General features: G+C 68.9%; 241 protein-coding genes, 2 tRNA genes and 2 pseudogenes (1 of these 245 cut by a window edge). 113 read left to right on the top strand and 132 right to left on the bottom strand.

What is annotated here, in order from left to right:
• A protein-coding gene (locus tag LX88_RS18050; protein WP_258948938.1) for a DEAD/DEAH box helicase crosses the window boundary here: on the bottom strand, positions 1-1,698 show its 5' portion. Its footprint begins 1,281 nt before the window's first position; the window shows 1,698 of its 2,979 coding nt (coding positions 1-1,698); the start codon lies at positions 1,696-1,698; its stop codon lies off the left edge, out of view.
• Between the two features lie 30 nt (positions 1,699-1,728).
• Between LX88_RS18050 and LX88_RS18045 the strand changes: the two genes are divergently transcribed.
• A complete protein-coding gene (locus tag LX88_RS18045; protein WP_258948937.1) occupies positions 1,729-3,195 on the top strand; it encodes an aromatic amino acid ammonia-lyase in 1,467 nt (488 codons plus the stop codon).
• A 79-nt stretch (positions 3,196-3,274) separates the two neighbouring features.
• A complete protein-coding gene (locus tag LX88_RS18040) occupies positions 3,275-4,234 on the top strand; it encodes a zinc-binding dehydrogenase (protein ID WP_258948936.1) in 960 nt (319 codons plus the stop codon).
• Between the two features lie 610 nt (positions 4,235-4,844).
• On the opposite strand, the gene LX88_RS18035 is transcribed toward LX88_RS18040, so the two are convergent.
• Together LX88_RS18035 and LX88_RS18030 are read right to left on the bottom strand one after the other, a co-directional pair.
• Positions 4,845-5,129 carry a MoaD/ThiS family protein gene (locus LX88_RS18035; RefSeq protein ID WP_258948935.1) on the bottom strand — a complete coding sequence of 95 codons (285 nt, stop codon included), beginning with the start codon at positions 5,127-5,129 and terminating at the stop codon, positions 4,845-4,847.
• A complete protein-coding gene (locus LX88_RS18030; RefSeq protein WP_258948934.1) occupies positions 5,126-6,205 on the bottom strand; it encodes a WD40/YVTN/BNR-like repeat-containing protein in 1,080 nt (359 codons plus the stop codon). The genes LX88_RS18035 and LX88_RS18030 overlap by 4 nt, the downstream gene beginning before the upstream one ends.
• A gap of 146 nt (positions 6,206-6,351) precedes the next feature.
• On the opposite strand from LX88_RS18030, the gene LX88_RS18025 reads away from it, so the two are divergent.
• Positions 6,352-8,040 (top strand): acyl-CoA dehydrogenase family protein, encoded by a 1,689-nt coding sequence (locus LX88_RS18025; protein ID WP_258948933.1) that lies wholly within the window; start codon positions 6,352-6,354, stop codon positions 8,038-8,040.
• Positions 8,041-8,202: 162 nt separating this feature from the next.
• Here LX88_RS18025 and LX88_RS18020 read toward each other — a convergent pair whose 3' ends face one another.
• A complete protein-coding gene (locus tag LX88_RS18020) occupies positions 8,203-8,793 on the bottom strand; it encodes a TetR/AcrR family transcriptional regulator C-terminal domain-containing protein (RefSeq protein ID WP_258949202.1) in 591 nt (196 codons plus the stop codon).
• 107 nt (positions 8,794-8,900) lie between these two features.
• Here LX88_RS18020 and LX88_RS18015 point away from each other — a divergent pair, with 107 nt between their 5' ends.
• The gene (locus LX88_RS18015) at positions 8,901-9,341 is read left to right on the top strand and encodes an ester cyclase (protein ID WP_258948932.1); all 441 of its coding nucleotides are present in this window, start codon (positions 8,901-8,903) and stop codon (positions 9,339-9,341) included.
• Here the strand turns inward: LX88_RS18015 and LX88_RS18010 are convergent.
• The 5 genes from LX88_RS18010 to LX88_RS17990 form a co-directional block, all read right to left on the bottom strand.
• A complete protein-coding gene (locus LX88_RS18010) occupies positions 9,338-10,237 on the bottom strand; it encodes an asparaginase (protein ID WP_258948931.1) in 900 nt (299 codons plus the stop codon). The two genes, LX88_RS18015 and LX88_RS18010, sit on opposite strands and share 4 nt — an antisense overlap.
• Positions 10,218-10,985, bottom strand: a complete 768-nt coding sequence (locus LX88_RS18005) for an amino acid ABC transporter permease (protein WP_258948930.1) — start codon at positions 10,983-10,985, stop codon at positions 10,218-10,220. Before LX88_RS18005 ends, LX88_RS18010 begins: the two co-directional genes overlap by 20 nt.
• Positions 10,985-11,599 carry an amino acid ABC transporter permease gene (locus LX88_RS18000; protein WP_258948929.1) on the bottom strand — a complete coding sequence of 205 codons (615 nt, stop codon included), beginning with the start codon at positions 11,597-11,599 and terminating at the stop codon, positions 10,985-10,987. Before LX88_RS18000 ends, LX88_RS18005 begins: the two co-directional genes overlap by 1 nt.
• Positions 11,596-12,474: a glutamate ABC transporter substrate-binding protein gene (locus LX88_RS17995; RefSeq protein ID WP_258948928.1), complete on the bottom strand. Its 879-nt coding sequence runs from the start codon at positions 12,472-12,474 to the stop codon at positions 11,596-11,598. Before LX88_RS17995 ends, LX88_RS18000 begins: the two co-directional genes overlap by 4 nt.
• 105 nt (positions 12,475-12,579) lie before the next feature.
• Positions 12,580-12,786 (bottom strand): cold-shock protein, encoded by a 207-nt coding sequence (locus tag LX88_RS17990; protein WP_030479190.1) that lies wholly within the window; start codon positions 12,784-12,786, stop codon positions 12,580-12,582.
• 239 nt (positions 12,787-13,025) lie between these two features.
• On the opposite strand from LX88_RS17990, the gene LX88_RS17985 reads away from it, so the two are divergent.
• A complete protein-coding gene (locus LX88_RS17985; RefSeq protein ID WP_258948927.1) occupies positions 13,026-13,265 on the top strand; it encodes a hypothetical protein in 240 nt (79 codons plus the stop codon).
• Between the two features lie 74 nt (positions 13,266-13,339).
• Positions 13,340-14,044, top strand: coding sequence for a hypothetical protein (locus LX88_RS17980; RefSeq protein WP_258948926.1), 705 nt, complete (start codon positions 13,340-13,342; stop codon positions 14,042-14,044).
• Between the two features lie 7 nt (positions 14,045-14,051).
• Here LX88_RS17980 and LX88_RS17975 read toward each other — a convergent pair whose 3' ends face one another.
• Positions 14,052-15,134, bottom strand: a complete 1,083-nt coding sequence (locus tag LX88_RS17975) for a sugar ABC transporter substrate-binding protein (protein ID WP_258948925.1) — start codon at positions 15,132-15,134, stop codon at positions 14,052-14,054.
• Between the two features lie 244 nt (positions 15,135-15,378).
• Between LX88_RS17975 and LX88_RS17970 the strand changes: the two genes are divergently transcribed.
• The 5 genes from LX88_RS17970 to LX88_RS17950 all read left to right on the top strand — a co-directional run bounded on the left by LX88_RS17970 (position 15,379) and on the right by LX88_RS17950 (position 21,408).
• On the top strand, positions 15,379-17,079 hold the full coding sequence (locus LX88_RS17970; protein WP_258949201.1) for a S8 family serine peptidase: 1,701 nt from the start codon (positions 15,379-15,381) through the stop codon (positions 17,077-17,079).
• Positions 17,080-17,247: 168 nt separating this feature from the next.
• Positions 17,248-17,964, top strand: a complete 717-nt coding sequence (locus LX88_RS17965; protein ID WP_258948924.1) for a helix-turn-helix domain-containing protein — start codon at positions 17,248-17,250, stop codon at positions 17,962-17,964.
• A 52-nt stretch (positions 17,965-18,016) separates the two neighbouring features.
• Positions 18,017-19,477, top strand: a complete 1,461-nt coding sequence (locus LX88_RS17960; RefSeq protein ID WP_258948923.1) for an alpha/beta hydrolase — start codon at positions 18,017-18,019, stop codon at positions 19,475-19,477.
• A 215-nt stretch (positions 19,478-19,692) separates the two neighbouring features.
• Positions 19,693-20,475, top strand: coding sequence for a chitosanase (locus tag LX88_RS17955; protein ID WP_372511356.1), 783 nt, complete (start codon positions 19,693-19,695; stop codon positions 20,473-20,475).
• A gap of 144 nt (positions 20,476-20,619) precedes the next feature.
• Positions 20,620-21,408, top strand: a complete 789-nt coding sequence (locus LX88_RS17950; RefSeq protein WP_258948922.1) for a chitosanase — start codon at positions 20,620-20,622, stop codon at positions 21,406-21,408.
• A gap of 61 nt (positions 21,409-21,469) precedes the next feature.
• On the opposite strand, the gene LX88_RS17945 is transcribed toward LX88_RS17950, so the two are convergent.
• Complete coding sequence (locus tag LX88_RS17945; RefSeq protein WP_258949200.1) at positions 21,470-24,400, bottom strand: glycine--tRNA ligase; 2,931 nt, start codon at positions 24,398-24,400, stop codon at positions 21,470-21,472.
• An 86-nt stretch (positions 24,401-24,486) separates the two neighbouring features.
• On the opposite strand from LX88_RS17945, the gene LX88_RS17940 reads away from it, so the two are divergent.
• From LX88_RS17940 to LX88_RS17925, 4 genes are all read left to right on the top strand, one after another.
• Positions 24,487-26,421: an LCP family protein gene (locus tag LX88_RS17940; protein ID WP_258948921.1), complete on the top strand. Its 1,935-nt coding sequence runs from the start codon at positions 24,487-24,489 to the stop codon at positions 26,419-26,421.
• A 116-nt stretch (positions 26,422-26,537) separates the two neighbouring features.
• Positions 26,538-27,023 (top strand): helix-turn-helix domain-containing protein, encoded by a 486-nt coding sequence (locus LX88_RS17935; RefSeq protein ID WP_258948920.1) that lies wholly within the window; start codon positions 26,538-26,540, stop codon positions 27,021-27,023.
• A 77-nt stretch (positions 27,024-27,100) separates the two neighbouring features.
• Positions 27,101-28,348, top strand: a complete 1,248-nt coding sequence (locus LX88_RS17930) for a MurT ligase domain-containing protein (protein ID WP_258948919.1) — start codon at positions 27,101-27,103, stop codon at positions 28,346-28,348.
• Positions 28,341-29,048 (top strand): type 1 glutamine amidotransferase, encoded by a 708-nt coding sequence (locus tag LX88_RS17925; RefSeq protein WP_030479202.1) that lies wholly within the window; start codon positions 28,341-28,343, stop codon positions 29,046-29,048. Before LX88_RS17930 ends, LX88_RS17925 begins: the two co-directional genes overlap by 8 nt.
• On the opposite strand, the gene LX88_RS17920 is transcribed toward LX88_RS17925, so the two are convergent.
• Positions 29,014-29,607 carry a TetR/AcrR family transcriptional regulator gene (locus LX88_RS17920; RefSeq protein ID WP_258949199.1) on the bottom strand — a complete coding sequence of 198 codons (594 nt, stop codon included), beginning with the start codon at positions 29,605-29,607 and terminating at the stop codon, positions 29,014-29,016. The two genes, LX88_RS17925 and LX88_RS17920, sit on opposite strands and share 35 nt — an antisense overlap.
• A gap of 154 nt (positions 29,608-29,761) precedes the next feature.
• Between LX88_RS17920 and LX88_RS17915 the strand changes: the two genes are divergently transcribed.
• The 3 genes from LX88_RS17915 to LX88_RS17905 all read left to right on the top strand — a co-directional run bounded on the left by LX88_RS17915 (position 29,762) and on the right by LX88_RS17905 (position 32,027).
• Positions 29,762-30,061: a hypothetical protein gene (locus LX88_RS17915; protein WP_258949215.1), complete on the top strand. Its 300-nt coding sequence runs from the start codon at positions 29,762-29,764 to the stop codon at positions 30,059-30,061.
• Entirely contained in the window at positions 30,062-30,424 is a 363-nt protein-coding gene (locus tag LX88_RS44300) for a zinc ribbon domain-containing protein (protein WP_308203448.1), read from the top strand.
• Between the two features lie 130 nt (positions 30,425-30,554).
• A complete protein-coding gene (locus LX88_RS17905; RefSeq protein WP_258948918.1) occupies positions 30,555-32,027 on the top strand; it encodes a flavin-containing monooxygenase in 1,473 nt (490 codons plus the stop codon).
• Here the strand turns inward: LX88_RS17905 and LX88_RS17900 are convergent.
• A complete protein-coding gene (locus LX88_RS17900; protein ID WP_258948917.1) occupies positions 32,008-33,045 on the bottom strand; it encodes a zinc-dependent alcohol dehydrogenase family protein in 1,038 nt (345 codons plus the stop codon). The genes LX88_RS17905 and LX88_RS17900 overlap by 20 nt on opposite strands.
• Positions 33,046-33,155: 110 nt before the next feature.
• Between LX88_RS17900 and LX88_RS17895 the strand changes: the two genes are divergently transcribed.
• A complete protein-coding gene (locus tag LX88_RS17895) occupies positions 33,156-34,292 on the top strand; it encodes a carboxylesterase family protein (protein WP_258948916.1) in 1,137 nt (378 codons plus the stop codon).
• Positions 34,289-35,044: a class I SAM-dependent methyltransferase gene (locus tag LX88_RS17890; RefSeq protein WP_258948915.1), complete on the top strand. Its 756-nt coding sequence runs from the start codon at positions 34,289-34,291 to the stop codon at positions 35,042-35,044. The genes LX88_RS17895 and LX88_RS17890 overlap by 4 nt, the downstream gene beginning before the upstream one ends.
• On the opposite strand, the gene LX88_RS17885 is transcribed toward LX88_RS17890, so the two are convergent.
• Positions 35,016-35,672: a hypothetical protein gene (locus LX88_RS17885; RefSeq protein WP_258948914.1), complete on the bottom strand. Its 657-nt coding sequence runs from the start codon at positions 35,670-35,672 to the stop codon at positions 35,016-35,018. The two genes, LX88_RS17890 and LX88_RS17885, sit on opposite strands and share 29 nt — an antisense overlap.
• 281 nt (positions 35,673-35,953) lie before the next feature.
• Here LX88_RS17885 and LX88_RS17880 point away from each other — a divergent pair, with 281 nt between their 5' ends.
• Positions 35,954-36,568: a TetR/AcrR family transcriptional regulator gene (locus LX88_RS17880; protein WP_090068435.1), complete on the top strand. Its 615-nt coding sequence runs from the start codon at positions 35,954-35,956 to the stop codon at positions 36,566-36,568.
• On the opposite strand, the gene LX88_RS17875 is transcribed toward LX88_RS17880, so the two are convergent.
• Entirely contained in the window at positions 36,565-36,786 is a 222-nt protein-coding gene (locus LX88_RS17875; RefSeq protein WP_090068433.1) for a DUF3618 domain-containing protein, read from the bottom strand. The genes LX88_RS17880 and LX88_RS17875 overlap by 4 nt on opposite strands.
• A 132-nt stretch (positions 36,787-36,918) precedes the next feature.
• On the opposite strand from LX88_RS17875, the gene LX88_RS17870 reads away from it, so the two are divergent.
• Positions 36,919-36,995 (top strand) — tRNA-Leu (locus LX88_RS17870).
• 91 nt (positions 36,996-37,086) lie between these two features.
• On the opposite strand, the gene LX88_RS17865 is transcribed toward LX88_RS17870, so the two are convergent.
• Entirely contained in the window at positions 37,087-38,196 is a 1,110-nt protein-coding gene (locus tag LX88_RS17865; RefSeq protein ID WP_258948913.1) for an ATP-binding protein, read from the bottom strand.
• Positions 38,197-38,556: 360 nt separating this feature from the next.
• Between LX88_RS17865 and LX88_RS17860 the strand changes: the two genes are divergently transcribed.
• Positions 38,557-39,171, top strand: a complete 615-nt coding sequence (locus LX88_RS17860) for a DedA family protein (RefSeq protein WP_258948912.1) — start codon at positions 38,557-38,559, stop codon at positions 39,169-39,171.
• A gap of 184 nt (positions 39,172-39,355) precedes the next feature.
• Here LX88_RS17860 and LX88_RS17855 read toward each other — a convergent pair whose 3' ends face one another.
• On the bottom strand, positions 39,356-40,426 hold the full coding sequence (locus LX88_RS17855) for an NAD(P)-binding domain-containing protein (RefSeq protein ID WP_307790613.1): 1,071 nt from the start codon (positions 40,424-40,426) through the stop codon (positions 39,356-39,358).
• Positions 40,427-40,496: 70 nt separating this feature from the next.
• Between LX88_RS17855 and LX88_RS17850 the strand changes: the two genes are divergently transcribed.
• The 5 genes from LX88_RS17850 (at position 40,497) to LX88_RS17830 (ending at position 44,253) form a co-directional block, all read left to right on the top strand.
• A complete protein-coding gene (locus LX88_RS17850; RefSeq protein ID WP_258948910.1) occupies positions 40,497-41,249 on the top strand; it encodes a hypothetical protein in 753 nt (250 codons plus the stop codon).
• Between the two features lie 7 nt (positions 41,250-41,256).
• Positions 41,257-42,285 (top strand): LLM class flavin-dependent oxidoreductase, encoded by a 1,029-nt coding sequence (locus LX88_RS17845; RefSeq protein ID WP_258948909.1) that lies wholly within the window; start codon positions 41,257-41,259, stop codon positions 42,283-42,285.
• Positions 42,286-42,621: 336 nt separating this feature from the next.
• Complete coding sequence (locus LX88_RS17840; protein ID WP_090068421.1) at positions 42,622-43,149, top strand: hypothetical protein; 528 nt, start codon at positions 42,622-42,624, stop codon at positions 43,147-43,149.
• A 10-nt stretch (positions 43,150-43,159) separates the two neighbouring features.
• The gene (bcp, locus tag LX88_RS17835) at positions 43,160-43,627 is read left to right on the top strand and encodes a thioredoxin-dependent thiol peroxidase (RefSeq protein WP_258948908.1); all 468 of its coding nucleotides are present in this window, start codon (positions 43,160-43,162) and stop codon (positions 43,625-43,627) included.
• Between the two features lie 284 nt (positions 43,628-43,911).
• Complete coding sequence (locus LX88_RS17830) at positions 43,912-44,253, top strand: DMT family transporter (protein WP_258948907.1); 342 nt, start codon at positions 43,912-43,914, stop codon at positions 44,251-44,253.
• Positions 44,254-44,291: 38 nt separating this feature from the next.
• Here LX88_RS17830 and rdgB read toward each other — a convergent pair whose 3' ends face one another.
• Positions 44,292-44,891: an RdgB/HAM1 family non-canonical purine NTP pyrophosphatase gene (gene rdgB, locus LX88_RS17825; RefSeq protein WP_258948906.1), complete on the bottom strand. Its 600-nt coding sequence runs from the start codon at positions 44,889-44,891 to the stop codon at positions 44,292-44,294.
• Complete coding sequence (gene rph / locus LX88_RS17820) at positions 44,888-45,652, bottom strand: ribonuclease PH (RefSeq protein ID WP_090068413.1); 765 nt, start codon at positions 45,650-45,652, stop codon at positions 44,888-44,890. The genes rdgB and rph overlap by 4 nt, the downstream gene beginning before the upstream one ends.
• A 49-nt stretch (positions 45,653-45,701) precedes the next feature.
• On the opposite strand from rph, the gene LX88_RS17815 reads away from it, so the two are divergent.
• Positions 45,702-46,196, top strand: a complete 495-nt coding sequence (locus LX88_RS17815; RefSeq protein WP_258948905.1) for a DUF2231 domain-containing protein — start codon at positions 45,702-45,704, stop codon at positions 46,194-46,196.
• Here the strand turns inward: LX88_RS17815 and LX88_RS17810 are convergent.
• The 4 genes from LX88_RS17810 to LX88_RS17795 are packed head-to-tail and all read right to left on the bottom strand — an operon-like array spanning position 46,154 to position 48,711.
• On the bottom strand, positions 46,154-46,570 hold the full coding sequence (locus LX88_RS17810) for an OsmC family protein (protein WP_258948904.1): 417 nt from the start codon (positions 46,568-46,570) through the stop codon (positions 46,154-46,156). The two genes, LX88_RS17815 and LX88_RS17810, sit on opposite strands and share 43 nt — an antisense overlap.
• A complete protein-coding gene (locus LX88_RS17805; RefSeq protein WP_258948903.1) occupies positions 46,567-47,334 on the bottom strand; it encodes an MBL fold metallo-hydrolase in 768 nt (255 codons plus the stop codon). Before LX88_RS17805 ends, LX88_RS17810 begins: the two co-directional genes overlap by 4 nt.
• Position 47,335: 1 nt before the next feature.
• The gene (gene murI / locus LX88_RS17800) at positions 47,336-48,088 is read right to left on the bottom strand and encodes a glutamate racemase (protein WP_258949197.1); all 753 of its coding nucleotides are present in this window, start codon (positions 48,086-48,088) and stop codon (positions 47,336-47,338) included.
• Positions 48,089-48,099: 11 nt separating this feature from the next.
• On the bottom strand, positions 48,100-48,711 hold the full coding sequence (locus LX88_RS17795) for a rhomboid family intramembrane serine protease (RefSeq protein ID WP_258948902.1): 612 nt from the start codon (positions 48,709-48,711) through the stop codon (positions 48,100-48,102).
• A 33-nt stretch (positions 48,712-48,744) separates the two neighbouring features.
• On the opposite strand from LX88_RS17795, the gene LX88_RS17790 reads away from it, so the two are divergent.
• Positions 48,745-49,605, top strand: a complete 861-nt coding sequence (locus LX88_RS17790; protein ID WP_258948901.1) for an SMP-30/gluconolactonase/LRE family protein — start codon at positions 48,745-48,747, stop codon at positions 49,603-49,605.
• An 81-nt stretch (positions 49,606-49,686) separates the two neighbouring features.
• On the opposite strand, the gene LX88_RS17785 is transcribed toward LX88_RS17790, so the two are convergent.
• Genes LX88_RS17785 through LX88_RS17775 form a run of 3 tightly spaced genes read right to left on the bottom strand, consistent with a single transcriptional unit; the run spans position 49,687 to position 51,360 of the window.
• Positions 49,687-50,637: a PLP-dependent cysteine synthase family protein gene (locus LX88_RS17785; protein WP_258948900.1), complete on the bottom strand. Its 951-nt coding sequence runs from the start codon at positions 50,635-50,637 to the stop codon at positions 49,687-49,689.
• 8 nt (positions 50,638-50,645) lie between these two features.
• Positions 50,646-50,918: a MoaD/ThiS family protein gene (locus LX88_RS17780; protein ID WP_030479225.1), complete on the bottom strand. Its 273-nt coding sequence runs from the start codon at positions 50,916-50,918 to the stop codon at positions 50,646-50,648.
• A gap of 31 nt (positions 50,919-50,949) precedes the next feature.
• Positions 50,950-51,360 (bottom strand): M67 family metallopeptidase, encoded by a 411-nt coding sequence (locus tag LX88_RS17775; protein WP_030479226.1) that lies wholly within the window; start codon positions 51,358-51,360, stop codon positions 50,950-50,952.
• A 110-nt stretch (positions 51,361-51,470) separates the two neighbouring features.
• On the opposite strand from LX88_RS17775, the gene LX88_RS17770 reads away from it, so the two are divergent.
• From LX88_RS17770 to LX88_RS17760, 3 genes are read left to right on the top strand one after another with little or no spacing between them, the layout of a single operon-like run.
• The gene (locus tag LX88_RS17770) at positions 51,471-51,815 is read left to right on the top strand and encodes an ArsR/SmtB family transcription factor (RefSeq protein WP_258948899.1); all 345 of its coding nucleotides are present in this window, start codon (positions 51,471-51,473) and stop codon (positions 51,813-51,815) included.
• Complete coding sequence (locus tag LX88_RS17765; protein WP_258948898.1) at positions 51,808-52,329, top strand: SRPBCC family protein; 522 nt, start codon at positions 51,808-51,810, stop codon at positions 52,327-52,329. The genes LX88_RS17770 and LX88_RS17765 overlap by 8 nt, the downstream gene beginning before the upstream one ends.
• Positions 52,326-52,745 (top strand): SRPBCC family protein, encoded by a 420-nt coding sequence (locus LX88_RS17760; RefSeq protein WP_258948897.1) that lies wholly within the window; start codon positions 52,326-52,328, stop codon positions 52,743-52,745. Before LX88_RS17765 ends, LX88_RS17760 begins: the two co-directional genes overlap by 4 nt.
• Here the strand turns inward: LX88_RS17760 and LX88_RS17755 are convergent.
• From LX88_RS17755 to clpS, 4 genes are read right to left on the bottom strand one after another with little or no spacing between them, the layout of a single operon-like run.
• On the bottom strand, positions 52,729-53,025 hold the full coding sequence (locus tag LX88_RS17755) for a hypothetical protein (RefSeq protein WP_090008102.1): 297 nt from the start codon (positions 53,023-53,025) through the stop codon (positions 52,729-52,731). The genes LX88_RS17760 and LX88_RS17755 overlap by 17 nt on opposite strands.
• Before the next feature lie 17 nt (positions 53,026-53,042).
• Positions 53,043-53,954: a P1 family peptidase gene (locus LX88_RS17750; protein ID WP_258948896.1), complete on the bottom strand. Its 912-nt coding sequence runs from the start codon at positions 53,952-53,954 to the stop codon at positions 53,043-53,045.
• The gene (locus LX88_RS17745; RefSeq protein ID WP_258948895.1) at positions 53,951-54,508 is read right to left on the bottom strand and encodes a DUF2017 domain-containing protein; all 558 of its coding nucleotides are present in this window, start codon (positions 54,506-54,508) and stop codon (positions 53,951-53,953) included. Before LX88_RS17745 ends, LX88_RS17750 begins: the two co-directional genes overlap by 4 nt.
• Positions 54,505-54,804, bottom strand: a complete 300-nt coding sequence (gene clpS / locus LX88_RS17740) for an ATP-dependent Clp protease adapter ClpS (protein ID WP_030479230.1) — start codon at positions 54,802-54,804, stop codon at positions 54,505-54,507. The genes LX88_RS17745 and clpS overlap by 4 nt, the downstream gene beginning before the upstream one ends.
• 79 nt (positions 54,805-54,883) lie before the next feature.
• On the opposite strand from clpS, the gene LX88_RS17735 reads away from it, so the two are divergent.
• Positions 54,884-56,167 carry a nicotinate phosphoribosyltransferase gene (locus tag LX88_RS17735; RefSeq protein WP_258949195.1) on the top strand — a complete coding sequence of 428 codons (1,284 nt, stop codon included), beginning with the start codon at positions 54,884-54,886 and terminating at the stop codon, positions 56,165-56,167.
• Position 56,168: 1 nt separating this feature from the next.
• Positions 56,169-56,708, top strand: a complete 540-nt coding sequence (locus LX88_RS17730) for an isochorismatase family protein (RefSeq protein WP_090068389.1) — start codon at positions 56,169-56,171, stop codon at positions 56,706-56,708.
• A gap of 112 nt (positions 56,709-56,820) precedes the next feature.
• Here the strand turns inward: LX88_RS17730 and LX88_RS17725 are convergent, their stop codons facing one another.
• The 4 genes from LX88_RS17725 to LX88_RS17710 all read right to left on the bottom strand — a co-directional run bounded on the left by LX88_RS17725 (position 56,821) and on the right by LX88_RS17710 (position 59,828).
• Positions 56,821-57,489 carry a hypothetical protein gene (locus LX88_RS17725; protein WP_258948894.1) on the bottom strand — a complete coding sequence of 223 codons (669 nt, stop codon included), beginning with the start codon at positions 57,487-57,489 and terminating at the stop codon, positions 56,821-56,823.
• Positions 57,490-57,613: 124 nt separating this feature from the next.
• Positions 57,614-58,789 carry a non-hydrolyzing UDP-N-acetylglucosamine 2-epimerase gene (wecB, locus tag LX88_RS17720; protein ID WP_258948893.1) on the bottom strand — a complete coding sequence of 392 codons (1,176 nt, stop codon included), beginning with the start codon at positions 58,787-58,789 and terminating at the stop codon, positions 57,614-57,616.
• 68 nt (positions 58,790-58,857) lie between these two features.
• Positions 58,858-59,049, bottom strand: a complete 192-nt coding sequence (locus LX88_RS17715) for an LAXTG motif-containing small protein (RefSeq protein WP_258948892.1) — start codon at positions 59,047-59,049, stop codon at positions 58,858-58,860.
• 14 nt (positions 59,050-59,063) lie between these two features.
• On the bottom strand, positions 59,064-59,828 hold the full coding sequence (locus LX88_RS17710) for a choice-of-anchor protein CoaP (protein ID WP_258948891.1): 765 nt from the start codon (positions 59,826-59,828) through the stop codon (positions 59,064-59,066).
• A gap of 295 nt (positions 59,829-60,123) precedes the next feature.
• Here LX88_RS17710 and xrtP point away from each other — a divergent pair, with 295 nt between their 5' ends.
• The 6 genes from xrtP (at position 60,124) to LX88_RS17680 (ending at position 66,214) form a co-directional block, all read left to right on the top strand.
• Positions 60,124-60,642, top strand: a complete 519-nt coding sequence (gene xrtP, locus LX88_RS17705; protein ID WP_258948890.1) for an exosortase P — start codon at positions 60,124-60,126, stop codon at positions 60,640-60,642.
• A complete protein-coding gene (locus LX88_RS17700) occupies positions 60,639-62,009 on the top strand; it encodes an XrtP-associated glycosyltransferase (RefSeq protein WP_504928584.1) in 1,371 nt (456 codons plus the stop codon). The genes xrtP and LX88_RS17700 overlap by 4 nt, the downstream gene beginning before the upstream one ends.
• Positions 62,010-62,108: 99 nt before the next feature.
• Positions 62,109-62,681, top strand: coding sequence for a biotin transporter BioY (locus LX88_RS17695; RefSeq protein ID WP_258948889.1), 573 nt, complete (start codon positions 62,109-62,111; stop codon positions 62,679-62,681).
• A 10-nt stretch (positions 62,682-62,691) separates the two neighbouring features.
• A complete protein-coding gene (locus tag LX88_RS17690; protein WP_258948888.1) occupies positions 62,692-63,354 on the top strand; it encodes a hypothetical protein in 663 nt (220 codons plus the stop codon).
• Between the two features lie 22 nt (positions 63,355-63,376).
• A complete protein-coding gene (locus LX88_RS17685; protein WP_258948887.1) occupies positions 63,377-64,165 on the top strand; it encodes a TIGR04222 domain-containing membrane protein in 789 nt (262 codons plus the stop codon).
• Positions 64,166-64,210: 45 nt separating this feature from the next.
• Positions 64,211-66,214, top strand: coding sequence for an ATP-dependent DNA helicase (locus tag LX88_RS17680; protein ID WP_258948886.1), 2,004 nt, complete (start codon positions 64,211-64,213; stop codon positions 66,212-66,214).
• Here LX88_RS17680 and LX88_RS17675 read toward each other — a convergent pair.
• From LX88_RS17675 to ctaD, 6 genes are all read right to left on the bottom strand, one after another.
• Positions 66,183-66,779, bottom strand: a complete 597-nt coding sequence (locus tag LX88_RS17675; RefSeq protein WP_258948885.1) for a DUF8817 family protein — start codon at positions 66,777-66,779, stop codon at positions 66,183-66,185. The two genes, LX88_RS17680 and LX88_RS17675, sit on opposite strands and share 32 nt — an antisense overlap.
• A gap of 64 nt (positions 66,780-66,843) precedes the next feature.
• On the bottom strand, positions 66,844-67,416 hold the full coding sequence (locus LX88_RS17670; protein ID WP_258948884.1) for a DUF8817 family protein: 573 nt from the start codon (positions 67,414-67,416) through the stop codon (positions 66,844-66,846).
• Between the two features lie 22 nt (positions 67,417-67,438).
• Complete coding sequence (locus tag LX88_RS17665) at positions 67,439-68,725, bottom strand: phospholipase D-like domain-containing protein (RefSeq protein ID WP_258948883.1); 1,287 nt, start codon at positions 68,723-68,725, stop codon at positions 67,439-67,441.
• Between the two features lie 132 nt (positions 68,726-68,857).
• Positions 68,858-69,550, bottom strand: a complete 693-nt coding sequence (locus LX88_RS17660) for a peptidyl-tRNA hydrolase (protein WP_372511335.1) — start codon at positions 69,548-69,550, stop codon at positions 68,858-68,860.
• A complete protein-coding gene (serB, locus tag LX88_RS17655; RefSeq protein WP_258948882.1) occupies positions 69,550-70,764 on the bottom strand; it encodes a phosphoserine phosphatase SerB in 1,215 nt (404 codons plus the stop codon). The genes LX88_RS17660 and serB overlap by 1 nt, the downstream gene beginning before the upstream one ends.
• An 81-nt stretch (positions 70,765-70,845) precedes the next feature.
• Positions 70,846-72,636 carry an aa3-type cytochrome oxidase subunit I gene (gene ctaD / locus LX88_RS17650; RefSeq protein WP_090068364.1) on the bottom strand — a complete coding sequence of 597 codons (1,791 nt, stop codon included), beginning with the start codon at positions 72,634-72,636 and terminating at the stop codon, positions 70,846-70,848.
• Positions 72,637-72,769: 133 nt separating this feature from the next.
• Here ctaD and LX88_RS17645 point away from each other — a divergent pair, with 133 nt between their 5' ends.
• Entirely contained in the window at positions 72,770-73,285 is a 516-nt protein-coding gene (locus LX88_RS17645; protein WP_258948881.1) for a DUF305 domain-containing protein, read from the top strand.
• Between the two features lie 16 nt (positions 73,286-73,301).
• Entirely contained in the window at positions 73,302-74,081 is a 780-nt protein-coding gene (locus tag LX88_RS17640) for a phosphotransferase (protein WP_258948880.1), read from the top strand.
• Here LX88_RS17640 and LX88_RS17635 read toward each other — a convergent pair.
• The 5 genes from LX88_RS17635 to LX88_RS17615 all read right to left on the bottom strand — a co-directional run bounded on the left by LX88_RS17635 (position 74,078) and on the right by LX88_RS17615 (position 77,724).
• Positions 74,078-74,800: an LPXTG cell wall anchor domain-containing protein gene (locus LX88_RS17635; RefSeq protein WP_258948879.1), complete on the bottom strand. Its 723-nt coding sequence runs from the start codon at positions 74,798-74,800 to the stop codon at positions 74,078-74,080. The two genes, LX88_RS17640 and LX88_RS17635, sit on opposite strands and share 4 nt — an antisense overlap.
• A gap of 195 nt (positions 74,801-74,995) precedes the next feature.
• Positions 74,996-75,694 carry an LPXTG cell wall anchor domain-containing protein gene (locus tag LX88_RS17630; RefSeq protein WP_258948878.1) on the bottom strand — a complete coding sequence of 233 codons (699 nt, stop codon included), beginning with the start codon at positions 75,692-75,694 and terminating at the stop codon, positions 74,996-74,998.
• A 184-nt stretch (positions 75,695-75,878) separates the two neighbouring features.
• Positions 75,879-76,067, bottom strand: a complete 189-nt coding sequence (locus LX88_RS17625; RefSeq protein ID WP_258948877.1) for a hypothetical protein — start codon at positions 76,065-76,067, stop codon at positions 75,879-75,881.
• A complete protein-coding gene (locus LX88_RS17620) occupies positions 76,064-77,464 on the bottom strand; it encodes an aKG-HExxH-type peptide beta-hydroxylase (RefSeq protein WP_258948876.1) in 1,401 nt (466 codons plus the stop codon). The genes LX88_RS17625 and LX88_RS17620 overlap by 4 nt, the downstream gene beginning before the upstream one ends.
• A gap of 107 nt (positions 77,465-77,571) precedes the next feature.
• Positions 77,572-77,724: a hypothetical protein gene (locus LX88_RS17615; protein ID WP_258948875.1), complete on the bottom strand. Its 153-nt coding sequence runs from the start codon at positions 77,722-77,724 to the stop codon at positions 77,572-77,574.
• A gap of 157 nt (positions 77,725-77,881) precedes the next feature.
• On the opposite strand from LX88_RS17615, the gene LX88_RS17610 reads away from it, so the two are divergent.
• The 16 genes from LX88_RS17610 (at position 77,882) to LX88_RS17535 (ending at position 94,810) form a co-directional block, all read left to right on the top strand.
• Entirely contained in the window at positions 77,882-78,679 is a 798-nt protein-coding gene (locus LX88_RS17610; RefSeq protein WP_258948874.1) for a FadR/GntR family transcriptional regulator, read from the top strand.
• 89 nt (positions 78,680-78,768) lie between these two features.
• Positions 78,769-79,914, top strand: a complete 1,146-nt coding sequence (locus LX88_RS17605) for a hypothetical protein (RefSeq protein WP_258948873.1) — start codon at positions 78,769-78,771, stop codon at positions 79,912-79,914.
• A gap of 651 nt (positions 79,915-80,565) precedes the next feature.
• Positions 80,566-81,549: a LacI family DNA-binding transcriptional regulator gene (locus LX88_RS17600; RefSeq protein ID WP_258948872.1), complete on the top strand. Its 984-nt coding sequence runs from the start codon at positions 80,566-80,568 to the stop codon at positions 81,547-81,549.
• Between the two features lie 109 nt (positions 81,550-81,658).
• A complete protein-coding gene (locus LX88_RS17595; RefSeq protein ID WP_258948871.1) occupies positions 81,659-82,996 on the top strand; it encodes an ABC transporter substrate-binding protein in 1,338 nt (445 codons plus the stop codon).
• The gene (locus tag LX88_RS17590; RefSeq protein ID WP_258948870.1) at positions 82,997-83,854 is read left to right on the top strand and encodes a carbohydrate ABC transporter permease; all 858 of its coding nucleotides are present in this window, start codon (positions 82,997-82,999) and stop codon (positions 83,852-83,854) included.
• The gene (locus LX88_RS17585; RefSeq protein WP_258948869.1) at positions 83,851-84,684 is read left to right on the top strand and encodes a carbohydrate ABC transporter permease; all 834 of its coding nucleotides are present in this window, start codon (positions 83,851-83,853) and stop codon (positions 84,682-84,684) included. The genes LX88_RS17590 and LX88_RS17585 overlap by 4 nt, the downstream gene beginning before the upstream one ends.
• Before the next feature lie 11 nt (positions 84,685-84,695).
• Positions 84,696-86,180 (top strand): glycoside hydrolase family 13 protein, encoded by a 1,485-nt coding sequence (locus LX88_RS17580; protein WP_258948868.1) that lies wholly within the window; start codon positions 84,696-84,698, stop codon positions 86,178-86,180.
• A 268-nt stretch (positions 86,181-86,448) separates the two neighbouring features.
• Positions 86,449-87,210: a DeoR/GlpR family DNA-binding transcription regulator gene (locus tag LX88_RS17575; protein WP_090068339.1), complete on the top strand. Its 762-nt coding sequence runs from the start codon at positions 86,449-86,451 to the stop codon at positions 87,208-87,210.
• 85 nt (positions 87,211-87,295) lie between these two features.
• Positions 87,296-88,630, top strand: a complete 1,335-nt coding sequence (locus tag LX88_RS17570) for an ABC transporter substrate-binding protein (RefSeq protein WP_258948867.1) — start codon at positions 87,296-87,298, stop codon at positions 88,628-88,630.
• Position 88,631: 1 nt separating this feature from the next.
• Entirely contained in the window at positions 88,632-89,561 is a 930-nt protein-coding gene (locus tag LX88_RS17565) for a carbohydrate ABC transporter permease (protein ID WP_258948866.1), read from the top strand.
• Entirely contained in the window at positions 89,558-90,373 is an 816-nt protein-coding gene (locus tag LX88_RS17560) for a carbohydrate ABC transporter permease (RefSeq protein ID WP_258948865.1), read from the top strand. Before LX88_RS17565 ends, LX88_RS17560 begins: the two co-directional genes overlap by 4 nt.
• A complete protein-coding gene (locus tag LX88_RS44295; RefSeq protein WP_258948864.1) occupies positions 90,370-91,359 on the top strand; it encodes a zinc-dependent alcohol dehydrogenase family protein in 990 nt (329 codons plus the stop codon). Before LX88_RS17560 ends, LX88_RS44295 begins: the two co-directional genes overlap by 4 nt.
• Before the next feature lie 109 nt (positions 91,360-91,468).
• Positions 91,469-91,693: a hypothetical protein gene (locus LX88_RS17550; protein ID WP_258948863.1), complete on the top strand. Its 225-nt coding sequence runs from the start codon at positions 91,469-91,471 to the stop codon at positions 91,691-91,693.
• Positions 91,672-93,546, top strand: coding sequence for a sensor histidine kinase (locus tag LX88_RS17545; protein WP_258948862.1), 1,875 nt, complete (start codon positions 91,672-91,674; stop codon positions 93,544-93,546). Before LX88_RS17550 ends, LX88_RS17545 begins: the two co-directional genes overlap by 22 nt.
• Positions 93,543-94,187, top strand: a complete 645-nt coding sequence (locus tag LX88_RS17540; RefSeq protein ID WP_258948861.1) for a response regulator transcription factor — start codon at positions 93,543-93,545, stop codon at positions 94,185-94,187. The genes LX88_RS17545 and LX88_RS17540 overlap by 4 nt, the downstream gene beginning before the upstream one ends.
• A 77-nt stretch (positions 94,188-94,264) precedes the next feature.
• Complete coding sequence (locus tag LX88_RS17535; protein WP_258948860.1) at positions 94,265-94,810, top strand: radical SAM family protein; 546 nt, start codon at positions 94,265-94,267, stop codon at positions 94,808-94,810.
• On the opposite strand, the gene LX88_RS17530 is transcribed toward LX88_RS17535, so the two are convergent.
• Together LX88_RS17530 and LX88_RS17525 are read right to left on the bottom strand one after the other, a co-directional pair.
• Positions 94,797-94,970 (bottom strand): DUF397 domain-containing protein, encoded by a 174-nt coding sequence (locus LX88_RS17530; protein ID WP_258948859.1) that lies wholly within the window; start codon positions 94,968-94,970, stop codon positions 94,797-94,799. The genes LX88_RS17535 and LX88_RS17530 overlap by 14 nt on opposite strands.
• Positions 94,945-95,790, bottom strand: coding sequence for a helix-turn-helix domain-containing protein (locus LX88_RS17525; RefSeq protein ID WP_258948858.1), 846 nt, complete (start codon positions 95,788-95,790; stop codon positions 94,945-94,947). Before LX88_RS17525 ends, LX88_RS17530 begins: the two co-directional genes overlap by 26 nt.
• Before the next feature lie 167 nt (positions 95,791-95,957).
• On the opposite strand from LX88_RS17525, the gene LX88_RS17520 reads away from it, so the two are divergent.
• On the top strand, positions 95,958-97,136 hold the full coding sequence (locus tag LX88_RS17520) for an HNH endonuclease signature motif containing protein (protein WP_258948857.1): 1,179 nt from the start codon (positions 95,958-95,960) through the stop codon (positions 97,134-97,136).
• Positions 97,137-97,172: 36 nt separating this feature from the next.
• Here LX88_RS17520 and LX88_RS17515 read toward each other — a convergent pair whose 3' ends face one another.
• Positions 97,173-98,108, bottom strand: a complete 936-nt coding sequence (locus LX88_RS17515; protein WP_258948856.1) for an asparaginase — start codon at positions 98,106-98,108, stop codon at positions 97,173-97,175.
• A 23-nt stretch (positions 98,109-98,131) separates the two neighbouring features.
• Here LX88_RS17515 and LX88_RS17510 point away from each other — a divergent pair, with 23 nt between their 5' ends.
• Entirely contained in the window at positions 98,132-98,662 is a 531-nt protein-coding gene (locus tag LX88_RS17510; protein ID WP_258948855.1) for a GNAT family N-acetyltransferase, read from the top strand.
• Here the strand turns inward: LX88_RS17510 and LX88_RS17505 are convergent.
• From LX88_RS17505 to LX88_RS17480, 6 genes are all read right to left on the bottom strand, one after another.
• Positions 98,643-99,287: a polysaccharide lyase family 7 protein gene (locus LX88_RS17505; protein ID WP_258948854.1), complete on the bottom strand. Its 645-nt coding sequence runs from the start codon at positions 99,285-99,287 to the stop codon at positions 98,643-98,645. The genes LX88_RS17510 and LX88_RS17505 overlap by 20 nt on opposite strands.
• Before the next feature lie 144 nt (positions 99,288-99,431).
• Entirely contained in the window at positions 99,432-99,995 is a 564-nt protein-coding gene (locus LX88_RS17500) for a 1,2-dihydroxy-3-keto-5-methylthiopentene dioxygenase (protein ID WP_258948853.1), read from the bottom strand.
• Entirely contained in the window at positions 99,992-100,588 is a 597-nt protein-coding gene (gene mtnB, locus LX88_RS17495) for a methylthioribulose 1-phosphate dehydratase (RefSeq protein ID WP_258948852.1), read from the bottom strand. The genes LX88_RS17500 and mtnB overlap by 4 nt, the downstream gene beginning before the upstream one ends.
• Positions 100,585-101,241: an acireductone synthase gene (gene mtnC / locus LX88_RS17490; RefSeq protein WP_258948851.1), complete on the bottom strand. Its 657-nt coding sequence runs from the start codon at positions 101,239-101,241 to the stop codon at positions 100,585-100,587. Before mtnC ends, mtnB begins: the two co-directional genes overlap by 4 nt.
• Complete coding sequence (locus tag LX88_RS17485) at positions 101,238-102,239, bottom strand: s-methyl-5-thioribose-1-phosphate isomerase (RefSeq protein WP_258948850.1); 1,002 nt, start codon at positions 102,237-102,239, stop codon at positions 101,238-101,240. The genes mtnC and LX88_RS17485 overlap by 4 nt, the downstream gene beginning before the upstream one ends.
• The gene (locus LX88_RS17480; RefSeq protein WP_258948849.1) at positions 102,239-103,339 is read right to left on the bottom strand and encodes an acyl-CoA dehydrogenase family protein; all 1,101 of its coding nucleotides are present in this window, start codon (positions 103,337-103,339) and stop codon (positions 102,239-102,241) included. Before LX88_RS17480 ends, LX88_RS17485 begins: the two co-directional genes overlap by 1 nt.
• Positions 103,340-103,477: 138 nt before the next feature.
• Between LX88_RS17480 and LX88_RS17475 the strand changes: the two genes are divergently transcribed.
• The 3 genes from LX88_RS17475 to LX88_RS17465 all read left to right on the top strand — a co-directional run bounded on the left by LX88_RS17475 (position 103,478) and on the right by LX88_RS17465 (position 106,255).
• Positions 103,478-103,681 (top strand): cold-shock protein, encoded by a 204-nt coding sequence (locus LX88_RS17475; protein ID WP_030479286.1) that lies wholly within the window; start codon positions 103,478-103,480, stop codon positions 103,679-103,681.
• A 270-nt stretch (positions 103,682-103,951) separates the two neighbouring features.
• Positions 103,952-105,148 carry a PI-PLC domain-containing protein gene (locus LX88_RS17470; RefSeq protein WP_258948848.1) on the top strand — a complete coding sequence of 399 codons (1,197 nt, stop codon included), beginning with the start codon at positions 103,952-103,954 and terminating at the stop codon, positions 105,146-105,148.
• A gap of 30 nt (positions 105,149-105,178) precedes the next feature.
• Positions 105,179-106,255: an aminotransferase-like domain-containing protein gene (locus LX88_RS17465; RefSeq protein ID WP_258948847.1), complete on the top strand. Its 1,077-nt coding sequence runs from the start codon at positions 105,179-105,181 to the stop codon at positions 106,253-106,255.
• Here the strand turns inward: LX88_RS17465 and LX88_RS17460 are convergent.
• Complete coding sequence (locus LX88_RS17460; RefSeq protein ID WP_258948846.1) at positions 106,221-107,045, bottom strand: glycosyltransferase family 2 protein; 825 nt, start codon at positions 107,043-107,045, stop codon at positions 106,221-106,223. The two genes, LX88_RS17465 and LX88_RS17460, sit on opposite strands and share 35 nt — an antisense overlap.
• A 93-nt stretch (positions 107,046-107,138) precedes the next feature.
• Here LX88_RS17460 and LX88_RS17455 point away from each other — a divergent pair, with 93 nt between their 5' ends.
• From LX88_RS17455 to LX88_RS17430, 6 genes are all read left to right on the top strand, one after another.
• On the top strand, positions 107,139-107,717 hold the full coding sequence (locus tag LX88_RS17455; protein WP_258948845.1) for a TetR/AcrR family transcriptional regulator: 579 nt from the start codon (positions 107,139-107,141) through the stop codon (positions 107,715-107,717).
• The gene (locus tag LX88_RS17450; protein ID WP_258948844.1) at positions 107,714-109,036 is read left to right on the top strand and encodes an FAD-binding oxidoreductase; all 1,323 of its coding nucleotides are present in this window, start codon (positions 107,714-107,716) and stop codon (positions 109,034-109,036) included. The genes LX88_RS17455 and LX88_RS17450 overlap by 4 nt, the downstream gene beginning before the upstream one ends.
• Positions 109,037-109,045: 9 nt before the next feature.
• Positions 109,046-109,870, top strand: a complete 825-nt coding sequence (locus LX88_RS17445) for an alpha/beta fold hydrolase (protein WP_258948843.1) — start codon at positions 109,046-109,048, stop codon at positions 109,868-109,870.
• Between the two features lie 77 nt (positions 109,871-109,947).
• A complete protein-coding gene (locus tag LX88_RS17440) occupies positions 109,948-110,397 on the top strand; it encodes a MarR family winged helix-turn-helix transcriptional regulator (RefSeq protein WP_258948842.1) in 450 nt (149 codons plus the stop codon).
• Positions 110,394-110,789, top strand: coding sequence for a DUF5313 family protein (locus LX88_RS17435; protein WP_258948841.1), 396 nt, complete (start codon positions 110,394-110,396; stop codon positions 110,787-110,789). The genes LX88_RS17440 and LX88_RS17435 overlap by 4 nt, the downstream gene beginning before the upstream one ends.
• 6 nt (positions 110,790-110,795) lie before the next feature.
• Positions 110,796-111,125 carry a hypothetical protein gene (locus tag LX88_RS17430; protein WP_090068292.1) on the top strand — a complete coding sequence of 110 codons (330 nt, stop codon included), beginning with the start codon at positions 110,796-110,798 and terminating at the stop codon, positions 111,123-111,125.
• Here the strand turns inward: LX88_RS17430 and surE are convergent.
• The 14 genes and pseudogenes from surE to LX88_RS17360 form a co-directional block, all read right to left on the bottom strand.
• Entirely contained in the window at positions 111,088-111,843 is a 756-nt protein-coding gene (gene surE, locus LX88_RS17425) for a 5'/3'-nucleotidase SurE (RefSeq protein ID WP_258948840.1), read from the bottom strand. The two genes, LX88_RS17430 and surE, sit on opposite strands and share 38 nt — an antisense overlap.
• Positions 111,844-111,847: 4 nt before the next feature.
• Complete coding sequence (locus LX88_RS17420; RefSeq protein ID WP_258948839.1) at positions 111,848-112,753, bottom strand: 1-phosphofructokinase family hexose kinase; 906 nt, start codon at positions 112,751-112,753, stop codon at positions 111,848-111,850.
• Between the two features lie 58 nt (positions 112,754-112,811).
• Positions 112,812-112,997, bottom strand: coding sequence for a hypothetical protein (locus LX88_RS17415; RefSeq protein ID WP_258948838.1), 186 nt, complete (start codon positions 112,995-112,997; stop codon positions 112,812-112,814).
• Positions 112,998-113,020: 23 nt separating this feature from the next.
• Positions 113,021-114,727 carry a beta-N-acetylhexosaminidase gene (locus LX88_RS17410; protein ID WP_258949192.1) on the bottom strand — a complete coding sequence of 569 codons (1,707 nt, stop codon included), beginning with the start codon at positions 114,725-114,727 and terminating at the stop codon, positions 113,021-113,023.
• 194 nt (positions 114,728-114,921) lie between these two features.
• Positions 114,922-116,010 (bottom strand): FAD-dependent monooxygenase, encoded by a 1,089-nt coding sequence (locus tag LX88_RS17405; protein WP_258948837.1) that lies wholly within the window; start codon positions 116,008-116,010, stop codon positions 114,922-114,924.
• Positions 116,011-116,083: 73 nt separating this feature from the next.
• Positions 116,084-118,234, bottom strand: a complete 2,151-nt coding sequence (locus tag LX88_RS17400; protein WP_258948836.1) for a terpene synthase family protein — start codon at positions 118,232-118,234, stop codon at positions 116,084-116,086.
• A gap of 142 nt (positions 118,235-118,376) precedes the next feature.
• Positions 118,377-118,925 carry a Uma2 family endonuclease gene (locus tag LX88_RS17395; RefSeq protein WP_258948835.1) on the bottom strand — a complete coding sequence of 183 codons (549 nt, stop codon included), beginning with the start codon at positions 118,923-118,925 and terminating at the stop codon, positions 118,377-118,379.
• A 510-nt stretch (positions 118,926-119,435) separates the two neighbouring features.
• A complete protein-coding gene (locus LX88_RS17390) occupies positions 119,436-122,351 on the bottom strand; it encodes an AfsR/SARP family transcriptional regulator (protein WP_258948834.1) in 2,916 nt (971 codons plus the stop codon).
• Positions 122,342-122,929, bottom strand: a complete 588-nt coding sequence (locus LX88_RS17385) for a nitroreductase family protein (RefSeq protein WP_258948833.1) — start codon at positions 122,927-122,929, stop codon at positions 122,342-122,344. The genes LX88_RS17390 and LX88_RS17385 overlap by 10 nt, the downstream gene beginning before the upstream one ends.
• A gap of 53 nt (positions 122,930-122,982) precedes the next feature.
• Entirely contained in the window at positions 122,983-123,510 is a 528-nt protein-coding gene (locus tag LX88_RS17380; RefSeq protein WP_258948832.1) for a DUF742 domain-containing protein, read from the bottom strand.
• On the bottom strand, positions 123,507-123,905 hold the full coding sequence (locus tag LX88_RS17375; protein WP_090007991.1) for a roadblock/LC7 domain-containing protein: 399 nt from the start codon (positions 123,903-123,905) through the stop codon (positions 123,507-123,509). The genes LX88_RS17380 and LX88_RS17375 overlap by 4 nt, the downstream gene beginning before the upstream one ends.
• A complete protein-coding gene (locus tag LX88_RS17370; protein WP_258948831.1) occupies positions 123,902-125,995 on the bottom strand; it encodes a sensor histidine kinase in 2,094 nt (697 codons plus the stop codon). Before LX88_RS17370 ends, LX88_RS17375 begins: the two co-directional genes overlap by 4 nt.
• The gene (locus LX88_RS17365; RefSeq protein ID WP_258948830.1) at positions 125,995-126,120 is read right to left on the bottom strand and encodes an MFS transporter small subunit; all 126 of its coding nucleotides are present in this window, start codon (positions 126,118-126,120) and stop codon (positions 125,995-125,997) included. Before LX88_RS17365 ends, LX88_RS17370 begins: the two co-directional genes overlap by 1 nt.
• Before the next feature lie 116 nt (positions 126,121-126,236).
• Positions 126,237-127,559, bottom strand: a pseudogene (locus tag LX88_RS17360) (OFA family MFS transporter); the annotation flags it as partial.
• Between the two features lie 297 nt (positions 127,560-127,856).
• Between LX88_RS17360 and LX88_RS17355 the strand changes: the two are divergent.
• Both LX88_RS17355 and LX88_RS17350 read left to right on the top strand, forming a co-directional pair.
• Entirely contained in the window at positions 127,857-128,273 is a 417-nt protein-coding gene (locus LX88_RS17355) for a DUF485 domain-containing protein (RefSeq protein ID WP_258948828.1), read from the top strand.
• Positions 128,274-128,276: 3 nt separating this feature from the next.
• Complete coding sequence (locus tag LX88_RS17350) at positions 128,277-129,857, top strand: monocarboxylic acid transporter (protein ID WP_258948827.1); 1,581 nt, start codon at positions 128,277-128,279, stop codon at positions 129,855-129,857.
• A gap of 6 nt (positions 129,858-129,863) precedes the next feature.
• On the opposite strand, the gene LX88_RS17345 is transcribed toward LX88_RS17350, so the two are convergent.
• From LX88_RS17345 to LX88_RS17330, 4 genes are all read right to left on the bottom strand, one after another.
• Positions 129,864-131,057 carry an FAD-dependent monooxygenase gene (locus LX88_RS17345; RefSeq protein WP_258948826.1) on the bottom strand — a complete coding sequence of 398 codons (1,194 nt, stop codon included), beginning with the start codon at positions 131,055-131,057 and terminating at the stop codon, positions 129,864-129,866.
• 103 nt (positions 131,058-131,160) lie between these two features.
• Entirely contained in the window at positions 131,161-131,811 is a 651-nt protein-coding gene (locus LX88_RS17340) for a response regulator (protein ID WP_258949191.1), read from the bottom strand.
• Positions 131,808-133,187, bottom strand: a complete 1,380-nt coding sequence (locus tag LX88_RS17335) for a sensor histidine kinase (protein ID WP_258948825.1) — start codon at positions 133,185-133,187, stop codon at positions 131,808-131,810. Before LX88_RS17335 ends, LX88_RS17340 begins: the two co-directional genes overlap by 4 nt.
• Positions 133,188-133,195: 8 nt before the next feature.
• Complete coding sequence (locus tag LX88_RS17330) at positions 133,196-133,681, bottom strand: phosphatase PAP2 family protein (protein WP_258948824.1); 486 nt, start codon at positions 133,679-133,681, stop codon at positions 133,196-133,198.
• 120 nt (positions 133,682-133,801) lie between these two features.
• Here LX88_RS17330 and LX88_RS17325 point away from each other — a divergent pair, with 120 nt between their 5' ends.
• Positions 133,802-134,929, top strand: a complete 1,128-nt coding sequence (locus tag LX88_RS17325; RefSeq protein ID WP_258948823.1) for an MFS transporter — start codon at positions 133,802-133,804, stop codon at positions 134,927-134,929.
• Here LX88_RS17325 and LX88_RS17320 read toward each other — a convergent pair.
• Together LX88_RS17320 and LX88_RS17315 are read right to left on the bottom strand one after the other, a co-directional pair.
• Positions 134,860-135,429 (bottom strand): DinB family protein, encoded by a 570-nt coding sequence (locus tag LX88_RS17320; protein WP_258948822.1) that lies wholly within the window; start codon positions 135,427-135,429, stop codon positions 134,860-134,862. The genes LX88_RS17325 and LX88_RS17320 overlap by 70 nt on opposite strands.
• A 10-nt stretch (positions 135,430-135,439) precedes the next feature.
• Positions 135,440-136,156 carry a hypothetical protein gene (locus LX88_RS17315; RefSeq protein ID WP_258948821.1) on the bottom strand — a complete coding sequence of 239 codons (717 nt, stop codon included), beginning with the start codon at positions 136,154-136,156 and terminating at the stop codon, positions 135,440-135,442.
• Between the two features lie 57 nt (positions 136,157-136,213).
• Here LX88_RS17315 and LX88_RS17310 point away from each other — a divergent pair, with 57 nt between their 5' ends.
• From LX88_RS17310 to LX88_RS17300, 3 genes are all read left to right on the top strand, one after another.
• Positions 136,214-136,393, top strand: a complete 180-nt coding sequence (locus tag LX88_RS17310) for a hypothetical protein (RefSeq protein ID WP_258948820.1) — start codon at positions 136,214-136,216, stop codon at positions 136,391-136,393.
• Between the two features lie 252 nt (positions 136,394-136,645).
• The gene (locus LX88_RS17305; RefSeq protein ID WP_258948819.1) at positions 136,646-136,840 is read left to right on the top strand and encodes a hypothetical protein; all 195 of its coding nucleotides are present in this window, start codon (positions 136,646-136,648) and stop codon (positions 136,838-136,840) included.
• Positions 136,841-137,000: 160 nt separating this feature from the next.
• Positions 137,001-137,519, top strand: a complete 519-nt coding sequence (locus LX88_RS17300; RefSeq protein ID WP_258948818.1) for a DinB family protein — start codon at positions 137,001-137,003, stop codon at positions 137,517-137,519.
• On the opposite strand, the gene LX88_RS17295 is transcribed toward LX88_RS17300, so the two are convergent.
• Entirely contained in the window at positions 137,516-139,090 is a 1,575-nt protein-coding gene (locus tag LX88_RS17295; protein WP_258949190.1) for an alkaline phosphatase family protein, read from the bottom strand. The genes LX88_RS17300 and LX88_RS17295 overlap by 4 nt on opposite strands.
• Positions 139,091-139,175: 85 nt before the next feature.
• On the opposite strand from LX88_RS17295, the gene LX88_RS17290 reads away from it, so the two are divergent.
• A complete protein-coding gene (locus LX88_RS17290) occupies positions 139,176-139,838 on the top strand; it encodes a RibD family protein (RefSeq protein ID WP_258948817.1) in 663 nt (220 codons plus the stop codon).
• Here the strand turns inward: LX88_RS17290 and LX88_RS17285 are convergent.
• Entirely contained in the window at positions 139,819-140,220 is a 402-nt protein-coding gene (locus LX88_RS17285) for a DoxX family protein (protein WP_258948816.1), read from the bottom strand. The two genes, LX88_RS17290 and LX88_RS17285, sit on opposite strands and share 20 nt — an antisense overlap.
• Positions 140,213-140,947 carry a CDP-alcohol phosphatidyltransferase family protein gene (locus LX88_RS17280; protein WP_258948815.1) on the bottom strand — a complete coding sequence of 245 codons (735 nt, stop codon included), beginning with the start codon at positions 140,945-140,947 and terminating at the stop codon, positions 140,213-140,215. Before LX88_RS17280 ends, LX88_RS17285 begins: the two co-directional genes overlap by 8 nt.
• 41 nt (positions 140,948-140,988) lie before the next feature.
• On the opposite strand from LX88_RS17280, the gene LX88_RS17275 reads away from it, so the two are divergent.
• Together LX88_RS17275 and LX88_RS17270 are read left to right on the top strand one after the other, a co-directional pair.
• Entirely contained in the window at positions 140,989-141,972 is a 984-nt protein-coding gene (locus tag LX88_RS17275; protein WP_258948814.1) for a zinc-dependent alcohol dehydrogenase, read from the top strand.
• Positions 141,959-142,666, top strand: coding sequence for a creatininase family protein (locus tag LX88_RS17270; RefSeq protein ID WP_258948813.1), 708 nt, complete (start codon positions 141,959-141,961; stop codon positions 142,664-142,666). Before LX88_RS17275 ends, LX88_RS17270 begins: the two co-directional genes overlap by 14 nt.
• Here the strand turns inward: LX88_RS17270 and LX88_RS17265 are convergent.
• The 4 genes from LX88_RS17265 to LX88_RS17250 are packed head-to-tail and all read right to left on the bottom strand — an operon-like array spanning position 142,580 to position 145,677.
• On the bottom strand, positions 142,580-143,542 hold the full coding sequence (locus tag LX88_RS17265; protein ID WP_258948812.1) for a lysylphosphatidylglycerol synthase transmembrane domain-containing protein: 963 nt from the start codon (positions 143,540-143,542) through the stop codon (positions 142,580-142,582). The genes LX88_RS17270 and LX88_RS17265 overlap by 87 nt on opposite strands.
• Positions 143,542-144,321, bottom strand: coding sequence for a class I SAM-dependent methyltransferase (locus tag LX88_RS17260; RefSeq protein ID WP_258948811.1), 780 nt, complete (start codon positions 144,319-144,321; stop codon positions 143,542-143,544). Before LX88_RS17260 ends, LX88_RS17265 begins: the two co-directional genes overlap by 1 nt.
• A complete protein-coding gene (locus tag LX88_RS17255; RefSeq protein WP_308203446.1) occupies positions 144,318-145,289 on the bottom strand; it encodes a glycosyltransferase family 4 protein in 972 nt (323 codons plus the stop codon). The genes LX88_RS17260 and LX88_RS17255 overlap by 4 nt, the downstream gene beginning before the upstream one ends.
• A complete protein-coding gene (locus tag LX88_RS17250; protein WP_090068229.1) occupies positions 145,267-145,677 on the bottom strand; it encodes a 6-pyruvoyl trahydropterin synthase family protein in 411 nt (136 codons plus the stop codon). Before LX88_RS17250 ends, LX88_RS17255 begins: the two co-directional genes overlap by 23 nt.
• Before the next feature lie 91 nt (positions 145,678-145,768).
• Between LX88_RS17250 and ribA the strand changes: the two genes are divergently transcribed.
• Both ribA and LX88_RS17240 read left to right on the top strand, forming a co-directional pair.
• Complete coding sequence (gene ribA / locus LX88_RS17245; protein ID WP_258948809.1) at positions 145,769-146,404, top strand: GTP cyclohydrolase II; 636 nt, start codon at positions 145,769-145,771, stop codon at positions 146,402-146,404.
• 38 nt (positions 146,405-146,442) lie between these two features.
• Positions 146,443-147,624, top strand: a complete 1,182-nt coding sequence (locus LX88_RS17240; RefSeq protein ID WP_258948808.1) for an amidohydrolase family protein — start codon at positions 146,443-146,445, stop codon at positions 147,622-147,624.
• On the opposite strand, the gene LX88_RS17235 is transcribed toward LX88_RS17240, so the two are convergent.
• From LX88_RS17235 to LX88_RS17225, 3 genes are read right to left on the bottom strand one after another with little or no spacing between them, the layout of a single operon-like run.
• Positions 147,582-148,466, bottom strand: coding sequence for an NAD(P)-dependent alcohol dehydrogenase (locus LX88_RS17235; RefSeq protein WP_258948807.1), 885 nt, complete (start codon positions 148,464-148,466; stop codon positions 147,582-147,584). The two genes, LX88_RS17240 and LX88_RS17235, sit on opposite strands and share 43 nt — an antisense overlap.
• Positions 148,467-148,522: 56 nt before the next feature.
• Complete coding sequence (locus tag LX88_RS17230) at positions 148,523-148,747, bottom strand: helix-turn-helix transcriptional regulator (protein ID WP_258948806.1); 225 nt, start codon at positions 148,745-148,747, stop codon at positions 148,523-148,525.
• Positions 148,744-149,166: a hypothetical protein gene (locus LX88_RS17225; protein ID WP_258948805.1), complete on the bottom strand. Its 423-nt coding sequence runs from the start codon at positions 149,164-149,166 to the stop codon at positions 148,744-148,746. Before LX88_RS17225 ends, LX88_RS17230 begins: the two co-directional genes overlap by 4 nt.
• A gap of 148 nt (positions 149,167-149,314) precedes the next feature.
• Between LX88_RS17225 and LX88_RS17220 the strand changes: the two genes are divergently transcribed.
• Positions 149,315-150,181: a serine hydrolase gene (locus LX88_RS17220; protein ID WP_258948804.1), complete on the top strand. Its 867-nt coding sequence runs from the start codon at positions 149,315-149,317 to the stop codon at positions 150,179-150,181.
• Here the strand turns inward: LX88_RS17220 and LX88_RS17215 are convergent.
• From LX88_RS17215 to LX88_RS17195, 5 genes are all read right to left on the bottom strand, one after another.
• Positions 150,178-150,363, bottom strand: a complete 186-nt coding sequence (locus LX88_RS17215; protein WP_258948803.1) for a hypothetical protein — start codon at positions 150,361-150,363, stop codon at positions 150,178-150,180. The two genes, LX88_RS17220 and LX88_RS17215, sit on opposite strands and share 4 nt — an antisense overlap.
• A gap of 63 nt (positions 150,364-150,426) precedes the next feature.
• On the bottom strand, positions 150,427-150,786 hold the full coding sequence (locus LX88_RS17210) for a VOC family protein (RefSeq protein ID WP_258948802.1): 360 nt from the start codon (positions 150,784-150,786) through the stop codon (positions 150,427-150,429).
• On the bottom strand, positions 150,783-151,130 hold the full coding sequence (locus LX88_RS17205; RefSeq protein ID WP_090068216.1) for an MmcQ/YjbR family DNA-binding protein: 348 nt from the start codon (positions 151,128-151,130) through the stop codon (positions 150,783-150,785). The genes LX88_RS17210 and LX88_RS17205 overlap by 4 nt, the downstream gene beginning before the upstream one ends.
• A gap of 43 nt (positions 151,131-151,173) precedes the next feature.
• The gene (locus LX88_RS17200; RefSeq protein ID WP_258948801.1) at positions 151,174-151,716 is read right to left on the bottom strand and encodes a DUF6939 family protein; all 543 of its coding nucleotides are present in this window, start codon (positions 151,714-151,716) and stop codon (positions 151,174-151,176) included.
• A 39-nt stretch (positions 151,717-151,755) separates the two neighbouring features.
• Complete coding sequence (locus tag LX88_RS17195; protein WP_258948800.1) at positions 151,756-152,646, bottom strand: DMT family transporter; 891 nt, start codon at positions 152,644-152,646, stop codon at positions 151,756-151,758.
• 22 nt (positions 152,647-152,668) lie between these two features.
• On the opposite strand from LX88_RS17195, the gene LX88_RS17190 reads away from it, so the two are divergent.
• The 3 genes from LX88_RS17190 (at position 152,669) to katG (ending at position 156,816) form a co-directional block, all read left to right on the top strand.
• Positions 152,669-154,063 (top strand): aminotransferase-like domain-containing protein, encoded by a 1,395-nt coding sequence (locus LX88_RS17190; RefSeq protein ID WP_258948799.1) that lies wholly within the window; start codon positions 152,669-152,671, stop codon positions 154,061-154,063.
• Between the two features lie 66 nt (positions 154,064-154,129).
• Positions 154,130-154,564: a Fur family transcriptional regulator gene (locus LX88_RS17185; RefSeq protein ID WP_030481444.1), complete on the top strand. Its 435-nt coding sequence runs from the start codon at positions 154,130-154,132 to the stop codon at positions 154,562-154,564.
• Between the two features lie 20 nt (positions 154,565-154,584).
• Positions 154,585-156,816 carry a catalase/peroxidase HPI gene (gene katG / locus LX88_RS17180; RefSeq protein ID WP_258948798.1) on the top strand — a complete coding sequence of 744 codons (2,232 nt, stop codon included), beginning with the start codon at positions 154,585-154,587 and terminating at the stop codon, positions 156,814-156,816.
• A 146-nt stretch (positions 156,817-156,962) separates the two neighbouring features.
• On the opposite strand, the gene LX88_RS17175 is transcribed toward katG, so the two are convergent.
• On the bottom strand, positions 156,963-157,604 hold the full coding sequence (locus LX88_RS17175; RefSeq protein WP_258948797.1) for a DedA family protein: 642 nt from the start codon (positions 157,602-157,604) through the stop codon (positions 156,963-156,965).
• Positions 157,605-157,767: 163 nt separating this feature from the next.
• Between LX88_RS17175 and LX88_RS17170 the strand changes: the two genes are divergently transcribed.
• The 5 genes from LX88_RS17170 to LX88_RS17150 all read left to right on the top strand — a co-directional run bounded on the left by LX88_RS17170 (position 157,768) and on the right by LX88_RS17150 (position 163,572).
• A complete protein-coding gene (locus LX88_RS17170; protein ID WP_258948796.1) occupies positions 157,768-158,895 on the top strand; it encodes a sensor histidine kinase in 1,128 nt (375 codons plus the stop codon).
• Entirely contained in the window at positions 158,886-159,530 is a 645-nt protein-coding gene (locus LX88_RS17165; protein ID WP_258948795.1) for a response regulator transcription factor, read from the top strand. The genes LX88_RS17170 and LX88_RS17165 overlap by 10 nt, the downstream gene beginning before the upstream one ends.
• Positions 159,530-160,318 (top strand): phosphotransferase, encoded by a 789-nt coding sequence (locus tag LX88_RS17160; RefSeq protein WP_258948794.1) that lies wholly within the window; start codon positions 159,530-159,532, stop codon positions 160,316-160,318. The genes LX88_RS17165 and LX88_RS17160 overlap by 1 nt, the downstream gene beginning before the upstream one ends.
• Positions 160,319-160,705: 387 nt before the next feature.
• A complete protein-coding gene (locus LX88_RS17155) occupies positions 160,706-162,208 on the top strand; it encodes a glycoside hydrolase family protein (RefSeq protein WP_258948793.1) in 1,503 nt (500 codons plus the stop codon).
• Between the two features lie 47 nt (positions 162,209-162,255).
• Entirely contained in the window at positions 162,256-163,572 is a 1,317-nt protein-coding gene (locus tag LX88_RS17150) for a hypothetical protein (RefSeq protein ID WP_258948792.1), read from the top strand.
• Between the two features lie 88 nt (positions 163,573-163,660).
• On the opposite strand, the gene LX88_RS17145 is transcribed toward LX88_RS17150, so the two are convergent.
• Together LX88_RS17145 and LX88_RS17140 are read right to left on the bottom strand one after the other, a co-directional pair.
• Positions 163,661-164,458: a Rossmann-fold NAD(P)-binding domain-containing protein gene (locus tag LX88_RS17145; RefSeq protein ID WP_258948791.1), complete on the bottom strand. Its 798-nt coding sequence runs from the start codon at positions 164,456-164,458 to the stop codon at positions 163,661-163,663.
• Complete coding sequence (locus tag LX88_RS17140; RefSeq protein WP_258948790.1) at positions 164,446-164,835, bottom strand: nuclear transport factor 2 family protein; 390 nt, start codon at positions 164,833-164,835, stop codon at positions 164,446-164,448. The genes LX88_RS17145 and LX88_RS17140 overlap by 13 nt, the downstream gene beginning before the upstream one ends.
• Positions 164,836-164,930: 95 nt before the next feature.
• Between LX88_RS17140 and LX88_RS17135 the strand changes: the two genes are divergently transcribed.
• Entirely contained in the window at positions 164,931-165,518 is a 588-nt protein-coding gene (locus LX88_RS17135; RefSeq protein WP_258948789.1) for a TetR/AcrR family transcriptional regulator, read from the top strand.
• Here LX88_RS17135 and LX88_RS17130 read toward each other — a convergent pair.
• Positions 165,509-166,558, bottom strand: coding sequence for an alkene reductase (locus tag LX88_RS17130; RefSeq protein ID WP_258948788.1), 1,050 nt, complete (start codon positions 166,556-166,558; stop codon positions 165,509-165,511). The genes LX88_RS17135 and LX88_RS17130 overlap by 10 nt on opposite strands.
• A 59-nt stretch (positions 166,559-166,617) precedes the next feature.
• Here LX88_RS17130 and LX88_RS17125 point away from each other — a divergent pair, with 59 nt between their 5' ends.
• Positions 166,618-166,989, top strand: coding sequence for a MerR family transcriptional regulator (locus LX88_RS17125; protein ID WP_258948787.1), 372 nt, complete (start codon positions 166,618-166,620; stop codon positions 166,987-166,989).
• Between the two features lie 18 nt (positions 166,990-167,007).
• On the opposite strand, the gene LX88_RS17120 is transcribed toward LX88_RS17125, so the two are convergent.
• On the bottom strand, positions 167,008-168,048 hold the full coding sequence (locus LX88_RS17120; protein ID WP_258948786.1) for an NAD(P)-dependent alcohol dehydrogenase: 1,041 nt from the start codon (positions 168,046-168,048) through the stop codon (positions 167,008-167,010).
• Between the two features lie 143 nt (positions 168,049-168,191).
• Here LX88_RS17120 and LX88_RS17115 point away from each other — a divergent pair, with 143 nt between their 5' ends.
• Together LX88_RS17115 and LX88_RS17110 are read left to right on the top strand one after the other, a co-directional pair.
• The gene (locus tag LX88_RS17115; RefSeq protein ID WP_258948785.1) at positions 168,192-169,067 is read left to right on the top strand and encodes a helix-turn-helix domain-containing protein; all 876 of its coding nucleotides are present in this window, start codon (positions 168,192-168,194) and stop codon (positions 169,065-169,067) included.
• Complete coding sequence (locus LX88_RS17110; RefSeq protein WP_258948784.1) at positions 169,064-169,357, top strand: Rdx family protein; 294 nt, start codon at positions 169,064-169,066, stop codon at positions 169,355-169,357. Before LX88_RS17115 ends, LX88_RS17110 begins: the two co-directional genes overlap by 4 nt.
• 8 nt (positions 169,358-169,365) lie before the next feature.
• On the opposite strand, the gene LX88_RS17105 is transcribed toward LX88_RS17110, so the two are convergent.
• Positions 169,366-171,246, bottom strand: a complete 1,881-nt coding sequence (locus tag LX88_RS17105; RefSeq protein ID WP_258948783.1) for an ATP-binding protein — start codon at positions 171,244-171,246, stop codon at positions 169,366-169,368.
• 360 nt (positions 171,247-171,606) lie between these two features.
• Between LX88_RS17105 and LX88_RS17100 the strand changes: the two genes are divergently transcribed.
• Genes LX88_RS17100 through LX88_RS17085 form a run of 4 tightly spaced genes read left to right on the top strand, consistent with a single transcriptional unit; the run spans position 171,607 to position 177,169 of the window.
• Positions 171,607-175,470 carry an amino acid adenylation domain-containing protein gene (locus tag LX88_RS17100; protein WP_258948782.1) on the top strand — a complete coding sequence of 1,288 codons (3,864 nt, stop codon included), beginning with the start codon at positions 171,607-171,609 and terminating at the stop codon, positions 175,468-175,470.
• 10 nt (positions 175,471-175,480) lie between these two features.
• Positions 175,481-175,705, top strand: a complete 225-nt coding sequence (locus tag LX88_RS17095) for a tautomerase family protein (protein WP_258948781.1) — start codon at positions 175,481-175,483, stop codon at positions 175,703-175,705.
• 7 nt (positions 175,706-175,712) lie between these two features.
• On the top strand, positions 175,713-176,510 hold the full coding sequence (locus tag LX88_RS17090) for a pseudouridine-5'-phosphate glycosidase (RefSeq protein ID WP_258948780.1): 798 nt from the start codon (positions 175,713-175,715) through the stop codon (positions 176,508-176,510).
• Positions 176,507-177,169, top strand: a complete 663-nt coding sequence (locus LX88_RS17085) for an HAD family hydrolase (protein WP_258948779.1) — start codon at positions 176,507-176,509, stop codon at positions 177,167-177,169. Before LX88_RS17090 ends, LX88_RS17085 begins: the two co-directional genes overlap by 4 nt.
• A 2-nt stretch (positions 177,170-177,171) precedes the next feature.
• Here LX88_RS17085 and LX88_RS17080 read toward each other — a convergent pair whose 3' ends face one another.
• On the bottom strand, positions 177,172-177,744 hold the full coding sequence (locus LX88_RS17080) for a dihydrofolate reductase family protein (protein ID WP_258948778.1): 573 nt from the start codon (positions 177,742-177,744) through the stop codon (positions 177,172-177,174).
• 158 nt (positions 177,745-177,902) lie between these two features.
• On the bottom strand, positions 177,903-178,103 hold the full coding sequence (locus LX88_RS17075) for a hypothetical protein (RefSeq protein ID WP_258948777.1): 201 nt from the start codon (positions 178,101-178,103) through the stop codon (positions 177,903-177,905).
• 108 nt (positions 178,104-178,211) lie between these two features.
• Between LX88_RS17075 and LX88_RS17070 the strand changes: the two genes are divergently transcribed.
• The gene (locus LX88_RS17070; RefSeq protein ID WP_258948776.1) at positions 178,212-178,751 is read left to right on the top strand and encodes a TetR/AcrR family transcriptional regulator; all 540 of its coding nucleotides are present in this window, start codon (positions 178,212-178,214) and stop codon (positions 178,749-178,751) included.
• A gap of 49 nt (positions 178,752-178,800) precedes the next feature.
• Positions 178,801-179,010 carry a hypothetical protein gene (locus LX88_RS17065; protein ID WP_090068159.1) on the top strand — a complete coding sequence of 70 codons (210 nt, stop codon included), beginning with the start codon at positions 178,801-178,803 and terminating at the stop codon, positions 179,008-179,010.
• On the opposite strand, the gene LX88_RS17060 is transcribed toward LX88_RS17065, so the two are convergent.
• Positions 179,000-179,740 (bottom strand): hypothetical protein, encoded by a 741-nt coding sequence (locus LX88_RS17060; RefSeq protein WP_258948775.1) that lies wholly within the window; start codon positions 179,738-179,740, stop codon positions 179,000-179,002. The two genes, LX88_RS17065 and LX88_RS17060, sit on opposite strands and share 11 nt — an antisense overlap.
• A gap of 85 nt (positions 179,741-179,825) precedes the next feature.
• Here LX88_RS17060 and LX88_RS17055 point away from each other — a divergent pair, with 85 nt between their 5' ends.
• From LX88_RS17055 to LX88_RS17045, 3 genes are all read left to right on the top strand, one after another.
• Positions 179,826-180,185, top strand: a complete 360-nt coding sequence (locus LX88_RS17055; RefSeq protein WP_258948774.1) for a hypothetical protein — start codon at positions 179,826-179,828, stop codon at positions 180,183-180,185.
• A gap of 9 nt (positions 180,186-180,194) precedes the next feature.
• Positions 180,195-180,557 (top strand): MerR family transcriptional regulator, encoded by a 363-nt coding sequence (locus LX88_RS17050; protein ID WP_258948773.1) that lies wholly within the window; start codon positions 180,195-180,197, stop codon positions 180,555-180,557.
• Positions 180,558-180,631: 74 nt separating this feature from the next.
• Entirely contained in the window at positions 180,632-181,270 is a 639-nt protein-coding gene (locus tag LX88_RS17045; RefSeq protein WP_258949189.1) for a DNA alkylation repair protein, read from the top strand.
• Here the strand turns inward: LX88_RS17045 and LX88_RS17040 are convergent.
• The 6 genes from LX88_RS17040 to LX88_RS17015 all read right to left on the bottom strand — a co-directional run bounded on the left by LX88_RS17040 (position 181,267) and on the right by LX88_RS17015 (position 185,776).
• Complete coding sequence (locus LX88_RS17040; RefSeq protein ID WP_258948772.1) at positions 181,267-181,869, bottom strand: response regulator; 603 nt, start codon at positions 181,867-181,869, stop codon at positions 181,267-181,269. The genes LX88_RS17045 and LX88_RS17040 overlap by 4 nt on opposite strands.
• Positions 181,866-182,930: a sensor histidine kinase gene (locus LX88_RS17035; RefSeq protein ID WP_258948771.1), complete on the bottom strand. Its 1,065-nt coding sequence runs from the start codon at positions 182,928-182,930 to the stop codon at positions 181,866-181,868. Before LX88_RS17035 ends, LX88_RS17040 begins: the two co-directional genes overlap by 4 nt.
• Entirely contained in the window at positions 182,927-183,667 is a 741-nt protein-coding gene (locus tag LX88_RS17030; RefSeq protein WP_258948770.1) for an ABC transporter permease, read from the bottom strand. The genes LX88_RS17035 and LX88_RS17030 overlap by 4 nt, the downstream gene beginning before the upstream one ends.
• Entirely contained in the window at positions 183,664-184,554 is an 891-nt protein-coding gene (locus tag LX88_RS17025; RefSeq protein ID WP_258948769.1) for an ABC transporter ATP-binding protein, read from the bottom strand. Before LX88_RS17025 ends, LX88_RS17030 begins: the two co-directional genes overlap by 4 nt.
• A 70-nt stretch (positions 184,555-184,624) precedes the next feature.
• A complete protein-coding gene (locus tag LX88_RS17020) occupies positions 184,625-185,467 on the bottom strand; it encodes an NYN domain-containing protein (RefSeq protein WP_258948768.1) in 843 nt (280 codons plus the stop codon).
• A 12-nt stretch (positions 185,468-185,479) separates the two neighbouring features.
• Positions 185,480-185,776, bottom strand: coding sequence for a hypothetical protein (locus LX88_RS17015; RefSeq protein WP_258948767.1), 297 nt, complete (start codon positions 185,774-185,776; stop codon positions 185,480-185,482).
• Positions 185,777-185,951: 175 nt separating this feature from the next.
• On the opposite strand from LX88_RS17015, the gene LX88_RS17010 reads away from it, so the two are divergent.
• Entirely contained in the window at positions 185,952-187,178 is a 1,227-nt protein-coding gene (locus LX88_RS17010; RefSeq protein ID WP_258948766.1) for a PucR family transcriptional regulator, read from the top strand.
• A 54-nt stretch (positions 187,179-187,232) separates the two neighbouring features.
• Here LX88_RS17010 and LX88_RS17005 read toward each other — a convergent pair whose 3' ends face one another.
• The 6 genes and pseudogenes from LX88_RS17005 to LX88_RS16980 form a co-directional block, all read right to left on the bottom strand.
• The gene (locus tag LX88_RS17005) at positions 187,233-188,099 is read right to left on the bottom strand and encodes a peptidase inhibitor family I36 protein (RefSeq protein WP_258948765.1); all 867 of its coding nucleotides are present in this window, start codon (positions 188,097-188,099) and stop codon (positions 187,233-187,235) included.
• 193 nt (positions 188,100-188,292) lie between these two features.
• A pseudogene (locus tag LX88_RS17000) lies at positions 188,293-188,415 on the bottom strand (excalibur calcium-binding domain-containing protein); the annotation flags it as partial.
• Between the two features lie 405 nt (positions 188,416-188,820).
• Complete coding sequence (locus tag LX88_RS16995) at positions 188,821-189,048, bottom strand: response regulator transcription factor (protein WP_258948763.1); 228 nt, start codon at positions 189,046-189,048, stop codon at positions 188,821-188,823.
• A 323-nt stretch (positions 189,049-189,371) separates the two neighbouring features.
• A complete protein-coding gene (locus tag LX88_RS16990; protein WP_258948762.1) occupies positions 189,372-189,872 on the bottom strand; it encodes a hypothetical protein in 501 nt (166 codons plus the stop codon).
• An 82-nt stretch (positions 189,873-189,954) separates the two neighbouring features.
• Positions 189,955-194,259: an ALF repeat-containing protein gene (locus LX88_RS16985; RefSeq protein ID WP_258948761.1), complete on the bottom strand. Its 4,305-nt coding sequence runs from the start codon at positions 194,257-194,259 to the stop codon at positions 189,955-189,957.
• A 4-nt stretch (positions 194,260-194,263) separates the two neighbouring features.
• Positions 194,264-195,343, bottom strand: coding sequence for a hypothetical protein (locus LX88_RS16980; protein ID WP_258948760.1), 1,080 nt, complete (start codon positions 195,341-195,343; stop codon positions 194,264-194,266).
• Positions 195,344-195,581: 238 nt separating this feature from the next.
• Between LX88_RS16980 and LX88_RS16975 the strand changes: the two genes are divergently transcribed.
• Positions 195,582-197,615, top strand: coding sequence for an RICIN domain-containing protein (locus tag LX88_RS16975; protein WP_258948759.1), 2,034 nt, complete (start codon positions 195,582-195,584; stop codon positions 197,613-197,615).
• Positions 197,616-197,784: 169 nt separating this feature from the next.
• Here the strand turns inward: LX88_RS16975 and LX88_RS16970 are convergent.
• The 4 genes from LX88_RS16970 to LX88_RS16955 form a co-directional block, all read right to left on the bottom strand.
• Positions 197,785-197,857 (bottom strand) — tRNA-Ala (locus LX88_RS16970).
• A gap of 315 nt (positions 197,858-198,172) precedes the next feature.
• The gene (locus LX88_RS16965) at positions 198,173-198,955 is read right to left on the bottom strand and encodes a DsbA family protein (RefSeq protein ID WP_258948758.1); all 783 of its coding nucleotides are present in this window, start codon (positions 198,953-198,955) and stop codon (positions 198,173-198,175) included.
• A 46-nt stretch (positions 198,956-199,001) separates the two neighbouring features.
• On the bottom strand, positions 199,002-200,285 hold the full coding sequence (locus LX88_RS16960; protein ID WP_258948757.1) for an MFS transporter: 1,284 nt from the start codon (positions 200,283-200,285) through the stop codon (positions 199,002-199,004).
• 50 nt (positions 200,286-200,335) lie between these two features.
• Positions 200,336-201,145 (bottom strand): GNAT family N-acetyltransferase, encoded by an 810-nt coding sequence (locus tag LX88_RS16955; protein ID WP_258948756.1) that lies wholly within the window; start codon positions 201,143-201,145, stop codon positions 200,336-200,338.
• A gap of 171 nt (positions 201,146-201,316) precedes the next feature.
• On the opposite strand from LX88_RS16955, the gene hrpB reads away from it, so the two are divergent.
• From hrpB to LX88_RS16940, 3 genes are read left to right on the top strand one after another with little or no spacing between them, the layout of a single operon-like run.
• A complete protein-coding gene (gene hrpB / locus LX88_RS16950; protein ID WP_258948755.1) occupies positions 201,317-203,620 on the top strand; it encodes an ATP-dependent helicase HrpB in 2,304 nt (767 codons plus the stop codon).
• Between the two features lie 57 nt (positions 203,621-203,677).
• A complete protein-coding gene (locus tag LX88_RS16945; RefSeq protein ID WP_258948754.1) occupies positions 203,678-204,736 on the top strand; it encodes a macrolide family glycosyltransferase in 1,059 nt (352 codons plus the stop codon).
• Positions 204,733-205,335 carry an HD domain-containing protein gene (locus LX88_RS16940; RefSeq protein WP_258948753.1) on the top strand — a complete coding sequence of 201 codons (603 nt, stop codon included), beginning with the start codon at positions 204,733-204,735 and terminating at the stop codon, positions 205,333-205,335. The genes LX88_RS16945 and LX88_RS16940 overlap by 4 nt, the downstream gene beginning before the upstream one ends.
• A gap of 18 nt (positions 205,336-205,353) precedes the next feature.
• Here LX88_RS16940 and LX88_RS16935 read toward each other — a convergent pair whose 3' ends face one another.
• Together LX88_RS16935 and LX88_RS16930 are read right to left on the bottom strand one after the other, a co-directional pair.
• Complete coding sequence (locus LX88_RS16935; RefSeq protein ID WP_258948752.1) at positions 205,354-206,766, bottom strand: amino acid permease; 1,413 nt, start codon at positions 206,764-206,766, stop codon at positions 205,354-205,356.
• 28 nt (positions 206,767-206,794) lie between these two features.
• Positions 206,795-207,739 (bottom strand): GlxA family transcriptional regulator, encoded by a 945-nt coding sequence (locus LX88_RS16930; RefSeq protein ID WP_443674876.1) that lies wholly within the window; start codon positions 207,737-207,739, stop codon positions 206,795-206,797.
• Positions 207,740-207,792: 53 nt separating this feature from the next.
• Here LX88_RS16930 and LX88_RS16925 point away from each other — a divergent pair, with 53 nt between their 5' ends.
• The 3 genes from LX88_RS16925 to LX88_RS16915 all read left to right on the top strand — a co-directional run bounded on the left by LX88_RS16925 (position 207,793) and on the right by LX88_RS16915 (position 209,731).
• Complete coding sequence (locus LX88_RS16925) at positions 207,793-208,716, top strand: saccharopine dehydrogenase family protein (RefSeq protein WP_258948750.1); 924 nt, start codon at positions 207,793-207,795, stop codon at positions 208,714-208,716.
• Positions 208,717-209,018: 302 nt separating this feature from the next.
• Complete coding sequence (locus LX88_RS16920) at positions 209,019-209,579, top strand: DUF2637 domain-containing protein (RefSeq protein ID WP_258948749.1); 561 nt, start codon at positions 209,019-209,021, stop codon at positions 209,577-209,579.
• Entirely contained in the window at positions 209,495-209,731 is a 237-nt protein-coding gene (locus LX88_RS16915; protein WP_258949214.1) for a hypothetical protein, read from the top strand. Before LX88_RS16920 ends, LX88_RS16915 begins: the two co-directional genes overlap by 85 nt.
• A gap of 67 nt (positions 209,732-209,798) precedes the next feature.
• Here the strand turns inward: LX88_RS16915 and LX88_RS16910 are convergent, their stop codons facing one another.
• The 3 genes from LX88_RS16910 to LX88_RS16900 form a co-directional block, all read right to left on the bottom strand.
• Entirely contained in the window at positions 209,799-210,116 is a 318-nt protein-coding gene (locus LX88_RS16910; protein WP_258948748.1) for a calcium-binding protein, read from the bottom strand.
• A gap of 99 nt (positions 210,117-210,215) precedes the next feature.
• Positions 210,216-212,444, bottom strand: a complete 2,229-nt coding sequence (locus LX88_RS16905; RefSeq protein ID WP_258948747.1) for a DEAD/DEAH box helicase — start codon at positions 212,442-212,444, stop codon at positions 210,216-210,218.
• Positions 212,445-212,789: 345 nt separating this feature from the next.
• On the bottom strand, positions 212,790-214,220 hold the full coding sequence (locus tag LX88_RS16900; RefSeq protein WP_258948746.1) for a Fis family transcriptional regulator: 1,431 nt from the start codon (positions 214,218-214,220) through the stop codon (positions 212,790-212,792).
• Positions 214,221-214,719: 499 nt separating this feature from the next.
• Here LX88_RS16900 and LX88_RS16895 point away from each other — a divergent pair, with 499 nt between their 5' ends.
• Positions 214,720-215,073 carry a hypothetical protein gene (locus LX88_RS16895; RefSeq protein WP_258948745.1) on the top strand — a complete coding sequence of 118 codons (354 nt, stop codon included), beginning with the start codon at positions 214,720-214,722 and terminating at the stop codon, positions 215,071-215,073.
• 33 nt (positions 215,074-215,106) lie between these two features.
• Here LX88_RS16895 and LX88_RS16890 read toward each other — a convergent pair whose 3' ends face one another.
• The 10 genes from LX88_RS16890 to LX88_RS16845 all read right to left on the bottom strand — a co-directional run bounded on the left by LX88_RS16890 (position 215,107) and on the right by LX88_RS16845 (position 222,453).
• Positions 215,107-215,739: a hypothetical protein gene (locus LX88_RS16890; protein WP_258948744.1), complete on the bottom strand. Its 633-nt coding sequence runs from the start codon at positions 215,737-215,739 to the stop codon at positions 215,107-215,109.
• A gap of 52 nt (positions 215,740-215,791) precedes the next feature.
• Positions 215,792-216,712: a DUF6346 domain-containing protein gene (locus LX88_RS16885; RefSeq protein WP_258948743.1), complete on the bottom strand. Its 921-nt coding sequence runs from the start codon at positions 216,710-216,712 to the stop codon at positions 215,792-215,794.
• Positions 216,709-217,803, bottom strand: coding sequence for a WXG100-like domain-containing protein (locus LX88_RS16880; protein WP_258948742.1), 1,095 nt, complete (start codon positions 217,801-217,803; stop codon positions 216,709-216,711). The genes LX88_RS16885 and LX88_RS16880 overlap by 4 nt, the downstream gene beginning before the upstream one ends.
• The gene (locus tag LX88_RS16875) at positions 217,800-218,102 is read right to left on the bottom strand and encodes a type VII secretion target (RefSeq protein WP_258948741.1); all 303 of its coding nucleotides are present in this window, start codon (positions 218,100-218,102) and stop codon (positions 217,800-217,802) included. The genes LX88_RS16880 and LX88_RS16875 overlap by 4 nt, the downstream gene beginning before the upstream one ends.
• Positions 218,099-218,623: a YbaB/EbfC family nucleoid-associated protein gene (locus LX88_RS16870; RefSeq protein WP_258948740.1), complete on the bottom strand. Its 525-nt coding sequence runs from the start codon at positions 218,621-218,623 to the stop codon at positions 218,099-218,101. The genes LX88_RS16875 and LX88_RS16870 overlap by 4 nt, the downstream gene beginning before the upstream one ends.
• Before the next feature lie 124 nt (positions 218,624-218,747).
• Complete coding sequence (locus tag LX88_RS16865) at positions 218,748-220,208, bottom strand: hypothetical protein (RefSeq protein ID WP_258948739.1); 1,461 nt, start codon at positions 220,206-220,208, stop codon at positions 218,748-218,750.
• A 30-nt stretch (positions 220,209-220,238) separates the two neighbouring features.
• The gene (locus tag LX88_RS16860) at positions 220,239-220,796 is read right to left on the bottom strand and encodes a DUF3558 domain-containing protein (RefSeq protein ID WP_258948738.1); all 558 of its coding nucleotides are present in this window, start codon (positions 220,794-220,796) and stop codon (positions 220,239-220,241) included.
• 20 nt (positions 220,797-220,816) lie between these two features.
• Positions 220,817-221,221 (bottom strand): hypothetical protein, encoded by a 405-nt coding sequence (locus LX88_RS16855; protein WP_258948737.1) that lies wholly within the window; start codon positions 221,219-221,221, stop codon positions 220,817-220,819.
• 98 nt (positions 221,222-221,319) lie between these two features.
• Complete coding sequence (locus LX88_RS16850; protein ID WP_258948736.1) at positions 221,320-222,099, bottom strand: ESX secretion-associated protein EspG; 780 nt, start codon at positions 222,097-222,099, stop codon at positions 221,320-221,322.
• 159 nt (positions 222,100-222,258) lie between these two features.
• The gene (locus tag LX88_RS16845; RefSeq protein WP_258948735.1) at positions 222,259-222,453 is read right to left on the bottom strand and encodes a hypothetical protein; all 195 of its coding nucleotides are present in this window, start codon (positions 222,451-222,453) and stop codon (positions 222,259-222,261) included.
• Positions 222,454-222,645: 192 nt separating this feature from the next.
• Here LX88_RS16845 and LX88_RS16840 point away from each other — a divergent pair, with 192 nt between their 5' ends.
• Positions 222,646-223,773, top strand: a complete 1,128-nt coding sequence (locus tag LX88_RS16840) for a replication-relaxation family protein (RefSeq protein WP_258949188.1) — start codon at positions 222,646-222,648, stop codon at positions 223,771-223,773.
• A gap of 36 nt (positions 223,774-223,809) precedes the next feature.
• Here the strand turns inward: LX88_RS16840 and LX88_RS16835 are convergent, their stop codons facing one another.
• Positions 223,810-224,724: an IS3 family transposase gene (locus LX88_RS16835; protein ID WP_258948734.1), complete on the bottom strand. Its 915-nt coding sequence runs from the start codon at positions 224,722-224,724 to the stop codon at positions 223,810-223,812.
• On the bottom strand, positions 224,724-225,047 hold the full coding sequence (locus LX88_RS16830) for a transposase (RefSeq protein ID WP_258948733.1): 324 nt from the start codon (positions 225,045-225,047) through the stop codon (positions 224,724-224,726). Before LX88_RS16830 ends, LX88_RS16835 begins: the two co-directional genes overlap by 1 nt.
• Positions 225,048-225,115 lie beyond the last annotated feature (68 nt).

The following is a 225,115-nucleotide window of genomic DNA, read 5'->3' as shown; positions in this document are numbered from 1 at the left end:
CCTCTTGCCGTGGGCGCGGTTCAAGGCTTCCAGTGCCAGCAGCTGAACGGTCTTGCCCAGCCCCATGTCGTCGGCCAGGCACGCGCCCAGGCCGATCTTGTCGAGGAACGCGAGCCAGGCCAGGCCGCGCTGCTGGTACGGACGCAGCCGCGCGCCGAAGTTCTCCGGCGGGTCGACGGGTTCGAGCTGCTCGTCGGCCTTGCCGGACAACAGGTCGCCGAGCCAGCCGTCCGCCTCGACGGACACCAGTGGGAGCGGCAGGCTCTCGTCCTCCTCAGTAAGTCCACTGTGGAGCATGACCTCGACGGCGGTCATCTGGCCACCGCCGCGTTTGAGGAACGCGAGTCCGGCGGCGAGCCGCTTCTGGTCGACCTGGACCCACTGGCCTCGCACCTTGACCAGCGGCACCTTCGCCCTGGCCAGCTCGGCGAGCTCCGCGTCGGTCAGCGTGTCCTCGCCGAGGGCGAGCTCCCACTTGTAGTCCACGATGGACTTCAAGCCGATCTCGCTCTCCTTGGCGACGGTTCCGGCCGTGCCGCGGCTCTTCGTGGTGAGTTTGAGGCCCAGCCTCGTCGTCTGCTGCCACCACGAGGGCAGCAGCACGCCGAACCCGGCCTGTGCCAGCACCGGCGCGGCGGTCAGGAACCGGTACGCGCCCTCCGCGCTGACCTCCATCTCGGCGGGGTGCGAGCCGCGCAACGCCTCGTCCAGGTCGGGGTGCAGCTTGCTCGCGCGGCCGAGATCGGCCAGCAGGTGTTCCTGCGGTGCCGGGATCCAGCGCCGCAGGACACCGTCGTCCGCGAACCAGACCTGCTGCGCGGGCACGAGAACGCTCGGCTCGTCCACTGCCTGCAGGAGGAACTCGACGGCCCACTCGTCGTCGTTGCGCTGCTCCGGCGAGCGCAGCCGGAAGCAGGTGCGCACAGGGCTTTCGTTGCCCGCGCTGTCGCGCCAGCGGTCCAGTTGCTCGCGCAGTTCGTAGAGCTCGACGGGGTCCGCGTCGAACGCGGGCTCGCCGGTGAGCGCGTCGAGCCAGGACTCCGCTGTCGTCGCCTGGCCCCGTCGTGCCGGGGCGAGAGGCGTGCCGCTCAGCCGGCTCCGCACCTGCTCGTCGACCGCGGTCGTCAGTGCCGCGCGCACGAGTTCCGCCGGGTCGCCGACGATCTGCTCGCACCGGCAGGCGGGCGGCATCGCGGCCTGCAGGGCCGCGAACCGCGCCGAGTCCGTTCCCGAGAGCACCGGTGCCCACCGCGCGACGGCCCGCTCGGGTGCGATCGACGGCAGCACGCGGCCGCGGTCGACCAGGTCGGCGGCGAATGCGGCCACGTCGAACACGAACCGCGCGGAGTCGCTCAGCCGCACCTCGGCACCGCGCTCCGGGGCACCGTCGAGGCGGATCGTGGGCACGCCCCACTGCCGCAGCTGCACCTTGCCGCGCTGCGCTCGTCCCGCCGCCAGAGGGTCGCGCACCAGTTCGGGCGACGCCATCGGCCCCGACGCGAACGACGGCAGCAGCAACGTCCGTGTGGTCGTTTTGCGCGGTTCCTGCCCGAGCGCGGCGGCCAGTGATTCGGCCGACGCCGCGAAGGGGTGCGGTGCGTCCCGTCGCGTGCTCTCACTGCGTGCGGGCAGCCCGGAGTCTTCGGCCCACAGCGCGAGAACGCCGTCGGTCGTGCACAGGCCATGCAGTACGAGCACCTCTGAACCCTATGTGCTCACATTGGCGCCATGGTCGAAGACTCCCCTGTCGTGCTGGACGGTCAGTCCCTCAGCGCCGACGACGTGGTGCGCGTCGCGCGGTACCACTCGCCGGTGGAGCTGCACGCTGATGGCGTCGCACGCCTCGAAGCGTCGTGGGGTGCCAGCCAGCGCCTTGTGGTGCGACGACAGGTGTACGGCCGCACGACCGGAGTCGGCGCGAACCGCGACCAGATCGTCAGCACGGAGGGCTGGGCCGAGCACGGCCTGCGCCTGCTGCGCAGCCACGCGGGCGGGCTCGGCGGCATGCTCCCGGAGGAGCAGGTGCGCGCCATGATGGTCGTGCGCCTCAACCAGCTCCTCGCGGGTGGCGCCGGCGTGCGCAGAGCCGTGGCGGACGCGCTGCTCGCCGCACTGAACAGCAGCTGCTACCCCGGCGTCCACGAGTACGGCGCCATCGGCACCGGAGACCTCACCGCCCTCGCCGAGACCGGCCTGACCCTGCTCGGCGAGCGCTACTGGCTCGGCTCCACGCAGACCCCCGACCCGATCGAGCTCGACTCGGGCGACGCGCTGGCGTTGATCAGCAGCAACGCCCTCACCATCGGCATGGCAGGCCTGGCCTGGCAGGACGCCCACCAGCTCCTCAAAGCCACGCACGTCGTCGCCGCGCTGTCGTTCCTCGCCGTGGACGGAGCCGCCGAGGCCTACGACGAACGCGTCCACCTCGGTCGTCCCCACCCAGGGCAGGTGGCGGTGGCCGCGGAGATGCGCCGGCTGATCGGCGAACCACCACGCCCGCCCGCGCGCATCCAGGACCCGTTCGGCTACCGCTGCTTCCCGCAGATCCACGGCCCGGCCGTCGACGCCGCCACCGACCTGGGCCGCGTGCTCGACGTCGAGTTCAACGCCGCCGCCGAGAACCCGCTGATCGTCTCCGACCACTTCGGCCCGGAGGACGACGCCGCCTACCACCACGGCGCGTTCCACAGCGCGTACCTGGGCCAGGCGCTCGACCGGCTGCGGCTCTCGATGCTGCATACCGGCCACATCTCGACCGCCCGCCTCGCCACGCTCGTCGAGCCGAACTTCACCGGCCTGCGCCCGTTCCTCGCAGAGGGCGTGCCCGGCAGTTCGGGCGTGATGATCCTCGAGTACAGCGCCAACTCCGCGCTGGCCGAGGTCCGCACCCTCGCCGAACCCGCGAGCATCGGCAACGCCGTCGTGTCGCGCGGCCAGGAGGAGAACTCGAGCTTCGCCTTCCAGTCCGCGTCCCAGGCCCTGCGCTCGCTGAGCGCGTTCCGCCTCGTCCTCGCGTGCGAGGTCGTGGCCGCCGTCCGCGCCCTGCGGCTACGCGGCATCACTCCCCAGACCCCGTCACTGCGGGCCGCCTTCGACACCGCCGGGTCGAAGCTCAACCCGGACATGTCCGACCGCCAGCTCAGCCCGGACGTCGAGGTCGCCTCGGCGCTGCTGGACGACTTCGCCGCCTGCTGAGATCCGGGCTTGATCTCTACCGAACTGGAGCTTTTACGGTGGGAGAGCCAGGTTGATCTAGGTGGGGGATGTGGTTGCAGTGCGTGCTGTCCGTGTGCACGAGTTCGGTGGTCCCGAGGTACTCCGCGCGGAGGAGGTTCCCGCGCCGGTGGCAGGTCCGGGACAGGTCGTGGTGGGCATGGAGATCGCCGACGTGATCTTCCTCGACACCCTGCTGCGCAACGGCTGGGGCGGCGAGTACTTCCCGCTCACCCTCCCTTACGTGCCAGGCGGAGGCGGCGCGGGCCACGTGCTCTCGGTCGGCGAAGGCGTGGACCCGGCGTGGCTGGGCAGGCACGTCATCAGCCGCGGACCGGGCGGCTACGCGGAGCAGATGCTCCTCCCCGCCGAGGAGATCGTCGCGGTGCCCGACGGCCTGGGCTCGGCCGAGGCGGCGGCCCTGGTGCACGACGGCGTCACCGCACTCATGCTCGCCCGCCGCGTGGAGGTCAAGAAGGACGAGTGGGTCCTGGTGGCGGCCGCGACGGGCGGCGCGGGTTCACTGCTGGTGCAACTCCTGCGCGACGCAGGCGCACGAGTCGTCGCCGCGGCCCGCGGTGAGCGCAAGCTGGCCCTGAGCCGCGAACTGGGCGCGGACCTGGCCGTCGACTACTCGCTGGACGGCTGGCAGCACCGGGTCCGCGAGGCGACCGGCGGCGTGAGCCTGGCCTTCGACGGCGCGGGAGGCCCACTCGGCAGGGCGGTGTTCGACACGGTGGCCGATGGCGGTCGCTTCGTCACCTACGGCACGTCGGACGGCTTCGCCGACATCGACCCGGACCTGGCGGCCAGCCGGCAGGTGCACGTGGACAACGTGCTGGCAGCCGGCCCACCCGACCCGGCGACCGTGCGCGCACTCCTCACCGACGCGCTCACGCTCACCGCGCAGGGCCGGCTCCGGCCGGTGATCGGCGCGACGTACCCGTTGGCGGAGGCCGAGAAGGCTCACCGCTCGCTCGAAGAGCGCACCACCTTCGGCAAGTCACTGCTGCTGATCTGACCGCTCGCGCGACCGGGGTTGGGTTCGGCCGGGGGTGGATGGTGGGCGGGTGGATGCATGGCGGCGGTAGGCGGGAATGGCCGGCCGCGGTCAAAGCGGCGGGTAGCCGGAACCACGCGGGCAGGGTGGTGGCGGTGGCGGCAGTCGTGGCGATGGGCAGTGGCGGCAGTCGTGGTGATGGGCGGCGGTAGCCGGAACGCCACGGGTGGGCAGCGGCCGCTGAGTTGACGGCACAGCGGTTGCAGTCGAGGTGGTGGGCGGCCATATCTGCAACGCCACGGGCGGGGCCGTGGCGTTGCAGCCACTGGCGCGCCGACAAGCCGGTGGCGGGGACAGCGGCAACCAGAGTGGCGGCGGCATTGGAGCGGCAGCGGGCAAACGGCATCATCAGCCTGGCCCCACAAGGTCGCCGGATGACTGAACTGCGCCTGTTGCAGTCACCGCCCACCCCAGTCACAACCCCGCAGCGGTCACCGCCATAGCCCGGTCACTGCCCACAGCGGCTTTCGGCTGCACCAGCCGCTGCTCAGCCGCGGCAGCCAGCGCGCAGCCGCCGGCGCCGGGTGGCGCCGCCATCCCCGGTGCGGCGCCACCCGGCGAGGCGCGGGCGTCAGCCTCCCGCCACCGACGGCAGGATCTGGATCTCCGCGCCGGACGGGAGTGGGGTGGCGGGGCCTGCGAGGCGGCGGCATTCCTCGCCGTTGACGTAGAAGTTCACGTAGCGGCGCAGGGCGGCTCGCTCGTCGCGCAGGCGGCGGTCGAGTTGCGGGTAGGTGTCCGCCAGGACGTCCAGGGCCGCTCCCAGGGTGGCCGGGTCCGGGACTTCCACGTCCAGGTGGGCGGCGCCGTCGGTGGCGGCGCGGAGGACGCCTGGGATCAGGACCTTCACCTTCACGTCGGGATCACCACGGCTCGGACCGACATCACGTCCGGGAGGTGGGCCGCCACCCGGTGCCAGGTCTCGCCCTCGTCGGGGCTGGCGTAGACCTCGCCCGAGCGGGAGCCGAAGTAGACGCCGGGGACGTCGGCGTCGTCCGTGCACAGGGCGTCGCGCATCACCGCCGTCCAGAAGTCGTCGGGCAGGCCTTCGCCGAGGGCCTGCCAGGTGGCGCCCGCGTCCTGGGAGCGGTAGACGCGGCACTTGCCCTCCGGCGGGAAGCGGCGGCCGTCCGCCTCGATCGGGAACGTGAAGATCGTGTCCGGGTCGTGGGGGTGGACGACCATCGCGAAGCCGAAGTCCGTCGGGAGGCCCTCGGCGATGGACTGCCAGGTGTCGCCTCCGTCGTCGCTGCGGTAGACGCCGTGGTGGTTCTGGGCGTAGAAGCGCGAAGGCGACGCCGGGTGCTGGGCCACCTTGTGGACGCACTGGCCGAACTCCGGCCACGGGTCCGGGAAGAAGTACGCCTTGATGCCCTTGTTGCGGGCCTCCCAGGACTTGCCGCCGTCGGCGGTGCGGTAGACGCCGCCGGTCGACATCGCCACCAGCATCCGGTCCGGGTCGACCGGGTCGGGCACGATCGTGTGCACGGCCTGGCCGCCGAAACCCGCCTCCCACTCCGGGCGGTGCGGGTGGTTCCACAGGCCCTCGACGAACTCGAACGAACGGCCTCCGTCCGATGATCTGAACAGCGCGGACGGCTGGGTGCCCGCCCAGACCACGCCCGGTTGCGAGGCGGGTGCGGGCTGGAGCTGCCAGACGCGTTCGAGGGCCGCGTCGTCGACCGGGAACGCGATCGGCGGCGTGGACGACTCCTCCCAGGTGGCACCCAGGTCGTCCGAGATGGACACTCCGGGGCCGAAGTGCGGTGAGGACACTCCTGCCATAAGACGGAGGCCCGCACGAGCGTCGAACGCGACCGCGTACACCTCCTGCATCGCGTGGTGCGGCCCGTCGACCTGCCACGAGACCCGGTCCTCACTGCGGGCGAGCCACAGCCCCTTGCGCGTACCGATCGCCACGACCACCGTCATCGCAATGCAGCCTCCGTACCCAGAAGATGTGATGCGGAGCACGTTACGCCGGGGGTCTGACAATTTCTGAGCACGAGGGAAACCCCACGTAGACCCACAAGTTACTCACTGGTAGCGTCCGAAAGAAGAGACGCAAGGAGGCGCCAGTGCTGCTCGACCCGAACCACTACGACCCCGCCCACCTCGACGACGAGACTCGGCGCCTGCTCAGGGCGACCGTCGACTGGTTCGAGGCCCGCGGCAAGCGGCAGCTCATCGCGGACGCGCAGGACAAGGTCTGGTACACCGAGTTCCTCGACTTCGTGAAGCGCGAGAAGCTCTTCGCCACCTTCTGCACGCCCGCGAGCGTGGACGGCACCAAGCGCTGGGACGCCGCCCGCAACGCCGCGTTCAGCGAGGTGCTCGGCTTCTACGGCCTGCAGTACTGGTACGCGTGGCAGGTCACGGTCCTCGGCCTCGGCCCGATCTGGATGAGCGGCAACGAAGAGGCCAAGCAGAAGGCGGCGGCACTCCTCGACAGCGGAGCGGTCTTCGCGTTCGGACTGTCCGAGAAGGAGCACGGTGCCGACGTCTACAGCACCGACATGATCGTCACGAAGACGGACACCGGCTACACGGCCACCGGCAGCAAGTACTACATCGGCAACGGCAACGTCGCCGGCATGGTCAGCGTCTTCGGCAAGCTCGCGGACTCCGACGAGTACGTCTTCTTCGCGGTCGACAGCCAGCACGAGAACTTCCACCTCGTGAAGAACGTCGTCGACAGCCAGATGTTCGTGAGCGAGTTCCGCCTCGACGGCTACCCCCTCACCGACGCCGACGTCCTGCACCGCGGCCCCGACGCGTTCTCCGCCGCGCTCAACACCGTCAACGTCGGCAAGTTCAACCTCTGCACGGCCAGCATCGGCATCTGCGAGCACTCGTTCCACGAGGCGATCACCCACGCCCACAACCGGATCCTCTACGGCAACCCGGTCACGAACTTCCCGCACGTGCGCCAGAACTTCGTCGACGCCTATGCGCGCCTCACCGCGATGAAGCTCTTCGCGGACCGCAGCGTCGACTACTTCCGCAGCGCCGGCGAGAACGACCGCCGCTATCTCCTCTTCAACCCCATCACCAAGATGAAGGTGACGAGCGAGGGCGAGAACGTCATCGACCTGCTCTGGGACGTCATCGCGGCCAAGGGTTTCGAGAAGGACACGTACTTCACCCGCGCCACGGCCGACATCCGCGCGCTGCCCAAGCTCGAGGGCACCGTCCACGTGAACCTGGCCCTGGTGCTCAAGTTCATGCCGAACTACCTGTTCAACCCCAAGGCCTACGACGAGGTCCCGACGCGCCACGACGCGACGGACGACGACTTCTTCTGGCACCAGGGCCCCGCGCGCGGTCTCGGCAAGATCCAGTTCCACGACTGGGAGCCGGTCTACGCCGAGCACGCCCACCTGCCCAACGTGGCGCTGTTCCACGAGCAGGCCAGGGCCATCAAGACGCTGCTGACCACGGCGGCGCCGGACGAGGCCCAGCAGAAGGACCTCGACTTCCTGCTCAACCTCGGCCACCTGTTCACCCTGGTCGTCTACGGCCAGCTGGTCCTGGAGCAGGCGAAGATCACGAACACCGACCAGCACGTGCTCGACCAGATCTTCGACGTCCTGGTCCGCGACTTCGCCGGCTACGCGACCGCCCTGCACGGCAAGGCCAGCAGCACCGAGGCGCAGCAGCAGTGGGCGGTGCGGCAGATCCGCAAGCCGCACGTCGACCAGGCCCGGTTCGACGCCGTCTGGCAGCAGGTGGAAGCGCTCTCCGGCCAGTACGAGATGCGCCCCTAGTGTGGTGGCCGCGAACCTTCACCCGGTATTTCGCCGGTCAGACGGGTGCATCGCGGTGCCGTCCCCGCGTCCCGAGTACTGGACGTACGGGGGCGCGGGGACGGTGCCGCGAGGCGCCCTGCTGAGCGCCGGAAGACCCGGTGAAGGTTCGTGGTCACCGCACTAAGGCTCGTAGCGCTCCAGCGCCGCGATCATGAGTTCGAGGCCGAACTCGAACTCATGGTCGTGGTCGTAGGTCCCCAGCTCCCCGATCACCTCGGCGGACAACGGGAACGCCGACACGTCGACGTCCTCGAAGGGCGACAACGCGATCCCGCCGAGCTCGGGCGAGGTCGCGACCTCCCTCATCAACGTGCCCAGCAGGTACGACACCATCGCCCGCATCATCCCGACGGCGATCTTGCCCCGGAACCCCGCGCGCTCGAAGTTCATCAGCGCCGCCTCGATCGTCCGGAACCCCGCCTCGCTGCTCAGCCGGCGCGTCGCCAGCATCACGAACGCGCGGGGGTGCCGGCGCGCCAGCTCCCGCACGGCACGGGCGTGCGCCCGGATGTGTTCACGCCAGTCGTCGCCGTCCACGTGGTACGGCCGCGCCTCCGCCATGATCCGCTCGGCCGCGAGGTCCACCAGCACGGCCTTGTTCGGCACGTGGTTGTACAGCGACATCGTGCCCGCGCCCAGTTCGGCGGCGAGACGCCGCATCGAGACGGCCTCGACGCCCTCGCATTCGATCAACCGCACGGCCGCATCCACGATGCGGTCGCGGGTCAGCGGTTCACGCGGCGAGGACACTGGCGTAGACCGCACGACGTGGAGTAGCTTCCCTGCGACGTACGGCGTACGTAGGAGGGTCGGCCGGTATGACCGAGTCCAGGGCGCTGAGAGCGCTGCGGGAAGCGATCGTCTTGGAACACATGGAGTCGCAGAACGACCACGACTTCGACACCTCTCTGAACACGTTTCCGAACCCCCGCTACGAGATCATCGCGTCCGGCCAGGTCCTCGAGGGCGTGGACGCGGTTCGCGACTACTGGCAGCGCACCCGCGCGGCGTTCCCCGACCAGCGCAACAAGGTCATCGACGTCCACCACGCCGACGACGCCGTGATCGTGGAGTTCGAACTGCAGGGCACGCACCTGGGCAGCCTCATCGGCGAAGAAGTTACCGGACGGTCGTTCAAGGTCAGGATGGCCGGTTTCTTCCACTTCGACAAGGACGTCCTCGTCTGCCAGCGGGTCTACGGCGACACGGCGACCGTCATGGCCCAGCTCGGCATGCTCGAGGTCCCCGAGAAGTTCTAGAACACGACACGAACCTCCCCGACGACCTGCCCGCCCCCGAGCACCGGCACGGACAGGGACTGCTTCGCGGGCGACACGTCGAACCCCATGGCGGCCAGCGCCGTGAGCCCGATCGCCGTCGTGGCACGGGGATTGCCGTCGAGCACCTTCACCGCGACCGCGTGCCCGGCGTCGGTCGCCAGCACCAGCACACCCTCCGCGCCGCCCTTGGCCACCACGCCCGGCAGCTGCTGCATGACCACGGTGTTCACGTGCCCGGTCCCGCCGACGTACTCGGGAAACCCGCGCATGGCGTCGGCGACGGGCGTGCGCACCAGCCCCCGCATCGCCCGCGCCAAGCCGTGCAACGACAACCCGAAGACCGGCGCACCGCAGCCGTCGATCGCCGTGTGCACAACGGACTCTTCGGACAACTCCTCCACCGTCCGCATCACCAGCCGCTGCAACGGATGCGAAGGCTCCAAATAGGTCTGCGCCGGCCAGCGGGCCGCCACACACGCCGCGAGCATCGCCGCGTGCTTGCCGGAGCAGTTCATCCGCACCCGGGAAGGTTCCGTCACCCGCCGGCGCGTCTCCTCGTCCTCGGGCCAGGACGGCGGGCAGCGCAGCAACCCGGCCGGCAACCCGCCGAGCAGCTGCATCACCAGCTCGACGTGCCGGTTCTCCCCCGTGTGCGACCCGGCGGCGATCGCCAGCGCGGGCCCGGCCAGTGGCGCTCCGGCGGACAGGCACGCAAGCGCTTGGAACGGCTTCATGCACGACCGCGGCAGCACCGGGTCCTCCACCGCGCCAACGGACACGCCCACGGCACCAGATGGCAGCAGGCCGACGACGCTGCCGTGGTGCAGGCTCTCCACGAACCCCGACCGGGTCACCTCAGCGAGCAGTGCGGGCACGAGCGGCCTCCAGCCGGTGGGCCAGCCTGGACAGCGCCAGGTTGACCACGAGGTAGACGAACGCGACGACGATGAAGGTCTGGATCAGCAGACCGTTGTAGTTCGCGAGCACCCGCCCGTTGAACAACAACTCCGTGTAGGACACGACATAGCCCAGCGAGGTGTCCTTCAACAGGCTGACGGCCTGGGTCACGAGCAACGGCGTCATGTGCCGCACGGCCTGCGGCAGCACCACGAGCCGCGTCACCACTCCGTCCGGCATGCCCAGCGACAACCCGGCCTCGCGCTGGCCGGGATCGACCGCCGAGACTCCCGCCCGGAAGATCACCGCGTAGGAGGCCGCGTGCGACAACGCGAGCGGCACCACGAGCTTCCAGAACAGCGGCAGGTTCACCCCGAACGACGGCAGCACGAACAGCATCACGTACACGAGCAGCAGCACCGGAACCGTGCGCATGACCTCGGCATAGGCGCGAGTGAACCGGTTTGGCCGCAACGCGAGCAGTAACCCGCCCGCCATCGCCAGCACACCCGTCGCACATGCCGCCACCACCGTCGACCACAGGCCTTCGAGCAGATAACGCCACACCGGCCAGGTCAGATACGGCCTCCACCGATCCGGCTCCAGCTGACCACCGGCCGCGAACTGCCGCAACCCCAGCGCGACGAGCCCGAGGAGCACCAGCCCGGACACCACGGAGACCCAGAAGACCCGGCGCCGGAACCGGGGACCAGGAGCGTCGAACATCAGGCCAGCCGCCGTTCCAGCACGCGTGCCCCGAATCCGATCCCGGCCGCCATCACCAGGTAGCAGAGCCCGACGCCGGTGAACACCAGCAACGGCTGCGCGAGCTCCAGGTTGATCCGTTGCGCCGCACGGGTCATGTCCACTACTCCGACCACACCAGCGAGTGCGGTTGCCATCGTCAACGCGATCGCGATGTTCGCCAGCGGCTGCACGACGCTCTTCAAGGCCTGCGGCAGGATCACGTGCCGCAACGACTGCCGCGGCGACAGTCCCAGCGCCCGCGCGGCCTCGCCCTGCCCGGACGCCACCGAGTTCACGCCCGACCGCAGCGCCTCCGCCACGAAGGCCGCCTCGTACAGCGCGATCGCCGTGAAAGCCGTCCAGAACAACGGCATCTTCACTCCCACCTCCGGCAGCCCGAACACGAACAGCACCAGCCAGGCGAGCAGCGGGACGTTCCGCCACACCTCGACGTAGACCGCGCCGGCCGCGCGCAACAGCGGTACCGGCACGATCCTCATGACGGCCACCAGCAGCCCGGCGAGCACCGCGCCGGCGAACGACAGCAGGGTCAGGGCGACGGTGTTCAGAAAGCCTTCGAGGATCAGGCTCATGAGGCGATCGCGGGTGGCGCCGGCGCGTCGCCGGTGACCACGGTGCCGATCGTCTGCTTCCAGACCTCCTGCCACAGCCCTGACTTGCCGAGCTCGCGCAGCCAGTCGTTCACGAACTTCGTGAACTCGGCGTCCCCGTGCTTGATGCCGATGCCGTACGGGTCCTCGGTGAACGGCTCGCCGACGAGCTGCAGCTCGCTGTCCTTGGACGCGTCGGCGACCAGGATCGCCTGGTCCTGCACGTAAGCCTCGCCGCGGCCCTGCTTCAACGCGGTCAGACACTCGGGATCGGAGCCGAACTCGACGATCTTCGCGGTGGGCGCCGCGTCCTGGACCGCCTTCACACCAGGGGTGTTCGCGCCGACGATGACGGTCCTGCCCGCCAGATCAGCGGGTGCGCCGATGCCGGACGTGCCCTTGCGCACCGCGATCGACTGCCCCGACCGGTAGTACGGCCCGGCGAACGACACGCGCTCCTGACGGGCGGGCGTGATCGTGTACGTCTGGATGATCACGTCGACGGTACCGTTGGCCAGCAACGGTTCGCGCGTCTCCGATGTCGCGGAGAGCAGCTCCGTCGAGGGCTTGCCGACGATGTAGTGCGCGAGCAGCTTGCCCAGGTAGGCGTCGAAGCCGGTGAGCTCGCCGCTGATCGGGTCGAGCTGGGACAGCAGCGGGGCGTCCTGGGAGCCGCCGATCAGCAGCTCGCCGCGCTTCTTGATCCGGTCGACGGCCGAGCCAGGAGCGACCTGACCTGCGTAAACGGGCGCCTTGGCCAGCAGGGCGCCGATCTTGCCGCTGCCCGGCACCGCGTCCGAGCCGCCGGAGCAGCCGGCCACGAAGAGCAACAGAGCGGCTACGAACAGTCTCCCCATGCCGCGACGCTACTGAGCGCGATGAATCGGGCACAAGATACGACAAAGCCGCTTGTCCGATAGTGGACAGGCGGCTTGTCTGGAATCAGAGCTGATCAGTCAGACTCAGACGGCGCGAACGCCCTGGGCCTGCGGGCCCTTCTGGCCCTGACCGATCTCGAACTCGACCCGCTGGTTCTCGTCGAGGGACTTGTAGCCGTTCCCCTGGATCTCCGAGTAGTGCACGAACACGTCGGCGCCACCGTTGTCGGGGGAGATGAAGCCGAAGCCCTTCTCCGCGTTGAACCACTTGACGGTGCCCTGTACTGCCATCTTGCTACTTCTCCTCCAACAGGTGCCGGATCGCGCTCGCGACCACCGGGTCAAGCCGCGGCGGCGTCTTCTCCGGAACCTGGAGAACCCGCACGCTCGCAACCTTCGTTCCGCGAGCGGGGTTGATCCACGAACACGAAACGTACGACCGAAGACAGTCAACCACGGCTCCCCGCCCTCAGTCGAGACATCGATTTCGCTGCTACCGTGAGAGGCCAAATGAGTTCGCGGAGGTGCTCGTGTCGGAGCTGACGGCGATGTCGATCAAGGTCACCGTCGCACCCCAGATTTCCGGTGGACTCGCTGCGGTGGCCGGAAAGCACCTCAGCCGAGCCCCCGCCGGAACCGACCGGAACGACCGCGACGACGACCGCGGCAAGGGCCGCACGACGATCTCCAACAAGCTGGTCGGAGACGTCCACGGCACGGTGTTCCAGATCGGCACCGTGAAGAACATGAACATGCCCGACGGCCGGTAACCTGGAGGGTCGTTGACCCAGGGAGCCGTGGCTTGACCGGCAGTGAACGACTGCTCTTCTTCTTCATCGGTTTGGTGACCACATTCGTGTTCATCCGCATCAGCGTGCGCATGATCAGGGCGAAGGTCCGCTGGTGGCCGGGAAACATCGTGCACGGCGACACGCACGTACATCACGTCGTGTTCGGCACCGTGCTGCTGCTCCTGTCCAGCGTCACAGGCCTCGTCATCCCCGACGACCTGCACAGCGCCAGACTGGTCGCGGCGGCCGGTCTCGGGGTGGGTGCCGCGCTAGTGCTGGACGAGTTCGCGCTGATCCTGCACCTGAGGGACGTGTACTGGACGAAGGCGGGCCGGCTGTCCGTGGACGCGGTGTTCCTCGCCGTCGGTCTCACCGGAACGTTCCTGCTGGGCGCTCGCCCGTTCGGCTACGACGAGGTGCTGCAGCTCAACCCGGAGACGACACCGGCGTCCACGTTCACGCTGCGGGTGATCATCATCTCCGTGAACCTGTGCTTCGCGATCGTGGCGCTGCTCAAGGGCAAGATCTGGACCGGCCTGCTCGGCCTGCTCGTGCCGGTGGTGCCCGCCGTGGGCGCCGTGCGGCTGGCACGACCCGGTTCACCGTGGGCGCGCTGGCGCTACCTGGAGGGCTCGCGCAAGCTCACCCGCGCGTACCGCAGGGAGGCCAGGATCCGGCAGCCGATCATCAAGGCCAAGATCGCCGTGCAGGAGTTCATCTCGGGACGTCACGACCTGCCTGATCAAGACAGGCCGTGACGGGTCTCTAGCCTCCGAGGATGTCTTGCTGGGCGCAGACCTGGGCGAGCGCGCCGGCGCACAACTCCGCCGGCTTGACGATGCCCTCCGTGACCAGCGTCCGGACGGTGTCCTTCTTGATCAGCGTCGCGCCGAGCAGCACCGACTTGATGTCACGCCGTGCGACGGGATCCCGCAGGTTGCCGGTGGCGAGGTCATCGGCACCCTCCAGGTCTCCGCGGGCGACGGCGATCGCCAGCCTGGCCGCGGCCTCGGCCTCGTCGCGCACCGGCTTGTAGACGGTGACGCACTGGTCGCCGCCCAGCACGGCCCGCAGGCCGTCCACGGTGGCGTCCTGACCGGTGACCGGGACCCGCAGGTTCTTCTTCTTGAGCACGGCGATGACCGCGCCGGCGAGGCCGTCGTTGGCCGCGACCACGCCGTCGACCTTGCCGCCGTTCTCGTTCAGGATCTGCTCGAACAGCTGTCCGCCGAGGACGTTGTCCCAGTCGGCGACCGGCTGCGACTTCACGAGCTTGAGCGCGCCGCTGTCGTACTTCGAGGACAGCCGCGACTTCTGCCCCTGGGCGAAGAGCGTCGCGTTGTGGTCGGTCGGAGCACCCTGGATCTCGATGATCTGGGCCCCCGGCTTGTCGCCGAGGCAGTTCAGCAGGCCGTCTCCCTGCAACTGGCCGACGTTCACGCTGTCGAAACCGACGTGGTACTCCGCCGTGCCGCCGAGCGTGACCCGGTCGTAGTCGATGACCGGGATGTTCGCGGCCTTCGCCTTCTTCTGCACCGCGAGGCCGCCCGCCGCCGACAACGGCGTGATCATCATGACCTTGACCTTGCGGCGGATCATCTCGTCGGCGATCTGCGCGAACTTCGCCTCGTCGCCCTCGGCGTTCTCCATGAACGGTTCGATGTCGGCGTAGTTGAACGCCTGTGTGAGCAGTGGGCGGTCCTGTTCTTCCCAACGCGCGGATGTCGTTCGGTCGGGAAGGATTACCCCGACGATTGGTTTGGGACCGCGCGTAGGCAGCGTCGGAGACCCCTGACCTGCGTCACCACAGGAGGAGAGGAGAAAGAGCAGGCACGCCGACGATGCCATTACCCGTCTTCGCATAATCGCGAAGTCCATCCCTTGAATCTTGTTAAGTCAAGATTTCTTCTTATAACATCACGCTCCGCTTCCGATCGGCTACAGTTCGATTCCGTACGAAAGGCGCTGACGCACAGCGCATTTTCGTGTCAGTGTGTCCAACTTGGGCGGCAATCGGGGGCCGCACCGTGTTGTTGGATCCAGCCCTGACCGGGTGTGAGGAGACAGCTAGGTGAGAACGCGCAGAACCGTGATGGCGGTGGCGGCAACGGTGTCGCTGATCGCAGCGGGCACTTCGGCGGCGGGGGCCGCACCGGCCACCACAGGGCCGACCACGGAGTACACCGTCCTTCTGGAAGAACCCGGAAACCGCGACTTCGCGATCGACGCCGTGGAAGCGGCGGGCGGCGAGGTCGTGCGGAGCAACGACGCCGTCGGACTGCTGACGGTCAAGGCGCCCGCGAACGGCTTCGCGGAGAAGGTTTCCGCTTCGAGCGCGATCGTCGGTGCCGCTCGGACGAAGCCGATCGGGCACGCGCCCGCGGCGAAGGCCGAGAAGGCCAAGCGGGACAACGTCGAGAAGGAGAACAAGACCGAGAAGCCGAACAAGGCGCCCACGCAGTCGGGCTCGACGGCCGGCATGGACCCGCTCGACGGGGACCTGTGGGGCCTGAACCTCGTTCGCTCCAACATCGCGCGGGCCAAGCAGGCCGGCGACAAGCGCGTGTACGTCGGCGTGCTCGACACCGGTGTGGACGGTTCCCACCCGGACATCGCGCCGAACTTCAACAACGAGCTTTCGCGCAACTTCACGATCGACATCCCCAACGACTCCGACGGCGGCGTCTTCGACGGCCCGTGTGAGTTCCGCGGCTGTGTCGACCCGGCGAACTGGGACGACGGCGGCCACGGCACGCACGTCGCCGGCACCATCGGCGCCGCTGCCAACGGTTTCGGCATCTCCGGTGTCGCACCGGGTGTGTCGCTCGTGAACATCCGCGGCGGCCAGGACGCGGGTTCGTTCTTCCTGCAGCCCGTCGTCGACGCCATCACCTACGGCGCCGACATCGGCCTGGACGTCATCAACATGTCGTTCTACGTCGACCCCTGGTACATGAACTGCGCCAACGACCCCACGGCCTCGGCCGAGGAGCAGCTGGAGCAGCGCACGATCATCGCGACCGTGCAGCGCGCGCTGAACTACGCGCACCGCAAGGGCGTCACGCTGATCGGTGCCGGTGGCAACAACCACGAGGACCTGGGCAAGCCGCGCCAGGACACCGTGAGCCCGAACTACCCGCCGGGCCACAACCGCACGCGTCCGGTCGACAACGCGACGTGCCTCAACCTCCCGACCGAGGGCAACCACGTCATCTCGGTGTCGTCGCTCGGCCCGTCGACGAACAAGGCCGACTACTCGAACTACGGCCTTGAGCAGACCTCGATCTCGGCTCCCGGTGGTTACTTCCGCGACGGCCTCGGCACGCCGTGGTACCGCACCAACGAGAACCTGATCCTGTCGACCTACCCGCGCAACGTCGCTCTCGCCGAAGGCGCGATCGACGACGCCGGCAACATCACCGAGGCCGGTCTGGCCGCGGGTGTGAAGAAGGCCGTGCAGGGCGACAAGGTCGGCTACTACCAGTACCTGCAGGGCACCTCGATGGCCGCCCCGCACGCCGCTGGTGTCGCCGCGCTGATCGTCAGCCAGTACGGCAAGAAGGACAAGAAGAACCCCGGTCTGACCCTCGCACCCGACAAGGTCGAGAAGGTCCTCTACAAGACCGCGACGCAGCGCGCGTGCCCGAACCCGCGCACCGTGTCGTACGTCAACGTGGGCCGCACGCCGGAGTTCGACGCCACCTGTGAGGGTGACGCGAAGTTCAACGGCTTCTACGGTCACGGCATCGTGGACGCCTACGGCGCTGTCACCCGTGGTGGTCAGTTCCTGTAAGTCGTTGTAACGCAACAAAAGGTCCCCGGTGTCTTGCCGGGGGCCTTTTGCGTGCGACGAAAGTGGACTCCCTGCCCAACCTTCGTCTGAACGTTCTCATCCGCCTTGACCGTGCCGTAGCGGCATGGTTTCAACTGGGTCTCGTCAGCAACCGGAGAGGAGGACGTCGTGGCGTGGAGCACCAGTCAACTGGCCGATCTCGCCGGCACGACGTTGCGCACGATCCGGCACTACCACGACGTGGGCCTGCTCGCAGAGCCGGAACGCCGCGCCAACGGCTACAAGAGCTACGGCGTGCCCCATCTCGTGCGGGTGCTGAGGATCAAGCGCCTCACCGATCTCGGGTTGTCGCTCACGCAGATCGCGGAACTGGGTGACGGGGACGAACATCCTCGCGAGGCGTTGAGGGAGCTCGACACCGAACTGGCCGCGCAGATCGAACGCCTGCAGCGGATCAGGGCCGAGCTGGCACTGGTCCGGCTCCAGGAGGTGCCGACCGACCTGCCGCCGGACGTCGCGGCGATGATCGAGAACGCGGACCTGTCACCGCAGGACCGCTCGTTCACCGTCGTGCTGGCCCAGCTGCTCTCGCCGGAGACGCTGGCCAAATACGCCGAGACGCTGAAGGGCTACTCGCGGGACCCGGCGGTCGTGGCGTTCGACAACCTGCCGGAGGACGCGGACGAGGAGACCCGGCAGCGGGTGGCGGACGCCATGCGCGAGATGCCGTACATGGCTCAGATCCGCGCCGTGTTCCCGGATCCGGCCGGTCTGTGGAGCGACGCCCCGCGAGGTGTGGAGCACGCGCGGCGGACTGTCGTGAAGGTCTTGGTCGAGCTCTACAACAAGGCGCAGCTGGACGTTCTCGGCCGCATGAACGGCTGACATTCCATTGGTTCGACGCGCTGCGAGCGCGTCGTCGGGGAGGTATTTGCTAATGCGAACATCGATGTCGCTGGCCGCGGTCGTGACCGCCGCCGCAGCGCTGGTGGCGGTACCGGGGGTGGCCTCCGCCGCCACGCCGAAGCCGGAGGTGCAGTGGGTCGCCTGTCCCACCGACGTGGCGCTGCCCGGCCTGGAGTGCGGAAAGCTGCAACTGCCGCTCGACTACCGCAAGGCGGAAGGCCGCAAGACCGAGGTGATGATCACCCGGTTGGCCAGCAAGAACCCCGCGAAGCGCAAGGGGATCCTGCTGACCAACCCCGGTGGACCGAGCGAGGGCCTGACGTTCCCGGTCGTGCTGAAAGCGGTCGGACTGCCGCAGGACGTGCAGGACGCGTACGACATCATCGGCATGGACCCGCGTGGCATCGGTTACAGCTCACCGTCCACATGCGACCTCACCGAGGAGCAGATGGCGGACGGCAGCGTGCCTCCGTACGCCAACAACTCCGCTGAGGTTCGCCAGCGCGCCGACGAGGTCAAGAAGATCGCCGAGCAGTGCCTCAAGTCGTCCTCGGCCGATGAACTCCCGTACAACACGACCGCGAACATCGCGCGTGACCTGGACTCGGTCCGCGCGGCGCTGGGCGAGAAGAAGGCGTCGTTCCTCGGGTATTCGTACGGCTCGTACCTGGGTTCGGTGTACGCCACGCTGTTCCCGAAGACCGCGGAGCGCGTCGTGATCGACAGCAACCTGCCGAAGGGCGGCTGGGACGTCGAGGGCGGCCGGCTGATGGGCCGCGGCGTCGAGGACACGTTCCCGGACTTCGCGAAGTGGGCGGCGGCGCACCCCGAGTACGACCTGGGCACGACGCCGCAGCAGGTGCGCGCCAAGTTCTTCGAGCTGGCCGCGAGGCTCGACAAGGCGCCCTCGGTGGAGGGCGTCGATGGCAGGCTGTTCCGCTTCATCAACTTCGCGGCGCTCTACTCCACCGGTGACGAGGCCTTCTCGAAGCTCGCCGCCTCCTGGAAGGCCTTCGACACCGGCCAGCCGCAGCCGCCGCAGGAGTACCCGGAGGTCCCGCGCATCCAGGCGCTGCTGGCAGGCCGCCTGAACGTGATCTGCGGTGACTCCACCTGGCCGTCGTCGGTCGGCACGTACGAGCGCAACGTGGCGATCGACCGCATCCGCAACCCGATGTTCGGCGCGGCCGCGGCGAACATCCAGCCGTGCGCCTTCTTCCCGAAGCCGGTGGAGAAGCAGGTCCTGCCGTCCGACCGAGGCCCGCGCAACGTGCTGCTGGTGCAGAACGAGCGCGACCCCGCGACGCCGCTGGTTGGCGCCCAATCGACGCGCCGCGCGTTCGGCGACAGGGCCGCGATGATCACGATCGACCAGGGCGGGCACGGCGCCTACGTCTTCGGCAAGAACAAGTGCGCCAACGACAAGGTCACCGAGTACCTGCTCGGCGGACAGCGTCCGAACGACCAGAAGTGCGCCGCCGAGAACGGCTGATGACGGGTGGGCCCGGCTCGTGAGCGAGCCGGGTCCTCTGACGTTCCGGCGGAAACACTTGGCACGCAGGGATTTCCACCTGAATGGGTCTACTGGGGACAAATGTCCGTTTCGCGAGTTAGTAAAGACTCTTGCCAATAAAGGTGCGGACCGCTTACCGTTGCTCCCACGCCGCCGGGCCCCACAATCCCTGCCCCGGAGGGAACTTCGTGAAGATCACTGGTCGCTTCGCGGCCGCACTGCTGACGTGCGCCGCTCTCCTCACCACCACCGCCGGCACCGCCTCGGCGGCCAACCTCGACGAACCGCGCCTCAAGGACATCGCGATGCAGATCGTGTCCAGCGCGGAGAACTCCTCCACGGACTGGAAGTCCCAGTTCGGCTACATCGAGGACATCGACGACGGCCGCGGTTACACCGCCGGCATCATCGGCTTCTGCAGCGGCACCGGTGACATGCTCGACCTCGTCGAGCTCTACAAGACCAAGAAGCCCGGCAACGTGCTGGAGAAGTACCTGCCCGCACTGCGCAAGGTGAACGGCACCGAGTCGCACTCGGGGCTCGACCCCAACTACACCAAGGACTGGAAGACAGCGGCCAAGGACTCCGTCTTCAAGGCGGCACAGGAGTCCGAACGCGACCGCGTCTACTTCAACCCGGCGGTCAAGCAGGGCAAGGCCGACGGCGTGCGCGCCCTGGGTCAGTTCGCGTACTACGACGCGATCGTCGTGCATGGTGACGGCGGCGACAAGACCAGCTTCGGCAACATCCGCAAGCGCGCCCTCGGCAAGGCGAAGCCGCCGTCGCAGGGCGGCAACGAGACCACGTGGCTCAACGCCTTCATGGACGCCCGCGTGTGGGCCATGAAGCAGGAAGCGGCGCATGAGGACGTGTCGCGCATCGAGACCGCGCAGCGCGTGTGGCTCAAGGCCGGCAACTTCGACCTGAAGACGCCGCTGAAGTGGAAGGTCTACGGCGACAGCTTCACGATCAACTAGACCTGCGGTTTCACACATGAGAAGTGGAGGGCGCCCTGACCAGGGCGTCCTCCACTTTCGTAAATTTGTAAACATTCTTGCCGATGAACGTCCGGACCCCTTACCGTTGCTGCACCGCCGCCCGGGACACCCCGGGAGGAATGCATGAGGATCTCAGGCCGAGTGGTGGCCGCAGTTCTGACATGCGTCGCGATCGCCACCGCGACAACGGGCACCGCTCAGGCGGCCGACCTGAACGACCCGCGCATGAAGGACATCGCGATGCAGATCGTGTCCAGCGCGGAGAACTCGTCCACGGACTGGAAAGCGCAGTTCGGCTACATCGAGGACATCGACGACGGCCGCGGTTACACCGCCGGCATCATCGGCTTCTGCAGCGGCACCGGTGACATGCTCGACCTCGTCGAGCTCTACAAGTCCCGCAAACCGGGCAACGTGCTGGAGAAGTACCTCCCCGCACTGCGCAGGGTGAACGGGACCGACTCGCACTCCGGCCTCGACCCCAACTACACCAAGGACTGGAAGACAGCGGCCAAGGACTCCGTCTTCAAGGCGGCACAGGAGTCTGAACGCGACCGCGTCTACTTCAACCCGGCCCTGCGCCAGGCCAAGGCCGACGGAGTGCGCGCCCTGGGCCAGTTCGCGTACTACGACGCGATCGTCATGCACGGCGACGGCTGGGGCAGCCTGGACTTCTCAGGCATCCGCAAACGCGCGCTGGGCAAGGCGAAGCCGCCGTCGCAGGGCGGCAACGAGACCACCTGGCTCAACGCCTTCATGGACGCCCGCGTGTGGACCATGAAGCAGGAACCCGCGCACGAGAACACCAGCCGCGTCGACACGGCGCAGCGCGTGTGGCTCAAGGCCGGCAACCTCGACCTGAACACACCGCTGAAGTGGAAGGTCTACGGCCAGAGCTTCAGCATCAACTAGCTCGTTGCCACAACAGAAGAGGGGCGCTCCAGACCGGAGCGCCCCTCTTCGCACGTGGTTCCTACAGCTGCGTCCAGTCCAGCACCGGCGCCGCGAAGTCCCGGATCGACGCCAGCAGCCCGAGCCGAGCCGCCTTGACCTTCTCGTCCTCGGCCATCACCAGCACCTCGTCGAAGAACGTGTTGATCGGCCCGGTCAGCCCTTCAGCGGCCGCGAAGAACGCCGCCAGCCCGACGACGTCGCGCGGCACCCCGTCGAACGCCTTGTGCAGCGCCACCTCGGCGGGTTCCGACAACACCGAAGCGTCGTACGAGCCCTCGACGGTGGCAGGCACGATCCGCCGCACCCGCTGCAAAGCCGCTGCCAGCGCGTCGAAGGACTCGTCACCGGCCAGCGACTCCAGCTGCGCCAGCGTCTCGTCGGCCAGCACCGGTGAGTCGGCCAGCGGCAGCACCGCCTGCACGAACCGGTGCTCGTGCCCGCCGTCGAGCAGCGCCTGCTCGTACCGGCGCACCGCGAACTCGCGGGCCGTCTCCAGGGCCTCCGCAGAGACCTCAAGTCCCTCGGAGGCAAGGGAAAGCGCCACCGGCAGCGTGATCGCGCGCAGGTCGGGGTGCGCCCGCAGCACGGTCACCGCGCCGAGAGCCGCGCGGCGCAGGCCGAACGGGTCGGACGAACCGGTCGGCTGCGCGCCGATGCCGAACAGGCCCGCCAGCAGGTCGAAGCGGTCCGCCAGCGACAGCAGCGCGCCCGGCACCGACGACGGCAGCGCGTCGCCTGCCGAACGCGGGAGTTCCATCTCCCACAACGCCAGTGCGACCTCGGGCGTCTCGCCCGCGCGTGCCGCGTACTCGCGGGCCATCACGCCGGCCAGCGACGACAGCTCGATCACCATCTGCGAGCCGAGGTCGAACTTGGCCAGCGCGCCCGCCCGGTCCAGCGTCTCGCGGTCGACGTCGACCACCGAGGCGAACCGGCCGGCCAGCGCGGCGATCCGCGACGCCCGGTCGGCCATCGAGCCGAGCTTGTCCGCGAACGTCAGCTTCGCCAGACCGGACTTCATCTCGTCGAGCGGCGTCTTGAGGTCCGCCCGCCAGAAGAACGCCGCGTCCTCGTACCGGGCGCGCAACACGGCCTCGTTGCCGGCCCGCACCAGGTCCGCGTCCACGGCACCGTTCGCCACGGCCACGAAGTGCGGCAGCAGGGTGCCGTCGGCCGACCGCACCGGCAGGTAGCGCTGGTGCTTGCGCATCACGGTGGTGAGGATCTGCCCCGGCAGCTCCAGGTACCGCTCCTCGAACGAGCCGAGGATCGGCGTCGGCCACTCGACGAGGTTCGTCACCTCGTCCAGCAGGCCGTCGACCTCGACGACACCGCCGACCGACGCGGCCAGGTCCTGTGCGGCGGCGACGATCGAGGCGGAACGCACCGACGAGTCGGCCTGGATGCCGTGCGACCGCAGGAACTCCAGGTAACCGTCCGCTTGGGACACCTCGACGACCGGCACGCCGGCCGTGCGGTGCACGCGCGTCGAGGTACCCGAGGCGAGCGACGACACCGCGACCGGCACCGGGGTCTCCCCCAGCAACGCGAGCAGCCAGCGGATCGGCCTGGTGAACGACAGCTTCGGGTCGTTCCACTTCATGTTCTTCTCGGCGCGCAGGTCCGACACGACCTCGGCCAGCAGCCCGCTCAGCACCTCGACGGCGCCACGGCCGGCGTCGGACTTGGTCAGCGCGACGAACTCGACGCCGTTCTCCTCCACACGCCCGAGCGCCGAGACCTCGACGCCCTGACCGCGCGCGAAGCCCTGCACGGCCTTCGTCGGGTTGCCGTCGCCGTCGAAGGCAGCGGAAACGCGAGGACCGCGCACGGTGCGTTCGGCGTCCGGCTCACGCGGCGAGACCGCGGGCACCAGCACGACGATGCGGCGCGGCGTGCCGTGCACCGTCACCTCGCCGCTGGACAACCGGGTCGCCGCCAGCTTCGAGGTCACCGCGGCGCGCACCGCGTCGACGGTCCGGATCACCTCGTGCGGCGGCAGTTCCTCGGTGCCGATCTCGAACAGGAGCGTGGCCGGCGCGGCGACGTCCGCGAAGGACGAGGGCTTCTCGGCGACGGCCGGTAGTTCGGCCACACCGAGCGGGTGCCCGAGCTCGGACCGGCGCTCCGCCCACAGCGCGGCGACCTCACGCGCGAGTCCGCGCATACGGCCGAACGCACGGGCGCGCTCGGTCGTGGAGATCGAACCGCGCGCGTCCAGCACGTTGAAGATGTGCGAGCACTTCAGCACGAAGCTGTGCGCCGGAACGGGCAGGCGGGCGTCGAGCATGCGCCGGGCCTCGGCCGCGAACTCCTCGAAGAGGCGCTTGTTCGCCTCCACGTCCGCGTCGTCGAGGTAGTACCGCGACATCTCGTACTCGGCCTGGCCGAACGCCTCGCCGTAGGAGATGCCGGGCGCGTAGGCGATCTTCTTGAAGTGGTCGACGCCCTGCAGCGCCATCATGATCCGCTCGATGCCGTAGGTGATCTCCACCGACACCGGGTCCAGCGTCATGCCGCCGGCCTGCTGGAAGTAGGTGAACTGGGTGATCTCCAGGCCGTCGAGCCAGACCTCCCAGCCGAGGCCCCAGGCGCCCAGGGCGGGCGAGGCCCAGTTGTCCTCGACGAACCGGACGTCGTGCCCGCGCACGTCGATGCCCAGCGCCTCCAGCGAACCGAGGTAGAGCTCCTGCGGGTCGCCCGGGTCGGGCTTGAGGATCACCTGGAACTGGGTGTGCGTCTGCAGCCGGTTCGGGTTCTCGCCGTAGCGGGCGTCGTCGGGCCGCACGGACGGCTCCACGTAGGCGACGCGCCACGGCTCGGGACCCAGCACCCGCAGCACGGTGGCCGGGTTCAGCGTTCCCGCCCCGACCTCGGTGTTGAACGGCTGCACCACGATGCAACCTCGGTCGGTCCAGTACTTGGTCAGCGCGAGCAGCGCGTCCTGCATCGTCAACACGGCGACGAGTCTACGAAACAAGCAAAACCGCTGGTCAAGGGGCCTCGATCAGGTGGTCTCCGCCACTGTGCCACCCTGTGCACAACCGAGTGGCGGCCCCGCACGTCTACTTGGTGTACCCGGATGTGCTGAGAGGAGTGGGTGTGGACAACCGGCCGCCGCGGCCGGGAGACCCGACAGGGAATCCCAGGCGACCTTCCGCCACCCCGCGTCCCCAGACGGGCCAGCCCCGCCGCCCGCAGGTCCCGCCACGTGCGGCCGAGCCCCCGCGCAGGCAGCCCGGTGCTGCCGAACCCCCGCGCCGGGAGCCTCCGAAGCGCGTCGAACCACCGCGCCGCGAGCCGGCCGGCCGTGCCGAACCGCCTCGCCGGGAACCCCCGAAGCGCATTGAACCACCGCGCCGCGAACCAGCCCGCGCTTCGTCGTCCGCCCCGCGCCCGCGTCCGGTCGCCGACCGTCCCACGGTCCGCACCACGCCCGCGAAGGCGGAGGCCGCCGCACCCGCGCCCCGCCCGAGGCCCAGGCCCGCACCGGCCCGCCGCCCGAGCAAGGCCGAGCGCGGCGCGTCCACCGGCGCCAAGATCTTCATCAGCATGGTGTCCGCGACGATCCTGCTGGTCACCGGCATCGCGTGGCAGAACCTGACCGCGCTGACGGACGGCCTGACCAAGCAGGACCTGAACCTGGCCGACGCGGGCGAGAAGCCCGCCGACGGCGCGATCGACATCCTGCTGGTCGGCATGGACAGCCGCACCGACTCCAAGGGCAACCCGCTGCCGCAGAACATCCTCAACGAACTGCAGGCGGGCGGCACCGACGACGGCGGCTTCAACACCGACACGCTGATCCTGCTGCACATCCCGAACGACAGCGGCAAGGCCTACGCCGTGTCGTTCCCGCGCGACTCCTACGTGAAGATCGCGGGCGGGTTCGGGCGGCACAAGATCAACTCTGCCTATGGTTTCGCCAAGAACCAGGCCGCCGAGAAGCTCAAGGGCAGCGGCAAGCCCGCGCCCGAGGTCGAGATGGAGTCGCGCAAGGCGGGCGCGAAGAACCTCATCGAGACCATCCAGACCCTGACCGGCGCGACGATCGACCACTACGCCGAGGTCAACCTGGTCGGTTTCTACGACATCACCAAGGCCATCGGCGGCATCGACGTCTGCCTCAACGCCAAGGTGCGCGACAGCTTCTCCGGCGCGAACTTCCCCGCGGGCCAGCAGACCATCGAGGGCAAGAACGCGCTCGCGTTCGTCCGCCAGCGCCACGGCCTGCCGCTGGGCGACCTCGACCGCGTCGTGCGCCAGCAGGTCTTCATGGCGGGCCTCGCCAAGAAGATGCTGTCCGCGGGCGTGCTCACCGACAGCACCAAGCGCAACGAGATGATCAAGGCCGTCAGCGGCGCGATCGTGCTCGACGAAGGCTGGGACATCACCAAGTTCGCCCTGCAGATGAAGGACATGACGGGCGGCAACATGACGTTCCAGACGATCCCGACCGGCAACCCCGACCTGCAGACCCCCGAGGACGGCTCGGCCGTCGAGGTGATCGAGTCCGAGGTGCGGACGTTCGTCAAGAACCTCGGCAAGGCACCGTCGTCGACCCCGGCGGACCCGAAGTTCGACAAGGCCTCGGTGACCGTCGACGTCCGCAACGCCTCCGGCCAGCCCGGCCTCGCCGGCAAGGTGCTCCAGTCGCTCGTCGCGAAGGGCTTCACGGGCGGTCAGACGGGCAACGCCGACGCCATGGCGTCGTCGGTCGTCCGGTACGGCAGGGGTGGCGAGACGGGCGCGAACGCGGTCCAGGAGACGCTCGGCGGCCTGAACGTCGAAGAGGACGTCAACGTGCCGGCCGGCGCCGTCCGCGTCTTCCTCGGATCGGACTACTCGGGTCCCGGCACGCAGGGTTTCGCCGGTTCCGGAGTACTCGCCCTGGACGGTGCGCGTCAGCAACCGGCTGACCCCGCGGCCCCTCCGCCCATCTCCGCAGACGGTGTGCGCTGCGTGAACTGATACTCAGAGTAGATATGTATCCCCCATTCGGGGGGTTCTCCTGGCAAGTTGCGTAAGCGGCGAAGCACTGGGGCCTTCCATCACCGTGAGACCCGCTCACGGGGTGGAGGACCAGGGTGCAGACTGCGAACGGCCAAATCGACACAGTGGCGTACCAGCGCGTGCTCGGTGACGAGATCCGCAGCCTTCGCAAGCAGCGCGGATGGACCCGCAAGGAGCTGAACAAGCGGCTGCAGACCGAGATCTCTCTGCAGACGCTGGCGACCTACGAGCTCGGCACCCGGCAGTGTTCCGTCGTCCGTCTCGTGGAGATCTGTCACGCCCTCGACGTCCCGGCGCACCAGGTCCTCGCCCGCGTGCACGAACGCTTCTTCGGCGACACCCCCGCCGGGCACCTGACGCTGAGCCTCACCTCGATCGCCGCGGCCGACAACCCGCGGATCCTGCCCCTCAAACGGTGGGCGGCCGGACGGCTGCACGCACTGCCGCCAGGTGCCTCACCCGACGTGCACCTCGACCTGCCCGCGCTCGAGAACATGGCGCAGCTGTGCCAGTTGCCGGCGGTGGAGCTCATCCGGATCCTGCGGGCACTGAGTCGCTAGTTGTACCGAACCCCGTTCACACCAACGCTGGCGGCCGTCCGAAAGGGCCGAACGGCTGCGCCGGTAACATCGCCGGGGTGAACGATTCCCCCGCCCGCCTCCCCCTGCGCACCGCAGCCGCCGTGAAACTGGGCAACCTGAGCTCCACGCTGTCCCAGAAGATGGGTCTCGGCGCCGGCGGCATGATCGGCGGCCGGGTTGCGCTGAAGCTCGACCCGCAGGCGCTCAACCGCCTCACCCAGGGCCGCAGGGTCGCCGTCGTGACGGGCACGAACGGCAAGACCACCAGCACGATGATGCTGGCGCGGGCCGTGGGCGCGCTCGGCGAGGTCGCCACGAACCACAGCGGCGCGAACATGCCCGACGGCCACGTCACGGCGCTTTCGAAGCAGCCGGACGCGCCGTACGCGGTGCTGGAGTGCGACGAGGCCTACTTCCCGTCCGTCGCGGGCGCCAGCAACCCGTCCGTCGCGGTGATCCTGAACCTCTCGCGCGACCAGCTCGACCGGGTCGGCGAGGTCCGCACCATCGAACGGTCGCTGCGCGACGCCGTCGACAAGCTGCAGAACTGCACGATCATCGCGAACTGCGACGACGTGATGGTGACGAGCGCGGCTTGGAACGCCTCCAAGGTCGTCTGGGTCGCCACCGGCACCGGCTGGCACCACGACTCGGCGAGCTGCCCGCGCTGCGGCAACCCGATCCGCTGGCAGGGCGAGCACTGGCACTGCACGGGCTGCGACCTCTCGCGCCCGCACCCGAACTGGATCACCGCCGACGAGGCGATGATAACGCCGGACCACCAGAAGCTCGAACTGCGCCTCACGCTGCCGGGCAAGTTCAACCAGGCCAACGCCGTCATGGCGTCCGCGGCCGCCCACGCGATGGGCGTCCCCGCCGACGAGGCGGTGCGCCGCCTGCGCGGTGTCTCCAACGTGAGCGGCCGCTACCGCACGATCCAGCGCAACGGCCGCAGCGCGCGGCTGTTGCTCAGCAAGAACCCGGCGGGCTGGAGCGAGACCCTCACGGTCGTCAAGGAGGCCAACCACCCGGCCGTCCTGGTGATCAACGCCCAGGAGGCCGACGGCCGCGACCTGAGCTGGCTGTGGGACGTCCCGTTCGAGCGCCTCCAGGGCCGCACGGTCATCGCGTCCGGCGAACGGGCGACCGATCTCGCCGTCCGCCTGACCTACGCCGAGGTCCAGCACACGATCGTGCCCGACCCCCTGAAAGCCATCGACCAGATGCCGCAGGGGGCGGTCGAGGTCATCGCCAACTACACCGCGTTCCGCGACTTGAATGCCAGGGCTGCCGCTGATGAGTGAGTCGACAATCCAGATCGCGCTCGTGCTGCCGGATCTCCTCGGCACGTACGGCGACTTCGGCAACGCCGTGGTCCTAGAGAAGCGCATGACGTGGCGCGGCATCAAAGCCGAGATCGTGCCGATCAACTACGGCCAGCCGGTGCCGGACTCGTGCGACATCTACGTCGTCGGCGGTGGTGAGGACACCGCGCAGACGCTGGCGGTGAAGCACCTGCGCGAGCACCCCGGCCTGCAGCGCGCCGTCACGAAGAACGCCGTGGTGCTGGGCGTCTGCGCCGGCATCCAGATCTTCGGCGAGAGCTTCACCCGTGCCGACAACGTCACGCACCCCGGCATGGGCCTGATCGACTCGACCTCGCACGCCGGCGGCAGCCGCGCGATCGGCGAGGTTCTCGCCGAGCCGGCGAACGGCCTGTTCGAGGGCGTGCTGTCCGGCTTCGAGAACCACCAGGGCCGCACCGTGCTCGGCCCGGCCGCCCGCCCGCTCGCGCACGTCAAGGTCGGCACCGGCAACGACGGCAGCGTCGAGGGCGCCGTCCAGGGCCGGATCCTGTGCACCTACCTGCACGGCCCGGTGCTGCCGCGCAACCCGCAGATCGCGGACCTGCTGATCGAGTGGGCGACGGGCGTGAAGCCCGCGCCCCTGGACCTGCCCGCCGTCACCGCTATGCGGGCGGAGCGGGTGAAGGCAGCGAGCTGACCGGCAACAACCGGTCCGCGACACCAGGCCAGATCACGGCCATCACGTAGTCGGTTGCGAGCGCGGGCCCCACCGAGGGCCTGCGCTCCATCCACACCGCGAGCCGTTCCGTGGCGCCGACGACGATCTCGGCGAACGCCTCCGCCTCCAGCGGGTCGATCTCCGGCGTGAACGACGCCAGCACGGCCCCGATCATGTCCGTCTGCTGCTGGCGGATGCCTTCCACCTCCTCCTGCGCCGACGGCACGGCCACAGCCGCCTCCTGCCGCAGCAACGCCCAGGACCTGCGGTGCTCGTCGATGAACTCGAAGAACGCGAGCAGGCCGAGCCTCAGGAACTCCTCGGGACTCGCCGCACCCGCGATCGCCGCCGCCGTCTTCTCCCGCAGCTCCGTGCGGGCACGGTGGATGCAGCCGATGAGCAGGCCTTCCTTCGAGCCGAAGTACTCGTAGAGCATCGGCTTCGAGACGCCCACCCGTTCGGCGATCTCGTCCATCGAGGTGGCGAGGTAGCCCTGTTCGGCGAAGATCTCCTCGGCGACGGCGAGCATCTGGGCCATGCGCTGGGCCTTGGGCATGCGGCGCCGTGGAGCTGTCACGACAGCCTCCTGCCAAAGTCCGACATCGTTCTCCTAGTACTTTGATGCTTGTGCGAACGGCGTACAGGTGCCGGGCCTATCCCACTCCTGAGCAAACCAGAATCCTCAACCGCACATGGAGCTCACATTCCTCTCGGAGGTGTCCTGCGTGCCGTTGCAGCGCGCGTTGCGGCACCAGCAGACCGCGTTGCGGAACTTCTTCAGCGGGCGCACCCGTTACCCCAGGTTCAAGCCGCGCACCGGACGCCAGAGCGCACACTTCACACGTTCGGCGTTCCGGATTCGTGCCGGCGTGCTGACACTGGCGAAGATCGCCACACCTTTGCGGTTCGCGTGGTCCTTCGATGACATCGACGTGACCTTGCTCGTTCCGACCATGGTCGTGGTCTGCCGCGAGCCGGATGACCGCTGGTAAGTGACCTTTGCCGTCGACACGGATGCTCCTGCCCCGCTTGAACCTGCCGGACAGGCGATCGGGGTCGATCTCGGCCTCGCCGAGTTCGCGGTGACCAGCCGCAACCCCTCCGGCAAGACGTGCTCCGCGTGTGGGCATCGACTCGCCGAACTCGCACTGTCTGCCCGGCACTGGACGTGTCCGAGCTGCCGCACCCGGCACGACCGGGACCACAACGCGGCGAAGAACATCCTTGCGGCTGGTCGAGCCGTAGCCCGAGACAACTCGGCCGATGCCTGCGGAGCTGATGTCGGACGGCAAGGGCCCACCCTTCCGCAATCGGCCGTGAAACAGGAAACCTGTGCCGCGAGGTACAGCCCGTAGTGGCTGCACGCCTCGAGGCGTGCAGGGCCCCGTCGCAAGAACGGGGAAAGACAGAAATGGAGTCTACCGCTCGTAACTTACTCGGGGTAACCTACTGCGAAGTAGCTACCGCGAGCGGAGGGACTTCCCCATGCACCGAGAGACGAAAGTGGTCGTCATCGGCACCGGCTTCTCCGGCCTCGGCATGGCCATCGAGCTGAAGCGCCGCGGCGAGCACGACTTCGTGGTGCTGGAGAAGGCCGCCGACCTCGGCGGCACCTGGCGGGACAACTCCTACCCGGGCTGCGCGTGCGACGTGCCCTCGCACATGTACTCGTTCTCGTTCGAGATGAACCCGAAGTGGTCGCGGATGTTCGCGCGGCAGGGCGAGATCTTCGGTTACCTGCAGCGCGTCGCCGAGAAGTACCGGCTGCGGCCGCACATCCGCTTCAACACCAAGGTCTCCGGCGCGCAGTGGGACGACGAGGCCAAGCGTTGGAACATCACCACCGAGCAGGGCGACACGTACACGGCTCAGGCCCTGGTCGCGGGCGTCGGCGCGTTGCACATCCCGAACGTCCCGGAGTTGCCCGGCATCGAGAACTTCAGCGGCAAGGCGTTCCACAGCGCGCAGTGGGACCACGACTACGACCTGACGGGCAAGCGCGTCGCCGTCATCGGCACCGGCGCGTCCGCGATCCAGTTCGTGCCGAAGATCGCCGGCCAGGTCGCGTCGATGAAGATCTTCCAGCGCACGCCGCCGTGGATCATGCCCAAGGCCGACCGCGAGATCAACGGCTGGGAGCAGAAGCTGTTCCGCGCCTTGCCCTTCACGCAACGGGCCTACCGCAACTTCGTGTACTGGACACGCGAGTCCTCCGCGCTGGGCTTCGCGGTCAACCCGAAGATCATGCAGTTCGCGCAGGGCATCGCGTTGCGGCACATGAAGAAGCAGGTGCCGGACCCGGCGTTGCGCAGGAAGCTGAAGCCCGACTACACCATGGGCTGCAAGCGCGTGCTGATCTCCAACGACTTCTACCCCGCGCTGGGCAACCCGAACGTCGACCTGGTGACGGACAAGATCTCCGAGGTGCGCGAGAAGTCCGTCGTGGACAGTTCGGGCGTCGAGCACGAGGTCGACGTCATCATCTACGGCACCGGGTTCCACGTCGTCGACTCGTTCGACTACCTGGACATCCAGGGCAAGGGCGGCGTCGACCTCGCGAAGCAGTGGCGCCAGGAGGGCATCGAGACCTACTACGGCATCACGGTCTCGGGCTTCCCCAACCTGTTCTTCCTGCTGGGCCCCAACACCGGACTCGGGCACAACTCGGTCGTGTTCATGATCGAGTCCCAGATCCGGTACATCTCGCAGTGCCTCCAGCTCCTCGAAAAACACCGCGCGGAGGAGCTGGACGTGCGAGTGGAGGCCCAGCAGGAGTTCAACGAGGAGCTCCAGCAGAAGCTCACCAAGGGCGTGTGGACCCAGGGTGGCTGCAAGAGCTGGTACCTCGACGCGCAGGGCGTGAACCGCACCGTGTGGCCGGGATTCACCTGGCGGTACTGGATGCGGACCAAGCGCGTGCGCGCCGAGGACTACGTGCTCACGACGGCTGCACGATGACCTTCAGGGCGGTCCGCTCGTCCATCGCCTGGTAGCCCAGCGCGACGTCGTCGAGCGAGACCGTCCGGTCGAACACGGGACCGGGGTCGATCCGCCCGGCGAGCACGTCGGCCAGCAGCTCCGGCAGGTACGCGCGTGCCGGAGCGACACCGCCGCCGATGGCGATGTTGCGGCCGAACAACTTGCCCAGCGGCAGCCCCGGCATCTCGTGCGGCACACCGACGTAGCCGATCCGGCCACCGTCGCGCACGATGCCCATCGCGGTCTCCCACGACTGCTCGGTGCCGACGCACTCCAGCACCGCGGACGCGCCGAGCCCGCCGGTCATCTCCTTGATCCGCTCGATCGCGGCCTCACCGCGTTCGGAGACCTGGTCCGTGGCGCCGAAGAGCCTCGCGATCTTCGCCCTGTCCTCGTGGCGGCCCATCGCGATGATCCGCTCGGCGCCGAGCCGCTTGGCCGCGAGCACGCCGCACAGGCCGACCGCGCCGTCACCGACGACCGCGACCGTGCTGCCGGGACCGACACCCGCGCCCATGGCGGCGTGGTGCCCGGTGCCCATGACGTCGCTCAGGCTCAGGAACGCGGGCAGCAACGCCGCCGGCGCGTCCGCGGGAACCCGGACCAGCGTGCCGTCGGCCTGCGGCACGCGCACGGCCTCGCCCTGCCCGCCGTCGCTGCCCTTGCTGCCCCAGAAACCGCCGCTGCGGCAGGACGTCTGCAGCCCGGCCTGGCAGTACGCGCACGTGCCGTCGCTCCACACGAACGGCGCGATGACCCGGTCGCCGACCTGGACGCTGCGGACCTCGCCGCCGACCTCCTCGACGATGCCGAGGAACTCGTGCCCGATCCGCTGCCCGCCCTCGCGCTTGGCCACGCCCCGGTACGCCCACAGGTCGCTGCCGCAGATGCACGCGAGCTCGACCCGGACGACGACGTCGGTGGCCTCCTGGAGGGCCGCGTCCGGCACCTCCTCGACTCGGATGTCTCGGGTGCCGTAGATCGTCGTAGCCCGCACCGGGCGCCTCCTCTGTCTCGTTGCCCAACCGTTACATCGTGCTCCTGTCCCGGCGTTCCCGCCGAATCGAGACACTGTGGAATTGCTTACTCGTGCTTAGTATCAGCGGGGTGATCACTGCCGAAGGCCTCGTACGGGCACGCGGAATCCGTTATGCGACAGCTGACCGCTTCGCCGCGCCGTCCCCGGTCGCCTGGGACGGCGTGATCGACGACTCGCGGCGCGGCCCCGCCTGCCCGCAGCCCCCGTCGGCACTGGCGGCGGTGGTCGGCAACTCGGTCGAGGGCCTCTCGTTCGACGAGCACTGCCAGGTGCTCTCGGTGACCGCTCCGGCCGGTGCGTCCGGTCTGCCGGTGATGGTCTGGTTCCACGGCGGCGCGTACGTGACCGGCAGCGGCGAGTCCACGAAGTACGAGGCCGGACTGCTGGCCTCGGAAGGCGTAGTGGTCGTCAGCGTCAGCTACCGCCTCGGCGTCTTCGGCTACCTGCGCGACAACCTCGGTCTGCTCGACCAGCTCGTCGCGCTGCGGTGGGTGCGGGACAACGTCGCGGCGTTCGGCGGTGATCCCGCGAACGTCACGGTCTTCGGGCAGTCCGCCGGCGGCGACTCGGTGTACGCGCTGATGCTCACCGACACCGAGGGCCTGTTCCACCGGGCGATCATGCAGAGCGCGCCGATGGGCACCCGCAGCCCCGAACGCGCGGAGATGACGGCGGCCCTGCGCGCGGCGATCTCCGTCGACGCCTCCACCTCGGTGGAAGACGTGCTGGCGGCCCAGGTCGCGGCCATCGCTGCCGTCGGTTCCCAGTTCTTCCCGTCGGGCAGCATGCCGTTCGCGCCGGAGGTCGACGCCGATCTCACGGCGGCCGCGTCGCGCGTCGAGCTGCTCGTCGGGCACACGGCCGACGACGGCAGCCCGTACGTGCCGAGCCGGGAGCACTGGGAGACCGTGACCGAGCTGATCTTCGCCGGCGGGGCGCGTCAGCTGGCGCAGGACTGGACGGCGGCGGGCGGCCGGGTCGCCACCTACCTGTTCAGCGGGGCACCGTCCGATGCCCCGCTGGGCTCGTGCCACTGCATGGAGCTGCCGTTCCTGTTCGACCCGGAGGGCTGGCTCGGGGCGGGCATGCTCGCCGGCCAGGAACCGGATCCAGTGCTGGCCAAGACACTGCGCGGCGCCTGGACGACGTTCGCGCGAAACGGGCTGGACGCGTTGCCGTCCCGCTCGCTTGAATTCGGCGGATGACCGGCCGCGAACGTTTGCGCACCACCTTCGGCGAGGACGCGGTCCGGTACCACCGGGCACGTCCCACCTATCCCCCGCAGCTGTTCGAACGCCTGTCCGGCCCGCGCATCCTGGAGATCGGTCCCGGAACAGGCCAGGCGACGCTGCCGCTGACGGCACTGGGCGAGGTGACGGCGGTCGAGCTGAGTCCCGATCTGGCGGCTGTCGCCCGTGCCCACGCCCCCGTCGCCAGGGTGATCGTGGCGGACTTCGACGCCTGGCCGCTACCGGACCCGTTCGACCTGGTGGTGTCGGCGACGGCGTTCCACTGGCTCGACCCCGCCACCCGGATGGCCCGCTGCGCCGCGGCCCTGCGGCCGGGAGGCTCGCTGGCCGTGATCTCGACGCACCACGTCGCGGGCGGCACCGAGCAGTTCTTCGTGGACGTGCAGGAGTGCTACGAGCGCTGGGATCCGTCCACACCACCGAACCTGCGGCAGTCTCCCGCCTCGGCGATCCCCTGCGAGTTCGACGAGAGCCCGTTCTTCGGTGAGCCCGAGTTCCACCGCTACGAGTGGGAGCAGGCGTACAGCACCGAGGAGTACGCGGACCTGCTCCTCACGTACTCGAACCACATCGTGCTGCCGGACCGCGACCGGTTGCTCGCGGACGTCCGGCAGCTGATCGACACGCGCTACGACGGCCGGATCGTGAAGCGGTACCTGACCCAGCTGGCCCTCGCGGTCAGGGTCTCCGGCCCCGGTCGGCCATGACCACCACGGCGCCGCCGCCACCCACGAGCACGAGCCCGGCCAGGCCCAGCGGCAGCAGGTCGAAGCCGGTGAACGCCAGGTCCTCCGCGACCTCGTGAGCCGGAGCCGCCTCATGCGCCGGCGCAGCCTGAGGCGCCGGTGGGGCTCCGCCCTGCTGGACCACCGGCGGGACCGACGGGATGGTGGTCGGCGGGGGCTTCACCGCCGGGGTGCAGCCCGTGTGGGCCGGGTTGCCGCGGCCCACGCCGTGGTTCGAGTCGCACTCGTAGCCGGAGTCGGCGTCGGAACCGCCCGGCTGGTGGCCCGGCGGGTTCTTGTTGTCAGCCTTGCCGACGCAGCCGGCGCACGGTCTGCCGTTCGCCTCGCCCGTGCCGTTCCCGTTCTGCGACGGCGAGCCGTCACGCGTCGAGACGTACGGACCGGGCACGTTCGCGCCGTCGCCGCCGAAGTCCGCTTCCGACGGCGGCTGGGGCGTGGAAGTGTCCTGCTTGGACTGTCCCGGTGGGACGTTCGTGTTGTTCGTGATCCCGTTCCCCTTGCCGTTTCCGGGATCGGCGAGCGCGAGGCCGGGCGCCAGCGCCAGCGCGGCGGCCGCCGCGAGGGCGGGGAGTAGACGCGTTGCCTTCATGCACGGGATATAGGACGGTGTGTGACCTGCGTTACACCTGACCTCGGACCGCCTCGGTCGATCTTCAGGCTTCCGACAGGAAGTCCGCGGACGCCCGGTCTTTCCCGGTCGCCCCTTCGGAAGGCGGGAGCTCCATCGGAAATCGCACAGGCCCCGGCGAACACAACACGATGCAACAACCGGGTGCTGCTGACCCTGCGAGTGGGGCAGAACGCCTAGGATGTGCCGCCAAAGGGGCGGGGAGGACACGCATCAGCCGTGCCCTTGTACGAGGAGGTGGCATGGCTGTGTCGACAGCGGCGGTCAACGAGGGCAGGGTCCCCCAGCGGGGCCGTCCTCGCGACGCCAGCAGGGACGACGCCTTACGTCAGGCGGCGCTCGAGGTGATGGCCGAGGTCGGGTACCGGGCCCTCACCATGGACGCGGTGGCGGCCCGTGCGAGAGCGGGCAAGGCGACGATCTACCGGCGGTGGGAGTCGAAGCTCGATCTCGTGATCGACACGTGCACCCAGCTCGCCACGCAGAACCTCGCGGCACCGGACACCGGCTCACTGGCCGGAGACCTGCGCGAGTTCCTCTCGTCGTTCGCCGCGTTCCTCTCAGGACCGATCGGCAAGGCCGCCCAGGCGCTCGTGGGCGAACTTCCGCACGAGCCCGAGCTGGCGACGGCGTTCCGGGAGACGTTCCTGATCTCGCAGCGCGACGTGCTGCGCGGCATCCTGGACCGGGCCGCCGAACGGGGCGAGCTCAAGGCCGACGCACCGCGCGGCATGGCGGTCGAGATCGCGGGCGCGGCCCTGATCTACCGGCTGATGCTGACCGGGGACCCGCTCGACGAGCCGTTCGTGGAGAAGGTCGTCGAGCAGGTGCTCCTGCCGTTGGTGCGAGTTTCCTAGCGGAAGAGCTTGCGGACCAGCGCGAAGCCGACCACGGCGCCGACCGCGATCAAGGTGTACTTGACCCTGGGCTGGCTCAGCACGTCGAGCACGGACGACTTGCCCTGCTCGACGAGCTTCTGCGGGTTGGCGCGCTCGCTGAGCTCGTCCAGGGTGGCGGCCAGCGCGGTGCGAGCCTGCTCGATCTCGCGCTGGATGGTGTCGGGATCGCGAGCCACATGTCCTCCTAGCAGCGGTTCTGCCCACAACCGTAGTGGACGGCCGGGAGTGCGGCTTCGCGCGACCCGGGAGAGCCGCTTCGGGCAACCCAGGAGAGCGTGTACATGGGGTGCCTATAGGCTTCCACCCGAGGGGTCGTAGCCCAATTGGCAGAGGCACTGGGTTTAGGTCCCAGCCAGTGGGGGTTCGAGTCCCCCCGACCTCACCATCTTCCTCGGCCGAGTGTGCTCACGGAGCACGTTCACCCAGGTCAGCTAGCGTGTCCTGCGGGGGCACCCCGCACCCCGGGTCAGGGCTTTTCAGTGGTTCGCCGCAGGGGCCGCCCCGCGGCGGACCACCTTCCGATCAGCGGCTGAGCCTCCTCCAGTGAACTGCTCCGCGAGCCGTTCCCTTCCGTAGAGCCGGACCGACTCCAGTTGCTCGAACCTGCCGGCCCCGGTGAACGTCAGCAGCGACTTGGCCACGAGCGCGGACAGCAGCACCAGCACACGGTCCGAGGGCAGGTCGCAGGCCTGCACCGCGACGTCGAGCCCGAAGCCTCCCTGGCCCTTCGAGATGCACCGGAACACGTGCTGCTCGTCGGCGCTGAGGTGGTCGTAGCTCCACCCGATCGCGGCGCGCAGGCTCTGGTGGCGTGCCGCGGCGGTCCGGTTTCCCCGGTTGAGCAGCTCCAGGCGGTCGTCGAGCCGCGCCAGGACCTCCTTGACGGGCAACAGGGTCACCAGCCTGGCCGCGAGCTCGATGGCCAGCGGGAGGCGGTCGAGACGCGCGCACAAAGCGGCCAGCGCGTCCCCGTCGCCCAGCCGCAGGCCCACCTGGTTCGCGCGGGCCCGGTCGGCGAACAGGGCCACCGCGTCCGTGATCGACAACGGCTGCACCGCGAAGAGGACCTCACCGGGCACCCGCAACGGTTCGCGGCTGGTCGCGATGACCGAGAGACCGGGACAGCCGAGCAGCAACGGCTCCAGCAACGCCGCGCACTCCCCCGCGACGCGTTCGCAGTTGTCCAGCACCAGCAGTGTGTCGCAACCCGCCAGCGCCCGCACCAGCGTGCTCAGCACGGGCTCCCCGACCGGCTCACCGAGCGCCGCCGCACAGGCGCGCGCCACGTCGTTCGCCGGCGCGAGCTCGACCCACACCGCCCGGCTCCCGGCGAACTCCTTGACCAGCCTGCTCTTCCCGACCCCTGCCGGCCCGACGAGCGTGAGCACGCGCGTGCCGGCGAACCCGCCGAGACGGGCCAGTTCGGCGTCGCGGCCGACGAAACTGTCCAGTGCCGTAACGGGTTCGTGCACGCGCTGCCGGTAGGCCCGCTGCCGGCACGCGTTCGAGCAGTACCGCGCCTGTCTGCGCCGGGAGGTGGCGGCCGCGGTGCCGCAGAACGCACACGTCCCCACCTGGTCAGCCATCGAACACGATCGTAGTCAAACGATTTCGGACCGGAAAGGCCTTTCCGGAACGATGTGGACCAACGACACATGTCCAAGTCCCACCAAATCCTCTGTGGAGGAATGATCGGCTCGGTGCGGACCGTCCCCGGCGTGCGCCCTAGGCCCGCGATCAGGCCGCGAGGGCGACCGGCGTGAGGACTCTCACCCTGCACGTTCCGGACGGTCGCGACGGCGCCCGGAACGATCGCGCTCTTCGGGTGAGCACGGGATATTCGGCTCCCCCTAGTGGTCATCCCCCGGTCGAGGTGAGGTTTCCCCCACCCCAACATTGCGGCTCACCCCAATGTCCCCCGGCCACCCCGTCCGTAGCTTGGAACCATGAACTTGGTCGACTGGGTCACCGACCTGATGCACACGGCCGGCGCACCCGGAGCGGCTTTGGCGATCGCGCTGGAGAACCTGTTCCCGCCCCTGCCGAGCGAGGTCTTCCTGCCCCTGGCCGGCTTCACCGCGGCCCAGGGCAAGATGTCGCTGCTCGACGCCATCCTCTGGACCACGTTCGGCTCGGTCGTGGGCGCGCTGCTGCTGTACTGGATCGGCGCCGTGCTGGGCCGTGACCGGGTCCGCCGCATCGCCTCCCGCATGCCGCTGATCCGGGTGTCCGATGTGGACAGGACGGAGGCCTGGTTCCTGCGCAACGGCTACCGAGCGGTCTTCTTCGGCCGCATGATCCCGGTCTTCCGGAGCCTGATCTCGATCCCGGCCGGCGTCGAACGCATGCGATTAGCACCGTTCCTCGCCTACACCGCCGCGGGCAGCCTGCTGTGGAACACGGCGCTGATCCTCGCGGGCTACCTGCTGGGCGACAACTGGCACCTGGTCGAGCAGTACGTGGGCATCGGCTCGAAGGTGGTCCTGGGCCTGGCCGTCGTGGCCGTGCTGATCTTCGTGGTCACCCGGCTCGCGAAGAGGCGCGCCAACTCACGAGTCTGAACGCCCCGCACCGCAGGTGTCACGCCGAAGCCACTTGCGGCCCCCGAGTCTGCCCACATGGCCAGGCAACGCCGGTCAACTGCGACAGGTTGCAGCACCCCAGTTCACACGCCACACCCGTACCGCTCGCGTCCCTTGACCACGTCCGCACGCAGCGACTCCGGCCAGTCCCAGCCCAGGCCGCCTAGTTCGCGACCTTCAAGCTGTCCAGGTAGCCCATCAGCTCACGAACGGCACTGCGCCCGGCCCGGTTCGCCCCGATCGTGCTGGCCGAAGGCCCGTACCCCACGAGGTGGATCCGCGGGTCGGACACGACGCGGGTCCCGTCCACCTGGATCCCGCCGCCGGAGGCCCGCAGGTGCAACGGCGCGAGGTGGTCCAGGTCGTGCCGGAACCCGGTGGCCCACAGGATGACGTCGGCGTCGAAGCGTTCCCCGGACGCCCACTCGACACCGGTTGGCGTGACGCGCTCGAACATCGGCCTGCGGTCCAGCACCCCGGAGGCGATGGCGGCACGGGTCTGGTCGGTCAGCGGCAGGCCGGTGACGCTGACGACGCTGCGCGGGATCAGGCCGGCTCGCACGCGTTCCTCGACCATGCCGACCACCCAGCGGCCGTAGTCCTCGGTGAACGGACCCTCCCGCCACACCGGTTCGTGCCGCGTCACCCAGCGGGTCTCCGCTGCGAAGGGAGCGAGTTCCATCAGCTGTTGCGTAGCGGACGCGCCGCCGCCCACGACCACGACGCGCTTGCCCGCGAACTCGGCGGGACCCTGGTAGTCGGCGGTGTGCAGCTGGCGGCCCTGGAACGTCTCCTGGCCCGGGTAGTACGGCCAGAACGGGCGGCGCCACGTGCCGGTCGCGTTGATCAGACCGCGGGTGGTCCAGACGCCGCCGGTGGTCTCCACCTCGAGCAGCGCGCCGTCGTTCACCACCTGGGTGACGTTCACCGGGCGCACCACGGGCAGGTCGAAGAGCTGTTCGTAGCGGGCGAAGTAGGACGGGATCGCCTCGTTGGCGGGCTCGTCGGGCGAGGGTTGTTCGAACGGCATGCCGGGCAGCTCGTGGATGCCGTGCACGGTCCGCATGCGCAGGCTCGGCCAGCGGTGCAGCCAGGCGCCGCCGGGAGCGTCGTTCGCGTCCAGCACCACGTGGCCGACGCCACGCCGCTGCAAGAAGTACGAGGCGGACAGGCCCGCCTGTCCCGCGCCGATCACCACCACATCCGTCACATCCCGGTCAACGGAAGGAGGCAGCCGGTTCTTCTCACCTGTGACCCACAAAACATCGGGCAAAAGGTCCGGGTGACCGCTAACTTCCGGGAGCGTGCACCTAACTCTGACGATGGCGTTGCTCGCGGCGCCCGTTTCCACGACGGCCCCCGTTCCCGAGCCGACGGCCTCCTACGCGGTCTACGACCGGATCACGCACAAGGTGACCGGCCGGGACGTGCACAAACCGATCAGGTCCGCGTCCCTGGTGAAGATCCTGATCGCGATCGAACAGCTGGAGACGCGGGGCGACGACCCGCGCATCGAACCCATGCTGCGGGTCAGCGACGACAACGCGGCGAGCGAGCTGTGGGTGGAGAACGGGTGGGAGCAGCTCGTCGTGCGCACGGCCGAGCGGTTGAAGCTCGACGACACGCGGCCTCCGGAGAACCGCGGCATGTGGGGTTACACGGCCGTGAGCGCCTCGGACGTCGTGAAGATCTACCGGTACGTGCTGGAGGACGCGAAGCCGAAGGTGCGGCACACGATCATGGGCCACCTGCAGCGGGCCGAGAAGTGCGCGTCTGATGGGTTCGACCAGTCGTTCGGGCTGCCGTCCGCCACGTGGAAGCCCGCGTTCAAGCAGGGCTGGTCGGGGTTCGGCGACCCGGCGAAACCGTGCGTCGACAGGCCGCGTCCGCGCGTGCAGTGGGACCTGGACACGAAGTCACCGGCGCTGCACACGTCCGGGACGTGCTGGTTCAGCATCGTCGCGGTGCTGACGCTGCACCCGGAGGGCACCACCTACGAGAAGGCCGCGAAACGAGTTACCAGGCTCACGGAAGAAGTCACGAAGTATCGGTGTTGATCGATGCATGAGCCGTCTGACTGAGATCCCGCTGTCCGTTCTCGACCTGGCCCCCATCACGTCGGGGTCGGACGCGACGACCGCGCTGCGGAACTCGCGGGAGCTCGCTCAGCAGGCCGAACGCCTCGGATACCACCGCTACTGGTTCGCCGAGCACCACAACATGCCGGGCATCGCCTCGTCCGCGCCGGCCGTGCTGATCGGGCACATCGCGGACGCGACCCGGACGATCCGCGTGGGTTCGGGCGGCGTCATGCTGCCCAACCACGCGCCGCTGGTGGTCGCCGAGCAGTTCGGCATGCTCGAGGCGTTGCACCCCGGCCGCATCGACCTCGGCATCGGCCGCGCGCCCGGCACCGACCAGAAGACGGCGCGGGCGCTGCGGCGCACCGAGGCCGGGCTCTCCGCGGAGAACTTCCCGCAGGAGCTGACCGAGCTGATCAAGTACTTCGAGGGCACCGCCGAGCTCAACGCCGTGCCCGCCGCCGGCAACAAGCCGCCGATCTGGCTGCTCGGCTCGTCCGGCTACAGCGCGCAGGCGGCGGGCGTGCTGGGCCTGCCGTTCGCGTTCGCCCACCACTTCAGCGCGCAGAACACGCTGCCCGCGCTGGAGCTGTACCGGCGGCACTTCCGGCCGTCCGAGGTGCTCGACGAGCCGTACGCGATGGTGTGCGCCTCGGTCGTCGTCGCCGACACCGACGAGCACGCCCGCTACATCGCGGGTCCGGGAGCGCTCTCCTTCGTGCGGCTGCGCCAGGGCCGCCCGGCTCCGCTGGCCACGCCGCAGGAGGCCGCGGACTACCCGTACACCGAGATCGACGAGCTGGTGATCGAGGACCGCATGGCCAGCCAGGTCATCGGGTCCCCCTCCACGGTCCGCGCCGGGCTCGACGAGTTGATGGAGTCGACGGCGGCCGACGAGCTCATGGTGACGACCATCGTGCACGGGCACGACGACCGCCTGCGTTCGTTCGAGCTCCTCGCGGGGCTGGCCGAACGGACGCCGTCGCTGGGCCGTTCAGCCGCACATACGTGAGTCGGCCAGGCGTGAGCTTCACGTTTTGTACGACTCTAGTTGGTCTGAACGGGTGATAAACGGCTCCGCTTGTAGCGCGGGGCACACAGTGGGCGATGATCGGTATGAGCGCGCACGCCCCCCGACGCGCTCCCTAGCGTGACCCGCGGCCTCGGCCGCAGGACGGCGTGGGGCCGGCGCACTCTGTGGCGCCGCCCACGCCGCCCATCACGAGTCGGCCACGTCCCGGCACCAGGTCCGCTTCAGAGGCCTCTTTCATTCGTACTTCCCTCTTCGGCACCGTCACAGTTGACGTGAGTCGTCCACACCCACCGCCGGGGTGGGAAAGGGGAGTTCGTGAAGTTCGCCAAATCGGCCGCGGCCCTGTGCCTGTTGCTGGCCGTGGCGGGATGTGCGGGCCCCAGTGTCGCCGTCACCCCCGACGAGAACCTGACGGTCGAGCAGCGAGCCGAGACGCCGAGCGCGTCCGGTGCCGCCGCGTACGGCACGCAACGCGTGTGGGCCTCGGGCCTGTCCGTCGTGGTGTCCGCTCCCCGCTCCCTCGTGCCGTCCGAAACGGCGATCCCGAAGGCCGGCCGCACCGCGGTCTTCACGATCACCGTCTACAACGGCTCCAAGGCCCCCTACCGGCCCTCCCAGCTCTCCGTGCGCGCCACGGCCGACGGTGAACCCGCCGCAGAGCTCGTCGACTCCGTGCAGGGCCTCAACGGCCTCGCCGCCGCGGTCGCCGAACTCCCGCCGGGCCGCGACACCCAGCTCCAGCTGGCGTTCGCGGTGCCCGAGTCCCCGGTGCGCGTGCAGCTGACCATCCAGCCGGGCGGGCAGGGCCAGGACGCGCCCACCGTCTTCGAGGGCCAGGCCTAGTCTTCCGGGCATGACCAGTCGTCTCGAACCTGGTGACACCGCGCCCGCGTTCACGCTGCCCGACAGCGAGGGCAAGCCGGTGTCCCTGTCCGACTACCTCGGCAAGTCCGTGGTCGTGTACTTCTACCCGGCCGCGAGCACGCCGGGCTGCACCAAGCAGGCCTGCGACTTCCGCGACAGCCTCGCGCAGCTGAACGACCTCGGCTACGAGGTGGTCGGCGTCTCGCCCGACAAGCAGGAGAAGCTCGCGAAGTTCCGCGACGCCGAGGGCCTGACCTTCCCGCTCCTCGGCGACCCGGACAAGAAGGTCCTGACCGAGTGGGGTGCGTTCGGCGAGAAGCAGAACTACGGCCGCACCGTCCAGGGCGTCATCCGCTCGACGTTCCTCGTCGGCCCCGACGGCAAGGTCGTCAAGGCGATGTACAACGTGCGCGCCACCGGCCACGTCGCCAAGCTCCTGCGCGAACTCCCCGCCTGATTTCCCGCCGAACACGAGGGCCGCCGTCGCTCCTGTTGCGACGGCGGCCCTTTTTTCAGGTATGTTGGGTTCGAGGGCGTGCAACAAAGCCGCCCCTGTTCCGGTGAGGGTGATACACCGTGTGTCGTTTGACGGCACCTAGCGGCCCCGACATCCCGTCTGATTTCATCTTGCGAGTCCACTTCCCCACGCGCGGCGGCTGACCAGGGCTTTTCGCCCTCTGTCAACCGTTGTCTTCAACACGCACGCCTAGCGCTGCGTGCATTTCGTGCTGGGAAGATTCAATGCTCAAGTGGATACTGCTCGCCCTCGCCGTGGGCGCGGAGGTTTTCGCGACCCTCTGCCTCAAATACTCCGACGGCTTCACCAAACCGTGGCCCACAGCGGGCCTCGGCGCCGGCTTCCTGACCGCCCTCTACCTCGAATCGCTCGTGATCAGAATGGGCGTGCCGGTAGCGATCACCTATGCGATCTGGGCAGGCGCCGGCATCGCCCTGGTGGCGATCACGAGCCGCGTGCTCTTCGCCGACCCGCTGAACCTCGCGATGCTCGCCGGCATGGCCCTGATCGCCGCGGGCGTCTGCGTCGTGTCCGTCGCGTCGCACGCGCAGGCCGCCGCGGTCTGACCTGAACGCCGGGACCGAGGACCTCGGTCCCGGCGTGACTAGGACAGCTCGCGCAGGTACGGGACCAGGAGCTTCAGGGCGCGGCCCCGGTGGGACTGCGCGTCCTTCTCCTCGGCCGTCATCTCGGCTGAGGTGATCTCGTACCCCTCGGGCACGAAGATCGGGTCGTAGCCGAAACCGTTGGTGCCGCGACGCGCCCGCAGCAACGTGCCGCGCCACTCGCCGCGCACGACGACCTCTTCGCCGCCCGGCACGACAAGAGCGACGACCGACACGAAGGCCGCGCCGCGGCGTTCGTCCGGGACGTCGCCGAGCTGGCCCAGGAGCAGGTCCAGGTTGGCGTCGTCGTCGCCGTGGCGGCCCGACCAGCGGGCGGACAGCACGCCGGGCATGCCGTTCAGCTCGTCCACGGCCAGGCCGGAGTCGTCCGCGATGGAGACCAGGCCGGTGGCCAGGGCGGCGTCGCGGGCCTTGGCGACGGCGTTGCCCTCGAAGTCGGGTGCGGTCTCGGGGGCCTCCGGGAACTCCGGCACGTCCGAGAGGGACAGCACCTCGATGCCGGTCAGGTCCTCGGCGACGACGATGCGCTGGAGTTCGCGGAGCTTCTTCGCGTTGCGGGAGGCCAGGAGCAGCTTCATCGCTTGCTCGCCTTGGGCTCCGGCAGGATGCCGGGGTAGGGCGCGGCCAGTGCCTCGGCCTGGAGGCGGTTCAGCTCGGCGCAGCCCTGCAGGGCGATGTCGAGCATGCGGTCCAAAGTGGACCGGGCGAACGTCGCGCCCTCGCCGGTGCCCTGGACCTCGATCAGCGTGCCCGCGTCGGTGGCGACGACGTTCATGTCGACCTCCGCGCGCGAGTCCTCCTCGTACGGCAGGTCGAGGCGCACGCGGCCGTCGACCACGCCGACCGAGATGGCGGACACCGCGCACGAGAGGGGTGACGGGTCGGCCAGGCGGCCTGCCGCGCCCAGGTACGTCACCGCGTCGGCCAGCGCCACGTAGGCGCCGGTGATCGCGGCGGTACGGGTGCCGCCGTCGGCCTGGATGACGTCGCAGTCGATGACGATGGTGTTCTCGCCCAGCGCCGCCAGGTCGATGCAGGCCCGCAGGGAACGGCCGATCAGGCGCGAGATCTCGTGCGTGCGGCCGCCGATGCGGCCCTTCACGGACTCGCGGTCGCTGCGGCTGTGCGTGGCCGACGGGAGCATCGCGTACTCGGCGGTCACCCAGCCGAGGCCGGAGCCCTGGCGCCACCGGGGGACGCCTTCGGTGACACTCGCGGCGCACAGCACGCGGGTGTTCCCGAACTCGATCAGGACCGAGCCCGCGGGCCAGGTCTGATATCCACGCGTGATCCGGATGTCACGCAACACGTCGTCGTTTCGCCCGTCGCTTCGCACCACGGCGCCTACCCTAATGAACCCTGCGGAGCGCCATGGCGTAGGGAGATACATGCTGACGATCGACGGTATTCCGCTCCACCCCTTGCTGGTGCACGCGGTGGTCGTGCTGTTGCCTCTCGCGGCGCTCAGTTCGGTCGCGATCGCGCTGGTCCCGGCCTGGCGGCGCAGGTACGCGTGGCCCGTTCTCGGGGTCACGCTGGCCGGTGTCGCGGCGGTCCCGATGGCCAAGCAGGCGGGCGAGGACTTTCAGGCCGCGCTTGCGAAGAACGGTGTGCAGAACCCCGCGATCCAGACGCACGCCGACCTCGGCACCACGCTGCTGCCCATCGCGCTCGGGTTCGGCGTCGCGGTGATCGCCCTGCTGGTCGCGGGCCGGCTCGCGGACCGCGAACGCCAGGCGGAGGCACCCACCACGAAAACGTGGCGGGTGCTCTCAGTCGTGGTGTCCGTGCTGGTCGTGCTGCTCGCGGTCGGCACGACGGTGCAGACCGTGCGCGCCGGTCACAGCGGTTCGGAAGCCGTCTGGAGCGGTGTCGGCAGCTGAAGCGGCGACGTCGCCGACTGCTTCAACGTCCGCGTGACCGTGCAGAACTGCTCCACGGCGCGCCGGACGACGGTTTCCAGCGCCTCCGGGTCGTCCACTGCGGACAGGTCGTACGAGAGCGTCACCGGGATGGAGATCACCTCGTTGCCGCTTTCGGACTGGACCGCGTCCGCCTCCGCTGTCAGTTCCCCGCCGCCGGTTCTGCGCAGGATCAACGTCTCCGACGTCACCATGGCGCACCCCGCGGCGGCCGCGACCAGCAGTTCGACCGGGCTGAACGAGCCCTCCTGGCCCTTGCGGCCGATCCGCACCGACGCACCGCGCCCGTTGGAAGCGACGAACTCGTGCTCGCCGACGCGCTCCAGGTTGATCATGTCCGCTCCCCCACCTCGTACCGGCCGCCCTGCACGACCAGCTCACTGGGCCCGCCGAACGCCGACCGGGCCTCCTCCAGCACGTCCTCGCGCGACGTCCACGGCGGCACGTGCGTGATCAGCAGCCGCCCGGCCCCCGCCCGCGCGGCCAGTTCCCCCGCCTCGCGCCCGGACAGGTGCAGGTCCGGCTGCCGGTCGGGGGCGTGCGTCCAGCTCGCCTCGCTCAGCAGGACGTCCACGCCGGACGCCAGCGAGTCCAAGGCGGCACAGGGCCCGCTGTCCCCCGTGTACGCCAGCGTCACCCCGCCGCACGAGAGCCGGAACCCGTAGGCCTCGCAAGGATGTGCGACCACGGCGGAGTCCACGGTGAACGGTCCGATCTCCACTCGCGAACCCAGGCCGTGGAACGAGAAGACGTCGCTGAAGTCCAGTGACGACCGCTCGGCCTCGTTCGGCGCGTAGGCGGCGACGAACCGCGAGTGCGCCTCGGCGGGCGCGAACACGGGCAACGGCCCGGATGGCGGAAGAGGGTGGTATTTCCTTGCCACATAAAGGGAAGACACGTCGACGCAGTGGTCCGGGTGCAGGTGCGAGAGCACCAGCGCGTCCATCGAGAACAGCGGCCGCTCCTCCTGGAACCGCGACAGCACGCCGTTGCCGAACTCCAGCGCCAGCGTGAACCCGTCGGCCTCCAGCAGGTACCCCGAGGCCGCCGCGCCGGGTCCGGGGATGCTGCCGGAGCAGCCGAGCACGGTCAGCAGCACGTCAGCCCCACTGTTCGAAGGTCGGCAGGAACCGGGCCGCGAGCTTCGCGAACCGCTCGGGCGGGCCGGTGCACGTCACGCGGTGCACGGCCGGCTCGGAGGTGGCGAACTCGTCGCGTTCGGTCAGCAGGCGCACGACGTCCTTCACCGTCTCCTCGGCGCTCGACACCAGCGTCACGTGCTCGCCCATGACGATCTGGATCACGCCCGTCAGCAGCGGGTAGTGCGTGCAGCCCAGCACGACCGTGTCCACATCGGCGCGCTGCAACGGTTCCAGGTAGGCCTGCGCCAGGCCGAGCACCTGCCGGCCGGAGGTGATGCCGCGCTCCACGAAGTCGACGAACCGGGGGCACGCCGCCGCCGTCACCGTCACGTCGCGCGCCGCCTGGAACGCGTCCTGGTAGGCGTGGGAGTTGATCGTGCCGACCGTGGCGATCACGCCGACCCGGCCGCTGTGCGTCGTCCTCACCGCACGGCGCACGGCGGGAAGGATCACCTCGACCACCGGCACGTCGTAACGCTCACGGGCGTCGCGGAAGCAGGCGGCGGACGCGGTGTTGCACGCGATCACGAGCATCTTCGCGCCCTCGTCCACGAGCCGGTCGCAGATCTCCAGGGCGTGCTTGCGCGCCTGCGCGATCGGTAGCGGTCCGTAGGGACCATGAGCCGTGTCGCCGATGTAGTGGATCGACTCGCCCGGCAGCTGGTCCATGATCGCGCGGGCGACGGTGAGGCCGCCGACGCCCGAGTCCATGATCCCGATCGTCACGCCGTGAATGTAGCCGGTGTTTTAGTGCGCCGGTTGTCGCGAGAAACACCCCACGCGGCCAGAACTCCGCCGATTGCGCCGAACAGGTGGCCTTCCCACGACACACCGGGCTGGCCGGGCAGCACGCCCCACAGCGCGGCGCCGTACAGCATGAACACGCCGACGGCGATCACCAGTTGCAGCCACGAGCGCGCGAAGATCCCGCGCACCAGCAGGAACGCGAGGAAGCCGAACACCAGCCCGGACGCGCCGATGTGGCTGCCGTCGCTGCCGAGCACCCACACGCCCAGCGCGGACGACAACCAGATGACGGCGGTGACCTGGAAGAACTGCTTGAGACCGCCCGAGTTCGCGAGGAACCCCAGCAGCAGCAACGGAACCGCGTTGCCGGTGAGGTGGCTCCAGTCGCCGTGGATCAACGGCATCCACAGCAGGTTGTCCCACTCGCCGAAGTCACGCGGCCGCACGCCGTCGTCCTCCAGCGAGCCGCCGGTCGCCACGTCGAAGGCCTCGACGGCGTAGAGGAAGCCGACGAACCCCGCCACGACGAGCAGCGACAGCACTGGATGCGGCGGTATAACCCGTTTCGCGAGCGCGGTGCGGTCCACGTCTCCAGCGTACGTGGCGACTAGGGTGGTTGGGTGTCGATCGAAGTAGCGGTGCGCGTGTCCGCCCAGCTCGGTGAGGGCCCGACGTGGGACCACAGCAGCTCCACGTTGCTGTGGGTGGACATCCTCGCCTCCGAGGTGCACCGGTACGCACCCGCGCGGGACGACGACGCGGTGCTCGTGGTGCCCCAGCACGTGGGCGCCGCCAAGCCGCGCGCGCAGGGCGGCCTCGTCTGCAACCTGCGCGACGGCATCGCGCTGGTCGACCGCGACGGCGCCAAGAGCTGGCTCGTCTACTGGGCCCGTGACGGTGTGCGCGGCAACGACGCGGGCATCGACCCGTCGGGCCGCCTGTGGGCCGGCACGATGCGCTACGACCAGGCCGCCGACGAGGGCTGGCTCGCCAGGATCACCGGCGACGGCTCCGCGAAGGTCATGGTGGACAAGGTGAACACGAGCAACGGCGTCGGCTGGAGCCCGGACGGCACGCTCATGTACTTCATCGACACGCCGACCCGCCGCATCGACGTCCTCGACTTCGACAACGCCACCGGCACCGTCGCGAACCGCCGCCCGCTCACCCACGTCGGCAACACCGACGGCTGGCCGGACGGGCTCACCGTGGACGCCGAGGGGTGCGTGTGGGTCGCGCTGTGGGGTGGCCACGCCGTGCGCCGCTACACCCCGGCCGGTGAGCTCGACCGCGAGATCGAGGTGCCCGTGGACAACCCGACCGCGTGCTGCTTCGGCGGTGCCGACTTCACCGACCTCTACGTGACGTCCGCACGTGCAGGACTGTCCGACCAGGCGCTGATGGACCGGCAGCTCAACGGTTCCGTGCTCGTGCTGCCCGGCGCCGGGCAGGGCGTGCCGAGCGTCGCGTTCAACGGCTGAGGCGCGCTGCCGCAGGGGTCCCCCCGAGCTGGGAACCCCTGCGTCACAACCTACTCGGCACCACCGGCAAGATCGTCGGGCTCACGCCCAGAGGTGGCCGTCCAGGCGGGCGGACGCCTCGTCCAGGGTTCCGGCGTAGGCGCCGGTGGACAGGTACTTCCACCCCGCGTCGCAGACGATGAACACGATGTCCGCGGACTTCCCCGCGACCGTGGCCTTCTGCGCCACGGCCAGCGCGGCGTGCAGGATCGCCCCCGTCGAGATGCCGGCGAAGATGCCCTCGGTCTCGAGCAGCTGCCGGGTGCGGCGCAACGCGTCGTAGGACCCGACCGAGTACCGCCCGGTCAGCACCGACTCGTCGTACAGCTCCGGCACGAAGCCCTCGTCGAGGTTGCGCAGGCCGTAGACCAGCTCGCCGTACCGGGGTTCGGCGGCGATGATCTGCACGTCCGGCTTGGCCTCGCGCAGGTACCGCCCGACGCCGACGAGCGTGCCCGTCGTGCCGAGACCGGCGACGAAGTGCGTGATCTGCGGCAGGTCCTTCAGGATCTCCGGCCCCGTGCCGCGGAAGTGCGCCTCCGCGTTCGCCGGGTTCCCGTACTGGTAGAGCATCACCCAGTCCGGGTTCTGCTTGGCGATCTCCTTCGCCGTGGCGACGGCCTGGTTCGACCCGCCGGCGGCAGGCGAGAACACGATGCGCGCGCCGTACGCCTGCAGCAGCTGCTTGCGCTCGGTCGAGGTGTTCTCGGGCATCACGCACACCAGGCCGTAGCCCTTGAGCTTCGCGGCCATGGCGAGCGAGATGCCGGTGTTGCCGGACGTGGGCTCGAGGATCGTCGCACCGGGACGCAGCACGCCGTCCCGCTCCGCCGCCTCGATCATGGCCAGCGCGGGCCGGTCCTTGATCGAGCCGGTCGGGTTGCGGTCCTCGAGCTTCGCCCAGAGGCGCACGTCCTCGGACGGCGACAGGCGCGGCAGGCCCACCAGCGGCGTCCCGCCGAGCGCGTCCAGGAGCGAGTCGTAACGGGCCATGGGGAAGATCAGCCGCCCGCGACGGCCGGGAGGATGGTGACGTTGTCGCCGTCCTTCACCTCGGCCGCGAGGCCGCCGGAGAAGCGCACGTCCTCGTCGTTGACGTAGACGTTGACGAAGCGGTGCAGCGTGCCCTCCTTGACCAGGCGGGCCTTGAGGCCGCCGTGGTTGTTCTCCAGGTCGTCGATGACCTCGGCGAGCGTCGTACCGGCAGCGGACACCGACTTCTCGCCCCCGGTGTGGGTGCGCAGGATCGTCGGGATCGACACGGTGACTGCCATGGTGGTTCTACCTCCGGGAAACGGGTGCAACTCAGGATTCGACGATCTTGACCGGTTCCTCGGTCACGACACCGTCGACGATGCGGTACGACCGCAGCTCGTGCTCGATCGGGTCACGCGTGGAGACCAGCACGTAGTGCGCCTCCGGCTCGCCCGCGAACGAGATGTCGGTGCGGGACGGGTACGCCTCCGTGGCGGTGTGCGAGTGGTAGATGACCACCGGCACCTCGTCGTTCGCGTCCATCCCGCGCCACACCTTGAGCTGCTCGGCCGCGTCGAACCGGTAGAACGTGGGGGACCGCTCCGCGTTCTCCATCTCGATGAAGCGCTCAGGGCTGTCGGACCCGTACGGCCCGGCGATCACCCCGCACGCCTCGTCGGGATGGTCGCGGCGCGCGTGGGCCACCATCGCGTCCACCAGGTCACGGCGAATCACCAGCACGTGCTCAATCCTACGGGCTGGCGAGAGTTGTCTCGGTATGCGAGATACCCGCCCTCAGCCGCTTGCTTCAGCTCTGGCTTATATTAGCGACGGCTACTACAGTGACCGCCGTGCACGCGTTCGACGTACTCGCGGACCCGGTCCGCCGGCGGATCCTGGAACTGCTCGCCAGTGGCGAGCGGGCGGCAGGGGACGTCGGCGAGGTGGTCCAGGCGGAGTTCGGGATCACCCAGTCCGCCGTGTCGCAGCACCTGAAGGTGTTGCGCTCGTCCGGGTTCGTCGAGGTCAGACCCGAGGGCACGCGACGGCTCTACGCCGTGGCGCCCGACCCGTTGCGGGAGATCGACGCCTGGCTCGGCCACTTCCGGCGGTTCTGGGAACCGCACTTCGACGCGCTGGCGACCGAGCTTGCACGCGGCAAGCGTGAACGCAGACTGGAGGCAGAAGGTGACTGACCGCTCCTACGAGGACGGAAAGCTCGTCATCCGGCGGCACTACAAGGCAGGGCGCGAGGACGTCTGGGACGCCATCACCACGCCGGAACGCCTGGTCAGGTGGTTCCTGCCGATCAGCGGCGACCTCCGCCCCGGCGGCCGCTACCAGCTGGAGGGCAACGCGGGCGGCGAGGTCGTCCGCTGCGAGAGGCCCAGCGAGATCGGCCTGACCTGGGAGATGGGCGGCGGCGTCACCGAGGTCGTCGTGAGGCTCGAACCGGACGGCGACTCGACGGTGCTCACGCTGTCGCACTCCCCCGTGCCCGGTGAGCTCGTCCCGAACGCGTCTCCGACCATGTGGGGTCTCGGCGCGGGCTGGGAGATGGGCCTGCACGCGCTGGAGGACTTCCTCGCCGGAGACCTGCCCGAAGGCGCCGCGAAGGACTGGATCGCGACCGCGTCGCAGGACGACCTGATGGCCGCGGGAGTGCGAGCGCAGCAGATCAGCGACGCGTGGACGGAGGTGCTCTCGTGAAGTTCACCAAGGAGGTCGTGCTCGACAGGCCGATCGAGACCGTGCGGGTGATCACGTCGGACCCGGCGCACCTGCACCAGTGGCAGCCGGACCTGGTCAGCATCACCCAGCACAGCGAGACGCCGGGCGCCACTGGTGCCACGGCGACGCTGAAGTACCGCAAGTTCACCCTGGAGGAGACGGTGCTGTCCGCGACCGCCGACGAGCGGATCTCCCGCTACCGGACGACCGGGATGGTGCACACGATCACCAACCGCTACTCGGCGATCGACGACCAGCACACGCTGCTCGTGTGCGACAACGAGTTCGAGCTGTCCGGCCTGCTGAAGCTCGGCCGCAGGGTGCTCGAGAAGTCGCTGCGCGAGCAGGTCGAACGCAACGTCGAGAACTTCAAGGCGTTCATCGACGCCGGCTGAGCACCACCACGAGGTAGAGGGCGAGCAACGCCACCCCGCGCCGTCGCTGTCCCTGGTCGAGCCCGCGCCACGCGGCCAGCTCCGCCCACGCCGCGAACGGGGTGGCGGCGACACCCAGCTTCATCAGCACCTTCCCCAGCCCCGGCGGCACGAGGAACGCCGCGGCGAACAGCCCTGCGGGCGCGACCACCGCCAGTTCCCTGCCGGGGATCTCCCGCGCCGCACCGGGCGGCGCCAGCTCGGACACGACACCTGCTGCCTGATCGATGACATCGGTCATGCCCGGTGTGTACCCACTCAGAGGTCGCGGAAAGCCGTCACACCGTTCAAAGACGTCGCCTCGCGCGTGCCGGACACCACGGCCTCGGCGAACATCTCCGCGGCGGCCGTGCACAACGCGTCCAACGCGAACGCGCGCGGCTCCGCGAGCGGCACGGCACCCGTGGCCAGGGCGAACACCGTGTCGCCGTCGAACATCGAGTGCGCGGGCCGCACGGCGCGGGCCAGGCCGTCCTGCGCGGCCATGGCGAGCCGCTGGCACTCCGCCTTGGACAGGTCCGCGTCCACCGCGACCACGCCGATCGTCGTGTTGAGGCCCTCGGGCTTGCGTTCCGGCAACTCCACCGGCGACGTCCCGAGCGAGGGCAGCCACGGCAGGCCGGACGCGCGGTCGACGACCTCGCCGGAGGCGTTCACCACGGCGAGCGCGCCGATCCGGTGCGCGCCGGCCGTGGCCGTGGCGGCACCGACACCGCCCTTGAGCGAACCGACCCGCGCACCGGCGCCCGCGCCGACGCAGCCCAGTGCGAAGGACTCCGCGGCGGCCTCGCAGGCCGCGTGGCCGAACGAGGCGTCCGGACGATTGCCCCACTCCGACATCGGCAGGTCGAAGATCACCGCGCCCGGCACGATCGGCACGACGTGGTGCGGCTGCGCGCCGACCCGGAAGCCGATCGACCGTTCCGACAGCCAGCGCATGACGCCGTCCGCGGCCGCGAGCCCGTAGGCCGAGCCACCGGACAGGCAGATCGCGTGCACCTGCTGGACCAGGTTCGCCGGGTCCAGCAGATCGGTCTCGCGGGTGCCGGGAGCGCCGCCCCGGCTGTCGACGGCACCGACGGCTCCGGCCGGCACCAGCACGACCGTCGTCCCCGTCGCCCAGCCCGGTTCGACCCGGTGGTGGTGGCCGACGAGGACGCCGGGGATCACGGCGACATCGCTTCGACGAGCGTGTCCTGCACCCAGGTCAGCCAGTGGTAGACGCCGAGGTGCGGTGACCTCGGGTCCTCCGGCGGCAGTTCCTCCGGCATGTCCTCGGTGACGTCCAGCGCCGTCCCCAGGGCCAGACGCACGTCGTTGAGCGACGACATCCAGGCCTCGGCTTCCGCGATGGTCAGCCGGATCTCACCGCCGTCGGGCGAGCAGGTCCGCAGCACGGTCTCGGCCGCACCCGTCTTGTGGTCCAGAAGCTCCGGCTCGTGCAACGAGCGCAACGCCGCCGCCGAGTTGACCTCGTCCGGGTCGGGCGCGTCGTCGTCGAGGCGGTGGAAGTCGGGCAGCAGCCTGCCCAGGATCGGGTCGTCGGGAGCCTCCGACGACCCCGTCCTGATGCCTGTGAGCTCCGCCAGCTCGTCCTGGGGCGCCTCCTCGGCGCGCGCCAGCAGCATGTCCTGGATCTGGCTGACCAGACCGCGCACGACCGCGGCCTCCTGCCGATCCAGCCTGCCGACGACGACGTCGCCGTCGCGGATCCACCTCTTCACGAGGCCCGCTGCATGGTCGCCCAGAGCCCTGCCGCGTGGAGTTTCGCCACGTCGGCCTCCACCTTGTCCTTGGTCCCCGATGTCACGATCGCCTTGCCCTTGTGGTGCACGTCGAGCATCAGCTTGGTCGCATGGTCCCTGCTGAACCCGAACAGCTTCTGGAACACGTACGTCACGTAGGACATGAGGTTTACCGGGTCGTTCCAGACCACGGTCTGCCAGGGTCGGTCCTCGGCGGCGACTTCCTCACCGACGGCCTCCGGCTGCGTCCGTTCCTGTTCGACGGGCGTGGTCATACCGCCAATGGTGTCATGTTCGCCGCAGTGACGGAGACCGCGTGCGGGTAAACCGGATGCGACCTTAGGGTTGGTGACCATGAACTCGACGGCGTTGCTCACCGATCACTACGAGCTCACGATGCTCGCGGCCGCGCTGCGTGACGGCACTGGTGACCGTCCGTGCGTGTTCGAGCTGTTCGCGCGCAGGCTCCCGAACGAACGGCGTTACGGCGTCGTCGCCGGGACGAACAGGCTGCTCGACGCGATCGCGGACTTCCGCTTCGGCGAGGAGGAGATCGACCAGCTGCGCCGCAACGCCGTCGTCGACGATTCCACCTTGGAATGGCTCGCGAACTACCGCTTCACCGGCGAGATCGACGGCTACCCCGAGGGCGAGCTGTACTTCCCCGGTTCGCCGGTGCTGACGGTGCGCGCGTCGTTCGCCGAGGGCGTGGTGCTGGAGACGCTCGCGCTCTCGATCCTCAACCACGACAGCGCGATCGCGTCCGCCGCGGCCCGCATGGCGACCGCCGCGAACGGGCGCCGGATGATCGAGATGGGCTCGCGCCGCACGCACGAGGAAGCCGCCGTGGCGTGCGCCCGCGCGGCGTACCTGGCGGGCTTCACCGCGACGTCCAACCTGGAGGCCGGGCGCCGGCACGGCATCCCGACGGCAGGCACGTGCGCGCACGCGTTCACGTTGCTGCACGACACCGAGGAAGAGGCGTTCCGCAGCCAGGTCGAGGCGCTGGGCGCCGGGACGACGCTGCTGGTCGACACCTACGACATCACCGAGGGCATCAAGACCGCGGTCGCGGTCGCCGGGCCGGATCTCGGCGCGATCCGGATCGACTCGGGCGACCTGGGCGTCCTGGCCCGCCAGGCCCGCGACCAGCTCGACTCCCTGGGCGCCCGCAACACGCGCATCGTCGTGTCGGGTGACCTGGACGAGTACTCGATCGCCGCCCTGCGCGCCGAGCCCGTGGACGCGTACGGCGTCGGCACGTCGGTCGTGGTCGGATCCGGCGCGCCGACCGCGGGCATGGTCTACAAGCTGGTCGAGGTCGACGGCAGGCACGTCGAGAAGCGCAGCACGTCCAAGACGTCGCGCGGCGGCTGGAAGAAGGCGTTGCGGCGGCACAAGGACACGGGCACGGCGCTGGAGGAGGTCGTGTTCCAGGCGTCCTCCGAGCCCGAGCTCGGCCCCCACGACCGGCTGGTGCAGATCCCGCTGATGCGGGGTGGGCAGGTCGCCGACGAGGTACCCACGCTGGAGCAGAGCCGCGATCGCCTGCGCGCGGCGCTGGTGAGCGTGCCGTGGGAGGGCCTCAAGCTCTCGCGCGGCGAGCCCGCGATCCCGACGATCTACCTGGAGAACTGACATGACCAAGGCACTGATCGTCGTCGACGTGCAGAACGACTTCTGCGAGGGCGGCTCCCTGGCCGTCGCCGGTGGTGCGGCCGTGGCCGCGGCCATCTCGCAGCACATCGTCACGTCGTCGTACGACCACGTCGTGGCGACCCGCGACTACCACGTGGATCCGGGTGCGCACTTCTCGCTGACGCCGGACTTCATCGACTCGTGGCCGGTGCACTGCGTGGCCGGGTCGCCCGGAGCGTCGTTCCACCCGGAACTGGACGTGTCGGGCATCGAGCAGGTCTTCTCGAAGGGCCGGTTCGCCGCCGCCTACTCGGGTTTCGAGGCGGAGAACGACCTCGCCGGCTGGCTGACGGAGAGGGGCGTGACCGAGGTGGACGTCGTGGGCATCGCGACCGACCACTGCGTCCGCGCCACCGCCCTCGACGCCCACCGCAACGGCTTCCGCACGAGGGTGCTCGTCGACCTGACGGCGGCGGTCGCGGCGACGACCCGCGACGCCGCCGTTGAGGAGCTGCTCGCCGCGGGTGTCGCTGTCGCCTAGTGGTGTGGCTCGGAAGGTTGCCGGGCGAATTCGCGGTCAGACGGGTGCATCGTGGTGCCGCGAGGCGCCCTGCTGAGCGTGGATTCGCTCGCCAACGGGCCGGGTCACACCACTAAGGCGTCGGCGAGCAGGCCACCGTGCCGAGGGTGATGCTTCCCGTGTAGCCGGACGACGGTTCGAAGGTGAGCTTCAGCAGGGTCATGCTGAGGCTGCCGTCGTTCGGCACCGGGAACACGGTGTCGGTGAACTTGGCCTTGGCGAGCACGGTGCCGTTGCTCGCCTTGACGTCGTGCACGTAGCCGGGCGGGATCTGCGCCGGCAGCCCGGTCCAGCCGGACATGCCCTTGAGCTGCCAGCCCGCCGACGTGCCCTTCTCGTCGGCGTCGCAGTTGACCGACCACTCGGCGATCTTGAGCCGCGGTCCCCTGTTCCCGCCGGACAGCCCGGCGAGGGCGGACAGGTCGAAGGCCACGCCCTTCGCCACGGACTTGGTCCTGGTGAGGAACTCGTCCGGGTTCACCACCTCCGTCGTGCAGGTGGAGCTGGTCTCACCGATCTTGAGCCCGGTCCGGCTCACCGCCGGGCTGGAGCCGGTGACGGTGCCCGCCACGTCCGGGTTCACGTCGCACACCGCGAGCGGCGCCACCGTGAACGTCTGGCCCGCCTTCGCGAAGTCCGCGGATCCCGCCGACGCGCTGCCGGGCGGGTTGGCCGCGAGTGCGGTGCCCGCGGTCGCGAACGTCAACGCGACCACAGCGCCGGTGATCGAACTCTTGCGCATTTTTCGCATTGCCTTTGTTCCCACCGCCCGATAATGGTTGTGATGGGGGGCGCTGATGAATGCCCAGCCCGTCATGCCACCCAAACGTGTAGGCAATTACCTGGTTGGGTGACAGGCGTCTTCGTCAGCGAACGCCCACGAGCGTGGCGTACGGCTCTCGGCGTGGGAGGGCCGTCGGCAGGCCCGCCAGCCTCTCCAGCGCGGAGCACACCCGCACGGCGGCACGCCCGTCGCCGAACGGGTTGCGCCCCAGGGGAAGCCGCAGCCGGGAGCCGAGCACCCAGCCCGCCTCGGCGAGGATGCGGGTGGTGTCGGTGCCGACGAGCCAGGCGCACCCGGCGTCGACGGCGAGCATGCGTTCGGTGGTCTCGCGCAGCACCAGGACCGGCACGCCGAACGTCGGCGCCTCCTCCTGGAGGCCACCGGAGTCGGTCAGCACGAGGGCCGCCCGCTTCAGCACGCGCACGAGGTCCGGGTAGGTCAGCGGGTCGGTGATGACGACGCGCTCGTGGCCGCCCAGCAGTGACACGACCTGTTCGCGCACACCGGGGTTCGGGTGCGCGGGGATCACCACGTGCAGGTCGGGGTGGCGGTCGGCGATGGAGCGCACGGCGTTGAGCACGCGCATCAGCGGGCGGCCCCACGACTCGCGGCGGTGCACGGTGACGAGCATGAGCCGGCCACCGGTGGCGTCCAGGGTGCGTTCCAGGGCCACGAGGTCCGGGCTGGACGCGGGCAGGTCCGCGGCCGAGACGCGCTGAACGGCGTCCACGACCGTGTTGCCGGTGACGACGATGTGGCTGTCCGGCAACGACTCGGCGTTCAGCGCGTTCGCGGCGTCGTCGGTCGGCGCGAGGTGCAGCGAGGTGATGCGGGAGATCATCTGCCGGTTCCCCTCCTCGGGGAACGGGCCGTACAGGTCACCGGTCCGCAGACCGGCTTCGAGGTGCGCCACGGGGATTCCGCGCCAGTACGAGGCCAGCGCCGCGGCCAGGGTCGTGGTGGTGTCGCCCTGCACGAGCGTGACCGCGGGGTCGCGCTCCTGCAGCAGGGCGTCGAACTCGGGCATCAGCCGGGAGACCAGCTCGGCCTGCGTCCCGGTGGTGCGGGGCACGTCCAGCCGCACGTCCGGCACCAGGTCGAACGCCGCGAGCGCCTGCTCGACCATGCCGGAGTGCTGTCCGCTGTGGACGATCGTGGGCCGCAGGCCGGGGTGCCCCTTCAGGGCGATCGCGACCGGGGCGATCTTCAGTGCTTCCGGCCGGGTGCCGGCTACCAGCAGAACCTCTTGTTTGCTCACCGTTGTCCTCGTCTCGGGGAGGGCGGGGAGGTCCGCCCGGGGGCGGGGGCGACCCCGGGCGGACCACTTCAGCCGGCTCGATTCGGTCTGGTCTGGACGGGGACCGCGCGGCGCCTCTTCCGCGCCGAGTGCAGGACGATCGCACCCGCGACGAGAAGGACGATTCCCGCGACGATCCACCAGGTCACGTCCGCGCCGGTGACCGCGAGGGCACCCACGCCCGTGCCGACACCTACGCCGGTACCGGGGACCTTGTACATCTGCCGCTCCTCGTTCAGGCCGTGCCGAGCGACGCGCGACGGCGCAGCGCCACGAAGGCGACCGGAGCGGAGACGACACCGAGCAGGCCGAGGCCGATCCACAGGCCCGCCCCCGACGCCATCGGGATGGGCAGGCCGGCGGGGCCGCACGTGGCCGACGAGATGATCACGTCGCCGGTGCCGATGGAGCCGAGCACGCCCTGCAGCAGCTTGATGTGGATGGCGTTCACGGTGAGGCTGCCGTCGTTGTTCTCGACCTGCTCGTTGAAGATCACCTCGGCGATCTTGATGCCCGCGAGCTGGACGTCGAGCTTCGTGTTGGCCGCCGGATCGGCGTTCACCTGGCCGAGCTTGCCGAGGTTGACGCCCGCGAGCTTGGCGCTGCCGGCGAGACCCTTCTGGGTCGCCGTGCACTCCGCCTCCACCAGTTCGGCGGAGATCTTGCCGGTGACCTTGGAGAGCAGGTCGACCCGGACGTCCGCGGTGCTCGCCCGCGAGTACACGCCGCCGGACTTCTCGTCCCGCGACGCGGAGGCGTTGATGAGACCTGTCTTCAGGATCCCGGTGAGGTCGACGCCTGCGAACGTGTTCTGGGTCGGGCCGTTCGCATTGGCCGCGGCGAACGGCTCCGCGTTGACCGCGGGGTTGCCGAGCAGCGTCACGTCGAGCTTCGCACCGTAGGCCGAGGCGTCCCCCGGAGCGGCGGAAGCGGGTGCGGCACCGACCAGGAGTGCGGCGATCGCGATGACTCCAGCCAGTCCCGTCATTCGGACACGCATGAATCTCCTTCCCTTGATTCCTCCGGCCCCAGGGCGCGCCGATACCAATCTGGTTTCACGCTTTCCGGGGGCAATTACCGGCATCGGCTTTCTTTCGAGGGAACTGAGGGTTACTCCCCGTATCGGGCGACACGACCACCCGACTCGCCCAATCGGCGCCACTCATCGTGGGACTTTTGATCAATTTCCGGTTACGGCGTCACCCGATCCGGGGGTGGAGGATGACGTTGCGTCTACCGATGGAACGTCAAGTAGCCCGTCTGGGCGCTCCCTCATCGGTTGAAAGGATCTTCGGGTGACGCTTGCCGTGCGCCGCACCGCATTCCCGAGCCGGGTGACGGTGGTCGCCCTGCTCGCCGTAGCGGCGGGACTCGTGTTCGCACATCGCCTGTACCGCACGGCGGAGATCTCGCTGTCCGGCGCGGTCCTGAGCGTCATCAGCTCCTACGGCGTGGAGGTGGTCCCAGCCCGCCAGACCGTCTACTTCGGACTGGGCTCGGACACCCCGCTGGGCCTGCGGATGACGCCGGAGTGCACGTCCGCGTTCCTGGTGCTGCCGCTGATCGTCGTCGGCGCGGTCATGATCGCGTTGCGCCCGCGCATCCAGAGCCGCGTGCTGTTCGCACTGGGGGTCGCCGCGCTCGCGGTCGTCATCGTGAACCAGTTCCGCGTGCTGACGCTGGTGGGGCTGGTCGACTGGCTGGGCGTCGACACCGGGTACTACTGGGGTCACACGCTGCTCGGGTCGATGGTGAGCGTGTTCGGTGGCGCGGCCGCGTTGGTCGCGTTCGTCCGGCTGGCCACGCGGAAGTGAGCCTCGACCTCGTCCTCGGGTTCACGCAGGCGCTCGCGCTGACGATGAGCGTCGCCTTCGTGACGTACGTGTTCGTGATCGTGATCCCGTACCTGCGGCGCAAACCCGCGCCCGTCGGCGAGCCCTCGTCGCTGGAGTGGCACTTCTTCGTGCCGTGCCGCGACGAAGAGGCCGTCATCGGCGACACGATCCGGTACCTGCGCACGACGTTCCCCATCGCGCACGTGTGGGTCATCGACGACGACTCGGACGACCGCACCGCCGGGGTCGTGCGGACGTTGAAGCGCAACGGTGGTGTGCGGGACCCGCAGATCCACCTCGTGCAGCGCCAGCGCCCGTACGCCCGCACCGGCAAGGGCAACGCGCTGAACGACGCCTACCGCACGTTGAAGATGTGGATGGGACGGCGTGCGGACGCCGACCGCGCGATCGTCGTGGTGGTCGACGCGGACGGGCGACCGGCGCCGAACTGCCTCGAAGTCTGTGCGGCGCAACACCTCTTCGGCAACCCGCGGATCGGTGCCGTGCAGGTGGACGTGCGGATGATCAACGCGGGCCAGCGGCAGCCGGGGGTGTCGCGGTGGCGCAGGGCGTTCGGTGCCGGGCTCGTGCGGATGCAGGACCTGGAGTTCCGCACGGCCATCGCGGCGATCCAGATGTCCCGCGGCGCCACCGGCACGATCTCCATGGGCGGCAACGGTCAGTTCACCCGCCTGTCCGCTTTGGACTCCATCGCCGGGCCGACCGGAAGTCCGTGGCGCGGGTCGTTGCTGGAGGACTTCGAACTCGGCGTGCACCTGTTGACGGCGGGCTGGCACACGGGTTTCTCCTTGGACACGCACGTGAACCAGGAGGCGCTCTACTCGTTGCGGCGGTTCCTGGCGCAACGCACGCGATGGGGCCAGGGCACCATGCAGTGCATGCGTTATCTGCGGCGCATCTGGGACTCCGACCACCTGACCACGCTGGGCGCGGCGGAGATGATGTACTACCTCGCGCAACCGTGGATGCAGTTGCTGGGCACGCTGATCTACCCGATCCCGATGGCGATGATGGCGTACCGGTTCGCGGTGTCGCCCGCTGAGGTCGTGGCGTGGTTCTTCGACGGCGCGTGGATCCTGTTCACCGTGTACGGCGCGTTCGGTTTGATGCCGTTCGTCCTGTGGGGACCGGTGTACCGCGCACGCTGTGAACCCGTCGGGTTCTGGAAGTCCGTTGCGTACGGGTTCGGCTACGCGCTGTACATCTACACCTTCTACATCACGTCGTGGCGAGCGCTGATCCGGTTGGTGCGCGGCGACAACGGCTGGACCAAAACGCGGCGCAACGAGGAGCGGGTGGCGGGCAAGGTCGCGCTGGACGTCTGACCGGCATGTGTGACCGGTCACTTTGTGGAGATCGAACAAAGACGTTCTCGAGTCCGCGTGGTTAACCTCGGTTCACTCGATTCCGCCTGGGAGGGAACCGTGACTCTCGCACTCGCGCCGCGTCGCACCGTGCTCGCCGACTTCGTGCCGGGCGCCCTGGCCCGCGACCTCGTGCTCGTCGTCGCCGGTGCCGCCTTCACCGGTCTCGCCGCTCAGGTGGCGCTGCCGATCCCCGGCAGCCCGGTTCCGCTGACGGGCCAGACGTTCGCCGCCCTGCTCGTCGGCGCCTCGCTCGGCTGGCAGCGCGGAGCGACCTCGATGCTGCTGTACCTGATCGCCGGGGTCGCGGGCGTGCCGTGGTTCCAGGGCGGTTCGTCCGGTGTGCCGGTCTCGCTCGGCTACGTCGTCGGCTTCGTGTTCGCCGGCGCTCTCGTTGGCTACCTGGCCGGCCGCGGAGGTGACCGCACGCCGTTGCGGACCCTGGGCACGATGGCGCTGGGCAACCTGGCGATCTACTCGGTCGGCGTGCCGTGGCTGATGGCCATGACCGGGATGTCGCTCGGCAAGGCCCTGGCCGTGGGCGTGCTGCCGTTCCTGATCGGTGACGCGCTGAAGATCGCTCTCGCCGCCGGCGTCCTGCCGGGAGCCTGGGCCCTCGTCCGCCGCCGGTAGCTTGGACCGGGTGGTGACACCTGGGGAGTACCTCTCGTTCTTGGACGCGCGCCTGCCCGGTCTCGTGGCAGGCGCGCACGTTTACGGGTCGCGGGTGCTCGACGACGTCGTGCACGACTCCGACCTGGACGTCGTGGTCGAGCTTTCCGCCGCCGCCGAAGTACCGCCCCTGGACGGTGCCGACGTCGCGGTCGTGCTCGCCGGTTCGCTGGAGAAGCCGGTTTTCGACGTGACGCCGTTGGCCGGCGAGATCACTCCCGTGCTGTGGCAACAGCTGCGGACCGTCGGTCAGACCGTGCGTGGTGTGCGGCCCACCTGCCCCGGCAGCGCTGCTGACGTCGAGGCCTACTGCCGCGACAACCTCGTGAGCTACTGGAAGCTGGACTTCGACCGCCTCCGCGAGGTGCTGCCGTCCCTGGATCCCGCAGCGGCGATTCCGCGCGACACGCTGCTGTGGGCAGGTCTCGGCCCGGCCCGGCTGTGGCACACCATCCGGACCGGCGAGATCGTCAGCAAGTCCCGCGCCGGTGAACTGGCCGCCGCCCGCTGGCCGGACCTGCCGGTCCTGGACCTCGTGGCGTCCCGGCGCGGCTCGGACGTGCCGCTGACCGTCGCACACGCCGCAGCCTCCCTCGAGCTGTTCGACCGGATCATGGCCGACGTAACGACGTGAGGTCCGCGGCCGAGAAATCCGCGTGACGACGCATACCCCCGAGGAGCTGGGCTGCCTGGCCGGCGGCCCGGCCCGCGCGGCCGAGGTGGCCCTGGCGAGGCTGATCCAGTCCGGCCTGGTCAGGGTCTCGCGCGAGGGCGTGCTGAGCGCCGTCCACCTGCCCGGCCGCGGCCCCGCCACCCCGCTGGAGGCGCAGGTCCTGGCCGGACTGCGCCACGGCCGCCACCTGAACGACGTCGTCCTCACCGCGTTCAGCTCGGCCGAGGCGGAGGGCCTGCGCGCTCACCTGATCAACCGCGGACTGCTGCGCCGCCGCCGTTCCCTGCGCCCCCGCCTCAACCCCTGGCTGTTCCTGCTGGCACCCCTGCTCGTGGTCGCGGGAGTGCTCAACGCCGTGGCCCCGGAACTCCAGTGGGAGTTCGTGCCGCAGCTGCCCGAGTTCCCGTTCTGGTACTTCTTCGCGGCCGCGGCAGCGGTGTACGTCTGGGCCTCGGTGCTGCGCGCCCGCGACCCCGGCCGCCTGCGCACCAGGACGGGCTACGTCCTGCTGAAACGCGCCAAGCGCCGGGTCAGCCCGCAGGACCCGGTCGGCGCGGTCGCCGTGCGGGGGCTGCGCGGGAAGATCGGCGGCGTGGCGGTCGCCGGGATGTTCGGGCTCAGCGCGGTCGTGGTCGGAACGCTGCCGCACCGCGACGCGTCGTCCAGCAGCAGCTGCGGTGGGGGCTGTTCGTCCAGCTCCTGTGGCAGTGACAGCGGTGGTGACGGCGGGAGCAGTTGCGGTGGCGGGTGCGGCGGAGGTGGCGGCGACTGAGCGGGTCCGACGGGACTGTCGGACCCTCCGGGTACGGTCTGTCCCGTGCCTGAAGTTCCCCCCACCCTGAGCCTGCTCGAAACCGCCGTCCACGCCGTGGGTGGCGCGGAGCGTCCTGGTCAGGTGGAGATGGCCGAGGCCGTCGACCACTCGATCCGCACGGGCGAGCACCTCGCGGTGCAGGCGGGCACGGGTACCGGCAAGTCGCTGGCGTACCTGGTGCCGTCGATCCGGCACGCGGTGGCCGAGGACGAGACGGTGGTGGTCTCGACGGCCACGATCGCGTTGCAGCGGCAGCTGGTGGACCGGGATCTGCCGCGGCTGTCCAAGGCGCTCAAGAAGGACCTGGGGCGTGAGCCCACGTTCGCGATCCTCAAGGGCCGCAGGAACTACCTGTGCATGCACCGCGTGCACAACGGCGCGCCGGACGAGCCGGAGGAGGACGCGCTGTTCGACCCGTTCGCGGTGTCGAAGCTCGGGCGCGAGGTGAAGCGGCTGCACGAGTGGTCGTCGGACACCGAGACCGGTGACCGGGACGAGCTCGTGCCCGGTGTCAGCGAGCAGGCGTGGCGGCAGGTCAGCGTCACGGCTCGTGAGTGCCTCGGCGTGTCGAAGTGCCCGATCGGGTCCGACTGCTTCGCGGAGCGGGCGCGGGCCGAGGCGGGCAAGGCGGACGTGGTGGTCACGAACCACGCGATGCTCGCCATCGACGCGCTGGAGGGCTACCAGGTCCTGCCCGACCACGACGTCGTGGTGATCGACGAGGCGCACGACCTGGTCGACCGCATCACGTCGGTGGCCACGGAGGAGCTGAGCGGGGCGTCGGTCGGCATGGCGGCGCGCAGGTGCGGGCGGCTCATCGACCAGGACATCGCGGACCGGCTCGCCGAGGCGAGTGACGGGCTGGCGATGATCCTGGAGGACATGCCGTCCGGCCGCCTGGACGAGCTGCCGCGGGCGCTCGCGGGTGCGCTGGCGGCCACGCGCGACGCGGCGCACAACTGCATGTCGGCCATGGGGTCGGAGCGCAAGGAGGACCCGGACGCGGCGACGACGCGCAAGCTCGCGCTGGCGTTGCTGGAAGAGGTCCACGACTGCGCGGTGCGGGTGCTGGAGGCGTTCGACGAGGAACGCGACGTCGTCTGGGTGTCGGGCGACTTCAACCAGAAGGCGCCGTCCCTCAGGGTCGCGCCGCTCGGTGTCGGCGGCCTGCTCCGGGAGCGGCTGTTCGCCAAGCGCACCACCGTGCTGACGTCCGCGACGCTGACGCTCGGCGGTGCCTTCGACGCGATGGCGCGCCAGTGGGGCCTGCCGCCGGCGGAGAAGGTCCGCAAGATCGAGGGCGCGGCGACCGACAAGGACATCGACGGTCCCAGGTGGAGCGGCCTCGACGTGGGCTCGCCGTTCCAGCACGGCACGAGCGGAATCCTCTACGTGGCAAGGCATCTGCCGGCGCCGGGCCGTGACGGCCTGCCGCCGGAGTACCTCGACGAGATCGAGGGCCTGGTGAACGCGGCGGGCGGCCGCGCGCTCGGCCTGTTCTCCTCGACGCGGGCGGCCAAGGCCGCCACCGAGGCGCTGCGGGACAAGCTCGAGTACCCGATCCTGTGCCAGGGCGACGACGCGACGGGCCTGCTGGTCAAGAAGTTCTCCGAGGACGAGCGCACGTGCCTGTTCGGCACGCTGTCGCTGTGGCAGGGCGTCGACGTGCCGGGGCCCAGCCTCCAGCTCGTGATCATGGACCGCATCCCGTTCCCGCGCCCGGACGACCCGCTGGCCTCCGCCCGCCAGAAGGCGGTGAGCTCACGCGGCGGCAACGGCTTCCTGACCGTCGCCGCCACGCACGCCGCCCTGCTGATGGCCCAGGGCGCCGGCAGGTTGCTGCGCTCGATGTCGGACAAGGGCGTGGTGGCCGTCCTCGACCCGCGCATCGCCACCGCCCGCTACGGCGGTTTCATCAGGGCCTCACTCCCCCCGTTCTGGACGACCTACGACCCGGAAGTGGTGCGCGGCGCCCTCAAGCGCCTGGACGAGGCTCAGACCCCTTGATCCGCTCGATCAGCTCGTCGCGGTAGGCCTGGACCTCCGGCAGTTCCGGTTCGGAACCGCCGGCACGCGCGAGCGCGCCTTCGAGGATCTTCAACCCCTGCCGCTCGTCCCCCTTCGCGTCCGCCAGCCGTGCCGCGTTCTCCATGGCTTTCGCGAGCTTGGTGCGCGCCTCGGGTTCCTGGGCGGCCTTGTTGACCCGGATCCAGTTGCCGCCCGGATCGACGACGGTGAACCCGGTGTACCGGTCGTTGCGCAGCCGCGGCCGGGTCATCCTCGGAATGCCGGAGATGAGCACCTTCCCGTGCACAGCGCGCATTCCCGCCGAGAACGCCTCGAACAGCGGACCGGTGTCCTCGACGACGACCACGCACGTGCTGTGCGACTGCTCGGGAACGTGCCCTTCCAGCCCGTAGAAGTGCAGGTTGATGTCTTCACGCTGCACGCAGACGTACGGGTTCGGGCGCGTCTGCCGGTAGGTGATCGAGAAGCCGAGCATCTCGTAGAAAGCCGACATCTCGTCGATGTCGACACAGGGCAGGAGCGGAATCGTCAGTTCGTTTGCCACCGCCCGAAGCTAAGCCCGGAACCGCTGAAACGACACGGAGCTATTTGCTCGTGCGAACGGTGAATCAGCTGTGCAGGCCGAGCCGTTCAAGCAGCTCTTCGCGGAACTCCAGCGCCGAGGCCCGCTCCTCCTCCGAAGCGTGCACCTCCCGCGCCAGCGCCCCTTCGAGGATCTTCAACGCCTGCCGCTCGGCCGCGTGCGACCCGGCCAGCGTCACCGCGTTGTTCAACGCCCGCGACAGGCCGTTGCGCCGGTTCTCCCGTTCGCGCACCGCGGGCACCACCCGGATCCAGTTGCCGCCGGGATCGACGAACAGGAACCCGTCCCGCCGGGGCCGCGTCATCCGCGGGATGCCCGTGACCAGCACTCGCCCGTACACGGCACGCATCCCTGCCGCGAACGCGTCGTACAGCTCACGAGGGTCCTCGGCCTGGATCAGGCACGAGCTGTACGACTGTTCTGCCTGGTGGCCGGGGATGCCGAAGAAGTGGAGGTCGATCTCCTCCCGCCGCACCGACAGGTACGCGGTCGGCCGGTACTGCCGGTACGTGACCGTGAACCCGAGCATCACGTAGAACTCGGCCACCTCGTCGATGGAGTCGCACGGCAGCAGCGGGATCGTCACCTCGTTGGCCACGTCGCCAAACTAGACCCGGAGATCAGCCGTCGACCAGCAATCCACGTAACGGTCCTTGCAGCCTTCCGGCACGGCGGGACACACCGGGCAGCGACGTCACCCGCGCCGGACGTTCCAGGGCCGGGCGCCACATCGTGTCCACCACCTCGTGCACGGGACCGGACACGTCACCGTCCAGGCCGTCCAGGTGCTCCGCCCACAGCTTCAGCCGAGTCGCCCGCACGACCGCGGCGTCGTCGGTCACCACGTTGACCTCGGTGTCGTTGAACAACGAGTGCTCGTTCAGGTTCGCCGAGCCGACCGACATCCACTTGTCGTCCACAATGCACAGTTTGGCGTGCACGTAGACCGGCGCATCCCCGTGCGCGACAAGGGTTGCGGCGAGGACCCGCTCGCCGGGATCGGCGTCGAGCATCCGGCCGAGCTGTCCGCGGGTGGTGTCGGCGCCGTTGCTCGGCTTCTGCGGCAACACCAGCACCAGCCGGAAGTCCGGTGACGGCGGGTTCTTCAGCTTCTCCAGCAGCACCTCGGTGATCTCCGGCGACCACAGGAACTGGTTCTCCACGTACACGAACGACTCCGCCGCCCGCAGCGCCCGCAGGTACGAGTCGAGCAGGCTGAAGTCGCCGTGCGGCGAGAAGTCGTAGGTCTTCTCCGGAATGGTGCGGACGAGCTGCACCGACGACGAACCGGCTTCCGGCGGCACCTCGGGCGAGGGCAAGGTCTCCCCCGCGATCTCCAGCCAGCGCGCGGCGAAGTGCGCGGCCACCTCCGCGACGACCGGGCCCTCCAGCTTCGCGATGTGGTCGTGCCAGCCGAGGTCGCGCGGCGGGTGGTCCGGCGAGTCGTGGCGGTCGCCCTCCACCGCCGTCATGTCGAGGCCGCCGACGAACGCCACGTCGTCGACGATCACGATCTTCTCGTGGTGGCAGTGCAGGGTGCGTTCGCGCGCGTCGAGCTCGCAGCGGATCGCTCCGCACTCCAGGAAGGCCTTCTGCGCCGCGGCGGCCCGCTTCCGCGTCGGTTCGAAGAACGGCACGGGCGGGCCCGCCCACAGCAGGACGCGCACCGGGACCCGTTCCGCCGCCGCCGACAGCAGTTCGCGCAACTGCGGCGCCCCCGGCTCCCGGGTCAGCTGGAAATCGGGTGACGCGTGCCAGTTCGCGATGTGGATGTACTTCTGCGCACCCTCGATCGCCTTCGCGATGACGGGGAACGCGTTGGCCCCGTCGACCAGTACCTCGATCTTGTTGCCGCGCTGCACAGGACGGCGCGGGGTGAACCATCCCGCGCCGTCGCCTTCGAGCACGTCGCCCCATCCCAGTTTCCGCAGTCTTCGCGTGTGATGGGAGCACAGCAAGTTCTCCAGCCCGTCTCCGAGCCGGGCGTCAAGAACGTCGAGTAAGCCCACGAGAGGCGGATTTACCCGTTTCACGCGCTTCTAAACAGCGAGCACCGTCGTCGTGCCCGGTTCGACCTCCGTGAAACCCGCGTCCCGCACCGCCACGACGTCGCCGCGGTGGATCAGCGAGTCCCACTCCGCGACGGACGGAGTCCGCACGGCGCACCGGTAGTCCAGCTCCGCCCACGCCTTCAGCTCGACCGCGGAGAGGCGCGGCGCGAGCAGCATCGACGCGTGGCCGACCTGGGCCGCGAGCTTGCCGGCGGACATCTCGACGCGCGGGTTCACGTACAGCAGCCGCGCGCCCTCGGGCACGGGTCCGGGCTCGTCGGCAGGCAGGTCGGAGCCGGAGATCTGCAGCTTGGCGACCTCCCGCGGCGTCTCGGACACAAGCACGGGCAGCAGCGAGCGGACCGACGCGCCGTCGACCGTCACGGTCACCCCGGGCAGCTCCTGTACGGCCTCCCACTGCACGCCACGGGCCCGCCGCGACACCTTGCGGATCCGCCCGGCCACCCACGCCCGCACGGCCTCGTGCCACTCGCCGTCGACGTCGGCTCGGGGGTCGAGGCACACCGCGACCGCCGAAGCGGCCGCGGCCTCCAGCAACGCCGTCCGGGACGGCGGGTCGACGCGTTCGATGCGCAGCACCATCGGCATCGCGCGGACTTCGGACTCAGCCACATTCCTTCTGGCTGCGTAGTTCTCGGAAGCGATCAGGTCGAGGATCATCACAGCCGGATCTGCTCCAGGCCGTCCGCGGCGTCCGCGGCCTCCACCTCGGCCCGCGTCACGCCGAGGATGAACAGCACCGCGTCCAGGAACGGGTGCGACAGCGCCGTGTCGGCCACCTCGCGTAGCGCGGGCTTCGCGTTGAACGCGATGCCGAGGCCCGCCGCGTTCAGCATGTCGATGTCGTTCGCGCCGTCACCGACCGCCACGCACTGCGCCAGCGATACACCGACCTCGTCGGCGAACCGGCGCAGCGCCACGGCCTTGCCCGGCCGGTCGACGATCTCGCCGACGACCTTCCCCGTCAGCTTGCCGTCCACGACCTCCAGCGTGTTCGCCGCGCAGAAGTCCAGCTGCAGCTCGTCCGCGAGACCCGTGATCACCGACGTGAACCCGCCGGACACCACACCGCAGTAGAAACCGAGCCGCTTCAGCGTCCGGATCGTCGTGCGCGCGCCGGCCGTGAGCTCCAGCGTGGACCCGACCTCCTCCAGCACCTTCTCGTCGAGGCCCTCCAGCAACGCCACCCGGCGCCGCAGCGACTCGGCGAAGTCGAGCTCGCCGCGCATCGCGGCCTCGGTGATCTCGCGCACCTGCTCCTCGCACCCGACGTGCGCGGCCAGCATCTCGATCACCTCGCCCTGGATGAGCGTGGAGTCGACGTCGAACACGACCAGGCGCTTGGCCCTGCGGGTCAGCCCGGCGCGTTCGACCGCGATGTCGAGACCCACCCGGACCGACACGTCGGCGAGCGCCGACCGCAGCGCCGCGTCGTTCTCCATCGTGTCGTCCGCGACCGAAACGCGCAGCTCGAGACCCGTGACGGGGTAGTCGGCGACACCGCGGATCGCGTCGATGTTCACACCGAGCGACGCCAGCCGGCGCGCGACCTCGGTGAACGCCTTCGCGGTCACCGGGCGGCCCAGCACGATCAGCACGTGCGACGACTCCAGGCGGGCGGTGCGCTTCGAGTCCGCGCCGATCTCGATCTCCACGTGCATCGAGACGGTGGCCATGGCCTGCTCGACCGACTCCTGCAGACCCTCGGGGTCGTGGTCGGTCGACACCAGCGCGCCGAGCACCAGCCTGCCCCTGATCACGACCTGCTCCACGTCGAGCACCTCGACGCCGTGCCGTGTCAGCACGGCGAACAGCACCGAGGAGACGCCGGGCTTGTCGGGGCCGGTCACGGTGATGAGCACGGGCGTTTTCACGTCGTCGTCTCCTCGTCAGACGCGAAGAGCCCCGACCGCGCGAAGCAGCCGGGGCTCATCGTTGAACCTGTTACTGGCAGGTTACTTGTCGTGCTCCGAATCGTCCTTCTCGGAGGCAGTGCCCGACTTGATGGCGGATGCAGCCATCTCGGACAGCGCGGGTGCCGCCTTCTCGTGCGGGATGGTCTTGCCGGTGAAGGTCACGTGGCCCTCGTTCCGGATCCGCTCGATCATGTGCGGGTAGTGCAGCTCGAACGCCGGGCGCTCCGAACGGATCCGGGGCAGCTCGGTGAAGTTGTGCCGCGGCGGCGGGGACGAGGTGGCCCACTCGAGCGAGTTGCCGTAGCCCCACGGGTCGTCCGCCGTGACGACCTCACCGAAGCGGTAGCTCCGGAAGACGTTCCAGATGAACGGCAGCGTCGACGCGCCCAGGATGTAGGCGCCGATCGTCGAGATCATGTTCAGCGTCGTGAAGCCGTCGGACGCGAGGTAGTCGGCGTACCGGCGCGGCATGCCCTCGTTGCCCAGCCAGTGCTGGACGAGGAACGTCGCGTGGAAGCCGAGGAACGTCGTCCAGAAGTGCAGCTTGCCGAGCGGCTCGTCCATGAAACGGCCGGTGATCTTCGGGAACCAGAAGTAGATGCCGGCGAAGGTCGCGAACACGATCGTGCCGTAGAGCACGTAGTGGAAGTGCGCGACGACGAAGTACGTGTCGGACACGTGGAAGTCGATCGCGGGCGCGGCCAGCAGGATGCCGGACAGACCACCGAAGAGGAACGTGACGATGAAGCCGATGCTGAACAGCATGGGCGTCTCGAACGTCAGCTGGCCCTTCCACATCGTGCCGATCCAGTTGAAGAACTTCACACCGGTCGGGACCGCGATGAGGAACGTCATGAAGGCGAAGAACGGCAGCAGCACGGCGCCGGTCGCGTACATGTGGTGCGCCCACACGGCGACGGACAGGGCCGCGATGCCGAGCGTCGCGTAGACCAGGCCGTTGTAACCGAAGATCGGCTTGCGGCTGAACACCGGGAAGATCTCCGACACGATGCCGAAGAACGGCAAGGCGACGATGTAGACCTCCGGGTGACCGAAGAACCAGAAGAGGTGCTGCCACAGGATCACGCCGCCGTTGGCGGGGTCGAACACGTGGGCACCGAGGTGGCGGTCGGCCAGCAGGCCGAGCAGCGCGGCGGTGAGGATCGGGAACGCGAGCAGCACCAGCACCGACGTCACCAGGATGTTCCAGGTGAAGATCGGCATCCGGAACATCGTCATGCCGGGCGCGCGCAGGCAGACCACGGTGGTGATCATGTTCACCGCGCCGAGGATGGTGCCGAGACCACCGACCACCAGGCCGGAGATCCAGAGGTCGGCACCCGCGCCGGGCGAGTGGATGGCGCTCGACAGCGGCGTGTAGGCGAACCAGCCGAAGTCAGCCGCGCCACCGGGGGTGACGAAGCCCGCCATCACGATCAGGCCACCGAAGAGGTAGAGCCAGTACGAGAAGGCGTTGAGCCGCGGGAACGCCACGTCGGGCGAGCCGATCTGCAGCGGGAGCACGAAGTTCGCGAAACCGAAGACGATCGGCGTCGCGTAGAGCAGCAGCATCACGGTGCCGTGCATCGTGAAGAGCTGGTTGAACTGCTCCTGGCTCAGGAACTGCATGCCGGGACGGGCCAGCTCGGTCCGCATCAGCATGGCCATCGCGCCGCCGACCATGAAGAAGGCGAACGAGGTGACCAGGTACATGATGCCGATTTGCTTGTGGTCCGTGGTGCGGAACATCCGCAGCAGGAAGGACCCCTTGACCGCAGTGCGCGTCGGGTAAGGACGCGTTGCGATCGGCTGCGGGGCTACGGCCGTCACGGTACCTCCAGGCCTTGGTGGGACCAGTAGTTCGGGAAACTCCCCGGATATTAGACGGAGCCGATCAGCTCCATTCGGGTGGGCCATGGCCGGTGGCCAGCGGCGTAGCGCACGTCACACGTATCCTGCCGCCGTGCTTCGATTGCTCGCTGTCGCTTCCGTCCTGTTGCTGGCCGCCTGTGGCTCCCCGGCCACGCACAACTCTGCGGATGTCACGTTCGCCCAGGGGATGGTGCCGCACCACGAGCAGGCGCTGGAGATGTCCGGGCTCGTCGCGTCCCGCACGGAGAACCCCCGGGTGATCGACCTGGCCAAGCGCATCGCGGACGCCCAGAAGCCCGAGATCGACCGCATGAACGGCTGGCTGCGCACCTGGAACGCGCCGGTGCAGGCGTCCTCGCACACCTCACACGGCCACTCGGAGAGCCACGGCATGGTCGAACTGGGAAACCTCGCCGACCTGGACGGCACGGAGTTCGACCGCCAGTGGCTGTCGCTGATGATCCAGCACCACAGGGGCGCCGTGGAGATGGCGCAGAAGCACCTGGGGGCCGGCACCGACCCGGAGACCCGCAAGCTCGCCCAAGAGGTCGTCAGCCACCAGGAGAAGGAGATCTCGGAAATGGAGTCGCTCCTCCCCCAGGGCTGATGCCAGCCTTCGTGCCGTGAGCGCACTAGCAGCCGCCGTATCTCTCGCGGCCTCGCACGGCGTGGCCTGCTCCGACCCTGTCGTGCTCAAACAGGGCAGCAACGTCCTCGTGCACCTGCGCCCGGCCCCGGTCGTGGCCCGAATCGCCGCACGCACGGCCCTGGTGCGGCCTTCAGTCTCCGAGCACTTCGCCCGCGACCTGTCCGTGTCGGCCTTCCTGGCCTCGCGCGGCGTACCGGTCGTGACGCCCTCTGCAGAGCTTCCCGCCGGGCCTCATGTGTCCGATGGCTTCGTGCTCTCGTTCAGCACGTACGTCCCGCACGACCCCACGGCGCGACTGTCCAGACAGGACGTCCTCAAGCTCCTGCCAGACCTGCACGCCGAACTGAGGCCCTACGAGGGCCGTCTGCCCACGCACGGCCCGCTGGACGACGTGGACAACGTCCTGACGTACCTGGACGGCCTGGGCGTGCCCGACCTGGCGAGGTTCCGCCAGTGGCGCGACGACCTGCAAGCCGCCTGGTCCGCACACGACAACGACGTCCAGCCGCTGCACGGCGACCCCCACCCCGGCAACGTGCTGGTGACGCCGTCAGGCCCGGTCTGGAACGACTTCGAGGACACCTGGCGCGGCCCGCGCGCCTGGGATCTGGCCTGCTCCGCGGACAAAGAAGAAGCCGCCCAACGCACCGTGGACATCTACGGCGGCGGGGCGGCTCCTTCAGACGTGGAGTTCCACGCGGAGACACGACGCATGTTCGGCACGCTCTGGGGCGTGCTCATGCAGTGGTCTTAGACGCGACGCCTGCGCATCACGAGCACCAGCGCGGCACCAGCGGCCACGAGCGCGGCACCGAGGCCGAGCATCCAGGCGGACCCGAACCCGGTGGCGGCGAGGTCGTGCACCTCGGCGACCGGCACAGGCGCGACGGTGGTCGTCGTCGTGAGCGCGACCTCAGCGGAAGAAGACGGCGTGGCCGGCTCGGAGCTCGAAGTGGAAGTCGGCGTCGACGAGTGAGTCACGGTCGACTCGGACGTGGTGGTCGTCGTGGTCGTGGTCGTGGTGCTGGCGGGCGGCTGTTCGACGGCGACACCGCATCCGAACCACTGACCGATCTCCGGAAGGTTCCCGCCGTCGACGACCGGAGCGCGCAGTTCGTTCCACGGCAGCGCTTCGCCGAGCTTGCCGGCCAGGTAGACGTTGAAGACGTCCCCGGCTTTCACGAGCATGCCCGTGACCTTCACGTCCTCGGGCAACCCGGTGATGTTGAGGTGCTGCTGGTTGTCGCCACCGGTGTAGACGAGCTCGCCGGGCAGGACCACGTTCCCACTGAGCCCGCCCACGGTGCAGGCATCGGGGTGGTTGACGTCGATGAACTGGGAGAACGCCTGCGCGCGCGGGTCGTCCGTGGTCACCTCGTCGGCGAACGCACTGGTCGCCAGCACGAGCGAGGCCACAGCGGCCAGGGCGGCCGAGGCGAGCAGGCCGGAACGTCTCAGGGGCGTCAAACGCATCGGGTCACTCCGTGGGGGTCGGCGGATGCCGCGATCTAAGACGATCGACGTCCCCCGAACGGGTTAGGTGACGATCAACAGTGCACCCTGTGGCCGAGTTGTTATTGCTCCGTGAGGTGCAACCCCAAACGAAAGAGCCGCCCCGCGCGCCGAAGTGATCTACGGCGCGCGGGGCGGCTCGTTCAAGGCGTGGGCTTAGGCGCGACGCCTGCGCATCACGAGCAGCACAGCGGCACCACCGGCGACGAGCGCGGCACCGAGGCCGAGCAGCCAGGCGGACCCGAATCCGGTCGAGGCCAGGTCGTCCTCGTTGGCGACAGGCACGGGCGCGACCGTCGTGGTCGTGGTCGGCGCGACCTCACCGGTGGTGGTGGTCGTCGTCGTGGCGCTCGTGGTCGAGCTCGGGGACGACGAGTGGGTGATGGTCGAGGTCTCCGAAGAGGAGGACGTCGTGGTCGTGGTGGTGGTGGTCGTGGTGGTCGTCGTGTCCTTGACGCCGCACGCGTACCAGTGGCTGATGTCAGGGACCTTGTCGTTCTTGAGCGGCGCCTTCAGGTCGTTCCACGGCAATGCGCCGAGGTCGTCCGCGAGGTAGACGTGGTAGGCGTTGCTGCCCTTGACGACCACTCCGGTGATCGTCACACCGGCCGGCTTGATGCCGGTGATGTCGAGGTCCTGCGTGTCATTGCCACCGGTGAACTCGAACTGGTCCTGCTTGTACGAGGTACCGGTGAGACCACCCACCGAGCAGGCGTTGTCCCAGTTCCACTCGATGTTGCCGTCGAACTTCTCCGGCTCGCCCGCGAACGCGGTGGTCGCGAAGGCGAGGGTGACCGCAGCGGTGACGGACACCACCGCGAGCAGACGGCTGGATCTCGGGGAGATGAGGCGCATCGGGTTACTCCGGGGGTTGGTGGTTGCGGCGATCTAAGACGATCGACGTCCCCCGAACGGTCTAGATGACGATCAACTGCACCCTTGTGGCCGAGTTGTTACACGTCCGTGAGGTGGCATCCCAAACGACCAAACGCCGAAGGGGCCGGTGCACCGGCCCCTTCGGACATTCGTTCCGCAGGCGTCAGTCGTTCTGCGCGACCTCGGACGGGCGCAGGTAGACGGTGGCACCGCCGGTCGGCATGTGCCGGAAGAAGTCAACCTGGCTCACAGGCTGGCCAACCACTGGACCCGCGCCCTGGGGGAGGTTCGGGGTGCGCGCGCCCGGCATCGGCGGCGTCACGGGGAGGCGGACTGGCTGGTTCGGGGTCACGTAATCGATCCTTGCTCTTGCTCTTGCTCGCAATGGGACGGTTCATCTCGTGGCTCAAGCAGAAGTGTTTGCAGCAAGGACTCGAGCGCGGCGAACAGACGCCGGATCGCGACGCCTTCGGTCACGCGCCAGTCCTCTATTGCCGCGGCCAGCAGGGAGGCACGGTCGATCGTCGCACCTTCCACTCGAAATTGGGTCATGACCCAGCCCGAGTCCGCGTCGAGCCAAAAGATGTCGAGAGGACGAGCCGCCTTGGTCACGACCACTCGCCCCGACGCCGCACGGGCGTACCTCACTCCGGGTACGAGCGCCAGGTGACGTGGAGGTTCCGCTCCGTCGTGCGCTGCCGCGCCACCACCCTCGGCCCGCGACTCGTCGTGATCCGCCGGAATGCCGAGAAGGGCGCGCAACAGCCATCGTGCGTCAGAGCGCAGATCGCTCTCGTGGTCGAGGAGCCAGCGGCCGATCTCCATCGCCCTGTCGTGTGCCTTGGGCAGCAGCGAAACCGGACTCAGTTCCTGGGTCTCGCAGGCTCGCTGGAACTGGGCGAGTGCCGTGTAGGCGTGCCACGCCGCGAACGTCTGCTCCAGCGGCCACATTACCTTCGACCACGAATTGACGAAATGCTCCGCTCGCTCCGCCCGCTCGCCGTCGAGGAACTGGCGGGTCACGGCGAAGTCGAAGAACTTGAGGTGGGAGCACTCGTGCACCAGCGCCTCGGCGATCTCGATCGCCGAGGCGGGTTCGTCGATGAGGACGAGACCGGGCAGGTAGCGCGTCGACGCGGACACGACACCACCTGAGGTCTCCGCCTTCAGCACCGCGAAGAGCGTCAGGTGCGCGAGGAGGTCGTCAGACATCTCCGGCGCCAACCGGCGGAACAGCCGCACGGCTTCGTCCACGAGCGCGAGAGCCGCGGCGAAGCGGTCTCCGTCGGCTTCGGTCAGCACCTGGGGCCGCGAGCCGGCCGGCGCGATGATCCGCAGGGCGGTGGCGAGCTTGCCGCTGGCCGCCGGATCGGACACGACGGCGACGCCGGCGGCGTCACGCACGTCGAGCCGGGCCGCGTGGAGCAGCGTGTCCGTCGTCAGGTCGTCGTCGTGTCCTGCGAGGGCGCGTCCCAGTTCGTAACGGACGACCGGATGGTCCAGCACCTTGTCGGACAACCGCGCGTCAGGCGTGAAAATCTCACCAGCGAGCCGGTAGAGCGTCCGCCGCTCGTCCACCAGCACACCGGCGGGCGCGATGACCGCATGCACCGCATGCGTGCTCGCGACAGTCGGCACGGCCGAACCAATCACCAACACAACCCTAGAAACGCGCCACGGACGCCCAATGAGATCAGGGCACCACCGCGCTGGCGGTGCTGCCCTACTGGCGCGTGAGCGTAGCGGCACGGAGCGTGTCTGTGATAGCCGACACCCATAAAAAAGACAGATGCCGTGCTACCTGGGCGTACCAGGCAGCACGGGCATCTGTCCCCCTCCCCCGGCATCGGCCGTCATCAGCCGAACATGATGCTGGTGACGTTCACGAATCCGACAACGGCGAGCGCGACGACCGAGACGGCGATCATCGTGAACACGGTGCGCCATCCGATGGCGGTCACGGCGACGGCGACGGCGGCGGCAATTCCCAGAGCACTCCCTGCAGACATTTTGTTCCCTCCCGACTAGGCGAGCACGTTGTCCGGGTGTGGGCGTCCCCGGCGTTTCGCCATGCATCAAGGATCGCCCAGTTGTAGGTTGTCTGTCAACGGTCGACAGGTTGCCAGACAAGTTGCAACCAGACTGCGAGAGGCCTAAGCTGGACCAATGCCCGTCGATGACGTCCATTTCGGCGAGAGCTGGTCGCTCTCGCCTGATTCGCGACGGCCACTACCGGAGCTCATCGAGCAGAAGCTCCGCGAGCAGATCATCGGAGGCACCCTCAAGTCGGGCGACAAGCTCCCCACCGAGCCGGAACTGGCCCGCAGGCTGGACGTCGCCCGCTCGTCTCTGCGCACAGCGCTGCAGCGGCTCCAGTTGCAGGGCATCGTCGAGGTGCGCCGCGGGCTCGGCTGGTACGTCCGCCGCACCGACTTGGCCGCCGTCGAGGAGCACCTGGAGGGCAGGCTGGCCGCCAGGCAGTTCGATCAGATGGATCTGCTCGAGGTGCGGATCGCGCTGGAGACCACGGCCGCGAGCCTCGCCGCGGTCCGCGCGGGCGACGGTGAACTGGACGAACTGGCCAAGCTGAACCGCCGCTACCAGCGCGCGCAGGTCGAGGACGTGCAGGAGATGATCGAGGCGGACGAGGAGTTCCACTCGGCCCTGGTCCGCGCGTCCAAGAACGAACTGCTGGAGCAGATGTACCTGGCGCTCGTTCCCGGCCTGCAGGACTGCAAGCGGCACGCGCAGCCGTCGCGGGAAGTGCACAACCGCTCGGCGAACGAACACGAACAGATCATCTGGTTCCTGCGCAGGCACGACGAAGTGGGCGCGAAGAGCGCGATGACCACCCATCTGCTCGGCCTGTACGACGACTTGGCGACCGACGAGTCCAAGCCGAAAGCCACCCTCAACACATATGTAGGTGTGTCGGACAAGCCGATCTGGGGCGAGTCCCGCTGATACGGCACTGACCGAAAGGCTCTGGCGCCAATCCCGCCTCACTCCCACCATGGTCATGGACGACCGGTGGGATGAGGGGTGGCGGTCAGGTGGCGGTTCAGCTCCGCAGGCACAGGCGGGTTGTCGTCGTCGCTGTTCTTCTGCTGCTGGTCGCGGGCGCAAACCTCACCGCCGTGCTGCTGTGGCAACCCTCCTCCCCCACCGGTGAACTGTGGCACCAGGTGCTGCTGGGAGCCTGGCCGCTACCGGCGTTCGTCGGGCTGGCACTAGGCACGTACGAGTTGTTCCTGCACCACCGGCTCGTCGCGGCACTGGGGCGCATCGCCAGCCCGGGCATGATGGAACATCTGCTGCCGAGCGAAGTGCTCAAGGCGTTCCTGTCATCGATCTACGGTTCGAACGAGGCCAACCAGGACGTGGTGTCAGGCCTGCTCGGTGGCGAGGGCCTGCGTCCGCACGGCGGCGACCTGACGATCAGCACGAACACGACCGTCAAGATCGAACTGCAGGGCATCGACTCGAAGTCGTACCACCTGATCACGACGCAGAGCTACCAGTTCCGCCACCAGATCCCGGTGGACCGGTTCGTCATCTTCGCGACGAGCAGCGTGCTCCTGCGCGACACGATCAACGCCGCCTGCCGTTACCCGCTGTTCGAGCTCTTCTTCATCCCCGACCAGTCGCTGTTCCTGGACTCGGTCGACGACCTGCAGCACGCGACCAAGATCGCGATCGACTACATCGACCACGAGGGCCTGCGCCGTTCCGCGGAACCGAGCCAGATTCCCCCCATCGAGGTGCGATTCGACCAGTGGTCGCATTACCTGACGTTCTTCCAGAAGGCCATGGGCCCGCTGCCGAAGCTGAGCCCGCACGACCACCTCGGCGACCTGCGCATCTTCGAATGCGATCTCAGCGGCATCGCGGACGACCACGTGGTGCGCGCGATCTGCGGCCTGACCATCAACGCGCGCATGCTCCAACGCACCAACGACGGCTTCTGCTACTGGCAACCGCCCTATCCGTCGTACGTGGAACGGATCGGTTTCGACGCGACCGGGCTCGCGGTCGATCACGCACTCGAGCAGGAGTTCAGCATCATGCCCTTCACGTTCCGCTCCAACACACTGCCCGCGCAGTGGCTGAGCGCGGAGCAACTCCAGGACCTCTACGTGCGCTCTTGGGTGCTGCCCGGCCACGGCGTCGCGTTGTTGTGGCGGGAGATGCGCAACTGACCCCCGTCTGCCGGCTCAGTCGGCAGACGGAGCGAAGACCGTGCCACCGGTCGGGGCATCGCGGAACCAGTCAACCCGGCTCACCGGTTCACCCACCGGTCGGCGCTGGTCCGGACCCGGAGGAACCGCGGGGACCGGCACGACCGGGTTGCGCTCAGGGGTCATCGAGGTCTCCTCAGGGGTCGAGGCGGCAATCCGAGGGTAAGTCCGCGCATGCCTCCAGGGCTTCGACCAGCTGGGTGAGCCGGAAGCGCGGAGTGGCGCTGTTGCGACGGACTCGGACGAGCTCGGAGCTTTCTGCACTGAGGTCCGCGACGAAGAGCACGAGCTCGGACTCGCCATCCCCACCGGCATCGAGATGTACTTCATCACCGCATTCGCCGGCGTGGCGACCGACCCGAGACTGCGGGCGACCGCGCCACCGTTGGACGCGCGCTGGAACCAGTCGACGCGGTGCACTGCTTGAAGAGCCCGACGTGGCTACTCCTGCAGTTCGGGAGCGGGGACGGAGGGGCCGGTTCGCTGGTCACCCAGCTTTCCTTCGTCTGGAAGATCGCTGACGAGCGCATCGATCTCGTGTGGTGCTGAGCGCCTGCCGAGCGGGTGAGCGTGCCTTGCAAACGGACGCAAGAAATTGCGTACACTTGCGGCATGACGCAACGGAGGCTGGCCGAGGTCGCGGCCAAGGTCGGGGTCAGCGAGGCCACCGTCAGCCGGGTGCTGAACGGCAAGCCGGGCGTCTCCGACGCCACGCGGAGTGCTGTTCTCACCGCGCTTGACGTGCTGGGTTACGAAAGGCCGACGCAGCTGCGGGGGGAACGGGCCCGGCTGGTCGGGCTGGTGTTGCCCGAGTTGCAGAACCCGATCTTCCCCGCGTTCGCGGACGTGGTCGGCAACGCGCTCGCGCAAAGGGGCTTCACGCCTGTTCTGTGCACGCGGACGGCCGGCGGGGTTACCGAGGCGGAGTACTTGGAGCTGCTGCTGGAGCAGCACGTCAGCGGGATTGTGTTCGCTGGCGGGCTGTACGCGCAGAAGGACGCCAGTCACGGTCACTACCAGCAGATGATGTCCCGCAAGTTGCCTACGGTGCTGGTCAACGCCGCTATAGACGATCTTGCGTTCCCTCGGGTGTCGTGTGACGACGCGGTGGCGATCGAGCAGGCGTACGGGCATTTGACGTCGCTGGGGCACAAGCGGATCGGGGCCGTGCTCGGGCCGCCGGACCACGTGCCGAGCCTGCGCAAGCAGCAGGCGATCGACAAGTGCGGTGGGGCTGATGTCGAGCACGCGATGTTCAGCTTGGAGGGTGGGCAGGCCGCTGCTACCAAGCTCGTGCAGCGTGGGGTTACGGCGATCATCTGTGCTAGCGACCCGTTGGCGCTGGGCGCGATCAGGGCCGTGCGGCGTGCTGGGTTGGATGTTCCCAAGGACGTGTCGATCATCGGGTACGACGATTCCGCGTTCATGACCTGCACTGATCCGCCGCTGACCACGGTTCGGCAACCCATCGAGGCGATGGGGCGGGCTGCTGTCGAGCTGTTGGCCAACCAGATCTCCGGCAACGCGGTGGCGCCGGACGAGTTGCTGTTCGAGCCCGAGTTGGTGGTGCGGGCGTCCAGTGCGCCGGTGAGGTAACGGGCGCAGTCGTCTTCTTGCGAGTTTTCGTCTGGATATTGCGTTCAGATGTAACGGCGCCTTATGGTCGCCGTCACATCGACGCGCTCGCGAGAAGGGCGGCCCCACCATGAAGAAGTCCGCTGCCGTGCTGATTGGCGGTGTCCTGGCCCTAAGTTCAGTCGGCTGTGGGAGCGGTTCCACGACTGAGCCCGGCGGCAAGGTACAGATCAACATCAACGGTCAGCCGCCTCAGACCCAAGCGTTCGACCGCAAGGTCTTCGACGAGGACGTCGCGGAGTTCGAGACAGCGAACCCCGACATCGACCTCGTGCCGCACGAGGGGTTCATGGACCCGAAGACGTTCAGCGCCAAGCTCGCCGGTGGCCAGCTGGAAGACGTCTTCTACGTCTACTTCACCGATCCCGCGGCGCTCATCGCCCGCAAGCAGGCCGCCGACCTGACGGACTACGTCAAGGACGTGCCGCACTACGGTGACCTGAAGCAGGAGCTCAAGGACGTCTTCACGGTCGGCGGCAAGGTCTACGGCCTGCCCACCGCCAACTACACGATGGGCCTGCTCTACAGCCGCACCAACTTCACCAAGGCCGGACTGGACCCCGACTCGCCGCCGAAGACGTGGGACGAGGTGCGCGCCGCGGCCAAGAAGCTCAAGGACGCCGGCGTCACCGGGTTCGCCGAGTACAGCAAGAGCAACCAGGGCGGCTGGCACTTCACCACGTGGATGAAGTCCGTCGGTGGTGACATCGCCCGCAAGGACGGCGACACCTACAAGGCCGACTTCAACAACGACAAGGGCAAGGAAGTCCTGCGCAGGCTCAAGGAGATGCGCTGGGACGACAGCTCCATGGGCGAGAAGCAGCTCCTGGAGATCGGCGACGTGCAGAACATGATGGGCGCCGGGCAGCTCGGCATGTACGTGGCCGCGCCGGACAACGTCGCCGCGATCGTCAACCAGTTCAAGGGCAAGTACGACGACTACGGCCTGGCCGCGATCCCGGAGCAGAAGGGCACCCTGCTCGGCGGCGAGGGCTACATGATCAACCCGAAGGCCACGCCGGAGAAGATCAAGGCGGGCCTGAAGTGGATCCAGTGGAAGTACCTGAACCCGGACCGGCTCGAAGGCAACCTGCAGAAGTACAAGGACCGCGGCCAGCCCGTCGGCCTGCCGATCCCGCCGATCGCCGACGTCTGGACCGGTGAGCCGCGCAAGAAGCAGGAAGAGCTGAAGGCCAAGTACGCCACCATGCCGGTGAAGAACTTCCAGGCCTACGTGGACGGTTCGGAGAAGACCAAGGGCTCGCTCGAACCGCCGCAGGCGCAGCAGGTCTACGCGATCCTCGACAGCGTGGTGCAGGCGACCCTGACGAACTCCGACGCCGACCACCCGGCGCTGCTGAAGGACGCGGAGACCAAGGTCAACGCCGTTCTGGCGCAGGTGAAGTAGGTGCGGCGCCACGTCACCGCGTACGGCTTCCTGAGTGCCGCGCTGGTCGTCTTCGCGGTGTTCTCCTGGTACCCGATCGTGCGCGGGGTGGTCCTGAGCTTCCAGCAGGTCAACTTCGTCACGAGTCCCGACTGGGTGGGCTGGGAGAACTTCGAGCGGCTGTTCGCGGACCCGCTGTTCGGGGTGGCGTGGCGCAACACCTTGTACTTCACGCTCCTGGCACTGCTGCTCGGTTTCGGCGTCCCGTTCCTGACCGCCGTGGTGCTCAACGAACTGCGGCACGCCAAGGGTTACTTCCGCCTGCTGGTCTACCTGCCGGTGATGTTGCCGCCGGTCGTGACGGCCCTGCTGTGGAAGTGGTTCTACGACCCGGGACCGGGGCTGTTCAACTCCGTCCTCAGAGGACTCGGGCTGCCGACGTCCCAGTGGCTCGACTCCGCCGACACCAGCATGATCAGCCTCGTCTTGGTGATCACCTGGGCGAACATGGGCTCGGCGACGCTGATCTACCTGGCCACGCTGCAGACCATCCCCGGTGAGCTGTACGAGGCCGCCGACCTGGACGGCGCCGGGATCTTCAGGAAGGTCCGGCACGTCACGATCCCGCAGACCAAGTTCGTGATCCTCATGCTGTTGCTGCTGCAGGTCGTCGCGACGATGCAGGTCTTCACCGAGCCGTTCATCATGACCGGCGGCGGCCCGGAGGAGTCCACGGTCACCGTGCTGCTCCTGCTGTACCGCTACGCCTTCTACTACAACGACTTCGGCACCGCGAGCGCGCTGAGCCTGATCCTCTTCGCGGTGCTGGGCGTCTTCTCCTTCCTCTACCTCAAGATCACGAAGAAGGCCGACGCATGAGGACTCTCACCAGGGGAACGGGCCCGGCGTACTGGATCGTCCTCACCCTCACGCTGGTCCTGTTCACGGCGGCGTTCCTGCTCCCGCTGGTCTGGGTGCTGCTCGGCGCGTTCAAACCGCCGGCGGAACTGGCCCAGCAACCGCCGACGCTGCTGCCTCAGACGTGGGAACCGGGCGCGTACGTCGACGCCTGGAACTACATGGACCTGGGGCGGTTCTTCCTCAACACGTTCGTCGTCGCGATCGGCGCGTGGGCGGTGCAGATGGCCGTGATCGTTCCCGCGGCCTACGCGCTGTCCAAGCTCCGGCCGATCTTCGGCAACGTGGTCATGGGCCTGATGCTGGCGACGCTGATGTTGCCCTCGACGGCCGTGCTGGTCCCGGTCTACCTCACGCTCACCGACCTCGGCCTGCTCAACAACCCGGCGGGCATCTGGTTGCCGGCCGCGGCGAACGCGCTGAACGTGTACCTGCTCAAGCGGTTCTTCGACCAGATCCCGGAAGAGCTCCTCGAAGCGGCCAGGATCGACGGCGCGGGCACGTGGACGACCCTCGTCCGCATCGTGCTGCCGATCTCACGCCCCATCCTCGCCGTCGTCTCGATCTTCGCGGTCGTGGCGGCGTGGAAGGACTTCATCTGGCCGCTGCTCGTGTTCCCCGATCCGGCGAAGCAGACGCTCAGTGTCGCGCTTCAGCGCTTCGCCCCGGACACCCCGATCAACCTCCTGCTCGCGGGCCTCGTGCTGGCGAGCCTGCCGATGGTGGCGCTGTTCCTGGCGTTCCAGCGGCACATCCTCGCGGGGCTCACCGCGGGCGGCGTAAAAGGCTGAAAGGACACCAGATGAGTTGGTGGCGCAACGCATCCATCTACCAGGTCTACCTGCGCAGCTTCGCGGACGGCAACGGTGACGGCATCGGCGACCTGGCCGGCCTCCGCGCCAAGCTCCAGCACATCGCGAGCCTCGGCTTCGACGCGATCTGGCTCAACCCGTGGTACCCGAGCCCGCTCGCGGACGGCGGCTACGACGTGGCGGACTACCGCGACATCGAACCGGTCTTCGGGTCGCTCGCCGACGCCGAGAAGCTCATCGCGGACGCGCACGGCCTGGGCATCCGGATCATCATCGACCTCGTCCCGAACCACAGCAGCGACCAGCACCCGTGGTTCAAGGACGGCCTGTGGGACCGCTTCCACGTCCGCGACGGCGAGGAGATCCCGAACGACTGGCAGTCGCGCTTCGGCGGCCCGGCGTGGAGCAAGCTCGACGACGGCCGCTGGTACCTGCACCTCTACGCCGCCGAGCAGCCGGACTTCAACTGGGAGAACCCGGTCGTCCACGACGAGTTCGAGGACATCCTGCGGTTCTGGCTCGACCGCGGCGTCGACGGGTTCCGCATCGACGTGGCCGACGGCCTGGTCAAGGACTTCAGCAAGCCCGACGCGGACCTCCCCTACTCCGACCAGGACGGCGTGCACGAGATCTACCGCCGGTGGCGGCAGATCGTGGACGAGTACGACGGCGACCGCATCCTCGTCGGCGAGATGTGGCTGCCCGACCCGGTCAGGTTCGCCCGGTACCTCCGGCAGGACGAGATGCACAGCGCGTTCAACTTCGACTTCCTGTGCTGCCCGTGGGACGCCGGTGAACTGCGCAAGGTCGTCGACAGCACACTGGCCGCGCACGAACCCGTTGGCGCGCCACCGACCTGGGTGCTTTCGAACCACGACGTCACCAGGCACGTGACCCGCTACGGCCGCGAGAAGACGGGGTTCTCCTTCGCGGACAGGCAGCACGGCGCGCCGACCGACTTCGAACTGGGCACCCGCCGCGCCCGTGCGGCGATCATGCTCACCGCGGCACTGCCCGGCGGCGTCTACGTCTACCAAGGCGAGGAGCTGGGCCTCTGGGAGGTCGAGGACCTGCCGGACGAGCTGCGCGAGGACCCGGTGTGGCACCGCTCCGGCTTCACCGACCGGGGCCGCGACGGCTGCCGCGTGCCACTCCCCTGGTCCACCGAGGACGGCCCGAGCTGGCTGCCCCAACCGGAGAACTGGCAGGACTTCTCGGTCGCGGTCCAGTCGGACGACCCCGAGTCGATGCTCGCCCTGTACCGCCAGGTGTTCGCGCACCGCCGCGGCATCGACGGCGACCTGGAGTGGCTCGACCTGGGCGAGAACGTGCTGGCGTTCCAGCGCGGCGGCACCACCTGCGTCGTCAACCTGTCGGACCAGGCGATCGATCTGCCGGGCGTGCCAACGTTGTCAAGCGTCCCGCTGGAGAACGGCAACCTGCCGAGGGACGCCGCGGCCTGGCTGAACCGGTAAGACCCGAGGGGTACTGAGCGGCTGTGGTCGAAACGTGACCACAGCCGCTCGCTCGTTTTGCCCAGATGGGGGCAATGCGGGCAGAACAGCACCGGGACTCGGGCGTGCCCGCTCTGGCCGACCTGCGTGAACGGACCGTCACACACTGCGAGGCGGGCATAAATCGGGCAGGATTCCATCCTGTTGTGGTGCCCACCACAATGTTTCGAGGGTGTTTCATCTATGCACGGCCCGAACGGGCAACCCAATAGCCGAGTGGGCAGGTGACATGCGAGCCGAGGAACGCAAGCGGCGCATCCTGGCCAGGGCCCGCGCCGACGGCCGCGTCGACGTGGTGGAGATGGCGCAGGAACTGCGCGTCGCGCCCGAGACGGTCAGGCGCGACCTCCGCGTGCTCGACGAGCACGGCCTGGTGCGGCGCACGCACGGTGGCGGTGTGCCGGTCGAGAGCGCCGGCTTCGAGACGGGGCTCCGGTTCCGCGCCGGATCGCACGTCCCGGAGAAGCGGCGCATCGCGAAGGCGGCCGCCGAGCGCCTCGACGACGCCGAGACCGTGTTCATCGACGAGGGCTACACGCCGCAACTCGTCGCGGAGGCGTTGCCCACCACCAACCCGCTCACGATCATCACCGCGTCGTTGCCGACCGCGGCGGCCATGTCCGAACACCCGTCGTGCACCGTCCTGCTGCTGGGCGGCCGCGTCAGGGGCCACACACTGGCCACTGTGGACCACTGGACCACCAGGATGCTCGGCGAGATGGTCATCGACCTCGCCTACATCGGTGCGAACGGCATCTCCCGCGAGCACGGCCTGACCACGCCCGACCCGGCGGTCGGCGCGGTGAAGGCCAAGGCGCTCAGCGCTTCCCGGCGGAAGATCTTCGTCGGGACGCACACGAAGTTCGGCGTCTCCAGCTTCCACCGGTTCGCCGAGGTCTCCGATCTGGAGGCGGTCGTCACCGACAGCGGCCTCACCGCGCACGAGGCCCACCGCTACACCCTCCTAGGCCCCAAGGTCATCCGTGCTTGATCATCTTGGGCACTGACCGCCCTCACGATCCGGGTGCGACATCCCCCCTCTTCAGCGCGCCCAAAAACCTTGAAAGGAACCGACGATGTCGTCGATTCGCACACTCGGAGCCGCTACCGCAGTGTTGCTGCTCGCGTCCGCCTGCTCGGGAGCCGGCGGCGGGGGCGGCGGTGAGAACTCGGTGAACGTCCTGATGGTGAACAACCCGCAGATGCAGGACCTGCAGAAGCTCACCGCGGACAACTTCACCAAGGACACCGGCATCAAGGTGAACTTCACCGTGCTGCCCGAGAACGACGTCCGCGACAAGATCAGCCAGGACTTCTCCAGCCAGGCCGGGCAGTACGACGTCGCGACGATCTCCAACTACGAGACGCCGATGTTCGCCAAGAACGGCTGGCTCGCGCCGATGGACGACTTCGTGTCCAAGGACAGCGGCTTCGACCAGGCCGACGTCCTGGAGCCGATCAGGCAGTCGCTGACCGCGGCGGACGGCAAGGTCTACGCGCAGCCGTTCTACGGCGAGTCGTCGTTCCTCATGTACCGCAAGGACATCTTCGAGGCCAAGGGCGTCACGCTGCCCGAGAAGCCGACCTGGCAGCAGGTCGCGGACGCCGCGGCGAAGGTCGCGACCCCCGAGGTGCGCGGCATCTGCCTGCGCGGCCAGCCGGGCTGGGGCCAGGTGATGGCGCCGCTCACGACGGTCGTGAACACCTTCGGCGGCACGTGGTTCACCAAGGACTGGCAGGCGCAGGTCAACGCGCCGGAGTTCAAGGAGGCCACCAAGTTCTACGTGGACCTGGTGCGCAACCACGGTGAGGCGGGCGCTCCGCAGGCCGGGTTCGCCGAGTGCCTCAACAACATGACGCAGGGCAAGGTCGCGATGTGGTACGACGCCACGGTCGCCGCCGGCCTGCTCGAGGCCGCCGACTCCCCCATCAAGGGCAAGCTCGGCTTCACCCAGGCGCCGGTCGTGAAGACCGACAGCTCCGGCTGGCTCTACACGTGGGCGTTCGGCATCCAGAAGGCGTCGAAGAAGCAGGACAACGCCTGGAAGTTCATCTCGTGGGCGTCCGGCAAGGGCTACGAGGAGCTGGCCGGCAAGAACCTCGGCTGGTCGAAGGTCCCCGACGGCAAGCGCTCGTCGACCTACCAGCGTCCCGAGTACAAGCAGTCCTCCGGCAGCTTCTCCGCGATGGCCGAGGCCGCGATCAAGGGCGCGAAGCCGCTCAACCCCGGTGTGCAGGAACGCCCGGCTCCCGGCATCCAGTTCGTCGGCATCCCCGAGTTCACCGACCTCGGCACCCAGGTGTCGCAGCAGATCAGCTCGGCGATCGCGGGCGCGGTCACGGTGGACGACGCGCTGAACAACGGTCAGGGACTCGCCGAGAAGGTCGCCGCGAAGTACAAGGGGCAGTGACATGGCTGTCATAGAGCGGGAGCGGCCGGTCGTGGACCGGCCGCCCCCTGCCCCCCGCAGGAACTACCCGAAGTGGGCGCGGCGGGCGCCTCTGCTGCCCGCGCTCATCTTCCTGATCATCGTGACGCAGCTGCCGTTCGTGGCGACGCTGGTCATCTCGTTCATGAAGTGGAACTCTCTCGACCCCGCCAACCGCGGGTTCGCCGGGTTCGACAACTACGTCAACGTCTTCACCGACCCCGACCTGCGTTCGTCGGTCGTCAACACGATCGTGCTGACCGCGTCGGTGGTGCTGATCAGCCTGGCCCTCGGGCTGGGCCTGGCACTGCTGCTGGACAAGAAGTTCAAGGGCCGCGGGTTCGTGCGCACCATGCTCATCGCGCCGTTCCTGGTGGTCCCGGTGGCGGCGGCGCTGATCTGGAAGCACGTGCTCTACAACCCGGAGTACGGCCTGTTCAACGGAATCCTGAACTGGCTGGGCTTCGACGCGCAGCCGGACTGGATCTCCACCATGCCGATGAGCGCCGTCGTGCTGTCGCTGGTGTGGCAGTGGACCCCGTTCATGATGCTGATCCTGCTGGCGGGCCTGCAGTCCAAGCCCATCGAACCCGTCGAGGCGGCCACGATCGACGGCGCGTCGTCGTTCCAGATCTTCCGCTACCTGACGTTCCCGCACCTGCGCCAGTACCTGGAGCTCGGCGGCCTGCTCGGGTCGATCTACATCGTGCAGAACTTCGACGCGGTCTTCACGATCACGTCCGGTGGTCTGGGCACGGCGAACCTGCCGTACATGATCTACCAGACCTTCTATCAGGCCCACGAGTACGGCGAGGCCTCCGCGGCCGGCGTGATCGTGGTGGCGGGGTCGATCCTGATCGCGACGTTCGCGTTGCGCACGGTGTCCTCGCTGTTCAAGGAGGAGAAGCGATGAATCCCCAATGGATCAAACACGGTTGGGGTGTGCTCGCCTGGTTCTTCGGCCTTGTGTTCTTCGCTCCGGTGGCCTGGATGTTCCTGACCTCGCTGCACAGCGAGTCGGACGCGGCGACGAACCCGCCGTCCATCGCGGCACCGCTGACGCTGGACGGCTACGCCGAGTTCTTCGACGCCGGCGCGTGGCCGCCGCTGATCAACTCGTTCAGCGCCTCGATCGGATCGACGATCATCGTGCTGCTGCTGGCGATCCCGGCCGCGTACGCGTTGTCGATCAAGCCGGTGGAGAAGTGGACGGACGTCCTGTTCTTCTTCCTGTCCACCAAGATGATGCCGGTCGTCGCGGCGCTGCTGCCGATCTACCTGATCGCGCAGTTCTCCGGGATGCTCGACAACATCTCGTTCCTCACGCTGCTGTACTGCTCGATGAACCTGCCGATCGCGGTGTGGCTCATGCGCTCGTTCCTCGCCGAGGTCCCCAAGGAGATCCTCGAGGCGGCCTCGATCGACGGCGCCGGGCTGGTCACGACGCTGCGCCGGGTGGTGGCGCCGATCGCGATGCCGGGCATCGCGGCGACGGCGCTGATCTGCTTCATCTTCAGCTGGAACGAGCTGCTCTTCGCACGGGTGCTGACCGGTGTCGTCGCCGGCACCGCCCCCGTGTACCTGACCGGGTTCGTCACCTCCCAGGGCCTGTTCCTGGCCAAGGTGTGCGCGGCCGCGGTCGTGGTGTCTCTGCCGGTGCTCATCGCCGGGTTCGCCGCTCAGGACAAGCTCGTCCAGGGCCTTTCGTTGGGAGCAGTCAAGTGAAAGCAGCAGTGATCACCGGCGTCGGGTCCGTCGAAGTGACCACTGTGGACGATCCGAGGTGCGGTCCCCGCGAAGTGGTCGTCGACGTGGCCGCCTGTGGCCTTTGCGGCACGGACCTGCACATCCTGCAGGGCGAGTTCGCGCCCACCCTGCCGGTCGTGCCGGGCCACGAGTTCGCGGGCACGATCGTCGAGATCGGATCGCAGGTCAACGAGCTCTCCGTGGGTGACCGGGTCGCCGTCGACCCGTCGCTGTACTGCCACGAGTGCCGGATGTGCCGCTCGGGCAAGAACAACCTCTGCGAGCGCTGGGCGGCCATCGGCGTCACGACGGCAGGTGGCGCGGCGGAGTTCGCGGTGGCCCCGGTGGCGAACTGCGTGAAGCTGCCCGACCACGTGCGGACCGAGGACGCGGCGCTGATCGAGCCGCTGTCGTGCGCGGTGCGCGGCTACGACGTGCTGCGGTCGCAGATGGCGTCCCGCGTGCTGATCTACGGCTCGGGCACGATGGGCCTGATGATGCTGCAGCTCGGCAAGCTGACCGGCGCGTCGTCGATCGAGGTCGTGGACCTCAACGAGGAGCGCCTGAAGACCGCCGTCCAGCTCGGCGTCACGGGCGTGGCGTCCTCCGCGGACGAACTGGACCGGCCGCAGGGCTGGGACGTCGTCATCGACGCCACCGGCAACGAGAAGGCCATCCAGGACGGTCTCGGCAGGGTCGCGAAGGGAGGCACGTTTCTCCAGTTCGGAGTCTCCGACTACTCGGCCCGCGTGACCATCGAGCCGTACAGGATCTACAACCAGGAGATCACCATCACCGGCTCGATGGCGGTGCTGCACTCGTTCGAACGTGCGGCGGACCTGTTCGCGACCGGAGTGCTCGACCCCGAGATCTTCATCAGTGACAGGGTGCCGCTGGACGGTTACGCCAAGGCGTTGGACCAGTTCAAAGCCGGTGTCGGCCGCAAGATCCAGGTTCTTCCGTGAGCTAGCCGGAAAAAGTTCGTGGGCACTCGTGTATCCAGGCGAGTGCCCACGACTCCTTCCAGGCATGTCGAAGTCCGGGCAGAAAGTAACGCCGCCGTACTTTTCGCACATGTCCGACGAAGAGCTCCTCGCCTGGTACGCGGAGCTCCAGGTGCGCGCGATGAACGCGCCACCTGAGGACGTCGATTTCGATCACACCCACAAGCCCGCCCAGCCCAGGACCGTCGAAGAGCTGCGCCACCGGATCATGACCTTCCAGGGCTGGCCCGGAGGTCTCTCCACGATGGACTCGGGTTCTCCGTTCCACAACCTGTGGCACTGGCTCAGCGACTGACGCGGCGCGAGGTCACCCTCGCCCGAGTCGTCGGCGCGTTGGTGGCCGCCTGTGTGCTCTTCGCCGTCGTGCACACAGCGGTCACCGGCGCCGTCTCGCATCCGCGGAACTGGCTCGTCGCGTTCGCCTGCACCCTTCTCGGGGTGCGCGTGATCGGCCACGTCCGCAGGTCGTCCGTCGGGTGGTTGCTGCTGGCGATGGGCGTGTTCGGCGCCGTCGCCGTCGCGGTCGCGGGTCAGCCCGCCGACCACCCCGCCCGATGGGTCGAGGCGTGGGTCTGGTGGCCCACGTACGCGCTGCTGCCCGCTGTGGCACTGGTCTTCCCGAACGGCAGGCCGCTGAGCAACCGCTGGTGGACCGCCATCGGCGCGTCGCTGTTCGGTGCCGTCGTAGGCACCATCGGGATCGCCTGGGCGTCGTGGGGCGATCCCGCCTCGTACTGGCAGAGCAGTGGTGGCGGGGTCGCGAAGACGATCACGCTGATCGCCGTGCTCGCGGCCGGAGTCTCCGTGCTCGCGGCCGTGGTGTCACTGGCCCTGCGGTGGCGGCGGGCCGAAGGGGACGAACGCCGGCTGCTCGTGTGGGCGTTCGCGCTGCTGACGCTGGCCGGCGTGGCGACCGTGGTCGAGACGACGGACGGGCACATCGCGTGGATCGTCGGTGTGCTGGCGTTCCCGGCCGCCGCGGTCATCGCGATCCTGCGGTACGGCCTGTACGACATCAGCCTGCTGATCCACCGGTCGTTGCTCTACGGCTCGCTGACCGTGGTGCTGCTGCTCGTCTACCTCGGCGTGATGGTCGGGGCGGGTCAGCTGTTCGCGAAGGACGCCGAGGTCATCGGGGTCGTGGCCGCGGGACTGGTGTTCGCGCCGATCCGCAGCTGGGTGCAGCGCAAGCTCGACCGCTGGCTGTACGGCGAGCGCTCCGATCCTTACGCGACGTTGTCCACGTTGAGCGAGAAGCTCGAACAGTCGCAGGACGTGCTCGCGACCGTGGCGCAGACGGTCGCCGAGTCGTTGAAGCTGCCGTACGTGGCGATTCGCGGCGGGTCGGTGCTGGCCGAGCACGGACGCAGCCGCGGATGGCCGCAGCTGCGCTTTCCCATGACGTACCGAGGTTCCTCGGTCGGCGATCTCGTGGTCGAGCCGCGTGCACCGGACGAGAGGTTGAGCGATCGTGAACTGAGCCTGCTCGTCGACCTCGCCCGGTCGACCGCACCGGCCGCGCAGTCGATCAAGCTGACCACCGACCTGCAGCTCGCCCGCGATCGGCTGGTGCGGGCCCGCGAGGAGGAACGGCTGCGGCTGCGGCGCGACCTGCACGACGGCGTGGGGCCCGCGCTGGTCGGGATCCGGTTGCAGCTCAAGGCGTTGCGCCGCTCGCTGGGCGACGTGCTGGACCCGGTGCTGGCCGACGTCGACACGACCGCCGTCGAGGTGCGCAGCCTCGTGGACGGGCTGCGGCCGCCGATCCTCGACCAGGGCCTGGCGCTGGCCGTGCGCGACGAGGCCGCCCGCTTCGGCGGTGACCTGCGCGTCGAGGTGCGGGCCGAGCAGATCGACGGGCTGTCCGCCGCGGTCGAGGTCGCGGCCTACCGGATCGTCGCGGAGGCGTTGACCAACACCGCGCGCCACTCCGGTGCGTCGACCTGCGTGATCACCGTGCGGGCCGACGGCGACCTGGTCGTGGAGATCGTCGACGACGGGCGTGGCGTCGCGGCCGGTGCCAAACCGGGTGTGGGGCTCGATTCGATGCGGGAACGCTGCGCGGAGCTGGGTGGATCGTGCACAGTGGGACCCGCGGAACCACACGGGACACGGGTGGTGGCGCGGATCCCGTTGGAGGCCCAGTGACGCGGGTTGTGATCGCAGACGACCACCCGGTGTTCCGGCGCGGCCTGAAGGCGTTGCTGGACGGCGAGGACGGCCTCGAGGTCGTCGGCGACGCCGCCGACGGGCAGGAGGCCGTGCAGGTCGTCCTCGACCTCGCGCCGGACGTCGTCGTGATGGACCTGCACATGCCCGTCATGGGCGGTGTCGAGGCCGCGAAGCAGATCCAGGAGGCCCTGCCGCACGTCGGTGTCCTCGTGCTGACGATGCACGAGGACGACGAGCTGGTGTTCGCGGCGATGAAGGCCGGGGCGCGCGGGTACCTGGTCAAGACCACGGACGACGACGAGATCGTGCGCGCGGTGCAGGCGATAGGAGCGGGCGAGGCGATCTTCAGCGCCACCATCGCCCAGCGGATGATGGGCTACTTCACCGCGATCTCGTCGTCCAAGGCGGTGCTGTTCCCGCAGCTCACGGATCGCGAACGGGACGTGCTGGAACTGATGGCGTCCGGCCTGGACAACCCGTCGATCGCGCACCGGCTGACGCTGTCCGGCAAGACCGTCCGCAACCGGGTGTCCGCGATCTTCACGAAGCTGCAGGTGGCCGATCGCGCGCAGGCCATCGTGCGCGCCCGCGAGGCCGGGCTGGGAAGTCCCTCCTAGATCGGGACACAGGTCACCTGACGACGGGACAACGCCCGCGATTCGATCGGCGTATCCGCCGAAGGGGGCCCGATCGCATGGACATCACCTGGGACGTCGCACACGCGCGGCTCAGCCACGACCGAATGCTGCACATCGCACAGGCGCTCATCTCGATGCGCCCCGAGACCGTCACGCTGGGCGGCGGCGAGCCGCTGGGAGTACCCGGCCTGTTCGAGATCGTCGAACTGTTCCGCGACGCCGGCATCGACGTCGTCCTGCGCACGTCCGGCAAGTCGCTGCACCCGTCGATGGTGCGGACGCTGCTGCTGTCGTGCTCACGCATCGAGGTGTGCGCGATGGCGTTCACGCACGCCATGCACGCGTTGCACCTGCTCGACATCGGTGCCGCCAAGCTCGACCGGCACGCCGTGTTCGGCCTCGACGCCACCGGCATCCGGCGCGGCTTCGACCGCCTGGAGGAGTTCTGCGCGACCACCGCGTTCGAACTGTCCCGGCTGGGGTTCATCGCGTTCAGCGACACGCTCGGCTCGGACCACGCGCAGTACCTGCAGTCGCTCGCCCCTCAGACCGTGCGGGTGACGGTCGAGACCGCGAACACGTCGGTGGTCAGAGCGAGTTGATCAGGGCGCGCCAGGCAGAGGTGGAGAACGCGAGTACGTCACCGCTCGCGTTCTTCGTGTCCCGTACCAGCGCGTCCTGAGCGAGGGAGACCTCCACACAGGTCTCCGGAGCACCACCGCTGCTGTAGCTGCTCTTACGCCAGATCCGTTCCGCCGTCATGAGGATCCTCTCGAAGTCCGCTGACGTAGTCCGCCAGCATGCGCTTCGATTGTTCCGCATCCAACGCGACAGCATCCAGCCGCTGGAAGAGCCGCTTCGCCCGCGCGACGGCAACCGAATCCTGCGCCCACACCTGCGCCGTGTCGGACTCGCTGTAGGCGACCGGAGCAGCTTTGCCGAACTCGTACAGCGTCACCGGAGAGCGGAACGCGCAGATGTGCGCGGGCACGATCCGGAGGATGTGGGTGTTGAAGAGAAGACGCAAGTACTGGTCTTCTCGCAAGCGCGCGTCACCGAACGGCATCCGCAAGGCCAGTTCGTGCAGGTAGAACTCAAGCTCCGGCCGGTTCGGACGCCTCATGATCGTCTGCCGGTCCATACGTGCCCGCACGAGCGCCTCGATGTCGTCAGGCCCTTCGACGTGAGAGTCGACGAACAACTGTCGTGCGTACCCCTCGGCCTGCAGGAGGCCGTGAATGGTCAGCACTTCCAAAGAGGAAATCTTCGTAGCCATCGCCTCGGTCATCGCGATGGTGCGCACGTTGTCCGGCACCTGAGCGAAGAACAGGTCGAAGGCGTTGTAGTACCGGCTGCGGAACTCGTTGGCGAAGTCGATGTCCTTGCCGCACGTCGCCATGTACTGCACAAGGTCGACCTCGCTCGCGCGCACCTTCCCCAGCTCGACGTCGGACACCTTGCTTGGGTCCCAGCCGAGTTGGACGGCCATCGCACGGCCGTGGAACGACGTGCACGTCTCCCGCAGGCGGCGAAGCTCATCGCCGAGATCCCGGCTGTACGGGGTGGAAATGATCGCGGTCATGCCCAGTGACGGTATGGCTTGGATTCAACCCATGCCACGGGCTCGTTCGGGTGAAAACGGCAGGCCCTATGGCGTCGTGCGTCGCACACGGCGCCATAGGGCCTGACCTGCACGTTCACTCCATCGTGGAATGGAATTCGAACACCTGTTCATGCCACGATGAACGCATGCAGGCACTCGCGCTCTCCTCCCCGCTCGAGCTCCTCGACGAGCTCAAGCGGAAGGTGCGCGCGTTGCAGAGGCTTCAGTTCCAGGTGCTGGAGATCATCGGTTCGCTGGATCAGCAGGGCGCGGCGGAAGCGTTGGGGTACAAGGATCTCGTCGAGGTCTTCAAGCACGCGTTGCGCTGGGATCCGAAGGTGTCACGCCGCAGGATCAAGCAGGTGCAGGCTTTGTGCCCCACGGTCACGCCCACTGGTTCCCGGATCGCGCCGGCGCTGCCCGGTGTCGCGGCCGCGATGGCCGAGGGAGAGCTGTCCGAGGACCACGTGGAGGTGCTGGCCGAGGCGATGGCAGCGCTGCCCTCCGTGGCGGAGGAGCACGTGGTCGAGTACGCGCGGCAGCACGAACCCCGCTCTGCCAAGGCGTTCTGCAAGGAGCTGGCCTACCGCCTGGACCAGGACGGTCCAGAGCCCAAGGACCCGCAGCCTGTGGCGCGGAAGAACGTCCTGCGGCGTCAGTGGAGGGGCGGCCGATACCTGCTGTCCGCCGACCTCGACGCCGAGACCGGCGCGAAGCTCGACGCGCTGATCGACCCGCTGGCCAAGCCGGAGCCCCACGACCAGCGGTGCGCGCCGGAACGAGAGGGCGACGCGCTGTGCGAGGTCATCGACCTGGCCCTGCGCGCCGACGGCAGCAGGATCCACGGCGGCGAGCGCGTTCAACTGACGGTCACGGTCGACTACGACAAGCTCCGCGAGGGCGTCGGCAGCGCTCTGCTCGACAACGGCGAGCACCTGCCGATGAGCCAGGTCCGCAAGATGGCCTGCGACGCGGGCATCATCCCCACCCTGCTGGGCAGCCGCTCCCAGGTCCACGACGTAGGCCGCAAGACCAGGGCGATCAACGCGGGCCTGCGCCGGGTCCTGGTGGCCCGCGACAAGGGCTGCGCCTTCCCCGGCTGCACCCGCCCGCCGAAGCACTGCGAAGCCCACCACATCAGGTTCTGGTCAGACGGCGGCGCGACCAACGCCGACAACCTCGTCCTGCTTTGCCGCCGCCACCACGACCTGGTCCACCACTCGGAGTGGCAGGTCGAGATGGCCGAAGGCCTCCCGACCTTCCGCCCACCGGCGTTCGTGGACCCACACCGAAGACCGAGAACCAACCCGATCCACGCCGCCTGACGCGCCGCGCCCATCCGCCTGGGCGCGGCGCAGCACTCAGAAAACGCCCCCGCGGGCCGCGAACACGTCCTCGACCGGGCTCTCCGAGCCCAGCGCGAGGCGAAGGAGCACGCGGGCCTTGCGCGGGCACAACCAGCCCGCCATGACCACGCCGCGGCTGATCAGGTCCGACTCGGAGCCGGTGAAGCCGTATGTGTTGCGGAACGTCGTGCCCGCTCCGGTCCGCGACGCCACCACCACCGGGAAGCGGGCTCGGGAGATCGCCTCGGCCATCCCCTGCGACACGTGCCCGGCACCGGTGGCCGCCACGACGACGCCCTGGACGTTGAGCCAGTCCAGGATCGCACCATCATCGTCCACTGTGGCCTCGATCAGCGGAACCGCTGGTGCGTCAAGGGGTCGCGGCAGTGCCTGCGAGCGGTGCGCGGGGTGGAAGTACCGCGGTGCGCCCTCGACCTGAAGTCCGAGTGGGCCGGGGAACGAGGTGAAGGCGTTCATGAGGCTGCTGTGCGCCTTGCGAACCCAGCGGGCGGCGTGGATCTCGTCGTTGAGGACGAGCAACGCTCCGCGGCCCCGTGAGTTCGCCGCCGCCGCGACGGACACGGCGGCGGCGAGGTTGGCCGGGCCGTCCGCGCCGGGCAGGCCCGGGTGGCGCATGGCGCCGGTGACGACGAGCGGTTCTTCGTGCGGCCACAGGCAGTCGAAGAAGTACGCGGTCTCTTCCAGCGTGTCGGTGCCCTGAATGATCACCACACCGGCGGCGCCGCGCGAGACCTGCTCGCCGGCCCAGTCGAAGGTCTCCAGCAGCGTCGCGGAGGTGAGCGAGGCGCCGGGGATCGTCGCCAGGGTGGCGATCTCGCCGACTTCCAGGCCTCCGACGAGGTCCTGAGCGCCGAGTGTCGGGGACACCGCGCCGGAGCCCGTCATCGTGATCGTGCCGCCGAGCGATGCAACCGCCACCCGTGAGTCCATGACTTCACTCTAGGGTTGATCGCATGACCGGACTCGGATCAGTTGCCTGGCCACCCGCCCCGATCAGGACCGAACGGCTCGTCCTGCGCGCGTCCGAGGCGGGTGACCGTGCGGCGTTCGTCGAGCTGTTCTCGTCGCCGGAGGTGGGCACCTACGTCGGTGGCGCGCAGCCGCGGGACGAGGTCGAACGCACGGCGCCCGAGGTGCCGGGACGGCGCACGGGCTTCTTCGTCGTCGCTCTCGGCGGCGCGATGATCGGCATGGTCAGTTTCGACCCGGACCCCGATTTCGGTGAAGCCCAGCTTGGGTACCAGTTCCTGCCGGAGTTCTGGGGGCAGGGCTACGCCTACGAGGCGTGTGCGGCGGCACTCGACTGGTTCGCCGCCGCACGTCCCGGTCAGCAGGTGGTGACCACCACGCAGACGGCCAACCTGGCCTCGATGCGGCTCGCGGCGAAGCTGGGCTTCACCGAGGTGAGGCGCTTCGAGGGATGGGGCGCCGAGCAGTGGTCAGGTGTGTGGACGCCCCGGGGTGTCACTGACGCCAGTAGGTGATGTTGCGGAAACGGGCCTCCGCGCGGCCACTGCCGTGGTGGTAGACGCCGTTCTTGAAGTAGCGCGTCGCCGGGCCCTCGTCCTGGTGCGTGAGCTTGAGGGCACCGTTGTAGTACGTCTTCACGGTGCCGCGGCCGCCCGCCACCGCGGTGTGCTCGACGCGGATCTTGAACCACTTGTCGTAGATGCCGGTGGCGACGACCTGGTTGCTGTCCTTGCGCAGGGTGCCGCCGCTGGCGTTCGTGACGTTGAGCATCACGTCGGTGGCGCGCGTGCCGTCGGGGCGGCTACCGCGCAGGATCTGCACCACGGTCGGGCCGCTGACGCCCGCTGGGATGTAGATCTCGCCTTCCCAGGCGCGCGAGCCGCTGGAGTACTCCTGGTTGAAGCGGAGCTCCGTGCGCGGGTCAGTCGGGCTGCCCTGGGTGTGCGGCTGGTCGTAGTCGTACACCCACGTCGTGTGGACGCCGCCCTCGAACTTGTACCGGGCGCTCGTCGCGAGGTTGTACGGCTTCTGGACGGTGTAGGTGTACGGCGCCGAGACCCACTGCGCGGACGGCGGCTGAGCGAGGGCCTGAGCCGCCGGGGCCACGAGCAGGGGTGCCGTCAACGCGAGGGCTAGCACGGATCGTCGTGTGTGGAGTGCAGGGGTTTCCACGGTGAATCCCTCCGACCTTCGATAAGTGGTCTGTACCACTGTGAGGTCAGAGGGCGGAGGGAATCAATACTTCGTTCAAATTCCGGAACAACGTTCAGATAGGCGAACTTTTCACATTCCTGAACTGATCTCGTCGAAGGTCGGGAACTTCTTCGCGATGTCGCTGCCGGTGAAGTTCCCGATCCAGCCGTCGTCGTCGTGGAAGAACCTGACCGACACGTAGTCCGGCGTCGTGCCCATGTCGAACCAGTGCGTCGTGTTCGCCGGAACGCTCAGCAGGTCACCCGCCGTGCAGAACACCGCATAGACCTTGTCACCGATGTGCAGGTAGAAAACGCCTGCGCCACGGGCGAAATAGCGGTCCTCGTCGTCGTCGTGCGTGTGCTCGGCGAGGAACTTGTCGCGGAACTCGACGGCCTTCGCGCGGTACTCGTCCGTGTCGGCCGGAGTCATCTCCATCGCGTCTACGTAGCCGTAACCCTCGGTCTCGCTGACGCGGGCGATGTCGTCTTTGAAGATTTCCAGCGCGTTCTCAGCGGTCACACCGTCCACAACGGACCAACGGCTGAAGCGCACGCCGTGCTCCTTGAGCGCGGTGGTGATCTCCTCGGCGTCGGTGGTGCGCAGGACGGTCTCCTCGGGGCCGGTTTCCGGCCATACCGTCAGCAGCGTCATGAGTGCCTCCCCGTAAAGATGTCTCGCGTCTCCACCTTGAAGCGCAGCAGCCACTCCAGGCATTCCAGGCGGTGCCGGGCCTGCACCAGGTCGTCGCCCCACACGTACACGCCGTGCCGTGCGACGAGCAGCGCCGGCACCTCCGGGTCGAAGCCCTTCTCGAAGGCGTCGCCCAGTTCGAGCATGTCCTGCGAGTTGCGGACGACCGGGATCACGACCTCTTCGTGGGCGTACCGGCCGAAACCCTTGAGCATCTCCAGGTCCTTCAGCACCACGCCGCCGGGCCAGTGCTCCGCCGCGACGACGGTGGCGAGCGCGTGGACGTGCACGACGGCACCTGCACCGGCGACGCGGGCGATCCTGGCGTGCAGGCCCGCTTCGGCGGACGGCACCTTCGGCGAGTCGACCGCGTTGCCGTCGGCGTCGATGACGACGCTGTCTTCCGCGGTGATCTCACCCTTGTCGACGCCGCTGACGGTGACCGCGAGCCGGAGCGGATCACGTTGCAGGACAACGGAGAGGTTGCCGCTCGTGCCGCGCATCCAGCCCATCTGCGCGAAGCGGACGCACTCGCGGGCGAGCTCGGCGGTCACGAAAGCTCCCACACCGTCGGGTGGGGCGAGAAGTCGGCGTTGCCGTACGGCTCACCGGCGCGCGCGACGCCGACCGTCTTCCAGCCCGCCTCCTGCGCGGCGTGCAGCTCGGCCGGAACGTCGCTGTAGAAGGTGATGTCGTCGCTCTTCAGCACCGAGGCGATCTTGTGGTACGACGCGGCTTCGCGCTTCGGGCCGGCGTTGACCGTGTCGAAGTGGTGCTCCAGCAACGGGGTCAGGTCGCCGTCGGTGGTGTGCTGGAAGAACGCGACCTGGCCCGCGACCGAGCCGGAGCTGAAGATCGCGAGCTTCACGCCGTCGCCGTGCCACTTGCGGATCGCGGGGACGACGTCCGGGAAGAACTCCGCCACCAGGTCGCCCTGCGCGTAGCCCTGCTGCCAGATGAGGCCCTGCAACGTCTTGAGGGGCGTGACCTTCTGGTCGGCGTCCATCCAGTCGTGCAGTGCTTTGACAACGTCGTCGTGGCCGCTGAGCTCCTTGATCTGCTTCACGGCGTCGGCGACCACCGGGTCGTCACCGTGCTGCTCGATCCACGGACCGAGCCTGGGACGGGCGTAGTCGTAGAGGACGACCAGCACCTGGTCCGTCGCGCTCAGCGTGCCCTCGATGTCGAGCACGACCCACTTGCTCACCGCTGTTCTCCCTCGTAGTACTTGTCGAGCTCCCCGGCGCCGTAGACGCCCCGGTCGGTCACCACCGTCGTGACGAAGCGCGGCGGCGTCACGTCGAACGCCGGGTAGTGCCCCTTGGCCCTCGGCGTGGCACTCGGCCTGCCCAGCACCTGCAGCACTTCGGCACCGTCGCGGTACTCGATCTCCACGTGGTCCGTCGTGGGCGCCAGCAGATCGGGTGCCTGCACTTGGGCGTGGAACGGTACTCCGAACGCGTGCGCGGCCACGGCCAGACCCAGTGTGCCGACCTTGTTCACGACGTGCCCGTCCATGGTGACCCGGTCGGCCGCCGTCACCAACGCGTCGACCACGCCGCTCTGCAGCACCGCGGCGCCCATGCCGTCCGTGATGAGCGTGGTGTCGACGCCCATCTCGATCAGCGTTTCCGCTGTGAGTCTGGCTCCCTGCAGGTACGGCCTGGTCTCGGTGCAGAAGAAGCGCAGCGTCTTCTGCTGCTTCTGAGCCGCCCTGACCGTCTCCGTCAGGTACAGGTCGGCCCAGCAGTGCGTCATGACGGTGGCGTTGTCGGCCAACAGGTTCGCCGTGTGCTCACCCAGCGCCTGGCTCTTGGCCCGGTACCTGCGGTCGCCCTCCTCGGCGCCCGCGAGTGCGTGCGTGACGTCCCGCGCGGCGTCCACGTGGTCGAGGACGACCTTGGTGGCCTTGCGCAGGGCGTTGTTGGTGCGCCTGGTGTTCTCGAGCATCCGCGCGGTCTCCGCGAGCTGTGCGCGGGACTGCTCGAACGGCAGCGCCTCCAGGGTGCGCGCCTTCAGCACCATGGCGAACAGCACCGCGAAGTACGGGCCGGAGGACTGGGTGACCATGTCCTCGATGGCTTTCGCGACGTCCTCGGCCGTGCGGCAGAGCACCCAGTTCCGTTCGAACGGGAACTGCCGGCGGTCGAGGATCAGCACACCGTCCTCGGTGAGTCGCACCGAGTCGGCGAGCACCGGCTGCATCAGCTGTACCCGGTGTGCGCGGGACGCGCACCGGTCAGGAAGTGCTCGCCGACCTCGCGGGCCTTGTAGACGACCGGGTCGTGCAGCGTGAGCGTGCGGGCGTTGCGCCAGAAGCGGTCCACGCCGTACTTCGCGGCGGTGCCGCGCGCGCCGACCTGCTCGAAGATGCGGCTGGTGACCTCGTTGACGAGCTTGGTGCTGACGACCTTGGCCTCGGAGATCGTCACCGCGACCTCGCCGCGCTTGGCGGGCGTGAGGTTGCGGCCGAACTCGGAGGCCTCCCAGAGCTGGCGGGCCGCTTCGTCCGCGAGCAGCCCGGCGGCCCTGGTCTGGGACACCATCTCGCCGTAGGCCGCGACGATGTACGGGTCCTCGGTGGCGGACTCGACGCCGCTGACGAACCACGGGCGGGTCTTGGTGCGGGTGTAGTCGGCGGCCTCCGCGAGCGCGCCTTCCGCGATGGCCACGTAGAGCTGGGCGAGCACGAGCTGGAAGCCGAGCGCGGCGAGGCTGACGCGCGGGTCCTCGGTGGACGGCTGTACGCCGAGGACCTCCGTCACCCGGACGTCCTCGAAGTTCACCCCGCCGGACGCCGTGAGGCGCTGACCGATGTTGTCCCAATCATCCAAGTAGGTGATTCCGCTCGCTTTCCCGTCGAGCAGGAACGTGAGTTTCTCGCCGTTGTCCGTGCGGGTCGCGCTGACCACGAGGCGGTCGGCGACGGCGGCTCCGGTGGCGAAGGTCTTGCGACCGTTCAGGACGAAACCACCTTCGGCGGGCGTCAGTTCGAGCGCCGCGTCGAGCGGGTTGCTGACGCCGGCCCAGAACTGGTCGGACTGGACGCTGAACGGGGCGTCGAACAGCCCGCTGCGCCAGATCTGCAGGTAGTGGTACCCGAGGAGGTGTCCGGCGTTGGCGTCGGCGGCACCGACGATCCGGCCGATCCGCTGCTGCTGCGTCCAGTCCCGGACGTTGAGCAGACCGCTCTGCCGGAGCAGTTCCACCTCTTTGGCGGGCGGCTGGCCGGCCCGGTCCCTGTCCGCCGCGTCGGACCTGAGCGTCGCCGCAACCTCGTGCGCGACGTCCAGCCAGTTCGACATCCCTGCTCCTCTCGGTGGTACCCGGTTCAACTTACTTCTTCACACCACCGGGCTAACCACGATGTGAGAGAGACCGTGGCCTGGCAGACTGCGCGAACCTCGCTCTGGCGGGGGTCCAACATCTAGGGAGCAATTCGTATGGCGCAGGGCACCGTGAAGTGGTTCAACGGCGAGAAGGGCTTCGGATTCATCGCGCAGGACGGCGGCGGTCCGGACGTGTTCGTCCACTACTCGCAGATTTCCGGTTCGGGCTTCAAGTCGCTTGAAGAGCAGCAGCGCGTGGAGTTCGAGATCGGCCAGGGTCAGAAGGGGCCGCAGGCGCAGGACGTCCGCGCCATCTGATTCCGCTCTTCGAAGCCCGCTCGGCCTCGCGCCGGGCGGGCTTCTTTTGTGACCAGACGGATTTTGGCGGCAACCGAGGGAGTCGAACCCTGCGCGGCTTGTGAAGGCGGCGCCCGAGTACCGGCCCAAACCCTTCGGTCGGGCGACGGCTGCCTTGGAGTTGTTCTGCCCCCTAAGAGAGGGCTACGGCATGTGGGATACCCACAGTGTTAAACATCCACACGCTTGAAAGCGTTTCATGTTTAACGCTGGTAGGTGACTCTGGTCACCGTGCGATACCTCCCTGCCATCGCGGCCCTGCTCCTGCTCCCCTTGGTACCCGCCACCGCTGAAGCGGCTCCCGCGGGCACGTTCTACGTCACCAGTGTCCGGACCGGCCTCAACGTCGCCCAGAGCGGCAGTGGACTGGCACTGCACCGCCCCAAGGGCAACGAGGACCGCCAGCAGTGGCGGCTGAACGACGGGAGGTTCGAGAACACCGACTCGCCGGGCCAGTGCATCACCCGTCAGCTCACCATGGGTTCGTGTTCACAGGGGGATGCGGTTCACGAGCCCCGCCAGTTCGGTGATCAGTGGGAATTCTTCAGCCTCGGCGGTGAGTCGCGCTGGTACCTGACGCCGGTCACGGCCCAGACCAGTCCGATGCCGGCGGACCCGCGGCTCGACCAGATGACGTTCCTGACCGCCCACAACGCCTACGCGAACGGGGTGGACGGCGGGTTCGCGCCGCCGTTCGTCAACCTCGCCAAGAACCAGACGCGCGGGATCGTGCAGCAGCTGAACGACGGCGTGCGCGGGTTCCAGCTGGACATCCACCAGACCGCGGACGGCGCGATCCTGTGCCACAACAGCTGCACGCTCGTGAGCAAGCCGGTGGCGCTCAACGTCGACGTCCAGCGGATCGTGGACTTCCTGCGCGCCAACCGCAGCGAGATCGTCACGGTCTTCCTGGAGGACTACGTCGACGCGAGCACGCTGCGCGCCGAACTGCGCAAGGTGCAGGGGCTGAACGACGTGCTGTACCGGGCCGAGGGCGTGCAGCAGAACGGCTGGCCCACGCGCAGCCAGATGCAGAGCAACGGCAAGCGGCTGCTGATCTTCACCGACCACGGCAAGGACGGGCGCGAGGACTCGGGCGTGCTCTACCAGAAGGACTGGACCGTCGAGAACTACTGGTCGATGGGTTCGGGGCTCGGCGGCTCCGACTGGTCCTGTTACAGCCGATGGGATGAAAAACCGCTCACCGCGACCGGCGCCTTCCAGCCCCTGTTCGTCATGAACCACTTCCGCGACGTTCCGTTCACGAGCACCGCGACGACGGACAACGGCAAGCTCGCGAACCGGGCGCAGCAGTTCTGCCAGCCCGCGGCCAGGAAGAAGCCGAACTTCCTCGCAGTCGATCTCTACCACCTCGGGAAAGCGCAGGCGGCGGTCGGCCAGCTGAACTCATACGTATATGGGCCGTAGCCCGAATACTGGGAGTTGTACGCTCCGCGCATGGCCTCGATCCTGTTCACGCGCGGAGCGCCCTCTCTCGACATCATCGACCAGGAAGGCCTGCGCGAAGCAGCGCAGAAAGCCTTCACGGACGACCCCGGCGGCACCTTCGCGTACGGCACGAGCGTCGGCTACGTCCCGCTGCGCACCTGGCTCGCGGAGCAGCACGGCGTCGCGCCGGAGCAGGTGCTCGTCACCAACGGCTCGATGCAGGCCGACGCGTTCCTGTTCGAACTGCTCGTGCAGCAGGGCGACGACGTGGTGGTCGAGGCGCCGACCTACGACCGCACGCTGCTGAACCTGCGCCAGCGCGGCGCCAAGATCCACGCGATCGAGCTGGAGACCGACGGCATCAACGTCGACGCGCTCGAGGCGCTGCTGGAGAGCGGTGTGCGCCCGAAGCTCGCGCACATCATCCCGAACTTCCACAACCCGGCCGGCTACACGCTGTCCGAGGTGAAGCGCGCGCGTCTGCTGGACCTCGCGGCCAAGTACGACTTCGTGCTGTTCGAGGACGACCCGTACGTCAAGGTGCGGTTCGAGGGCGAGACGCTGCCGACGATGCTGTCGCAGGACGCGAACGAGAAGGTCGTCTACGCGTCGTCGTTCTCGAAGACCATGGCGCCCGGCATCCGCTGCGGTTACCTGGTGGGCCCGAAGGCCGTCATCAAGTCCATTCAGGACATCGCCACCACCACGTACATCTCGCCGAACATGGTGGCGCAGTCGATCGTGAACTCGTACTGCCGCTCCGGCCGTCTCGAGGAGTCGGTCGCGAACGTCCGCACCGCGTTGCGCGCCCGCAAGGACGCCCTGGTCGCCGCGCTCCAGCGCGAGCTGCCGGAGGCCGTGTTCACCGCGCCGCAGGGCGGCTACTTCATGTGGGTCGAGCTGCCGGGCGTGTCGATCGACAAGCTGGTGCCGGTCGCGAAGGAGCACGGCGTCGAGTTCGTGAAGGGCTCCGACTTCCTGCTGGAGGGCGGCGACAACGCTCTGCGCCTCGCGTTCTCGGGCGTCACGCCGGAGCAGATCGACGAGGGCATCACGCGCCTCGGCGCGGCCGTTCGATCGCTCTGATCTGCGCTTCCAGGTGGTCCGGCAGCGCACGTCGCTGCCGGAGCGCCTGACGCAGCCGGGGCAGGGCCGCCCGGAACGCCTTCGGGTCCTTCAGCGACGCCGCCAGTGCGCCGGCCACCGGCCGTCGCATCCACGCGGCCAGCAGCACGTTGCGCCGCTCGACGACGTCCTCGCCCGCCGCCCGGCCCGCTGCCGGGTGGTGGTGCGCCACCACGTCGTCGACGTAGCAGAGCGCCCACCCCGCCGCCGCGAGGTCCCACGACAGCAACGTCTCCTCGCCGCGGAAGAACAGCACCGGGCTGAAGCCGCCCACGTCCAGGAACGCCTGCCGCCGCACGATGGCGGAGCAGGCCAGGAACCCGAGCACCGCGGGTCCCGCGACCCCCTCGCCCAACGGGCTGTCGCGTAGCAGCGGCGTGATCGGGTCGAGTCTCTCCTCCGGCCCCACCAGCGTGCGCGCGACGATCACCGCCAGGTCCGGGTGGTCGTCGAAGATCGGCTCGGCCCGCTCGATCGCGTCGGGTGCCCACCACGAGTCGTCGTCGGCGAAGGCGACGAACGGTGTCCGCGCCGCCTGCACGCCGAGGTTGCGCGCCACCGCGCCCCGGTTCACGGCCGACTCCAGCAGTAGAACGTTCGGGAACTCGTCGCGCACACGGGAAACCGTGTCGTCCTCGGACGCGTTGTCGACCAGTATCACCGGCACCGCCAGCTCGCTCAGGCGTGCCAGCGTGCGCAGCAGGCTGTCCGCGCGGTTCCGCGAGGCGATGACGACGGTGGTCCGGGCCATGCCAGTCGTCTACCCCACCGGTCGCCGTCGACACGTTGACATGGTCTGCCGCTAAATCTGGCAGATACTGACATTCTGGTCTAGGTTGACGGCGTGGAGACGCTCACCGCCCGCGCCGCGAAGGACCTGCGCACCCGCCTCACCATCCAGGAGGCGGCCATCGCCCTGTGCCTCGACCAGGGCTTCGCCGCCACGTCGACCAAGGCCATCGCCGATCGCGCGGGCGTCTCCGAACGCACGCTGTTCCGCACGTTCGGTACCAAGGCGGCGATCTTCTGGTACGACGCGTTCCTCAGCCGCGTCGTCCGCGCGCTCGTCGCGGATCCTGACCCCGTTGCGGCACTGACGAAGGCGGTGCGCACGGCGATCGACACGATCACGCCCGAGCAGTGGGCGCTGGAACTCGGCCGGCGCTCGGTGATCGTCCGCGAACCCGACCTGATCGCGACCGGCACCCAGGAGCTCAACACCGGCGCCGCACAGGTCGCCACGATCCTGACCCCACCGCTCGCCTCCCCTGCGCAGGCCTTCGACCTGGTGCTTTTCGCGCGGTTCGCGGTGGCGGGCATGGGTGCGGTGCCGATTCACACGGACACCACACCGGCAGCGTGGGGCGCGGCACTGGAACGAGTTGTGCACAAGGCGGCACACGGCGCGTTGGAGCGGTCATGAAGCTCATCACGAACCCGGACACGCTGGCCGGCCTCAGCCACGACGAGGCCGAGTGGGCACCGGCGGGCACGCCGTACGCCGCCTTCCGCCCGGAGTCCACAGAGGACGTTCAGGAAGCCGTGAGGCACTGTGCGGCGAACAACATCCCGATCGTGCCGCGAGGTGCGGGCACCGGTCTGTCCGGCGGCGCCAACGCGGTCGACGGCTGCCTGGTCCTCGACCTCAGCCGCATGGACGGGATCCTGGAGATCGACCGGGACAACCTGCTCGCCGTCGCGCAACCGGGTGTCGTGAACGACGACCTCAAGAAAGCCGTTGCCGGACAGGGACTCTGGTACCCGCCGGACCCGGCCAGCTCGCCGTGGTCGACGATCGGCGGCAACGTCGCCACGAACGCGGGCGGCCTGTGCTGCCTCAAGTACGGCGTGACGCGCGACTACGTGCTCGGTCTGGAAGTAGTGATGGGCGGCCCGGTCGCGTACGGAACCGCGGTGCGGCTCGGCAGGCGCACCACGAAGGGCGTCGCCGGGTACGACCTGACGAGCCTGCTGGTCGGCTCCGAGGGCACGCTCGGCGTCGTCACCGAGGTCACGGTCCGGCTGCGCCCGGCCCCGCGTCCGTCCGGCACCGTCGTCGGCGCGTTCTCCAGCCTCGTCGCCGCAGGTCAGGCCGTCGCGCTGAGCACCGGCCGCGGCCTGCAGCCCGCCGCGCTGGAGCTGATCGACCGCGCCTGCCTGCAGGCCGTCGAGGACTGGAAGCACCTGGGCATCGAGCCGGACACCGAGGCCATGCTGCTGGCCCGCGCCGAGACACCGGACGACGCGGACGGCCTCGTCGCGGCCTTCACCGACGCGGGCGCCGTCTGGACAGAACGTTCGACCGACTCGACGGAGGCCGAGGCGCTCTTCGCCGCGCGCCGCCTCACCTACCCGGCGCTCGAACGCCTCGGCCCTTTGCTGACCGAGGACGTGTGCGTCCCCAGGTCCGCGGTACCCGCGATGCTCGCGCACATCGAGGAGATCGGTGCGCGCCACCAGGTCCGGATCGCGACCATCGCGCACGCCGGCGACGGCAACCTGCACCCGTTGCTGATCACCCCGCCCGGGGACGACAACGCGAGGATCGCGGCGCAGGCGGCGTTCGAGGACATCATCGACCAGGCACTGCGGCTGGGCGGCACCGTCACCGGCGAGCACGGCGTGGGCCTGCTCAAGCGCGACGGCATGATCCGCGAACTCGGCCCGGACGCGTGGTCGGTCCACCAGGCGGTCAAGCACACGCTCGACCCCCTGAACCTGTTCAACCCCGGCAAGGCCTGAGGAGTCCGCATGCGCGTTCCGGTAGAGGGCGGCGACCTGGCCGTCGAGATCCACGACGGCGACACCCCGCCCGTGCTCGCGATCCACGGCGTCAGCGGCAGCCGCAAGCTGTGGAACTGGCTGGCAGCGCACCACTTCTCGCTCGTCGCCCCGGACCTGCGCGGCCGAGGGGACAGCCACGAGGTGCCCGGCTCGTCGATCAGGCAGCACGCCGACGACATGGTCCGCGTGCTCGACGCGCTGGACCTCCAGTCCGTGACGGTGTGCGGCATGTCCATGGGTGCCTACGTGGCCGTCGACCTGGCCGTGCGCCATCCGGACCGGGTGCGCGCGCTCGTGCTCGTGGACGGCGGCTTCCCCATGCCCGCCCACGCCCAGATGACCGAGGAGGTGCTGCCGGAGGCCTTCGCCCCGCAGGTGGCCGCTCGCGAACGCACCTGGACCATCGACGAGTACGTGGCTGTCCAGGCCATGGTGAACCCGGTCATCGACGCGGCCGACCCGTTGATCCGCGACTACTTCGCCCACGACCTGACCCCGGACGGCCACCTCAGGCTGCCGGCCGACACCCTGGTAGCCGACGCCACCGACGTCATCTTCGGCACCTCGCGCTGGCGGGACCTGACCATGCCGACGTGGTTCGTCCATGCCGAGTGGAGCACTGGCCCGGACTCCCCGCCCGCCTACACCGCCGACCAGGCCCAGGCCTTCCGCGCCGACCTGCCCGTCCTGCGCGAACCCGTGCTGATCAACGAGGTCGACCACGGCGGCACCGTGATGACACGGACCGGCGCCGCCGTCACCGCCGAGGTGCTCGCGGAGGCCCTGAAGTGAGCTGAAGCCCGAGGCGATGTGAGCACTGCGCCACACCTCTTGGGTCCGAGCGCGTCCGCGAGTTAATGTGTACACCAATGATTAGTACACCAAGCATCTCGGAGAACCCGCTCGAGCTGGAGCGGCAGGTCTGCTTCGCGCTGGCCGTGGCCAGCCGGACGGTGATCGCGGTCTACCGCCCGATCCTGGAGCCGCTGAACCTCACGCATCCCCAGTACCTGGTGATGCTGGCGCTCTGGGAGCGGTCGCCGCGCACCGTCAAAGACCTGAGCAACGTCCTGCAACTCGACCCCGGCACCCTCAGCCCGCTGCTCAAGCGGCTGGAGGCGGTCGGGTACGTCGAGCGGCAGCGGGACAAGGCCGACGAACGCGCGCTCGCGCTCACCCTCACCGAGAAGGGCATCGAGTTGCGCAAGGAAGCGCTCAAGATCCCCTTCAAGGTCGTGGAGCAGCTCGACATGACGTTCGAAGAGCTCGCGCAGCTGAACCAGGTGCTGCACAAGGTGATCGCCAAGGCGACGCGGTGAACCCCGCGCTGAAGATTTGGTACTACGCCGGTGGGCGCGTGCCGCAGAAGTACCGGGAGTTCGTCTACGACGACGTGACCGGCCCGAAGTGGCTGCTGCGCTTCACCGTGCGCAGTCTCGTGCAGGTCACGCCGCTGACGACGGCCATCACACTGGCGCTGGTCTTCGGACTCGGCTCGCCGTGGCCGCTCGCAATCGCGTGCGGTGGGCTCGGTTTCGTTGTAGGACTGTACTTCGCGCTGTCCTACGCCCCTGAAAGTGTGGATTATCGCCTGACGAAATACGGGTATCCACGAGGAACTGCGACGCAGGGTCGCAGGGATCGAAACGCCGCGCAGGACAGCGAACGACAGGCGAAGTACGACGCGGTCTGGCGGCGATCCGAGGGGTGAAGACCTGTGGCCTTGTCGAGCGATCAGTTCCAGTTCACGAGGCCGCAGGCGCTCACACTCACAGCGGGCGTGTTGCAGCTCGCCTTCGGATGGCTGGACCTGTTCGGCCTGGACCCCAACTACCGCGTCGTCCAGCTCGGTGTCGGCGTGATGGGCATCGTGATGGCGTGGCGGCTCGGCCTCGCTCGGATGTACGGGCTCATCCTGTTGCTGGGGTTCGGGATGCTGGCCTTCTCGCTCGACGACGTCACGACCGAGGGCTTCCTCGGCGTGCGGACGGCCCTGATCGGGCTGGTGATCACGCTGGCCAGGCCGGCAAAGCGGGCTCCGAGCTGACGTCGCGGCCCACCGAGTGCAGCGCCGTCAGAGTCGCGAAACCGTCCGCCAGCAACGCCGTGTCCGTGCCCGGCACGAGCGACTCCTCGTTGTAGACGTGCACGAGCTCGACCTCGTTGTCGCCCACGTCGTCCACCCGGCTCTGCACCGTGCCGAACCGCGCCAGCTCCGCCCAGCGAAGTCCCTGCACGTCGGCGACGTTCGGCACGTTCAGCGACAGCACCGTGGCCGCGGGCATCTCCAGCAACATCGGCAGCACGAGGCGCACGACCTCACCTGCCTTGTCCCACAACGGTTCAGGCCCGTCCAGTCCCACGTCGAGTGACGCCGCCAGTGCCGTGACGTCGTTCAGGTGCGCGGTCAGCGCCGCGCCGACTGTGCCCGAGTGCAGGATCGCGCGGCCGACGTTCGCGCCCAGGTTCACGCCGGACAGGACCACGTCGGGCTTGCCGCCGAAGCCGCCCCGGCACGCGATCAGCGAGATCAGGCCAGGATGCGCCGCGACCGCGTAGGCCTCGACGTCGAGGCCCGGCAGGGTGCGGCGTTCGCTCGCCACCCTGCCGTTCTCGCCCGCCGCCGCGACCGACGCGCTGGTACCGCTGGCCTGGGTGGACGGCGCCGCCACCACCACTTCGAGGCCGCAGTCGGCGGCGGCCGACGCCAGGGTCCACAGGCCGGGAGAGTCGATTCCGTCGTCGTTCGTGATCAGCGCGCGCATCCGCTCATTCCTCGATCGGCTCCAGTTCCACGCGTTTGCTCAGCTCGCGCACGGCATCTCCCCCGCCACTGCCGAGGCCGTGCCGGGTCACGTTGACCGCTCCCGCGGCCGCGCCGAGCTTCACCGCGTCCGTCAACGACATACCCAGCGCGAGGCCCGCTGAAATCCCCGCGGTCATGGAGTCACCCGCGCCACGCGTGTCGACGGGCTCCAGCTGCGGCATCTTCACGAGGTAGAGCTGGTCTTCCAGCAGCGCCAGCGCCGGTTCGTCGGCACGGGACACCACCACGCCGTGCACGCACGAAGCAGCGATCTCCTTGGCCTTCTGGATGAGCTTGGGCAGGTCCTCCTCGCCCAGTTCCTCGTGCGAGACCTTGACGACGTGCGGGCCGCCGCGCACGGCTTCGGCGAGCCGGTCGCCCGCGAGGTCGACGATCACGCGGCAGCCGTTGCCGGTCAGGTCCGAGGTGAGGCGGAAGTACGTGTCGTGGGGCAGCACGCGGTCGTCGGACGGCCCGCTCAGCACGGCCGTGCCCGCGCGGATGCCCTCCACCAGTGCCGACTCGTAGACGTCGTCGAGCTCGTGGCGGGACAGCGCGCCGGGGATCATCTCGACCATCTCGTCCCGGCTGCCGTCGCGGCGGTCGTGCACGTAGGCACCGTTGCGGGCGGCGACCTCACGCGCCTTCAGGTCGACGTGCTCGCCTTCCAGCAACGTGCGCAGCACACGGCCGGTCTCGCCGCCGAACGTCGCGCACACAACGGCTTCGACACCTAAGGCGGCGATCATCCTGGACTGCCAGAAACCCTGGCCGCCGGCGTGCAGGTGCACGTCCGGCTCACCGTCGAGGTCCTCGACGGTGATGGTCAGTTGAGGGGACGGGGCAAATACGGCAACTCGGGCATCCACGACGTCCTGTTACCCGGTGCGGGCGCTCGGTAAGCGCCCGCACCGGATGAATCAGGCATCACGCCCCGGAGCCGCCGGTCGGGTCCTCCCCGTCCTGCGGTGCGGGCGCGCCGTCCGGTCCCATCTTCTCGTCGGCGCGCCACTCACCCGGTTGCGTCATGTCGCGGTACTCGTCGACCTCCTGAGGTGTCGGGTCGACACCGGCCTCTTCGGCGAACTCTTCTGCCACTTCCGGATCAGTCATGGCCGACGAGTACCCAGGAGGAGTCAGCAAACGCCTCCGTCGCGCCAGACGCCCCACTGGCCGGTGGTGCCGGGCTCCTCGCCCCGCGTCCACCACTGCGCGGTCCACTTGCGGCTGTTGTGCGAGACCACGTTGCCGCCGTTGTAGACCTTGTCGCGCTCCCACACCGGCTGCGCGCACGGGCCGGTCCCGGGGCCGCCGGTGTCCCACGGCACCTGGGTGGACTTGTAGAAGTTGATGCCCATGGTCGTCCAGCGCGGGCCCTGGTTGCCCAGGCGCACCTTGAACTGGTCCCAGTTGTGCGTCGACCACGGCGACCAGGCCAGCTCGGCGATCGCGCCGAGCCTCGGGAACGCCATGAACTCGATGTCACGGCCGGTCACCAGCGTCTCGCTCCACAGTGGAGCCTCGACGCCGTGGACCGCGGACTCCGGGACACCGCTCAGGTGCGTGCCGGGGTTCCACTCGTAGGCGGTCTGGACCTCGATCAGACCGGCCCACGACAGGCCCAGGGGCGTGCTGGAGTTGTACTTCATGTCCAGGTACGCCTTGTTCGCGGGCGACATGATGACCTTCTGGCCGCGTGCCGCCGCTGCCTGCACCGTGGCGTTGGACGCCGAGGTGCCCCAGTACTGCGGCATCGCGGTGGTGTCGGTCGTGGTCTTCACGAACTCGTGCCAGCCGAGCACGGTCTTGCCGTACTTCTTCACGATCGGCAGGGCCCGGTCCATGAACGCCTGGTAGTCGGCGTCGGAGGTGGCGTGCGCCTCGTCGCCGCCGATGTGGAAGTACGGGCCGGGCGTGAGCGCCGCGATCTCGCGCACCACGTCGTCGACGAACTGGTAGGTGATGTCCTTGTTCACGCACAACGAGGAGTAGCCGACCTCGATGTCCGTGCGCAGCGGCGGCGCCTGGCCGTTGCAGTTGAGCTCCGCGTACGAGGCCTGCGCGGCGTTGGTGTGGCCCGGCATGTCGATCTCCGGGATCACCGTGATCTTGCGCGAGGCCGCGTACTGCACGATCTCGCTGTACTGCGCCTTGGTGTAGTAGCCGCCGGGGCCGCCGCCGACCTGCGTGCTGCCGCCGTACGTGGCGAGGCGCGGCCAGCTGTCGACGACGATCCGCCAGCCCTGGTCGTCGGTCAGGTGCAGGTGGAAGTAGTTGATCTTGTAGAGCGCGAGCTGGTCGATGTAGCGCTTGACCGTGGAGACCGGGTGGAAGTGGCGGGCCACGTCGAGCATCGCGCCGCGGTAGGAGAACCTCGGGTAGTCGACGATCAGCGTGCCCGGCACGGTCCACGGACCGGCCTGCGCGGTCGTGCTCTCCACCTTGGCCGGCAGCAGCTGCCGCAGCGTCTGCACGCCGGTGAACAGGCCTTCGGCCGTGTTGGCGCGCAGGACGATGGAGTTCGCCGCGACGTCGAGCTGGTAACCCTGCTGGCCGACCGTCCCCGGTGCACCCGTGAGCAGCAACGAGATGCCGTCGGACGGGGTTCCGGTCGTGCCGGACACCGGGAGGGCGTAACCGGTCGAGGGCCGCAGGACTCCGGCGAGGAAGTCACCGACGTCACGTGCGGCGGGGGCGGTGTAGATCTTCGTGGCTGCCGTCAGCGTGTGCGTGACACCGCTTTTGGCCTGCACCGAGACAGGGACCGGCACGAGGCTCTGCAGTGGTTCCGCGGCTTGCGACTGCGCGCTCACGGACAGCGCTGCGGTGACAGCGACGACCACGGCGAGAACGCGAGTTCTCACGACTCCTCCTCACGAGTCGGGGGCGGCGACCCTGCCTCCAGCGTGCTCACACATCCCTATGACGTCAATGGTCTAGGCCAATTCTTTGTTCGAGACAGGCTCGAAAGCGGCCTTGCGCGCGGCTCGGCGCAGCGTCCGGAGCAGTACAGGGCCCGACGGCGCGGTTAGCAGGATCAGTAGCCGGGGAGGCTGAGGCTGTTCACGATCTCGGCGAAGTCGTCACCGGGTGCCCCGCCCGTCTCCATGTTCCGCAGCGCCATGTCCTGGTTGGCGGTCACGTACGGCCGCAGGAGCTCCTCGTAGCGCTGGAAGGCGGCCGACGGGTCCTTCGCGAGCTCACCGGCCAGCACGTACGCACCGACCAGGGCCATGCTGGTGCCCTGCCCGGACAGCGGCGACCCGCAGTACCCGGCGTCACCGAGCAGCACGACGTCGCCGCGCGACCACGAGTCCATCCGGATCTGGCTCATCGAGTCGAAGTGGAAGTCCGGCGCCTCCCACATGTGCTTCAGCGCGGTCGGCCACACCCAGCCCGCGCCGTCGAACTTCTCGGCGACCAACCGGCGCTGGGCTTCGACGTCGCGGTGGTCGAACGACACCTCGCCGTGGAAACCCATGTACACCCGGCATTCCGCGTTCGACCGCGCGCTCATGATCCCGCCGCCGACGACCCCGCCCTGCTGGAACGTCTGCCAGTGGTCGAGACCGAGGAAGTTCGGCGCGGTGAAGACGGCGAGGTTCATGCCGAGATGACTGATGAACCGCGACTCCGGCCCGAACACGAGCCGGCGGACGTTGGAGTGCAGGCCGTCCGCGCCGACGACGACGTCGAAGTCGCGCGGGGCGGCCTTCTCGAACGTGACGCGGGTGCCGTCGATCGCGGTGATGGTGTCGTCGAAGAGGTGCTCGACGCCGTCCGCCGCGTCGAACAGCATCTGGGCGAGGTCGTCGCGCAGCAGTTCGACGTCGGCGCTCGCCAGGTCGCCGCCGCTCAAGGTGTGCGTGGTGGAGCGGAACAGCTCGTTGCCGTCGGCGTCGACCATGTTCATGCCGCGCATGCCGGTGCTCAACGACCGCAGCCTCTCGCCGAGACCCATGCGCTCGACGACCTCCAGCGCCGGCCCGCGCACGTCGATGGCCTGGCCGCCGGGCCGCAGACCGCAGGCCCGTTCCACGACGGTGACGCTGAAACCGTGGTGGCGCAACCAGTACGCGAGCGCGGGCCCGCCGATGCTGGCGCCGGAGATCAGGACGTTCTTCATGGTGTTGCCCCCTGTGAGCCGGTGTTGCCCACAAGGTGCCGACCTCCGCTGACCGTCCGCTGACCGAACGCGGTCAGCGGCGGTCAGGTATCAGCCGGGCGGCCGACGTGCCGATGCCCGACGGGCCCTGGTTGAACGCTCCCACGCTCACCGGGGTCCGGATCTCGTCCTCGCCGTAGCGACTGGTCTCCTCGTGCCAGTTGAGGATCGCGACGATCCAGTCCTTCAGCTCGTCGGCGTAACGGGTCAGCGACGCGCGTGTGGCCGAGTCCAGCGAGAAGTCCTCGAACATCTGCGGCAGGTGCGTCTCGACCGAGGCGATGAACTGCCCGAGGCGGGCGTCCATCAACGCGTAGGTCACCTCGAACGCGCGGGACTGGGAAACACCGAGGAAGTTCTCGATCACCCTCACCATGTTGTGCACTTCGCCCTCGTACTGGATCTCCTTCAGGTACGAGAAGACGTCGTTCATCAGACAGGCGTAATCCATGGCCGACCGCTCCATGGTCTGGATGACCCGGGTTCCCCAGATCTCCGGCGGCACCGTCGTCGAATGCGAAAAGCGCGACAGGGAGGTCGTCAGTTCCGAACCGAACGTCGACCGCCGCATCTCCAGGTAGTCGATCGGGTCGGGAATGCGGTTCTGCTGGATGTTGACGACTTCCCACACCCACGCGTCGACCATGTCGTCCACGGTCTGCCGGAACGTCGCCCGGAACTCGGCGGACATGGGGCCGGCGGTCTTCTGCCACAGGTCGGCCAGGCTGCGTTCCATCGCGTTGGCCGGCACCAGGGCCGGCACCATGTCCAGCGGCATGCACTGCTTGAGCCGCGCGGTCTGGAGCTTCAGGCCGGCCAGGTCGCGCAGGCGCCCGAACACCCACGGATAGACGTCGTCGGCGTAAGTGCCCCAGGTCAGCCAGCACGCCGAGAGGAACAGCTCGGCCGGGGTCGCGTCCGGGTCCAGCCCCGACGAGCACAGCGCGAGGTCGAACCCGCGGTGCTTGGCCTCGTCCCAGATGCCCTCGCTGTGGATGCCCATCTCCCGGCCCCACCCGACGATCTCCTCGCGCACCTGGTCGAGGTGCGGCGACAGGGTCAGCGTGAACGGGACGTCGAAGTCCGGCAGCGTGTACGGCTCGACGATCTTCGGTGTGCTGGAGAACTGCCGGAGCCGCTGCGGCATGGTCTTGGCGTACGAGCCGAGAACGCCCAGCTGGGGCTTCGGGGCCTTGTTCATGTACCGCGACGACCGCAGGTGCCACTCGTGGCCGCCCGCCTGCCAGTCCTGCAGGCCCTTCACGTAGCCCAGGACGGCCGCGCGCCCGATGGGGTCGATGGCGTGCTCGTCCAGCAGGATCGGCACCTCGGTGAGCGCCGTGTGCTCGAACTGGTGCAGCCGCGAGGTCAGCAGGTCGTTGACGGCCTCGGCGGCCTGCTGCGTGGGCAGGTCGAGGAACTTCTCGAACACCAGCACGCCGTTGGAGAGCTCGCCCTCGTCGAGCACCTCGCGTTCGTAGGAGAACAGGTCGTTGCGCAGGTGCACTGCGTCGCTGAACGTGTCCCTGAGGACGCCGATGGGCCGTGACAGGGCGATCCGCGCGGGCACCTCGAGGCCGACGGCGTGCTCCACGAGGTTCGCGGACCACGGCGCGCCACCGACCTTGCGGCGCATCTCGATGTACTCGATGGGGTTGGACAGCCTGCGGGCGCTGATGTTGTGCAGCTCCCACATCGACTCGTCCAGCAGGTGCTTGGTGTTGGCGGCGAACCGCTCGCGCCAGTCGAGCGAGTGGGTGGGCACGGTGCGGCGCCAGAGGTCGGCGAGGCCCTTCTCCACCGGGTTCTCCGGCGTGGCGGTGATGGCGCCGTTGACCGGCATGAACAGCGGCAGCCGGTCGAGGTAGGCCTGCGCGCCCCCGATGTCCGGGTTTCGCTTGTAGAGCTCGACGAAGTGGTCGTCGAAGTAGAAGACCCACACGTACCAGTCGGTGATGAGGTCGAGCGCCTCACCGTCGCAGTCGGGGTGGGTGTACGCGCAGAGCAACGCGTAGTCGTGCGACTCCAGGTCCTCTTCCGTCCAGATGACGGTGCCGTGCTGGGGCACGTCGACCATGTCCATCTCGCGTGCCCAGGCACGGGTGTGGACGCGGGCGCGTTCGAGGTCCGGGTTCAGCCGGGCCGGGTAGGGCGTGTAGAACTCCGGCAGCTGGAACGGCTGCATGTGCGTTGGACCTCCGCGCGTTGGGCTGACGCACTGCACGCAACCAGCCCGGCGCACGGGGGGCCAGATGGTGACACCGTGATCCACACGTGCGTGGATCTCTGTCGCCCGTTCAGCCCAACCCGGTTCGCCCGGCGAACACTCAGCGCACGAGAGATCGGGCGCTGAGTTTCACCGCGAACGGGAATTGCAGTTCGATGATCTCCTCGCCCTCGGAACGCGCCTGCTCGGCGTAGACACCGTTCTCGAGGTGCAGGCACCGCAGCCACGGCCTGTCGTAGTCGATCATCCAGTAGTTCTCGCAGCCGACTTCCTGGAACTTCGCCCGCTTGAGTTCGAGGTCCACGTGGCGCGTGCGGGGCGACAGGACCTCGACCGCCAGCACCGGCGGCCCGATGAGCGCCTGTTTCGAGAACTGCTCGCGCCGGCCCACCACCAGGTCGGGGATGAAGACCGTGTCGTCGGCGAGCACGACGTCGACCGGAGCCGGGAGGACCTCGAGCTCCGGTGGGCAGACAGCGGTCAGCGCCACCAGCAGGCGGGCGACGACCCGCTGGTGCACGGGGCGGGGTGAGGGGCTCATGACGAGCACCCCGTCGACGAGTTCGAAACGGTGCCCGTCATCAGGCATCGCCTCCAGGTCCGCCCACGTCAGCGGTCTGCCGTGGGGAAACGTAGGGACACCACCCATGGTGCGTTCCACCCCCGTGTCGTGACCACTGCCCGCCGGACGGATCCCGGCGATGCCATTAGACAAGACTGGTCCGTTTCTCACGACTCGCAAGCCCCTTTTGGCCGACCCCGCACCACTGCACGCACACGTCCCCGTCACCACCGTCCCGCAGGGTGAGCAACGGCTGGTCCTGCCGTGGAAGGCACCACCCGGACGGAGCAGGGAGATGGTTTCAATCGAACAAGTGGCTAATTTCTGATCAATTTTCGGGCAATTTTTGATAACGCGCGCCACCCTGCCAATTGCTCGCGAATGCGACACTAACGGAATCTTGCGGGCGAGCCAAGCACTCCGTTGGAGCAATACCCCGTTCGCATTCTCGTGAATCGGTGTGATCGCGGTGGGGACGGCGTGGGGACGGCCTTCACGACCCTCGGTGGCGACACCACCGAGGGGAGCAGGGAATGCGCAGGACCGGGGACAGGGTGGCGCAGTGGGTGGCCTTCGCCGTGCTGGCGGCGGCCGTGATCACGTTGGTGGCGCTGGGGCTTTCGCTCTAGCGAGGGTCTGTCGCGCGAAAGCGAGGATCCGGGGCTGGTGGCCGCGCTCTGCGGCCTCCACCGCCTGCTCCGCGTACCGGATGGCCGTCTCCCGGTCGCCGAGCTCCAGGTGTGCGGCGGCGAACTGCTGGAACACGCGTTCGTCGCTCCACCAGCGGCGCACCTTCCCGAGCGCCCGGAACCGCCTCAGGTAGCCGATCGACTCGGCCGGCCGCCCGCCCGTCAGGGCGTCGAGCGAGAGGCAGACGTACAGCGTCATCTGACCGACGTGGTCGCGGACATCGCTCATCGCCGCCAGCACGGCTTCGTCGTCGGGCAGGTTCGTGTACTCCCTGCAGAGCCTCGCGACGTCGCGCGCCAGCGCACCCGCGGCGTCGAGGTGGCCCATCTCGTAGCGCCAGCGGGCGAAGTCGGCCAGGGCGAGCGCCTCACCCCGCCGGTCGCCGCACTCCCGGTAGCCGGCGAGCGACCGTTCCATGCAGGCCAGGCAATCGTCGTCCTGGAAGGAGTCGAAGAGCACGTGGGCGATGTTGTGCAGCGTCACCCCCACCTCGCGCACATCGCCGCGTTCCTCCATGAGTGCGGCGGCTTCCCGCATGTGCGCGAGGGCCTGCTCGGTCCGCCCCAGCTCCGCGTGGTTGATGCCGATGTTGTGCAACGCGTGCGCCACCCCGGTCGGAGTGCCCGCCTTCCGCATGAGCGCGAGACCGCGTTCGAAGTGCTCCATCGACCTGTCGTACTCACGCCGTTCGCGCGCGATCATGCCGAGCAAGCCCATCGCCGACGCCTCGCCTCGCAGGTCACCGATCTGCCGCGTTAGAGCGATCGCTTCGCGCAGGTGTTCCTCGGCCTTCGGGTTGCCGTCGTCCATGTACGCCGAACCCAATCCCCGCAAGGCTTCCGCTCGCGCCCTCAGGTCACCGAGCGCGTGCGCGGCCGCCAGCGCAACGCTCTGCACCTCGACGCGTTCCCGCCCTGATCCGCTCAGCCACAGGTAGTGCGCGAAGTGGCTCGGCAGCTGCCACGCGTGCTGGTAGTACCCCTCGTAGGCGGCCAGGTACACGGCGGCCCTGAGGTTCAGCCGCTCCGCGCCCTGCCACGCGAGGGCTTCGACCGGGTTGGCGAACACGGGCGGGTCGAGGAGGTCGGAGGTGACGGCGGAGTGGAACTTCGGACGGCTCGGCGCGATCTTCCTACCGGAGTCCTCCGCGCCGCGCAGGTAGTGGTCGAGGATCCGCGTGATCACCTCCTTCCTCTCCGCCGGGTCGACCGACGCCTTGGCGTGGTCCGCCAGCAGGTCGTGGAAGCGGTAGCGGCCGTTCTCCTTCTGCTGCACCAGGTGCGCGTCCAGGAGTTCGTCGAGCAACCGTTCGGCCTCGGCACGGGTGGCGCCGATGACGGCGGCGGTGAGGTGTGCGTCCCAGTCCTCGCCGGTGTGCAGGCCCAGGCACCGGAACAGGCGTTGCTGCTCGGGCGTGAGTTGCCGGTAGGACAACGCGAACGCGCCGGCGACGCTGCGTTCGCCCGCGGTCAGCTCCGTCAGCCGTTGCTCGGTGAGGCGGCGGACGAGGTCCTGCGCGGACCACGCCGGCCGCGTGCGCCAGCGGGCACCGACGATCCGCACGGCCAGCGGGAGGTACCCGCAGAGCCGCACCACCTCCCGGCAGTCCTCGTCCCTCCTGCCCGCGATGCTCGCCAGCAGGTTCAGCGAGTCCTCTTCGGACAGCACGTCCAGCGAGATCGTGCGGGCGGCGTCCAGGTCGACGAGGCGGCGCCTGCTGGTGACCAGCACCAGGCCCGTGCCGGGCAGCAGCGGGCGGACCTGGGCGGTGCTGCCCGCGTTGTCCAGCACCACGAGTGCCTTGCGGTGCGCCATTTCCGCTCGCCACCGGGCGGCGCGGGCGTCCAGGCCGTCCGGGATGTCCTGTGCGGGCACGCCGAGTGCCGTCAGCAGCTCCAGCAGCGCGGCCGACGGCGTGCGCGGCGCGACGCCCGCGGTGTAGGAGTGCAGGTCCACGAACAGTTGCGCGTCCGGGAAACGGGAGGCGAGCCGGTGGGCGGCGCGAACCGCGATCGTGGTCTTGCCGATGCCCGCCATGCCGTCGATGGCGGTGATCGCGACACATCCGGACGGCACGGCGGCGAGGATCTCGTCGAGGTCGGCGGCACGGCCCGCGAAGTCGGCGATGTCGCCGGGCAGGTCGTTGCGCACGCGCGGCCGGTTGTCGGCCGTGAGCACCTGCTGGTGCGCCCTCTGCAGGTCCTTGCCGGGATCGAGGCCGAGTTCCTCCGCCAGCCTGCCGCGGATGTCGTCGTACGCCTGCAACGCCTCGGTCTGCCGGTCGCAGCGGTGCAACGCCATGATCAGCTGCGCCCACATCCGTTCCCTGGCCGGGTGCTGCCGGGTGAGCGCACGCAGTTCGGGCACCAGCCGCTCGTGCCCGCCCGCGCGCAGGTCGGCCTCGATCCGGGCTTCCAGCGTCGTCAGGTACTGCTCGGTCAGTGCGGGCACGTGGTCGCGCTCGAGCGCGTCGCTGCCGATGTCCGCGAACGGGCGGCCGCGCCAGAGCGCCAGCGCCTCCGCCGGCTCCAGCCGGCCGAACCGGTGGACGTCGACCTCGTCGGGCCGCACGTCCAGCAGGTAACCGCCGGGCCTGGTCAGCACGATGCCGGGCAGGGCCTCGCGGAGGCGGCCGACCGTGGTCTGCAGGGCGTTGCGCGAACCGCCGGCCAGCTCGACGAGTTCATCGACACCGACCACCTGGCCCGGACGCAACAGCAGGGCGGCGAGCACCACGCGCCGTTTCCCCGGCGGGATGTGGAGGTGGCGCCCGTCGAGCACCACGTCCAGCGGCCCGAGCAGGCCGAACGACCTCACTGCCACTGGCCCCAGTGCACGACCTCGTCGAACGCCTTGCGCTTGCGCCGCAGCGGCGAGGCACCCTCGGAGACGCCCTCCTCCGCCGAGTGCCCGATCGCGATCATGCCGATCGGCACGTACGTGTCCGGCACGCCGAACGCCGCGCGCAACTCCGGCCACGTCTCCTTCTCCGTGCCGAAGAACACCGCGCCCAGACCCTCGTCCACGGCCGTCTGCAGGATCAGCAGCGCGGCCATGCCGGTGTCGATGTCCCAGTAAGGCACGGGCCAGCGTTCCTCGGTGAGACCGGCCCAGGCCTTGTCGGGCTGCGCATACCGGTCGAGGTAGACCTGCTTGGACGAGAACGGGATGACGACGACCGGGGCCGTCTTCGCCTCTTCCCCGCCCCACCACTCGAACATCTCGGTGAGTCGCTTCAACGGCTCGCCCTGCAGCACGAGGAAACCCTGGCCCTGCGAGAAGCCCGCCGACGGACCGCGCACGGCGTTGCGCATGATCCGCTGGATGCTCTCGTCGCTGACCGGCTCGTCGGTGAACTTGCGCACCATCCGCCTGCGGCGGACCACGTCCTGGAACTCCACCCGTACCTCCCCAGATAGGTCTTCCGACCGTAGCAGCGTCCGGGAAGGTCCACTCAGAGCCGGCGCAGCCCCGCCAGCACCCGTTCCAGCAGCATTCCGTCCGGCCTGTCGCCGCCGTAGGACGACGCCGTGCGGTGCACGTCGATCAGCCCGTGCCCGGCCATGTCGCCGAGCAGCACCTTCGTGACGCCCAGCGGCAGCCCGCGCAGGGCGGCGATCTCCGCCACCGAACGGGGCTGTGTGCACAGGGCCAGCACGTCCTGGTGTTCCGGGCGCACGGCCGTGGACGAGAACTCGTTGACCGAGACCAGGGTCTCGATCTCCAGGTGCACGTCGGACGTGGTGCGGCCGCCGGTCCACGCGTAGGCGCGCACGATCGACGACGAGTCGTATCCCGACTCCACCGAGGGCAGCGGCGGGATCTCGTCGAACGGCAGCGTCTCGTACGGGTCCGGCTCCCGGATGGGTTCCGCGGACCGCTCGGGCTTCTTCTTCTTGTTCCGCTTGCGGATCCGGTCGCTGTCGAAGCTGAAACCGCTGATCAGATCGCCGAAGTTGACCTGTTCGTCGGGCTCTCTCATAGGAGCTCTGCCCGCAGTTCAGGCGTGAGCAGCTGGCCCACCTGCCGCACGACGACGGTCATCTCGTACGCGATCTGCGCGACGTCGGCCGAGGACGACGCCAGCACCGCGAGGACGGAGCCGTCGCTGATCGAGGACAGCAGCATCACGCCCCTGTCCATCTGCACGACCGTGCGGACGACCGACTCACCGGCGAAGCACTTCGACGCCGAGTCGGCGAGGGAGACCACGCCGGCCACGATCGCCGCGAACTGCGGCGCGACGTGCGCCGGCAGCTTCGAGGACGAGATCAACACCAGGCCGTCCGCGGAGATCACCACGGCGTGCTCGATGCCGGGGGTGCGTTCGGCGAAGTTGGTGACCAGCCAGCCGAACTGGTCCACCTGCGTGCTCATCGACTCTCCTGGTTCTCGGGAAGGCCGCGTTGCACACCCCGCTGGAACGCGTCGAGGAAGCCTCGGGCCGATTCCGGCGTCTGGCGTGCGGGCGCGGGGGGAGGCTGCGGTGCGGTGGCCGGCCTCGTCTGCTGGAACCACGATGCCTGCTGCCGTTCGATCGTCTCCCCTCGGAAAGACTCCCAGGACTCCTGCCGTCGTGGTGCCAGTTCGGCCGGAACCAACACGATCGCGCGAGTCCCGGCACCTTGTTGTGCGTCCAGACGTACCACGATCTGGTGGCGTGCGGCGAGCCTGCCCACGACGAAGAGTCCCATTTCGCGGAAGACCTGGACGTCCACGCCCTCCCCCGCGGCCGCGAGCCGCTGGTTCACGCCCTCCAGTGCCTCGGGGTCGATGCCGATGCCCTGGTCGACCACGTCGATCTGCACGATGTCGCCCGCCTCGATGGACGCGCTGATCGAGACCTGGGTGTGCGGCGGCGAGAACGCCGTCGCGTTGTCGAGGAGCTCGGCGAGCAGGCGGACCAGGTCGCTCGCGACGTACCCGACGACCTCGGCGTTGGGGGCCGTGTGCACCATGACCCGCTGGTACTGCTCGATCTCCGCGGCCGCCGCGCGCAGCACGTCGGTGAGCGGGATCGGCTTGTGGAACCGCCGGGCCACGTCGCCGCCGGAGAGCACCATCAGGTTCTCGTTGTTGCGGCGCATGCGGGTGGCGAGGTGGTCGAGCTTGAAGAGGTTCGCGAGCTGGTCCGGGTCCTCCTCGTACTTCTCCAGCTCCTCCATCAGCTTGAGCTGGCGTTCGACCAGGCTCTGGCTGCGCCGCGAGAGGTTCACGAAGATGTTGCGCATGTTCGCGCGCATGCCGGCCTGCTCGATGACCGACTTCACGGCCTGCTGGTGCACCGCGTCGAACGCGCGCGCCACCTGGCCGAACTCCTCGGTCGTGTGCACCGGCACCGGCTCGATCTCGGTGCTGCCGCGCCCGGTCGCGACCATCTCGGGAAGTGTGTCCCAGGCCACGTCGAGCGCGGAGCGGCGCAGCGCGTTCAGCGAGCGCAGCAGGTAGCGGCCGACGACGAACCCGATGGTGGCGGCCAGGATCAGGCTGGCGAACAGGATCGCGGACGCCGTGCCGGCGGCGTCGCTCGACTCGTCGCGCAGGCGGTCGGCGGTGGCGCGCAGGTCGTCCTGCAGCCCCGTCACCACGCTGCCCATCGACGTGACGACGGCATCCGTCGCCCTGCTCCAGTCCGCCGCCGCGATCGGCAGCGGCCTGGGCCTGGCGGCGTTGGTGCCGTTGCCCGTGTTCGGCGCGTCCGAAGTCGGGTGCAGCACCGCGGCGGCCAGCATCGTGCGCTGGGCCTCGATGTCCGGGCCGCTGAAGTTCTTGCCGTAGACCTTCATCTGGTCGGGCGTCGCGAGGGCCGCGAACTCGTCCGCGATGTAGCCGAGCTTGACGTTCGACTCGACCAGCGCGCGGACCTCGGCGTTGGTGAGCTGGCCGCGGGTGAGCCCGGACAGCACGACGGCCTGCTGGTAGAGCACCTGGTCGCGGACGTGCACCACGTGGTGCAGACCCATCGCGGTGCGCAGCAGGGCGGCGTCGCCGAACTCGCTGGCCATCACCTCGTCGACGTCGAGCAGCGAGTCGGTGAGCTCGGTGTAGATCTTGATCACCGCGGGGATGTCGTTGCTGCTGCGGTCGCGCAACACCGTCAGGTCGCCGATGCGGTTCTGGACGTCGCTGAGGCGGGCGGTCACGACCTCGCTGAGCGAGGTCTTGCCGATCTGGTCGCGCAGTACCGCGCGGGCGTCATCGGTGCGCTTGCTCTGCTCGGAGAGGATCTCCGGGCCGGCGCCCTCGGCGACGATGCGCCGTTCCGCCTGCACGCCCTCGATCACGGGGATCAGGGCGGCACGGACCTTCACCAGTCGCTGCAGCGCCGCGTAGGTCTCGGCACGGTCGATCTGGGAGTTGATCTGCAGCACGCCGGAGCCCACCGCGATGGTGACCGGAACGATCAACACCGCGGCGAGCTTCACCGGCAGGCGCCAGTTGCGCCAGTTGACGAGCGCGTTGAACATCAGACGAAGAGCTTGGCCGCGTTCAGGAAGAGCCGGTACAGGCCGTAGGCGAGCGGCAGGCCCACCCACAGCCACGCACCGGCCAGCAGCAACGTGCTCGATCGGCTTTCCTGGGGTGAGCTCACTTCTTCACCACGCCTTCCGCGTCTTCCTTGTCAGCCGACTCGGCCGCCTCGGCCTCGTTCCACTTGGCGACCGTGGCCTCGTCGTCAGGCTTCGGCGACGGCTTCCCGGTCTCCCCGGCGGCCTCGGGCTCGTGGAACTTCGGGTCGACCGGGCGGATCAACTCGTTCGCGACGAAACCGACGACCAGCAGCGAGATCATGATGTAGAACGACGTCGCGTACAAGTCGGGTCCGACGTGACCGGCCTTCTTGCCCGCGTCCGCGATGGCGTTGACGATCAGCGGCCCGAGGACGCCGGCCACCGACCACGCGGTGAGCAGGCGACCGTGGATCGCGCCGACCTGGTAGGTGCCGAACAGGTCGCGCAGGTACGCCGGGACGGTCGCGAAGCCCGCGCCGTAGAACGACAGGATCACCATCGCCGCGATCACGAACAGCGGGGTGCTGGTCGAGCCGGCCGTCAGCAGCACCAGGTAGAGCAGTGCGCCGACGCCGAGGTAGAGGCGGTAGATGTTCTTGCGGCCCACGATGTCCGAAGTGGACGACCAGACGAACCGGCCCGCCATGTTCGCGGCGGACAGCAGTGCCACGAAACCGGTCGCCGCGGTGGCGGCCACGGGCGTCGAGGACTCCTTGAAGAAGTCGACCAGCATCGGCGCGGCCTTCTCCAGGATCCCGATGCCCGCGGTGACGTTGAAGCAGAGCACGACCCACAGCAGCCAGAACTGCGGCGTCTTGATCGCGTTGTTCGCGGAGACGTTGAAGCCGACGTTGGCCTTCGGCTTGTCCTTGAGCAGCGCCACCTTCTCCGCTGTGAACTCACGAGAGGGGAGGCGGATCAGCAGCACGCCGACGCTCATGAAGACCGCGTAGGCGATGCCGTGCACGAGGAAGGCCTTGCCGATGCCCGACGTGGTGGCGCCGAACGCCGTCAGCATCGAGGTCGACCACGGTGACGCGATCAGCGCGCCGCCGCCGAAGCCCATGATCGCGATGCCGGTCGCCATGCCCGGCCGGTCGGGGAACCACTTGATCAGCGTCGAGACCGGCGAGATGTAGCCGATGCCGAGACCGATGCCGCCGACGAGGCCGTAGCCGAGGACGACGACCCAGTACTGACCGGCCCACACGCCGGCCGCCGAGATCAGCAGACCGGAGCAGAAGGCGATCAGGGACATCAGCATGGCCCAGCGCGGGCCCCTGCGCTCGACCGTCGTGCCGAGCACGGCGGCGGAGAGCCCGAGCATCACGATGCCGAGCTGGAACGGCAGTGCGGACTGCGTTCCGGTGATGCCGAGAGATTTCTCCAGCGGCGTCTTGAAGACGCTCCAGGCGTAGGCCTGGCCAATGGAGAGATGAATCGCCAGAGCTGCGGGCGGAACGAGCCAGCGGTTCCATCCGGGAGGCGCGACCTGACGTTCGCGCGCTAAGAACCCCACTTTATCCCCAACCGTCACCAATAACGCGGACCGATCGATCCTAGGCCAGGTGCACACGTGCGACAACGGGCTTGACCAAGGCTTCAGGTGTTGCACCTGATGCAACTCGCGACCGTCCACATGATACAAAGCCTGGTTCGAACCATTTGAGACGAATGGGTGTCGGACTTTCGGTCCGGTTTCAGTCCGGTCGACGTTCGGCATTGGTCCGGTTTCGTCCGTTTCCGGGTTCTCCGCCACGTTGACTGCACACGTGAGGGCGCTACAGTGGGCGCCGCACACGAGGGGCAGGGGTACATGACCAAGGCGATCAGGTCGCCTGGCGAAGCGCAGCACGAGTACCGGGAAATCCGGGGTTTCGCGTCGTTCGACGACCCGGAGACTTTGTCGTACGTCGATTCCGACGGCACACCGAACTACGAGCTGATTCGGCAGACCGACGAATTCCGCGTCCTCCGCCGGCGACTCACGACGTTCATCTTCCCGATGACCGCGCTTTTCCTCGCGTCGTACCTGACCTTCGTACTGCTGTCCGCGTACGCGAAAGACTTCGTCAGCACCAAGGTGATCGGCGTGATCAACCTCGGGATCCTGCTGGGCCTCGGACAGTTTGTGACTTCGATCATCATCACGCTCGGTTATGCCCGTTACGCAAAGCGACGACTGGACCCGCAGCGGAAATTGCTCGCCGAGAAGACGGGCGTCGAGGAGTAAGTCATGCCCACCACCGGCAACCCGGTGCTGAACCTCAGCGTCTTCGCGGTGTTCGTCCTGATCACCCTTTACATCGTCTACCGCGTGAGCAGCCGCAACGTGACGGCGTCGGACTACTACGCCGCCGGCAGCTCGTTCACCGGCGCCCAGAACGGCGTGGCGCTGTCCGGTGACTTCCTGTCCGCCGCGTCGTTCCTCGGCATCTCCGGCGGCATCGCGGCGCACGGCTACGACGGGTTCCTCTACTCCGTCGGCTGGGTCGTCGCGTGGCTCGTCGGCCTGCTGCTGATCGCGGAGGGCCTGCGCAACACCGGCCGCTTCACCGTCGGCGACGTGCTGGCGTTCCGGATGAAGCAGCGCCCGGTCCGCGCCGCGGCGGCGAACGCGACGCTGGTGATCTCGTTCTTCTACATGATCGCGCAGATGGCGGGCGCCGGCGGCCTGATCGCGTTGCTGCTCAACGTGACCTCGAAGTGGGGCCAGGCGGTCCTGATCGCGCTGGTCGGCATGGTCATGGTGCTCTACGTGCTGATCGGCGGCATGAAGGGCACGACCTGGGTGCAGATCATCAAGGCCGTCCTGCTGCTGCTCTGCGTGACGCTGATGAGCGTCTTCCTGCTGGGCAAGTTCGGGTTCAGCCTGTCGGCGATCATGCAGCAGGCCACCGAGAACAACCAGCTCGGCGAGGCGGTGCTGGATCCTGGTGCGAAGTACGGCTTCAGCGCGATGTCCAAACTGGACTTCGTCTCGCTGGCGCTGTCGCTGGTGCTGGGCATCGCGTCGCTGCCGCACGTGCTGATGCGCTTCTACACCGTGCCGAACGCCTCCGAGGCGCGTCGCTCGGTCGTGTGGGCGACCTGGACGATGGTCATCTTCTACCTGTGCACGCTGGTGATCGGCTTCGGCGCGATGGCACTGGTCGGCACCGACAAGATCGCCGCGGCACCGGGCGGCGAGAACTCCGCCGCGCCGCTGCTCGCGTTCGAGATCGGTGGCGCGGTGCTGCTCGGCGTCGTGTCCGCCGTCGCCTTCGCCACGATCCTCGCGGTCGTCGCCGGCCTGACGCTGGCGGCCTCCGCCTCGTTCGCGCACGACGTCTACGCGAACGTGATCAAGCGCGGCAACGCCGAGCCCCGCAGGGAGATCCGGGTCGCGCGGCTGACGGCCGTGGTGGTCGGCGTCCTGTCGATCATCGGCGGCATCGCGGCGAACGGGCAGAACGTCGCGTTCCTCGTGTCGCTGGCGCTGGCGCTGGCCGCCTCGGCGAACCTGTCGACGATCCTCTACACGATCTTCTGGCGCCGCTTCAACACCACCGGCACGCTGTGGAGCATCTACGGCGGCCTGGGCTCGTGCCTGGTGCTGATCATCTTCTCGCCGGTGATGTCGGGCGCGAGGACGTCGATCTTCCCGGACGTGGACTTCGCGTGGTTCCCGCTCGGCAACCCCGGCCTGGTGTCGATCCCGTTCTCGTTCCTGTGCGGGTTCCTCGCCACGATCTTCTCCAAGCGCGAGCCGGAGATGGCCGCGAAGGCAGCCGAGATGGAGGTCCGGGCGATCTCGGGCATCGGCGCCCGGACCTGATCCGGTCTAGGCCTTCAGGTCCGGCAGCCCGGCGTAGTCGGGCAGGTCGACGCCGTTGATCGCGCGGTCGACGAGCGCCATGAGCGCGTCCATGTCGGGCTCCGGACCCGGTTCGGCGCCCGGCTCCTGGGCGGCGCGGCTCTCCACGTGCATCCTGCCGATCTCCTGGTTGGCCTCGACGAACGGGCGCATCCGCTGCTCGTAGCCGGCGAACCCGGCCTCGGGGTCCCAGCCGGCGGCGGCCAGTTCTCCCGCCAGCAGGTAGGCGCCGACCAGCGCCAGCCCGGTGCCGCCACCGGACATCGGCGACGAGCTGAACGCGGCGTCGCCGATCAACCCGACCCGGCCGGCCGACCATCGGTCCATGACCACCTGGGCGACCTGGTCGAGGTAGAAGTCCGGGCTGTCGTCCACGTGGGCGAGGATGCGCGGTGCCAGCCAGCCCAGCCCTTCCGCCTGCTCACGCAGCAAGCGCTTCTGCCCCTCGACGTCCCGGTGGTCGACGTCGAAGCCGGCCGCCGGGAACGAGAACATCGCCATCGCCTTGGTGGCGTCCTTGAGCGGCCGCAGACCGGCGGAGCGCCCGGTCACCTGGTCCTGGTAGTCGATCATCCAGCCGTCCACGCCGAACTCGTTGGGCACGGTGCAGAAGGCCAGCACGAGCCCGAGGTGGCGCAGGTAGCGCTCGCGTGGCCCGAAGACCATCGAGCGCAACGCGGAGTGCAGCCCGTCGGCGCCGATCACCAGGTCGAACCGCCGCCTCCCGCCGCTCGCGAAGGTCACGCCGACCCCGTCCGCGTCCTGGGTGAGCTCGGCGATCCGGTCTCCGAAGACGTACTCGACTCCGTCGCGGGTGTCGTCGTAGAGCACCTGGGACAGGTCTCCGCGCAGGATCTCGATGTCCGCGATGAACCCGTCACCGCCGTCGTCGTCGGCGCGGTAGGTCTCCAGCACGGTCCCGTCGGCGTCCACGGTGTACGCGCCCGCGGTGTCGGTGCAGGCCGCGCGCACCGCCTCGGTCAGCCCCATCCGCTCGATGACCTCCTTGGCCACCCCGCGCGCGTCCACCGCCTGACCACCGGGCCGCAACCCCGGAGCCCGCTCGACCACGGTCACCTCGGCTCCGCGCCGCCGCAACCAGTGGGCCAGCGCGGGTCCCGCGATGCTCGCCCCCGCCACCAACACCTTCGTACCGCTCACCACAGCCCCGTTCCCCCGTCCGACGACGGTCCGGAGTGTACGGTGATCGCGCCTCTCACAGCCGATTTCTTCAATGCCGCAATACATTCACAGCACATCGGACTCATCCGGCGGGAATGATCCCGGACTCGTGGGCGATGATGGCGGCCTGCACGCGGTTGCGGACGCCGAGCTGGCGGAAGATCGTGCTGACGTAGACCTTCACGGTGCCCTCGACGACGTGCAGGCGCGCGGCGATCTCGGCATTCGACAGACCCGCGCCGACCAGGCCGAGCACCTCGCGCTCCCGTGCGGTCAGGACCTCGATCCGTTGCGTCGCTAGGGGTCGCGGGTGCGCGCGGGAGAGCTGGTCCACGACTCTCTTCGCCACCATCGGGGACAGGAACGCGCCACCGTTCGCGACCGCGCGGACCCCGGAGATGATCTCCTGCGGGTCACCGGTCTTCAGCACGAACCCGGCCGCGCCCTCCCCCAGCGCCCGGCTGATGTACGCGTCGTCCGCGAACGTGGTCAGCACCAGCGTCTTCGTGCCGGGATGGCACTCGCGGATCACCTCGGCCGCGTCCAGCCCGTCGAACACGGGCATGCGGATGTCGAGCACCGCGACGTCGGGCCGGTGCCGGGCCACGAGGTCGATCACCGCGCTGCCGTTCTCCGCCTCGGCGACGACCTCGATGTCCCCGGCGGTGCCGAGGACGGCCTTCACGCCGAACCTGACCACCGGCTCGTCGTCCGCGAGCACGACCCTGATCAACCGCTCCTCCTGGCGAGCCACTGCTTGGACACGAGCCGATCATCCCGGAAGCACAGCTGGTGCAGGTCGTGGCGGTCGCCGTCGAACGGGTTGGGGTGCGTGCTGTAGTAGCGGCACTCGGTGCCCGGCGGCGCGGTGACGCCGAGCGGGTTGTCGACGCGGGTGCGCAGCGGCAGGTCGAGGGTGTCCTCGTGTTGCCCGGGTTGTGCCCGTTCGAACTGCTGCGGCGTGAGAACGGACGTCACGGCGTCGAACACCATGTAGCCCGGCACGCCGATCGCGATTCCCACGCACACGACCGTGGTGATCAGGACCGTGCGTTTGGCGCTCTTGCGGAGTTCCTTCTCGGTGCGCTCGCGGCGAACGTGTGTGGGCGTCGTCCGGGCACGCGGGCGTTCCGGGAGCTTCGCCCTGACCTCGAACCCGCCGTCGTCGGAGGGCGCGGCCTCGAACCAGCCGCCGACGAGCGCGACGCGTTCGGCGAGGCCCACCAGTCCCTTGCCGCTGCCGACCGCCTGGGTCTTCGGCGCGGGGCCGTTGGTGATGCGCAGTTCCAGGTTCGCGGACAGGCTCACGGTGACCTTCGCGCCGGGCGCGTGCTTGATCACGTTCGTCAGCGCTTCGGCCGTCACCCGGTGGACCGTCCGCGCGATGATGCCGTCGACCGCGGTCCTGCGGCCGTTGACGAGGTCGACGTCGAGCCCGCTCCTGGCAACGACCTCCTCGAGCGTCGCGACGGGTTCGTCCTCGTCGGCCCGCAGCACCTGCATGACGTCGGCGAGCCGTTCCGCCGCGGCCGTGACGCTGGCACGGGCGGTCTTGGCCGCCTCGCGCTGGTGCGCGGTGAGCGTCGGCTCCAGTTCCAGCGCACCGGTCAGCAACGCGGCCCGCGCCAGCTCGTGGCCGACGAGGTCGTGCATCTCGCCCGCGAGCCGGGCACGTTCGGCGTTGCGGGCGTTCTCGACGCTCCGCTCCAGCAACGAGGCGTGCTCCCAGCCGACCTCCTGCAGCTCCCCGTACCGGCGCCGGAACCGCCCGAAGGCCCAGGGCACGACGCCGAGCACACCGATGCCGGAGGTGACGGCGAGCGCGGTGTCGGAGCCACCGCGCTCGGTGAGAGCCACGACGACACCGGCGATCTCGGCGAGCGCCAGTGCGATGGCGGTGGGCCGCGGGTCCTCCGCGTTGCGTCCGGCCAGAAAGCTGACGAGTGCCAGTGCGGGAGCGAGTGCCACCACCCTGACGTCGAAGTCGACGGTGACGAGGTAGCAGACGAGCCAGGTCCCCAGCGCGGTTCCCAGTGCGACCGCGGGCCGGTCGCGCACCACGGCGAAAGCCGTGCCGAACAGGACCAGGTAGAGCAGAACCTCCCACACGGCCACCATCATCGCAGTCGCTGCATCACCACGGTCGGCGCGTCCGCCACCTCGAGCCGCTGCCGCCTCCTGTCCAGCAGCACCGCGATCCCCCACGACACCAACGCTCCGAGCGCCAGCCCGGCCATGACGTCGTGTACATAGTGGACACCCACGACCACCCGCGACGACGCCGCCGCGATCGCGCACACCGCCGCCACCCAGCCGTAGGTCCGGTGCAGCGCCCAGATCGCCATCGCGGACGCACCCGCGATCACCGAGTGGTTGCTGGGGAACGACCAGTCACCCGGCTCCGGGCACTCCGCCATCGACAGCGCCGTGCGGCAGGGCCGTTCCTCCCGCACCACCAGCTTCACGACCTCGCTGATCGCGTACGCCACCACCACACCCGCGCCGGCGAGGAACGCCCGCAGCCGGTGCTGGAACCACAACAACAAGAACATCAACGCGAACACACCGAGCACCGCGTCGGTGCCCACAGTCAGCCAAGTCACCCAGCCGAAACTACGAAGACATCGCCGCGCGCGCCCCTGCCCTTCGGAACCGGGTGACCTTTACTTTCGACAGGGCGCCGCCGTGCTGCGGCGACGGCCGAACCGTGGAGAATGCACCGGGTGCTGATCCAGCGAGCGGCCATCGCACTCGTCCAGGTCCTCGGCCTGGCCGTGTGGTTCTCGATGTCCGCCGTCGTTCCTTCTCTTCGAGCCGAGTGGGGCATCAGCGCGGGCGCGGCGGTGTGGCTGACCGCGTCCGTGCAGCTCGGCTTCGTGGCGGGCGCGGTCGGGGCCACCGTGCTGAACCTGGCCGACCGCGTCCGCCCGCACCTGCTGCTCGCCTGTTCCGCGGCTCTGGGCGCGGTGTTCACGCTCGTGCTCGGGCTGTTCGTGGACGGGCTGGGGGCCGCGATCCCGTTGCGGTTCCTGACCGGGGTGGCGCTCGCCGGCGTCTACCCGGTGGGCATGAAGCTGATGGCGTCCTGGTCGGAGACCCGCAACCGCGGACGGGCGCTGGGCGTGCTGATCGGGGCGCTCACGCTCGGCTCGGCGCTGCCCCACGTGTTCGGGCGGCTGCCGTGGCGCGAGGTGCTCTTCGACGCCGCGGCCATCGCTCTGCTGGGTGCCGTGGTGGCGCTGCTGTTCGTGCGACCAGGGCCGTTCCTCACTGCGACGACCGCGCAGCTCAACCCGCGTTATGCCGTGCAGATGTTCCGGGAGCGCAAGCCACGGCTGGTGAACCTCGGCTACTACGGGCACATGTGGGAGCTGTACGCGCTGTGGACGTGGCTGCCGACGTTCCTGCTGAGTTCGGGCGAACCCGTTGGGGTCACGGTGTTCCTGACGATGGGCGTGGCGGGGTTCGCCGGCTGTCTGGCGGGTGGCTGGGCGGCGGACAGGTTCGGTCGCGCACCCGCCGCCGTGGGAGCGCTGACGGTGAGCGGCCTCTGCTGCCTGCTCTCACCGCTCGCGTGGGGAACGCCGCTGCTGATCGCGTTCTGCGCGGTGTGGGGTGCCTCGGTGATCGCCGACTCCGGGGTGTTCTCGGCGTCGCTCAGCGAGGTCGCCGACCCGCGCTACGTCGGGACGGCGCTCACCGCGCTGACCGCCGCCGGGTTCGGGCTGACGGTGATCAGCATCCAGCTCGTTCCGCTGCTCGCTGACGTCGTGACCTGGCGTTACGCGTTCCTGCTACTCGTGCCCGGCCCGGTGATCGGCGCGCTCGCCATGCTCAGGACCAGGTCGTAGTAACCGTCGGGGTTGTCCGCGCCGGACCGGCCGTCGATCAGCTCGCGCACGACGTCGCAGTGCCCGGCGTGCTGCGCGGTCTCCGCCGTGACGCGCACGAGCAGGTGCCCGAACGTGGTCTGCCGCCGATGCTCCGGCCACCACTCGACCGACGCGGGCGCGTCCAGCGGCAGCAGTGAGATCGACTCGTCGGAGTGCTGCCAGGCCGCGCGGTACAGGTCGACGAGGTACTCACGGGTCTCGGAGGGCTTGGCCCACATGTCGCCGTTCTCCCAGATCGACTTGTCCTCGACCCACGGCAACGTGAACGACGCCGGGCGGCCCGCACTCGCGCCGAGGTAGCCGAGCTCGATGCCGATCAGGTGCTTCACCAGGCCGAGCAGGTTGGTGCCGCTGGGCACGAGCGGGCGCCGGACGTCGTACTCGCCCAGGCCGTCCAAAGAGGACAGCACCGAGTCGCGTGACTCCTGGAGGTAGCGCTGGAGGTCGTGAGCGATCATGCCACCGACCCTAACGCCGTTGGGCGGCAACGTCCTTCGGTTTCGCCACGACCTCCTGCGGCGGCCGCAGCACGTCCGGCGCGGTGCCCCACTGGCTGTACACGGCGGTGAGCCGCTCGGTCTGCCCGTCGACGGACGGCGTGCTGCGCTCGGCCCGGACCACCCGGTCCTCGTCGTCCACCTCGACGACGAGCCGCACGTCGCCTTTCGTGTAGCCACCGGAATGCGGCACGCCACCCGCGGCGAACACGTACCGGTCGCCGTCGTGCTCGACGAGCCGGACGGTCTTGCGGTCGATCCCGGTGAACACGGCGTCGGGTTCGTATTGTTGCCGGGCCAGCGACAACTCCACCGAGAGCGGTCCCACCCACGGCGCGTCGTTGAGCCCCATGCCGGAGAACGCCTTGCCGGGCGGCAGGGTGAGATCGCTGTGGCTGAGGTAGTCGTCGTGCTGCACGCTCACCGAGCGGTAGTCGGTGGTGCGGTACCTGTTCTCGATGTGCGCGGTCACGTCCCGCTGCGGCGTGCCCCCCATCCCGTTGAAATGCACCACACCGGCGTAGGCCTGCTTGCGCGGGTCCTTGCCCTCGACGTCGATCTTGACGTCGAGCCGTACCGACTTCTGCTCCCCGATCACGTCCCGCCAGCCGTCGAGCAGTGCCACCGGGTCGGCGGGCGTCGCGGAGCACGCGGTCAGCACCAGGAGCAGGGACAGGGCGAGACGCATGCCACGAGTCTGGCAAAACCTGATGGCCTCGACGCACGGAATGAGAAGGTCGGGAACGTGCGGAAACTGATCACCGCCGTCCTGCTCGGCGCCTCCCTGGTGACCACCGCGGTGCCCGCTTCGGCCGGCTCCGCCCATCGCGTTGACGCCGCGGCCGGGTGGCTCGCGAGGCAGATGGCCGACGGCGAGCGCCTGGAGACCGAGTTCGGTGGCGTGAAGACCCGGACCAGGGCCTGACCATCGACGCGATCTTCGCCTTCGCGGGGGCCCGCAACGCCGACGACTACGCGGACCGCGCCATCGCCTGGCTTCTCGAACGCCTTCACCCACTCCTACGCCCTGTTCGCCCTTGCCACCCGCGCGACGGCCCAGGCCGTGCTGGGGCTGACCGGGGCGAACCTCGTCACTCTCCGCAGCGGCGGCCCGGACGGGGCTCCGACCCCGCACTGCTGACGTTTGCGCGTCCGGTTCGCCGGAAACCACGAGTGCATGACCGAACACCAGCAGTTCACCACGCCCGAGGGTGGCGGCGAGCCCGTCGACGAGGAACCGGACGCGGTCGCTACGGAGGCGGGCGGTGGCGAGTACGTCACCTCGCCCGAGGAGACCGCCATGCACGTCGAGGAGACCGAGGAAGGTGGCGGCCGCGTCGACCGTCCAGGCGACGGTTACCTCGACGAGTAGGCACTTTCGGCTGACTCACGGAGGGTGACACCAGGTCAACGCGAGATCGCTCGAATGTCGCTCGAGTTTCGCTTGAGCGGCCGTTCGTCTAGGACACAAGCTGACCTCAAGTGGTCCTAGAGTCCTTCATGTCGGGACAAACGAGCGAAGGACAGAAGCGATGACCACCACCGAGATCCTCACCGGCGAGCGCGCGGACTTCCTCGAGACCCTGCAGCAGCACCGCTGGTTCCTGACCTTCACCGCGCAGGGTCTGAGCGACGAGCAGGCCGCGTCGAGCCCGACGGCCAGTGCCCTGAGCATCGGCGGCCTGATCAAGCACGTCGCGTCGGTCGAGGAGAGCTGGGTCAAGTTCATCGAGGAGGGCACGTCGGCGATGGAGTCCGACCCCGAGTCGACGGACTACGAGGACCGCGAGGCGAACTTCCGGATGCAGCCGGGCGAGACGCTGGAGAGCATCATCGCCCACTACAACGAGATCGCGGCCCACACCGACAAGCTGGTCGAGACGGTCGACATGGACCTCTCGCACCCGCTGCCGTCCGCCCCGTGGTTCCCCGAGGGCAAAGCGTGGTCGGCTCGGCGGGTGCTCGTGCACATCGTCGCGGAGACCTCGCAGCACGCGGGCCACGCGGACATCATCCGCGAGACGATCGACGGTCAGAAGACCATGGGCTAGGCGTTCGGCGGCGAGAAGGTCGAGAGGAACTGGTCCCGGAAGTCGCTCATCCGCGACACCGGGGCCGACCCTCCCGGCTTGATCCCGTCGTCCCACCTCCAGGCCCCGACCTCGGCCATCACGGCCGGGTCCTTGGCGACGATGGTGATCGGCACGTCCCGCGACGCTCCCTCGCCGGTCACCATCTGCGCGGGCTGGTGGTCGCCGAGGAACACCATCACCAGGTTCTCGTCGCCGTACTTCTCGATGTACGAGAGCACGGACTCCAGCGAGTACGAGATGGAGTGCGCGTAGTCGGCGCGCACGGCCGCCGGGTCGCGGCCGAAGATCGACTCCGGTGGGTCGTTCGAGGCGGGCATCGTCGAGTAGATCGAGCCGTCGCCCAGCTCGTCCCAGTCCACGGAGTCCGGCGTCGGTGACCACGGCGCGTGCGAGGACACCATCGGGATCGCCGCCATCACCGGACCGTGGGCCTTCGCGCGCTCGTTGCGTTGGAACGACTCCAAGGTGAACTGGTCGGGGGTTGTCGCGTAACCGAACCGCGGACCCCGGTAGCCGAGGTCCTGGGCGGCGTAGATCTTGTCGTAGTGGAAGAAGTCGCCTTCCGGCCACGCCTGAGTGATGCCGGGGACGACACCGACCGAACGCCACGACGACTCGCGGAACGCACGCGGCAGCGTCAGCCGGTCGGAGGCCACGAGGTTGCGGTACCGCTGCTGGTTGTCGATCCACAGCCCGGACAGCAACGTCGCCTGCGCCATCCAGCTGCCACCGCCGGCGGTCGGCGAGGTCAGGTACGCCGAGCGGGACGAGTACCCGGCCGCCTTCAGCCGGTCGTTGCCCTGGGCCAGCTTCGCGGCGACGTCCGGCATGTCCAGCGCCGACTTGCCGTAGCTCTCCACGAACGTGAAGACGACGTCCTTGCCCTGCAACGCGGACAACAGTCCGGGGCGGTCGCGGAACGCGTCGACCGAGGCCTCCGCCGCGAACACCTCCCGGTCGTTCAGGCCGGCCTGGACGCGCCGCGCGTGGTCGACCAGCGCCGTCGCGGCGGCGTCGGAGTAGACCGGAACCCCTGGCACGGCAAGAGAAACGCACACCACGACCGCCGCGGTCACGGCCCGGATCGCGACGGGACGCCGTCCGGCGGCGACAGAACCGAGGCGCTGCACGGACACCGCCGCGACGAACACGATCCCGGCGACCAGCGCGACCGCGAGCCCCACGGCGAGAACGGAGGCGAAGCGGCCGAAAGTCACGTCCACGAAGTCGATGGCGGGCACCAGCAACGGCCAGTCCAGCACGAGGTCGAACGGCCGGTACAGCACCATGTCGAAGCCGATGTCCATGATCTTCACGACCGTGAACAGACCCAGCGCGACACCGCCGGCGATCGCGGCGGGCTTGCGGAACCGGTCCGGCAGCAGCACCAGCACGAGCACGCCGACGAGGCCTTCGAGCGGCACCCGCAGGAACGCCTCGAAGGAGAACTTCTCCAGGTCGCTCGGTGCGATGAGCACGAACAACACGAACAGCCCCGCCAGCACCGTGACCGTTCGCCGCAGCAACATCTTCACCGAGAAACCCCTTTCCAGACCCTATGAGGTAAAACGCGGCAAGGCCCGCGAACGGTTCACCTGCTCTACGATCGGCTTCGTGACCCGCCCGCACGTTCTGCTCAGCGTCGCCGTCAGCCTCGACGGCCACATCGACGACCGCGGCACCGAGAGGTTTCCTCTTTCGAACGCCGAGGACTTCGACCACGTCGACCGGATGCGCGCGGAGTCGGACGCGATTCTGGCGGGAGCCGAGACGTTGCGCCGTGACAACGCACGACTGCTCGTCTACAGCGACGAGCGGCGCGCGGCGCGAATAGCGGACGGCAAACCGGAGTACCCGTTGCGCATCACCGTCACCAGAAGCGGAGATCTGGATCCTGACCTGCGGTTCTGGCATTGCGGTGGCGCCAGCCTGGTGTACTCGCGCACCCCGGAGACCACGGTCGGCCACCTCACCGAGACGAAGACCTTCACTGAATTCTCGGAGATTCTCGACGATCTCGGCGCGCGGGGCGTGAGAAAACTCATGGTCGAAGGTGGCACGAGCATTCACACGGCGTTCCTCGAAGCCGGACTGGCCGACGAGATCCGGGTGGCGGTGGCACCGATGCTGATCGGACAGGCGACGGCCCCGCGTTTCGTGAATCCCGCCGAATTCCCCGGTGGACCGGCACGCCGATTCCACCTCGAGGACGTCACGAAAGTCGGGGACGTCGCGGTGCTCCGCTACTTCCCGAAAGTCACTTCCGAACGAGCTTGAGCACGCCGAAGATCTGTTCGCGGCGGTAGACCGCGATCACCAGCGCCCACACCATGAAGATCAGCGGCATCATCGCGTCGTCGAAGCCGCCGTTGGTCACCAGCGTCAGCTCGGTCAGCGCCGCGCCGGCCATGATGCCGGCGAGACCCAGCGCCGCGAGGCCGCAGATGCGCGGGATCAGCAGGCCGATCGCGGTGGCGATCTCCAGCACACCGGTGAAGTAGCGGAACCACTGACCGAAGCCGATGTCGTCGAACTTGGCGACGAACGCGTCGGTGAACAGCGCGTAGCCGTTCATCACGAACTGCACGGCGAGCACGATCTGCAGGATCCAGACGACGATGTTGCCGATCTTCGCCGCTGTTGAGGTCTGCTCAGGCATGGCGGGATTCTCGCACCGAAACGGCCGCGTTGTTCCACAGCCAGAGCACATCGCGACCGAACGACCACACGAGCGATGCCAGGGCGAGACCGACGAGGACGCCCGCGAACGGCAGCAGGCCGGATGCCGCCACGACGAGGAAGATCCCTTGGACCGCGGCCACGACCTTGCGGGCGTAGCTTCCCGGCAGCGGCGCGTTCATCCAGCGGAGACGCCAGGAAGCGGCCACGAACACGTACCGCATGAGGCCGATCGCGAGCACCCACGGCCCCATGTGCACGGCCACGTACGCGCTGAGCACCAGGATCAGGAACGCGTCGACCTCCATGTCGAACCGGGCGCCCAGCGCGGTCGAGGTGCCGGTGCGGCGAGCGACCTGGCCGTCCACCCAGTCGAGTGACAGCGCGACGGCGGCCAGCGTCACGACCAGCGCGACCGGGACGTCCTGCCCGGCACGGTCCGCGACGAGGGCGGTCACCGCGCCGACCATCAGGCCGCGCGCCAGCGTGACGCGGTCAGCGGGGCCCAAAGCCGAGGTGCGGTGCCGTTGCATGCCGTAGCCCAGGAACGCCCACGTGGCGAACCCGTAGGCCAGACCGGCGGCCCAGCCCAGCGGGCCGAGACCGGTGGTGGCACCGGCCACGCCCAGCGCGAGGACCTGGAGCACCGCCCAGATGGCAGGCTCCCGCAGGACGGGTGCGGTCCTGGTGTGCTGAAGTGTGATCATCAGGTGCCCCTAACGAACTTCGTGCGGCGGAGGTGTTGTGAGTGACACGTACGGCGAGTGCCTTTTGGCTCAACGAATCCGGAAAAGGTGAAGTTCGGCAGGTCACACTGGCCGAGCCCGGTCCGGGTGAGGTCGAGGTGCGCACGCTGTTCTCGGGTGTCAGCCGCGGCACGGAGACCCTCGTGTTCCGCGGTGGCGTGCCGGAGAACCAGCGTGCGGTGATGCGGGCCCCCTTCCAGGAGGGTGACTTCCCGTGGCCGGTCAAGTACGGGTACCTCAACGTGGGCGTCGTCGAACACGGGCCGGCGAACCTGCGCGGGCGCACGGTGTTCTGCCTCTATCCACATCAGACTCGTTACGTGGTCCCGGAAGCCTCGGTCACGCTCGTGCCGGAGGCCGTTCCCGCTGCTCGGGCGGTGCTCGCGGGCACGGTGGAGACCGCGGTCAACGCCGTGTGGGACGCGCGTCCGCTGGTCGGCGACCGGATCGCGGTGGTCGGCGGTGGCATGGTCGGGTCGAGCATCGCGGCGGTGCTCGCCACGTTCCCCGGCGCCCGCGTCGAGCTCGTGGACGCTGATCCGGCCCGCGAAGCCGTTGCCCGGCAGCTCGGCGTGGGATTCGCCCTGCCGGGCAACGCTCTCGACGGCTGCGACCTCGTCTTCCACGCCAGTGCGACCGAACCCGGCCTCACCACGGCTCTCGGCCTGCTCGCGCCGGAGGGCCGCGTGATCGAGCTGAGCTGGTACGGCGACAGGAAGATCTCCGTGCCGCTGGGCGAGTTCTTCCACTCGCGCCGGTTGACGATCCGCAGCAGCCAGGTCGGCACCGTCGGCCGGCCCGACCGCACCTACGCCGAACGCATGGCGGTCGCGCTCGACCTGCTGGCCGACGACAGGTTCGACGCGCTGATCACCGGCCACAGCGCGTTCGAGGAACTCCCGGACGTGATGCCGAAGCTGGCCGACGGCGAGATTCCGGCGCTGTGCCACCGGATTGACTACGGTCAGGCTCATGTTTCCGAGTGACACCACGGTCGACGCCCGCGGCAGGAGCGTGGCCGTGCTCCCGGTCGGCAGCACCGAGCAGCACGGCCCGCACCTGCCGCTGGCCACCGATTCCGTGATCGCGTGGACCATCGCGTCGGAGATCGCGGCCACGTACCCGGTGCGCCTGCTGCCGCCGATCCAGTTCTCGTGCTCGCAGGAGCACGCCGACTGGCCGGGGACCGTCAGCGTCTCCGCGCGCACGTTGATCTCAATAGTCACGGACATCGCGGAGTCCTTGCGGCGCAACGGTGTCACGAACGTCGTGCTGGTCAACGGCCACGGCGGCAACTACGTGCTGTCCAACATCGTGCAGGAGAGCGGGGGCCTGGCTGCCCAAAAAATGGCACTCTTTCCCGGCCGCGACGACTGGGCGTTCGCGCGGGAGAAGGCCGGCATCGAGACCTCGGCGTACAGCGACATGCACGCGGGCGAGCTGGAGACCTCGATCCTGCTGCACGCGCACCCCGATCTGATCCGGCCCGGCTACGAGACCTCCGACCACCTGGCGGAGGACAGGCGGCACATGCTCACCCTGGGTCTGGCGCCGTACACGTCCTCCGGCGTCATCGGGCGTCCCTCGCTCGCGTCAGCGCGCAAGGGCGAGCTCCTGCTCACGGGGCTGGCCGAGTCCTTCCGCCACTACCTCGACCTCTTCGGTCTTGGCACGGCGTGACAGGAACAGCACGACCGCGCCGGGCAGTGCGGCGATGAGCGCCAGCACGCCGTAGACGATGCCCGTGGTGAAGCCCTGCGCGGCGCCCAGACCGGCGGCACCGAACGCCACCGCGAGGAACGCCTCGCGCGGGCCGAACCCGCCGATGTTGACCGGGATCGCCATGATCAGCAGCGCCAGCACGACCACCGGCGCGAGCTGGGTGACCGTCGCGTCCGACCCGGCGGCGCGGGCGGCCACCAGGAACATCGCCACGTAGCCCGCGACCGTGGCGGCCGACAGCCCGATGACGGCGGGCCAGGTCCGCAACGACAGCAGCCTGATGCCGTCCGCCAGGGTGTTGACCAGCGCCCTGCGCACCGGCCGGACGTGCCAGCCGACGGCGGTGAGGACGGCCAGCCCGGCGAGGACCAGCGCGACCGCGGTGCCGTTGGGTGCGAGGTCGAGGCCGGGCGCGGGGTGCGTGAGCAGCACCGCGAGCCCGATCCCGATGAGCACGACCTGCCCGGCGAAGCGCTCGAAGAACACGGCGCGCACGCCCCGTCCGACGTCGCCCGACTCACGGCCGTGGTTGACCGCGCGGTGCACGTCGCCGAGCACACCCGCGGGCAGCACGGCGTTGACGAGCTGGGCGCGGTAGTAGTCGCTGACCGCGGTGCGCAGGGTCAGCGGCAGGCCGAGGCGGCGCGCGACGAGGACCCAGCGACCCGCGCTGAGCACCGTCGTCACGAGCCCGATCGCCAGTGCGGCGGCCACGGAGAACGCGTCGATCGCGCGCAGTCCGTCGAGGAACGCCCCGGTGCCCAGGCGCACGCCCAGAGCCACCAGGATGCCCAACGCCAGCACCAGGCGAAGCCACGGCCAGAACTTCTTCATCACACAGCTCCCGGTAGTGCCAGCAAGTCGACGTGGTGGACCACCACGGAGGCTGTTGACCTGCGACGCAGGTACTCGGAGGCCTCCGGGGCGAGTGCGGGTTCCTGCTCCACCGCGGCGTCGACCCAGCCCTTGAGCCACTCGGACTGCAGGGCGTCGCCGTGCATCCGCCAGGGGCTCTGAGCTGTCCGAACCGAAGCGCCGGCTGCCACGAACGCCTCTTCGGCAGCGGCGGGAGCATCAGGTCCGAGCAGACGGCGCCCGTCCACGACGCGACGCTGGTGAGCGTTGAACGCGTCCTGGAAGGCGGCGTCGAGCGGCTCGGCCGGATCGATGTCGATCCGGCCGGCCACCGAGAGCGTGAACAGAGCGGGCACATGTGCTTCTACGCATGCAACCGCCAGAGCGTTCATCTCGTTGGTAGTGAGCAAGTCGAGCAAAGCGGAGCAAGTGACCAGGTCAGCCCCCGAGATGTCGGCGGCTTTCAGCGACGTGAGGTCGCCCTCCCGCGTCTCGGCGGTGACGTTCTCGAAGGCGCTCATGCCGGCCTCCGCCAGCCCGAGCAGCCGGGGGTCGCGGTCGTGCAGCACCCAGTGCTGCGCGCCGCCGAGCCTCCCGGCGAGCCATCGTCCCATCGATCCCGTTCCACAACCCAGGTCACGGATCGTCAGGGGGTTTCGGTTCACCAGAGTTTCGCGGAGGGCGTCCACGAGCTCGGTCGAACGTGCCTGTGCGTCGGCGTCTTCCCGCAGTGCCAGCCATTCCGGGGCGAAGGTCATGGCCGGAGCGTAGCCAGCACCCTCCGCAGGTCCTCTGTGGATTCATCCCAAGTGGACAGAACGGCCCGCCGGGCGAGCGCCTTCGCACGCAGTCCGGCCCGGAAATCTTGATCTTCGAACCAACGCGTCAGCGCAGCTTCCAACGCATATTCGTCCCCGGCGGGAATGAGCAGACCACCGTCGCCGAGGGCGTCCGGGACCGCGCTCGCGATGACCGGCAGACCGTGCGCGAGCGCCTCGGTGACGACCATGCCGTAGGTCTCGTTGCGGGAGGCCAGCACGAAGAGGTCCGCGCTGGCGTACGCGCTGGTCAGAGCCTCACCGGCGAGCGGCCCGGGAAAGCTGACGCGGTCGTCTCGCGGGAGTTCGCGCAGGAACGGCCGGTGCGGGCCCACGCACGTCAGCCGCCAGTCGCGTTCGATCCTCCGCAACGCCCTGACCAGCAGGTCGTGGCCTTTGCGGGGTGTGATGGACGCGACGCAGAGCAGGTGGTGGATGCCGTCCGTGCCGTGTGCCCGCGGCGCCGGATCGGTGCCCGGGAGGACGACGTGGACGTGGTCGAGCCCGTGCCTGCGCTCGATGTCGCGCGCGGCCGTCGGACTCGTCGCGATGACTGCCTTCGCGGCTCTCAGGACCTGCCCTTCGCGGGCGTCGAGAGCGCGGGCGGTGCCGGGGTCGAGGCCCGTCTCGTCGGCGAGCGGCAGGTGCACGAGGACAGCGATGTTCAATCTTCGTGTGTGGGGAACGACGATTTCGGGTAGACCGCAACTCACGAGGCCGTCGAGGAGCACGACGTCTCCGCGCGGAATCGCCGCAAGCGTTTGCTCCAACGCGGTGGCGTCGTTCGGACTCGGCCAGTCACCAGCGACGAGCAGACGGTTCAGGCCCGCGCTCACGCGCAGGTCGTAGACGTTGCCGCCACTGGGACTGCCCGGATCTCCGACGTCAGCCGGAAGGACGAAGTGCACGTTCGTAGCCCGCCCACGCCACATGCGACTCGTGGAGTGTGACGGCGATCGCATCGATCCCGTGAGCACCCTCACCCAGGGCACCCTCGGAGATCTTGTCCGCGAGCTGGTCCGCGATGTGTTTCGCGAGCCACTCCGTGGAGGTGTTGATGCCCGCGAACTGGGGTTCTTCGTCCAGGTTGCGGTAGTTGAAAGCGGCCAGGACCTTGTTCAGCTCCTGGGTCGCCAGTCCGATGTCGACGACGATGTTGTCCGAATCGAGCTCAGCCCGTTTGAACGTTGCGTCCACCACGAACGTTGCTCCATGGAGACGTTGTGCTGGACCGAAGACCTCGCCGCGGAAACTGTGGGCGATCATCACGTGATCGCGAACGGTGATGCTGAACAGGGTGACCTCCGCTGTGCGGTCGGGTTACGGTGCGACTCCATCCGAGCGTAGCTGCACGTTCGGAAGGCGCCTGGTGACAAGGGGACCGGAGATGTTCGAAGAGGCCTTCACCGAGGAAGACGTTGCGGAGTCCGATCTGGTGACCCGCCGTGGCACCTTCCGCGCAGTCGCGTTCCGCGCGGACGGCCACGAGCACATGGCCCTGGTGTACGGCAAGACGAAGCTGCGCGAGAACGTCCTGGTGCGAATCCACTCCGAGTGCATGACCGGCGACATCTTCGCCGCGATGCGCTGCGAGTGCGGCGAGCAACTCGACGCCGCGCTGAACACGATCGTCCGCGAGGGCAGCGGGATCCTCGTCTACCTGCGCGGCCACGAAGGGCGCGGAATCGGCCTGGTGTCGAAGATCCGCACCCACGTGCTGCAGGACCAGGGACTGGACACGTTGGACTCGGCGACGTCACTCGGCTTACCGGTCGACATCCGCGACTACTCCCCCGCGGCTCGCGTGCTCAAGCACCTCCGCGTGCAGTCCGTGCGGCTGATGTCCAACAACCCGGACAAGATCGCGGCGCTGGAGTCGCACGGGATCTCGGTGACCGCGCGGGTTCCGTCGCTGATGACACCCAACGCGCACAACATCGCGTACCTGACGGCGAAGCGCGACCGGCTCGGTCACGACCTGCCCCAGGTCGAGGAGTTCACGACGCTCCCGCATGCCCGCTGACCATTGCTTTCCCAGCATGTGGCGCCCAGACTGGGCCGATGCTGGCGCTGCGGGCAGGGCGTGCGTTCGACGGTGAGCGGTCCGTTCCGGGCCCCGTCACGGTCCTCGTCGAGGACGGCAAGATCACGGCCGTCGAGCAGGGGCGTCCCGACGTCGCCGGTGCCGAGGTCGTCGACCTCGGCACCGCCACCGTCCTGCCCGGACTGATCGACACCCACGTCCACCTGTGCGCGGACAGCGAGAACGGCGCGCTGGACCGCCTGCCGGACTTCACCTCCGAACACCTCGACGCGGTGATCAGGGACAGCCTCGACCGGCAGTTACGAGCCGGCGTGACCACCGTCCGCGATCTGGGCGACCGGCAGTGGTCGGTGCTCGACCAGCGATCCCGGCACCGTCAGCGCGTCCTCGCGTCCGGCCCGCCCATCACCTCCCCACGCGGCCATTGCTGGTCGATGGGCGGCGAGACCAGCGGTGACGACGCACTCCGCGGGGCGGTGCGCGAACGGGCCGAACGGCGCGCCGACGTCGTCAAGGTCATGGCCAGCGGCGGGTTCGCGACGCCCGGCACCGCCGTCGACGACTGCCAGTTCACCGAGCACGAACTCCGTGTGGTCGTGGAGGAAGCCCACGCCCACGGACTACCGGTGACCGCCCACGCGCACAGTCTGGCCTCGATACAACGGGCCGTGGCCGTGGGCGTGGACGGCATCGAGCACTGCACGTGCCTCACGGATCGAGGCATGCGGATGCCGGTGGAACTGATGGACGCGCTCGCCGAGGCCGACATCGCCGTCTGCCACACCCTCGGCAACACGCAGGATCCGCCGCCGCACGTCATGGCGGCGTTCGAACGCGCCGGGATGACCATCGCCGCGAAGCTGAACATCGTGGGCCGCATGCACGACCACGGCGTCAAGGCGGTGTCCGGCACCGACGGCGGGATCGGGGCGGGCAAGCCGCACGGCATCACCGCCCACGCCCTCGGTCACATGATCGAGGCGGGTGTGCCGAACGCGGCCGTGCTGGCCAGTGCCACCAGTCAGGCAGCGAAAGCGCTGAGCCTGCACAAGGGGCTGCTGAGACCCGGCTGGGACGCGGACGTCATCGCCGTGCAAGGAGATCCCGTGCGGGACATCACGGCGTTGCACCACGTGACGACCGTGGTGATCGGTGGTCAGATCGTGACGACCGTCTTGCCGACGGATCGCCGCGAGTAGACGTGGTCCACCGCGTCGAGCGCTTCGGACAGCGGGAAGACCTTGCCCACGGCGGCTTTCAGCGAGCCCGCCTCGACCAGCACGCGCAGCTCGTCGAAGACGTCAGCGCGCTCGGTGGACATCAGCGGGACGAACTTCCTGGACGAGAACGGGTTCAGCAGGAGCGAGCCCAGCGACTTCTGGAAACCGCCGGTGATCGAACCCCCGGTCTCCGCACCGACCAGCACGATCCTGCCGCGCTCGTTCGTGGCTCCGCGCAGCCGGGACAACGGCCTGGCGCCGCCGCAGTCCAGGATCAGGTCGTACGTGCCGGTGAAGTCCTCGACGGTGTAGTCGAAGACCTCGTCGGCGCCCAGGGACCGCACCAGCTCGACCTTGCGCGTGCTGCACACACCGGTCACGTGGGCTCCCAGCGCCTTCGCGATCTGGACCCCGAACGACCCGACACCACCACCCGCCCCGAGCACCAGAACCCGTTGCCCCGGCTGGACTCCGCGCAACCCCTGCAGCGCCGTCCCGCCCGAGATCGGCAGCGCGGCCGCCTCCGTGAACGAGACGCCCTCCGGCTTGCGCGCCAGCCGTGAGACCGGCGCGACCGCGTACTCGGCGAACGACCCGTCGCACGTGCCGAACACCTCGTCGCCGACCGCGAACCCGGTGGCGCCGGGCCCGATCTCCCTCACCACACCGGCGACGTCCCGTCCCGGCACCGGCGACTTCGGCCCGCGGAACCCGAACCCGATGAACCGCAAGAGGTACGGCTTGCCGGTGAGCAGGTGCCAGACGCCCATGTCGACGCCCGCCGCCCGCACCTCCAGCAGAACCTCACCCTGCCCAGGCACAGGCACATCGAGGTCACCGGGCACCGCCGATCCGTATCTTCGTTGCACTACAGCCTTCACAGCTCTTCCTCCTCCGGGTACTGGAACACTTCCTCGAGCGACACCCCGAACACGCGGGCGATCTTGAAGGCCACCTCCAGCGAGGGCGAGTACCTGCCCTGCTCGACGGCGATCAACGTCTGTCGCGTCACACCGATGGCCGCGGCGAGATCGGCCTGCTTCATCTCGCCGTGCGCGAAACGCAACGCACGGATGGAGTTCGTGACCTTGGTCGGCTTCACGGCATTCCCCGCCGGTAGAACGCGATCTTCGCCAGGGAACCGAGCACCGCGGACAGCACGAAGCACAGGTAGAGCACGTTGGCGATCCAGAAGTACGGCGCCTCGAAAATCGCGAGCGCCATCGCGGACACGCCACCGATGGCGATGAACGACTGGCCGATGTGGTCACCGAACCGGCCGATCTCCCGGTCCCGTTCGTCCGCCTGCAGCCCGTCGTTGCGGGCGGCGATGCCGAACCAGATCCCGGACACGATGCCGGCGACGATCCCGAACAGGATCGTCCACAGCATCGCGCCGGCGTACGGCGCCTCGACCAGCGGACGTCCCGCCGTCCCGTTCAGGACGAGCACGACATACACGGCATAACCAACGATGGCGATGATCGCCAAAGCCCACGCCCGCTTCTCCTCGAACGCCATGTCCCGCTCCTGATGTCAAAGAAACCTGACATCACCAAGGTAAAGCGAACTAGACACCGTGTCAAATATCTTTGACTTAACCATTTCGTGATCAACGCGTCCGTATGGCGGTCGACTACCTCCGATCGGAGCCATTAGCGTGCGGCGCATGCTCCGTCCGATCCTTGTTGCGTGCGCGCTCGCCCTCACGGCGTGCGGCCACGCAGTGACGGCGGAACCTCCCGCCGTCGCGCGCACGCAGCCCCAGTCACACACCCCCGCGGCAGCACCTCTCGTCGCGACCCCCGAGGTCTGCCCGCTGCCCGACAGCGGGTTCGAGTGCGACTTCCAGAAGCGGATCAAGGCCGCCCAGGACTACGCCGAGACCAGGCCGGGGACCACGGGTTTCGTGCTGCGCGACCGCAAGTCCGGCGCGATCTGGCGCAACGACCACTCCGGCGACATGACCTGGACCGCGTCGACGATCAAACTCGCGATGGTCGTGAACCTGCTGGAACGCCACCGCGCCGGCAAGATCAGGCTCAGCGCCGAGGACCGCCGCCTGATGAGCGCGATGCTGCACACGTCCGACGACGACGCGGCCGACACGCTGTGGAAGCGCTACACGGGCGCGACGTTCAACGCGGCGTTCGGCAAGTACGGAATGACCGATTTGGTGCCACAGAAGGGTTATTCGACCGCGTTTCCCTACTGGGGCTTCGAGAAGTGCACGGCCAACGACCTCGACCGCCTGATGAACTACGTCCTCGACTCCGTGCCGGCGGACGACCGCGCGTACATCGTCGAGCAGATGCGCGAGGTCGGGCCCGTGCAGCAGTGGGGCGTCTGGGGCCCCGACTCCGGTGCCAAGAACGGCTGGTCGGAGGAGGAGGGCGGCTGGGTGATGAACTCGGTCGGGTTCGTCGGCAAGGACGAGCGCTACACGCTCGCGATCATGAACAACCTCAAGGGCGAGGGCGCCTACGACGAGGGCCGTGCGACCGGCACCGAGATCACGCGCATCCTGTTCCGCTAGAGCGGGTGTTGGCGCGGCATTCCCTGCCCCGCCTTGGCCGCGTGGAACGCGGCGTGCGCGATGTGCGTGGGATCGCTGCGTGACTCGGCCTCCAGCGAGACCAGCGTGACGACGTCCGGGCGTTCGGAACGCCGCAACAGGGGCAGGACACTCTCCGCCATCACCTGTGTCACCACGTTCATGACCGAGATGCTGCACCCTCGATCCCGGTGGAGGTCCAGCTGCTCGGCGGACAGCGTGCGCCGTCAGCCCCGGACCGACTCCCACAGGCAGAGCACGGTGCCCTCGCTGTCTTTGACGTACTGCGAGAACCCGTAGTCGCCCACGCGTTCCTTGGCGTTGAGCACCGCGCCGCCCGCCTCCACGACCTTGCTCGCCACGGCGTCGACGGACGGCACATCGATGATCAGCACCGGCCCCTGCACGAACTCGGTCCGGGGCGAGATGCCGCCGTCCGCGTCGGCCACGTCGACCGGCTCCCCATCGGTGTCGACGAGCACGTAGTCGAACGGCAGCCGCTGCACCGACCACCCGAAGACGTCGCGGTAGAACGCCGTCGCGCGGCCCAGGTCGTCGGCGGGCAGCTCGAACTTGACCCTGGTCATCGCGCGAGGTCCGGCACCTGGGCGACGAGCTCCTCCGGCGCGGACAGCCGCCAGGCCTCGAACACCAGCTCCTTCATCTCGTCGGCCTCGATGCCTTCGAGGTACACCACTACCCAGCCGAAGCCGCCGGACGTGAACTGCGGCTCGAACACCTCGGGCCGCTCGGCCACGAGAGCCTGTTGCTCGGACAGCGTCTGCTTCAGCCCGACCGTCTGCGTGCGCGGCCAGTAGTAGCCGAACACCTTGCCTCGCACGCGCAACGTGTCGTACTGCTGACCGGACGACCGCTGCGCCTCGGCGAGCCCGTCCACGATCTTGAAGAGCTGCTTGTTCGATGTCGCCACTGCCGACCCCCAAAGCCGAAGGCGGAAAGTATAAATCCGGCTTTCAGGACGCGGGCGCGGTGAGCCTCCCCAGATGTCCGACGACCAGTGCGGCGTGGGACAGCGGGGTGCTCAGGTCCTCGACGTCGCCGTTGGTCGTGTAGTCGAGCAGCACGACGTCGGCCGACTCCGCCAGCTCGCGCAAGCGCTCGACCTCGGCCCGCAGGCGGTGCTCCAGCACCCAGCGGTACGCCGGTGAGTAGATCTCCCGCCGGGCCGTGCGGTAGTCGAGCAACTCCTCGCCCGCGAGCCCCGCGCGGTGCCCGCGGACCGGCCCGAAGCGGCGGACCGTGCGCTTCAAGCCCTTCATCGACGTCACCGCGAGCTTCGACGGGTCGACGTCGGCTCCCTCGAAGACCTTCAGCGCCTGCCAGAGGCCTTCGACCGACTCGCTCGTCACGCCTGGCGACAACGGCACCGGGATCTGGCCGTGCGGGAAGAACGGGCTGAAGCGCACCCACGGCTCGGGGCCGCGGGAGGTCACGTCGATGACCACCGCGTCCGGGCGCTTCACCTTGCGACGCTTGCTCGCGACTTCGATCGGCATGACCCGAGCATGGCAGGGGGGTCTGACAATTCCGGACGGTCAGCGCACCGGTTGGGCGGTCATGGTCGCCGTTGACGGGACACGGCTTCGTTGGGTCAGCACGACGCAGACGAGCACGACGGCCGCGGTGGCGAGGGCCGGCCAGCCGACCGGTTCGCCCAGGACGAGTGCCGACCACATGAGCGTCAGCACCGGCTGGGCCAGCTGGATCTGGCCGATCTTGGCCACGCCGCCCGCGGCCAGGCCCGCGTACCAGGCGAAGAAGCCCAGGAACATCGATATCAGTGACACATAAGCGAAACTGAGCCACACGACGCTGTCGGCACGCGAGAAATCGGCTGTGTACAAGGAGATCGGGATGGTCACCGGGAGCGAGACGACCAGCGCCCAGCAGACGGTCCTGGCGCCGCCCAGCTCCCGGGAGAGCGCGCCTCCCTCGGCGTAGCCCAGGCCGCACAGCACCACGGCGACCAACAGGTAGCCGTCGGCCAGGCTCAGCGAGCCGGAGAAGCCGCCGCCGGTGGCCACGAACGCCAGCACCGCGAGCAGACCGGCGCCGCTGGCCAGCCAGAACCTGAGGGGTGGGCATTCGGAGGCGCGCAGGACCGCCCAGATCGCCGTGGACATGGGCAGCACCGCGATCACGACGGCGCCGTGGGCCGAGGTCTGCGTGGTGAGGGCCAGGGACGTGAGGAGCGGGAAACCGACCACGATGCCGAGGGCGACGATGAGCAGTCGGCAGACCTGCGTTACCGAGGGCAGAGGCGCTCGCGACAACGCGAGGTAGGCGATCGCCAGGAGCCCTGCGACGGAAGCGCGGCCGAACGCGACGAACCACGCGTCCAGTCCCGCCACTGCCAGGCGGGTCGCCGGCAGCGAGAAGCTGAAACCCAGGACGCCGAGCGCACCGAGTGTTACCCCCGCTGGCACGATAACGTTACTCTTGGCTCTCATGAATGAGGATAACGCAGCCGTCCGCGTTATCGAGCACCTGAGAGCAGCGGCACTCTCCGGTCGCCCCGGCGACCGCATGCCCTCGGTGCGCGAGCTGATGGCGCGGCACCGGGCTTCGCCCGCGACGGTCCAGCAGGCGATCCAGCGCGTGGCCGCCGAAGGGCTGGTCGAGGTGCGCCCCGGCCGCGGCAGCTTCGTCGCCCCGCGGACCGCGGCGGCGAGCCACGACCTGTCGTGGCAGGCCGTCGCGCTCGGCGAGGGCAGGCCCGGCGAGGACCTGGTGGCGAACCTCGTCGCGGTGCCGAAGCCCGAGGTCATCCCGCTGACCAGCGGCTACCTCGATCCCGGCCTGCAGCCCACCGACGCGCTCGGCGCCGCGCTCAGCCGCGCCGCACGCCGTCCCGCCTCGTGGGGACGCGTCCCGGTGGAGGGCAAGGAGGAACTGCGCGCGTGGTTCGCGAAGGAGGCCGGCGGCGAGCTCAGGGCAGGCGACATCACGGTGTGCGCGGGCGCCCAGGAGGCACTCGCGACGGTGTTCCGCGGGCTCGGCGAGCGCGGTGACGCCGTGCTGGTCGAGTCCCCCACCTACCTCGGCGCGATCGCGGCGGCGCGCGATGCCGGGCTCAAGGTCGTCCCGGTGCCGGCGGACCAGGACGGCGTGCGGCCGGACCTGCTTCAGGCCGCCTTCGAACGCACCGGCGCGAAGGTCTTCTACTGCCAGCCGCTGCACGCGAACCCGCACGGCGCCGTGCTGTCCGACGAGCGGCGGGCCGAGGTCATGCGGATCGTCCGCGGCGTGGGCGCGTTCCTGGTCGAGGACGACTGGGCGCGCGGGTTCACCATCGACGGCACCGCACCGCCGACGCTGGTCTCGCAGGACACCGACGGCCACGTCGTCTACGTCCGGTCGCTCACCAAGGTCGCCGCGCCCGGTCTGCGCGTCGCCGCCATCGGAGCCCGCGGCCCGGCGGGCACCCGGCTGAAGAACACCCGGTCGCGGCAGGACCTGTACGTCGCTGGGCCGTTGCAGGAGGCGGCGATCGACTTCGTGACTTCCCCTGCCTGGCGCCGGCACCTGCGCACGCTCCAGCAGTCCTTGAGGTCCAGGCGTGACGCTCTGAGACGCGCACTCGCCGAGCACCTGCCCGAGCTCGAGATCGCCAGGTCGTCCGGCGGGCTGCACCTGTGGGCACAGCTCCCCCACGACGTCGACGACCTGGAGCTCACGACGGCCGCCGCCGCGCGTGACGTCGTGGTGTTCCCCGGCCGGCCGTGGTTCGCCGCTGAACCACCGGGCGGTTTTCTCCGTTTGACCTATGGCGGAGCACCCGAGCACGTGCTCGCCGAGGGCGTCCGGCGGCTGGCCGACGCCCTGTCCACCCTGCGGAGATGACCGCTTCGGGTGAGTTGCATCATTCATTAACTTGACTCAATCCAGAAAAGGCGGCAGGGTGGGTTCGTGCCCACGGCTTCCGATTTCGAGCGCCTGCTGCGTGGAGCGTCGCTTCGGGTGACGGCCCCGCGGATAGCAGTGCTGTCCGCAGTGCACTCCCACCCGCACGCCGACACGGACTCGATCATCGGTGTCGTGCGTCAGAACCTCGGCGCGGTCTCCCACCAGGCCGTGTACGACGTGCTCCGAGCGCTGACCGGAGCCGGCCTGCTGCGCAAGATCGAGCCCCAGGGCTCGGTCGCCCGGTACGAGGCGCGCGTCGGGGACAACCACCACCACGTCGTCTGCAGGTCCTGCGGTGCGATCGCCGACGTCGACTGCGCAGTCGGCCACGCGCCATGCCTGGACGCATCCGACGACCACGGCTTCGCCATCGACGAGGCCGAGGTCATCTACTGGGGCTCCTGCCCCGAGTGCACGACCGCCGCGAAAAGTTCCTGAACCACCCCGGAAGGATGCCTGTGTCCGACAGCACTGACGCCAAGCTGAGCGAGCTGAACGAGGAGGAGGCCGGTGGCTGCCCGGTCGCGCACGGCCGGCGCAACCACCCCAGCGAGGGCGGCGGCAACCGGGACTGGTGGCCCAAGCAGCTCAACCTCCGGATCCTCCGCAAGCACCCCGTCCAGGCGGACCCGTTCGGCGGTGAGCTCGACTACGGCAAGGAGTTCCTGACCGTCGACCTGGACGAGCTGGCGCGCGACGTCGACGCCGTGCTGACCGAGTCGAAGGACTGGTGGCCGGCGGACTTCGGGCACTACGGCCCGTTCATGATCCGCATGGCGTGGCACAGCGCGGGCACCTACCGCACCCACGACGGCCGCGGTGGCGCCGGCGCGGGCATGCAGCGCTTCGCTCCGCTCAACAGCTGGCCGGACAACGGCAACCTGGACAAGGCCCGCCGTCTGCTGTGGCCGGTCAAGAAGAAGTGGGGCAAGAAGGTCTCCTGGGCCGACCTCATGATCTTCACGGGCAACCGCGCGCTGGAGACCATGGGCTTCGAGACCTTCGGTTTCGCCGGTGGCCGCAACGACGTGTGGGAGCCGGACGAGGACGTCTACTGGGGCCCGGAGACCGAGTGGCTCGGCGGCGACACGCGCTACAGCGGTGAGCGCGACCTCGAGTCCCCGCTCGCGGCCGTCCAGATGGGTCTGATCTACGTCAACCCCGAGGGCCCCAACGGCAACCCGGACCCGCTGGCCTCCGCCCGCGACATCCGCGAGACGTTCGGCCGCATGGGCATGAACGACGAGGAGACCGTCGCGCTCATCGCCGGCGGCCACACCTTCGGCAAGGCGCACGGCGCCGGCGACCCGTCGCTGGTCGGTGCCGAGCCCGAAGGCTCCCTGATGGACGCGCAGGGCTTTGGCTGGATCAGCACGCACGGCACCGGCAAGGGCCGTGACGCCATCACCTCCGGCCTGGAGGTGACCTGGACGCAGCAGCCCACCAAGTGGACGAACCTGTTCTTCAAGAACCTCTTCGCCTTCGAGTGGGAGCTCACCAAGTCGCCCGCCGGCGCGCACCAGTGGAAGCCGAAGGACGGCGCGGGCGCCAACACCGTGCCGGACCCCGAGGACGGCACGCTCAACCGCACGCCGATGATGCTGACCACGGACCTCGCGCTGCGCTTCGACCCGATCTACGAGCCGATCTCGCGCAAGTTCGCGGAGAGCCACGAGGCGTTCGCCGAGGCGTTCTCCCGCGCGTGGTTCAAGCTGACCCACCGCGACATGGGCCCGATCCAGCGCTACCTCGGCCCGCTGGTGCCGCAGGAGGAGCTGATCTGGCAGGACCGCCTGCCCGTGCGCGACTACGAGCTGATCTCCGCCGACGACGTCGCGTCGCTGAAGGCGAAGGTCCTGGAGACCGGCCTCTCGGTCTCGCAGCTGGTCAAGACGGCGTGGGCCTCGGCCTCGTCGTTCCGCCAGAGCGACAAGCGCGGTGGCGCCAACGGTGCCCGCATCCGCCTCGAGCCGCAGCGCGGCTGGGAGGTCAACGAGCCTGAGCAGCTCGCCCAGGTGCTGCGCACGCTGGAAGGCGTGCAGGAGGCGTTCAACAGCTCCGCGACCGGCGGCAAGAAGGTCTCGCTGGCCGACCTGATCGTCCTCGGCGGCGCCGCGGCGATCGAGCAGGCCGCCAAGGCAGCCGGCCACGACGTCGAGGTGCCGTTCCTCGCGGGCCGCGTGGACGCGACCCAGGAGCAGACCGACGCCGAGTCGTTCGCCGTCCTGGAGCCGAAGGTCGACGGTTTCCGCAACTACGGTGGCAAGGCCACGCCGCTGCCGTCGGAGTACCTGCTGATCGACAGGGCGAACCTGCTCGGCGTCTCGGCGCCGGAGATGACTGTGCTGGTCGGCGGCCTGCGCGTGCTGGGCGCCAACCACAACGGTTCGCAGGCGGGCGTGCTCACGGCCAAGCCGGAGACGCTGACCAACGACTTCTTCGTCAACCTGCTCGACATGGAGACGGAGTGGAAGTCGGTCACCGAGGACGAGGAGAACTTCGAGGGCCGCGACCGCGCCACCGGTGCCGTTCGCTGGACCGCCACCCGCAACGACCTGGTGTTCGGCTCGAACTCCGAACTGCGCGCCGTCGCCGAGGTCTACGCGAGTGACGACGCCTCCTCGAAGTTCGTGCAGGACTTCGTCGTCGCGTGGAACAAGGTCATGAACGCGGACCGCTACGACGTCTGATCCAGCTCGACCCAGGTGCCCCAGGCCACTCCCGGCCTGGGGCACCTTCGTGTCCGCGAGGTCAACAGCATGAAGGCGCGAAGCACATCCGGTCGACCGTCCGCTCGGGACGATGCCGACAGGACGGATTGCGTTGTGCGGCAACGTCATCGCTTGACGCGCGGTAACACCTGCGTCGCCTCGGGGTCGCCCTTCGAGCGCTGGCGCAGGCGGGTGACGACGAACAGCACGACGGCCGCCGCCACGGCGAGCAGCACCAGCTTCTGGAAGACGCCTGCGTAGGACTCCACGCGGTGCCAGTTCTCGCCCAGCAGGTAGCCGGCGCCCACGAAGATGGTGTTCCAGATCAGGCTGCCCAGTGTGGTGAGCACGAGGAACTTCGGGAAGTTCATGCGTTCCACTCCCGCGGGCAGGGAGATGAAACTGCGGAACAGCGGCACCATCCGGCCGAAGAAGACGGCTTTCGTCCCATGGCGGGTGAACCAGGCTTCTGTCCTGTCGAAGTCGGTCACGCGGACCAATGGGATTCGGGCCACCAGGGCGCGGGTTCTGGTGCGGCCCAGGAGCATTCCCGCGAAGTAGACGATGACGGCTCCCGCCACCGAGCCCACGGTGGTCCAGAACAGGGCCGCGGGCAGGCTGAACACGCCCTTGCTCGCGGAGAAGCCGGCCAGGGGCAGCACCAGCTCGCTCGGGATGGGCGGGAACAGGTTGTCCAGGCCCACCACCACGGCCGCGCCCACGCCTCCCAGTGATTCCATCAGCGAGACGGCCCATTCAGCCAGCATCGGTTTTCCCCTCAGGTGACGGTGGATCGGTCGGGGTCAACGTTAGGAACGGGGAGTGGGCGGGACCATGAGGTTGTCCGTCGGGAACCGTGGGGGAAACCGCAGGGCGATACTGCGGTAAACCGCAATGCCGGGCGCTGGGCGGGTCAGTACGGTGGCGAACGTGCATCAGGTGGAGCGGCTCGGCGCGGGTTCGTTGGTGCGTGGCTGGTTCCGGATGCTCGTGGGTCTCACGATCGGTTCGCTGACGGGAGTGGCCGGTCTCGCCGCGGCGGCCGCCGGTGCGGGCGTGGTCGGGCTGACCGAGTACGAGCTCGGCCGGATCACGCGGTTCGACCGGGCCGTGCACACGAACCCGCTGACACGGCAGGGGTGCCGTCGTTACCTCGCGGTGCGGTGGCTGGTCGGCGCGCTCGGCGCCGGCGTGATCTGGATGCTGGCGTCCTGGTACGTCATCGGCATCTCGATGGTGACGGCGTGGCTGTTCGACGGCGACTGGGCGCTGATCGAGGACGCGGACCGGGTCACGCTCGGGCTGCTCGCACTGGTGGCGATCCCCGGTGCGCTGGTCATCTTCGTGACGACGGCCGGCGTGGTCGGCGTGGCGGTGCTGGACCGGTGGCTCGCCACCGAGATGCTCGGGACCAGCCAGCAGACGTTGCTGCGCGAGCGGGTCGCGGAACTGACGAGCACGCGGGCCGAGGTGATCGAGGCGATCGACGACGAACGGCGGCGCATCGAGCGCGACCTGCACGACGGAGTCCAGCAGCGGCTCGTGGCGCTCGGCATGCTGATCGGCCGGGCGAAGCGGGCCAGGGGTGAGGAGCAGTTGCAGGAGTTGTTGCGGCAGGCGCACGACACGGCGGGCGAGGCCATCGACGAGTTGCGCGAGGTCGCGACGCGCGTCTACCCGGCCGTGCTCGACGACGCGGGGCTGGACGCGGCGCTCGAGGTGCTGGCGGAACGGTCGAGCGTGCGCGTCGAGATCAGCAACGGGCTCGGGTCGTCGCCCGGCACCGCGCTGGAGACGGTGATCTACTTCGTCACGTCCGAGGCCGTCACCAACGCGGCCAAGCACGCGGACCCGTCGCTGGTCGAGATCCACCTGCGGCCGGACGGCGAGGGCGGCATCGCGGTCGTGGTGCGGGACGACGGCGTCGGTGGCGCCGACCCCACCGGCACCGGGCTGTCCGGGCTGGCGAGGAGGGTCAAGGCGGTGGACGGGGACTTCGAGGTGACCAGTCCGCCCGGCGGTCCCACCACGATCTACGCGAGGGTGCCGTGCGGGTGATCCTGGCCGAGGACTCGACGCTGCTGCGCGAGGGCCTGATCCGGTTGCTCGCCGAGGAGGGGCACGACGTCGTGGCCGCCGTCGGCACCGCGCCGGAGTTGCTGAAGGCCACCGAGGAACACCGGCCGGACATAGTGGTGACGGACGTCCGGATGCCACCGGACCACAAGGACGACGGCATGCGCGCCGCACTGGAGATCCGGGAGCGGTGGCCGGAGGTCAGCGTGCTCGTGCTCTCGCAGTACGTCGAGAACCGCTACGCCACCGAGCTCATCACCAGCACCGGTGGCAAGGTCGGCTACCTGCTCAAAGATCGGGTGGCGCAGGTCGACGAGTTCCTGGAGGCACTGGACAGGGTCGCGGCGGGCGGCGCGGCGTTCGACCCGGAGGTCGTGCGCAGGCTGCTGACCAGGACGACGCACGTCGACCCGCTCGAAACGCTGACGGCGAGGGAGAAAGAGGTCCTCGAACTGATGGCCCAAGGTCTCACCAACGCGCGCATCTCCGCACAGCTGCACATCTCGCAGAGCGCCGCGGAGAAGCACATCAACGCGATCTTCGACAAGCTCGGTCTCTCCGGCTCGTCCGGCCTGAGCCGCCGGGTGATGGCCGTCGTCCGTTACTTGGGCAGCTGATGACCGTCGAGGAGCTGCTCGCGACGCCGGGCGCGAAGCTCGAGCGCGGCACGTTCAACGATGCCGTGGTGGTGCAGGGGAAGTGGGTCGCGCGGTTCCCCCGCCAGGACCTGCCCGACGCACGGCGCCGCGTGCAAGCGCTCAGGCGGATCACGCGGCTCGGCCTGCCGTTCGCCGTGCCGGAGGTCGTCGAGGACCGGCTGGACCTGCCGCTGGGCCAGGCCCACGTCGTCATCTCGTACCTGCCCGGCAAGCGGGCGCGAACGGTGCGCGACGACGCGGTCCGCGAGGTGCTCGACGCCCTCGCGGCAGTCGAACCGGACGAAGAGCTCGTTGCCCTGCTCGACGAACCGCTGCACCACGCGGGCGGCCGGCACGCGGCGGAGACGATCACGGAGCTGGTGTTCCCGCTGCTCGACGCCGACGAACGCGCCCAGGCCGCGGAAGTCCTGCGACGCTTCGCGGACCTGCCACCGGCAAGAGGCTTCGTGCACGGCGACCTGGCACCGGTGAACCTGCGCTGGCACAAGGGAAAGGTCAGCGGGATCATCGACTGGGACTTCGCCTGCGCGGGCGATCCCGCCCTCGACGCGGCCGCGTTCGCGAGCTACGGCTGGCCCCTGGTCGAACGGGTCAGGCCGGAGCTGTACGAACGGGCCCGCACGCACGCCGCGATGTTCCCGCTGACCGGCGCGGTGTCCGCGATCCGTCAGCACGGCGACCCGGCGAGGTTCCTCGCCTGGTTCCGCCGCCGCTGCGCGGTCCGCGAACACCCACCGGCCGGCTGACACGACCGGGCACCCACTCCAGGCCGAAGACGCCGAACCGACGACGACCCAGGTGTGCTCACCATCACAGGCGTGCGGAGCACGCTCACCAGCTCCGAGGCGATCGCCGGGTTCCACAGAGCCGGCGACAAGCTCGACGACCTCACGCCGCCCCGCGGTTCGTCCTGCTCAGCGCCACCACCGCCGCCCAGGCCCGCCGGTCGCGCAGGCCCCGGAAACCTGGTCCCGCCGCCCTCCTTCAGGCCGCAGCGGCTCGCCGGCTCGGGTGCGCCCGCGCTGGTGCCTTCGAACGCGAATCCGTGCTCCTGGTCAGCGGGTTCACGCCGCCGAGGGCGCCCAGGCGCCGGACTTCACCCGGACGGAGGACTTGATCACTATGATGGGGGGGTGTCCCTGAGTCGTCGACCTCTCGCGTCACTCGCTGCGCTCGCGCTGGTCAGTGCGGTCACGGCGTGCACCAACGCGGCGGTCGGCGACCCGGTCGGAGCACCGCTCGACCAGCAGAAGGCCACGTCAACGAAGAAGGCGCCCCCGGCGGCGCCTCCCAGGGACAAGATCAAGCTCAGCGTCGAGAACGGCCGCCAGAGCGGCGGCACGGTCATCGCCGGGGCCGGGGACGCGCCGTACAACTACGCCCCCGCCGTGATGGTCGACAACGGCAAGGTGCGCGCGTGGTGGTGCAGCCAGCTGAGCGCGGCACCGCCCGGCGGCGACGACATCCTCTACAGCGAGGGCCCGGCCGCCGGTGGCCCGTTCTCGACGGCGGTCCCGGTCTTCTCCGGCAGCGGCGGCAGCTTCGACGCGATGCACACCTGCGACCCGTCGCTGATCAAGGTCGGCAGCCTCTACTACATGTATTACACGGGCGCGGCGCGGGACAACCACGCGAACGGCAGCTCGGTCGGCGTCGCGTCCAGCAGGGACGGCATCACCTGGAAGCGCGAGGCGGGCGGCCAGTCGATCGTCGCCCCCGCCGGCGACAACATCCGCGAGAACACCTACGGCGCGGGCCAGCAGTCGGCGATCTACGTCGACGGCTGGGTGTACCTGATGTTCACCGACACCACCGGCCTCGCCTCGCACCAGAACGGCGCCGGCCAGTACGTGCTGCGTTCGAAGGACCCGACGTTCACCAAGGGCGTCGAGGCACTCGGCACGCAGGGTTTCAAGCCGGTGACGTCGAACAACGGCCCGCGCACCCGCTCGGTGGTCGAGGCGTTCAGCGCGGACTGGATGTGGATCGAGGCGGCGTCGTCGTTCGCCATCGCCCACGAGACCGACGAGGGCACCACCATCACGTTCTGGAACAGGGACTTCACCCGCCACCCGTTCGAGGCCGTGCTGATCCCCGGTGCCTGGAAGGAAGGCCCCGGCCTGGTGCGCACGCCGGAGGGCCACGCTCCGGTGGACGGCAAGGACCCGTGCGCACGAGTGGCGCTGGACGTGCTGCGCGGCACCGTCGAGGGTCCGGCCGGACCGACGAACATCTCCCACTTCGGCCTCGACGCGGTCGGGCTCAAGGGCTGCGTCACCGCGACCGAGGTGAGGGCGCTGAACGGGTTCGCGGTGCCTTCGCCGGAACGCACGCTCGACGTCGTCGTGGGCGGCAACGTGATGCGGTTCGAGCGCCGGTCGGTGGCCGAGAAGTTCGCGCGCGGCGTGCTCGGCACCCGGCCTCAAGGCGTTGACACGCTGAAGCTCGCGTTCACCGTCCCGGCCGGCGCGCCCGCGGTGACCAACCCGGCGGGCCAGATCGGGCTGCTGCTCGACGGCAAGCTGTGGGTGGTCGGGTCCGCCGAGATCGCGAAGCTGAACTCGTCCACGATCACCCCGGTGTCCGCCGACCAGTGGGCCGGGTACGAGCGCCTGCCGGATCTCCTCCGGCGCTGACCGGATACGTTCTTCCCCGGGGTTGATCGGACATGGGGGACCGTCTGGTGGCAGTCACGACGCAACGACCCGGTGAGCTGGCGGACAGCGCGGTGCCGCTGCCGGACGAACCGAGGCACGAGCTCGCTTGGCTCGGCCTGCTGTCCGCGTTCGTCGCGTCGGTGGCGTTCCTGCTGCTCATCCCGGCCGGCTGGTCCCGGCTCGACCACCTGTGGGCCGAGGACGGCGCCCGGTTCGTGGTCGACGCGGTGCGCTCGCCGGCGTTGCGGAACCTGGTCGACCCCTACGGCGGCTACCTGCACGCGCTGCCCCGCCTGGTCGCCGAACTGGTCGCGGTGCTGCCGCTCGAGTGGACGGCCGCGGGCTTCGCGGTGTGCGCCGCTGTGCTGCGGGCGCTGGTCGCGTTGATCACGTTCTCGGCCTCCAAGGCGTACCTGAGGTCGACGCCGATGCGGTTCGCGCTGTCTTCCCTGGTCATCGTGTTGCCCGCGGGCAACTCCGAGACGTTGAACAACATGACGAACCTGCACTGGTTCCTGCTCTTCGGCGCCTTCTGGGCGTTGCTGTGGCGCAACGCCCCGCGCGTGCCGGTCGCGTTGTTCGTTGTCCTCGCCGCCCTGTCCAGCCCGCTGGTGTTCGTCCTGGCGCCGATCGCGCTCGTACGGCTCTTCCAGCCGCGCAGGGAGGTGCCGATCGCGTTCCTCGCCGCTCTGGCCGTGCAGGGCGTCACGATGCTGTTCGCCTCCCGGACGCCGTACTCGCACGACGAGGTCGACCCGGTGCAGGTGCTGCTGGCGAGCCTGCTGCGGGTGCCGGTGGTCGCGTTCACGGGGTCGGAGCGGGTCAGCCAGTTCTACCCGTCGGACGGCAACCTGCTGATCGTCGCCGCGCTGCTGGCCGCCGCCGTGCCGATCGCGGCGGGCCTGTGGTTCGGCGACCGGCCCGCACGGGCGCTCTCGCTGGTCGCCGGCGTCTACAGCGTGGTGGTCATCGTCGCGTGCCTGGTGCTGAACTGGACGCAGGTCCTGCAGGTGCAGGCGCCGGACGTCGTGATGGCCGGCCAGCGCTACAGCATCGCGCCGTGCCTGTTCCTGTTCACCGCGATCTTCGTGGGCCTCGACGCGGCGCCGCCGAAGACCTGGCAACGCCTGGTGGTGGGCGGTAGCCGCTACCTGATCGGATTCCTCGTGGTGGTCAGCATCTTCGCCCAGTTCCGGGAGACGAAGCCCGTGCTGACGGGCATTCCGTGGGACGACAGCCTGGCGCGCGCACGTGCGGAATGCGCCGCGGGCACACCGCAAGCGCGGCTGGAGCACGAGCCCAAGGACTGGTTCTTCGTCGTTCCGTGCGAATCGGTGCGCTGAGCGTCGAAACGCGGATTCCCGTTCGGCGCACCGCCGGCCGGACTGGCCGCCGAACGGGAAGGTGCGGCGTTCACCGCCCCCTGCTGCGCTACGCGCTGGAAGTTCGCCTGACGAAGTCGCGGAACGACCCCGCCGGCCTGCCCGTCACGTCCTGGACGGTCGTGGTGACCCGGTCCTCCGCTCCCCCTCGGATGTCCTCGTCGAGCCCGGCGAGGAGGGCGGCGAAGTCACGGGGCAGCACTTCGGCGATCCGCTCGGTCATCTCGGCGGTGCTGACCGGCTGGTGCCGGACGGGCTTACCGGTGACTTCGGTGATGATCGCGGCGGCATCGGCGTAGCTCAACGCCTCCGGGCCCGTGATCACGTGATCGGTGTTGTGCGGCAGAGGATCCGTCAAGGCACGGGCGGCCACTGCGGCAATGTCCCCGGCGTCGACGAACCCGACCCTGCCGTCTCCGGTGGCCGTCACGATCTCGCCCGCCCGGACCCCGGCGGCGAGCGGGTGGTCGCCGCTGAAGTTCTGCATGAACCAGGACGGCCGCAGCACCGCCCATTCCGGCAGGGTGCGCACGAGTGCTGGGAGAGCGCCCATCCCCGTGGCGCTCTCCGGCACCGCGGACGAGCTCAGCAGTACCACTCGCCGCACGAGCCGCGCTCGAGCGAGCAGCGACTCGACCACCGGAACGGGGTCGACGACTCCGATCGGGGGGATCAGGTAAACACGATCTATCCCTTCCAGGGCGCCTTCAAACGTTTCCGGCACGTCCCAGTCGAAGCGGACGTGGCCTGGGAGCACCGGTTTCCTGGTGCCGACGCGGGCATCGGGCAGCAACGAGGCGAGGCGGCTGCCGGTCGTGCCGGTGCCGCCGATGATCAGTGCGACCACGCCAGGTCCTGCACCATCAGCGGGTTCCAGTAGTCGCGGTAGCTCACGATCTCGCCGTCACGGGTCGTGACCACGACGATGTAGGCGGCCCGGTACGGCTCTCCGGTCGCGACCACGACACCCTCGGCCTCGAACTCGGCGATGACGACGTCCGGATCGGACGTCCGGTGCACGGCCTGCTTCGGGAAGCTCCGGATGTCGAGCATCTTCGGGTAGTCGCGCACGTAGTCCTCGACCGCGGCACGACCTTCCAGCCTGGCGGGCCAGCCGGGCGGGGCGAACGGGAACTCCGCCACGCCGTCCTCGGCCCACAGGCCCGCGAAGCCGATCATGTCCTTGTCCAGCAGCAGTTGCAGCGCCCTCGGGATGAGGTCCACGGAAGCTCCTCCGAAAGAAGTGGACGGGACGGTCCCGTCCCGTCCACAACGGTAGGCGGGACGGGACCGTCTCGTCCAGTCCTATGATGTGCGTCATGACCAAGCGCACCCCGACCGGCGCCGCCGTCCTGCAGCCCCAGGTGACCCAGGCGATCACCGACGCCGTGTTCGACGAGCTGGCCCTGCACGGCTACGGCCGGCTGTCGATGGAGGCCGTGGCCAAGCGGGCGGAGGTCGGCAAGAGCGCGCTGTACCGGAGGTGGCCGTCCAAACAGGACATGGTGGTGGCGGCGCTGTCGGAGTTCTCCGTGCCACTGGCCGAGGTCCCGGACACCGGCTCGTTGCGCGGTGACCTGCTGGCCACGGTCACGGCGGTGCACGACTGGCTGACGCACCCGAGGTTCGCCACGATCCTGCCCGACCTCACCGCCGAGGCCGTCCGCAATCCGGCGTTGTCCGAGGCGATCGCGGCGACGATCGGCGAACCCCGGCGCGCGCTCGGTGCGGTGACGCTGCGGCGGGCGGTCGACCGGGGCGAACTACCGGCGGACCTGGACTTCGAGATCGCCCTGGACCTGGTCGCGGCCCCGGTCTACTGGCGGCTGTCGGTCCGGCGTGCCGAGGTCGAGCCCGACTACCTCGAACGGCTCGTCGACCACCTGTTGCGCGCGCTTCAGTGCTGATAGCCGGGGTAGTCGACGTAGCCGTTCGGGGTCTGGAACCAGGTCTCCTGGTCGGAACCGGCGAGCGGCAGGCCCAGCCGGAACCGTTCGACCAGGTCGGGGTTGCCGATGTAGGCGCGGCCGTAGCTGATCAGGTCGGCGCCGTTGGCGAGCCAGCGCTCCCCCTGCTCCTGGGTGCTCTCGACCGGGCCGATCTGGCCGCCGGGGTTGAGGATGAACGCGGTCGGCCACGCCTTGCGCAGCCCCATCAGCGCCTCGTCGTCCACAGTGGCCAGAACGTGGACGTAAGCGATGTCCGGCAACGCTTTCAGCAGCTCGCCGTAGAGCGCGGGGACGTTCTCCTCGACGATGCCCTGGATCTCGCCGCCCGGTGAGAGCCGGATGCCGACGCGGTCCGCGCCGATGGCGTCCACGGCCGCCTCGACGGCTTCCACGGCGAACCGGATGCGGCCGCTGATCGAGCCGCCGTAGCCGTCGGTGCGCTCGTTCGCGCTGGAGGACAGGAACTGCTGGATCAGGTAGCCGTTCGCACCGTGCAGTTCGACCCCGTCGAACCCGGCGTCGACGGCCTTGCGGGCCGCGTCCCCGAACGCCTGGACCTGGTCGGCGACCTCGGCCGCCGACAGCGCCCGCGGCACCGGTGCGGGCTTCATGCCGGTCGGCGTGAACACCTGCGCGTCGGCCGCGATCGCCGACGGGCCGACGGGCTGGTGCCCGGCGACCTCCACGTGACCGATGCGGCCACCGTGCATGAGCTGGGCGAAGATGCGTCCGCCGTTGGCGTGCACGGCGTCGGTGACCACGCGCCAGGCCGCGACCTGGTCGTCGGTGTGCACGCCGGGCATGAACGGACCGGCCTGGCCGACCGCGTTCGGGTGCACGCCTTCGGTGACGATGAGTCCGGCGGTGGCGCGCTGGGCGTAGTAGGTGGCCGTGGCCTCGGTCGGTTTGCCGTCTACGGCCCGTGCGCGGGTCATCGGCGCCATCACGAGGCGGTTCGGCAGAGTCAGGTTTCCGAGTCGGTAGCTGCTGAGAAGCATGAGAGCTAGGCTAGAAAACTGACATTGACGTCAGAGGTAGCTTTTGTGGCGGAGGTCTCATGCGCATCGGTGAGCTGGCGGAACGCACGGGCGTGAGCGTGCGCGCGTTGCGCTACTACGAGGAGCAGGGCCTTCTCGCGTCCGAACGCAGCGAGAGCGGGCAACGGCGCTACATCGAGAACGCCGTCGGCCGGGTGCGGCTGATCCAGCAGCTCTACGCCGCGGGAATTTCCAGCGCGTCGATCCTGGAGATGCTGCCGTGTGTGGTGACGGGGGTGGCGGCGCCGGAGGTGCTGGCCAAGCTGCACGGGCACCGGTCGTCGGTGGTGAAGCAGATCGAGGAGCTGCAGGAGACCCTCCTGCAGCTCGACACGGTGATCGCGGGCGCCACGAAGGCCTACGCGACCGGGGTGCCGTGCCCGCCCGGCTGAGCGGGCACGGCACGGACGTCAGATCGTGGCGGCGTCGATCACGAACCGGTACCGCACGTCGCTCGACTGCACCCGCTCGTAGGCGGTGTTGATCTCGTCGGCGCCGATCAGCTCGATCTCCGAACCGAGGCCGTGCTCGGCACAGAAGTCCAGCATCTCCTGGGTCTCCGCGATGCCGCCGATCATCGAGCCGGCGAGCGTCTTGCGTCCGCCGAGCAGCCCGAACAGGTTCAGCGAGATCGGCTCCTCCGGCGCGCCGACGTTCACGAGCGCGCCGTCGGTCCTGAGCAGCCCGAGGTAGGCACCGAAGTCGAGCGGCGCGGACACCGTGGACAGGATCACGTCGAACTTGCCGGCGAGCTCGGTGAACGTCGCCGGGTCGCTGGTCGCGCGGTAGTCCTGGGCGCCGAGCTTGAGCCCGTCGTCCTTCTTGCGCAGCGACTGCGACAGCACGGTGACCTCGGCGCCGAGCGCGGCGGCGATCTTGACGCCCATGTGGCCGAGCCCGCCCAGGCCGACGACGGCGACCTTCTTGCCCGGTGCGACGCCCCAGTGCTTGAGCGGCGAGTAGACGGTGATGCCCGCGCACAGCAGCGGCGCGGCCACGTCCAGCGGGAGCCCTTCGGGGATCCGCACGACGAAGTTCTCGTCGACGACGATCTGCTTCGAGTAACCGCCGTAGGTGACGTCGCCGTGGCGGTCGACAGCGTTGTAGGTCATGGTGTTGCCGCCCGTGCAGTACTGCTCGAAACCGCGCAGGCAGTTGTCGCACTCGCGGCACGAGTCGACCATGCAGCCGACGCCGACGCGGTCACCGACGGCGTGGCGGGTGACCTCGGAGCCGACCTCGACGACCACGCCGGCGATCTCGTGGCCCGGGACCATCGGGAAGATGCCCTGGCCCCAGCCCTCGTCGACCTGGTGGATGTCCGAGTGGCAGATGCCCGCGAACTTGATGTCGATCAGGACGTCGTGCGCGCCGACCGCGCGACGTTCGATGGTGGTGCGCTCCAGCGGTGCCTTGGGTGCTGGAGCGGCGTAGGCAGCGACGGTGCTCATCAGTTTCTCTCCTCGTCGTCGTGTCGTTGAAGACACTGCGCCGCTTCGGGAGAGCTACCCAGCCACCTGTTCTTCGTACGACTGGCGTGCCTACCACCAGCAGTAGCAGGCACGGTCCGCCCAGGCCGGGAATACTCGGGTGCATGGACGTCGACCCGCGCACCGAGCTGAGCGAGTTCCTGCGCAGCCGCCGGGCGCGGCTGTCCCCCGACGACGTCGGGCTGCCCCGCTACGGCCGCACCCGCCGCGTGCCAGGCCTGCGCCGCGAGGAGCTGGCGCAGCTCGCGGGCGTCTCGGTGGCGTACTACACGCGTCTCGAGCAGGGCAACGGCCGCAACGTCTCGGACGAGGTGCTGGACTCGATCGCACGCGCGTTGCGGCTCGACGAGGCCGAGCAGACGCACCTGCGCAACCTGACGGCCTGCCCGCACGACAACAAGAAGAAGAAAAAGGCCTCACGCGGTGTCCGGCCGGCCCTGAAGCACCTGCTCGACAACATCGGCGTGCCCGCCTACATCGGAGGCCGCCGCTCGGACGTCCTCGCGTGGAACCCGATGGCCGCGGCGCTGTTCGGCGACTGGGCCGAGCTGGAGCCGCGCGACCGGAACTGGGCGCGCTTCATCTTCCTCCGGACCTCCTACCAGGAGCTCTTCGTCAACTGGGAGAGCAAGGCCGCCGACGTCGTCGGGTTCCTGCGGATGGACGCCGGGTGCTACCCGAACGACCCCGAGCTCACCGCCCTGATCGGGGAGCTGTCGGTGAAGAGCGAGCTGTTCCGGCAGCTCTGGGCCAAGCACGACGTCAAGGAGAAGTCGTTCGGCACGAAGGCGCTCCGCCACCCGCTCGTGGGCGAGATGGCGCTGTCGTACGAGACGCTGCGGATGCCGAGCGAGCCGGACCTGTTCCTGACCACCTACCACGCCGAGCCCGGTACGCCGTCCGCCGAGGCGCTGCAGCTGCTGGCCAGCTGGGGCAGGGACGCGACCCGCTCCGGCGAGTCTGTCAAGAACCGGACATGAGAACACCGCGTCTGGAGATCGAGTACTGCACCCAGTGCCGCTGGCTGCTGCGCGCGGGCTGGACCGCGCAGGAGCTGCTGACCACGTTCACCGCGGAACTGGGCGAGGTCGCGCTGATCCCCGGTACCGGCGGCGTGTTCGACGTGCGGCTCGACGGCGAGACCCTGTGGTCGCGCAAGGCCGAGGAGGGCTTCCCGGACCTCGCGGCGCTCAAGCAGCTCGTGCGCGACCGGGTGGCGCCGGAGCGTTCCCTGGGCCACACCGATCGCAAGAACCCGGCCGACGCCTGACCGAAGGGTCACTCACGCGAACGCCTGCCGCGCAAGGCTTTCCGGAACTGCTGCCACAGCTGCCTGGCCCACTTCTCGTGCCCTCCCGCGAGGTAGGCGGCGTGAGCGGCGTTCAGGTGGTGTTGCGCTTCCTCCTGTCGTCCGGAGTCCGACGCGATCAGCGCGAGCCTCTTGTGCACACGACCGACCAGATCGAGGCGGCCGACCTCCGCGAAGATCTCGGCGCCGGCGTGGAAGTGCTCGACAGCGAGGTCCGGTTGAGACTCGTCGTCGGCGAGGATGCCCATGTCGTAACGGATCTGGCCCTCGCCCACCCGCTCGCCGCCGTCGCGGTACACGGTCAGCGCCCTGCGGTAGTGCGTCCACGCCGAGGAGAAGTCGTTCTTCTTGCGGGCGAGTGTGCCCAGGCTGTGCAGGGCCCTGCCCTCTCCCGCGCGGTCGCCCAGTTCCCTGCTGGCCGCGGCAGCCTGGTCGAACCGCGCGTACGCGGCCTCGTCGTGCCCCGCTTCGCGGTGGATCCAGCCGAGCCCGCGCAGTGCCTTGGCTTCGCTGTCCCCGTCGCCGAGACGCACCGCGGCGTCGCGTGCCAGTTCGTAGGTGAGAAATCCCTCCTCGCTGTTGCGGCGGCCGTAGAACCGGAACGTGCCCAGGGCGAAGGCCATGCCCAGCACTTCCTCGTAGCGGCCGAGCCCGTGCGCGAGTTGGACGACCGCGACGATGTTGCTGCGCTCGGCCCGTTGTTGCTCTGCCTGGCCCGCCGCCTGGACGCAGTAGTCGATCAAGCGAACGCACGCAGCGTGACGCACCTCTTCGTCGTCGGCTGCGCAGTGTTCCGCCGCGTACAGACGAAGCAGGTCGTGGAACCGGAACCAGCCGTGCGGTTCGCCGCTCTCGATCATGTGCGCGCGACGCAGGCCCGCCAGCAGCTTCTGGGTCGCCCGCACCGGTTGCCCTGCCAGGGCCGCGGCGGCCCCGGTGCTGACCTGACGGCCGGGGTTGAGCGACAGCAACCGGAACAGCCGCTGTTCGGCCGGGTCGAGCCGGTCGTGGGAGAGGTCGAACGCCGCCCGCACGGCCACGTCCTCGTGATAGCTCAGCTCGGTGAGCCGGGCCTGTTCCAACAGCACGACGAGGTCGGCGAGTGGGAGGCCGGGGTCGTCGGACAGCAGAGCGGCGACGATGCCGAGCGCGAGCGGCAACCGTCCGCAGAGCTCGGAAATCTCGTGCGCGGTCTCCGGCGCGGACGCCACCCGCTGGTCGGCGGGGTCGGTGGCGCGCGTCAGGTTCGCCAGCATCGCCACCGAGTCCCCGGCGGGCAGGACCTCCAGAGACAGGCGACGGGCTCCCTGCAGGTCGCCCAGCGTGTGGCGGCTGGTCACGAGCACGCGGTGCTGGTCGCCCGGCGGCAGCAGCGGACGGACCTGTTCGGAGGAGGAAGCGTTGTCCAGCACCACGAGCGTCGGCCGGCGCTGGGCGAGCCTGGAGCGGTAGAGCGCTTCCCGTTCCGGTTGCGACTCGGGCACCCTGACCACGCCGAGTGCGCCGAGGAACGTGGCGAGCGCGATCAGCGGTTCGACGCGCGTGCCCGGCGAGTAACCCTGGAGGTCCACGAACAGCACGCCACCGGGGAACTGGCCCGCGGCGACGGCGTCGTGGGCCGCCTTGACCGCGAGCGTGGTCTTGCCGACGCCGGCCAGGCCCGTCGACACCACGACCGGTTGCGGGCTGCTCAACGCCTCGGCGACGGCCGTCAGGTCGGCCTCCCTGCCGGTGAACCCGGCGGCGACCGGGGGCAGTCCGTCGAGCGCGGTCGGGGCGCGTGACTGCAGGTAGACGTCCCGCGCCTGCACCACGGTGCCGTGGACGTCCCCGTTCACCTCGTTGTGCACACGTTCGTTGTACCGCAGACCCGCGAATTCGCTGCGGCACGGAATGGCTGCTCGTCGCGTTGCAGGGACTGGCCTTCGGGCACGGTTCCATTGCCAACGGCGACCCGGCGATCATCGCCACCTGATCGTGCTCGCCAACACGGTGGCCATTGTGGACAGTGGGGCGACCATTCGCCACCGAACCACCGTCTCAGCCGGTGAGAATCCGTTGCTCCTCAAGGCTGTTCTGGTAGACCTCTGCGGCTGTCCACCAGGTCGATCGCTCCAGCGGGTTTCGAGCCGTCACTCATACGTTCTTCAACTAACCAAGAACGTGCTCGCACCGACTCACGCCTGCTGACCGCTTGGGGGACTTCTGAGATGTCGCACGAAGCTGAAGTGGACGGCGGCTGCCTTCCCGACCTGCTGCGCAAGCAGGTCGAGGAACACCCTGATCGCACGGCCGTCGTCTTCGGTGAACAGAGCATCACCTACGGCGAACTCTTCGAGCAGAGTTCCGCGCTGGCCACACACCTGCGGCGGCTCGGCATCAGCGAGGACGACTGCGTCGGCATGTTCGTCGAGCCGTCACTGGACCTCGTGGTCGGAGCGTGGGGGATCCTCTGCGCCGGCGGCGCCTACCTGCCGCTGAGCCCGGAGTACCCCGAGGAGCGGCTCCGGTACATGATCGAGGACTCGCGCACGAAGGTCGTCGTGACGCAGCCCGCGCTCAAGCAACGCCTGGCCGAACTCGCCCCCGGCACAACGAGGATCGTCACGCTCGACGACTGCGACGAGGCGTTCGACGACGGCTTCTCCCCTGCCCACAACAGTCTCGCGTACATCATCTACACCTCGGGCAGCACCGGCCGGCCCAAGGGCGTGATGATCGAACACCGCAGCATCGTCAACCAGATGCTGTGGCTGCACGACGCGCACGCCATCGACGGCACGAAGCGCGTGGTGCAGAAGACCCCGATGAGCTTCGACGCGGCGCAGTGGGAGATCCTCGCCCCCGCGGTCGGCAGCACCGTGGTGATGGGCCGGCCCGGCATCTACCGCGACCCCGAGATGCTGATCGAGACCATGCGCGAGCAGGGCGTCACCACGCTGCAGTGCGTGCCGACGCTGCTCCAGGCGCTGATCGACACCGAGGAGTTCCACACCGTCACCTCGCTGAAGCAGGTCTTCAGCGGCGGCGAGGCGTTGTCCCGCACGCTGGCGCAGGCGTTCTTCGCGGACATGCCGAACGTGGGCCTCATCAACCTCTACGGGCCGACGGAGACGACGATCAACTCGTCGTCGTACGTGGTCGACCCCGCCGCACTCGCCGAAGCCCCGAAGTCGATCTCGATCGGCCTGCCCGTCGCGAACACGACGTACCTGGTGCTCGACGACAACCGCGACATGGTCACGCCCGGCGAGATCGGTGAGCTCTACATCGGCGGCGCCCAGGTCGCCCGCGGCTACCTGCACCAGCCGGAGCTGACCGAGGAACGGTTCGTGGACGGCATGTTCCGCACCGGCGACCTCGTGACGCAGAACCTCGACGGCACGGTGCAGTTCGCCGGCCGCGCGGACAGCCAGGTCAAGCTGCGCGGCTACCGGGTCGAGCTGGACGAGATCCGGCTCGCGATCGAGACGCACGACTGGGTGCGCAACGCCGCGGTGATCGTCAAGGAGGACGAGCGCACCGGGTTCCAGAACCTGATCGCGTGCGTCGAGCTGAACCCCAAGGAAGCCGCCCTGATGGACCAGGGCAACGCCGGTTCGCACCACCAGTCGAAGTCCAGCCGGCTGCAGGTCCGCGCGCAGCTGTCGAACCCCGGGGTGCGCGACGACCTCGCCGACCGGCAGAGCTTCGAACTGCCCGGCGAGGAAGCCTCGTGCCTGCAGCGCAAGGTCGTCTTCTCGCGCAAGTCCTACCGCTTCTACGAGGGCGGCCAGGTCACCGGCGCCGATCTGGCGCGGTTGCTGGAACGCAAGCCGATCGGTGCCGGCTCCCAGGACCCGAAGTCCGTCCACGTCTCCGAACTCGGTGAGATCCTGCGCTACTTCGGCGCGCACTTCAGCGACCAGCGGCTGCTGCCGAAGTACGGCTACGCGTCGCCGGGTTCGCTCTACGCGACCCAGCTCCACCTGGAACTGCACCACATCGCGGGGCTGCCGGCCGGGTTGTACTACTACCACCCGCTGCGCCACCAGCTCGTGCTGATCAAGCCGCTCGAGGAAAGCTTCGAGGTGCAGGCGAAGCTGCACTTCATCGGGCACAAGGCCGCGATCGAGGCGGTGTACCTCAACAACATCCAGGAGGTCCTGGAGATCGAGACCGGCCACATGGTCGGGCTCTTCGAGGAGGTCCTGCCCGGTTACGGCCTGGACATCAAGGCCTCCGCGTACACGCCGGAGACCAAGGCCCTGCTCGACGTCGACGATGAGGACTACTACCTCGGCACGTTCGAACTGTGCGCGTACACCGGTGTCCGCGAGGACGAGGTCGACATCTACGTCCAGACGCACCCCGGCCGCGTCGCGAACCTGCCCGGCGGCCAGTACCGCTACGCCGGCGGCGAGTTCGAGCGGGTGTCCGACGAACTGGTGCTGCGCAAGCACGTCATCGCGATCAACCAGGCGGTCTACGAGCGCGCGAGCTTCGGCATCAGCGCCATCGGCCGGTCGACGGAGCTGTGGCGGCGCTACATCGACCTCGGCCGGACCATGCACCGGTTGTCCGCCAACGACGTCGACCTCGGCTTCATGTCGTCGGGCTACAGCTCGAAGACGAACAACGACCTCCCGTCGGCCAAGCGGATCTGCGACATCCTGAAGGCCGCCGGTCAGCAGGACGGCCCGTCGTACTTCTTCCTGGGCGGCAAGGTCTCCTACGACCAGCGCCGCAGCCCCGGCATGAAGGAGGACGTCGTCCACATGAAGGGCCCGGCCGAGCTGATCCGCGACGACCTGGTCAACTTCCTGCCGGACTACATGATCCCGAACAAGGTCGTGGTGCTCGACGCGCTGCCGGTCACCGCGAACGGCAAGATCGACGTCAAGGCCCTGGAGAAGTCGGACAAGACCAACGTCGACGACCAGGACCGGCCGTTCGTCGCGCCGCGCACCGTCACCGAGCGCCGCATCAGCGAGATGTGGAAGAAGCTGATGAAGCGCGAGACCGTCTCGACGCACGACGACTTCTTCGAGACCGGCGGCAACTCGCTGATCGCGGTCGGGCTCGTCAACCGCATCAACAAGGACTTCGGCACCAGCCTGCCGCTGCAGGTGCTCTTCGAGTCGCCGACGATCGAGCAGCTCTCCCGGCGCGTCGACGGCCTGCACGAGGGACCGATCTCACGGCTGGTCCCGTTGCAGCCCGGCGGGGACGGCGCTCCCGTCTTCTGCTGGCCGGGGCTCGGCGGCTACCCGATGAACCTGCGCACGCTCGCAAGTCGTTCGGAGCGCCCGTTCTACGGCGTGCAGGCGCACGGCATCAACGAGGGCGAGGCGCCGTACGGCACGATCCGCGAGATGGCCGCCGCCGACATCGAGGCGATCAAGGAGGTGCAGCCGGAGGGCCCGTACACGTTGTGGGGCTACTCCTTCGGCGCGCGGGTCGCGTTCGAGACGGCCTACCAGCTCGAGCAGGCGGGCGAGGTGGTCGAGAACCTGTACCTCATCGCGCCGGGCTCGCCGAAGGTGCGCTCGGAACGGGACAGCGACGAGGCCTCGTACGACAACAGCGCGTTCGTGACGATCCTCTTCTCGGTGTTCGCGGGCAGCATCACCGACGCCCGCCTCTCCCGGTGCCTGGAGGTCGCGCGGGACGAGGACAGCTTCGCGGCGTTCGTCAGCGGCGAGTTCCGCGACCTCGACAGCGAGCTCGTGCGGCGGATCATCAAGATCGTCACCGAGACGTTCTCCTTCAAGTACACCTTCGGTGAACTGGCCGAGCGGACGATCACCGCGCCGCTCACCATCTTCAAGGCGCAGGGCGACGACTACTCGTTCATCGAGGGCAGCGAGGGCTTCTCGGTCACCGACCCGGTGGTCGTCGAGCTGGAGGCGGACCACTACAGCCTGCTGCGCGAGCCCGACATCGACGAGCTGCTGGCGTCCATGCGGCAGAACGCGACCGTGCAGGAGGAGGTCGCGCGGGTGCCGGTGCTGCTGTCCGACGAGCAGATGGCCGAACTGATCGCGGCCGTCACCAAGGCCGTCACCCTCGCCATCGCGGGAGGCCGGTCGTGAGGAGGCTCGCATGCCGCACGTGAACATCAAGCACTTCCCTGCACCGCTCAACGACGAGCAGACGTCCGAGCTGGTCTCGGCCATCACGGAGGCGGTGACGAGGGCGTTCGGCTGTGCCGAGGGCGTCGTGTCGATCGCCTTGGAACCGGTCGAGCAGCAGGCGTGGCAGGACCAGGTCTACGCGCCGGAGATCGTGGAACGGAACCACCTCCTGCGCAAGACCCCGAGCTACTGAGGTGCCGATGCGCATTCCCCTGGTGTACAGCGAGGAAGTGGCCGAGGCGGTCACGGCGGGCCAGCCCGTCGTGGCGCTGGCGTCGGACGTGCTCAGGTCCGGCCCGGACAGCGCCGAGACCGCGCGCCTGGTCGAGGACGCGGTGCGGGCGAGCGGGTCGGTCCCCGCCACGATCGGCGTCGACAAGGGCCGGATCCTCGTCGGCCTCTCCGAGTCCGACATCGAGAGGTTCGCCGCCACACCAGGGGTGTCCGCAGTGGACGGCCGGGACCTGCCGGTCGTCCTGGCCCGCGGCACGACAGGGGCGGCGACGGTCTCGGCGTCGATGGTCGCGGCCGGGCTCGCGGGGCTGAAGTTCCTGTCCAGCGCGGAGATCGGCGGCGTGCACCGGGGCGGCCGGCGGCTGTCCCCCGACCTCGTGCAGCTCACCCGTTCCAAGCTCGCGGTGGTCTGCGCGGGGGCCCGGCACACCCTCGACCTCGGGCTCACGCTGGAGTTCCTGGAAACGCACTGCGTTCCGGTCGTCGCCTACCGGTCGGACGACTTCCCCGCGTTCTACTTCGAGACCTCCGGTCTGCCCAGCCCGCACCGCGTCGACGACCCGCGGGTGATGGCCCGCGCGATCGAAAGCCACTGGGCACTCGGCAACCCCGGCTCGTTCCTCGTGACCACACCGACGAAGCCCGCGGACGCGATCGACGACGACGAGATCGAGTCCGTGAAGGCGACACTGGCGGTGCGGATCAGCACCGCCGAGGTCGCGGGAGAGCTCGCCGCCGCCCACGCGAAGGAGTTCCCGTCTTGAACCGGTGCGCGATCTTCGACCTCGACGGCACGCTCGTCGACTCCCCGCGCGGGATCGTCACGACGTTCGCCGCGGTGTTCGCCCAGCTCGACCTGCCCACGGCGGACTCGCCGACCATCCGCGCCACGATCGGGCTCCCGCTGCCCGCCGCGTTCGCGAAGGTGCTCGGGACGTCCGAGGACGAACCGGTCGTCACCGCCTGCGTCGAGCTCTACCACCCGACGTACCGCAAGATCGTGCTGCCGATGGCGACGCAACTGGTGTTCCCTGGCGTGTACGACGGGCTGCAGTCGTTGCGGGACGACGGTTTCCAGCTCGCCGTCGCCACGAGCAAGTTCATCGGGAACGCCGAGGCGCTGCTCACCGCGGCCGGTCTGCGCGAGGAGTTCTCCGTCGTCGTCGGCGCGGACCAGGTCTCGAAACCCAAGCCCCATCCCGAATCCGGCCTGCTCGTGCTGCGCAGGCTCGGGGTGTCCCCGCGCAACGCGGTCATGGTCGGGGACACCACTCACGACATCAACATGGCGCACGGAGCGGGCATCGCGTCCATCGCCGTGACCTACGGCGTGCACGGCGTCGACCAGTTGCTCAACGCGAACCCGACCTGGCTGGTCGACTCGTTCGCCGGGGTCGTGGCCGCCGTGCGCGAGTGCGCCTGAGGTCAGCGCACGACGTCGTAGACCAGCTTCTGGATGCCGTTCGAGTACGTCTCGCTCTCGACGACCTTCAGCACCTGCTTGGCCTTGTCGGTCTCGCTGAACAGCCGCTTGCCCGCGCCGAGCAGCACCGGGAACACCAGCAGGTGGTAGCGGTCGATCAGGCCCGCGTCGGAAAGGGTGCGGTTGAGCGTCGCGCTGCCGTGGACGGAGATCGGCCCGCCCTCGGTCTCCTTCAGCGCGGCCACGTCGTCCAGCGAGCGCAGGATCGTGATGTCGCCCCAGTTGTCGACCAGCTGGTCGTCCTTGAGCGTGCTGGACACGACGAACTTCGGCATCGCGTTGTACTTCGGGAAGTAGTCGAGCGTCGGCCACACCGGGGCGAACGCCTCGTAGCTGACCCGGCCCATCATCATCGCCGCGGCCTCGTCCTGCTCGCGGCCCTTGATCTCGTAGGCGGCCTCGTCGAACTCGATGTCCTGGAAGGTCCAGCCGGCGCTGCGGTGACCGGGCTCGCCGCCGGGCGACTCGACGACGCCGTCGAGCGAGACGAAGGCGGTGGCGATCAGGGTGCGCATCTGGTTCTCCTCGGTGTTCGCGCTTGCTGTCATCAGTGCGTCGAACGGGAGACGCCGGGATCGACATCTCGCGCCAGGAGATTTTGCGCCACGGCCCACGGCGGCGTTGAGCACCCCTCCGAGTCCAGCGCCGGGGAACCGCCCGGCGCCCGGCGGCACTAGCCCCTGAGCCAGTCCCAGCCGAACCTCCGGACCACCAGCACCAGTCCCAGCAGGATCATCACCGCGTACGCCGTGACCCGCAGCGCGTCCGGCATCTCCACGTAGTTCAGCACGAACCAGCCCCTCGACCCACCGGTCAGGTTGTTGATCAACCCGCCGCCGCCCTGCACCAGCAGGACCAGCGCGATCAGCTCCACCACTACTCCCCCTCAGATCAATACTTCCGTATTGCTTTGACATCCGAACGGTAGCCCCGTCCGTCCTCGTGGTCAAATCAATGCGAACGTCTCGAAAAGAGGAGCCGAGTGAAGCCGGTACGAGGCAGGGGCGCCGCCCACGACGAACGGCGCGCCGCGATCCTGGAAGCGGTGTTCGAAATCATCGACACCGAGGGCACCCACCAGGTCAGCATCCGCCGCGTCGCCGAACGCGCCGGTGTGTCCGTGGGCCGCGTCCAGCACTACTTCCCCAGCAAGGACGACCTGCTCACGGCGGCGTTCACCGCGATCAACGACCTCGGCACCGCCCGCGTCCAGGCCCGCCTCGCCGAGTCGTCCCCCGCCGAGGCGCTGCTGACGGAACTGATCCCCGGGACCGAGGAGGAACGCCGGCAGTTCCGCGTCGCGCAGGCGTTCGAGACGCACGCCCTGACGAACCCGGAACTGGTCGCGCAGCTCCGCCGGGGCTACGACGAGCTGGTCGAGCTGCTGACCGTGCTGACCGGTCCGGCGGCGAAGGAACTGCTCGCGCTGGCGCTGGGACTCGCGCACCTGACCCTGACGGGCAATCTGACGCCGGAGGAGGCCCGCGCGATCGTCCGGTCAGGAATCGAGAAGCACGGCTGAGCGTCCGCTCCTACCGTTGGGTCCAACAACGACCGGGAGGACCGAAAAAATGGCCAGCAGCAAGGGAATCCGGCAGTTCCACCGAGTGGTGAGCATGGTCTTCACGGCCACCGTGGTGTTCACGGCGGTCGCCCTGACCGTCGACAGTTCCGTGGTGTGGGTGTCGTACGTGCCGCTGCTGCCGCTGTTCGTCCTCATGGGAACGGGGATCTACATGTGGTTCCTGCCCCAGCTGGCCCGACGCCGCGCTAACCGCTGAGCCGGTCCTCCAGGTGCGTGAGGGTGGCCTCCAGCGCCACCCCGTACACCGCGATCCGGCAGGCCAGCCGCCACAGCGTCGCGTCCGTCGGCGCCACGGCCAGGCTGATCACGAGCTCCCGCACGAGCCGCCGGGTCTGCTCGACCAGCACGCCGACGCTCTCGGTGATCTCGCCGAACGCCGCGGACACCGAGCTCAGCCCCCGGATCGCCTCGATGTTGTGGCCCATCAGCCGCAGGTGCTCCTCGGCGCCACTCCACTGAGGCGCGTCCTGTTCCAGGAGGTCCTCGATCTCGTCGGCCATGTCCTGCTGCTCGGCCGCGATGTTGTACCAGGTCATCGCGTGCGCGGCGATGACGTCCGGCAGGCCGGTGAGGTCGTCCAGGGCATCCCGCAACGGCATGATCTGCTCCATCGCCGCCCGCGGGGAGTCCTCGACCGGCTCGACCAGCGAGGGCACGGCGGCCTCGCGCACGGGGTCGGGATCAGGTGCCCGCACGCCGTAGAGGGCGTACAGCCCGGCCACGATCAGGCGCAGGTTCTCCTCGACGTAGGAGACCAGTTCGTCCTGCCGGGCGTGCTTCTCCAGGACGGCGTCGATGATCCACCGGCACAGCCGCCCGTACACGGTCTCGTCGCCGACGACGACCGCACTGGCCTTGTGCACGGCCGCGAACCGCATGCGCACGGCCTCGATCCGGCCGGCGTGACGCACGATCTGGCCGGTCACGCGCCTCCCTCGGCTCGGCGAACGCTCGCCCGTCCACGGTAGCGGGCTTGACTCTGCACCACGGTGCAGAGTCCATCGTGGTCGCATGACACAAGATCACGTGACCCGCTGGGGCAAGGCCGGTGCGGCGTACGACCTCGTGGCGAGCATCGCGTTCGTCACGCCCTGGACCGGCGCACTGGCGCTGGACCTGCTCGGCGTTCCCCACAGTTCGCAGACGCTCCTGTTCTCCACGTTGTTCGGCACGGTCGTGGTGATGTGGTCGATCGTCCGGTGGCTGCGGCCGGAACGGCTGCTGATCGCCGCCGACACCGCCGGGCGCGCTCTGTTCAGCCTCTGGTTCGCCTGGGCGTTGTGGCAGGGGCACAGCCCGGCGCTGGCGGCGTTCCTGGCGCTGGAGCTGTTCTGGGGCGCGGCCCAGTTGCGCGCGCTGCTGCGGAGGTAGTTTCCGGTGGTGCGCATATCCGAACTGGCCCGCGCCGCCGGGGTGGGCATCAGCACCGTGCGGTTCTACGAGCGCCGCGGCCTCGTCGTCCCCACCGCCCGGTCCCACGGCGGCTACCGCCACTACGACCAGGAAGCGTTGAAGCGGTTGAGGTTCATCCGCCGCGCGGCCCGGCTCGGGTTCACGCTCACCGAGGTCGAGCAGCTCCTCTCCGCTTCCACGACACCCGACGTGGGGGACGTGGTCACCGTCAAGGTCGCCGAGATCGAGCAGCGGATCGACGACCTGGACCGCGTGCGGCTCGCGTTGCTCGACGTCGCCGCGAACGGCGTCCGGGACCAGTGCCCGGTGATCGCGGCGCTGAGCGACTGAGGCGTTCCTGCTCGTAAGCTGTCGGCTGGCGAACGGGAGGTCGAGCGGTGGCGGACGACACGGTGGCGGGGCTGATGGCAGAACTGGCCGCGCTCGAAGACCCGAAGGCACGCGCGGTGAACGAGAAGCACGGCGACGACCACGGCGTGAACCTCGGCAAGCTGCGCGCGATCGCGAAGCGCCTCAAGACGCAGCAGGACCTCTCGCTCGAACTGTGGGCGACGGGTGACACCGCGGCCCGGCTGCTGGCGCTGCTGGTCTGCCGCCCCAAGGCGTTCGGGCGCGACGAGCTCGACACCATGCTGCGCGAGGCCGGGCGCCCCAAGGTGCACGACTGGCTCGTGAACTACGTGGTGAAGAAGAGCCCGCACACCGAAGAGCTGCGCGTGCTCTGGTTCGCAGACCCGGACCCGGTGGTCGCGAGCGCGGGCTGGGCGCTGACCGTCGACCGGGTGGCGAAGAAGCCGGAGGGCCTCGACCTCGACGGTCTGCTCGACATCGTCGAGAAGGACATGAAGGACGCGCCGGCGCGGCTGCAGTGGGCGATGAACCACTGCCTGGCGCAGATCGGGATCGAACACCCCGCACTGCGCGCCCGCGCCGTCGAGATCGGCGAACGCCTGGAGGTCCTCAAGGACTACCCGACACCACCGGGCTGCACGTCGCCGTTCGCGCCGATCTGGATCGGCGAGATGGTGCGGCGCAACGGTTAGAGCCAGCCCCGTTCCCGCGCGGTGTTCGCCGCCTCGGAACGGTTGCGCGCGCCCAGCTTGGCCATCGCGGTCGACAGGTAGTTGCGGACGGTGCCCTCGGCGAGGTTGAGCCGGGCCGCGATGTCGGCGTTGCTCGCGCCCGTCGTGACCTCTTGCAGCAGCTCGCGTTCGCGTGGTGTCAGGGGATCGGCGCTGTCCCACGCGGCCATCGCGAGCTCGGCGGCGACGACGCGTTCGCCGGCGTGCACGCGGCGCAGCGCCGAGACGAGGTCCGCGATCGGCGCGTCCTTCAGCACGTACCCGGAGACCCCGGCGTCCATCGCGCGCCTCAGGTACCCGCTGCGGGCGAAGGTCGTGATGATCAGGACGCGGGTGGGGTCGCCGCGCCCGCTCAGCGCCTGCGCGACGTCCAGTCCGGTCCGGCCGGGCATCTCGATGTCGGTCAGCAGCACGTCGGGCCGGTGTTCCGCCACGGCCGCGAGCGCCTCGTCGCCGTCCCCCGCGGTCGCGACGACCGTGACGTCGGGCTGCAGGTCGAGCAGCTGGGCGAACGCGCCGCGCACCATCGCCTGGTCCTCCGCCAGCACGACCCTGATCACGTGGCCACCTCCAGCGGCACGGCGATCGTGACGGTGGTGCCCGCCGAGACCGTCCGGGCGACCAGGCCGCCCAGCGCGGCGATCCGCTCCCGCATGCCCGTCAGCCCGTTGCCCTCCGGCGCGTGCCCGCCGACGCCGTCGTCGGCGACCACCAGCCGCAGCTCACCGTCGCGGGCCTCGACACCGATGTGGCACGTCCTGGCGTGCGCGTGCCGGGCGACGTTGGTGACGGCCTCCCGCAACGCGAGCGCCAGTTCGTGCTCGGTCGAGCCGACGATCACCAGTCCCGGATCCCTGCGCACGGTCACCTCGACACCGAGGCTCGACAACGCGGCACGCGCCGCCTCCAGTTCGGTCTCCAGTGACGCGCTGCGCCACCCGGTGACGGCGTCGCGGATCTCGCCCAGTGCCGCGCGGGCCGTCCGTTCGATCTCCGCCGCCTCCTCCTGCGCCCGCGCGGGATCCGCGGCCACGAGCTGGGCGCGCAGGACGATCGCGGTCAGCGTGTGGCCGAGCAGGTCGTGCAGGTCGCGGGCGATGCGCTCGCGTTCGGCGAGGGTGGCGAGGTGTTCGATCCGGGCGGTGCGGATGCGCAGGTCGGCGCCCTCGCGGTCCCGTTCGGACCACTCGACCTGAAGGATGCCGATCACCCACAGGAAGATCAGCGACGGCAGCAGCCCCCACAGCCGGTACGGCATCTCGACCACCGACACCACGCCGAACAAGCAGATCAGCGCGGTCAGCGCGACGAACCACCGCATCGCCACCCGCCGCGACTCCGCGAGGCCCGCGAACGTCGCCGCGTAGACGAACAGCACGGCGGCGCCGGTGTTGAACGGTGTCGCGAGGGCGCCGAGCACCACCGTCGGCACCAGGCACCACCAGCGGACGCGGTCCGGCCGCCGCCAGGCCAGCACGTACATCGGGACGAAGGCCACGGCGACGACGGCGACGAGCGCCCAGTCCACCCAGTCCGTGGCCGGGTCGAAGATCGGTGCCCACAGCAGGTTCCCCAGGTAGATCAGGTGCAACCAGCGGGAGATCCCAGCGACGATTCTCATGACCGCGCATGACGATACGACACGGCCGCGAGCACCGCAGCCACCAGCGCGAAGCCCAGCAGCACGAGCACGTGCGCGACGGCCGGCCCGCCGGTCAGCTGTGCGCGGGCGAGCTCCGACAGGTGGTAGGTCGGCAGGAACCGCGCGACGTCACCGAAGAACGCGGGCATGATCTCCAGCGGCATCCACAGTCCGGAAAGGACGGACGTGGGGATGAGGATCGCGTTGAGCACGGCGGCCGCGGCACCCGCCCCGACCTGGAACCCGATCGCGAGGCTCAGCAACGCGAACGGCAGCGCGCCGAGCACCAGCACGACGAGAAGCCTCAGCAGCGCGGGCAACGGCGCGTTCAGCGAACCGGTGACGGCCGCGGTCGCCGTCATCGCGACCAGCACCCCGGCGGCGTAGGGCAGTGCCGCCACCACCTTCGCCGCGAGCGTCACGCCGATCGGCACCGCCGACACCTGCTTCGCCCGCAGCCAGCCGCGTTCCCGGTCGGACGCGACGCCGATGCCGGGGTTCATCAGCACGACCGAGATCACGCCGAACGCGCCGAACGTGGCGATCATCGTCGTGCCCGCGGAGACCCCGCCGGCGCTGAACTTCCCGAACAGCGACACGAAGAGCGCGAAGAACCCCACCGGCATGATGATCGAGAAGAACAGGGCGGCCGGTTCGCGGACGATACCCCTCAGCTCGTCCGCGAGCTCCACGCCGAAGATCTTGTGCACGGTCACGCGGCACCCCTCTCGATCAGACCCGCCACTGCCTCTTCCAGTCCGGCACCCTCGACCCGCAGGTCGGACAGGCCGGGGTCCTCCGCGAGCAGCACCCGCAACAACGCCTCCGGCGCACGCGTGCCGAGCCGGACGTGCTCGCCGTCGCCGCGCAACGACACGACACCCGGCAGCGCTTGGAGGCGCTCCAAGCCCAGGGCCGTCCGGGCGATCACCGTGCGGTCGGGCAGCCGCGCGACCAGTTCGTCCGGCGTGCCCCCGGCGAGCACCCGGCCGCGGTCGAGCACGACGACGCGGTCGGCGACGGCCGAGGACTCCTCGATGAGGTGCGTGGTGAGCAGGACGCCGGCCCCGCGCCCACGCCGTTCGGCGAGGATCTGCCAGAACCGCTTGCGGGTGGGCACGTCCAGACCCGCGGTCGGTTCGTCCAGCACCAGCAGCGCCGGATCGGCGACCAGGGCCATGGCGAGCTGCAGCCGTTGCTTCTGGCCGCCGGAGAGCTTGGACGCGCGCCGCCCGGCCAGTTCGACCAGGTCGAGCTCGGCCATCACCGGCCCGGCCGCCGCCCGGGGCTTGCCCGCGCGCACCGCGGCCCCCACGACCAGCTCGGACACCTTCAGCGTGTTCGGGAACCCGAGCGACTGCTGCACCACCCCGAGCTGCCTGCGGGTCGACGCGATGCGGGGGTCACCACCGCACACGAGCACCGAACCGGCCTGGGCGGGCAGGAGCCCGATCACCTGGTTCACCAGCGTCGTCTTGCCCGCGCCGTTCGGCCCGAGCAGCGCCACGCACTCCCCCGCGCCGACGTCGAGATCAACGCCGTCCAGCGCCTGCGTGGCACCGTAGCTGTGCCGCGCCCCTCGTACTCCGAGCACCGTTTCCATGGCGTCGAGCCTGGCCGGAACCGGCTCCCGTCAGTAGTGAGGCAGCGTCACGACCTCGGGATGACAAAAGTCATTCGGGCCGGACGGCCTGCGCCCTCGGGTACTTGCGGCCGGGCATCGGCGCGGGCGACCCGGTGAACGACACCGGAGTGCCCGCGAGCAGCAGCGTCAGTCCGTTCGGCAGCTCGTCGCGCGAGACGAACCACGACCCGCCGCGCGTGTCCGTGATGAACCCGTGCGCCTGCCCGGTCTTCCAGGTCGCCACGGTGCCCCGCCGACGCCCGCGCGGTGCTCCGACCGGTGACGCCACGACCTGCGACGACCGCACGAAAGCGCGTCGCAGCGGGTAGTCGGCCTGGTCACCGGGCGCGAACAGCTGGTCGAAACCGGGGGTGAACGGTGTCGCGGCCCGCAGCGGCGCGGCGGTGCGCGGAGTCCAGGCAGGTGGCGCGTTGACCGTCATGATGTCGACGACCGGCACGATCACGTGCACGCCCCGCGCCGTCAGCCGTTCCGCGAGAGGGGTGAAGTCCGAGTCGCCCGTCAGCAGGACGACCCACTGCAACGGCGACGTCGTCGCCCGGTCCCACGCCTCCAGCGCGAGCAGGACGTCGACACCCTTCTCCTTGCCGTTGTGCAACGGCAGGTCGTGCCTCGTGATGCCGGCGGAGGCCAGCACCCGGTCGAAGGACTCTGCAGGGGTGTCGATGCGACCGCGCACGTAATGCGCCTCGGCGACCACGCACTCGTCCAGCGGACGACCCGTCTCCTTGTGGACGTACCAGCGCACCGCGTCGTGCAGGCCGTCGAGAGAGACGCGCGCTCCCCTGGGGTGCGCTGTGGCGTAGAAGTCGCTCAGATAGGCGAACCACGTGCCGTCGTAGAACACTCCGATCCGGACGGTCTCACCCACCAGCCGAGATTACTACTTCCCCCCGAACGCGGAATGACCAGGCGCTGCCGGTAACTCCAGCAGCTGGCCGGCGACGTCCAGGAACTCTCCCCCGCACTGCCACTCCGTCAGGTCGGGATCGACGACGAACGGGTCCGTGGGGTTCGCGTCCTCCTCGGCCACGCGGTAGGCCAGGGCCTCCGACTCCGAGTACGCGAGCACCGTCTCGTTGGTGCCGCGCCACACGCGCCTGAACATCACCGCGTTGACGCACGTGAATTGATCACGCACGACCGTTCGCCGGAACCCGCTGCGCAGCAACAACTTCATGCATTCTTCGACGCCGCTCACAACACCCGATTGTGGCTGTGAGCGGTGGCCGTCCTCATCGTGCATCACTCGATAGGGTCAAATGTTTGAGGCACGTGCACAACGCAGGCATCCCTCTTTCGTGCAGGCAACCAGCCGAGAAGGACTCGATCGGGCTATCGCCTGCGGCGGGCGGATGCGCAAGCCTCTGGCGGTGGTCGACATCCCCGCACCTGATCCCGCCGCGCCGCTCTATGACCGAGCCGCGACCCAGATCCCGAGCATCGCCGAGAAGGTGCTGGAGGCGTTCTTCGCCAGATCCGCCACGTACCGGCAGCTGCCGCACCAGCTGGTCGACCGCGAGATCACCGAGGCGGTGACCCGTCACCTGCAGGTATTCCTGCGCGCGCTGCGGGAGCAGCGCCCGCCGGCGCCCGAGGAGCTGGACATGCAGATCGCCACGGCGGTGCGGCGCGCCCAGCAGGGCGTTCCGCTCGACATCGTGCTCAGCACCTACCACGTCGCGGCGACCGTGGGCTGGGAGGCGATGGCCGCCGTCGCCGAGCCCGAGGAGATCCCCGACCTGCTGGCGACGGTGCCGGCGCTGCTGCGGTACCTGAGCGTCGCGGTGCCGGCCGTGGCCGGGTCGTACCTCGCCGAGCAGCAGGCCCTGCACGCCGAACGCCGCGAAGCCGGTCGTGCGCTGGTCGCGGCCCTGCTGACCGGCCGGGAGGCCGAGCCTCTCGCCGAACGGATCGGCCTGGAGCTGTCCAGTCATCACGTCGTCGTCGCCATACGCGTCGAGGCACCGTCGGTGGCCGATGGCGCCGACGCCCGGCTCGCCGTTCATGGGCTCGTGCGACGGCTACGGGCCGAATTGCCCAAGCACGCCCTCTCCGCGCTGGACCACGACGGCGGCACGGTGCTGTTGCCGACGACCGAGGAGGGCCTCGACCAGGAGTTGGAGGACTCAGCCGAACTGGTCCGCGCCCTGCTCACCGCCGCCGGCACCGGCCTGATCGGCGGGATCGCGGCGGCGGAGACCAGGGAGGACATCCCCGCGGCCGCCCGGCAGGCCGCCGACATCGCCGAACTCGCCCAGCGCCTCGGCCGCCAGCCGGGCCCGTACGTCCTCGACGACGTGCTGCTCGAGTACCAGCTCTGCCGCCCCGGCCCCGGCCGCAAGCGCTTGGCACGCGTGATGGACCGGCTCTCCGAGCACCCCGACCTGGTGCACACGCTGCGGACGTTCATCAACAGCGACCACAACCGCCACCGCACGGCCGACGAGCTGCACCTGCACCGCAACACCCTCAACTACCGCCTGCGCCGCGTCGCCGAGCTCACCGGCTACAACCCAGCCGACCCGACGGACATCCGGCTGCTCTCGGCGTCGTTGATCGTCCACGACCTGAGGACCTGAAACGCCAAGAAGGCGAGCGCACGGGCGTGCGCTCGCCTTCTTCAACAACTCAGATCAGTCGCCGTGCGGGTTCTGGACCGAGACGTGGACGTGGTCGTAGTGGCCGTTGGTCACACCGCTACCGCCGTTGTAGGTGCGCCAGCCCTCGGACGCACGGGCCACGCTCCAGATCTTGCCCTGCCAGATCACGTAGCGGACGTCGAGCTTCGACGCGTGCTTCTGCAGCCAGTAGGCCAGCTTCCAGCCCTGGGCCTTCTGCGTCGCCGTCGGGTAGGTGCCGATCGCGTTGGAGATGGTGCAGTCGAGCGCGTTGCCGGTGTTGTGGTTGCTCGTCGCCGACTCGTAGCTGCGGTAGTCACCCACCCAGCACTGCTTCTCCCCGGTCTTCGAGGCGATCTGGTCGTCGATGAACTGCGTGCGCTTCGTGGCCTGGGGCGCCCGCGACGTCGCCTCCGGGTGCGGGTTGGTCTCCGGCGCGGGGTACACGCCCGGCGACGGGTCCGGGTCGCCACCGGCGTCACCGATGCGGTGCGAGGCGTTCTCGTTCTTGAGATCGGCCTTCAGGTCGCCCTTGGCGCCGGCCGCGAACGTCTGCTTCGCACCACCGTAGTTGCTGTTGTAGAACACGGTGACGGCCTTGGTGGAGCGGTTCCACACCGACGCGGCGTTGTTCTTGACGCACACGCCCTGGCCGTTGCCCGCGCTCTTGAAGTCGTAGCAGCTCGGCTGCGAGTCACCGTAGTCGGCGACGGAGCCCGCGAAGTCGGACACCGAACCTTCGTTGTCACTGTTGTAGTACAGGCAGAACTCGCCCGACTCGCAGGAGCCGTTGCGATCGGTCGCCGCGTTGGCGACACCGGCGCCGAAGGACGCGCTGACGAGCGCGCCCATCAATGCCACGAAGGTGAATTTCTTCAGCACGTTTGACCCTTTTCGCTCCACAGGCTCCCCGGCCTGTGCAGGGGATGCTTTGCTGGGTCAGACAATTCCGAGCGGCGCTGACATTCCGCTGACACCCGAAGCCACCGAACTGTCAGGGCACACACTGGAGTCCATGAGCGACAAGTGGAACTCGCTGCCTGGCGCACTCGACGGGGCATAAGCCGACCGCGAGCTACGCGAGGCGGGCACCGCGCTGGAGCGCGGCTTCCAGCTGCTCGCACGCCACCCCGTCGTTGTCCCGGTCGAGGCCAACGCGGTAGCCGGACTGCCAGCGGTAGAGCGTTGCCACATCGGCAGCTTTCGCGGCAGGGCGGTTCCCGTAGTACGCCGTAGCGCGAGTACCGGCTGTGGCTGCGGCACGACAGGCTGCGGCGCAGCGGGTTTCGGCGACGGGCGCGGGCTTTGAGTCGAGCCCGCCGCATGCAGGCCCCGCACCCGGCCTAGGCCTACTCGGAAGCCGTCACCACGTCCTCGATCGCCGCGTCCGCCCCGCCGACTGTGCGAGCGGCGTCCTGTCCGGCCGACAGCACCGCGTAGTCCTTGCCGTCAGCCGGCAGCTACGACCCGGCCGCGAGCTTGGTGGGCGCCTGCGTGCCACATGCGGACACCACGAGCACAAAACCGGCAGCGATCGCAGCCCCGGTCGACAGCTGCTTGGAAACGGTCATGGCCGCCACATCGCGACCTTCGCCGCATCTCGTTACACAAGTCCATTCGACTGGGCATAAAGCTCGGCCTGCGTTCTATCGCGCAACCCGAGCCTGCCGAGAATGCGCGAGATGTGATTCTTCACCGTGCCTTCCGACAGGTGCAGGCGTTCGGCGATCTCCTTGTTCGTGGCCCCGGACGCGACCAGTCGCAGCACCTCGGCCTCGCGCACGGTCAACGGTTCGCGCTGCGTCTCCGACCTGTCCAGCACCGCCGCCATCCGGGCGCACGCCTGCGCAGCAAAGCCACCGCCTCGACCCCGTCGAGGCCTGGCATCCGCACGTCCATCAGCACCACGTCCGGAGGCGCTCAAGGGTACTGACTTCCGGCGTTCTGACAGGCGCTGTTCGCGCGGAAGATATGCGGTACGGGCTGGGGTTCTGACTGCACCCGACGGGCAGCGTGGTGAAGCTCGGCGGTGAGGACGTGGGGATGTCGTTCCCGAGCATGCACCAGCCTGAGACGGGCGAGACCACGACGGCCTTCGGCGACACGGCGGAGGACGCGTGGCGGATCGCCCGCCGGCTCGACCCGCAGGAGTGATCAGCCCTGCCCGGTTCGGCGCTCTTCCCACAGCTGGATGATCCGCTCGGCGGCGGCCTCGTCGATTCGGTCGAACCTGCCGTCGTAGCGCCCGCGGTGCCACTCGTAGCGGATGTCGCTGCTGCGCCAGCCGGAGCCCGTGAAGTACCTCTGCTCCTCCTCGTAGCCATCCGGATCCGTCGAGGTCCTGAGCAGTCCGGTGGGATCGTCCTGGGTAGCCTCTCGGTCCACCCAGGCGAGGTAGGAGTACTGCACGCCCGGTGGGTCGTTGCGCAGCACCCGTTCGCGCATGAACTTCTGGAACCGGGCCACCACTCCCGCGTCGACGCGGTGCGGGACACCCTGCGGAGGGGAGCCAGGCGCCCAGATGAGCTTGCTGGTGAACGTCTCGTCGTGCACCTGTCCACCGTCGTCCACCCAACGCCGCCACACCGCGGCCGGCTCCTCGGGTGTGGGGTGAGCCTCGTCGACGATGGCGAAGTACTCGTACTGCCGTTGCAACTGGTTCTCGTTTCATCCGGAGAGGGACGTGTCCCCTGTGAGCACGGGGGACACGTCCGTCATCGCCGCTTCGCCAGGACGGCTACTTGGCAGGAAAGTGCGGGATGTCGATTGCGCCAGGCGGCGGTTCGACATCGGAGAATATCTTCGCGGAGTCCGCCTCGATCGCCTTCTTCTGGGCTTTGTAGATCTCGAGGTAGGTCTTCTCCGCGTGCGTCAGGCTGCGTTGCTCCGCAGCCTTCTCGATTGCGTCGATGGCCGCACGCAACGCACGGCGGTCCTCGTAGTTCGGAGTTTCCTGCGCCTTCCTCATGTAGCCGTGAGGGGTGTGGAGCTGCAGCTCGAACAGCTGCCCCGTGGGCGACTCCCAGGTCATGTTGATACCGGGGTAGCCGTTCCTCGGTGGTTCACCTTCCAGGCGGCCCTCCTGGTTGCGGAGCCAGAAGTTCTTCAGCTCGACCTGCTTGTAGCTCCTGCTCGTGAACTCGGCGACCACCCGCTTGACCGAGTCGGCGTACACCTTCGGGTCGAAGACATAGGTGTACCTAACCGAGTCGTTCATCTTTGACCTGATCGTCTCCGGCTTCTTGGTGTCACCGTCGGTCTCCTCGAACTGCTTGCGCAGGAAGGATTCTTCGCTCTTGACCTCCTTGCCGTGACCTTCCCGCCTCGCGCCGGTGGCTTTCGCGATGTCGTCCACGACCCCGGTGATGGCCGGCGCGTTGACCTTGGCCTTGGCCAGCTCCGCCCGGCCCCAGGCCAGGTTCTCCGCCTTGATCCGGATCTTGAGGGCGCCGATGTCGTGGCGGTACTCGCCGTCCACGACCTTCGGCTCGGGGTAGCCCGTGTCACATCCCGCTGCCGCCGCCGAGGCCCTGAGGCCAGCCGAACAGGGCTTGGGAGGTTCGACCTTCAGCTTGGCGTCGTCGAGCTTCGCCATGCCGTTCTCGATCCGGATGGTGCCGCCCTCGACGCGCAGGGTCGCGCCTTGGAGGTTGGTGAGGTCGCCTTCCAGCCGCTGGGAGTACGACTCCATCCGGTAGAGCCGGCCGTCGATCGAGACGACCGCGTTGTCGATCTTTCCGACGCCGTTCTCGATCTTGACCTTGGCGTTGAGGACATCGCCGATCGAGCCAGGCAGCTTGCCGGGAACGGAGTCGTGGAGCTTGGTCGGGAAGCTCGGGAGGTCGGCGAGGTTGTTCAGCACCTTGCTGACGCCCTTGCCGACCACGTTCTTCAACACGCCGAGCACCTTCGCCGCCGCGCCGGCGCCACCGCTGAACGAGCCGGCCACCGTGCTGCCGAGGTCCCAGAACGTCAGCCCGAGCGCCTTGGCCGGGTTCTCGCGCCACTCATCCAGGTGGACCAGCGTGTAGGGGTGGTCGATCGTGTACATCAGACCGTCCCAGATCTGCTGACACGAGTGGAAGTCCGCGAAGAGAGAGCCGCCGATGCAGTCGAGGCTGATGAGCAGACCGTCAAGCGTGCCCTTGGCGCCCTCCATGACGCCTTCGCCGATTGCCTTGTAGTACAGGGCTAGCTTGTCCTGGCCAGAACGCAGGAGGTCGCAGGCGTTCTGGTCACCGGCACCACAGCGCGCCGCCGCGTTCAGCGACTCGACCGCGGCGTCCGCGTAGACCTTGGCGTTGTACTTGGCGAACTCCTCGACCTTGCCCGCCGCGGTCTTGCAGGCCTCGAAGTACAGGAACGGGTTGTCCAGGCACCGCTGCACCGTGATGATGCCCTTGGCCATCGCCAGGTTCATCTCGGCGGCTTTGTTGGCGGCCTCCTCCCGCGCGATCTGCTCGGCCATGTCGAGCCGGACGCGGTACTCCTGGATCGAGTCGATCTGGTCGACGACCCGCTGCAGGAACTCCTGCACCTTGTCCGCGCTGGCACGGGCCATGCCGTAGATGTGCTCGGCCGACGCCGCCGCCCGGTCGGCGCTCGCCGCCGAGGCGCTCGCCGCCGCCGCCGCGTTGCCCGCCAGCGTGGCGTCCGCGCTCGCGTTGTTGGACCAGCGGGTCGCGGTGCCTGCCGCGCTGTGTGCCGCCGACGCGTGTTCCACGGCCTGGTTGGCCGCATCGTTTGCGGTCTTGGCGTACTGAGTCGCGTCGTTCGCGGACTGGGCGGCGCGGGCGGCCGCCTCGTACGCGGGCTTCACCTCCAGGACGGCGTCGTCGGCGGCCTTGGACGCCCTGACGGCGGCCGCCGCGGCCTCGTCGGCCTTCTCCCTGGCGAGGCGGGACTGCTCCTCGCTGATGATCAACGCTTCGGAGACGGTCTGCAGCGCCCTGCGCGCGTCGGCGTTGATCGCGGCGTACGGCTTGAGGATCGCCTCTGCCGCCTTGGCGGAGTCGATGACGAGCGTGGCGGACGCAGCTGCCGCTGAGGCTGCCCTGTCCGCGATCACGGACTGGTAGACGGCCTGGTTCGCTTCGCGTACCGCGGCCTCCGCTTCCTGCTGGGTCATCTCGGCTGACGCCTGGGTGCCCAGCGCGACGTTCACCGTTTCGATCGTGATCCGGTGCGCCTCGTCGGCGGCCCGGCGTGCGGTCACCGCTTCCTTGGTCGCGTTGTTCGCCGCCGTGCGCGCAGCCGCTGCTGCTGCCGCTGCCCGTTGTGCCGCTGCCTGGGCCGCGCTCGCCGACGCGGCCGCGCTGCTGGCCCAGCCCGCCGACTCGTTCGCCGCTCCGCGGGCGGCGTCGCGCTGGCCCCTGATCTCCCTGGTGACCTCCTCGACGTTCTCGCCGCGCTCCCTGGCACGTTGCTCGGCGTCCCTGAGCTTGAGCTCGTAGTTGTCCAGGTTGATCAACCGGGCCTGGTGCATCCCGTTGATGACCCGGACCTCGGTCTCCGATGTGCGGACCTTGGCCATCGCGGCGTCGTGGTCACCGGCGAGGCGCGCGGCCTCGGCGTTCGCGGTGTGGGCCGCGTTCGCCGTGGCGGCCGCGTTGCGCGCGGCGCCCTGGGCGTTGATCCGGTGGTTGCGGGCGTTGGCGGCTTCTCGCTGAGCGTCTGCGGCCTTCGCGTTGGCGATGTTCTTCTGCCGCTCGGCACGGTCGCGCGCGGCGAGTGCGATGTCCCGCTGCTTCTTCGCCGCCTCGGCGAGCTCGGCCGCCTTGGTCGCCTGGCGTTCGGCCTCCGCGCGGTACTTGGCCGCGTTCTGGGCGTGTTCCTGGGCGTTGCGGTCGGCGTCGAGCGCGCGGCTGTCAGCCAGGGTGGCCACCGTCGCGTGCATCGACGTCTCCGCGGCGAGTGCGGCCGCGTCCACCGCGTCACCGATGCCGATGGTGACCCTGGCCCAGTCGAGGCCGTCGGTCACACCGAGGTCGACGAGCTTGGCTCCGGCGGTACGGGCGCGCCCGGTCGCGTCGACGGACGCGAGTGCGATGCGGTCGGCGTCAGCGGACTCCCGTGCGGCCTTGGCGCGTTCGACGTCCAGCAGCTCGTTGCGGCCCAGCTGGCCGTGGGCGCGCCCGGGCTTGTCGTCGCGGAAGATCTGGTCCGAACGGTGGGCTGCCTCCACGGCCCGCTTCATGGCGTATGTGACGTCTTCGAGGTGTTTGACCGCGTCGATGTTGGCTCGGATGATCTCGGCCCGTGCAGCTGCCACCGCTGCCGCGCGGCGCGCGAGCTGGTCGAGTTCGGTGATCGCCCTGTTGCGGTCTTCCAGCGCTTTCTGGATGACCGCGCGGAACGCGTGGTCGCGCTTGTTCGCCTCGTGGTAGTCGGTGAGGTAGAACTGGCGGATCCGCGCGTAGTCCTTGCTCGCGAGGACGGCCTCGCCCTCGAGTTTCACCTGCGGGCCGCCCATCGCGACCATGTCCCGGACGCGGGCGATGATGCGGTCCTGCTCGGCCTTGTCGTCCTCGGCCTGCTGCCTGTCCCGCTTCAGGGCGATGTCGTAGCCGTAGGCCACGAAGTCCCTGATCGCCTGATCACCCGCGTTCAGCGCGGCCTGCGCCCCCGAGCGGACGTTCGGGCCACCAGTGCGCGCCCACTCCTCGACCTTGCGGCGGTTCTCCGCGTTCTCAGCGGCTTTGCGCGTGTCGGCACGTGCCTGTGCCTCCGCTTGGCCGTGATCGAGGAACCAGATCAGCTTCTCTTTGGTGTTGACGGCCAACGCCGCTGTGGCCGCGTCGCGCACTTCGACGTCTTCCGCGTGCACGGAGATGTCGGTGACGAACATCTTGTAAAACTCGTACTCCTCGTCCACTTCCTGTGGAGGAGGGTCGTTGTTCGCGGCCGCCTGCAGCACCGGAACCGGTTGGGGCGCGGCGGTAGCGTGCACCGTCCCACCGAAGAGGGTGAGCACGAGCGCGGCGGAGATGGGCACGACTGATCTGCGCCACGACGAGGTGGCGCTGAATGATCTTCTTTTCATGATGTCAGCGATCCCCCAGATCGCGGTCGGCGGCGTCCTTCGCCGCCTTGCGAGCTTGTTCGGCGATTTCCTGCCACTTGGCGGCCTGCGCGCGGAACGAGTCGGCCGTGTCGCGCCACGAGGAGCCGGAAGCCGTGGCCCTGGCGATGATCTCGGCCCAGTCCTGCTCCGACTGCGCGCCGCGGGCGTACTCGGCGACCCTGGCCCACGCGGCGGCCTGCGCGTCCGCCTTCACCTTCTCCGCCAGCCAGTCCACAGAGGACTGCCCGGCTTCGCGGTCGACCTGCGCCCAGGTCTCCTTGGCTTCCAGGCGGTGCTTGCGCGCCAGCTCACCGCTCGACTCGCGCTCGGCCTTCTCCGCTGCCTGCGCGGACTCGGTCAGCGCGCGGATCCTGTCGTGGAAGAGCTGGCTCTGCTCGGTGGCGGTGCGGATGAACCGCTCGGTGTCGAGCTCGGCACCGATCTTCCACTCGTAGGAGAAGAACAGGCCGATCGACCGGTCGTCGCCGCCGTGCAGCGCGCGCTGTGCCGCCGCTCGGACCTGGAGGCCAGGATCGTCGGTGGCCAGGAAGATCACGTAGTCGCGGTCCTCCCCGGCGAGGCGTGCGAGGCGTTCCTGCCGCTTGTTGTCGTTGACGCGGTCCCGTTCCCTGGACTCGTCATATCCACTTTGGACGTACGACTCCCTGGCGTTGTCCGAACCGCGCAGCGCTTCTCCTGACGTGCCGTGCACGTCGCTGCCGGGGATCGCGGTCCGGTTGATCTCCCTGACCACCTGCAGGTTGAGCGCCTCCCTGGCTTTGGCCCGGTTCAACGCCTTGCCGTAGCCGACGCGCGTGAACTCGCGGATCTTCGCCTCGTCGTTGGCGACGACGGCCACGTAGGCGGCGTCGCGGACCTCGAACGGCAGAGCGGCGTTGTAGGACATCTGGAACACGAGCTCGCGCATGGACGCAGCCAATGCGGAGGTCGTCGTGTTGACGACGTCCGACTGTGCAACTGCGGGTGCGGTGAGGACGGTTCCGGTGACGCCCGCCGCGAGGACCGCGGCCAGTAATGCAGGCATGAGTGTGCGACGTCTCATGTGTTCCCCCAGGAACTCACCCAGTGGGCCGAATTGCCCGGAAAGTTCTTAGCACCTGCTGTGGTCGCAGCGACACCGACAGTTGTGCAACCCAGATCGCGGCGCGTTGCGATTCGGTCAGAGAGGGTGCAAAGTCCCACCCGGCATCCGACGAGTGGAGAGTCGGGCGACGCGGGCCTTCGGGGTCCACGCCGCACTTGGGGCAGATGCCGACACCACGAATCCTGGGGGATTTACCTTGTCCAGACGCAGTCTGGGTGGCCTCGGCGTGCGGGCAGTCGCCGCGCTCGCGGTCACCATCACGTTGGCGGGCGGCCTGTTCGCCTCTCCCGCGCTCGCCGCTCCGCCGGGGGTCGACCCGTCGGCGCCGGCCAGTGTGTCCACGGTCAGCTTCAGAGCGACGCAGGTGTCGGACTTCGACCAGCGGGTCGCCGCGGCGAGCACGATCGGTGAATCGGTGGGTTCCAGGGAAGCGCGGCTCGCGGACCTGAACTTCGTCATCTGGATCTACAACAAGGCACCGTTCAACAGCAACATCAAGAAGGAGGCGCTGAAGGCGCTCTCCAACGAGGTCGACGAGAACGCCTGTTACGACTTCATCGTCACCGGCATCCACCGTGCGTTCCGCGAGGACGTGCGCGCGATCCCGGTCACCGACGAACGGCACCGGCTGCGGGTCCGCGCGGCGGAACGCATCGGCTGGACCGTCGTGGAGCCGTACTACCTGGACGCGAACCTCAGCGAGTTCGTCACGCAGTTGTTCATCAAGACCAACGGCACCGAGTGGCCGGAGATCAAGGCACAGGCCTCCGCCGTGCTGTCCAGCACGTCCACGGACGAGCAGCGCCAGGCGTTCGTCGCCACTGGCATCGAGACCGCGTACAACGCCGACGTCCAGCGCCGCCGGGAAGCTGCCGAGCGCGAGAAGCTGGAGCAGCTGGAGAAGGAGAAGAACCTCAAGGCGCGCGGCAACGCCTGGCAGATCGTGGTGCCAGGTGGGACGTTGACCCCGGTGCTCGCGAACCTGACCGACTCCGAGTTCGCCTGGGAGATCTACAACGCGCCGCTGGCGCGGAAGTTCGTCAAGGCCGCCGCCAACGCAGCGCTGGGCACGCACGACGCGGCGCAGATCAAGACGTACATCTTCACCGGCATCCACATCGCGCACCAGAAGGACGTCGCGGAGCAGGACGCCGCCCGTGCCGCGGAGACCGAGAAGAAGATCAAGGAGATCATCGACGCCGCCCGCGTCGACGGTTACATGCCGAGCCTCCTCGCGGCCGCCACCGCCGCGCTCGCCGGAGATCTGAACGCGCGCAACGCGTTCATCGACCTCGGCCAGTACGACGCCGCCAAGAAGGACGTGATCAAGCCCTCGCACCACCAGGTGGTCCAGCTGAAGGGCCAGCTCTCCGGCCGCTGTGTCCAGATCGCCGGTGCGGACGGGCAGGCGGTCGAGTACGGGCAGTACAACGAACTGTGGGACTGCTACCGAACCGCCGCCAAGGAGCTGTGGATCCTGAAGGCCTGGTCGAACGGTGAGTTCTTCCTGGAGAACCTGAACTCCCAGCAGTGCCTGGACGGCCACAGCGACCTCGTGCGCCAGTACCCGTGCGACGTCAACAACGGTTACCACCGCTGGACGTTCGTCCAGAACACCGACGGCTCGTACCAGATCAAGAACGTCGGCAGCGGCAAGTACGCCACGGCCAAGGACGGCGGCAAGGAGAACGCCACCCACGTCGCCACCTACGGCAACACCAACGACGGCAACCAGCGCTGGCGCCTGATCAACCCGGTGCACCGCTCCGACGTGAGCACGGTGTCCGTCGGCCGCTACCAGCTCAAGGGCGTTCAGTCCGGTCGCTGCATGCAGACCGCCGGCCTGTGGGACCAGCCCAACCAGGGTGCGCTCGCGAACTTCGCGGGCCAGGAACTGTGGGACTGCGTCGGCGGCGGCAAGATGGCGTGGGACCTCGTCGGCCTGGGCGGCAAGCGGTACGCGCTCAAGAACGTGATGTCCGGCAAGTGCCTGGACGTCAAGGGCACCGGCCACATCAACGGCACGCCGCTCGTCCAGTACGACTGCCACCACGGCGGCTCGCAACAGTTCGTGTTCATCGCCCAGCCCGATGGCAGCTACGTGCTGGAGAACGTGTTCAACGGCAAGGCAGCGGACGCGATGAACAACGCCGTCCAGAACGGTGCCTGGATCGGTGTCCACGAGATGCACGGCCAGACGAACCAGCGCTGGACGCTCGTGCCGGCCTGATTCGAATGAACGACGAGGCCCCCTCCGGTGCGCCGGAGGGGGCCTTTCGCTGGGCTCCCCATCTCCGCAGCGCAACACGTTCAGCAGACGGTCGCCCGAAATCCACCCAGAACAGCAAAAACCCGCCTGATCGGCGCGAGCGCGAGATCAGGCGGGTTCTACCTACAAGTGGAGCTGAGGGGACTCGAACCCCTGACCCTCACACTGCCAGTGTGATGCGCTACCAGCTGCGCCACAGCCCCTTGAAGGTCCACGTTCCCGCCGGGTTTCCCCGTCGTTCTCGTGTGGCAATACCGTACAACACCGATGCCACAAGATAAAAATCGGGGGTATCCACGGCGCATTCGGCCTGGTAGAAGCCGGTGACGACCCAGCGGCACCGACCACCCCGAAGATCGAGTGCGAGGCCACGAAACCCGCCGCGAGCTGCACGAACAGCGCCCACAACCCCAGCAGACCGCCCACACCGAACGCGACGGATCGGGAGTGACGCGCGGCACAAAAGACGAACACCGCCCGGCCCCGAGGATCCGGGACCGGGCGGTGCGCGAAGGGGCTTACTTGGCCAGGTCGGAAAGCCAGTTCTTGTTGTCCAGGTCGACGAGCTTGCCGCCGGAGGCGACGCTGGGCGTGCCGCGGAAGCGGTCCGACTCGCCGTCGCGGAGGGAGGGGTCGTTGCTGGTCTTGGACATCAGCTCGTCCAGCTGCGACTTGTAGGTCTGGTTCTGCACGCACGACTCGAAGGAGGCTGACGTGACGCCGACTTCCTTGCCCAGCTTGATGAGCTGGTCCTTGGTGTAGCCGGCTTCGCCTTCCTCGGGCTGCTTGTTGAACAGCGCCGCGTGGAACGCGTTGAACTTGCCGTCGTCGGCCACGCACAGGGCGGCGTTGGCCGAGTCGGTCGAGTAGCCCTCCGGCGACGAGAGGCGGTTGAGCATCGGCAGGATGTGGTAGCGGACCTTGACCTTGCCGTCCTCGACTGCCTTCTTGATGTCGGTGCCGTAGGTCTTCTCGAACGTGCCGCAGATCGGGCACAGGAAGTCCTCGTACACGTCGACGGTCACGGTGGCCGTGTCCTTGCCGACGAGCACGGTGCCGCCGTCGCGGACGGCCGGAGCCGAGATCGTGTGGTCCGCGGGGGCCAGCGGGATGGCGTCCGTCGTCGATGTGGACGGTTTCATCTGCTGGAAGACGACGTAGCCGATGACGGCGACGGCCAGCACCGCCACCACGGCTATGCCCGCGATCACCTTCGTGCGGTCGGAACCCGACGAACGGGCCTGGACCACCGAACGCGCGGCCTGCTTCTTCTTCCGCGCACTGCGCTCTGCTCCACCCACGGCGACGAGGGTAGCGACACAAACTAAAAGAAAGCTGAGCGCGCAATCACGCTTCTGGGTGACGTGGCTTGCCGCCGACCCGTTCGCCGGTCGGAACCTCCGCGCTTTCGTCGAGGCGGCCGCACTCCGGCGCCACCGCGGCGGCCGTGTGCTCCTCCTCGTGCGTGGGCAGGGTCTCGGGGGCGACGAGCCAGTAGCCCACGGCCAGCAGCAGCGAGGCGCCGGTGACGGCGAACGCCGCCTCGTAGCCGAACGAGTCGGCGATCAGGCCCGCGCTGATCGGGCCGATGATCGCGCCGAAGTCGGTCACCATCTGGAATCCCGCGAGCACGGGGCCGCCCTTGCGGCCGCCGATGACGTCGGCCACCACGGCGTTCTGCGGCGGGTTCAGCAGGCCCGCGCCCATGCCGGCGACGACGGACGCGGCCATGAAGACCCACATCTCGGTGGTGAAGCCCATCCAGATCGTGCCGAGGCCGCTGATGACCAGGCCGGCGATCGCGATGGGCTTGCGCCCCCAGGTGTCGGCGACCTTGCCGGAGACGAACAGCATCGCGGCGTTGCCGGCGGCGAACACGGACATCGAGATACCCGCCTCGGTCGCGCTGTGGTTCAGCGCCTCGATCACGAACACCGACACCAGCGACATCCGCACGCCGAACACGGCCCAGCCGTTGGCGAACCCGGACGCCAGCGCGGCCCGGTAGGCGCGGTGCTGCAGCGCCTCACGCATGGTCATCGGCGTCTCGGTATTGGTCCTGTCCATCGCGGCCAACGTCGATTTGCGCAGGAAGAACCACACCACGAACGCGGCGATGCACAGCATCCCGGCGTACGACACGAACGGAACCCAGATGCCCAACGGCACGAGGACCGCCCCGAAGACCGGGCCGAGGATGTTGCCCAGCAGGAACCCCGCCGCCCACAGCCCGGACGCACGCCCGCGCATCGGCTGCGGCGTGATCCGGATCAGCAGCCCGAGAGCCGCCACGGTGAACATCGTCGACCCGATGCCGGCGAGCGCACGCCACGTCAGCATCTCGCCGTAGCTGGCCGCGAAGCCCGACAGCCCGGTGCCGACGGCCACGATCAGGATCCCGATGATGTAGATCCGCTGCTCGCCGAACCTGTTGACGAGCTTGCCGCTCATCGGCGCGAACGCCAGCCGCACCAACGCGAACGAGGCGACGAGGATCGCGACGGCGGTGTTGCCGACGCCGAACGACTTCGCCAGCACCGCCAGCACTGGCGCCACGATCCCGAACCCGATGGCGATGATGAAACTCGCCACCACCAGAACCCACACCTCGACCGGCAACCGCTCGCGCACAAAGCCTCCCTTAGCCCTGCTAAGGATATGTCACGCGGCAACTAAGTAACTCAGTCGAGCAGCTCATCCACTCTGCGTACATAAGCAGTCACCGGATACGCCGCAACGAACCCGCACGCCTCGGCGAACCGCTCCCCCGGACCCTCGTCCACCTGCGACGCGACCAGCATCGCGCCCGACGAACGCAGAGTCGCGGCGGCGGACACCACCAGCGACCGCCCGACGCCACGACGACGCCGCGCCGGACGCACCACGCACTGCTCGACCAGACCCACACCGCGCTCGGCGAATCCCGACACGAATCCGCCGATCCGGTCGCCGTCGTCCATCACCAGGATCGAACACCTCGGGTCGTCCAACCGATGCCCGAGCCAGCGGCCCAGCCGTTCGCGGTTGCCGACGAGCTCGTCGGACAGCAGCTCGACGATCCCGGGCACGTCCGCGTCGACCGCGGGCCGCACTCCCTCCGCCACCGACGCGGGCCCTCGGTGAACCACGGTCAGCAACTCCTCGACCGCGTACCAGCCGGAGTCGTCGGCGATGCCCTCGATCTCGTCCACCGTGGTCGGCGACGCGTACACGACGGCCTCCGCGCGCCCCACCGCGGCGAAGGTGTGCTCGAGCTGCAGCAACGTGGACGCGACCTCGACCGACGAGCCGTCCAGCGCGCACCCGAAGTTGCCCGACGGCAGCGGGTTCTCCCGGTTGACCACCACGGCGGCGCTGCCGACCTTGCCCACCTTGCCGTACCGGACGGCACCGGACGCGAGCCGCGCTCCCTCCACCAGGATCGCCAGCGATCGGGACTGGTAGGGGTCGAGCAGCTCCGGGTCGTCCGGGTCGCGCAACGGGTCAACCAACGCGGCGGTCCTTCCACTGGGCACCTGGACGCGACGCGCAGTCCAGGAGTAACACCCCGATCGTCGCCCACGACGCCGGCGGCGGCACAGCCGAGGCCTCCGGCTGCCCGGCTCGGCGCGCGGACACCACGCCGATCATCCCCGCACGACGACCCTGGCACACTCAGCGGCGTGGACCTGCCCGATCTCCCGGTGAAATCCGTCCTCCCCCAACTCCTGGAGCAGCTCCGGGAACACGGGGCGGCCGTGCTGGTCGCGCCGCCGGGAACCGGCAAGACGACGCTCGTCCCGCTCGCCCTCGAAGGCAGGGTCGTCGTCGCCGAGCCCCGCAGGATCGCCGCGAGAGCCGCCGCCGCGCGCATGGCGAGCCTGCTGGGCGAACCGGTCGGCCACACCGTGGGCTATTCGGTCAGGGGCGACCGCAAGACGAGCAGGCACACCCGCATCGAGGTCGTGACCAGCGGTCTTCTCGTCCGCAGGCTGCAGCACGACCAGGAGCTGAAAGGCGTCGGCACGGTCCTGCTGGACGAGTGCCACGAACGCCACCTCGACGCCGACCTCCTGCTCGCGCTGCTGCTGGACGCCAAGGCGGGCCTGCGCCCGGACCTCAGGCTCCTGGCCACGTCGGCGACCGTTGCCGCGCAACGACTCTCGGACCTGCTGAACGCCCCGGTCCTGCACACCGAGTCGCGCATGTTCCCGACGCAGATCACCTACGTCCCGCCCGCGCGCAACGAGCACATCGAGACCACGGTCGCGAGGGCCATCAACAAGGCCTTGTCCGAAGTAGACGGTGACGTGCTCGCGTTCCTGCCCGGTGTCAGGGAGATCAACCGGACGGCGAGCCTGATCAGGGCGGAGACCGTGATCCTGCACGGCCAGCTCAACGCCCAGACCCAGGACGCGGCCCTCCGGCGCGGCTCGAACCAGCGGGTCGTGCTCGCCACGAGCATCGCCGAGTCGAGCCTCACCGTCCCCGGCGTCCGCGCGGTCGTGGACGCCGGTCTGGCCCGAGTCCCGCGCGTGGACCACCGCAGGGGCCTCGCCGGTCTCGCCACGATCCGCGTCTCCCAGGCCGTCGCCGAGCAACGCGCCGGCCGTGCGGGCCGCGAGGCGCCGGGCCGCGTCTACCGCTGCTGGCCGGAACACGAGCACTCGACGCTCCCCCGCTACCCGGAACCGGAGATCAAGACCGCCGACCTGACCAGGCTCGCCCTCGAACTGGCCGTGTGGGGCACCCCGGACGGCAGCGCCCTGAACTGGTGGGACGCCCCTCCGGAGGGTGCGCTCAAGGCGGCGCAGGAGACCCTCGAGGCCATCGGCGCACTCGAACCCGGACGCCGCGACCGCATCGCGAGCGTCGGCCTGCACCCGCGGCTCGGCCGTGCCCTCATCGACGGCAGCGCGATCGCCGGGAACCGGACCGCCGCCGAGGTCGTGGCACTGCTCGACGACAGCACGCACCCGTCCACGAGCGACCTCGCGACCGCGCTGAAGGCACCCGGCAAGTGGCGCCAGGAAGTCAAGAAGCTGGAGAAGCTCGGCACGAACCCGGCGGGCAACGGCGACCCCGCGCTCGTCGTCGCCCTCGCCTACCCGGAACGGCTGGCGAAGCGCCGGTCCAAGAACAGCAACGTCTACCTGATGGCGAACGGCACGGCCGTCGAGCACACCGACTCGCACGCCAAGTGGCTCGCGGTCGCGATCGCCGACCGCGAACCGGGCAGCAAGCACGGCCGGATCCGCCTCGCCGCTCCTGCCGACGAGGAACTGGCCGTCACCGCGGCCCAGGCCCTCGTGCACACGGTCGACGACATCCGGTGGAGCGGCGACGTCATCGCGAACGAGGTCCGCAAGCTCGGCGCGATCACCCTCGACGAACGCCCGCTCAACGATCTGGCCAAGTCGCAGCAGGCACTCCGCCTCGGCCTGGAGGCCGAGGGCCTGGGCCTGCTCAAGTGGACCGACACGGCCCTCCGCCTGCGCGAGCGGATGGCGTTCCTGCACAGGACCCGCGACTGGCCGAGCGTCGACGACGAGCACCTGATCCGCGCACTCGACCTCGGCAAGGCGAAGAAGCGCTCCGACCTCGCCAAGATCGACACGACGGCGTTGCTGAGGAGTCTGCTGCCGTGGCCCGAGGCCGCGGAGTTCGACAAACTCGCGCCGGAGCGCATCGGCCAGGGCAAGGTCGATTACACGCAGGACCAGCCCGTGCTCTCCGTCCGCATCCAGGACGCCATGAAATGGGCGGACACGCCGCAGATCGCCGGAATTCCGGTGGTGGTGCACCTGCTCTCCCCCGCCGGCCGCCCCACCGCCGTGACCAGCGACCTCAGGTCGTTCTGGCGCAACGGCTACCTGCGGGTCCGCAGTGAGCTGAAGGGCAGATACCCCAAGCACCACTGGCCGGAACGGCCCTACGACAGAAGCAAGCCGAACAAACTCGAACAAAATCAAGACAAACCTCGTTGAACCACCCGGAAACGAGCAGCGTTGGTCTCTTCTATGGCGCACATCGCGATCTTCCTCATGCCTGAGCGGGGACACGTCCTGCCCGCGCTCGGGGTGATCGCCGAACTCGTGCGCCGCGGCCATCGGGTGAGCTGCCCGGTCCCCGCCCGGTTCGCCCCCGCCGTCACCGAGTGCGGCGCGACCGCGATCCCTTACGAGCCAACGCTTCCCGGCGAACTGCCGGCGACGCTCTACGAGGCCGCGCACCTCGCACTCGCCGAGGCCGAGTCGGCGTTGCCCCAGCTCGAGCGCACGTTCCGCGACGACCGGCCGGACCTGGTGGCGTGGGACATCGCGGCCTGGTCCGGCGGCGTCATCGCGCACCGGCTGGACGTGCCGAACGTGCTGCTGGAAGTGCTCCTGACCAGCAACGCGCACTGGTCGCTCGGCACCGCGGTGGTGCCGCCGCGCCGGTTCGACCCGGCCGCGATCGGGTTCTTCACCAGGGTGCACGGCTTCCTCGGCTGCTCGCTGCCGGAGTTCGTCTCGGGTGCGCGCCGCCGGATCGCCCTGTTCCCCAGGGAGTTCCAGCCGGAGGGCCACACGTTCGGCGAGCACGTCGCGTTCACCGGCCCCTGCCTGACCGAACGCGCTTTCCAGGGCACGTGGCAACCTCCGCCGGACAGGCCGGTGGTACTGGCGACGACGAACACGCAGGTCTGTGCGGACGCGGCACGCGGGATGCCGTGGCACCTCGTCACGAAGGACAAGGTTCTGAGCCCCGCGGTGAACGTCGAGACCCACGACGAGGTGCCGCAGCTCGCGGTGCTGGAGCACGCCAGTGTGTTCGTGACGCGCGGCGGCATGGGCGGGGTGATGGAGGCGCTGCACCACGGCGTCCCGATGATCGTCGTGCCGCACATGACCGACCAGCGGCTCCACGGCCAGCGGATCGAGGAACTGGGGCTCGGTGTGCTGCTCGACACGGTGACCGTGGAGAGTGTGCGCTCGTTGGTGGATCAGCTGGCGTCGGATTCCGCGATTTCCGCGCGGGTGAAGGACATGCAGCGCATGATTCACCGGGCGGGCGGCAGCGCGTCCGCCGCGGACGTCGTCGAGGAGGAACTGGCCCGGTGAGACGGATCTGGGACGACGCGGTCCGCGCGCTCGGCGGCGCGCCGGACGCGGGCGATCTGATGGAGCGCTACGCCGAGCCGCACCGGACCTACCACAACGCCTTCCACGTGGTGTCCGTCGTCCGCGACTCGTCGGCGCTGGCCGACGCGTTCGCGTTCACGGTCGAGGAGCGCGCGATCCTCGCGCTGGCGGCCTGCGCGCACGACGTGATCTACGACAGCGAGCCCGGTGAGGACGAACGCGCATCGGCCGCGTGGGCCCGCGAACGCCTGGCCGGCCTGCAGGAAACGCACATCGCACGCGTGGAGTCGCTGGTGCTGGCGACGATCACGCACTCGTCCGACGACCCGCTGGCGCACGTGCTGCTCGACGCCGACCTGGCCATCCTCGGCTCGCAGGCGGAGCACTACGACCGCTACAGCCAGGCCGTCCGCCGGGAGTACGCGCGGTACGACGACGCGACGTGGCGGGCGGGCCGGGCGAAGGTGCTGAAGACCCTGCTCGACCGCGAGGTGCTGTTCGTGACCGAACCCGCGCGGCAGCGGTGGGACGACGCCGCGCGGACCAACCTCGCCCGCGAGCTCCAGTCCCTGGCCTAGAGCACCGCGCGGGCGGCCTCACTGGTCACCGGAAACCTCGAGACGTGCCTTCCTGACGCTGTAACCGAAGTAGACGGCGAACCCGACGGCCATCCAGACGAGGAACGCGATCCACGCGTCCAGCCCGAGGCTGAACATCATGTAGACGCAGAACCCCAGGCCCACCAACGGCGTCACCGGGGAGAACGGCACGCGGAAGGTGCGCTCGCGGTCCGGTTCGGTGCGGCGCAGGACGATCACCGCGATGTTGACCAGTCCGAACGCGAACAGCGTGCCGATGCTCGTCACGTCGGACAACGAGCCCAGCGGCACCAGTGCGGCCAGCACCGCGATGAACAGGCCGACGACGACGGTGTTCACGAACGGCACACCGGTGCGCGGGCTGAGCTTCGCGAAGATCGACGGCACGAGCCCGTCGCGGGACATGGCGTACAGGATGCGCGTCTGTCCGTAGAGGACGGTCAGCACGACGGAAGTGGTCGCCACGACAGCGCCGATCGACAGCAGGATCGGCCAGATCGCGCCGTCGACGTTGTCGGTCAGCACCCGGCTCAGCGCCGCCTCGGTGCCCTCGAACGTCTGCCACGGCATGGCGCCCACGGCGGCGAGGGCGACCGCGCAGTACAGCGCGGTGATCACGACCAGCGAGATGATGATCGCGCGCGGCAGGTCGCGCTGCGGGTTCTTCGCCTCCTCACCGGCGGTCGACGCGGCGTCGAACCCGATGTAGGAGAAGAACAACGTGGCCGCGCCGGCGCTCATGCCCGCCAGCCCCAACGGGAACAGCGGCTGCAGGTTGCCCGCCTTCAGCGCGGTGAACGCGACCGCGCAGAACATCAGCAGCGCGCCGACCTTCACCCACACCAGGATCGTGTTCGTGCGCGCACTGCCCTTCGAACCGCCGAGCAGCACCAGCATGGCGATCACCACGACCAGCACGGCGGGCACGTTGACGATCCCGCCGTCACTCGGCGGCTGGCTCAGCACGTCCGGGATTCGCAGTCCCACCACCAGGTGCAGCAGCTCGTTGACGTACTGCCCCCACCCGACCGCGACCGCCGCGACCGAGACGCCGTACTCCAGCACGAGGCACCAGCCGCAGACCCACGCGACGATCTCGCCGAGGGTCGCGTAGGTGTAGGAGTACGAGGAGCCGGACGCGGGGATCAGGCCCGCAAGCTCGGCGTACGACAGCGCGGAGAACAACGCGGTGATGCCCGCCAGCACGAACGACAGCACGATGGCGGGCCCGGCCATCGGCACCGCCTCCCCCAGCACCACGAAGATGCCGGAGCCGAGCGTGGCACCGATGCTGATCATGGTGAGGTGGCCGACACCCATGGTGCGCTTGAGTTCGCCGCCAGGGTGAGTCAGCTGGTCGATCGGCTTGCGCCGCAACACCCGCGCCCCGATGCGCTGTTGGTTGCTCATCAGGACAACCTAACGCCCACCAATGGAACTACCGGCCACCAACGGGGCGGAACGTGCGGCGGTACGTGTCCGGTGGCACACCGACGGTCCGGTGGAAGTGCCGGCGCAGCGTCGTGGCGGTGCCCATCCCGGACGCCTCCGCGATCAGGTCGACGCTGTCGTCCGTCATCTCCAGCAGTTCCTGCGCGCGCCGGATGCGCTGGATGTGCAGCCACTGCAACGGCGTGGTGCCCGTCACCGCCCGGAAGAGCCGCGCGAGGTGCCGTGAGCTCATGCTGGCCTGCCGCGCCATGTCCTCGACGGTGATCGTCTGGTCGAACCGCGCCGAGACCCAGTCGAACAACTCGGTGAGCGGATGCCCTTCACCCGACGGCACCGGCGCCGGCACGAACTGCGCCTGCCCACCGTCCCGGTGCGGCGGCACCACGAGCCGGCGCGCCGCCGTGTTCGCCGTCGCGGTGCCGTGGTCGCTGCGGATCACGTGCAGGCTCAGGTCGATGGCCGCCGCCTTGCCCGCGCTCGTCAGCACCTGCCCGTTGTCGACGTAGAGCACGTCCGGGTCGACGTCGACGCGCGGATACCGCCTGGCCAGCTCGTCGGTGTGCGCCCAGTGCGTCGTCGCCCGGAGCCCGTCGAGCAGCCCGGCCTCGGCCAGCACGAACGCGCCCGTGCACAACGACACGATCCGCGCGCCCTTGTCGTGGGCCGCCTTCACGGCTTGGACGAGTTTCGGGTCGAGCGGCGCATCCACGTCCTCGATGGCGGGCACGATCACGGTGTCCGCCTGCTCGAGCCCGCTGAGCGGCAAGTCGGGTTCCAGCGTGAACCTGCCGAGACGAGACGTCTCGTCTCCGCAGATCCGGACCTCGTAGCCGAGCTGCGGGGCGGTGAAGATCTCGTACGTGGCGGTCAGCTCGAAGTGCAGCATCCCGCTGGCGACGGCGAAGGCGAGCATGTCCGAAAGTGTACGCATCGTGTCGTTCCAGACACTGGCTCGAGCCCTGCCCGGCAGCTTGACTGGTCCACATGGGACACAACATCGCGGTCTACGGCGCATCCGGCACCACGGGGCAGTTCGTCCTGGCAGAGCTGGAGAAGCGCGGCCACGACCCGCTGCCGTTCGGACGCGCGCAGGCCACCGCCGACGACCCCGCCGCCCTGGACCGCGCTCTCGAAGGCGCGGCCGCGGTGATCAACACAGCCGGTCCGTTCGCCGTCACCGCCGGCCCGCTGATCGCCGCCGCCGAACGCGCCGGCATCCCGTACGTCGACGTGGCGGCCGAGATCGAGGCGAACGCCGACACGTTCGCCCGCGGCGCCTCGATCCCGGTGGTGCCCGCGATGGCGTTCTTCGGCGGCCTCGGCGACCTGCTGGTCACCGCCGCGATGGCTGGCTGGGACTCCGCCGACGAGGCCCACATCGCCTACGGGCTGAGCGGCTGGCAGCCCACCGCTGGCACGCTCACCGCAGGTCAGGTCTCCCGTGAACGCCGTGACGGCCAGCGCGTGCGGTTCCGCGACGGAGCCCTGAGCTACCACGGTGACACCGCACCGCTCCTGGACTGGGAGTTCCCGGGCGGCACCCGCCAGGTGATCGGCGAGTTCTCCATGGCCGACGTCGTGACGGTGCCGAGCCACCTGCGGATCGCCACGGTGACCAACTACATGTCGGCGGAAGCCGCCAGCGGCCTGCAGGCGGCCCAGACCAGGCAGGAACCCGAGACGTTCGAGGTCGACGTGCGCGTACGCAGGGCCGGCGAGGAACGACGGCTGACCGCGTCAGGCAAGGACATCTACGCCGTGAGCGCCCCTCTAGCCGTGGAAGCGACCGAACGCCTGCTGAGCGGCCGTTCCAACGTCACCGGCGTAGCCTCCGCAGGCGCGATGTTCGACGCCCTCGACTTCCTGGCGTCCCTCGACGACGTCATCCAGACCAGGCACCGTTCTTGATCGACGCCCGCGAACTCCGTACGCCAGCAGGGGAAACGGCCTCAGCCCGCAGGGGTGGGTCGCGATGTCGCGAAGCGACGAGCCGACCGGGGGTCCGGGGGCGTGCCCCCGGCGTGGGGGTCTGGGGGCTCGGCCCCCAGAGGACACCCGAGAACGAGAAAAGGCGAGTGCTGTCCACGAACAGCACTCGCCCATCGAGTGGGCCTACCGCTCCAGCAGTCGAACCGCGATGTGCTGGTCAACGGGCCTGAAATCACGATCCGCCCAGTCGGTACCCGGCGTCGGGCTACGGGCGGTTCCCGATGACCACTACGAGAGAGCCTTCGGCGGGGAGGGACCGCGCGCTGTGGGTGCAGTGCGTCTGCACTGCATTGGTCGCTTTGGGGGCGGCTTACGTCTCGTACCGGCATGGGCGCGAGTTCGCGTTGCGGTTCGGCGCGGACGAGGTGACGGCCGCGATCTGGCCGTTGATCGTGGACGGACTATTGACCACGGCCACTGTCGAGCTGTGGAAGACGTCAGGTGACGGCCGCCGTGCCGAGGGCCGCTGGGCGGCCTGGCCGTCCTTCGCGTTCGGCATCTGCCTCTCGCTCTGCGCGAACGTGGCCACGGCTCGAGAGCCGAGTGTGTTCGCCATTGCGGTGGCGGCGTGTCCTCCGCTGGCGCTGCTGCTGGCGGTGGAGCTGCTGAATCGCGCGCTCAAGCGACACCGTGCCGAGGCTACGTGCGAGACCGCAATCGAGACGGACGAGACGGCAATGGCAGACGAGGAGACCGGGTGGTGCGTCTCGCTGTCGTCTCGGATGAGGCTCGCTCGCTGGACGCGCCGACCGCGGAGCAGCGGATGTGGGCGTACTACATGACCGAGCGCTCGAAGGGACGCATCCCGACCGGCGCGGAGTTGGACCGGATCGCGGGTACCAACAACTATGGCCGTCGGGTGCTCCGGCGGTGGCTACAAGCCGGGCAACTGCCAACGGGAACGATCGGCAGCCCCAAGAGCTCAGTGCCGTAGAAGTCCGATCAGGCCACGTCCGAGGCGATCTGTCTCGTAATCCGGTGGAGCAGCGGCAGGAGGAAAATCACGTTCCGTTCAGCCAGCGACGGTAGGCGGCGATCCACTCCGCTCCCTCAGGCGGGGACGTCGGCAGTGGCAGGTCGAGGATCGCGATGCGCTGTTTGGCCCGACCGCGCGTGCACATGGCTGCGATCTGTTCGTCGTCGGTCAGGTCGACGCCCGTCACTGTCACGTCCACGCCCAGCACCACGGTCTGGAACGGCACGGCGAGGTTGTCCTCGAGCACGGTGTAGAAGCCGGTGATGCACTCACTGTCGCTGTAACAGTCGACGGTCGCCTCAGCGACCAGGGCATCCAGCGCTTCTCGCTTCGATCGACTCAACCGGACCGCCTTCCCGTCAATCGCTTCCTGGAAGCGAACTCACCTATCCCAGCGCGTAGGCCTGATGCCGTCCAGGCCGACCCTTCCAGGGGCATGCGATCACCGCGTGCTTGGGTCGAGGCCGAGCCGCTGACGTTCGGCGGCGATGATCCGCTGCTCAGCGGGAACCGCCTCGTCTCGCGTCACGTCGACCTTCTGGTGCAACGAACTGTCGACCGCACGAGCATCAGCTTCCTTGGCCGCGCTCTTGCGTGCGTACTCGTCGAACAACTGCTGCTTCTCCTCGATGATCTCGCGCATGCGCTCGTCGACGGAGTTCTTGGCCAGCAGCCGATGCACATGCACCTTTCTGGTCTGCCCCATGCGGTGAGCACGGGCGATCGCCTGCGCCTCAGTACTGGGTTTCCACTGCGGCTCGGCAAGGATCACCACCGAGGCCGCCTGCACGTTGAGCCCCACACCACCTGCCTCGATCTGGCTCAGTAGTACAGCGTGACCATCGATCCGGGAGAACTCGTCGACCATCTCCTGTCGCTTGGCCGCTGCCACCGACCCGGTCAGCGCACCCGCCGTGTTGCCGGCGAGCGCTTGCTGCACCGCCTCCAGGACACCGCGGAAGTAGGAGAAGACGATGACCTTCCACCCGTTGTCCTTCGACTCCTCGATGATTTCGAGCAACCGCACCATCTTCGCCGAATCGCGGTGGTTCGGCGTGGCGTAGGCGGCCTGCCGCATCGCCATGAAGTTCCGTTCGACCGCCACCCGGTAGACGCGTTCGTCGGCGTCGGACAGCTGAACCCAATCCTCCATCTCCAGACACTCCGGCAACTCCTGCAGCACGTCCTCCTGGTTGCGCCGCAGGTACACCGGCGCCACAGCCCGCCTGAACGTCGTCGCGCTCGCCATCCGCCCGAACCGATCCAACGACGAGGCGATGCCCGGCCGCAGATGGTCCACGAGCGACTGGAACTCCTCGACCCGGTTTTCCATCGGCGTACCAGTCAGGAACAGAGTTCGCTCGGCATTGGTCGCCAGCGCAGCAACGGCCCGGGAGCGTTGCGCTTCCTTGTTCTTGATGTAGTGCGCTTCGTCGACGATCAACAGCTGGATTCCGTGCTCGTCGGGGAGCGGCAACTTGGAGACGGTGCCGAATGTCGTGACCGCGACCCCACCCCGGCGCGACCACACTCGTGTCGCACCGTCGCGGTCCGCCCCGTGCAACGCATGCGCGGTGAGTGTCGTGTGTTTGCCAATCTCGTTGATCCAGTTGATCAGTACGCTGGCCGGACAGACGACCAGAAACCGCGTGCGCCCGTTCGCCGCGAGATGAGCGGCGGTGGCGAGGGCCTGGATCGTCTTGCCCAGTCCCATTTCGTCGCCGATGATCGTCCGTTCCTGCAGGATCGCGTACTGCGCGCCGAAGACCTGGTAGCCCCGCAACGTGGTCTTGAGCCGGTCGGTGTTGAGCGGCACCGCCTGGATCTTCTTGACCAACTCGGCCGGCGCAAAGCCATGGGCCGCGTCGTCGTCGGCCGCGCGGATCGCGCCTGGAATCGTGGCCAGCAGAGCGTTGATGCCAGCTGCGTCGCGTTCGTACTCACGCCACACCTCGGCGGCCGGGCGATTACCGGATTGCGCGAGTTGCAGCACCGCGGTCGCACGCTGATGCAGACCAGTCGCACTGCCACCGGTAAGGAGCTGTTCCAGTCGCGCAAGGGCGGTAAGAGCTGCGGTGCGCGCGGTCTTGCCGGAGAAAAGCATCTTTGCCCGCGAGCCGGCCGGTTCCGCAGCGGCAGAGAGACCCTGTAGGTGCGGTCGGATGTTGGTGGCCAACGCATGCAGCGCGGTGGCGGCGACTCGCGTGTCACGCCACGCCACGAGCAACCCCAGCAGGTGGGTCTCACCTCGGCCCGGCCGATCGGGGTCGAACCGAACGGACACCTCGCCCCGCACCTGGGTGGCCAGCTGCCAAGCTGCTTGGTGGATTTCCTGGGCTGACGACGGGCCGATGCCCGGCACGGTTTGCAGTACCGACGGCGGCACCGCCACCACATCGGCCACCATGTGAAAGTACTTCTCCAACTCCCCGAACCGCACACCCTTGCGGACGGCCTCCCGCAGTTTCGACGCGGGAAGCTGACGGAGGTTGTTGGTGGTCTGTTGATTCAGCAACTCGCCGACGCGATGTCGAACCGCTTGTTCCACATTGGCCGGCGCCGCGGCAGCGCGATCGGCCAAGTCCATCAGGGTCCTTGCGTGCTCCAGCATCTGGCGAGCGGCGCCACCGACCTTGCGCTTGGCGGCGACGAGGTCAACGTCGTCTCCCATTTCTCCCCCTCCGCGCGCACGCGTCGTCGAGAAAGCATCGAACATTCGTTACGCAGTGTTACAACGGCACCGCAGGCCAAGCCGCCTTCAACATCGTGCTGATCTGCTCGGCGACCTCCTGGTTAGGGTCGCCGCAGGTGTCGAAAGCAGTGGCTACCGCGGCCCCCGGCAACGTCGTGCCCAGTCGTTTTCGGCGCGGTAGACGGACCCGCCAGCCGCAACAGCTTCTCGGCGGCACGCACGACCAGCACTAACTCATCGTCCCCACCCGTGACCGCGGCGGGTCGAGCATCGGATGAGGGTGACGCTGCCGGAAATTGCGGCAACGTCACCCCTCACCTCGGGTCAAGCGGCTCCGTGGGACTCGGGCGTGCTCACGAGTTCGGGACCGGACGCGTGAGCACCGGCCAGCGCGACAAGTGCCTCGTCGAGCAAGCGCCGGACGGCGGAGTTCAGGGCGGTGCACTCGCTGTCGATCTTCGTCGCCGACTTCTGGATCGAGGCGGACAGCTTCTTGACCGAGTCGACCTTCACCAGGTGGGTGAGCGCCTCGGCGATCTTCTCCTCGGCCGTGGTGACCTGGTGGACGCCCTTGCGGCTCGCGGTCGCGATGGCGGTCGTCCGCAGGAGCATGATCACGGTGCGCAGGAGGTCGGAACTGTCGTTGTCGGGGTCGAAGGCCAGCACGAGCCGCTGTGCGCCGATGACCCGGAGCGTCTGACCACCGTTCTGGTCGATGCTGCGGACGAGGCCCAGCGAGGCGACGGCATCACGGTTGCGTTCGGCTTCGGCGAGGTAGTCGGTCCAGCCCGAGCGGGTCGAGTCGGTCATCTCGATGACGACACGAGCGGCTCCGTCGTTCAGGCTCAGGACACCGTCGCCCTTCTTGCACCGCGGCAGGTGTCCGGTCACCGACCCGGTGTCCGTGTAGTCGTCTCCGAGTCCGGCGGCGATACCCACCAGAACGGTGTGCACCGAGCCGGCGTAGGACTCGCCCTTGATCGGAGTCACCTTGGCGAGCGCGGTCGTGGCCTCGCGGACCCGCAGCACGGTCGACACCTCCTCGATCTTGCTCGTCAGCTCGGCGTGCTGCTCGACCAGTTGCCGCGTGAGCTGCTCCTGCCGGGTGGTGAGTTCGGCGGCGTGCCGGGCCATCGGAGAGGTCGGGTCGGCCGGGTCGAACTGTCGAGCGGCCTTGGCCAGGAGGTCGGCTGTCCCGGCGCTCACCTTCGCGTCGAGGTCGGTGCCGAACCTGTCGAGCACGGGCTGGAGCCGCTCGACGAGTTCGGGCCTCTCTCCGGCGAAGAGACGGCGCAGCTCCGAGTTGAACTCCTCCTTCGCGGTCTTCACCGCCGTGGTGAGCTCCCTGCGACTCTGGAAGTCCGCGTCCGTGATCGCCGTTTTCGCATCACGAGCCGCCGCCATGACGGCTTCGGACGCGTCCTTCACCGCCTGGGTCGTGAGTTCGGCCGCCTGAGCGGTGGACTGGGCGGTCTTGTCCCCGACGTCCTTCAGCAGCCGTTCGACACCCTGGACCTCCTGCGCCTGTCCGATCACGCTCAGCGTGTGGGCGCCGAGGCCTATGGCCTCGGCGACGTAGTTCGTCAGGTCGGCGGCGGCGAGGCTGTCAGGGTCGTCCACGAGCGGGCCGCGCTCACCGGAGACCCAGCGCAGGGCCTCTCGGGTGACTTCCTGGTCGTCGATCGTCAGTCGCTCGACTACGACCGCCGAGACGTCGTCGGTGAAACGAGCGGCGTGCTCGAAGTGCTTGTTCATTGGATCTCCTGCGGGAAGCGCTGCCGATGATCGGCAGCGGGCCCAAACAGCTTGGCTAGCCGCAGTAGGTTTGTCTTTCAACGTCGTTGATAAGTCGGGTTATCAATAAGCTTGGAAACTATTCCAGCATTCGCGGCGATACTCTGCGTGTCGAGGAACGGCAGGTCAGGTCGAGGGGGTGTGTCGTGGCAAGCGGCAGGCCTACGTTGACGTTGAAGGACATCGCGTATCTTGCTCGTGTTCGCCGTCCAGTCGTGAGCATGTGGCGCAAACGGGCGAGCGTCCGCGGTGTACACGTGCCCTTCCCCCAACCTGTCGAGGTCTCGGGTGGGATGGAGCGCTTCCGACGCCAGGACGTCGTCGAGTGGCTGAAGCTCACCGAGAGGGGTAACAACCCAGAGGCGAATCTCGACGCACCAGCGTTGAGCGTGCCCGATGACGTACCTCTGGACGAACTCGTCATGTGGCTCTGCCTCGCGACGGCGACCGGGGGGAGGAATTGGCGGAGACGACAGCCGAGGGCCGCATCACGCTGGCGCGCGGCGTAGACCCCGACGACCGGATGCTGTTACGTGAGGTGCAGGCGTCCGCTCCTGCCGTCGGCACGCTGTCCTTCGTCGACGACCTGGTCGAGGCGTCGTACGGCCCGCGCGAGGCACTAGACCGGCTTGACCGTGGTCGAGCCGCACGGGCGTCGGGCACTCGTGACCTCACCTCCGACGCGGTGGGCCTCATCCGTGCCATCGCTGAAGCCTGTTCCCTCCACCTCGACCCCGAGGGCGTAGCGCTTGTCCACAACGGACCGGTGTCGAGCGTGACGCTGGGGCTCGCCGACACCTGGAGGGGACCCTGATCAGGAAGCTTTCAGCCGGGTCGGCTCGGGTGCTCACTGCGTCTGGACCGCGTCGTAGAACGACTTCGCGAGTTCACGCAGCGGCCCCCGGCACTCCTGCGACCTCGGCGCGGGCTTGTCCGCAGGCTTGTTGACGAGAATCAGCACGGCGTTGACGTCGAGGATGATCAGGGTGCAGCTGTCCCTGTCCTTCGGTGTCAGCCACTTCGCCTTCTCGCCGACCTTCACGTCCTCAGCCGCACCGTCATCAGCAGGATCGGCCCCCGGCTTGGACGTCACGTCGTAGACCTCACGGGCCTTGAGTGCTCCTCTGCCTGGACCGGCAGGTCCCGAGACGTCGCTCTTCTCGTCCCGCCACGCCGACACCTGCAGGTTCACCCGTGGCCAGTCCGGGATGCGCTGGAACTCGCATCCGGTCAGCATGTCGGACACCGAGGGGTCTTCGTTGCCGGACCGGAACGGCGGCAGACCTGTCACCCTCTGCGTCACCTGCCGACAGGTCGGCAGCTCCGTGTACTTGGCGCGAACGGGCGCAGGCGATGTCGCCGAGGTCGGCGACGCGATGGACATGCCCTGCGGCCTGCCGCTCACCGCGTCGCCACCGGTGCACGCCGCCGCACTCAACGCGAGGACCGCCATGCCCAGGATCCCAGCGGATCGGTTCACTGTGCTCCCAGCCCCTTCCACAGGTCCTCTTCTGCGGCGGACAAGTCCGAGTTCATGTGCGACTGGTGCCCTCGCGGGCGTACGTGGCCTGGCTGAAGTGGCCCATGGCCACGTGGATGCGGGTCGCCTCCGTGGTGCCGAAACTGCCGATCTTCACGGCGTCACCGTTGCGAGGCTGGATGATCAGAACTTGGCTGCGGGTCAGCCGGACCTCCTGGATCTCGGCCCAGCCGAGGTGCGCTCCATGCCACTGAAGGCCGTCGGGTGAGATCGCGATCATCGGTGTTCGAAACAACCGGAACCCGAAGTCGGTGAGGACGAGCGCCACCGCGGTCCAGGACGCGATCGTCATACCGGTGGTCACCGTGTCGCCCTGGAAAGCCGACGAGGTGTAGACGAACACTCCGATGCAGCCGAGAAGGAGGAAGAAGAACATCAGCCACCCACGTGGGTACTGGGTGAAGACTCGCACGGTGCGATCGGGTTTCGTCATGTTGTCCGGCCGTTGGTAGCGCACCGGTCTGGGGCGGGGCTTCCGCCGCTCGGGCAGTAGCCGCCACGCGATCGCGATATACACGTAGAACCAGAGAACGCCGAACGGCAGAAGCAGGACCATGCCCCACCCCGCGTACGGGCGCACCGGATACAGGTCACCGCGGTTGAACCCTTCACCGGCCACCTGCTTGCCGATGAGATCGGGCCGGAGGAAGCCTCGCGCCGTCGTGGTGACGACGTTGCCGTTGACCTTGTTCGTGACCGTGGCGCTGCACTCGTACACCCAGCCGAAGCCGCGCAGGGTCACAGGGCCGTGCCGGTCGCACGAGGTGGCGACGATGATGTGACTGGCGTCGCTCAGGTTCTCGGTCTCGACCTTGTCCGAGAAGTAGTTGAAGATCGTCGCGCCGAGCAGGTACCCGAGAACCGGAACGATCAGGAACGCGAAGATCCGATGCAGGACTCGGACGGCCTTCATCCGCTGTCGGCCTCTCTGCGCTTCTCCTCCTGCTTCTCTTCTTCCTCGGCCCGCAGGTCCCGCCACGTCCGCCAGCCGCCGCCATCCTTGGCCTTGTCCTCCCAGTCGTGAAACTTGGTGGACTCCTTGACTGCCTCGATCCCCAGCTTGGGAAGGAACTCGGCGGGCGCGTTCTTGAAGCCGTCGACCGCGACCTTCTTCGCCTCGCCCAGCGCGTCCCTGGCCATGTCGGTGAAGGAGAAGTCAGCAGCGCGACGCCGCCTGTCCGCTTCGGCACTTTTCGTAAGAATGCCGACGAAGTCGTCGCCGCTCTTGGAGAGAGCGGTCTTGGCGTTGACCAGGATGTCGTCGAGCTTCTTGAACAGCCCTCCAGCGTTGCTGAACGCCTTGGTGAGCCTGCGGCAGGCCTCCAGAGCCTTGTTCGCCCACTTGACAGCGACAGGGACGCACTCGGCGATCGCGCCCGCGAGGCCCGCGCCGGCCGCTGCGACGGCGGGTGCCCACCGGAGGCAGATCGAGATCAGTTTGCCGATGGCGTCGGAGACGATGTCGCGCACGATGTCACGGACGACCTTGAGCACGATCTTGCATGTCCGGACGAGGCTGGCGATCCCTCCGGCGGCGGTCGCGACGCCCGCGTAGGTGTCGGCGCGATCGACACCGAAACCCCGGTACTGAGCGCTGTCCTTGCCGGTCCACCCGGTGGTGTCGTTGTTGACCCAGTTCCTGAGGTCGTCCGAGGTGTCCTTCAGATGGTCGGACACGGACTCCCAGGTCTTCGCCATGCCGTCCAGGGCTTCCTGGTCACCGATGAGCCAGTCCAGTGGCTCCTTCAGAAACCAGACGTGCTCGACCAGCCACCCGAAACCCGCGCTGAACAACGCCGCCAGCGGATCGACGAGAACACCCGCCACGCCGGCGACCGTCGCACCCGCGTTGATCAGGCCTTCTGCCCAGTTGCCGCTCGAGAAGCCCTTCACCGTCTCGGTGGCGTCGTGGAAGATCCCCGCGCCCTCCGTGAACGGCGTCTTCTCGCCGGTGTTCACGAGGTAGTTCTGGCGTGGCGTGGGCGCCTGTCCCATCGTGGTCATCGGTCGTGCATCCCGTCGAAGATGTCGGACTGCGCCTGCTCGTGTTCCTCGATGTGCTTACGCCACCCGTCGAACCGCTTGACGTGGTCGCCCGAAGCGTCCGCTGCCTGGCGCATGGTGTCCATCGCAGCGTTCTGCGCGGCGGTGCAGAGAGCCGCGAGTGGGAAGCCGAGCTTGCCGAACGCCTCCATGTTGGACACGACCTGCGCTGCGCTCAACGCGTAGTTCACCTGCTGGCCGACGTTGTTGAGCTTTGTCGCGTGGGCCTGCATCTCGACCAGGTCGATTCGGTAGGTCATCGCAGGAACCCCTTGTTGCTGAAGTCGTCGTCATCATCCTGCGGCGGACGGGGCCGCTGCGGGCGAGGTGGCACTGGTGGTGGGGGCGGTGGCGCGTCGTCCTCGATCGCACCGAGCCGCGGTGGGCCCTCGCCATACCCGCCACCTCCCGGCACGTACTGGGGCGGAGGTGGCGGCTGGGCACTGCGCAACTTGTCCATCATGAAGTGCATCGCCTCGGAGTCAGCGCCGAGCATCGGCGACATCGCCTCCTGCACCGTCGAGGCAACCCGGCTCTGCGCGGCCTGCACCACACGCAGCACCTCCTGAGCGACGATGTCGCCTTCCTTGCGCTGCAACGAGTTGCCGAGCTTCAGATCCACGAGGTTGCCGGCATCGTTGACCGTGACGACGATCTGACCGTCAGCGCTGCGTTCCATGACACGCAGGTTGGCCAAGGTCTCGCGTATCGCGTCGCTCTTGCGCTGGGCTTCAGCCAGCTTGCCCTCGTACTGATTGAGGATCTGATCCGGGTCAGTCATCGGCCCACTCGGTCCTTCTCGTTGTTCTTCTCAACTACTGCCACCAGTGCTCCGCTGCGGATGCGCTCGGAAAGTCGCGCTTCAGCCGACAGGCTGCGTCAGAGCCTGGACGCTGGCGACGGTTTCATTCTCCGAGCACCGGAGGGGCCACGAGCGTGTCGTTGCCGAAGATCTCGTCCGGATCTGGCTCGAGCAGATAGGACGGGGAAGTCCGCTCGATGTCCTCGTCACCCTGGCCTTTGGCGGCACCAGCGCCCATGCCACCCATCGCGCCGACACTGGTGCCACCACGTCCGGCACCACCACCGGCGGCCGCGCCACCACGTCCTGCCGCGCTCTCGCCGCCCGGCATGACGCCCGCTGAACCACCAGGACCGAAACCTTTGGCAGCATTCGGATTGCCGAGGCCAGCACTGCCACCAGGGAGCCGGCCACCGCCCGTGCCGCCCGTGCCACTGCTGCCACCGCGGCCAGCCGGCCCGCCGCCGGCTCGGCCGCCAGGACCGCCCTGGGTGCTTTTGGAACCGGAATTCGGGCCGGGCAGCGGTCCGCCGAGGTTGAGATTGGTGTTGCCGCCCAGCTGGTTGTTTCCGCCCTGGTTGCCCAGGTTCGGCCCGTTGCCGCCGAGATTGTTGTTGAGACCGCTGGTATTCGTGCCACCGGTACCCGATGTCGGGGGCGCCGTCCAGGACGTGTTCGTGGTGTCGTTACCGACCCGTGGGGGAGGCGTGTTGCCCTGACCGGTGAAACCAGGGTTCGGTGCGATCGGCGGCCTGCCAGGATCGACCGGCTCCTTCGGCGGGGCTGGGGGCTCGGGTGCGAACGCGGGCTGGGCTGCGGCGGTCTGTGCGACGGTGCGGTCGTAGGTCTCCACCGCTCGCGCCGCCTGTTCGTGATCAGCCTGCTGTTGCTGAAACGCCGCCTGATCCGCCGACACCTGCTGCACGAACGCAATCGGGTCGGTGATCGACATCAGCCGTTCCCGCGACGCCGCCGCGTCGAAGGGCTGCGCGGGCGGTGGTGGAACGTTGTTCTTCGCATCGCTCAGCGCACGAGCTTGTTGCGTGAACAACGTTCCCGCAAGCTGTGCCGCGGTGCCGGTCTCGCCGGCGCGGTTGCTCATGTTGGCCAGCGCCTGCCGGGCACCATCACCGGCCTTGCCGGTCCAGTCGGCCTCGCTGCTGCCGATCGCCGTGGCGACCTCGTCGTTGAACGTGGCCAGCTCGTTGCCGATCTGCGTCCACACGTCGGCGATCTCACCGATCGCACCAGCATCGACCCCGTTGTTTACCGACTCGTGCAGCTGTTGGTGCGGGATGCCGATGTAGTTGGCGTCGGGCTGCCCAGGCGCTGACCGCGTCAGCACCTGCTGCTTGAGCTGTGCCGCCTGCGCGTCCAGCACGTCGTTAACGCGGTTCGGCGCCTCGACCAGTTGCATCACCATCCCCAGAAACGGGCCGTACTGCCCTTGGACCTCGGCAGTGACCCGTTCCTGTACCTCCTGACCGGTCTGCACCTCCGCGTGGCGCTGCACGCCGTAACGCGAGTACACATCGGACGGTCTACCCGGCGCTCCCTCGTTCATCCCCCGCAACCCCTTTCCCGACAACGCCCGCTACGGCAGCTTCGGCTCGACCAACTCAGCGATCTTCAACGCAGGCGGACACGGATCAGTCGACGCGCCGGCATTCAGCGTGACGTCTACCCGCGACGACGACGTAACCCCAATGGCGACAATGCAACTGCCACCAGCGCCTACCAACTGCTTCGCTTGGTGGTTGCCGACCTTGATGTCCTTGATCTCGCCACCGGTCGCCTGAACACCCGCCAGCCCCACGTCCGTCCGAATACCCACCGAAAGAAAGACCCGATTGGGAGCAAACTCGCAGCCACGCGAGGACCCGATCTTCTGCGGCTTGGGCTCTTCTTTCAGGGGACCCAACACCTGTTCTGCTTCGCTCCCGGTCAGCAGGCTGCACGGATCAGCGTCTGTCAGAGAGCCGCTGGCGTTGGTCGAGGTCGGCGAACTCGTCGAAGTGCGGGTGTCCTCACTGGAGGTGGGGTTACCGGTGTCCGGCACGGGCTTGGGATCACCGGGGGTCGAGCCGGTGCACGCGGTCATGGCGACCAATGCGGCGGCGGCCAGGCTGGTCAGGACGATCCGAGAGTTCACGAGTTCGTATCCCTGGTTGGTCAGGCGGAAAGAGTGGGGCCACCGGCCTTGGTGATGCCTTGCTTGGCGTCCTCGTCAGTTGCCTGGTAGGCAGCCATCGCCTTTTCCACGTCGGAGCGCATCTGCTCCAGCTTCTTCTGGAGATCCTTCGCCGCGGTGATGAATCCTTGCGCCGGGTCGGTGGCGATAGTCGCCAAGTAAGGCTTGTAGACCTGCGCGGCGGGAGTCGTCCCCAACGGCGGTTGCTGGCTGATGACGTCCGACCTGCCGAGAGCACGTGTGATGCCGTCGTACATCTTGTCAATGGCCTTGATCAGCGCTTGGCCACCGTGTTCGTTTACTCCGACACCGTCAGCAACGGAGGCCGAGAAGGCGGCCACCGAGTCGCTGATGCCCTTCATCCCGGCGAAGAATGCCTCAGGCATCGCCGTGCCCCTCTCTACGCTGCGTCGTTCAACGGTAACAACCAGTCGCAGCCGTGTCCCAGGATCCGACGTATCAGCCGGCCCGCCGGTTCCTCTCGCTACCGATGCGAATCAACGATCCGGTTGAGGTGCCGGTCGAGAGCTGACTGGTCAGCAGGCGTGTAGGTGGCCGTATGCCGACCATCCGGAGCGGTGGTCGGAATCACCGCGTACCGCCCGGCGTCGGTGTCCAGATAATTGATCGTCCCGAGTTCGGTTTCACGCCCGTGGCGGCCACGCGCGGAGACCGAGAAGTACCCAGCGCCCAGCCTCGGGCGACGCAGGATCTCCTCGGCGACTGCCTGCGGCCCTGCGGGCGATGGACCAGTGGCCTTCACCGCGGTACGGAACGTCATCTCCGAGAAGTCCTCCTCTGCCCGCCGCCGCCCCGTGGGGGCCGAGGTGTCGGTCACCGTGACCGACACGCCAGGACCTGAACGCATCGGAGGCAGCAGCCGCACCAGGCCGGGCACGATCGCGTCAGACTGACACAGGTGGAAAGCGACCGTTTCGCCCTGCTGCTCGGCCACCACGCCCGTACGCCCATCGGTCGCGGCGAGTGCCGTGGGTTGGGCTTCACCGGCGGTGCCGACCAGTGCGATCACCAGGTGCCCGCGGGCGAACACGTGCAACGCCTCCACCAGTTCCGGTGCGAACTCGCCGCCACGGATCAGTCCACGGGCGGAAAGGTCCTGATGCACGGCCTCGACCAGGCGGAGCCGCTCCTCACGCGTCTTGCCGTGATGCGGGATAGCGAATGGGAAGCGCCGCACAGTGATCCGAAATGCTTCGCCGAGCACGTCCAGCGCTGCGAACGAACAGACGATCTCCCCCGACACTCTGCAACCACCCCTCGTCTGCCGCGCCGCCCCTCCACGGTGCGTGACCGGCGGACATACTGCCAGTCGAACACTCGTCAACGGAGCGTTACCGGACAGGATCAGACGAAGATCTCATCAACACCCCTCAAGTGAGACAGACGGGCTGAGCTGGACTCATTACCCGTTGGCGAACGCCGGGCCGCGCAGGATTACCTGGATCGAGTGAACTTGTTCGTGACGCGGCTGCGCGAGTTGTTCGCCGAACTTGCTCTCAGGCTTGGTCTTGATCGGCCGGGTCGGCGTCTGAAATCGATCAGGAAATCGGCAGTTGAGAGCTGCATAGTTTTCCTGCACGATGGAGGGGAAGGCCAATCATGTTCACCACTGAAGGCAGGACGAGGACACGGCCGATTGCAACATTTCGGTCACGTATAGATCGCCAAGAGGCTCCAATGATGCCACTTTCGGTCACGTTTAGGTAACTGGCCGGGATTTTCGGCCCATTTTTCGGAGTTGAGGGATGTCGAGAATTTCTCGGCACTCTCGCCGGAGGTGGTAGTGATCATGGCGGATGCCGGCAGAAGCGTCAGCGGTCGTGGCGTGGTTGGTACGGATGGGTTGACGTCTGGACCTACGTCTGGGTCCGCGAGGCCTCGGCGTTCTGAATCCGCTGCCCCACACGCCGAGGTTGCTTGCGCTAAAACCACTGGTCAACGGTGGTATCGGCGGGAACGTGCGGAAGGCCGACTGAGGAGTGGTCCTCACACATCCGAACATCGGGGGCGCGCGGGGCGCGGCGACCGGCGGGTTGGAGAGCCGGATGCGGCGCTGTGGTTCCGTCTGGTCGATCGGGACCGCCGGCTCCTGGCCCTGCTGGCCGAGCACAAAGTACTGACTACCAGCCAGATTGCCGAGATCGAGTTCCTGTCCGTGCGCCGTGCACAGGACCGATTGCGACAGCTGCGAGAGCTGGGCGTGGTGTTCGCGTCGCGTGAGTCCTACCAGCGCGGCGGGACCAGCCAGACCCGTTATGCACTCGGCTACCTCGGCGCCCGGTTGATCGCCGCACAGCGTGCTGAGCGTCCGCCCGCACCGAAGGCGTACACCGAAAGTCTGGAACGGCTCGCGCTGTGGCCAAAGCTCACACACCAGCTCGGCGTTAACGACTTCTTCTGCGCGCTGGCCAGCCACCGCAACCCCGCACGCCTGCGCGAGGAGAGCCGCGAGAACGAGGTAAGTGGGCTCACCCAATGGTGGCCCGAACTTCGCTGCACCAGGTTCTTCGTCAAGTACCACAGTGGCGGACGCGACACCGCGCTGCGCCCAGACGGCTACGGCTGCTGGGAAGAGCACGGGCGAGTGGTCCGCTTCTTCCTCGAACACGACACCGGCACCGAACCGCTGACCGCCGTCATCCGCAAGATCGATGACTACCGTGACTTCCCGACCGACGCTTTCGGTGTCCTGCTGTTCTCGGTGCACTCGGCCAGACGGGAGATTGCCCTGCGAGAAGCGCTGCGCCGCGCCCTCGGCGACCCCGGTTTCGTAATCGCCACCGCAGCGCGCGACCACGGCCACCAGGACGGCCCAGCAGGACCGATCTGGGGCCTGTGGAAGCCGCAGGGCGGCGACAGCGTGCCCCGCCGGTACCGCTTGGCCGAACTGCCCCAACGCGGCCCCTACGTCGAATGAGGTTCACCCCGAACGGTGGACAGGGGCTTAAGAGATTCAGGCAGCCGCTCGGAGTGACTTCTCGTAGTCGCTGGGACTGCGCATCCCGAGCTTGGAGTGCCGCCGCGTACTGTTATAGAAACGGATCCACTTGTCAACTGCGGCAACGAGTTCCATCTTCGTGGCGTAGACGTGCCGGTAGTAGTGCTCGTGTTTGAACGTCGACCAGAACGACTCGGCTGGGCTGTTGTCCCAGCAAATCCCGGTGGCGCCCATCGATCGGCGCAGCCCGTGCCGGAAGCAGGCCTGTGCGGTCAGGTGTGCCGTGTATTCGCCGCCGCGGTCGGAATGTAGGACTGTGCCACGACATTCACCGCCGCGGGCGGCCACGGCCGCCTCGATGGCGGTGGTGACCATCTCGGCGCTAATGTGGTCGGCGACGCTGTAGCCGAGCACTGTGCGGGAGTGCCCGTCCCGGATCGCGCACAGGAACATCTCGCCCTCACCGCAAGACAAGTACGTGATGTCGGTGAGCCACACGGCGTCCAGGCGGCCTTGGTCGAACTCGCGGTCGACGAGATCCGGCGGGAACGATGCCGCCAGGTCGGAGACCGTCGTTCTGACCTTGAACGTGCGTGGGCTGATGCCCTCGATCCCGATCTCGGCCATGACCTTGGCAACGGTTTTGGCGCTGATCACCTCGCCCTGATCCCGCAGTTCCGCGGTGATCCGTGGCGATCCGTAGGTGCCGTCAGAGTCCTTGTGCGCCTGGGTGATCTTCACCTCCAGGTCTGCGCGGCGCTGCTGACGAGGTGTCAACACCGTTGCGGCACAACGTTTCACGTAGGCGTAGTAGCCAGAGGCGGACACCGCCAGCAGCCGCGCCATGCGTCGGATCGCGAAGCGTTCGCCCTCAGGCGCGGCCAGGTCGGCGACGCCGGCGATGGTGTCGGGGCCGGCGTACTTGGCCATCAGAGCGAACCGGGCCGGTTCTTCTGCATCGCGGCAAAGTACGCCGAGGCTTTTACCAGGAACGCGTTGTCCTTCTCGAGCTCGGCGACCTGTCGACGCAACCGCTGCAGCTCGGCCAGCTCAGCCGCCTCCAGGGGCGTGTCCCCGTGAGCCTCGGCCGCGGCGATCCGGCGCCGCTCGTCCTTGACCCAGACGCTCAACATTCCCGCGTCGATCCCCAGCTCGCGGGCAACCTCAGAGATCGTCCGACCGGAATCGATCACACGATGCGCAGCCTCGACCTTGTACTCGGCCGTGTACGAACGGCGTTTACGAGGAGGCATGAGGACATCCTTTCAGCAGAACCCTAGGTCCTGCTAACTCGGTGTCCACTGCTCGGGGTGAACCTCAG

It is taken from the genome of Lentzea californiensis (assembly GCF_024648825.1).
GTDB lineage: Bacteria > Actinomycetota > Actinomycetes > Mycobacteriales > Pseudonocardiaceae > Lentzea > Lentzea californiensis.
This window is presented reverse-complemented; position numbering and strand designations above follow the sequence as displayed.

Coding starts and splice junctions, on each gene's coding strand:
- LX88_RS18045 (WP_258948937.1), top strand. CDS start 1,729: ATGGTCGAAGACTCCCCTGTCGTGCTGGACGGTCAGTCCCTCAGCGCC.
- LX88_RS18030 (WP_258948934.1), bottom strand. CDS start 6,205: ATGACGGTGGTCGTGGCGATCGGTACGCGCAAGGGGCTGTGGCTCGCC.
- LX88_RS18015 (WP_258948932.1), top strand. CDS start 8,901: ATGACCGAGTCCAGGGCGCTGAGAGCGCTGCGGGAAGCGATCGTCTTG.
- LX88_RS18005 (WP_258948930.1), bottom strand. CDS start 10,985: ATGTTCGACGCTCCTGGTCCCCGGTTCCGGCGCCGGGTCTTCTGGGTC.
- LX88_RS18000 (WP_258948929.1), bottom strand. CDS start 11,599: ATGAGCCTGATCCTCGAAGGCTTTCTGAACACCGTCGCCCTGACCCTG.
- LX88_RS17995 (WP_258948928.1), bottom strand. CDS start 12,474: ATGGGGAGACTGTTCGTAGCCGCTCTGTTGCTCTTCGTGGCCGGCTGC.
- LX88_RS17990 (WP_030479190.1), bottom strand. CDS start 12,786: ATGGCAGTACAGGGCACCGTCAAGTGGTTCAACGCGGAGAAGGGCTTC.
- LX88_RS17975 (WP_258948925.1), bottom strand. CDS start 15,134: ATGGCATCGTCGGCGTGCCTGCTCTTTCTCCTCTCCTCCTGTGGTGAC.
- LX88_RS17970 (WP_258949201.1), top strand. CDS start 15,379: ATGGCGGTGGCGGCAACGGTGTCGCTGATCGCAGCGGGCACTTCGGCG.
- LX88_RS17960 (WP_258948923.1), top strand. CDS start 18,017: ATGCGAACATCGATGTCGCTGGCCGCGGTCGTGACCGCCGCCGCAGCG.
- LX88_RS17950 (WP_258948922.1), top strand. CDS start 20,620: ATGAGGATCTCAGGCCGAGTGGTGGCCGCAGTTCTGACATGCGTCGCG.
- LX88_RS17945 (WP_258949200.1), bottom strand. CDS start 24,400: ATGCAGGACGCGCTGCTCGCGCTGACCAAGTACTGGACCGACCGAGGT.
- LX88_RS17925 (WP_030479202.1), top strand. CDS start 28,341: ATGAGTGAGTCGACAATCCAGATCGCGCTCGTGCTGCCGGATCTCCTC.
- LX88_RS17920 (WP_258949199.1), bottom strand. CDS start 29,607: ATGGCCCAGATGCTCGCCGTCGCCGAGGAGATCTTCGCCGAACAGGGC.
- LX88_RS17915 (WP_258949215.1), top strand. CDS start 29,762: ATGGAGCTCACATTCCTCTCGGAGGTGTCCTGCGTGCCGTTGCAGCGC.
- LX88_RS17905 (WP_258948918.1), top strand. CDS start 30,555: ATGCACCGAGAGACGAAAGTGGTCGTCATCGGCACCGGCTTCTCCGGC.
- LX88_RS17890 (WP_258948915.1), top strand. CDS start 34,289: ATGACCGGCCGCGAACGTTTGCGCACCACCTTCGGCGAGGACGCGGTC.
- LX88_RS17885 (WP_258948914.1), bottom strand. CDS start 35,672: ATGAAGGCAACGCGTCTACTCCCCGCCCTCGCGGCGGCCGCCGCGCTG.
- LX88_RS17880 (WP_090068435.1), top strand. CDS start 35,954: ATGGCTGTGTCGACAGCGGCGGTCAACGAGGGCAGGGTCCCCCAGCGG.
- LX88_RS17865 (WP_258948913.1), bottom strand. CDS start 38,196: ATGGCTGACCAGGTGGGGACGTGTGCGTTCTGCGGCACCGCGGCCGCC.
- LX88_RS17860 (WP_258948912.1), top strand. CDS start 38,557: ATGAACTTGGTCGACTGGGTCACCGACCTGATGCACACGGCCGGCGCA.
- LX88_RS17845 (WP_258948909.1), top strand. CDS start 41,257: ATGAGCCGTCTGACTGAGATCCCGCTGTCCGTTCTCGACCTGGCCCCC.
- bcp (WP_258948908.1), top strand. CDS start 43,160: ATGACCAGTCGTCTCGAACCTGGTGACACCGCGCCCGCGTTCACGCTG.
- LX88_RS17830 (WP_258948907.1), top strand. CDS start 43,912: ATGCTCAAGTGGATACTGCTCGCCCTCGCCGTGGGCGCGGAGGTTTTC.
- rdgB (WP_258948906.1), bottom strand. CDS start 44,891: ATGAAGCTGCTCCTGGCCTCCCGCAACGCGAAGAAGCTCCGCGAACTC.
- LX88_RS17815 (WP_258948905.1), top strand. CDS start 45,702: ATGCTGACGATCGACGGTATTCCGCTCCACCCCTTGCTGGTGCACGCG.
- LX88_RS17810 (WP_258948904.1), bottom strand. CDS start 46,570: ATGATCAACCTGGAGCGCGTCGGCGAGCACGAGTTCGTCGCTTCCAAC.
- murI (WP_258949197.1), bottom strand. CDS start 48,088: ATGGACTCGGGCGTCGGCGGCCTCACCGTCGCCCGCGCGATCATGGAC.
- LX88_RS17785 (WP_258948900.1), bottom strand. CDS start 50,637: ATGGCCCGTTACGACTCGCTCCTGGACGCGCTCGGCGGGACGCCGCTG.
- LX88_RS17780 (WP_030479225.1), bottom strand. CDS start 50,918: ATGGCAGTCACCGTGTCGATCCCGACGATCCTGCGCACCCACACCGGG.
- LX88_RS17755 (WP_090008102.1), bottom strand. CDS start 53,025: ATGACCGATGTCATCGATCAGGCAGCAGGTGTCGTGTCCGAGCTGGCG.
- clpS (WP_030479230.1), bottom strand. CDS start 54,804: ATGACCACGCCCGTCGAACAGGAACGGACGCAGCCGGAGGCCGTCGGT.
- LX88_RS17735 (WP_258949195.1), top strand. CDS start 54,884: ATGAACTCGACGGCGTTGCTCACCGATCACTACGAGCTCACGATGCTC.
- LX88_RS17730 (WP_090068389.1), top strand. CDS start 56,169: ATGACCAAGGCACTGATCGTCGTCGACGTGCAGAACGACTTCTGCGAG.
- LX88_RS17725 (WP_258948894.1), bottom strand. CDS start 57,489: ATGCGCAAGAGTTCGATCACCGGCGCTGTGGTCGCGTTGACGTTCGCG.
- LX88_RS17715 (WP_258948892.1), bottom strand. CDS start 59,049: ATGTACAAGGTCCCCGGTACCGGCGTAGGTGTCGGCACGGGCGTGGGT.
- LX88_RS17710 (WP_258948891.1), bottom strand. CDS start 59,828: ATGCGTGTCCGAATGACGGGACTGGCTGGAGTCATCGCGATCGCCGCA.
- LX88_RS17660 (WP_372511335.1), bottom strand. CDS start 69,550: ATGATCCTCGACCTGATCGCTTCCGAGAACTACGCAGCCAGAAGGAAT.
- LX88_RS17635 (WP_258948879.1), bottom strand. CDS start 74,800: ATGCGTTTGACGCCCCTGAGACGTTCCGGCCTGCTCGCCTCGGCCGCC.
- LX88_RS17630 (WP_258948878.1), bottom strand. CDS start 75,694: ATGCGCCTCATCTCCCCGAGATCCAGCCGTCTGCTCGCGGTGGTGTCC.
- LX88_RS17615 (WP_258948875.1), bottom strand. CDS start 77,724: ATGTCTGCAGGGAGTGCTCTGGGAATTGCCGCCGCCGTCGCCGTCGCC.
- LX88_RS17610 (WP_258948874.1), top strand. CDS start 77,882: ATGCCCGTCGATGACGTCCATTTCGGCGAGAGCTGGTCGCTCTCGCCT.
- LX88_RS17600 (WP_258948872.1), top strand. CDS start 80,566: ATGACGCAACGGAGGCTGGCCGAGGTCGCGGCCAAGGTCGGGGTCAGC.
- LX88_RS17595 (WP_258948871.1), top strand. CDS start 81,659: ATGAAGAAGTCCGCTGCCGTGCTGATTGGCGGTGTCCTGGCCCTAAGT.
- LX88_RS17585 (WP_258948869.1), top strand. CDS start 83,851: ATGAGGACTCTCACCAGGGGAACGGGCCCGGCGTACTGGATCGTCCTC.
- LX88_RS17580 (WP_258948868.1), top strand. CDS start 84,696: ATGAGTTGGTGGCGCAACGCATCCATCTACCAGGTCTACCTGCGCAGC.
- LX88_RS17575 (WP_090068339.1), top strand. CDS start 86,449: ATGCGAGCCGAGGAACGCAAGCGGCGCATCCTGGCCAGGGCCCGCGCC.
- LX88_RS17570 (WP_258948867.1), top strand. CDS start 87,296: ATGTCGTCGATTCGCACACTCGGAGCCGCTACCGCAGTGTTGCTGCTC.
- LX88_RS17565 (WP_258948866.1), top strand. CDS start 88,632: ATGGCTGTCATAGAGCGGGAGCGGCCGGTCGTGGACCGGCCGCCCCCT.
- LX88_RS17560 (WP_258948865.1), top strand. CDS start 89,558: ATGAATCCCCAATGGATCAAACACGGTTGGGGTGTGCTCGCCTGGTTC.
- LX88_RS17550 (WP_258948863.1), top strand. CDS start 91,469: ATGTCCGACGAAGAGCTCCTCGCCTGGTACGCGGAGCTCCAGGTGCGC.
- LX88_RS17535 (WP_258948860.1), top strand. CDS start 94,265: ATGGACATCACCTGGGACGTCGCACACGCGCGGCTCAGCCACGACCGA.
- LX88_RS17530 (WP_258948859.1), bottom strand. CDS start 94,970: ATGACGGCGGAACGGATCTGGCGTAAGAGCAGCTACAGCAGCGGTGGT.
- LX88_RS17525 (WP_258948858.1), bottom strand. CDS start 95,790: ATGACCGCGATCATTTCCACCCCGTACAGCCGGGATCTCGGCGATGAG.
- LX88_RS17520 (WP_258948857.1), top strand. CDS start 95,958: ATGCAGGCACTCGCGCTCTCCTCCCCGCTCGAGCTCCTCGACGAGCTC.
- LX88_RS17515 (WP_258948856.1), bottom strand. CDS start 98,108: ATGGACTCACGGGTGGCGGTTGCATCGCTCGGCGGCACGATCACGATG.
- LX88_RS17510 (WP_258948855.1), top strand. CDS start 98,132: ATGACCGGACTCGGATCAGTTGCCTGGCCACCCGCCCCGATCAGGACC.
- LX88_RS17500 (WP_258948853.1), bottom strand. CDS start 99,995: ATGACGCTGCTGACGGTATGGCCGGAAACCGGCCCCGAGGAGACCGTC.
- LX88_RS17485 (WP_258948850.1), bottom strand. CDS start 102,239: ATGCAGCCGGTGCTCGCCGACTCGGTGCGACTCACCGAGGACGGTGTG.
- LX88_RS17480 (WP_258948849.1), bottom strand. CDS start 103,339: ATGTCGAACTGGCTGGACGTCGCGCACGAGGTTGCGGCGACGCTCAGG.
- LX88_RS17475 (WP_030479286.1), top strand. CDS start 103,478: ATGGCGCAGGGCACCGTGAAGTGGTTCAACGGCGAGAAGGGCTTCGGA.
- LX88_RS17465 (WP_258948847.1), top strand. CDS start 105,179: ATGGCCTCGATCCTGTTCACGCGCGGAGCGCCCTCTCTCGACATCATC.
- LX88_RS17460 (WP_258948846.1), bottom strand. CDS start 107,045: ATGGCCCGGACCACCGTCGTCATCGCCTCGCGGAACCGCGCGGACAGC.
- LX88_RS17450 (WP_258948844.1), top strand. CDS start 107,714: ATGAAGCTCATCACGAACCCGGACACGCTGGCCGGCCTCAGCCACGAC.
- LX88_RS17445 (WP_258948843.1), top strand. CDS start 109,046: ATGCGCGTTCCGGTAGAGGGCGGCGACCTGGCCGTCGAGATCCACGAC.
- LX88_RS17440 (WP_258948842.1), top strand. CDS start 109,948: ATGATTAGTACACCAAGCATCTCGGAGAACCCGCTCGAGCTGGAGCGG.
- surE (WP_258948840.1), bottom strand. CDS start 111,843: ATGCGCGCGCTGATCACGAACGACGACGGAATCGACTCTCCCGGCCTG.
- LX88_RS17415 (WP_258948838.1), bottom strand. CDS start 112,997: ATGACTGATCCGGAAGTGGCAGAAGAGTTCGCCGAAGAGGCCGGTGTC.
- LX88_RS17405 (WP_258948837.1), bottom strand. CDS start 116,010: ATGAAGAACGTCCTGATCTCCGGCGCCAGCATCGGCGGGCCCGCGCTC.
- LX88_RS17400 (WP_258948836.1), bottom strand. CDS start 118,234: ATGCAGCCGTTCCAGCTGCCGGAGTTCTACACGCCCTACCCGGCCCGG.
- LX88_RS17395 (WP_258948835.1), bottom strand. CDS start 118,925: ATGGGTGGTGTCCCTACGTTTCCCCACGGCAGACCGCTGACGTGGGCG.
- LX88_RS17380 (WP_258948832.1), bottom strand. CDS start 123,510: ATGAGAGAGCCCGACGAACAGGTCAACTTCGGCGATCTGATCAGCGGT.
- LX88_RS17375 (WP_090007991.1), bottom strand. CDS start 123,905: ATGAGCACGCAGGTGGACCAGTTCGGCTGGCTGGTCACCAACTTCGCC.
- LX88_RS17370 (WP_258948831.1), bottom strand. CDS start 125,995: ATGTTCAACGCGCTCGTCAACTGGCGCAACTGGCGCCTGCCGGTGAAG.
- LX88_RS17355 (WP_258948828.1), top strand. CDS start 127,857: ATGACCAAGGCGATCAGGTCGCCTGGCGAAGCGCAGCACGAGTACCGG.
- LX88_RS17350 (WP_258948827.1), top strand. CDS start 128,277: ATGCCCACCACCGGCAACCCGGTGCTGAACCTCAGCGTCTTCGCGGTG.
- LX88_RS17320 (WP_258948822.1), bottom strand. CDS start 135,429: ATGATCGCTCACGACCTCCAGCGCTACCTCCAGGAGTCACGCGACTCG.
- LX88_RS17315 (WP_258948821.1), bottom strand. CDS start 136,156: ATGCGTCTCGCCCTGTCCCTGCTCCTGGTGCTGACCGCGTGCTCCGCG.
- LX88_RS17305 (WP_258948819.1), top strand. CDS start 136,646: ATGACCGAACACCAGCAGTTCACCACGCCCGAGGGTGGCGGCGAGCCC.
- LX88_RS17300 (WP_258948818.1), top strand. CDS start 137,001: ATGACCACCACCGAGATCCTCACCGGCGAGCGCGCGGACTTCCTCGAG.
- LX88_RS17295 (WP_258949190.1), bottom strand. CDS start 139,090: ATGTTGCTGCGGCGAACGGTCACGGTGCTGGCGGGGCTGTTCGTGTTG.
- LX88_RS17285 (WP_258948816.1), bottom strand. CDS start 140,220: ATGCCTGAGCAGACCTCAACAGCGGCGAAGATCGGCAACATCGTCGTC.
- LX88_RS17280 (WP_258948815.1), bottom strand. CDS start 140,947: ATGATCACACTTCAGCACACCAGGACCGCACCCGTCCTGCGGGAGCCT.
- LX88_RS17270 (WP_258948813.1), top strand. CDS start 141,959: ATGTTTCCGAGTGACACCACGGTCGACGCCCGCGGCAGGAGCGTGGCC.
- LX88_RS17265 (WP_258948812.1), bottom strand. CDS start 143,542: ATGAAGAAGTTCTGGCCGTGGCTTCGCCTGGTGCTGGCGTTGGGCATC.
- LX88_RS17260 (WP_258948811.1), bottom strand. CDS start 144,321: ATGACCTTCGCCCCGGAATGGCTGGCACTGCGGGAAGACGCCGACGCA.
- ribA (WP_258948809.1), top strand. CDS start 145,769: ATGTTCGAAGAGGCCTTCACCGAGGAAGACGTTGCGGAGTCCGATCTG.
- LX88_RS17240 (WP_258948808.1), top strand. CDS start 146,443: ATGCTGGCGCTGCGGGCAGGGCGTGCGTTCGACGGTGAGCGGTCCGTT.
- LX88_RS17225 (WP_258948805.1), bottom strand. CDS start 149,166: ATGGCGTTCGAGGAGAAGCGGGCGTGGGCTTTGGCGATCATCGCCATC.
- LX88_RS17220 (WP_258948804.1), top strand. CDS start 149,315: ATGCTCCGTCCGATCCTTGTTGCGTGCGCGCTCGCCCTCACGGCGTGC.
- LX88_RS17215 (WP_258948803.1), bottom strand. CDS start 150,363: ATGAACGTGGTGACACAGGTGATGGCGGAGAGTGTCCTGCCCCTGTTG.
- LX88_RS17210 (WP_258948802.1), bottom strand. CDS start 150,786: ATGACCAGGGTCAAGTTCGAGCTGCCCGCCGACGACCTGGGCCGCGCG.
- LX88_RS17200 (WP_258948801.1), bottom strand. CDS start 151,716: ATGCCGATCGAAGTCGCGAGCAAGCGTCGCAAGGTGAAGCGCCCGGAC.
- LX88_RS17190 (WP_258948799.1), top strand. CDS start 152,669: ATGAATGAGGATAACGCAGCCGTCCGCGTTATCGAGCACCTGAGAGCA.
- LX88_RS17175 (WP_258948797.1), bottom strand. CDS start 157,604: ATGCTGGCTGAATGGGCCGTCTCGCTGATGGAATCACTGGGAGGCGTG.
- LX88_RS17160 (WP_258948794.1), top strand. CDS start 159,530: ATGACCGTCGAGGAGCTGCTCGCGACGCCGGGCGCGAAGCTCGAGCGC.
- LX88_RS17135 (WP_258948789.1), top strand. CDS start 164,931: ATGACCAAGCGCACCCCGACCGGCGCCGCCGTCCTGCAGCCCCAGGTG.
- LX88_RS17130 (WP_258948788.1), bottom strand. CDS start 166,558: ATGCTTCTCAGCAGCTACCGACTCGGAAACCTGACTCTGCCGAACCGC.
- LX88_RS17125 (WP_258948787.1), top strand. CDS start 166,618: ATGCGCATCGGTGAGCTGGCGGAACGCACGGGCGTGAGCGTGCGCGCG.
- LX88_RS17120 (WP_258948786.1), bottom strand. CDS start 168,048: ATGAGCACCGTCGCTGCCTACGCCGCTCCAGCACCCAAGGCACCGCTG.
- LX88_RS17115 (WP_258948785.1), top strand. CDS start 168,192: ATGGACGTCGACCCGCGCACCGAGCTGAGCGAGTTCCTGCGCAGCCGC.
- LX88_RS17110 (WP_258948784.1), top strand. CDS start 169,064: ATGAGAACACCGCGTCTGGAGATCGAGTACTGCACCCAGTGCCGCTGG.
- LX88_RS17100 (WP_258948782.1), top strand. CDS start 171,607: ATGTCGCACGAAGCTGAAGTGGACGGCGGCTGCCTTCCCGACCTGCTG.
- LX88_RS17095 (WP_258948781.1), top strand. CDS start 175,481: ATGCCGCACGTGAACATCAAGCACTTCCCTGCACCGCTCAACGACGAG.
- LX88_RS17090 (WP_258948780.1), top strand. CDS start 175,713: ATGCGCATTCCCCTGGTGTACAGCGAGGAAGTGGCCGAGGCGGTCACG.
- LX88_RS17080 (WP_258948778.1), bottom strand. CDS start 177,744: ATGCGCACCCTGATCGCCACCGCCTTCGTCTCGCTCGACGGCGTCGTC.
- LX88_RS17065 (WP_090068159.1), top strand. CDS start 178,801: ATGGCCAGCAGCAAGGGAATCCGGCAGTTCCACCGAGTGGTGAGCATG.
- LX88_RS17055 (WP_258948774.1), top strand. CDS start 179,826: ATGACACAAGATCACGTGACCCGCTGGGGCAAGGCCGGTGCGGCGTAC.
- LX88_RS17045 (WP_258949189.1), top strand. CDS start 180,632: ATGGCAGAACTGGCCGCGCTCGAAGACCCGAAGGCACGCGCGGTGAAC.
- LX88_RS17035 (WP_258948771.1), bottom strand. CDS start 182,930: ATGAGAATCGTCGCTGGGATCTCCCGCTGGTTGCACCTGATCTACCTG.
- LX88_RS17025 (WP_258948769.1), bottom strand. CDS start 184,554: ATGGAAACGGTGCTCGGAGTACGAGGGGCGCGGCACAGCTACGGTGCC.
- LX88_RS17015 (WP_258948767.1), bottom strand. CDS start 185,776: ATGAAGTTGTTGCTGCGCAGCGGGTTCCGGCGAACGGTCGTGCGTGAT.
- LX88_RS17010 (WP_258948766.1), top strand. CDS start 185,952: ATGCGCAAGCCTCTGGCGGTGGTCGACATCCCCGCACCTGATCCCGCC.
- LX88_RS16995 (WP_258948763.1), bottom strand. CDS start 189,048: ATGGCGGCGGTGCTGGACAGGTCGGAGACGCAGCGCGAACCGTTGACC.
- LX88_RS16985 (WP_258948761.1), bottom strand. CDS start 194,259: ATGAAAAGAAGATCATTCAGCGCCACCTCGTCGTGGCGCAGATCAGTC.
- LX88_RS16980 (WP_258948760.1), bottom strand. CDS start 195,343: ATGAGACGTCGCACACTCATGCCTGCATTACTGGCCGCGGTCCTCGCG.
- LX88_RS16945 (WP_258948754.1), top strand. CDS start 203,678: ATGCCTGAGCGGGGACACGTCCTGCCCGCGCTCGGGGTGATCGCCGAA.
- LX88_RS16935 (WP_258948752.1), bottom strand. CDS start 206,766: ATGAGCAACCAACAGCGCATCGGGGCGCGGGTGTTGCGGCGCAAGCCG.
- LX88_RS16930 (WP_443674876.1), bottom strand. CDS start 207,739: ATGCGTACACTTTCGGACATGCTCGCCTTCGCCGTCGCCAGCGGGATG.
- LX88_RS16925 (WP_258948750.1), top strand. CDS start 207,793: ATGGGACACAACATCGCGGTCTACGGCGCATCCGGCACCACGGGGCAG.
- LX88_RS16920 (WP_258948749.1), top strand. CDS start 209,019: ATGACCACTACGAGAGAGCCTTCGGCGGGGAGGGACCGCGCGCTGTGG.
- LX88_RS16905 (WP_258948747.1), bottom strand. CDS start 212,444: ATGGGAGACGACGTTGACCTCGTCGCCGCCAAGCGCAAGGTCGGTGGC.
- LX88_RS16900 (WP_258948746.1), bottom strand. CDS start 214,220: ATGAACAAGCACTTCGAGCACGCCGCTCGTTTCACCGACGACGTCTCG.
- LX88_RS16885 (WP_258948743.1), bottom strand. CDS start 216,712: ATGAAGGCCGTCCGAGTCCTGCATCGGATCTTCGCGTTCCTGATCGTT.
- LX88_RS16880 (WP_258948742.1), bottom strand. CDS start 217,803: ATGACCACGATGGGACAGGCGCCCACGCCACGCCAGAACTACCTCGTG.
- LX88_RS16875 (WP_258948741.1), bottom strand. CDS start 218,102: ATGACCTACCGAATCGACCTGGTCGAGATGCAGGCCCACGCGACAAAG.
- LX88_RS16870 (WP_258948740.1), bottom strand. CDS start 218,623: ATGACTGACCCGGATCAGATCCTCAATCAGTACGAGGGCAAGCTGGCT.
- LX88_RS16865 (WP_258948739.1), bottom strand. CDS start 220,208: ATGAACGAGGGAGCGCCGGGTAGACCGTCCGATGTGTACTCGCGTTAC.
- LX88_RS16855 (WP_258948737.1), bottom strand. CDS start 221,221: ATGCCTGAGGCATTCTTCGCCGGGATGAAGGGCATCAGCGACTCGGTG.
- LX88_RS16840 (WP_258949188.1), top strand. CDS start 222,646: ATGGCGGATGCCGGCAGAAGCGTCAGCGGTCGTGGCGTGGTTGGTACG.
- LX88_RS16835 (WP_258948734.1), bottom strand. CDS start 224,724: ATGGCCAAGTACGCCGGCCCCGACACCATCGCCGGCGTCGCCGACCTG.
- LX88_RS16830 (WP_258948733.1), bottom strand. CDS start 225,047: ATGCCTCCTCGTAAACGCCGTTCGTACACGGCCGAGTACAAGGTCGAG.